Genomic DNA, 230,686 nt, shown 5'->3' with positions numbered 1-230,686 from the left:
TGAGTGATAGAGGCTATTGCCATACAGTGGCTTATTGGTAAGACGTTGTTACTCATCATCCTAATGGTGAAACTAAACATCGTAGAACTCCCCTAAAAAATCAGTTCCACCAGTAGGTTACAAATAAAAAAGCCACCTGACTGGTGGCTTTTGCAAAAAAATGAACGCGCTCGGCCACCTAACGAAGGAGTAGTAGGTTTAGGCCTAAAAGTCGGTTATTTGTGTTCATATTCATTTTTTTGCTCTTTATTGAAATGGATATCATCGCAATGCAATATGAAATATTGTTTTTCAAAATGCGTATTTATTATTTATATCATAAATTCAAACTAAAGAAATAAATTTTATTAGAATTCAGTGTTAATTTTTATTTCTAAATGTTTATCTGGTTCCAATAACTGAAAGCTGTAATAAGTTATAGAATTAACCTGATTTGTGTAAGGTGAGCATCGGCAAAAATGTCGAAACAGTTATTAAATATTATTTTATTTTTATATCTTATTGATTATATTTAAAAAATTAATTGGCATAATTCCTGCTTAGTTGAAAGTTCTTTATGACTCTTTTACTCCCTAGTTAGGGGAAAGGATATCAAATGAACAAAATCAACTCCGTCTGTCCTTATTGTGGCGCTGGCTGCAAAATCAATCTCTGTGTCGAAAATGGTCGCATAATCAAAGCCGAAGGTGCCAATGGTGTCACCAATCAAGGCGAACTTTGCTTAAAAGGGCTATATGGTTGGGATTTCCTTAATGACAACAAATTGCTGACAGCCAGAATTCATGAGCCGATGATCCGCCGACAAAAAGGGGCTGGTTTTGAAATTGTGAGTTGGAATGAAGCTATTCAATTTACGGCACAAAAATTACTGGAAATAAAAGAAAAATACGGTGCGAAATCCATCATGTGTACGGGTTCTTCTCGTGGTACAGGGAATGAAACCAACTTTGTGATGCAGAAATTTGTGCGTGCAGTATTAGGTAATAATAATGTCGATTGTTGTGCGCGTGTTTGCCATGGACCTTCTGTTGCTGGTTTGCAAGAAACATTAGGTAATGGTGCCATGAGCAACTCTATTGCTGATATTGAAGATTCAGATTGCTTATTAGTGTTTGGCTATAACTGTGCAGATTCTCATCCTATTGTGGCGCGTCGTGTGGTTAAAGCGAAACAAAAGGGTGCCAAAATTATCGTTTGTGATCCTCGTAAAATCGAAACCGCCAAAATTGCTAACCAATATTTACCATTAAAAAATGGTACTAATATGGCGTTAGTCAATGCCTTCGCATACACGCTAATTGATGAAGATCTTTATGATAAAGACTATGTGAGCCAATACACAGAAGGTTTTGAAGAATATAAAAAACAACTCGTAGACTATAGCCCTGAAGCTGTGCAAGATATTGTCGGCATTCCTGCTATTGAAATTCGTAAAGCAATGCGCACTTATGCGGGCGCTAAAACGGCCACTATTATGTGGGGAATGGGCGTCACACAGTTTGGTCAAGCGGTTGATGTGGTAAAAGGGTTATCAGGTCTTGCTTTATTAACAGGAAATTTAGGTAAACCGCATGTGGGTGTTGCACCCGTTCGTGGGCAAAATAATGTTCAAGGTGCCTGTGATATGGGCGTTTTACCGAATATGTTTCCGGGATACCAGTATGTGACTGACGAAGAAACCCGTAAAAAATTTGCACAAGCATGGAATATTCCTGTTGAACAACTCGATCCAGATGTGGGATATCGCATTACCGAAGTCCCTCATTTAGCCATTGAAGGTAAGGTGAAAGCCTATTACATCATGGGTGAAGATCCACTCCAAACAGAGGCAGATTTAGGCTTAGTGAGAAAGGGCTTTGAAGCGCTCGATTTTGTAGTAGTTCAAGATATCTTTATGACCAAAACAGCAGAGCAAGCGGATGTGATTTTACCGTCAACTAGCTGGGGTGAACATGCGGGTATCTTTACGTGTGCCGATAGAGGCTTCCAACGTTTTGAAAAAGCCATTGAACCTAAGGGCAATGTAAAACGAGATTGGGAGATCATCAGTTTACTCGCCACTGAAATGGGCTATCCGATGTCTTATGAAAATAACGAAGAGATCTGGAATGAAGTTAGAGCATTATGCCCACTATTTTTTGGTGTCACTTATGAAAAATTGGCAGGCTTAGCGCATATTCAATGGCCTTGTACCGATATTGAAGATAAGGGAACGCCTTATTTGTATTCTGGTAACCACTTCACCACACCATCAGGTAAAGGTAAATTGTTTGCGACACCGTGGCGCGCACCGGCTGAATTACCTGATGCGGATTATCCGATGATCCTATCAACCGTGCGTGAAGTTGGGCATTACTCATGTCGCTCCATGACGGGTAACTGTAAAGCATTGGCATCATTAGCCGATGAACCAGGTTATGTCCAAGTTCACCCTGATATTGCTCAAAAAGCGGGGATTCGTGATCAGGAAATTGTCTGGGTTGAATCTCGTCGCGGTAAAGTGATGTCACGCTGTAATATAAATGAAACCATTAATAAACAAGCCATTTATATGACCTATCAATGGTGGATTGGTGCGTGTAATGAACTGACTCAGGATAATCTTGATCCGGTATCAAAAACACCTGAAACCAAATATTGTGCGGCTAAAGTGATTAAAATTGATGATCAAAAATGGGCAGAAAGCCAAGTTTCTCAACATTATCACACCATGAGAAGCCGTTTAATTAACTTAGTAGAGCAAGCAAAAACAGTGACGCATTAAGTTGAACGTATATTAACAATAGAAATGGAGGCCATTAAGCCTCCATTTTTTTCTCACATTTATGTTATAGAAACAAAAGCGGTTTATTATTTTTGGTTTAATTTGCTTTCAGCTTCTTTTTTTTCTTCTTCTAAAATCTCACGATACCAACGCGGGTGATGTTTTTTCGCCCAACCACGCGTTACCCAGCCTTCAATCATGCTACGAATTGAACCTTTTACCCAAAACGCGGCGTAAGCATGAACAATCACCGTAATGATCAGTAAAATGGCAGACAGTGAGTGAGCCAGCAAAGCAATGCGAATAACAGGAATAGAGAAATAATCGGCAAAATAAGGTCGCCAAATAATTATCCCGCTAACGGTCAGAACAATAAGGCTGAGACTTAATGTCCAATAAATTCCTTTTTGACCTAAGTTGTAATGCCCAATATCGCCTGCTTCTTCATTTTGCAGCACTTTATGGATATTTTTTGCCCACACTAAATCATCTTTATCAACAGAGTTATACTTGAAGTATCTAAAAAACATAAAGATAAAGAAAAACACCATCGCAACACCCGTAAATGGATGCAGTAAACGCGAAAGTTGCGGTGTACCTAAAATATTCATAAACCAATTTAGAGATGGGAAGAAAAAGCCCAGCCCACTAAAGGCGGTAAAGACAAAGAAAATCGCCACAACCCAGTGATTGATTCGCTCTGAGGCCGTATGACGAAGGATTTTATCGCTCTTCTTCTTCATTATTTCTGCTCCTCTTTGTTCACTGAATTTTGTGATGCTTCCATCTCTTTTTGCGCCTCTTCTTCATCTTCTTCGGTGGTATGGTTAGGACCAATACCTAAATAATGGAACATTGCCCCCGCAAAGGTGGCTGCAAAACCTACAGCGGCTAATGGTTTCCAAATGCCTTTCCAGAATTTCACTGTTGAGCTAATTTCTGGGTTTTCTGGTAAACCATGATACAAGTTAGGTCTATCCGCATGATGAAGAACATACATCACATGAGTTCCGCCAACGCCTTGTGGATCGTATAAACCGGCTTTGTCATAACCTCGTGTATTGAGTTCAGCAACACGCTCATTTGCAAGATGCGTCATTGCCTCTTTAGAGCCAAAATGAATGGCACCAGTAGGACAGGTTTTTACACAGGCAGGCTCTTGGCCTACTTCAACACGATCAACACAAAGTGTGCATTTGTAAGCGCGATTATCTTCTTCATTAATACGAGGGACATCGAAAGGACAACCCGCAATGCAGTAGCCACAACCAATACAGTGCTCTGATTGGAAATCGACAATACCGTTAGCGTATTGCACAATAGCGCCTTCTGATGGGCATGCTTTTAAACAGCCCGGATCAGCACAGTGCATACAGCCATCTTTACGAATTAACCATTCCAGCTTGCCATTTTCTTCTACTTCAGAAAAACGCATCACTGTCCACGACTTAGCCGTTAAATCCATTGGGTTATCGTAAACACCAACGTTAAGACCAACTTTATCGCGAATGTCGTTCCATTCAGAACAGGCAACCTGACAGGCTTTACAGCCAATGCACGTTGTCACATCGATAAGTTTTGCCACCTCTTCCTTAAAGTCACGTACCTGAGGTGCTGGCGTCAGGGAATTGGTTGCAGAACGACGAATAATATCTTGAGATTGTAATGACATCAGTTTCCCCTTATGCCTTTTCGATATTAACTAAAAACGCTTTATATTCAGGTGTGAATGAGTTTGCATCACCCACTGATGGCGTTAATGTATTGGCAAGGAAACCTTTGCGAGTTGCGCCCTCAAAGCCCCAGTGACAAGGAATACCGATAGTATCGACAACTTTGCCATTAATCGTCAGTGGTCTAATACGCTTAGTAACAACGGCTTTGGCTTTGATATAGCCACGTTTAGCACTGACTTTAACTTCATCGCCTGCCACAATGCCTTTACGAGAAGCAAGATGCTCGCCAATTTCGATAAACTGATCAGGCTGTGCAATAGCATTGATTAATGAATGTTTTGTCCAATGACGGAATAATTCAGTAATCGAATAGGTTGTAGCAACATAAGGGAATTCATCAGCCTTACCTAAATGTTCTGCATCATAACTGTATAAACGCGCGACAGGGTTACGAGAGACGTTCGGGTGCAAAATATTCTCTTCTGTTGGTGATTCAAACGGTTCGTAGAATTCAGGGAATGGACCATCAGCCATTTTATCAACAGCAAATAAGCGTCCCATACCTTCGGGCTGCATAATGAATGGACCTACACCGCTATTTGGTGCTGCATTGTTATAGTCTGGTACATCAGGGCCAACCCATTGATTACCATTCCATTTGATAAGCTGGCGTTTTTCATCCCATGGTTGACCTTGTGGATCAACAGATGCACGGTTATATAACACGCGACGGTTTTGCGGCCATGCAAAAGCCCAACCTGGCGTACAACCTAAGCCTGATGGATCTGCATTATCACGGTTCGCCATTTGGTTGCCTTTTTCAGTCCAACAACCGGAATAAACCCAACAGAAACTGGCGGTTGAACCGTCTGATTTAAGCTGGTGGAAACCGTCAAGTTGTTGTCCTTTTTTAAACAACAATTTGCCTGCATCATCGTAAATATCACGCATGGCTTGACCATTCGCTTCTTTCGCCACTTCTTCAGGCTGTGGATCGTAAGGGTCAACGTAGTTCCAAGACAGATTCATTACAGGCTCAGGGAAAACACCGCCTTCTTCACGATAAAGCTCGCGCAGACGCATTAACAAATGCCCTAAAATTTTGCCATCATGCCATGCTTGTGCTGGTGGTTTAGCGCCAGCCCAGTGCCATTGTAACCAGCGGCCTGAGTTTGCAATCGAGCCATTTTCTTCCGCAAAACACGATGAAGGTAAACGGAAAATTTCAGTTTGAATATCTTTTGGTGAGACTTCATTCATCTCGCCGTGGTTTTGCCAAAAATTAGAGGATTCAGTCACTAACGGATCAATGACAACCATATATTTCAGCTTAGCTAATGCGGCACTGCATTTATTTTTATCCGCAAATGCAGCTAATGGGTTAAAACCTTGAACGATATAACCATTCATTTTGCCATCGATCATCAACTGGGTTTGCGCCATGATATCGTAGCTTTTATCCCATTTTGGTAACCAGTGATAACCCCACTCATTACTTTCTGTCGCGCTATCTCCCCAGAAGCTTTTTAGTAAACTAATAAAGAAATCAGGGGTTCTTTTCCAGTAGTTAACTTGGTCTGCAACAACCGTTTTTGGTGTTACTTGGGATAAGTAAGTCTCTAATGAAGTCTGCTTTTCATTAGGCAGAGGCATATAACCCGGTAGGTTTAATGATAATAAACCCAGATCACTATAACCTTGGATATTAGAGTGCCCACGTAACGCATTGACGCCACCACCCGGCATACCCACGTTACCGAGTAATAACTGGATCATACCCGCAGCACGAATGGTTTGCGCACCACCAGTATGGTGAGTCCAACCTAGGGCATAAAGAATGGTAGAGGTTCTGTCTTTTACGCTGGTAGACGCAAGTGCTTCACAGATATAAGCAAAGTCTTCTAATGGCGTACCACAAAGCGTGGTGACAATTTCAGGGGTATAACGTGAGACGTGCTGTTTTAAAAGATTCCACACACAACGAGGATGTTGCAGCGAATCATCTCTTAATGCCAAGCCATTTTCATCAAGTTCATAATGCCATGAGGTTTTATCATAGCTTTGGTTTTCTTTATCAAACCCACTGAAAAGACCTTCATCAAAGCTATAATCATCACGCACAATAAGAGGTGCATTCGTATAGGCTTTGACATATTCATGCTGAATTTTATTGTGTTTAATTAGGTAATTAATTACACCTAATAAAAAGGCGGTATCAGAGCCAGCACGAATAGGAGAATAGAGGTCGGCAACGGAAGCACTACGGTTAAAACGGGGATCGACAACGATAACCTTCGCATTGTTCTTAATTTTAGCTTCGATGACCCATTTAAAACCAACGGGGTGCGCTTCAGCAGGGTTACCACCCATGATCAGCACAACGTTAGCGTTTTTAATATCAACCCAGTTATTGGTCATTGCACCACGACCAAAGGTTGGTGCTAATGCAGCAACTGTTGGTGCATGGCAAAGTCTCGCCTGACAATCGATAGCAATCATGCCTAATGAGCGAGAAAATTTATTATCTAAAATACCTGTTTCATTGCTGGCGGCAGATGAACAAAGCATACCGGTTGTTAGCCAACGGTTAACTTCTTGCCCTTTCTCATTATGGGTGACAAAGTTTTCATCGCGGTCTTTTTTCATTAAACGGGCAATTTTATCAATCGCTTCATTCCATGAGATGCGTTCCCACTTATCAGAGCCAGGTCTACGATATTCAGGATATTTCAGGCGATTTTCACTATGGATATAATCAACAAGACCTGCTCCTTTCGGACATAAAGAGCCTCGGCTAACAGGATGATCAGGGTCACCTTCAATGTGATAAATACTTTTATCGACATTTTTTGCGCCATCCCCAAGGCTATACATCAAAATACCGCAACCCACAGAGCAATAAGTACAGTTATTACGGGTTTCTACCGAACGTAACAGTTTATATTGACGAGAGCTTGCCGCAGCTTCTGGCGAAAAACCAAGTAATGCAGCAGAAGTACCAGCCATACCGCCAGCACAGATCTTAAAGAACGATCTCCGACTGATTTGCATCAGAGTCTCCTTGTTAATTGATAAATAACACCCGTACCGGGCGTTTAAAAAACGTCCAGTAAAGATACGATTTCATTTTTCAATCATTCAAGACAGACCTGAGTATCGTTTTGTGAACTCAATGTGATGAACTACTACTTAAAATGACGTTGGTGATTATAACGAGGAAAAAAAATAAATCCATACTAACAATGCGGATACAAATTATATTAAAAAATAACAATTTAGTTTGATTTCCGTCATGTTAAATAACTAATTTTTCAATTAGCACACAAGATGAAAATGCGTCTTAAATCGATTAAACAGGTGCTTGAAATAAAACTCCATTTTTACCTTTTTTATGAAGATTTTTTACTGTAAAACTTGATTTTAAATGCCACTCAAACCAAAGTACGAGTGACTATTTTATTCTTAATTAAGGTGTGCGGATGGCATATGAATTCCTGACACAAGCAACACTCAAAAAATTAGCAACAGGTGAAACTTGGCAACGACAAGTCAATGATGAAAGCATTTTTGATGTCAGCTTAAATGCGGGACAATTAATGATTGGTCAGCCTGAAATTGAGGAAAGCTTTATTCTCTTTAGCCAGAAGCTAATGGCTTATTGTGAGCTGCTTGCACTTAAGTTTCCATTTATTGAATTTGCTCAGTCACAGGAATTTCATTCCACGTTATTAACGATTTCTAATCAACAAAATGAACAGTTTAAACAGCAACAACCCACATTATTGGCATGGTGCCATGAGATTGCCCAAATCTTTAATCAAACAAAACGAATTGAAATTTCATTTAATAACGTTGTGTTAACGTCTAATGGCAGTGTGATATTAACGGGTGTTTCAAAGGAATTAGAACAATTTAGACAAAAGGTTTATCAGCAGATCCCCATCGATAGCACTCTTCATAAAAATATTATTCATATCACGCTTGGGCGATTATGTGAAAATACGTCATCAGCAAAAATGAAGTCGCTTTATAATGAGTTAGAGCAGAGCCGATCATCATTAATGTTTTATGATATTAATACCTCTATCGTTATTCGACATCCAAAATTTGTGGTGAGTAAAGGATCACTTTCATCTGAAGTGCAATTAGGTTTAACGATGCAGTTTAATCAGTTATGGCCATTTAGGTGTTATTAATAGTAAATATTAAATAGTCTTTTTCTTTTTGTGACTAAAGCGATATGGCTAATTGGTATATAATCCGGCAATTCTTTTTATTTGGATAATGTACTTGAATTATGAATGTAAAATATCGCGCTGATATTGATGGTTTAAGGGCTATTGCTGTCATTCTGGTTATTCTTTTTCATTTGGATAACCGCTTAATCCCTTCAGGATTTATTGGTGTTGATATCTTCTTTGTGATCTCAGGTTTTTTGATCTCGCTGATAATTAAAACTTCATTGTCACAAGATAATTTTTCATTTCGTGATTTTTATAATCGTCGATTATGGCGATTACAGCCACTTTATCTTGTTGTATTAATTGCAACACTCGTGATCTCAGGGCTTTTTTATCTCCCTAACGATTTCTTAGATATTACAAATAGCGAAAAATACGCTTCGGCTTTTCTCTCTAATAAATATTTTGCGAGAGCGACAACCAGCTATGCGGCACAAGATGCACTCTTTTTGCCGTTATTACATACGTGGTCTTTAGCAATAGAGTGGCAATGGTATCTTTTCTTACCGTTTGCACTTTATTTTCTGCATAAAATCAATATAAAAGGCAGCATTAATCATTTTTATTGGGTGGCGTTATTCACTGTTATTTCATTTTTTTTGGTGTTTTTTTACCAAAAAGACCAACCGAAAAATTATTACTATTTTAGTACGCGGATCTTTGAATTTATGTTGGGTGTATGTGTTGCTTACTTCCCCACAAAGATAAAACCTCACCGAAGAATAAATGATGTTATTAGCTTAATTGCGCTAGGTTTGATTGCTTGGGTTGCATTTCAAAACGATATTATTGCAGGTTATCCGAATATTAATACGTTGTATGTTTGCCTTGGTGCGGCACTCATTATTTATACTGGACAGCATGAAAGTATTATTAAAAAAATACTTTCATTAAGACCAATCGTGATTGTCGGATTATTATCTTACTCTCTCTATTTATGGCATTGGCCATTATTTGCAGTTGCACGTTATATTGGTGTGTTCAATACAGAACTACAAAAAGGATCACTGTTAGCAGTAACCTTATTGCTCTCAATAACCTCTTATTTGTTTATTGAAAAACCGCTTAGAAGAAAGCGTTTAGCCTTTAAATATTCCATCACACTTTTGTTAATTATTCCTATCTTATGCACTTTAGGGCTAAATGCACTCAATGAAAAATATCACGGTATTGGAGCAAGGCTTGGGCAAAACTACGTTAATTTAGAAGCTAAGTTGAATCAGTTTGATTATCCTAATCGAACTAAATGTATGAATTTTGAAGCCTCTGATCCAGATAAAATGTGCCATATTGGTGAAGTGGGAAGCCAGAGAAAAGCGTTTTTATTTGGTGATTCTCATGCAAATCATTATTGGGGCTTTATGGATATTTTAGGTAAAGACGCCAAAATAGATGTATATGCACAAGCCACGTCATCGTGCATTACGCTCCCTAATATTTATCTTTATGACTGGTCTAATCATAAAAATACCGTTTATCAACGTTGCTATGATCAGACGGCGAAATATTATCAACTTATTAAGAATAGCCACTTTGATTATGTAATATTTGGGCAAGTCTGGAATAACTATGCATCAAATCATGTCATTAATAAGCTAGGTGATGTTAGAACCGTCGAAGAGTCTCGTAAACGTGTTGAAAAAGCGATGCGTGAAGCGCTTGATATTATTATTGCCACAGGCGCTAAACCCGTTTTTATTAAAACAGTCAATTTTATGCCAAGTGGTTTTATGACCTGTTTTTATGAAAATGCAAAATTAAGAAAAGACTTTGCAGATAATAACTGTAACCCCAAAAACTATAAAGGTGAGGGAAATACATGGATGGATCAGTTATTCGTTAAATTAAAACAGGATTATCCAACTTTAATTATCATCGATCCTAAAGATGTGCAGTGTGATAAAAATATCTGCTTAACCGATATAGAAGGTGTGCCGGTTTATCGTGATGTAGGGCATATTACAGATTATGCTTCAACAATCTTCGGCATGATGTATCTAGAACGTTTTGGTAATCCGCTAGTCATCAAAAATCCTTAATATGACTATCAATCGGTCATCAAAATAATAAAAAGGGCGCTTTATCTTAGATAACCGCCCTTTTTATTTTTGAATATACTAATGATCTAAAGAAACAGAATGAACATGTTCAAGCTGTTTTAATGAGCAATAAAATTCAGGTAAGGTAATTTTTTGCCTAACTAACAGTTTCAAATTTACTTCAACGCGCTCTTTTTTAATATCACGAATAGTCAGATTTTCAATTACGTCTTTATGACTTTTTAAATACTCAATTAAAAGAGGAACACCGCTTTCATGAGTAAATAACATACGTACTTTTATCTTACCTAAACGTTGGTTTTTCATTTGGAATAGCACCACTTGTGGGCTGAGTTGAATAGCCATAAAAAAGAGAAAAGTCACAATCATGGCATGCCAGTAAAAACCAGAGCCACAGGCAATCCCCACACCCGCTGAAGCCCATACGATGGCTGCTGTTGTCAGACCTGAAATAGCATCATCACGTCGATGCAATATAACACCTGCGCCAAGAAAGCCGACACCACTGATAATTTGTGCTGCTAATCTCATGGGATCGCTACGAATATTGTCGGAGATATTGGCGTAATATTCTGCGGATTGAATAGAAACAATAGTTAATAAACAACTGGCAACGGCAATAATGACACAGGTTTTAAAACCGACAGGTTTTCCCTTTGATTCACGCTCTAAGCCAATAAGGCCGCCTAAAATAAAGGCGGCCAGTAATTTAGCGATACTTGAAAGTGATAAAGGGCCAATGCTGTCAACAAACTGTATTAATGCGTCCATGGTTTGCTCCTAACGTTGGCTTATTCCTTTATTTTAAAACTAGGGTGTTGCAATACTTTCTTGTGCTTTTTTATCTTCGTTATTTTTCTTTTTACTCACATCATCTTTAAAGAAGAAGATAAAGAATATTGTCACAACAGCGGCAACGATTGCTGGGTATATCCAGAATGTTGACCATTGCGGTAATGCAGCATCGCCTGTTTCTGTTACGGTTGAATTAAAGATTTGACCACAAATAGTGGAAGCAAATAATAAGCCGAAACCATTAGAGACAATAAAACGTAAACCTTGTGCTTGAGCGCGGATTTCAGGTTTTGCTTTGCGGTCAACATAGATATCACCAGCGGTAAAGAAGAAGTCCCAACATAATCCCTGCAACATTAATCCGATGACGATAAAATAAAACTCTGTATTTACCGCTGCATAAGAGAAGAATATTGAGCGAATGATCCAGCTAATAGCCCCTAAAAGTAAGGTGATCTTGAAGCCAAACTTCATTAAGAAGAATGACAATACAAACATAAACAGAACTTCACAGGCTATACCTATTTGCATAATAGATGCCGCGTTATTAAAACCTAATGCTTTAATAAAAACGGGAATATAAGCGGAGTAAGCTGTTTTTGGGATCATTAAAATAAAGATACTAAACATTAAGATAGCGAAATAACGATCTTTAAATAATGAAAGTGCATCTAAACATAAAATATCACGGGCAGAGAATGGCTTACCTTTCGCTTTAGGTGGTGTATTCGGTAAAGTAAAGCAGTAGAAACCAAGTAAAACACCCACAGCAGAAGCGATATACCAAGTCATCGTACTACCAGAGAAGCCCATTTCTCCTAATATAAATCCGATAGCCATAAAACCAAACGTACCGAATACACGAATAATAGGGAAATATTTCACGCCATTAATATGGGAGAAACTAATACTATTTGAGAGCGCAGTTGTTGGATAAAACAATAATCCAATAATGAAAATTAAGAATAAAGTCATGCCACTGTTTTGTGCTTCAATAAATTGAGGAACACAAATAATGACTGCGGCATTAATTAAATGGAGGATGCCCATGACTTTCTGCGAAGCAAAGAAACGGTCAGCGACCATACCAATAAATAAAGGGGAGATAATTGTCGCGACGCCTAATAAAGCGTAGGCATTACCAATAATGCTTGCCATACCATAGCTACTTAATACCAGCCCCATGGTCATATTCCACGCGCCTTGCATGAAATATTGCACAAACATCATAATCAGTAAGCGAGAGGTTATTTTCATATCCATCATCGTTCTCCTCTTAATTTGTTTCTAACGTTAATCCGTCGTAGGCAACGCGGATATTGTGAGGAGCACAAACAGCTTCTAATTCATGGTGAAGCAATTTACCGCTATGTGAAATATGCGAAACGGCAATTTGTGTATCTTGATGTAAACAACCTTGCTGTTGCAGTTTTTCTTTTGCTGCAAATACGGTTTCGAGGCTCATATGATTATCAGTACAATCTTTACCATTTAGCCCATAAGTACATTCAAACACAACGATATCAAGTGGTTTATTTTCTAACCATTTCCACGTTAATTCAGGGAACCAACCAGAATCGTGACCATAGAAAATAACCTTGCCATCTTTCTCAATATGATAAACATAGCAAAGTTCCCATTTCGCATGATTCGCGAGTAATGGCGTAATTTTATAACCGTTTCTTTCTACCGTAACAAAAGGAATTAAGCAGTGGAAAGCAAAACGCGCTTTGCTGTAACCGGGTAAAACTTCGATACAACCATTAATTGCGCGATCATTACCAAAAATATGAAGAGGATGGTTAATTTCAAAACCATAACCTTCCATTCGGCTAAACAGATCGCCAACATTGAAATGATCAGGATGCGTATGAGTGAATAGAAGGCTTTCAAAACGGGTAGCATCCATCCCATCGCGCATTAGTTGGTAGCTAAATGTAGGTGATACGTCGATTAACATAATGTCATCAACAATGGCAGAAGAGTGGGTTCTGATATCTTTCCCACCAAGCTCTCTTGCTTTCAGGCAGTGTTCACAACGGCAGAAGGGATTGGGTATGCCTTCTGAGGCAGCCGTCCCTAAAAAATGAAGTTTCATAAGAAATCCCCTTATCCTATTGTTTTATTATGATTTTATTAATTATCTGGTGTTGGCTATCTATAAGACATAGATAAATTTGAACGTTCCAATAATAAAGTGATGAGAATTGTTTGCCAATAAATGAAGATCAGATCAGTGATCTTATTCAAATTAAATTTATTATCTTATTGATTATTATTGAAATAAATTTTAATTGATATTGATAATCATTTATTTGAGACAAGAAACAAACGCTTATTTTATAAACAAATTAGAAATGGAACGTTCAAATTAATTAGCGGTAGTCGGGATAAATAATTCAGGTATGCTAGTAAAAGCAGAAATTGAGATGGAAAAAGGTCAATGGCAACGATTAAAGATATTGCAAAACTAGCAGGTGTCTCTCATGGAACGGTTTCTAACGTATTGAATAAACGTGGAAATGTAAGTGTTGAGAAAATTGAAGCTGTGTATCAAGCCGCCAAACAAATGGGCTATCAATTAAATACGCAGGCCCAACTGTTAAGAGCTAATAAAAGCCATAAAATTGCGATACTTTTACCCCAATTAGTTTCTGAAAAATATGCTGTTTTCTTTAATTCGTTAAGGCAGTCTATTGCTCACTTTCCTGAGATTACTTACGATCTGTTTTTAACAGACGATCTTGAAACCACAGAATTAGAGGTATTACAGAAAATTGCTGCGGGTGGCTATAAACAAGTGGTCACCGTTAGTTGCCTCAAAGATGCAAATATCTATTTTGACACGTTAAAATTATCACCTTCTCAAGTTGCATTTGTTTATCGCCAACCTCTTAATGCTCAACGTTCCTTCACACTCGACTTTGCTCAAGCAGCAGAAGCTATTTGCCAACAGGTTGCAAAAACGACAGGTCAATTAGTGGGTATTTTTATGGGGAGTCGCGATTATTTAAATAATCAAAACTTTGCCAATGAATTACAAAATCGACTTTTAGAGAATGCGCCCAATAAAAAACATGTGGTGCTTTGTGCATCCGATGAAGAGAGTTATAAAATTGCGTTTGATTTCTTTTCTCTAGAGCAAATCCCAGACATATTTATCGCTCAAGATATAGAAAAAGCACGTTATTTAACGCAAGCGAGCTATTTCGGTAGTCATAATGATTGTCCACCTATTTTTGCATTGAGCGACAATATTCCACCTGTATTAAAAGGGTTGTATTGCTTTCCAATGAATTACGCTCAACTTGGATTAGAAGTGATGGATGCATTAATGCAAGCTGAGGATGAGAGTGAAATAACGGAAATTAATGTGACTTGTGTGCGTAATCAAAGTGACCATCTTTATACTTTAACGCCAGCCGTTATCAGTGAGGATAAAGCAGATATCAGTCTTAATTTACTGATTTTACCTAGCCCTTCAACGAGTGCATTAAAAAAACTGCTGCCTCATTTTTATCGTCAAACAGGAATTAAAGTTAATTTAGCGATACATCCTTACGATGAAGTCTATCAAATTTTAAGTCAGTTACATTTACATCCCTATTATGATTTATTGCGTATTGATATGGCCTGTTTTCCTTGGTTTGCGGAAAGAATATTACAGCCATTAGATAAGATTGGTCATGGGCTAACGGACTTATTAAATAATTTTTCACTGCCTACTCAGCAGAAATTTAGCTTAGTGAATAATGTTGCTTATGCCATGCCTTTTGATGCTAGTGCGCAACTTCTGTTTTATCGAAAAGACTTGTTTGAAGATCCTATTTTAAAAAGAATGTATTACGAAAAAACAGGTAATGAATTAACCGTACCGACAACATTTGAAGAATACGATAATGTAACGCAGTTCTTTACTGAACAATATGAAGAAGGGCAATTAAGCCGCCCAATGGGCGCTTCAACAACATTGGGCAGTGCAGGGCTGATTGCAACAGAGTATCTATTACGTTATTACGCCAAAGGTGGGTGTTTAATCGGAAGTCATAATATTCCTAGATTAGAAATGCCTTTAGCAGGTGAAATATTAGAAGAATATTTAAAACAGTTGTCGATCACTGAGAATATTCATAATAAATGGTGGAGTGAGTCGGTTAGGCTATTTGAGCAAGGGCATCTTGCTATGCTGATCGCTTATATGAATTTATTTAATGATGTCGCTCATAGCAATATTTTACCTAAAACGGGTTTTGCACCGGTTCCCGGAAGTATTCCACAATTAGGCGGTGGTGTATTAGGCGTTTCGCGGTATAGCCAAAAATCACAATATGCAGAGCAATTTTATCGCTGGCTTTATTCCCCAATGGTAATGGATCACCTTATTTTATTAGGTGGGAACAGTAATCACCAAAATTTCAGCCATAACCAAGAAATTAGCCATCGTTACCCATGGATGACATTGGCTTATCAAGAAATTAATAAGGGAATACGCGAATCTTCGGTACCTAATGGTAAGTTATTTAATTTACGCCAAGCCGAAATTATTATCGGACAAGGGATCACTAATGTTGTTAATAATATTATGACGATAGATGAGACTATCGAATATATAAATCAGCGTTTGTTGATAGATACTCAAGGTGAGCGGTAGATTTTATTGGTCACTATAAAAATAGCAGGGGATGATGAAATCCCCTGTGTGTGAACTATTACTCGCCCGCTAATGCTCTTGGAAATAATAAGTTGTTTTCTAAGCTAATATGATTCATTAAGTCATCAATAAACTCATTAATACCATTATAAAGCACTCGCCATGTGGTACAGGCTTCAGGTGGTGGTGTAACGTTTTTGGTAATAAACTTAATTACTTCAACAATTTCTCCTGCATCATCATGTTCGTGTTCCATAACACTAATGGGAGCACTGGCTTGGCTTCCTAATCCATTTTTTATCATAGGAAAGAGAATGCGTTCTTCTTTCATCATATGGCTTGTCAGTTCATCTAATAATAGTGTTAATTGACGAGCTAGTCCTTTCGGAACAGTCGGTTTTGCTTCATGAACCCGCTCTACTTTTTCTGCTTGTAGAATAAGCTCTGGTAATTGCGCTCTGTGCTTGTCATGATAACGAACAATAATAAAATCAATAATTTCACTTAATGGTGCTTGTCGCCAATCTTTTTCTAAAGGTTGTTCTGAAAGGGCGATAAGTTTATTTTCAATTTCATCAATATTAAGTCCTGCTTTTTCTGCAGATTTACTTAATGTTCTTTTCCCTCCACAGCAAAAGTCGAGGTTATATTGACGAAATATGGCACTGGCACCTGAAATAGATAAAGCCAGTTGGCCGAGAGGTTTATCACGTAAATTCATATCAGTATCTCGTATGTTATTTAAATTAAGCGGACAGCGCTCGCAATAATGTAAAAGCTTCTTTTACCTGCTCTTCTGTTACCACAAAGGCACGTAATACGTCATTTTGATCAAAGCCTTTAGCGATAACACCCGATTGTGTTGTGTTAATATTCCACGTTAAGTCATTACGCGCGGTTTCACCGGCAAGATGTAGAGGCATTAACGGTGTTTTCACCCGAATAATCATTGGCGGTAAATTAAGAGGCGCATTATTTTCACCTACAAGTGATTTTGCTAAATGCATCGCACTTAATTGGATGGGCTGTAAAAAAGGTAATAAATTTCCCTTGATTTGTGCACAATCACCTAAGGCATAAATATCTTTGTCACTACTTTGTAGATATTCATTCACAATAATCCCACGGTCAGTATGTAAACCTGCCAAATGAGCAAGCGCTATATTCGGCGCAAGCCCTGTTGCGGCAATAACACAATCAACGGTTAATTGATGATGCTGATTAAATGTCGCTAAAATTCCGTTATCTGTTTGTGTTAATGACTGTAACGGTGATTTAAGCATTAATTGAACACCAATTTCAGTGAGGCTCGATTGTAAGCGACCACTGAGATCGGAGGGGATCAGAGAAGATAATAATTGCCCTGAAATATCGGCAAGGATCACCTCTTTGCCTGCCCGACTAAAATCCATGGCTAATTCAGTGCCAATTAATCCTGCACCTAAAATTAATATACGTTTAGCTTGATGAATTTGTACCTGATAAGTTCGATACTCTTGTTGGCTATTAAGCGTAAACATTAACTCATGACCTGAAATAGCAGGGCAATAAGTTTTAGCTCCTGTCGCTAATATCAATTTATCGTAATACCATTGCTCACCTTGGGCGCTCTGAATACGTTTTTCATCCGTATTAATATCAATAATTTGTGTATAAGGATAAATCGCTAATTGATACTGTTGTGCAAAGTCTTCCGCTGTTTGTTTTGTTAAATCATCTGCAGTTTGAGCCTGACTAATCACATGGCTTAAATCTGGCTTGTTATATTCATCAATGCTATCTGAAGCAATGAGAGTAATGGGAATATCGGTATTAAATTTGCGAATATTTTTGACTAATTGGCGTGCGGCAAAGCCTGCACCAATAATTACAATCCCATTATTGAGAAGGTCTGCACTCATTTTGCCTCCTTTGCCAGCGCATCAAAGACATCTTTTCCTAATGAGCACTCAGGGCATAAGAAGCTATCAGGAACTTCGCTCCATGGCGTATTAGGTTGAACGTTTTGCATGGGTTCGCCTATTGCCGGATCGTAAATCCATTGGCACACGCTGCATTGCATACATGGACCTAAATCTACCGCTTCAACATTTGTGGCAATTTCAGGTTGTGATGAGGTTGTGCAACAAGATTGAGTTGAAGGAAGTGGTGCTAAAGCCCATTGACGTGCAATTTCACGACCATATTCACGACAAATCTCTTGAGCTTGCATATCTGGACGCCATTTGGTTTTTAGCGCCAGTGCGGTTTCAAATCCGGCATCCATCAAGCGAGTTTGAATGCGATCAACAGCGCCACCATTCCAACCATAACTCCCGAAAGCTGCCGCTTTTTTATTACGAAAACGTAAGCCTGTCATCTCTTCAAGCATCGCTGCAATTTTTGGCATCATCACATTATTCATTGTCGATGAACCGACTAACACACCCTTAGAACGAAAAGCACTAGTGATAATGTCATTTTTATCACTTTTGGCGACATTGTAGCTTTTTACAAACACATTCGGATCAATTTCGTTGATACCTTGTGCAATCGCATCTGCCATCATTCGTGTATTGTTTGACATGGTGTCATAGAAAATAGTGATGCGATCTTCTTGATAGTCTGCTGCCCATTTTAAATATAATTCAACGATTTGCGTTGGATTATCACGCCATACCACACCGTGAGAAGTAGCAATCATATCAACAGGTAAGTTAAAGCCTAAAATTTCATTAATTTTGGGTGTTACAAGGCGACTAAATGGCGTCAAAATATTGGCGTAATAGCGTTGGCATTGCTCAAATAATTCTGTTTGGTCAACTTCATCGTTAAATAAACGTTCATCACAATAGTGCTGACCAAAGGCATCGTTACTAAATAAAATCGCATCACCCGTTAAATAAGTCATCATGCTGTCAGGCCAATGTAACATTGGCGTTTCAACAAAAATGAGTTGTTTGCCATTACCAATATCTAGGCTATCGCCTGTTTTAACGATATTAAAATTCCATTCAGGATGATGGTGATGACCATTGATTGAATCAATGGCATTTGCTGTGCAGTAAATGGGGGTATTAGGAATAAAAGACATTAGCTCAGTGAGTGCGCCAGCGTGATCTTCTTCTGCATGATTAATAATAATGTAGTCAATCTCTTCCAGAGCAATTTGTATGCGCAAATTTTGCACAAATTCACGGCTAAATTTATGATCAACCGTATCAATAAGCACATTTTTTTCTTCACGTATTAGGTAACTGTTGTAGCTACTGCCTAATAATGTTTTGTATTCAGTGCCATGAAAATCACGAACTTCCCAGTCACGTTGTCCAACCCAATTAACATTGTTTTTAACATGAATAGCCATTTTGTATTGTTCCTTCTCATTAATCTTTTCATAGGGATATGTATTGATATAATCAAGAAGCGTGCCAGTTTTTATCTTGTTGTTTTCAAATGGTTTTTATTTTTTGGTGATTTTAATGTTGTCAATATGACTATCTTTATCATGTCAAAATGACCATAATAACAGTCATAATGACTATGAGGTGTTTTTATGGGTTTTTCTGTTGATGTGCTGGCTAAAATTGCCATTGAATTACAAAAAGATGTAGGTCATCAAGATAGGTTTCAACGGCTGGTGACGACACTACGGCAAGTGCTAAATTGCGATGCAGCAGCGTTGCTTCGTTATGAGCCTCATCAGTTTATTCCATTAGCTATAGATGGCCTTGTCCCTGATGTTTTAGGTCGGCGATTTTTACTTGAAGGGCATCCTCGTCTTGAAACTATCGCGCGAGCAGGCGATGTGGTTCGCTTCCCAGCAGACAGTGATTTACCCGATCCTTATGATGGGCTTATTCCAGATAGAGAACATTTAAAAGTTCATGCTTGTGTCGGATTACCATTATTTGCGGGACAAGATTTAATTGGTACGTTAACGCTTGATGGAATGGACCCTCATCAGTTTGATACCTTTAGTGATGAAGAATTACGTTTAATTGCCGCATTAACCTCTGGGGCATTAAATAATGCGTTATTGATTGAGCAACTCGAAAATCAAAATATGTTATTTACGCCAACCAATACGTTTAAGCCCACAGTCAAAACAGAAATTATTGGTTTATCGTCTTCGATGATGCAACTGAAAAAAGAGATAGAAATTGTTGCTCCCGCTGATATGAATATTTTAGTGAGTGGTGAAACAGGAACCGGTAAAGAGCTGGTGGTAAAAGCCATTCATGAAATGTCTAATCGTGCAGATAATCCGTTAGTCTATTTAAATTGTGCAGCACTTCCTGAAAGCGTGGCGGAAAGTGAATTATTTGGGCATGTAAAAGGGGCTTTTACCGGTGCAATTAGCCATCGTAGTGGTAAATTTGAAATGGCAGATAACGGAACGTTATTTCTTGATGAAATAGGGGAGTTATCATTATCACTCCAAGCTAAACTACTGCGTGTCTTACAATATGGCGATATTCAACGGATTGGTGATGATCGTAATTTACGCGTTAATGTACGTGTATTAGCCGCAACAAATCGTGACTTATGGGAAGAAGTCTTGGCGGGAAATTTCCGTGCTGATCTTTTCCATCGATTAAGCATTTTTCCTTTGCATGTTCCGCCATTACGAGAAAGAGACGAAGATATTTTGCTCTTAGTGGGTTATTTTTGTGAGCAATATCGTCAACGTTTTAATCTTACTCAAGTGATTATTAGCCCTGAGTTACGCCTTTATTTATTGCACTATTCTTGGCCGGGTAATGTGCGTGAATTAGAACATACCATTCACCGAGCAATTGTTTTAGCAAGAGCCGGAAATAAAACCGATAGTCTTATTTTACAAGTCAGCCATTTTGCTTTGGGGGCTGAAAATCCAGTTCACTCAGGCGCTCAAACGTTACCTTCAGAAGAAAAAAATCTAAAAGAAGCAACGGATGAATTTCAGCGAGATTTAATTAAACAAGCATTGTTACGTAATAACCAAAATTGGGCTGCAACCGCGCGAGAATTATCACTTGATCCGGCGAATTTACGTCGTTTAACAAAACGCTTGGGATTAAAATCATCATAATTTTAAAAGGGATGTTCTTAATGAAAAAAGGTAATTTGGGTGCGTGGTCCAAATTACCTTAAATAATTATGTTAGGATGATAAGTTGTTAATAGATTTCTATTTTCTGAATGCGTTCACCGTGATGGTTACCAGTTCTGTTAATGTGCTATAAAATTGGCTATACCCACTCATTTTTAATTTATTTAAATAGTGAGGTAGCCATGTGGTTAAATGAAGGGAAAATAATTCATTAACCGCGTCTTCTCTTTTTTCTGATGCCAATACTGCCGCTTGAAATAACATCAAACCGATATGATCAACAGGCTCTGGAAAAGGCGTGTTTACTTTTAAACGTTCCCGTTTTAAAAATTCACTCAATGCAAGGGTAGAATCCCCTTGTAATAAACCCTCAGGATCTAAATAAACCGAACCCCAAGGAGGGGCAGGCAATGCATTAGGGCCAACAAAAAGATTTTGCCATTGGTTTTTTAATTGCGCTGTATCGATAGAAGCGGAATCAATTAAACGTTCACACAAACGACTTTCAATTTTACAAGGCCACTGTGTTGCAAAATCCCCAGTTTTAAAAAAGTTGAGTGCAGTTTTATTGGTGTCATCATCAGGTGGGAATAAATAACAAATTCCCAATAAATTAAATGCAGCCGCATAATAAGAGAGTCTGCTCATAATTTTTGATACTTCCTTAAACAAACCCCAGTTAATGAGGTTTGTTTTTTTATTATTGAAACAACATGCTCAATGACGATTAGTGAATTGAGTAGAAAACATAGCGCAACATAAAGTCAGAGATAATGGCGATCACACAGCCAAGTGCAAAAATAGACTCAGTTGATTTATCTTGATTTTTAGGGGCTAGGAATTTCACTAAACTATAACCACAAGCCAATACGGCAAAGGTTGCTAAGATCCAACAGGTCGTGCGTAATGAACCAATAGAGTAATAGACTTGAATAGGTGATAACGGGAATGTCACCGATTTTTGGCTATATAGCGTACTCGTTAAATATTGCTCATAAAAAGGTTGATACAGTAATCGGCCAATTAAGCTAAATGCCATTATTCCCCATAATTGCCATTTCCAGCGCATTGGGAAAGAGGCTGGTGGTATTTCAATACCTAACTTATTTCCTATGCGTTGTAATACTTTGATCAGCAAAAAGAAAATAGCAGCACCCAGTGTTAACATTGCCCCGAAGAACATCACATAAGTGTTTGGGTCCATCCATGTCAAAATGGAGGTATGGCGATAAATCGATGCCATGCAATAAATATCAAATAGCCCAATCAGAATACTGGTGCTTAATAACAGCATTGAGAGTTTGCGAGTGCGCCAGAGCCATAAAAAAGTTACGCCTAGGCCGCCAACAAAAATAGCGGTGACGGCAACTTCACGACTTAGCCAAGCAGAAAAAACATTTCTAATCGCATTAGGGGCATTTAATGGCACACCTAAGTGAGTGATTGAGGCAATAGAGCCTAAACCCGCCAATCCGCAAATAACAAATAAGGCCAATAGCATAAAGCGATAGTAGCTTTCTGCATTGAGATAATGAGAAAGGCGACGAGCAAAAAGCCCTGTTGTTAGCGCAAGACCAATGGTCGCATTCATCATAAATGTGAAGATTAATAATGACCATTCATTCATTTTCTTTCTCCCTTATTATTAATTCCGTCATTATTGGCACCCTGATGTGGGTTAATAACAAGGTTAGGATGCGTTATTTCAGGGGAAGGTAAACCCGTGACATAATCTAAATCGCCATAGCGTTCACGTAGTTCATCAATAGGGCCAAATTGAATTGCACCTAGCGGACAAGTAGCGACACAAACTGGTTGTTCACCTTTTTGCTGTAAATCGATACAAAAGTCGCATTTTGACATCTGTTTGGTTTCTGGGTTCATCTGTGGCGCGCCATAAGGGCAAGACCAAGCACAAGCACCACAACCGACGCATTTGTCTGTATCTACCATCACAATGCCGTCACCTTCACGCTTATGCATTGCTGTAGTTGGGCAGTTTTTAACGCAAATCGGATCGTCACAATGGTTACAAGAAATAGATAACGTGTAAGCAAAGACATTATTGACCAGTGCGCCTTTAGGATTTCGGGTATAACCACCGCCCGTAATTTCATAGACACGACGAAATTTGCGTCCGACATCAAGGTTGTTTTTATCTTTACAGGCAACCTGACACGCCTTACAACCTGAACAGCGAGCGCTGTCGATATAAAATCCTAACTGTTTGTTGCTCACAGCGGGATAAACGATAAATTTACTCATGCTTTTGCTACCTCGACCAATAATGTTTGGTGAGCATTGCCGTGTGCCATTGCGGTGCTACGGGATGATGTTAATACGTTGGCACATCCACCTTGATCTATGCCTTTTGCATCAGGTTGCCACCAAGCACCTGCTTGCAAGGCGACGACACCAGGCATAATTCGTTGTGTTAATTTGACGGGAACCATCGTTATTCCGCGATCGTTATACACTTTGACTTTCTCGCCCTCTTTGATGTTTCTATCTTGGGCATCTAACGGGTTTAACCAGAGTTCTTGGCGTTGTACTTCTTGCAACCAAGGGTTGGCAAATTGCGTTGAGTTTGCGCGGTTACGCCCTTTCCATGTGATAAGTTGTAACGGGAATTTATCTGTTAACGTATCTTCAGGACCCTCAATAGCGGGTACATAATGAGAGAGTGCAGGAATATCGACATTATTCATGTCATATAAACGCTTAGAGAAAATCTCAATTTTGCCTGATGGCGTTGGGAATGGATTATTCTCGATATCTTGGATATTTTTCTCAAACGCCACATTTTGAGTATGAGGACGATGTTTTAATAGATGACGACGTTTAACCAATAGCTCTTTAAAGGTTGGGATACCGTCTTCAGGACGTTTAGCACTTGCATCATTGACTAAATATTCAATCCAATCGCGATCGGTCTCTTTACCTTCGCTAAATTGTTCGCCCACGCCTAATTTATCAGCAACTTCACGTAACCAATCGTAGTCAGTACGACGTTCAAATTCAGGCTCAATCACTTTTTCAGAAAGAATAATGTAGTCGCCATAACTCCATGTACCACCGATGTTCCAACGTTCTAAGAAGCTGGTTTCTGGCAGTAAAATATCGGCATATTTCGCACTTGGTGTCAGGTAGAGATCACTACAAACAATAAATTCTACTTTCGATTCATCCTCAAGTACTTTGGCGGCATGAAGAATATCGGTATTTTGGTTCGTCATGTAGTTACCCGCCATAGAGAAAATCATCTTGATTTCAGTATCAAGTTTCTCAGCATTCAGTAACCCATTTTTTGGTGTGACTAAGTTTTTATCTTCACACGCTTGCACCCAGTTGGTGATATTAATTTTCGCTTTTACTGGGTTGGTTAATAAGCTTGGCCCTGCGATGGTTTTACGCAGTTCAGAGTTTAATGCCATGCCATAACCCGCCGCCCAACCACCACGCACACCCACATTACCGGTGATAGTGGCAAGTAATGTTGCACCGCGCGCCGTCCGTTCACCACAAATATGGCGCTGAGGACCCCAGCCTTGCATTAATGCAGCCGGTTTTGTTGATGCGTATTCACGGGCTAATTGTTTAATCGTATCTGCGGGTACTTTAGTGATGGTTTCAGCCCATTCAGGGGTTTTCTTAATGCCATCTTTTTTACCCATTAAATAGGCAACTAAAGACTCATTTTCACCCACACCTTCAGGCATTTGGTGTTCATCAAAGCCAACAGTGTATTTATCGATAAAGGCTTGATCATGCAGGTTTTCACTGACGATGACATACATCATCGCATCCATCATGGCGTTATCTGTTGTTGGTAGTAACGGGATCCACTGATCAGCTAAAGAAGAGGCGGTATCAGAATAACGAGGGTCAACGACAATAAATTTAGTGCCGTTTTTCTTCATTTTTTGGAAGAAATGGTTTGAATGACCAAAAATAGTTTCGTTAGGATTATGACCCCATAAAATAACCAGAGGGGTATTTTCTAACGTATCTAATGTACTGCCACTGGCTGCGGTACCGTAAGTATAAGGCGTGACCGCAAGGGTATTACCGTTACTAACCGAGTGATAGTTTTCCAGAAAACCGCCAGTGATATTAAACAGGCGACGTAACATATTCGCACCGGAGAAAATACCGCCAGTGACGCCTGTACTTAAACTCACAAAGCGAGAAGCGGGACCATATTGCTGGTTAATGCGTTGCATATTTTGCGCAATAAGGGTGGTTGCTTCTTCCCAAGTGATGCGTTCAAATTTTCCTTCGCCACGTTTTCCAACGCGTTTCATTGGGTATTTTAAACGGTCTGGATGATAGACAAATTTTCGATAACCACGGCCTCGAACGCAGGCGCGCATAATAGGCATCTCTTCATCTAAATCTGCATCTGGGCGTGTGCTAATACGGGTAACTTTGCCATCTTTTACATGGGCACGAATATCACATTTACCGCCACAGTCGAAGCTGCTGCAAGTTGAAACAACGCGTTCACCATCTTCAGTTGTTATTGGTTTTACTGGAATCGCGTTATCTGTTGTCGCAGCAAAAGAGTTTGATGCGAGAAAAGGAAGCGTGACTAATGCTGAGCTAGCTTGAATAAAGTGACGGCGGCTAACATCGCTGAGAATGCTCTTTGTATCACTATCGTGATCGGACTGATTGCTCATAATGAACTCTACCTTAAACATAATAGGCGGATCCCGATATACCCGATACTTGATATAAAGAATGTGCGTGATTTTTCTAGGCTATGAATAAAGGGAATGTCTGGTATCCGCTGCATTATTATTGAATGCATAGATAATTGCAGAATGCTCGAAATAACCTCTGCGAAAGGGATAGTAGTTGATTAATCTTTTGCCAACATTCTAAAACCAGACAATGACATTTGAATTTCAGCCTATTTATTGACAGTGTTAAAAACACGTTTTTTGGATGTTAATAGGGTATGTTAAATAGATATCAAGAAGGTTGAAATTTCACATAGGGCATTTTCGTTATTTATTTAAATATATAACGATTTTAATTATATAGCCCATTATTTGCTAGTGTGTAGGGCGCGCGATAACTGCTATATTAAAAGGACGAAAATAAAAAGAGAGTGACCTAAATTGTGAGAAATGTACCTTTAAAAAGCGTTGATTCACTTGACCGAGATGTTATTGCGCTGGGTACAGACTATTTACCCAATACGTTGTTAGAAACGCATCAACATCGTCGAGCGCAATTTTTATACCCTGCAACGGGGTTAATTGAAGTCAGCACAGATGATGGTGAGTGGGTTATTCCACCGTCTTGTGGTGTATGGATCCCGCCAGAAACAGGGCATGAAACTCGTATGTTAGATGTGAGTACTCGAAGCTTGTATATCGAGCCTTCCGCAGCACCTCGTCATAGCAAACAATGTGAAGTTGTCAGTGTTTCACCTCTTTTTCGTCAATTATTGCTTGAAGCTGTAGATGTACCCGCAGAGTACGATAAAAAAGGGCGAGATGGTCTTTTAATGCAGTTAATCTTATGCGAATTAGCGAAAGCAAAACCGTTACCGTTTTTTGCACCTATTCCACAAGACAGTAAATTAGCTAAATTATGTCGCGATTTTATTCGTAACCCTAAAATAGACTCTTTACCGCAACAGTGGGCAGATAGATTACATAAAAGTGAGCGCTCTTTTAGTCGTTTTTTCCGCCAACAAACAGGAATGTCATTTTCACAATGGCGACAACAAGTCTGCTTATTGAATTCATTAACACAAATCTTATCTGGCCGCGGAATTACTGAAATTGCCTTTGATTTGGGCTATAACAGTGCCGGTTCATTCTCAACTATGTTTAAAAAGCAGATGGGACAATCACCTTCGCATTTTAGTATGGATGCACTGGATATCGATAGATTTTAGTTGATATTAAAAACGCGCCATTTAGACGCGTTTATTTTGTAGAAATCACTTCACAATTTAAGCCACTTTTGTCCTTACAATATTACGTAAACAATAAGGGAGAACCACTAAGCTAAGTGCAGTAATAATTGCAGTCGCAGTTAGCACGACAAAAAAGGCATTTTCAAAGGCGATGTTTGCCTGAGAGATAACCAGAGAAGCCACATCATTTGGTAATTTTTCTGCCACAATAAGTGCCTCATCTAAACTGTCATATACCGCATCATTAATTGTTAATGAGTCAGGTAGCATCAGTTTTAAGGTGTATACCGTACTCATTAAACTGCCCATAAAAGTCACACCAATCACACTGCCTAGCTCATAAGCCACATCTTCAATTGATGCCGCCATTCCTGCTTGTCTATCTGCAACACTCAACATAATTGATGTCGATGCGGTAGTAAAAATAATACCTAAACCAAAGCCGATTAAGAATAAGCTACCGATTAACACCATTGGCGATGTTGTTTGATAAATGGCAATTAACCACAGATTTCCCACTAAAGTAAGCATAAATCCGGCAATAATTAAGCGAACTTCACCTAAACGACCCAAGAAATAACCTGCCAATGGAGAAGCAAGTACAGAGCCAATTGGGATAGGTAAGATCACTAATGCTGCATTTAAAGGCGTAAAACCCGCAACAAGCTGTAAACGTTGGCTAAGCAATAATTCAATGCCTACAATGATCACCATAGAAAGCACCGCCATTAAAATACCGATACTAAAAAAGCGATTTTTAAATAGCTTAAAGTCAATCATTGGGTGAGTCTGTTTACGTTGGCGTAAAGTAAATAGGGTGAGGAAAACGACGGCAATAATGGTAGCAATCGTAGCTTCATTCCACTGTGTATAAGGTTTTCCTATTTCTTTTAAGGCATAAATGGCACTGATCAAACCCACTAAAATAAGTACTGAGCTTAAATAATCGATTTTATGGCGACCATGCCCTGCAAATGTAGGAATCAGCCAAATAGAAAACGGTAATACTAAAAGCACAATGGGAACGTTAATTAAAAAGACAGAACCCCACCAAAAGTTATTTAATAAAATACCGCCAATTAAAGGTCCTAAAGCAGCACCGCCAGATGCAACCGCAGACCAAATACCAATTGCAATAGCCCGCTCTTGTGGATCGCAAAAAACTTGGCGCACTATTGATAATGTTGCTGGCATACTCATTGCTGCTCCTACCGCTAAAAAACCACGAGAAGCAATTAAGGTTGTTGCGGTGGGAGAAAAAGCCGCACACAAAGAAGCGAGAGCAAATAGCGGTAAGCCACAAATAAAGAGTGTTTTATGACAGATCCTGTCTGTGAGCATACCCGCTGCGGGCAATAATCCAGCAACAATCAATGGATAAGCATTCATTATCCATAATTTTTCTGATGCACTTGCGTTTAAATCATAAGTTAAACGTGGCAATGCGGTATAAAGCACTGTTACATCAACAACAATCAGAAACAGCATGCTAGATACCAAAAGTAATACTATCCAACGTTTATAATCTTTTATCATAGAAATCTCAGTTATTTTTATGTGTATTATTTTTACTAGCGGCTACAATATAAATCCATACGACCGTATTGAAAAGGGGTTTTTTTATGGGACGTCAAAGAACCATTGATAGAGAAAAACTGTTAGAAGCTATCTTCGACATTGTGATGGAGCAAGGAGCGGCAGCATTAACGATTGATACTGTTGCAAAAAGAATGGGGATCTCAAAAGGAGGCGTTCAATACTGTTTTAGCAGTAAAGAGGCGATGATAGATGCCATGTTTGAACACTGGGAAGGCAGTTATGAAACGCAATTTAAAAAAATCGTTGAAAAGGATCATTCTCCTGATAATCGTGTTGCTGCCCATATTCATGCCACTCACAATCACGATAAAGTCTCTTTTGCCAAAGGGGCGAGTTTGATGGCGGCATTGCTACAAACGCCTGAATATCTGCAAAGTACAAAAGAGTGGTATCAGCAACGGTTAGCAGGTGTTGATACGACAACAGAAGCCGGAAAACGCGCTCGATTGGCATTTTTAGCGACAGAAGGCACCTTTTTACTGCGTTATTTTGGATTAATGGATATTGATGATAATGAATGGCAATCTATCTTTGAGGATATTGATTCAGAGTTACTTCAGCAAGGGAAAAGGCAATAAAAAAGCATGTTGTTAATGAGAAGAACAACATGCTTTTTATTGAAGATAATCGGGCTAAATGGCATTAGTAATACATGGAAATTAGTAATACATAGCAATTAGCTTATTATCTAGCTCTTTAACGTCAACGGGTGTATCGAAAATATCTTCGATAATATCTGCTTTCATGATCTCTTTTGGTGAACCGTGATAATACAGTTGTCCGTTACGCATGGCTAAAATATAGTCAGAATAAACAGAGGCAAAATTGATATCATGAATAACGATAATAATGGTTTTTCCTAATTCATCTGCGGCTTTTCGCAGAAGTTTCATCATGATCACCGCATGCTTCATATCAAGGTTATTCAGTGGTTCATCAAGCATGACATATTCTGTGTCTTGGCATAGCACCATTGCAACATAGGTACGTTGACGTTGCCCACCCGATAATTCATCTAGATAGCGATAACGAAATTCAGTTAAATTTAAAAAGTCTAATGACTCATCAATGACTTTTTTATCATCGAGCGTTAAACGACCTTTGCTGTAAGGATAACGCCCAAAACTGACTAATTCTTCTACGGTTAAACGACTAACAAACTGGTTTTCTTGACGCAGTATTGAAAGATTTTTAGCAAGAATATCGCTATCAGTTGCAGCAACATCCATACCATTAACGGTCACCATGCCACTTTCAGGAAGTAATAAACGTCCAATAACAGAAAGTAGTGTTGATTTACCCGCGCCATTAGGGCCGATGATCGAAGTAATACCGCCACGTTGAATTGTTGTTGTAATATTATCGAGAACGGTTGTGTCTTGATAACGTTTTGATATTTTGCTGATTTCAATCATATTAAAGTCTTCTTAACACCAAATAGATAAAGAACATCCCACCAACAAACTCAATCACAACAGAAAGTGTTCCTGTCATTTTTAAACCGTACTCTAAAACCAGTTGTCCACCGACTAAGGCAATCGTACCCAGTAGGAAGGCGACGGGCATCAAGAAACGGTGCTGGCTGCTGCCACTGATATGGTAAGCAAGGTTAGCGACAATTAAACCCAAGAAGGTTAACGGGCCAACTAAAGCGGTAGAAACTGCAACTAAAACAGAAATCAGTAACAGAATATAAGTGGTCTGCTTGCGGTAATTAATCCCGAGGTTAATGGCATTTGCTTGTCCTAATGCCATGACATCAAAGCTATAACGCATACGCCAAAGTAAAACACCGACAACCACAATTATGGCTAAGGCACAAAAGATAAGATCAGGAGTGGCACGAGTGAAAGTGGCAAACATGCGACCTTGTAAGATGGAAAACTCATTAGGGTCCATCAAACGTTGTAATAGCGTAGCCGAACTACGAAATAGCGTGCCTAAAATAATCCCAATCATGAGGACTAAATTAATGTTAAAGCGTACAGAGCTAAACAGCCAGCGGTAGAGTACAACGGAAAATAGCACTAGTAATGTCGATTCTAAGAAAAACTTAGATAGGTTCAACATCCACGAGGCAGGCATATCGCCTTCAAAGAAAACAAACACGGTTTGTAGCAATACAAACAGGGCTTCTAATCCCATTAGTGAAGGCGTCAAAATACGGTTATTGGCGATGGTTTGAAACAATATCGTGGAAACACCCGCAGCAAAAGCCACCACAATCATAGTAAGAATGATGTAAGCGCGGTGAGTCAAAATATAAGAGATATTGCCGTTTAGGTTTATCGTCATAAATAACACAATAGATAATAACGATGCCCCTAATAATAACCAGATGCGAGACATAGGTGAGAGGCGCATTTTCTTATGTTCGACAGCGCCAGTACATTTGCTAATTATGGATGAATTAACTTTTTGCATAACGTTGCTGCTTTAATATTAAGAAAAGGAAAATAACGGCACCCACTGCGCCCAAAATAACGCTGGCAGGAATTTCAAATGGGTAGCGAATAAGGCGGCCAATCACATCACACAGTAAAACAATCGCACCACCACTTAAGCAAACCCAAGGAATGGTTTTGCGGATGTTATCGCCCATCACTAAGCTCACCAGATTAGGCACAATTAAGCCGAGGAAAGGTAATGCACCGACAACAGAAACCACAACACCACTGATAAGCGCGATAATCGATAATCCAATGATCATCACTTTGCGGTAATTGAGTCCTACGTTAATGGAAAATTCACGTCCCATTCCGGCAACAGTAAAGCTATCTGCAACCCAACACGCCATGATTGCTAACGCACCGACAAGCCATAACAGCTCATAACGGCCTTGTAGCACACTTGAGAAATCGCCACTTGTCCATGCATCTAATGATTGCAGTAAATCGAAATATACCGCTAAGAAGATGGTGAGTGCGCCAATAACTGCACTGAGCATAATGCCGACTAAAGGAACTATCAGTGTTGTTTTTAAGGTGATCCTTTGCAAAAGCAACATAAACAACAACGTACCCAAAAGGGCAAAAACCGTTGCGACCATCATTTTGGTAAAGATGCCAGCCGCGGGAAAGAGCAGCATGACGACTAATAATCCCAGACTTGCAGATTGTGTGGTTCCTGCAAGAGAGGGTTCGACGAAGCGGTTTTGAGTGAGTAGTTGCATGATTAAACCTGCAACACTAATGGCACCACCGGCGAGTAATAATGATAGGGTTCTTGGAACTCGGCTGATAAAGAAGATATCACGCATATCAGGATCAGAAAAAAGAGAAGCAGGAGTAATATCTCCTGCGCCGACAAATAGACTGATCATTGAGAGGATAGCGATAACCCCTATCCCCAATGATAAATGGAACGTTTTCATTCAGTTACTTTATTTTTTTTGATCCAATGCCTGATTAATTGTATCCATTAAGCGAGAGTAAGTTTGGATCCCGCCAGAGATATAAATGGAACTTGCATCAAGATAGATAACTTGATCTTTATTCCAAGCATTTACTTTTCTTACCAGTGCATTATCTAGAACTTGTTGAGCAGGTTGTGAATCTTCACGACCAATTGCGGCATCACGGTCAATAACAAACATCCAATCTGGGTTAAGTTTTAACAGTAATTCAGAGTTAACGATGTTGCCGTGTGAACCTGGGCTATCAAAAACATAAGCGGGTTCAAAACCTAATACATCATAGATAAAGCCAAAGCGAGAGCCTGGACCATAAGCAGAAATTTTACCGCCACTGACTAAAACGACCATTGCTTTACCTGCGTCTGGCGTTTTGGCTTTTACGGTAGCAATTTTGCTATTGAAATCAGCCAGTAATTTTTTGGCTTGTTCTTCTTTGCCAAAAATTTGACCTAATGTTGTTGTACGTTCAGCAAGGCTTTCGACAAAATGTTTAGGGTCGATATCCATTGAAATCGCAGGTGCAATTTCACTTAATTTTGGGTACGCATCACGAGCACGGCTACCACTTAAAATTAAATCAGGTGCTGTTGTGCTGAGCTTTTCATAGTTAGGCTCAAATAATGCACCTTCATTGATATAGTCGTTCGGATTGGTGTACTTCTCTAAGAATTTTGGTAAATGAACATTCGTTTGTGGAAGACCAACAATAGGAGCACCTAATGCATCAATAATATCGAGGGTTTCCATATTCATCACAACCACTTTTTGTGGATGTGCAGGGATTTCAGTTGTCCCTTGGAAATGTTCAATCGTGAGAGTTTGTTTCTCTGCTGATTGTGCTGTTGATGTGTCTTGAGCGTTATCACAACCAGCGATAACAAGTGAAGAAAGCAGTAAAAACAGTGGGCTTAATGACTTTTTAAACATTCTCTTTCCCATATTGTTGCAACACGAAATAACACGGATCTTTACAGCAGTGGCCTAAATGTCGATCCACAAAGAAGACGATAATACCATCAAAAATATAAAGAGTAATGATACTAATTCACATTCTCATAATAATAAAGAATTAACTTGACTTAAATGGCGAAATTTTGCGAATGGTCATAGATGTTGATCAGAAAGACAAATTTCGTGACGTGAAAGAACTCTTCAGATTATTTGCTCAATTTGTGAAGAGTGTCAAAAGAGTAGGTCAAGGAGAGACAATTCTGAACTGATAAGAAATATCGTTAACTAGTATCATTGCGTATACTTCATTCAAGCAGAAACAATCCTTATTTTAATCTTACTTCGGTTTCTGTACTGACACAGTAATGAATGCACAAGAGAAAGCCTTGTTATCTCTAGGGTAAATCGTTGCCAACTCAAGAGGGTTTTATGCAAAAGAAATATATTTACTTATTTTGTTCTGCTGGCATGTCAACATCTCTTCTCGTGACCAAAATGCGAGCGCAAGCAGAAAAATATGAAGTGCCTGTGGTCATTGAAGCATTTCCTGAAACCTTAGCGGCACAAAAAGGACAGGATGCGGATCTGATTTTACTGGGTCCACAAATTAGCTGGATGTTGCCTGATATCCAAAAATTACTCCCTAATAAGCCGGTCGAAGTGATCGATTCTTTGTTATACGGAAAAGTAGATGGCTTAGGCGTGTTAAAAGCCGCTGTCGCCTCTATTAAAAAAGCATCTGCAACAACAAATTAATTCTATTTTTTATTTTTTTATTATTTCTATTCCAGTCAAAGAGCGAATTTTTCAGCAAGCCGAGCAATTAGCGGCATTTTAAGGGTATTTTTCTATGAGTAAGTTTATTGGTTCACTTGAAAAGGTACTCCTTCCTTTTGCGGTTAAAATTGGAAAGCAACCTCACGTTAATGCAATTAAAAATGGCTTTATTCGTTTAATGCCATTAACCCTTGCAGGGGCAATGTTTGTACTTATCAATAACGTTTTTCTTAGTTTTGGTGATGGCTCCTTCTTTTATTCTTTAGGTATCCGCCTTGATGCATCCACAATAGAAACACTCAATGGTTTTAAAGCCATAGGGGGGAATGTCTATAACGGTACATTGGGCATAATGTCGTTGATGGCACCGTTCTTTATCGGGATGGCATTAGCCGAAGAGCGTAAAGTTGACCCGATTGCGGCAGGCTTACTCTCTATTGCGGCTTTTATGACAGTAACACCTTATAACGCAGCGGGTGCATATGCAGTCGGCGCGAATTGGCTAGGCGGGGCAAATATTATTTCAGGTATCATTATTGGTCTTGTTGTGGCTGAAATGTTTACTTTTATTGTGCGTCGCAACTGGGTTATCCGTTTACCAGATAGCGTGCCAGCATCTGTTTCACGTTCATTCTCTGCATTAATTCCAGGCTTTATTATCTTATCAGTGATGGGGATTGTTTCGTGGGGATTAGCGACGTATGAAACGAACTTCCATCAAATTATTTTAGATTCTATCTCAACACCATTAGCATCAATGGGATCTGTGGTTGGTTGGGCTTACGTTATCTTCACTTCTCTACTGTGGTTCTTTGGTATTCATGGATCGCTCGCCCTTGCTGCACTTGATAGCGGTATTATGACGCCTTGGGCGTTAGAGAACGTCTCAATTTATACAGAATATGGTTCAGTGGAAGCGGCACTCGCAGCGGGTAAAACATTCCATCTCTGGGCGAAACCAATGTTAGATTCCTTTATCTTCTTAGGGGGTACAGGGGCAACACTGGGACTTATTCTGGCTATCTTTATCGCATCTCGTCGCGCTGATCATCGCCAAGTGGCAAAACTGGCATTACCAGCAGGTTTATTCCAAATTAACGAACCGATTATTTTTGGTCTGCCTGTCATTATGAACCCAGTGATGTTTATTCCATTTATTCTTATTCAGCCTATCCTTGCTGCAATTACGGTGACGGCTTATTACTTAGGGATAATCCCACCAGTAACAAATATTGCACCGTGGACAATGCCAACCGGGCTAGGTGCCTTCTTTAATACTAACGGTAGTATTGCGGCACTGTTATTAGCACTGTTTAACTTGGGTGTTGCCACACTGATTTATCTTCCTTTCGTGATTATTTCAAATAAAGCGCAAACTGAAATTGAAAAAGAAGAAAGTGAAGAAGATATTGCCAATGCGTTGAAATTTTAAGTGATAGAAAATACAAGTGCAGAGGCTTCTCTGCACTTGCCAGTGTCAAAGAGGGAATATGATGTTAGATATTGAAAATGCTGTTGATAGCAGTGCAACCGATGATGAATTTGAAGAGATCATTATGGGGCTTATCATTAATTCAGGCCAAGCGCGTAGTGTGGCTTATGGTGCATTAAAAAAAGCCAAAGAAGGTGATTTTGATGGCGCGAGAAAATTAATGGAACAATCTCGCGAAGCATTAAATGAAGCACATAAAATACAGACTCGTTTAATTGGTGATGACCAAGGTGTAGGAAAAACGAAAGTTAGTTTGGTATTAGTTCACGCACAAGATCATTTAATGACCTCGATGTTAGCCAGAGAGTTAGTGACAGAATTAATCGAGTTACATGAGAAGATAAAATAAGATGAATACCGTGGTGGAGTCATTGAGAGCGCAAAGCGAAATACGCATGGTCTATGAAGATCAGCTATTTAATGGCAAAAACTTTCATGTCTTTATTTATAATAAAACAGAAAGTGTTAGTGGATTGCATCAGCATGATTATTATGAATTCACCATCGTATTAACAGGGCGTTATTATCAAGAGATTAATGGTAAAAAGATTTTATTAGAACGGGGCGACTTTGTTTTTATCCCCATAGGTTCTCATCATCAAAGTTTTTATGATTTTGGTGCAACTCGCATTTTAAATGTGGGAATTAGTAAAGCCTTTTTTGATAAACATTATCTCTCGTTATTGCCTTCTTATTTTATTGCCTCACAAGTTTATGAATTGAAAAATGAGTTTCTGTCCTATATTGAATCGGTTATTGGCTCCCTGAACTTCCGCCATACTGAATTTAATGAATTTATTGAAATTGTCACCTTTAATGTGGTGAATAGATTACGACACCATCGAGAAAATAGAACACAAGACGATATTCCCTTATGGCTGAAAGACACTGTAAGCGAGATGCATGACAAACAAAAATTTGGTGAAAATGCATTGGTTAATATGGTGATGTTATCCGGGAAATCACAAGAATATTTAACCCGAGCAACTCGGCGTTATTACGATAAAACACCGATGCAAATTATTCATGATATTCGAATTAATTTTGCGAAAAAACAATTGGAAATTACAAACTATTCGATAACAGATATTGCTTTTGATGCGGGTTACAGCAGTCCAAGTTTATTTATTAAGACATTTAAGAAAATAACTTCGCTGACACCAAATAGTTATCGGAAAAATTTATACAGTATTAAAGAAACAAACTAATTCATTATTAAGCGTAAGAAATTAATCAACAATAAAGATTAATTTTATTGAAAATAGAGAGAAAGAAGAAAATAAGCTTATTTTCTTCGTGGCTCTTTACGCCTTAATTTCGCCATTAATACACAAATAACAGCACTATTACGCTGTATGGGAGTATTTTATGAGTCATAAATTAAAAGTAGTTACCATTGGTGGTGGAAGCAGTTATACGCCTGAATTATTAGAAGGTTTTATTAAGCGTTATCATGAACTACCGATCACTGAATTATGGTTAGTGGATGTTGAAGAAGGGAAAGAGAAGCTCGATATTATTTTTGAGCTTTGCCAACGCATGGTAAAAAAGGCGGGTATTCCTTTAACCCTTTATAAAACTCTGGATCGCCGTGAAGCATTAAAAGAGGCTGATTTTGTCACAACACAATTGCGTGTTGGTCAATTAAAAGCAAGGGAGCTTGATGAATCTATTCCTTTAAGTCATGGTTATTTAGGACAAGAAACCAATGGTGCTGGTGGGCTATTTAAAGGCTTACGTACTATCCCTGTTATTTTCGATATTATTAAGGATGTTGAAGAAATTTGCCCTGATGCGTGGATCATCAATTTTACCAATCCAGCAGGCATGGTAACAGAAGCCGTTTATCGCCATACCAATTTTAAGAAGTTTATTGGGGTTTGTAATATTCCAATCGGCATGAAGATGTTTATTACCGATGTTTTGAAATTAACGGATAAAGATGAACTCTCTATTGATTTATTTGGCTTAAATCATATGGTGTTTATTAAAGACGTTATTGTAAATGGTCAATCCCGTTTTCCTGAATTATTAGACGGTGTGGCTTCAGGAACATTAACCGCTGGCTCTGTGAAAAATATTTTTGACCTGCCCTTTAGTGAAGGGTTGATCCGCTCTCTTAATATGTTGCCGTGCTCTTATTTACTGTATTACTTTAAGCAAAAAGAGATGTTAGCTATTGAAATGGGCGAATATTATAAAGGTGGCGCTCGCGCTAAAGTAGTACAAAAAGTCGAAAAGCAATTGTTTGAATTGTATAAAGATCCTGATTTAAATATCAAACCAAAAGAGTTGGAATTACGTGGTGGGGCTTATTATTCTGATGCCGCCTGTGAAGTGATTAATGCTATTTATAATGATAAACAAGCTGAACATTATGTGAATATTCCTCACCATGGTCATATCGATAATATTCCAGCAGATTGGTCAATTGAAGTGACCGCTATTTTAGGGCGTGATGGTGCTAAACCCCATCCTCGTTTAACGCATTTTGATGAAAAAGTAATGGGATTAATTCATACCATCAAAGGCTTTGAAATCGCTGCCAGCAAAGCGGCTATTAGTGGAGAATTAAATGATGCTTTATTAGCGATGAACTTAACACCGTTAGTACTTTCAGATAAAGATGCAGAAGTACTTACGCGTGAAATGTTATTAGCACATAAAGCACATCTACCTAATTTTGCTAAAGCAATTGCTGAATTAGAAAAAGCCTCTCATTAATTGTCGGTAGATAAAAATAAGTCATAAGGAGACAGAATGGCTGGTTTATTAATTGTGAATGCGGATGACTTTGGGCTGAGTAAAGGTCAAAACTACGGTATTGCAGAGTGTTTTCGTTATGGTGTAGTTAGCTCAACAACCGCACTCGTCAATGCTGAAGGAATTAAACACGCAGCACAATTGCGTCATGAATTGCCTGGATTAGGTGTAGGGCTTCATTTTACGTTGACGATGGGTAAACCGCTGTCTCCTTTACCTTCTTTAACTCGTGAAGGTGTACTAGGAAAATGGGTATGGCAAATGGCAGAAGAGGGCAATTTACCGCTTGATGAAATACGTGTAGAGCTTCACGCACAATATCAACGTTTTATTGAGATCTTTGGTTGTGCGCCAGACCATATTGATAGCCACCATCATGTGCATATGTTTAAACAAATTTTTCCTATTGTGGCGGAGTTTGCCAAAGAAAAATCGCTACCAATGCGCGTTGATAGACCGTTAGCGCAAAAAGAGGGCATTGATACTCAAGGCGTGATAAGTAGTGATGGTTTTGATAGTCAATTTTATGGAGATGAAATCACTCAAGCATTGTTTTTAAAGGTGCTTGATGAATCGAAAGCGCGTCATGAGCATTCTATTGAAGTGATGACACATCCTGCTTTTGTGGATAATCCACTGCGCGCAAGTGGTTATTGCTTTCAGCGCTTAACGGAGCTTGAGGTATTAACAGATACCACGTTAAAACAAGCGATTGTGGAACGAGGTTATCAGCTAGGCACTTACCAAGATTTAATAAAATGATTTAGAAAGTCGTTTAGACAATCGGTGTCTGTGTTATTCCCTAGTGTGGGTCTTTTGCATTATTTTGCCTCTGTTTTTATAAAGCAGAGGCATTTTTGTTTTTAAGTGTTTTTATTAAGTAATAATAATTTAATTAAAAACGATAACCAATATTAGCTACGAAGCCATCTAAAACAATGCGATTATCGGTATCTTTAAATTTAAAACGGCTATTTTCATAACCGAGAGAAATAGAAATCATTTCTGCTGGATTAATGATTAAACCTGCGCCCCAACTAAATGCATTTTTCTTTAATTTTTTTAATTCTGAATTTTCAGATTTAAATTGAATTTGGCTCATACCTGCGGTGCCATAAACACTAATAAAATCATTTAAACGGATTGTCGGGCCAGCCATAACAGAGTAATAACGTGCATGAACATCTTTAAAGAAAGTATTAATAGATTTGTTTAAATCATATTCATTTTGCGCGTAAGTCGTTGTTGCTAAAATACCAAATTGTGAATTAATTTCTTGACGAATAGATAAAACACCACCATGAATTGGGTTTTGACCTGCCATTTTGACTTGTGCATAACCTGCTGAAAGTGTGGTTTTATCTAATTTAAAATTGTTTTGTGCATAGACAGAAGATGTCGCCAATAAACCAGTAATAAATAAAGTTGATAGTAATTTTGTTTTCATTAGTTATATCCCATAATTTAAATAATAAGAATGTATTATTAAGCAATGGAATTATAATAATGAGTCTATTTTTAATGGAATAAAAAATAGCACGTAAATTTAAATGTGGTTGTTTTATTAAAGAGTGGTATTAATTATTATCAATATTATATAAATAATATTTGGGTAATATAATTTACTATAACGATAAATAAAAAATAATAATGGAAATAAAAGAAAAAGCTCTCTAAATAATAATAGAGAGCTTTTTTAGGTTTATTTAAGACCTAAATCGCTTTGTAGGCTAATGACCTGATTTTGTAAGTTCTCTAACTCAAGTTGTTTTTCCATCACTGATTTTGATGGATTGTTTTGTACCGCTTTCATTTGTTTATCAATTTCATTGATCTGCTTTTGAATATCATTTTGCCCTTTGGTTTTTTGGCGAATTTGATTTAACAGATTGCTCATGGATTGATTTAATGCGCGTTGGTTTGCTTGTTGAGTTTTGAGGCTCGCATTGGTTTGTTGCTTTTCTTTTTCAATGGCAGCTAAAACCGCTTTAAATTCTTTATTTAATGCTTGTTCGTTGCCTAGAATCGCTTTTTTCTGCTCAATACGGTTATCGTAAGTCCCTGAGTAATTACAATTAAATTTTGTGATAATGCTGACATCACCCGTTGTTGGATCACAATCCGCCGGATTAGTCACACATCCACTTAAAAGTAAGGTCATCCCTACAAGGGAGAGTGGTAAAAATTTCATTATCATCCTTTTTAACGTTAACTAAGTTTTATTGCTGTACGTTGGGTATAAAGGCTATCAAGTTCTTCTTGTAAAGACGTCACTTGTTGCTTCATCCCATTAATTTGTTTATCAAGCTGTGCTGTCTTTAAGCCATCTTGACGACTTTGAGCCGCGATATCACGCCATTCACTTTCACGTTTTTTCATATCCGCTAAACGAGAACGAAGTGCTGCGATATTGGCATCAATACCTTTTAATTGTTTTTCAGCTGCAGCTTTATTGAGGCGTTGTTGTTTCATATCTTGCTCAATTTTTGCCAACGCTTTTTTATCGTCGTTGATGACGGCTCTTGCGGTATTTGAGGCACTTTGTAGGCGCTGATTCTCTTTTTTCACATCCTCTATCATGGAGTTGAGCATTTCTTCTTTCGAGGCGTAATTTTGGCGCTTGTTGTCTAAATAGGCATTTGCACCAATACCGATACCACAACCCGCAACAGCAGCAATAAGCATACATGCGCCTTTATTGCTGGAATTTGAGACTAAACAGCCTAATGCACCAATAGCGGCCCCCCCCGCACAAGCCCCAATCCCCGATTTACTGAAAAACTCCATATCACTGTTATTTTTCAATCGAGGATCAGTACCGCTATTACTTTGACACCCTGATAAAGCAAGTACGGCACTAATACCAAGTACTGCCATAAGTTGTTTGTTCATACCACACCTATTATCCCAAGTCTCTGTTATTGTTTTTTGCACGCTTCAAGCCATTCATTCCGTGAAACTTTACCGTTAGCCCAATATCCTTGGAGTCCCTGCATATATGTTGAAAGGTACGTATTTAAATTTGATTTTCCTCTGGCTTCCATCAATTGGCGTACCACGTCAATTTGTGGTTTCACCAAAGAAGCATCATACGTTGTTGCCATATCCACTAATGTGTCTGCGTAATAACTCACGACAAAATCAAGGGTTTTCTTATGTTCGTTAACTTGCTCTTGACGTCGTTCGCAAGTGGCATCTTTTGCGCCCGCAGGACAATTTTTCTCATGTAATGCGATTAATCGATCATAGAATTCGCCATCATCTTTTAATTTGGTACATAGAAAAGCACCTAATTGCAATGAAGTACGGATAGCTTGATCGCGTTGCTCATCACGCAGCTGTGCATTTGCTCGTAATGTATTTTTCAATTCAGCTAACTGTTTTTTCAGCGCTTCATCTTGTACTTGAGTGGAGAGTGTATTCAGGCTATTAATGGAATTATCGCTATTGTTTTTTGAGTTATTATTTGCAGGTTTCTCATTACCTAATTGTTGCCACTCTTTTTCTATCTCTTTGATTTTGTCGCGTGAGGTTAATGCTGGTGCGACAATTGCTAAACGAAAGCCCGTGTATTTATTTTTATTTGCACCGGTATTGGTGTAATAAGGCTCTTCTTGACGCCATGAACTGCGCATATCACTTTCTGGGGTGAGATAACTGCCCCCGCGCACAATAAAGCCACCCGCTTGTCCATGTAAGCGGTCGAGTTTATTTAATCTAAAAGGCTCAAACATCATTTCAGCGACATTCCCTAACATGTCATGTAAGCCTAATGGATTAGGTGATAACAAACCGGTTAACTGTAATGAACCATTAGCAGATTGACTGCCCGCAGACCAAATATAGTTTTTGGTGCCTTCAGGCATTGGGAAGCGCACATCACGAAATTCTGAGGCTGAGACTTTTAAACCACCGCGCGCTGCAAATTCCCACTCAGTTTCTGTCGGTAATCGTGCAAAACCTTTTGCACCATCTTCAACAGGCAGTGCTTCTGGATGTTTACTTCTTAACCATTGGTTATATTGATCTGCAAATTGCATTGCTTCATACCAACTGATATTCACTTTTGGTAAACGTAATTTATTTGAAGCAGCAGGGCACTCTTTGCCGTTAATCACGCTTTGCATGGCGTTATATTGCAAATCAGTAACGGGGTATTTTGCCATAAGATAATAACGGCCTTTCTCTTTACCTTTTAATGGAAAACTACCCGCAATATGTTCTGCTCGTGATTGTTCTAAATAGCCCCATTCATCGCCTTCTTGCCCTAATGTCACGCTGTAGTCTTGTAATGGCTGGCTTAAGGGGATGGTGACTTGGCGAAAGACCATTGAACCTTCACAAGGGAAAGGCAAGATCACATCATCAGGCAACGCTTTTGGGTTAACGAATTTATCGTCCCATTTGGCAGATGCGGTAAAACTGCTAGATAACAGCGCGAATGATAAAGTTAGAAGCGATAAATTAAATTTCACGTAAGCTCTCCGCAGGTTCAATCGAAACGGCACGTAATGCGCCAATACTTGCCACTACTAAAGCCACAAGTAAGGCGCTGCACATGGCAATCAATAAATCCCAAAATGTTAACTGACAGACAAAGGATTGTTCAGGTAAATGTGTGCCTAATAATGTGGTAAATAAGGTGCTACCGATACCATAAAGCCCCAGAGCTAAAATAAAGGCAACACTGGTTAATAGCAGCGCTTGCAACACAATATATAAAGAGACTGCAAATTGACGAAAACCCAACAGGCGTAGTACTGCCATGTCTTTACGTTTTCGGTCAATATTGGCAAGGAATGCACCAATTAATGAGGCAATACAGCCTAATAGTGATACCCAAGCAATGACGGAAAAAATAACGTTAAGGACGTAGCTGATTGCTTTTACCGAATCTATTTGGCTTTTTTGTGTCATCACATCAATGTGTTGTTGTCTAAACCAATCATCGAGTGGTGCGATGGCATCTAAATTTGTTGCATACAGGCGAGCTTTGGCAAATTGGGTTCTTGGTTTCGCTTCTGTGCCTTGTGTTACGCCAAAAAGAGGCGCTTGATAACCATCTCGGTAATCTTCCATTGCCACTAAAACATCAAGAGAAACAAAAGCGGCTGCCCGTGAAAATTTGCTATCACTGATAATGGCACCGACAGTAAAGGTGCGTTTGGCGCGTTCATTGACGCCATTAAGCTTGCGGCTGATAAATAAGCGGACACTATCGCCTACATTAGCCTGTAGTTTTTGTGCCGCATTGGCAGAGAGCACCAAGGTGTCTGCATTTTGAGGAATAGCGACACCCTCTAATAAAGGATCGTTTTCTGCTGTTGGGATCACTTCAGCATTATCAATAAAATGTTGCCCATCAATCACAATATCGGCTTGTGTGTTTAAGCTACGTGTTAATGGGATAACAAAACGTACCTCTTCTTTGTGTGCAATATCATTAAACCAACTTTGTGGATAATTGCCATTGCCTAACATACGTATTTCAAGGTTACGGGGATCATTAAGTAGTTGGTTGTGAAGCTGCGTCACAATGCCGTTTTTTAATCCAAATAGCAGTAATAGTGGCGCAATCACTGAGACTAAAGAGAACACAATACAGAGTGCGACTTTGCGATCATAAATTAAGTCACGCCAAGCAAGTGAACTGAGTAAACCAAGGCGATTAGGATTGGCGCTATTGTTTGATAAAGACACTACCGCCCCCCTGTAGTTGTGCATGATAGTGACTAAATTCAAAACGCTCGACTAAAGACCAATCGTGACTAACAACCAGCGCAGAGATATCGAGTTGTTTTACCATCTCTACAATCAATGCATACAGCGCTTGTGCATTATGAGGATCGAGAGCGGCTGTTGGCTCATCGGCAAGTAATAAAGCAGGCTCATGAGCGATTGCGCGAATAAACGCAGCGCGTTGACGTTCACCAATGGAGAGCTGACGAGGAAGGCGATTAAGTAAAGGGCGTAATTGCAGATGATCAATTGCGTGATCAAGCCAAGCAGAGTGCGGTGTTAACCCTAGCATCCTACGTGGTAATTGAATATTTTGCATAACAGTTAAAAAGGGAAGTAATCCGCCACTTTGGAGCATAAAACCTAATTTTTCAGCACGCAATGAGGCGAGTGGCGTTTGTTCATTACTTAACACCGCTTGCGTGATAATTAAATTATCACCGAGTTGAAAATGGGTTAATTCATCAGGACGTAAAATCAGCCCGATCATTTCCAACAAGGTGCTTTTACCGCAACCACTTAAGCCCGTTAGCGCGCCGATTTCCCCTTTTTCAAGGGTCAATGAAGGAAGCGCAACACGAAAACCGTGTTGCGCATCACCACGCGTAATTGCCATGCCTTCAATCTGGATCATTAAGGCAAGTTTTCCAGTGGTACAGGATAAACGTGATCGCGAGGATCGCTTTGTGGTGCAAGGGATATCCAACGATCAACATCTTCGTTATAGCGTTGATAATATTGCAACTTCGTATTGAGTCGGCGGATAAATTTCTCTTGCTCTAGACCATCCCAGCTTTTCCATGTCTCTTCATCTAACCCTAAAACTTCACTTAAGTAAGGGAGGTTTTCGACATATTCACCGAGCAGGCCCATTTCGCCTAATTTGGTCGCTGAACCTTGCTTGATTTGATTTGGATCGTTACCCATTGTGGCGGCAATTGAGCGCAAATCCGCAAACATATTATCTGGAGAGATCAAACCTTCATTAGCGGCATTAACGATTTTTTTCATCACATCGCTTAAATCACTCAACTCACTTTTAGTCAGTAAAACCTGTACTTCTGTGGTTGGAATATTTTGCTGCAATAAATCGCGGTCGCTTATCCATGCTTTAAACACAGGAGGCGCTTTTGTACCTTGTTTTTCACCTAAATAGGCTAAACGCATGGCATAGCCTAAGTCGTGTGCGTCGTTAAGTAAGGTATCTGTCTCTTTGTTTTTGCTATAAGCAGGATCAGCATTTACTGCGCTACCCACAGCCGCTTCGCCACGATAAGCCGTTTGAATTTGAGTAGTTACAGCAGTTGCTAGGCTATCGACCATCCGACCAAAGCTATTGATATCCCCTGAATTAATTGGGTAATAAAGCGATTTGTGTAAGAAAGGATTGAGCGTTAGCGCTTCATATTGTGCTTGTGCAGAAGCGTGATTTTTTGCACCTGATGGCGTTTTTAAATGCAGTGTATAAAGTGCAACACCGCGATAGGCGGCTTCTTGGCGAATTTGCTCAGCGTCGAGCTTAGTGGATGAAAGAGGATCATCGCCCGTTAATGCGCCTGCATCGGTGATTAAAATAACGTAACGCGCACCAAAGCGTGTCCAATCAACATCATCAAGAGCTTGCATTACACCTGCGTAAGCATCTTCATCAAAACGACTACTTGAGACTTTAGCTTGGCGTAATTCTTTAACTTTGTTCAGAAAATCAGGGCCATCTTTTACATCATTGGGATTTACAAACATTTTGCTGTCGTATTCCAATGCAGGTACGGCTTTGATATTAGAGCGAAACGCCACCAAACCAAATTTAACCTTATCCAACATATTGTCTTTTTCGACTTGGGCGTAAACCTTTTGAATCGCTTCTTTGGTTCTATCAATGTAAGGGTCCATTGATATTGTTGAGTCGATAACAAACACTACTGCGGCAGAAAAACCTTGCATCATATTGTCAGCATCTTTGCTGTTAGGTGTTGCTGGTTTTGTACTGTTTGCAGTGGCATTCGCATTCTGTGCGTCTTTGCTGTCTTTGGTTTGTGAAGAGACAGAAGCCACATTGAGCACTCGTACTTTATAACCCGCATCAGTAAAGACTTCATCAGAGCCTAATACAGGCAGTAGATAAAAATTACTTTTCTGATCAATCATATAATCAGGCTCTTTTGCTAAAACAGCCGGATTCACTTTTTGGTTTTTGATATCTGCTAAAAAGGGCTGGTACTGTTTTTCAGGAGTAGGGCTTTCAAGTAAGCTTTCAACCGTTTGCTTATCTTTGAAAAACAGCATTGGGTTACGACCCGCAGGGTTAGTAAATGCGAGTGTTAGCTGCATTTTCCACTCTGATGTACAACTTGCATTCATCCAACCGCTAATATGACCTAAGCTATCAGGGCCAACTTGTAGCCACTCATTAGCGCCTTGTTTTTGGCGTTGATAAACATAAAAACGGCTAAATGCGGGTTGCTCTTTACCTTTTGCGCCAACAGTGTCAGCAACTTGGCAACCTGGATAAGTTAATACGCGTTGATAGAGGGTCTTTTTACCCTCTTGTAATAGCGGCTTTTTCTCTTCAGCATTTGCTGTCGCTGTTAGCATTAAACCACTGAGAATAAGAGTAAGCCAATGAGACTTTTTCATGCGACTTTCCTATTTTTTCAAAGCTTCAAGACGCGCTTTGGCGTCACTGTTTTGTGAGTCATGATTTAGAACCGCTTCGTACCAATAAATGGCGGTTTCTTTGTCTGCACTAAAGCAGCCTTGTGCTGATGCGGTTTCTGGATCGTATTCACGAGCGTAATTCAGTGCGATATCAACATCACCTGATTGGGCTTTATAAGCATATAAACGCTGAGCAACATCACATTGATTGTTCTGTTTTGCTTGTTCAATCGTTGCAAGGATAGTTTTGCTATCTGGTTGGCTCTGTATGCAATTTTGCACAAAGGCTAATGCAGTATCCGATTTCATGTTTTCAACACTGCATACACTTGGAGTGGCGGGTTCAGGTGTTGGTTGTGGTGCCGGCTCGCCTGCAGGATTGCCTCTTAGTAAGAAGAACCATGTTAAGATACCCGCTAAAATTAAGATCAAAATAATGGCTAAAATTAAGCCAATTTTTGATTTTTTCGGCGCGGGTGGAGTTGGTCGCTGTGGCGGTTCATCTACTTTGATTGCAGGGATAATCGACTCAGGCTCTTCAGCATCAGTTTTGATAGGTTCGGGTTCTGGCTCTGGTGGTGTTTCTTCAACAATAGGTGCAGGCGGAACAGGCTGATTATCTAATGTCGCCGTTGATTTTAATGCTTCACTTTGACCTTGTGCTTGTGAGGCTAATACGCCATCACGAATACGTAATCGCCCGATATCTTGTGTTTCATTATCGTCTTTTAACGTAAATTGATACGCCATTTGTAAGTTGCTAACAAGGGGATCAACCAACGTTTTATCAAGAACGATTTGATAACCGTCATCAGCATCTTCTAGTGAAAGCTGGTGGAAAAAGGCATTACCTACCCATTCCCCTTTATCATTTAAGAAATAGCGATCTTGGTTACGCTGAATGCTTAAATAAACAGGGGAAGCGTCACCTTCCCAATTACGAATACTTAATACCGCAAAGCCAGGACGAGCAGGTTGTACGGGTTTTAATTCTGGATTAAACACGAATTATGACTCCACGACGGATGATTTCATGGTTTGAATTATTTGGCCTAATAGTGCGTTTTGTTCAGCACTGATCTCTCTTCCCGCAGAATGCCCCGCATTCTCAGTAATAATCGCTGATAAGGCGATAAGCCAATCAATCACAAATAAAAGAGTGTAGTTAACAGGGTTGGTAGGTAAGCGGACTAAACGCTCATCATCACCCCATTGCACGCTCGTGTTATCGGGTTTTTCAAAGATTTTATGACCGACATTGATTTTGCTATCTGGCTTCTCAACACCGTTATCCTTGAAATTAAACCAAGTAATAAAATCACCCAGTACATTATAAATACGAGATGATTGCTGTTCGGCTAAGTCATCACGACGAGCAATGGCTTCGGTGCCAGCAAGGGTTTTCAACATGCGTTGTTCAACACCAAGGCGATTAATTGCCGTGATAAGTTCATCGACTAACAGCACCATAATTTCTTGGTCAATGCCTAAATAGGTTAACAAGGTACTGTTATCAGGCAGGCTACGCAGATGATTTATCCATAATGCCATCACTTTTTTAGGATAGGTCACCTCATTGCCGTGACCTTTAGGAGCTTCATCTTCTTCAGGCACTAGAGAAATTGGTGCATCGCTAAAGAGATCAAAAGTCGGTTGCTCTATAGCCGCAAAAGCAGAAACAGGGGCTTGAGTCGCTTTTTTGTTATCTGAAAGCGTATCGATAACCTCTTTTTCTTGCATATACAGGTCGTAGAGTGATTTGCGCGAAGGCAATAGGTGCTCCAGTAAAGCACCTTGTAAATAAGGGCGACTTTGCATAAAGCGTAAAATAGTGGCTGCGTTACGACGTTTGACTTGAAGCTCTTCTTCACCGCCTGATTGATACCACTTTTCAAGATGATGACCGATTAAATCGCGTTGAATTTCTTGCAGTTGTTCGCTGATACGTTCAAGTTTCAGTGATTTTAAGGCGACAGTTTCAAGATAATCCGCAAGGCGCTGCATACCGCCATCGTTAAGCGACAACATAGCATCCCATGCTTGGTCTGGCTCTCGAATATAGCGTTGGACAGTTTCGTCTTCAGTAAACGTTTTTTTCATCAGATGTAGCTGTGAAACACTGTCCTCGTTTAAGACAGTCTCTTTGCCATTACTGATTTGAATAAACGGGGTAGGTACACCCGGTTTACGCACTAAGAAGGTGTTATTAAAGGCTTCGCCATTGATCCAATCTGAGGACATCCATTCATATTGGCCAAAGCGCTCTAACATGGCCATTTTGATCATGCCACCCTTACCCCATGATTGGCGTAATAACGCTTCATTCATGGTTAAAGAGTTGGTAATACGCATATCAAACATGGTCATTGCCCAAATTAAGCCAGAAGGGCGTTTAGCGCGCGTTAATGCATCTTTACCTTGCGTGTTATTGATCCATTCTGTGAGGACTGCACCGACTTCTTTCACATCTGATTGTTTGTTTGATGCGGTACATACCACCAGCACATTCATCTCTTGGTTATCAGTATAACGCTCAAACAGATAGGCAACTTTACCCCGAAGAATAAGCTGTGCCAGCGGATTAGCACTGTCATCGTTGACTTGACGACGTACGTCCGCCATGGTTTCGACCCCTAAACGCCCGCGATAGCCCGGAAAATCGAGCAGTTCAACGTGTTCAAACAGGGCTTTACTTGGTGCATCTAATAACGGGACGACTAATTCGACTGTCAGCGCAGTTAATTCTGCTAACGAAAGGGTAACAGGGGCGTCAATACGATCACCATGAACAGGGCAAATGCTGATCTGGCTATCATTGGCAGTATTAAGACGCTCTAACATATCCACGTTCATAATACTGTCTTCTTGTACTAACACGCCGTCTTGCTCTTTGACTAAAGAAGAGAGCGGAGCCAAAACAAGAGATGCATTACCTAAAGAAGCGAGTGTGCTACTAAAACGCTGATAAGCGGATGTCAGCTCTGCAATATCACCCCATAAAACAGAAAAAAGTTTAGCGCGTTGCGCAATGCTGAGATAAGGCGCTAATTCAATCGCTTTAGGCCAATAGGTTGTCGCCAGTTTTTTCTGGCTTTTTTCCGCATGGCGTTGCAGATAATCCCATAATGAAACAACATCATCATGAGTAATCCCCGCAACAGGTGTTGCACTGCGTTGTGTGCTTAATGAATTGATTAAACGAGAAATTTTTTCGTCATCTAACTCAAATTCAATTTTTTCCTGATTAAAGTCATACAGGTAAGCATTGGCGAGAATTTTAACAATCTCAATTTCGCTAAAAAGATGCAGCTCGACAGGAAACTCTTGCGTACCTTTTGTGGCATTGCGACTAAAGCGAGTCACTAATCCCGTGGCTTCTTTACCGCCGCCCGGTGGGTTGATATGGTCGATAAAATCAAGGGTTTTGCCTGACATGTTTGTTCTTAATCGACCTTCTTGCCCTGCGGCAAGTGCTGAAATCAGGTATGATTTTCCTGCCTGTGATAGCCCAAAAAAGCCGACAGACATTGGTCGCTGTGTCGCTAAACTGAGATTTTTTGCCATATTACGGCTACGGCGCAGACGATAGATAAGGCTATCGGCTTCGGTATTTAAACGCGGTGCATTACCTCTTACGGCAGTTATCCAATCAATGGCTTTATCTGCACCTTGATAAATGGCATCCCATTTGGCTGTTAACTGTTTTTCATCCATCATATTCATTTACCTAATACACTCCCGCTATCCAGCCAATAGGATGTTTCACCAATACCACTATCTGCTAACGTATTGAGTTTGAAGCTTAAACCGTTCTTATTAACGCCACCTTTGCCATTAATAAGTTCCATTTCTTCAATACGTAGTTTTTCAGATTTATTGTCATCATTATGGCCAGAAGCCCCTCTTTCTTCTCCAAGTTTGATATGCAATACGCTGTCTTCTTGGCTAAGTTGCTGTGCCAATTTCGGATTTTTAATGCGTAAAGTATAAAGTGGAGATGCAGGCCAACGGGCATTATCCAATTGACGGAAACCTAAGCGTATTCCGCCTCTGACTTCAAAATAGGTATCAGGATCAGGTTCAAATTTATCCTGAATATCACGGTAGTAAACGTCATTATCGGAAATCGTGTTGTTGTTATCCAACATCCCTAAATAACGTACTGTTGAGTAAGTTTTAAAGTTACCTGTCGAGAAATAGAAGTTAAGCAAACGTGCATTTTCAGCCATTAAACACAACATCGCACCAACTGCCGCAGTTGATTTTGGATCGTCAATACGACCTTTTTTGTTGAATGGATACCAACCCCCTGTTTTGTAACCGTGTAATGGCAGAATACGAGAAGGCGGTACAGGCTGTAATACTTTTAATAGCGCTTGAATACCCGGTAAACGAGAAGGGCGCCCCGTCAGTAGTAAAACATCACAGGAGTAGTAATAAAGCACTTCACACAGCGCTTTTAAACTACGCGTAATATTAATACGTTCACCCGAAATAAATTCAGCATGTAATTGCGCAAAGTTAATTTGCACCGGCACATTTAAAATGGAGAAGCTGTCGCCACCACCTAGCTCTTTATTGGTTGCGTCATCAATATAACGACGTACATGTTCTGTCGGTAGAACGTTAAGTAATTCACCAAAAGTACTGTTAATGCCTTCATGAGGAACTAAGGGATCGTAGTTTTCGTATTGGCTTAAAATCTTCAATCCAATTGGATTAAAAATTTGTAAGGTAAGCTGTTGGCGCAACACTTGTTGCCCTGCATCTAAACCTTCACTCCCAAAAAGAGAAGACATCAGCGCATCGGCATCAGAAATACCCGCATCCGTTAATGCGGTGCGTAATGCTGGCAATACGCAAATCTGGATGATATCTAATAAAATATCATCACCCGCAATTTTGAATCCTTCACGGAATAACTGTGTTGGAATAATTTTGACGTTGCTGCCTGTACCCGTATCCAATTTATAGCGTGTGATAACGAGATCGGTTGTTCCACCACCAATATCAATGGAGGCAATCTTTAACGTGCTATCACCCGTTAATGCGCGGTTATCTTCACGCACTTGGCTGGCAAAAAAGGCTTCAGTACGCTCACCAAATTTAATTTGTGTTTCGTTATAGAGATAAACTAACTGACCGCAAGTGGCTTCATCCCATTTCACATGGATGTTTGGCATCGGTATACGACATTGTTCATCTTTACCATCAAAACGCAGTTTTTCGTCTGTGGGATCCCAATTCATTGCTTTCCAAATTAGCCCTAATGCGTTTTCCATGCACGTTTCAAAAATAGCGCGCTCGGGTTTTGGCATCGCGGGTGGGATCGTTAAAATGATATTACGCAATTGACGAGGCGCACTTGCGTGACTCATTTTAAGGCGTTGAGCTGGGCTGTTCATTTGTGTTAATGCCTGTGCTAACACTTCGGTTAACATCATGGTCATTAATGAACTGCGAGTATAGTTTGGCGTAAATACTGGCATGCGATCGTCAGGCTCTAAACGGAATAACGGTTCACCGTGATCGTTTAGAAGGTATGTCATCGGAACCGCGGTCGCCAGTGGCTCTCTGTCTGTTTGACCAAAAGAGCGACTAAAGCGCCAACCCGGAGAATACGGCGAGTCATCCCATAAATAGCGTTTAGGGCTGGAAATACCCGTAGAGCCTTCAGTACCTAAGCGTTGTGCTGCCATGCGATTGGCTTCAGGACCAACGCGACCAATCGTGGGCCACATAAAGGCATTGTTACGACCGCTATTAACTGAAAAATCTTGTTTACCAAATTCAGCTTGTGCAAATTCAACACGGCTTTCAAATGGCTCATTATAGATTTGATAAGGGTGGCTGAGATCACGCAGAGTCATTTCATAGAGTTGCGTTAACCCTTTGTTATCATTGATGTGATCTTCAATTAAGATCCCACAAGTGCGTGAGTTACCCACATCAAGAATAAGATCAACTTCAATCGCTGGCTCTTGTGGTTTAGTTTCGTTAATTTTGATTTCAGGTAAGTGTAGTTTCTCACCTAAAATATTAAGTAAATTGAGATAATGTGCCTGATGTTGAAACTCTTTGAGCGCATCTTCAAGTTCATCATGGTACATTTTGGTGACAGCCAGCGCTCTTTCGCTAAAGACTTCCTTTAACCAACCATCAATCCACGGTGTTTCAAGGAAGTTCTCAACTTCATAACCTAAATAGGCCAGCGCAAAAGCAACACCAGAGCGAACATCTTCTTCGTTTGGTGCCAGATACGCGGTATTGGTGCGATTTGGCTCAATACGAGTATCAAATGCCACAACAACGCGGTGTGTATGCCCATCTTCATCTGGCTCTGGCAGTTGATGGAACATCATTCTTACCCAGTTATCAGGGCCTTGAGAGAATGCGCGTGGTGGATTAAAACGGAAAAATGGCACTGGCAGCCATGTGTCATTTAATAGTGTTAATGACTCTTCAAGGGAGAAACTAAATTCAGCTTCTCTTGGTGTTTGAGGCTGATTTTTAGGTGCAGGATAAAGATAGTTATCGTCTCTTTCATTATAGATGAGTCGCATTAACGGGCCGTTTTCGCCTTTTTTAACAAACTCACCGTACTCTTTGCGCTGTGGTAGCTTAAAACCGAAATCCAGAAACTGAATATTACTGTCTCGGATAAGGGTAATTTTGTCTTTATAATCGGTCAGTGGCGCTAACATGAATTAGTTATTCTCCCGCTTCATTGATAATGGGAATGGCTGACTGTTTTCATATTTCCCTTGGCAATCAGCAATATTTTGGCTTCCTGGCTGGCAAATAATATTTGGCATCAAATAGTTTGAACCATCACTACACAGAGCCTGACCTTGGTTATTAATATTTAATCCACCTTGATTAACGGCTGCGTTGACAGGCGCTTTGCAGGTCACGCCATCACTGCGTGTCATTACGACTTGTCCTTTACCATTATCTAGTTGGTAATTCAGGCTCAGTGGTTTACCTGTTTTTTGGTCTTGAATTCCCGCCCCAGCTTTCCATTGACCATTTAGGAATTGAGTGGAGCCATTCGCTAATGCATTCGCAGGAATAGTCAGTGGTGTTGTGTTATCCGCTGTTGTAGGCGGTGTGACATCGGGTGGGGCATTGGGATCAACAGGAGGGTTAGGCGTGTTGTTCTCATTCCCTGTATTTGGGTTGTTATCTGTTTTCGGTTGCTCATTTTGTGCAGCAGGATCAACCGGTGGTACATCCGGCTGTTGTGCATTTTCAGGTAATGTTCCTTTAGGTAAGGCACCTTGGTTATTGTCTGTTTGAGGATCAACTACAGGTAAGCCCGTATTAGGATCAACCACCGCACCGTTACCGTCAGTGCCATTAATCACATTTCCATTCGCATCCACAGTGCCTAATGTTCCTGTGTGAATGGTGCCTGTTGGCACACCGACGGTGTGACCGTTGGTTACTACTGTGGGAACTTTCGGCTTTTCAAGTGTCGGATCGGGTAATTTAGGCGCTTCAATATCTGGCGTTTTAATATCGACCGTAGGTAACGCTGGCGTTGAGAAACAGCCTCTTAAGAAGAAAATAGCGAGTAGCAGTAATAATAAAGGTAACAGCCACCATAAGAAACGCCACCAAGGACGTTTAGTCTCAGTAATGATGACTTTTTCTTGTGCTGGTGGAACCACTGTTGATGTTGGTGCGATTGGCGCGACAGCTGGTTTTAAGCAAGCAACAGGGTCAACTCTCAGTTGTTGATTAGCGCTGACAAAGCCCCAAAAGGTAATAATTGGCTGCCCATCAACAATAAAAATATGGTTTTCGTCAGGAAATTGGATAGTTTTACTGAGCAGTGCGCCAAAAAGCTGACTCTCTTTATTTCCAGCCCTTTGCTGTTCTTTTTCGCTAAAGGCGATTAAGTCATCTTGATTTTGTTTCAGTAGAGTATAAGCGGCGGTGCGCTCTTCTTCTGAAGCCGCAGACCAAGGAATAACAGAGCCGTCAATTGGTGAATACCAGTCAATGCGCTCACCCGTTTCATTGGGTTGAGGGATCGCAAGACATTGAGAAATATGTGCCTTTCCTCTTAAACGCAGAGTTTCACGCAGTTGCAGGGCAGAGATATAAACAGCCTGTCCATTTTCTCCCATAGGGAGGTAATTTTCTAATTTACCACTTCGTAAGAATGCTTTATTCACGACGATCATTCCGCTAGGCAAGATTATCTATGGGTAAGTTGGCTTATCCGTAAATAGGCTTTAAGGCTAAAAATAAAGATATAAAATTAATATACATTTTATATTATCAGAAATTGGGTGTCTATCTAGCGGATTATTTCGGGTTAATTAACTGATTATTATTAAAGGTTTTTTTATTTTTCTTGAGTGAAAGAGGGAATATTAAGGTGATGATTAGGATAATTAAATAATGATGTTACAGGTTGCGCTATATTTTCTTAAATATATGGATTAAATCACCGAGATATTGAGTTTTACATTAAAAAATAATGAAATAGAAGAAAAAAAAGACAAAATATAAAAGGGCAGACTATTAATGATCGTCTGGTTGTTGTGATAATAATCACAAAATAGGTTTATTCTGAATAATGCAGAGAATAAGAAAAGAAAAAAATCACCTAATTAAAGAATGGTCTTAAATAGATAAGATATAGCGCTTGTCAACTTCAATATAATAATAAAATGCGCGTGATACGTGAAAAAAATTCACCCTCAATGTTAAACCAAAGAGGGTGAGTTAAATATTAGAAACAGTAATCAATCATTATTTACAGTTCTTTGGAATATAATCTTCAATCGCTTTTCGAGTCATTAAACTGACTTCATTCGCATTACGCGCGGTGAAGACTTGACCGCCAGTTGCATTCGCCACACAGTTACCTGCGCCTGTACCTAAAATATCCACCACATTAATGACGGCACGAGGATGAGCGCGTTTTAAGGTTCTGGCTGCCGCACAAGGATCTTGATCGCAAGACTCTAAACCGTCTGATAACAACACAATAATAGTGTCACGATTATTGCCTTTAATTAAATTACCTGCACGTTTAATAGATTCGGCTAATGGTGTGCCACTATCTGGCTCAATACGCTTAATGTAACTGAGTAATTTTGATCTTTCATTACCGCCATAAGCAGGGCTGGATTTCACCACACCACAGTCAGATGCCACAACGGTGGTAATTTTCATATCTGACGGAATGTTATTAATGATTTTTATTGCTGCGTTTCTTGCTGTTGTGATCCGTCGAGGTTCGGCATCATAACCTGGGAAAAGTTGTCCAGTTGAAGCGATATAGTCTAAATCACTTTCTGTTAAACTCATGCTCAGCGCCATAGAGCCGGAAGCATCAAAGATGAGGATCACTTGAGGCGCAAGTTCCGCAGGGCGATCGGCAGGGCACATTTGCTTAATTTTGTTTGCTAAGCGGTTTTCACAAGTCGCATTTGCCGTTTTCTCTGTCACACCCGTTTTTTTCACTTCATCTTGTACACAAGCTTCTAATGGAGTGAGTTTTTTCACTGGCACAGGCTTAGGTGCTGGCTCTGGCTCAGGTACTGGAGTGGGTTCTGGTACAGGTTCAGGCTCTGGTTCAGGTTCTGGCGCGGGTTCAGGGATTGGCTCTGGCTCCGGAACAGGCTCTGGTTGTGGCGGTATGACAACGGCTGGTTTCTCTTCAACCACAGGAGGAAATGCTTTCGGATCAAAACAGCCTTTCAGCCAAGATGCCAATAAGATCAAAAACAGTAAGAATAACAGTAGTAATAACCAACGTAGCCAGCGGTTACGTGTTTTGGCGGGTATATTGGCAAGTGCGGCACCCGCAGCCGCGGCACTTGCACCTGCGGTAACTTGTGCAATAGGGGGTGGTAATGGTGTTGTGCGTGGCCACCAAGTAATAACGGGTTGCCCATTAATAATATAGACACTTTCACTATCAGGTAGCGTGGATGCCGTATCTAAAATATGGCGCTCTTCATCCGTAATTCTATTTTGCGATGCTAATAGCGCCGTTTGCGTTTTAATATCGTTAAGGCGTTCATCTAAAATACGTCTTATTTCTTGCTGCTCTTGCCCTTGTAACGATGTTAAAGCGACAGGATTACCAGAAACAGGCGAATACCATTCAACCACGTCATCCGACTTTTTCTCTGGCGTCGCAAATAGAGAGCGATACTTAGTCGGAAAGTGTTGAGTCAGCAATTGGAGTAATTGCTGTTGATGGGTTAAAGCAAAATCGGCGCGGGTAATATCAGCCGTTAATCGTGAGATTCGATTCATATTTTAGAGAGCCTTATGTGACGGCTATATTCGTTTAAAGAAAGCAATTTAAGATAGCAATATTATTGACTATAACGGTTTTATAAAAAAGGTGAAATTAAAGCGCTCGTTTTTTTAATATAAGACAAATTTAAATTTTATTTCTAAATTCGCTCAATTTATTTCTCTATTTTAACAGGGAAAATAATCCATTTGCTTATTTATCTTCACTCCCATTAGGATGCGCATTTATGTTAAAGATAAAGATCGCAAATTGGCAGTTCATCCTTATTGAGTACTGGTGAATATTGATATAGCACATAGAGCAGCAAGGCGTTACAAGGTATGTTACCCACACTAAAAAATAGCCAAATCATTCGCTTTTAGAGGAATTTATTCCTCTCTTTACGTTGATATAACAGCAGGTTTCTGATGACAAATAAAATAAATAATAACCAATTACTTAATGATGTAACGCGCTACTGGAATATCAGAGCTGAAAGTTATAGTGAGTCTAATCAACAGGAATTGCTGAGCGAAAAACAACAGAAATGGCGTCATCTGTTATTAGGGCATATCAAAGAAGGTGAAACCTTAAAAGTGCTTGATATTGGTACGGGGCCAGGTTTTTTTGCCATTTTATTAGCGTTATCGGGTCATGATGTCACCGCGATTGATGCAACGCAGGGTATGTTGCTGGAAGCTAAACACAATGCGCAAACACATCAGGCAAATATTCAATTTATTCGTGGTGATGTACACCAATTACCTTTTGCCAGTGAACAATTCGATTTAGTGGTTAGTCGCAACGTGACATGGAATTTAAAGGCACCTGAACAAGCGTATTCGGAGTGGTTTCGTGTATTAAAACCGGGCGGTAGTTTGATTAATTTTGATGCTAATTGGTATTTACATCTTTTTGATGAAAACTACTGGCAAGGTTTTGTGGCCGATAGAGAGCGTTCGGCTGAAAAACAAGTTGAAGATCACTACGTCAATACAGATACCAAAGAGATGGAACGAATTGCTCGCCAATTACCGTTAAGTCAAATTAAACGCCCACAATGGGATATTAATACCTTGTTAGAAGTCGGTTTTAGTCGATATATGATAGATACTCAGATTGGTGATTTTGTGTGGAACGAAGAAGAAAAAATCAATTATGGTTCAACACCCATGTTTATGATCCACGCACAAAAACAAAGAATAGATGATTAAAGGAGAATAACGTGAAGCCCTTATTTTCAGTGTTTCCAACCTTATTATTAACACTTGCATGTGCTTTCCCCGCATTAGCAGATAAAAGTAATAATATGTTGGATTATGCCAGTACAAAAGACATTCGTGATATTAACCCGCATCTCTACTCTGGTGAGATGGCGGCTCAAAACATGGTATTTGAATCCCTTGTATTAAATACCGAAAAAGGTGTTGCACCTTATTTAGCGGAGCGTTGGGATATTTCTCCTGATGGAAAGAACTACACTTTCTTTTTACGTCATGATGTGACTTTTAGCGATGGCGAACCCTTTAATGCTAAAGCAGTAAAATTAAATATTGAAGCGGTGCTAGACAACTATGAACGCCATGCGTGGTTAGAGTTAGTTCGTCAGATTGATAACGTTGAAATTGTTGATGAATTCACGGTTAAATTAAATCTAAAAAATCCTTATTACCCAACATTAACCGAATTAGGTTTAACTCGCCCATTCCGCTTTATTTCGCCAAATTCTTTTATTAATGGCAAAACCAAAACGGGTGTTGCCAACTATATTGGTACGGGGCCTTGGGTATTAACTGAGCATAAAAAAGACCAATATGCTCAGTTTAAAGTTAATCCAAATTATTGGGGAGAGAAGCCCGTATTAAATGGTGTGATGTGGCGAGTGATCCCCGATAGACAAACCATGTTACTTTCTCTACAAAAAGGGGATATTCAGCTTATTTTTGGTGCAGATGGCGACATGTTAGATATGGATTCATTTGAAGCTCTTATGGCGTCAGATAAATTCAAAACTGAAATGAGCGCACCGATCGCTTCTCGTGCGATTGTGCTTAATAGTAGCCGTGCAATGACATCCAGCCAAAAAGTTCGCCAAGCATTACAATATGCGGTTGATAAAGAAGGGATTGCACAAGGTATTTTAGCGGGTAGTGAAAAAGTTGCTGATACTTTAATGGCGCGCAGTGTGCCTTACTGTGATTTTGCTTCCCCAACTTATGCTTATCAACCAACAAAAGCAATTGAGTTATTAGAAGCCGAGGGCTGGGTATTACCAAAAGGTCAGGCTATCCGCGAGAAACAAGGTGAGAAATTACAGTTATTGCTCTCTTATAATGTGAATAATGCCGTCGAGAAAGAGATAGCCGAGCTTATTCAAGATGACTTTAAAAAGATTGGTGTCGGTTTAACAATTTTAGGCGAAGAAAAACAAGCCTATTTAGATAGACAAAAAAATGGTGATTTTGATTTACAATATTCACTCTCATGGGGAACACCTTACGATCCAGCTTCTTTTGTTTCATCCTTTAGAATACCGGCTCACGCAGATTACCAAGGGCAAAAAGGGTTGGCAAATAAAGCCCAATTGGATGCCATGATTGGCGAGTTATTAATTACCCCTAATGAAGCACGTCGTCAGGAACTCTATAAAACCTTGTTTACCTCATTAGCGGCGCAAGCTGTGTATATTCCGTTAACTTATTCACGCACTAAGGCAATTCATCGTAGTGAATTAGAAAACGTAGGCTTTAATCCATCACAATATGAAATACCGTTTGAAAAGATGCGCTTTAAGCCTTAATTAATGCATCAATAAGAGTAACCAAAATAAGTGAGGCACGTATTATCAACGTGCTTCACTGACCAAATCTTATGCTACGTTATATATTTTGGAGAGTGCTGGCGATATTTCCACTGGCGCTGATCATTTCATTTATTGCCTTTATTCTGTTGGAATTAGCGCCGTCTGATCCTGCGGAAGTCGCACTACGCGTCAATGAAATAGTACCAACACCCGAAGCTATTGAAGGTATGCGCCATGAATTAGGGTTAGATAAGCCTTTTTTTACGCGTTACTTTTTGTGGTTAATGGCAGGTTTACAACTCGATTTTGGTACTTCTTTTCTTACAAGAACCCCTGTTATTCAAGAGATGTTACGGGCATTACCGCCAACACTTTGGCTGGCCTCTACCGCGCTATTCTTTATTATTATTCTGACACTTCCTTTAGCATTATGGTGCGTGGCTAAACCTCAAAGTGTTGCAGATAAATGTATCCGTTTCATCGTGTTTATTTTAACGGCTATTCCTAATTATTGGTTAGGATTGCTATTAATTTGGGGCGTCGCTATTTATTTAGATTGGTTGCCTGTCAGCGGAATGTTGTCGCCTCAGTCTGTTATTTTGCCTGCTCTGGCGCTCTCTTTAGGGTATATCGGTACTTATTTACGGCTATTACGCGGTGCGATGTTAAATCAATGGCATCAGCCTTATGTCTTTTATGCCAAAACGCGTGGATTACCCGATAATCTTATTTTACGTCGTCATATTTTACGTAATTCGCTGTATTCCAGTTTAACGGCATTGGGGATGAGTATTCCGAAGCTTATTGCGGGTACGGTAGTGATTGAGAATATTTTTGCTTGGCCGGGAATAGGGCGACTATGTATCAGTGCTATATTTGGTCGTGATTATCCGATGATACAAGCTTATATTTTATTGATGTCACTGTTATTTCTCTTTTTTAATTTTCTGATGGACGTCATTCAAATGATGGCTGATCCACGGTTAAGGAGATAATGATGTGGCGGCTTTTTTGGCAACGACTCGGAAAAGATAAAAGCGCCCAACTGTGTTTATTGGTGATGATGATTGTAGTTATTGCCGGAATATTCGCCCCTTGGTTGGCACCGCATGATCCCACATTAACTTCGATACGTTTGAAATTTAAACCCATAAGCTTTGATTACCCGTTAGGTACGGATAATTTAGGGCGCTGTATCTTTTCAAGGTTATTGTTTGGTATAAGAACGACGGTATTTTATGCCTTATTAGCCATGAGTGTGACATTAATGGTTGGTTGGTTAATGGGAATGTTAGCCGGATTTTTCCATGGCAAGACAGATACATTAATTATGCGTTTATGTGATGTGGTTTTGTCATTTCCCGCAGAAATTATGATCTTAGCGCTAGTGGGAATAATGGGACCGGGTATTGGTAATATCTTAATTGCCGTTATTTTAGTGAAATGGGCATGGTACGCCAGAATGATCAGAGGGGTTGTTCGCCAATATTCCCATCGTAATTACATTGCATACGCGCAGGTCATTGGCGCTCCTTCTCGTCATATTTTACGGCGTCATTTATTACCCGTCACCTTTGCTGAAACTATTGTTTTAGCATCAACGGATATTGGTAGTGTTATTTTAATGATCTCGGCACTCTCTTTTTTAGGGTTAGGTGTACAACCACCAACGCCAGAATGGGGAAATATGCTTAGTGAAGCAAAAAATGTCATGGTATTACATCCAGAACAAATGTTACCCGCTGGGATTGCTATCACGATTGTTGTTACTGCATTTAATTTTTGGGGCGATTTCTTACGTGATGTGTTTGATCCAGATAATCGTCAGTCAGTAGGAGAAAAGCATGAACAACTTACTGACGCTTGAGCGTGTTTCTATTACTCATCAAGAAAGCGGAAAAAAACTGGTTGATGATATCTCTTTCTCGATAAAGCAAGGGCGTACATTAGCGATTGTAGGCGAAAGCGGCAGTGGCAAAAGTTTGATTAGTAAAGCCATTATGGGATTGTTACCTGAACAATTAGCCATGTCAGGGGAGATTTTTTTGAATGGGAAGAAAATCGGTCATGAGACGCTTTCTCAACGTAGAGCTTTATTGGGGACATCTTTAGGTGTGATTGTGCAAAATGGCATGAGTGCTTTTGATCCTCTGATGAGAATAGGAAAGCAATTTTGCCAAACGTTAATCTACCATTTTTCCTATTCTAAAAAGCGCGCCATAGAAGAAACTGAGCTGGCATTATCTCATGTGTTTCCTGATCAATTTCAATCTGTTATGCAAAAATTTCCTCACCAATTAAGTGGTGGGCAATTACAACGTGTGATGATTGCGATTGCACTTGCCTTATCACCGAAATTATTAATTGCAGATGAACCGACAACGGCACTTGATGCACCTCTTCGCCAAGATATTTTAAAACTGCTACAGCATATCGTCACGACTCATCATTCAACACTGATTTTTATTTCTCATGACTTAGGGATAGTCAATAAAATTGCTGACGATATATTAGTGATGCAAAAAGGAAAAATGGTTGAATGTGGCGAGAAAATAACCGTTTTATCGCATCCAACACAAGAATATACACGTTATTTAATTAAGGCACGCCAACAGCTTTCATTACGTTTCGAGCAATTGATTAATCAAAAAATGGATTAATATCAGCATAATAAAAGAGGGTTTATGTTATTAAACGTTGAGAATATCAGTAAGTATTATACTCAAAAAAATAACACACTATTTGGTGAAAAAGTGAAGGTTATCGACTCACTCTCTTTTAATATTCATTCGAGTGAAGCTTTTGGTTTAGTGGGTGAAAGTGGCAGTGGTAAAAGTACCTTAGCGCGTTTAATTTGTGGATTAGAGTTACCTGATAGCGGGGCTATTTTTTTAAATAAGAAGCCTGTTACCAAACGGCTTCATCGCCAAGGTATAATCAGTATTGTTTTTCAAGATTATATGACCTCGGTTAATCCGACATTAACGGTCAGCGAAATTATTGCGGAGCCGATTAAAATCGTTAATCCAAGTATTAGCACTCAAGCATTGAAAACACTTATTTTTGCTTTTTTAGATAAAGTAGAATTACCTAGAAGCTGTTATACACGTTATATATTTGAGCTTTCTGGAGGGCAGGCTCAAAGAGTATGTTTATGCCGCGCATTAGCCTCTTATCCAAAGCTTATTGTATTAGACGAAGCGCTTAGCTCTTTAGATATTCCCACTCAAGTTCAAATATTAGATTTATTAAAACAGTTAAAAGAAGAATTTACACTCTCTTATCTTTTTATTAGTCATGATATTCAAACGGTGGCTTATTTCTGCGATAAAGTGATGTTCTTTTTACAAGGTAAAAATATTGAATTGTGTGAGATAAATAACCTAGGTAAAGTCACGCAGGATTATTCAAAAAAATTAATTCAATCCGTTATTTAATCAATAAGTGGTAATAAAAAACAGCAATAAAATATTGCTGCTTTTTATTGGCAAAAATTAAAGATTATTCATTAAATGTTCTTGAACTGCTTTTGCATCGTTTGCAGCATTGAAATCAATACCAAAGTTTAGCGTGCCATCTTTGAGTTCAACACGACGAGGTGTTGCTTTAGAGCAGGTAATATTCTGTATTTTTTCTTTTACCGTTTCTTGTGCTATTTTCGAGCTTTCACAAGTATTAATTACGCCTTTTAATCCTTCGCTACAATAACTATCAACACCTGTTGTTTTTAAATCATCAGCAGTAAATGCCGACCAATCAAAAGCCACCTTTATATTGGTATCACAGCTTTTATTTAAATCGACAACACGAGATTGAATATTATCTTCAAATTTTTGTTGTAATTCTTTTTCAGCTAATGTTGCTGAGAAGGCACAAGAGGAAATAAGAAGTAGGGAAAGACTAATAGTAATATTTTTCAACATAATTAAATGCTCCAAAAAAGAATATATAAATTTAAATTAACTTATTAAAAATAAAGTAATAGAGCGTTATAGCAATAGGAATATTATTGTTTTTCTTTATTTAATTATTTTTTGAATAATATCTCTCATTATTAGCGAGATATCTTTTTATCAAAGGGTATTTATTGTCGAAATAATCCTATTTTTATAAGTGCTTTTACTTATTTTATTAATTAAATGTTCGTTAGTTTTATAACGAACATAATCGATTCAGTACATCATATCAATAACGCATAAAGCCAAATAAATAAATTATCAATAAAATCATAACATTAAGTTATCTATGTAGATCTGCATCACAAACCAATCTTATTGTGATTGTTTTTTCGTCATGCTCGAATTAACTTGCTAACTCGACGTAGCAAAAATTAGCATAGCGTTAGCAAATGATGAGGGTTCGCATGGAACAACAATATTTTATTGGCGTTGATGTTGGCTCAGCCAGTGTCCGTGCAGCGGTATTTGATAGCAATGGAAAGCGTTTGGGCTTTTCTGTCCGCCCTATTGCTCAATTTCGTCCAAAAACGGATTTCGTTGAGCAATCATCTACCGATATTTGGCAGCAAGTTTGCACTACTGTAAAAGAGTCGGTGGCGTTATCTGCTATTGATCCTATCCATGTGAAATCTATTGGTTTTGATGCCACTTGTTCTTTAGTTGCAGTGGGTAAAGACGGTAAAGGGCTTTCTGTTTCACCAAGTGGTAAAGCGGAGCAAGATATCATCATGTGGATGGATCACCGTGCTGTACAAGAAACAGTCACCATCAATCTGACCAATGATCCTTCACTGCGATATGTCGGTGGTGAAGTGAGTATTGAAATGGAGTTGCCAAAAATTCTATGGCTAAAAAATCATTATCCAGAGCGTTATCAAAACGTATGGCGATTCTTTGATTTAGCTGATTTTTTAGTTTGGAAAGCAACATCAGGAGATGTAGCAAGTACCTGTACATTAACCTGTAAATGGAACTATTTAGCACATCAGGGACAATTTAGTGAGAGTTTGTTAGCCGATGTCGGTTTGGATGAATTATTAGAAAAAGTACCACAAACCATCCTTGCGTTAGGTGAACAAGCCGGTTGCTTAGATGAGTCGGTTGCCAACGCGTTTGGCTTGCACACAGGTGTCATTGTTGCTTCTGGCATTATTGACGCACATGCGGGTGGCTTGGCATTAACGGCATCACAACCTGAAGGCAGTTTGGCAATTATCAGTGGTACGTCTAATTGCCATATGATCGTAAGTCAATATCCCATTATGGTGCCGGGTGTTTGGGGACCTTACTTTGGCGCGATGTTACCTGAATTATGGCTAAATGAAGGCGGTCAAAGTGCTGCGGGTGCGTTAGTCGAGTGGTCTATTCGTCGTCATGAATCATGGGCTGAATTAGAACAAGAAGCGAATGAAAAAGGGGTGAATTACTACGCCTTATTAAATGAAGCTGTCGCTGAATTGGAAGAAACAGAACAATATCCAACCGCACAGTTTCATGTGTTAGCTGATCACCATGGTAATCGCTCTCCGCGCGCCAATCCCGCAGCCAAAGGCATGGTAAGCGGATTAACGCTGGAAAGTGGCCGTGTTGCCTTAGCGCGTTATTACCTTGCGACACTGCAATCTATTGCTTATGGCACACGCCATATTATCGACACACTTGAAGATGCGGGACATCAAATCAATCGTATTGTGATGTGTGGTGGTGCAACGAAAAATCCATTGTGGCTACGCGAATACGCCAATGCGACAGGTCGTGAAATCCATTTAGCACAAGAAGAAGATGCGGTGAATTTAGGGGCTGCATTATTAGGTGCCGTAGCATGTAAAGCCTTTGATGATTTCTCTAGCGCTGCCAGCGCAATGGTGCGAGAAGGTGGCATTATCACGCCAGATAGCAGCACGTTTGCCTTCCATCAGGCTAAATATCAAGTTTATTTGCAGATGTATCAAGATCAGCAACGTTATAACGAAATGATGTCAGATTGCTGACTACTAATTTTTCCGATTATGAACCGAGTTTACCTTACCAGGGATATCTTATGTTGAACTTAAATCTACCAAAATTACCGACAACCATCACCGCAGGTCAAAAAGAGATCCTGATGGTTACCAACGCAGATTTACGAGAGCCTGCAAACGTAACATGCTGGCCTGTACAGAAAAAATTTGAGGATAAACTGGCTGTAGCATTAGAAGCTCTAGGTTACAAAATGAAGCGCGCTCATGAGATTAATGAAGCTCGCGGTCATGGTTTTATCAGCAGTCAGCGCGAAGGTTGCGATATGTTTGCTGCAATCGATCCTGATGCACCAGTGATTGTGTTATTAACTGCATGGCAATATTCACACCATATTGCCTCTTCTTTAGCACACCATCGTGGCCCTATTTTACTGCTGGCTAACTTTGATGGTACATGGCCGGGTCTGGTGGGCATGTTGTGTTTAGCGGGTACGATGACCAGTTTAGGTAAAAATTATTCACGTTTATGGTCAGAAGCGTTTGATGATGAATTCTTTGTAGATGGTTTAGCTACTTGGTTAAAATATGGTTATGTAAATCATAAGCTTAACTATCTTACAGATATTGCGCCAACACACTGGGTAATGGCGACAGAAGCCGGCGAAGTGGGTCGTAAAGTCGGCGAATACATAATTAAAAATAAAGAAATAATAGGTTTGTTCGATACATTCTGTATGGGAATGATTAACGGGGTCTTCCCACAACAGGCCATGATCAATATTGGTATGCCAATTGAATCCCTTTCTCAATCTGCGTTACTGGTCGAAATGGCTAAAGTACCGACAGAATTAAGAGAGGCATGTTTACAGTGGTACGAAGATAACGGGATGACGTTTATGTTTGGTCAAGATGACAAAACTGAACTCACTCGTGAACAAGTGATGGAGCAGTGCGCCATGATGATTGCAATGGCGCGTTTCGTAAAACGTTTTGGTTTAACTGCGGTGGGTGTGCAATATCAGCAGGGCTTAAAAGATTGTTGCCCTGCGTCTGATTTTGCTGAAGGGGCGATTGGTTCAACCGCGCGCTTCCCTCTGCCAGATGAAAACGGCGAGATAATCTGCCCTAACACGCCAATTCCTTGTATCAACGAAGTGGATATGGGTACGGCTATTCCTCAAACGATGTTATGGCGTTTATTAACATCATTAGGATTACCTGCTGAAACCACACTGCATGATATTCGTTGGGGTAGTGAGTATGAAGGAACATTCTACTGGGATATGGAAATTTCAGGCTCTGTTCCTTTTGAACACCTCAAAGGTGGGCTAAAAGGTGCAACAGGTTATCGCCAGCCTCCGATGTTCTTCCCTAAAGGAGGTTCAACTATCGCAGGTCAAGGTAAGGCAGGGCGCTTGTTATGGGGTCGTGCACACTATGAAGGCACTGATGTGATTATGCATATCGGTACGGGTGTGGCGGTAGAATTACCTGAAGCAGAATTTGAACGTCGCCGTAGAGCAACTAACTACGAATGGCCATTATTAAACTGTACGTTAGATGGCGTAACTCGTGATGACCTTATGGCGGGACATCAAAGTAACCACATTACTGTGGCTTATGTTGATGAAGATAAATTGGCGTTTGTGCTAAAAGCATTCGTTGCCCAAGCATTGACTCAAGGTATCCAAGTGAAAGTGGCAGGTGATGCCATTAACTTACTGTAAGGAATTGATGATGAGTCAGCAAAAATACGTCGGTATTTGGCCTGTTATGCTAACCCCTTTTGATGCCAAAGGGGAGATTGATTGGGCGTCATTAGAGCGTCTTGTAGATTGGTATATCGATTCTGGTGTACATGGGCTATTTGCCGCCTGTCAATCAAGCGAAATGTTTTATTTAAGTGATGAAGAAACGCAAGCACTTACCCGTTTTATCGTTGAAAAAGCAGATGGAAGAGTACCTGTAGTTGCTTCTGGTCATACTGCAACCGCATTAAGTCAGCAACAAGAACAATTGCAGGCAATGGCGGGTACAGGCGTCGATGGCGTCATTATGATCAGTAATCGCTTGGCTCTAGTCGGGGAGCCGGATGATAAAGCGCTGGAAACACTGCAAGTCTTAACCAATGTGGTACCAAAAGAGATTGATTTGGGTATCTATGAATGCCCTTATCCTTACAAACGCTTGTTATCTGAAGAGATTGTAGAGTGGTGCGCACAAAGTAATCGCTTTACCTTTATCAAAGATACGTGCTGTTCTCTTCCGATGATAGAACGTCGTTTGGCATTATCAAAAGGAACTCGTTTGCACTTAGCTAATGCGAACAGCCAAACGCTATTAGCGTCATTCCAAGCAGGATGTCAGGCATATAGCGGTGTTATGGCAAACTTCCATCCAGAGCTTTATGTTTGGCTTTATGAGAATTGGAAAGATAAACCAGAGCAGGCTGCGGTGTTAGCAGATTATTTATCAACAGCAGCGATGACCGAAACACTGGATTATCCAGCATGCGCTAAATATCATCAGCGCCTGATTGGTAATTTCAGCACACTGGTCTGCCGTTCCCGTAACAGCAGTCAGTTTGAAAACTCATTTTTCCCTTCTGCCGTCAATAGCATGACTGCATTGGGTGAGAATATGAAAAAGTGGCTTTCGTTAGATTAATTTAGGACACAGGAGTAGGAATATGCCTTTCGTGATGAAGGAAACTCAGTTTGTGCTTGATAATGCGCATTCACTTTTTAATCACTGCCATGCTTCAACGATTGTGCGTGTGCCTAATTCTGAGCGTTTGTTAACCGCTTTTTTCGCTGGTGATAAAGAAGGTAGCGGTAATACCGCTATCTGGCTAGTGATGAAAGAGGGTGATCATTGGCAACACGCTCAACCTGTTGTTAAAAATCCGGGTGTTGCGCACTGGAATCCAGTTTTACATGTTGACCCATCAACAGGTAATATCTGGCTGTTTTATAAAACGGGTCCCGACGTACATAGTTGGACGACCCAATACGTTATCTCGAAGGATGGCGGAAATAGCTGGAGTTTACCGAGTGAATTGGTTTCTGGTGATGTAGCACCTAGAGGTCCTGTGAAAAATAAAGTGTTAGTGATGTCGAATGGCGAGTGGTTGGCACCAGGATCGGTTGAGGATGACCAATTCTGGGATGCGTTTGTCGATATATCGAGTGACAACGGTCAACACTGGTTGCGAGTGGATATTCCAATTGAACACCATAAAGGTGAACAGGCGGAACATGAAATCTGGCAGGGTTTAAAGGACGATGCCTTATGGGAGACTGATCTACAACGCGTTTTTCAATGGGATGGCGTGATACAGCCAACACTATGGGAATCCCGGCCTGGGCATGTGCATGCCATGATGCGGAGTACGCGCGGTACAATTTATCGTAGCGATTCAACGGATTATGGGCGCAGTTGGTGTCCAGCTTATGCAACAATATTACCAAATAATAATAGCGGCATTGATGTCGTCTCCTTCGCAGATGGTCAACTGGCATTGGTGTATAACCCGAATTCAGGTAACTGGAGCCGTCGTTATCCCATCTCTGTCAGTCTTTCATCCGATAATGGCAGTACTTGGTCTGAACCATTCGATTTACTCGATGGGGAAGGCGAATTTTCATATCCGGCGATTATTGCTGAAAACAATACCCTACACGTTACCTTTACTTGGAATCGAAAAAACATTGTTTATCAGCAATTAATGGCTACTCAATAAAAATGTGGAGAAAGGGTTTTATGAAAAAGAGTCTACTCGCAGCGTTGGCGATTACGATGACACTGGGCATGGGGAATGCAGTCGCCCAACAGTTAACGTATCCTACAAAAAATATTGACGTAATTATCCCGAAAAATCCGGGCGGAGGTACTGATACTTCTGCGCGTACTATTGCCGAGTTTGCTAAAGATATCATGCCGGCGGGTCGTATTTTTGTTCCAATCAATAAACCAACCGGTAATGGTTTAACCGGTCTGATTGAAGTCGCTAATGCGCGTCCAGATGGCACAAAATTAGTCATGACAACGGTTGAATTGGCAATGTTCCCTCACCAAGGGAAATCGCCAGTGACTTATAAAGACTTTACTCCGATTGCCACGACGATTGCAGATCCTGTTGTATTAGTCGTCAATGCTAATTCACCTTATAAAACACTACAAGATTTTGTGGATGGTGCAAAAGCGAATCCAGGAAAATTGAAAATTGGTAACTCCGGTATGGGCGCTATTTTCCATCTTGCAGGTGTGAATATTGAACGTACTACAGGAACTAAATTTAACCATATTCCTTATAACGAAGGTACAGGTCCCTCAATCGCAGCTTTATTAGGTGATCATATTGATGGCGTATTAACTACACCCGGCGCAGTAAAATCACACGTTGATGGTGGCTTATTACGTGTTCTGGGTGTGATGGACGAACGTCGTTTCCCTCTTATTCCAGAAGTACCAACATTCAAAGAAGCACTGAAGTTAGATACCAATGTGAAAATGCGTGCTTGGGCTGTATTAGCAACAACAGCGGGTGTACCTGATAACGTGAAAAATGAGTTAGTTGGTGCATTCTCTGAAGTAGTGCAAAAACCGGCTTACCAAGAAGCGTTGAAAAAACAAGGTATTATGCCTGTGTTTATCACAGGTGATGATGCTTACCAAATGATGAAAGAAGACCACGAAATGTACGCTGAGCTCATCGCGGCGACACTGAAGAAATAATAGTGATACCACCCTGTCCGTTTAGGCGGATAGGGTTGGTCAGGGAGATCCCGACATGACAAAAAGTAATACCATCATCGGTGCGATTTCAGTAGTTTTTGGGCTACTTATTATCTACCTCTCCCGTGATATGAGCATATTTGACGAGTATGGTGTACCTGGGGAGCGTTTTTGGCCCTATGGTTTAGCTATCTTGTTTATTTTACTGGGGATTTTTCAGTGGATCAGTGTAATTATAGATAAAGCAAAACACGTCCACCGCTCTGTTGATTTAAGTTCGACGGCTGTTAAACGGGCTTATGGTTTAGGATTTTTATTAATATTCTACGCAGTAGGCTTATATTTCTTAGGATTCATTATTTCATCATTGCTCCTTATCCCAATCATTATGTGGTTGATGAATGAACGCAAAAAGATCTCACTTATCGTGGTTCCTATTGCGATTGTGGTGATGTCGTATCTTTTCTTTGAACTCCTGTTCAATTCACCTCTACCAATCCCTGTTTTTCTTGAGTAACGCAGGAAAGGAGCTTTGATATGGAAATATTAGATGCATTTATGATTGTTTTCAGTTTGGAAACATTCACAGTACTACTGTTAGGGGTATTCGCAGGTATTGTTATCGGCGCATTACCTGGCTTAACAGTCAATATGGGAATTGCATTGCTACTCCCATTAACATACTCCTTTCAAGGAATGACAGGGATATTATTGTTATTAGGAATGTATTGTGGTGCCGTTTATGGTGGCTCCATTACTGCGATACTGATTAGTACGCCGGGTACTCCCGCTTCTGCTGCAACGGTGTTGGATGGTTATCCAATGGCGAAAAGAGGCGAAGCAGGGCGAGCACTGGGTTTATCCACCATGGGTTCCATGTTCGGGGGGATATTTAGTACGATTGCTCTGATTGTAATTGCACCTCAGTTGGCTAAAGTTGCAATAGGTTTCTCTGCCGCTGAGTATTTTGCACTCGCTGTATTTGGTATAAGTATTATTACCAGTGTATCATCGCAATCGATTATCAAAGGATTAATGGGCGGTGCAATTGGGTTAGCTATCGCAACAGTTGGTCTTGATCCGATGACATCGGGTATGCGATTTACTTTTGATACTGTGTACTTAATGGGCGGGATCTCCTTTATTCCGATCCTCGTTGGTTTGTTTGCTTTCTCTCAAGGTTTAATTAGCTTTGAAGAAGATTACCGTGAACGCCGTCAAAAGAACCCAGAAGGAAAAGTGAGTGCGCGTATTCACCGTGTATTACCAACATGGTTAGATTTTAAACGCGTATTACCGACGTACTTACGTTCATCAGCGATTGGTACTGGCGTGGGCGTCATTCCCGGTGTAGGTGGCGATATCTCTTCATTTATTTCTTATAATGAAGCGAAGCGTTGGTCAAAACACCCTGAAGAGTTCGGTCATGGTTCACCAGAAGGCGTTTCTGCACCAGAAGCGGGTGCTAACGCAGTAACGGGTGGGTGTATGGTGCCATTAATGACCTTAGGTATTCCGGGTGATGGTGCGACTGCCATTATTATGGGTGCGTTTATGGTGCAAGGGTTGGCATTAGGACCTCAGCTCTTTACGGATAACCCCGTTGAAGTCAACAGCATTTTTATTGGCTTAATGGTTGCGAATATTTTAATGGGCATTTTAGGTTTCTTATGTATGAAACTTTTTGTCCGAGTGATGGATGTTCCGCGTCGCGTATTAGTGCCTATCATCTTTGTATTGTGTAGCATTGGGGCTTATTCTGTTAACCACGATATTCGCGATGTGTTTATCATGATGGGAACGGGGCTTCTTGCTTATATATTGATTAAGCTAGATTTCTCCATGTCACCAATAGTCATTGGTATCATTTTAGGGCCAATGGCGGAATCTAACTTACGTCGAGCATTAACAATGTCTCAAGGTGATTTATCGGTTCTGTATACACGCCCAATTACCGCGACATTCTTAGGCATTGCAATACTGACGTTGATCCTACCGATTATTGGACCTTCGTTAAAATCAATGTGGAAGAAATACCGAGCTAAACCTGCTCAGTAAAGGTTAACTGGCCCTCATCATTAAGATGAGGGCAATATCAATGATGGAATATTAATGGCAAAAACAGTTGAACAGATTGCAAATGACCTGAATTTGTCTATTACCACAGTCAGATTGGTATTAAATGGCAAAGGTGATCAATACCGGATCAGCGCAAAAACACAAAAGAAGATAGCAGACTATGTTGAGGTGTTTGGTTATACCGTCAATCATGCAGCTAGAAGCCTAAAGCTTAATAAAACAGATACCTACGGATTGGTTATTCCTCGCCTTTCTAACCCATTCTTTGCCGCTTTGGCTGAAAAATTAGAGATGCATTGTCACCAAATTGGTTGCCAGCTAACGATTAGCTGTACCTATGGTGATATCAAAAATGAAAATAAGCTCGTTAAATCAATGGACGAGCGCAATGTTGATGGCATTTTTATTGTTTCATCAAGTCGAAAAAATCAGCTACATCATGTTAAGCATCGTCAAAAACCATTGGTTTTTTTAGATAGAGATTTCTCTGTCAGTGACGCTATTTGTGTCGCTTCAGATAACTGTGACAGTGGCGCTCAGTTAACAAGAGCGATGATAAAGCAAGATGTGCCAATCCACTTTTTTGCGGGTGATGCATTATTACCAACGATTGCCGCTCGTTTACGCGGTTATGTGCAAGCCATCAAAGGGCATTATGGTGATGATAACCGTGTCACGGTCTCTTATGCTGAACATAATACGACCAAAGATGGTGAGCAGATGATGAAACAGTATCTGGAGCAACATCAGCAAATTCCCTCTCATTTTATTGCTTCATCATTGCCTATCCTTGAAGGTTTATTGAGTGTTATCCGTCAACGTGAAGGAAGTATTCCTGCTCATCTTCATATTGGCACATTCGATGATCATGTAATGCTGAGTTTTTTACCGAATAATGTGTGGTCAATGAAGCAGGATGAAGCATTATTAGTAGAAAAAGCCTTTGAAATCATGACAGCAAAGATAGCTGGCACTATAGTAAAATCCCCTGCATTAATAAAAACACAGCTTATCGAGCGCCTAATTTCTACCCAGTGAGTCAATTAAATCGCTTATTCGCCTCATTGCGGTATAAATAAACCACAATCGCGACATGAGTCTGTTTATTTTATTGTTATTCTTTTTTTCAGTTTCGCGAGAGCGCGCTACGCTAGTCAGTGTCTTAACAAAAAGAACGGCTCTTGATTATCAGTAGGTAGAGGCTCATAATTTAAGCGGATAGTTCCATTTTATTAATATAAAAGGATATTAAAGAAAGATGAACGATGATGTTGACCGATGTCCTGAGTGCGAAGTAAGGGCATATTATACGGATGATTTTGTTCGTGTTTACCAAGCCTATTCTAATACTATTGCTCAGAGCGCAGTCGCAAACGGAACTTTTGTTTCGCCCCCTTTTAGTATGACCCGCATGACGTGGGTAAAACCTTCCTTTCTTTGGATGATGTACCGTTCTGGCTGGGGACGCAAAGATGCTAATCAAGCGTCTATTCTTGCGGTTGATATTACACATGAAGGTTTTCAAGAAATGCTGACACAAGGTGTTGTGAGTCATTTTGACCCAGACCGTTACACCAGTGCAGACGCGTGGAAAGAAGCGACGGAAACCAGTAATATCCGCATTCAGTGGGATCCTGAACGTGATATTTATCTTAATCGACTCAACTATCGCACTATTCAAATTGGCTTGCGTAATCAAGCTGTTGAAAAATATTGTAAAGAGTGGATTGTGAATATTACGGATATTACCGATAAGGTACATAAAATAGATGCTTGTATTGCTAATGGTGATCTCGACACCGCATACAGCCTATTGCCGGTAGAAAAACCTTATCACTTTGGTGAGTAATTCATCAAAATGTCACCCCGCTTAATTGGCGGGGTAATCGTAAGATAGGATCAAGCTTGCACCAGTTCAGGGCGAACACCTAACGTATGGCAAATAGCATAGGTTAACTCTGAACGATTAAGTGTATAAAAGTGAAAATCTTTTACCCCTTCACGGCTTAAAATCTTCACCATATCAATGGCAATAGAAGCACCGACTAGACTACGGGTTTCAGGATCGTTATCTAACCCATCAAACATTTTATGCATCCAACCCGGAATTTTTACATTGGTTAAACCAGCAAAGCGTTTTAGCTGTTTAAAATTAGTGACAGGTAAAATTCCTGGCACAATTTCAACATCAATACCGGTTGAAACGCAGCGGTCACGAAAACGTAAATAACTTTCGACATCAAAGAAAAATTGGGTGATCGCGCGATTTGCTCCGGCATCAACTTTTCTTTTTAAGTTAATTAAATCTGCTTGCGCACTTTTTGCTTCGGGATGCACTTCAGGATAAGCCGCAACAGAGATATCAAAATCACCCACATCTTTGAGTAAATGCACTAAATCGGTGGCATACATATCAGGTTTTTGGGTGTTATTGGGTAAATCGCCTCGTAATGCCACAATATGGCGAATACCACTTTGCCAATAATCTTGTGCGATATGCTGCAACTCTTCACGGCTAGCATCAATACAGGTTAAATGAGGAGCTGCTTCTAGCCCTGTGCGCTCTTTAATGCCTTTAATAATGGAGTGTGTTCTATCACGCTCACCTGAATTTGCACCATAAGTGACAGAGACAAAGCTCGGTTTTAAGGTATTTAAACGCGCAAGAGATTGCCAAAGAGTGTTTTCCATCTCCTCAGTTTGAGGTGGAAAAAATTCAAAGGAAACGTCGATCTGACCATCAAGTTCAGCAAGATTTTGGTTTAGCGCTTCATGTTGGCTTGCGTGATAAAAGCTCATACCTGTACCTCATCAATCGTGTCACTGTGTTGTTATTTTTATTAAGTATCACTACTTATTTGTCCATCTAACCATTTAGACGTCTAGATGTAGATTCTATTAATTAGGTTATTTAGTCAACAACTATTCACCCATTTTTGATGAGGATAATTCAGTCACAATAAGAGAAAAATTCATGTTGTAAGACGCAATAATGAGAATAGTGAGCGTATTACCTGATAAGTTGGGTGATTTTTCTTCTACAATAAAATGAACTCACTGATTGATGGGAGGCGAAATGATCACTTGTAAACGTGTTTATGGTGATAAAGACGGAATGCATGAAGGTTATCGCGTATTAGTCGATAGATTGTGGCCGAGAGGCGTAAAAAAGACAGAATTTCATTATGATGAGTGGAATAAAGACGTCGCGCCTTCGACTGAATTACGAAAATGGTTTCATGGGGGAGGTGGTGATTTTGCTGAGTTTACTCAACGTTACCTTCAAGAATTAATGTCTGCACCAGAACATTGGCAATCGCTTGTTGCGATAGCAAAAGAGAAACCTTTGGTATTACTTTATTCAGGAAAAGATGAGCAACAAAATAATGCTACCGTATTAAAGGCTTTTCTAGAAAAACAGCTTAACTAGCTGTTAATTAAAATGTTTTATGGTTTTGATATAAAAAAGCAAAAAAAAGTGGCGCGGTATTAGGCGCCACAAAAATTGCTAATAAAAACATCGAACAGAGTCAGAGAATAGTATGACTACTCTTATGAATTTTGAGTATTAGCTGCTAACCATTGGGCAATACGTTGTTTTTGTTCGTCATTTAGCCACATGCCGAGTTTAGTACGACGCCAAATAGCATCATCAACTTCGATAACCCATTCTTGTTTCACTAAATAACGTAATTCTGCTTCATACAGGTTATGACCGAAGTTTTCGCCCATGCCTGCTAAATCAGTAATGCCTTCAAGCAGTAATTCCGTGTTGCTACCATAAGTACGTGCAAAACGTAATGCCAGCGCTTCTGGTAACCAAGGGTGACGTTGGCGAATTAAACGTGAATAACCATCACGATCACAACCTTCTAAATTACCGCCTGGTAATTGACCATTTTTAGTCCATGCTTTACCCATGTTAGGGAAGTAAGCAGTGAGCTTATCAACAGCGTGTTCGCCTAATTTACGATAAGTCGTTAATTTACCACCAAATACGGATAACAGAGGTGTTTGGCCATTATCATCGTGAACATCTAAGGTGTAATCACGGGTAATTGCTTGTGGTGAATCTGATTCGTCGTCACATAATGGACGCACACCAGAGTAATTCCAAACCACATCTTCTTTGGTTAACTGCTTTTTAAAGTGATCGTTATAGACTTTCAGTAAATACTGAACTTCGTTGTCATCAATCGCGACATCTTTAGGATCGCCTTTATATTCAACATCCGTCGTACCGATGATGGAAAACTCATCCATCCAAGGAATAACGAAGACAATACGGTTATCTTCGTTTTGCAAAATATAAGCTTGTGGTTCGTTATGAGCGCGAGGAATAACAATATGGCTACCTTTAATTAAACGGATACCATAAGGTGATTTCAGTTTTAAGCCTTCATCAAACAGTGTTTTAACCCAAGGGCCAGCCGCATTGACAAGTGCTTTTGATTGATAGAGCGATGTTTCACCAGTACGTAAATCCTGTGCTTCTACCATCCATAAATTATTTTCACGCCAAGCACGAGTAACTTTAGTTCGTGTGCGTACTTCACCGCCACGACGAACGATTTCTTGTGCGTTGAGTACCACTAAACGTGCATCATCAACCCAACAGTCTGAATATTCAAAACCGCGTGTTAATTCTGGTTTTAAAACAGAGTTTGCACCAAATTTAATGCCTTTACTGCTTGGTAGGCTGACACGTTTTCCTAAATGATCATAAAGGAATAGGCCAATACGGATCATCCACGCTGGGCGTAAGTGTGGTTGGTGTGGCAGGCGGAAACGCATTGGAAATGCAATATGTGGTGCTAAGCGTAATAACACTTCACGCTCTGCCAGAGCTTCGCTGACTAAGCGAAACTCGTAGTGTTCTAGATAACGTAAACCACCATGAATAAGTTTAGAGCTTGCGGAAGATGTCGCACTTGCTAAGTCTTGAGCTTCCAGCATAAGTACTGAAAGGCCTCGGCCAGCTGCATCCGCCGCAATTCCAGCGCCGTTTATTCCGCCGCCGATGACAATCAAGTCTTGAGTTTTCATAACATCCTCCTACGAATGCGCGAAACAATTCTTTAATGTTCGTTTTCGCTCATAATTGTAATGAAGTTTGATGAAAATGCCAACTATATAACTGATAAAAAACATAACCGCGTGATATGGGTAACAATTTATTATCATATCCATATGTTTTGTGGGCTTATTAAAAATAAGCAACATTGTTAATGTATTAATAAAAAAAGAGCAGGAATGGATTAAAAAGAGAGTAAATAGAATGAGTTAGTCAGTATTTAGGAGAAAAAAGGCGAAAAAAAAGTACCTGATAAGGTACTTTTTGAGGATTTTATTTAATTAACATAATTCGAGTTGAACGTTGTGCTGCTCAACAATTTTTTGGATCCCTGCTGGCGGTTCTTGATCGGTAAATAAGTAATCGATCAGATTCATATTACCTAAATTCACCATCGCATTACGACCAAACTTAGAATGGTCAGTCACCAACATTACACAGCGTGAATTTTCGATAATTGCGCGTTTAGTGCGAACTTCATGGTAATCAAACTCAAGTAGAGAACCATCCATATCAATACCGCTTATCCCTAAAATACCGTAATCAAGACGGAATTGAGAGATAAAATCCAGCGTGGCTTCACCGACAATGCCGCCATCTCGTGTACGCACTTCACCACCCGCCAGAATTAAGCGAAAGTCTTCTTTGCCCATCAGTAACGTTGCCACATTGAGGTTGTTGGTCACGATACGTAGGTTTTTGTGGTTAATTAATGCATGTGCGACAGCTTCAGGTGTTGTGCCGATATCAATAAACAGTGTTGCACCATCAGGAATTAAGCTTGCGACTCGTTGTGCGATACGTGATTTTTCATCAGACCACATAATTTTACGATCATGGTAAGCGGTATTCACGGAGCTTGAAGGTAATGCCGCGCCACCGTGGTGACGTTGGATTTTGTTCTTTTCCGCTAATTCATTTAAATCACGTCGGATTGTCTGTGGGCTGACTTCAAAATGCTCCACCAATTCTTCAGTGCTGACATAGCCTTGTAGGCGTACCAGTTCAATGATGGCATCATGTCGTTGCGTTTGCTTCACAGGTATCCCCTAATGTTAAAAATATCATGTTAATTTTATTATGATCTACGAGATAATTGATGTCGATTATCCCACAAAGCCATCAATAAGCCGATAAGCAAGCCTGCAAAATGTGCAGTATTTCCGATAGAGTCACCTAAAACGCCCATATAACCCGCAACAATCCACAAAATCGAAAAGACGAGTAAGCCTGTTGGAGCGCCTATTCCCTTTTTGGGGTTATATATTCCGGTTAAGCCTACATAGCCAATTAATGCGTAAACAACACCAGAAAGCCCCCCAAAGTTGGAGTTTGTAAACAGTGATTGCGCCCAATTACTAAAGAGCGCAGAAACGAGCATGATGACAAATAACTTACCCGTGCCTAATCGCTGCTCTGTTTGACTTGCGAGATACCACCACATGGCAAGGTTAAAGGCGATATGCATTAGTGAGAAGTGAACAAACGCAGGGGTGATATAGCGCCAAACTTCAAAGTTCAGGCTCTCGTTATAAGGCCATGCTAGATGGAGCATAACGTCATAATCGCCGACCGCTTGTTGCCAAATAAAAATCAGGACACATAAAATGACTACCAGTACCGTTAATGGTCCTGATCGTTGCACCATATTTTTTATTGAAAAAGCGGGGCGATATTTGATACCAGTATTTTTCGGATCACCAGTTTGCCAACTTGCGGCTTGGTAACGTGGGTGAAAAGGCTCACGTAAAAAAGTATTTAGTTCTTTTTCAACCACATCCAACTGATGTTGGTCTTCTAACCAAAGTGAGATCTGCTGATTTTCATTTTTTGCGTGAATTCTCACGCCTTTTGTTGCCATGTAATTGACAAACAAATCAGCTGCTTGAGGGTTAGAAAGCGTAATAATGTGGATCATTAATAAAACTCATCTGTAGTTATTGCAGAGAAGTTGTCGCTTGTGGAAACTCTCTTAGCCATGCTTCAAAACCACCGTTAACACTATAAACGGTTTCAAAGCCCATATTGACCAGATATTGAGCTGCGCCTTGGCTGCTATGGCCGTGATAACACATCACCATAACAGGCACATCAAAATCAGCATTTTGTAAAAATGTGTTTAGCGTATCATTGGTGAGATGAAATGCGCCGGTAGCATGACCCATGCGATAACTCTGAGGATCTCTAACATCAACTAATATCGCCGATTGAGATGTCCAGAATTGATAGGCTTGTTCAATGCTGAGAAATTGAAACTTATCCATAATTGTCTTATTTATTATATTGTTAATTGATTTATTTGTTCTGAGCGAGAGAACGATACATTTATCATAACGTCAAATCGGTAAAGATGACGTTACACTTTGTAAATGATTATTTTAATAAACAAATCCCCCATGATATCAGTGCAGGTGAGTACCATAGGGGATGTGATACTGAGAGATATCAGTAGTAGGAGTGTTCACCGCGTTGGTGTTCAGTTAAATCTTTCACACCTTTTAACTCTTCTGGGAACAGGTTTAACAGTTCTTTTTCGATACCATCTTTTAATGTGACATCAATCATTGAACAACCGTTACAACCACCACCGAATTGTAAGATAGCATAACCATCTTCAGTGATTTCCATGAGGCTAACGCGACCACCATGGCCCGCTAATTGTGGGTTAATTTGTGATTGTAGTACGTATTCTACGCGTTCAATTAACGGTGCATCAGCATCGACTTTACGCATTTTTGCGTTAGGTGCTTTCAGGGTTAATTGTGAGCCAAGTTGGTCAGTGACAAAGTCAATTTCCGCATCTTCTAAGAAAGGCGCGCTGATGTCATCAACATACGCAGAAAGTTTTTCGAACTTAATTTCAGTATCGTTTGGCTCTACGGCATCAGGTGGGCAATACGAAACGCCACATTCAGCATTAGGTGTACCCGGATTGATAACAAATACACGGATTTGGGTGTTGGGTTCTTGGTTAGCCAGTAGTTTGGCAAAATGCGCCTGTGCGGCATCAGTAATAATAATCATATCGTCTTGCTCAATAGTTGACTGTTCTGGTTGGTTATCATACGCCCAATTGGCGGTTAACTACAAGGTTCGACAAATCGCCCATACCTCAACAGAGCGTGCTCCCGCACGAAATAACAAGGGTATAATGCTCTTTAATGTCGCACCTGTAGTGATAACATCATCAATTAGTGCCAGATTTTTCCCTGATACCGACACTGTGTTATTTAATACAAATGCATTCTTTAAATTTTGTTGCCTTTGCTTGGCATTAAGATGCGTTTGCACCAGTGTAGCACGAGTTCTTATCAGGGTATCAGGTTGATAAGCACAATTTAGCCACCTTGCCAAAGGCTTAGCGATAGCTTCTACTTGCTCAAAGCCTCTAGACCAACGGCGATGACGATGTGAAGGAACGCTAATAATTCTGTCAGGTTTCTGCACCAAATTTTCTCGTCGATGTGCAAGCCATCGCAAGAGAAAAAGTCGTGCAAGACATAACGCTATTTGAGGGCGAGGTTGGTATTTATAAAGGTGTAATAATTTATTTAATGGTGGTTGATAGTCAGTGACTGTCAACATCTGTTTCCATGGTGGAGGCGATTGTAAGCAGCGTCCACATAGCATCATAGAGTGGGATGAGGGATATAAACAGCATGGGCAACGATGATGCTGTTTAGGTAAATAGCGAATACAACTCGAGCAAATACCTTTAGTATCATAATGTAAGGGTTGACGACATAACCAACAATATCCTGCTATTGTTATCCACATAATGAACATCCTTGTAAAAGAAAAGAGAGCATAACAATGAATAAATTGTATTGGCAGACAATCGGTGAAGGAAAAACAGATCTTGTGCTATTACATGGGTGGGGGTTGAATGCACAGGTTTGGCAATCATTAATACCTCGATTAAGCTCGCATTTTACATTGCATCTTGTTGATTTACCGGGCTATGGTCGTAGCCAAGGTTTTCCTGCTCTGACATTAAAAGAGATGGCAGAAATTGTTTTTGCCAACGCCCCTGAAAATGCAATTTGGTTAGGTTGGTCTTTAGGTGGATTAGTGGCGAGCCGTGTGGTGTTAGATAATCCCAATCATGTACAAGCCTTGATTTCGGTGGCATCTTCGCCTTGCTTTGGCGCTCATAATGATTGGCCGGGTATCAAACCTGAGGTTTTAAAAGGCTTTGAGCAGCAATTAAATGAGAATTTTCATCGCACCGTTGAACGCTTTTTAGCGCTACAAACATTAGGTACAAAAAGCGCCCGTGAAGATATGAAAGCATTAAAATCAATGGTATTAGAACAACCACTACCTACTGTTGAAGTGCTTAATGGTGGATTAGAAATTTTGAGAACGGAAGATTTACGAGAAGAATTGAAAGCGTTGCGTTGTCCTTTTATTCGTTTTTATGGTTATTTAGATGGCGTAGTGCCACGAAAAGTAGCTGGATTATTAGATGCTATTTATCCTCAATCACCTTCTGTTATTTTCCGTAATGCCGCGCATGCTCCGTTTATTTCGCATCCCGATGAATTTACGCAAGCGTTAATTAATGCTTGTTCTCTTAAGTAATCCATTTATCAATAACTGCCCCAAATAGGGGGCAGTCGTATTTTTCTTACGCCATTACATTTTCAATACTGTATGAAGTTTCACAAATCGGTGGATTTTTGATTGTGTCAAAGACAGGACAAGTTCGCTCAATAAAGGCGATAAATTCAGCAATTTCTTCTTCGCTATTGTCTGCCTGAATAAAGAAATGAGTGGTAATTTTACTAAAACCTATTTTGGCTTGTTTATTTTTCCCCATAAAACCATCGGTATCTAATTCTCCTCTGACTTCAATACGAATATTTTCAAGCTTGATATCGTGCATACGCGAAAAGCTTTTTGCAACAATGCCCTTACACGCCCCTAGTGTACCTAATAGTGCTTCAACGGGGTTCATTGCACTGTCTTGTCCACCTAATGATGGAGGTTCATCAAGGAGAAATTGAAATTGACGTGAGGCACATTGCATCTGTAACCCACCTTGATCACCACTGGTAACAATCGATGAAAATTCAGTTATCGGCATAATCTATTATCCTTATAAGAATGATCGATGTGTATAATTTCATTTTGGACGTAAAGACGTCTCGACGTCTTGTTTAAGTATCGAATTATGATGGGATAATTAGAAAAGTAAACCAATAAATAAGAAGATAAAAAATGGCATCATTAACGATAAGACAAAAAAAATCCCTTACCAAGGTAAGGGATTTTGCATTTAAGCGATATTTAACAAACAGTTAACGTAATTGATAAAGCTTTGTTTGGCATGCGGTGGCTTCAGGGCAACTTTTACAACTGCCTGTGAGACAATCTTCTACATCCACCTCTTCAAGCTTACCCATCAATGTGAGCCGCTCTAACATTGCTTGCACCAAAGGTTCAGGCATATTGAGTTGATGGCTGATAAGACGGGCATCGGCTCGACCATTAAGGGCGATACAATCACGTACTTCTATCAGACTTGCCATCTTACTTTTCCTTTGTCACTTAGTGACAACTACCTTTTGAACAACATTGTTTTGATAATGAAGGTTTATTGCTTAAGTTAATTGTTAGGCGACTACGCGCATTACGCAACAAGATAAATAAAATTAAGTTGAAGATAACCACCGCTGCAATCGTTATACCGCTGCTTTGTGGATGTTCACTAAAGGTTGCCACTTGATAGAACAGGGCTGCCAATGAGTAAGCAATATTTAATCCCCAAAGGATAGAGAAAGTCATCCAACCACGGCTTGTTTCACGGGCGATAGCACCCATTACTGAAACGCAAGGTACATACAGTAAAACAAAGATTAAGTAGCTGTATGCCGCAACGCCTGAGCCAAATTTAGCGCCCATGGTGCCCATGGTGCCGGTATCCATTTCACCATCACCTTTGCTTGCTTCAATTGGATTAGAAAGCGCAGCGAGAGTGAAGGTTTCTTTTAAGCTATCCCATGTTTCACCAAAGGCATCACCAATTTCGCCCCACAGGTCGAATTCTTCAGGATCAAATGGCTCATTAACAATGCTTTCTGCGGTATAGAGGGTATTTAATGTTCCCACTACCACTTCTTTCGCCATTGCACCAGTGACTAAACCAACTGTTGCTTGCCAGTTATCACTATGAACACCAATAGGTTGCAGTAATGGTGTGATCACTTTACTGACAGACGCTAATGCAGAATCATTGATGTTATCCGCAGGTTTACCTGAGAAGGTAAAGCTGTTTAGCGCACCAATAAACATACTGGCAATAATAATGACTTTACCTGCACGTACCACGAAGCCTTTTAGACGTTGCCATGTTTGCATGAGCAACGTTTTTAGGTGAGGAACGTGATAAACTGGCAGCTCCATCACGAAAGGTGAGGCTTCGCCACGCATAATGGTGTGTTTTAGCAGTAAGCCTGTGAGGATAGCAACTACAATACCCAGAAGATAAAGTGAGAAAACAACACTTGCGCCATTTTTACCAAAGAAAGCAGCAGCAAATACAGCAAAGATAGCTAAACGTGCACCACAAGACATAAACGGTGCCATCAATACGGTGATCAGGCGTTCTCTTGGTGCATCCAGTGTACGCGCACCCATAATGGAAGGTACGTTACAACCAAAACCGACAATCAGTGGTACGAATGATTTACCCGGTAAACCCAGAGCCTGCATCAATCTGTCCATTACAAATGCAGCTCGTGCCATATAACCTGAGTCTTCAAGAATAGATAAGAACAGGTACATCATTCCGATTTGTGGCACTAATGGAAGTACCGTATTAATACCGCCACCGATACCTTGAGCAAGGAAAATGGTCAGCCATTCAGGGAAGTTAAAGGTTGCACCAATCCATTGAATACCATGGATAAAGATAGCTTCAGAGCCACCTTCAAAAGCAGGCTGTAAAGCACCACCAATGTTAATTGCGAGCACAAACATTAAGTACATAACAAACAGGAAGATAGGAACACCTAACCAACGGTTTAATATCACTTTATCGATATTTTGCGTCAGGATATTAGGCTTAATGGCTTCCATATTAATCACGGCATGGCAGATGCGCTCAATATTTTGATAACGGGCATCAGCAATGACTAATTCGGGTTCATTGTTATGTTCGTCTTGAATTCGTTGGCGAATGGTTTTGATATCGTCACTAGTGATTTGAGCACGTTGGTGAGTATAGATATCACCCTCTAAGCACTGTAATGCCATCCAACGACGTTGCTGTAAATTAAACTCATCGTGATTAATTTTTTCAGCAAGTGCCTCGACTTCATTAAGTAACCATATCGGATAAGATGTCAGTAATTCTTGTGGTTTTTTCTTTTCAGCAGGGAAGGTATCAATGGCTTCTTTGAGCTTATCAATTCCCGATGCTTTGGTTGAAACCATTGGAATAACAGGGCAACCCAGTTGCTTTGAAAGTGCCTTGATATCAATTTGCATATCTTGGTGTTCTGCAATGTCGAGCATGTTTAATGCCACGATACACGGAATACCAAGCTCTAGTAGTTGCAATGTCAAATAGAGGTTACGCTCAAGATTTGATGCATCAACCACGTTAATCAGCATGTCTGCTTCATTACTTAAAATAAAATGGCAGGCAATTTGTTCATCAAGCGATGTTTGTTCTGAGATTGTCGTTAAAGAGTAAGTGCCGGGCAAATCGACCAGCTCAATTTTATGATTTGCAGTTGTGAAACGACCAACTTTGCGTTCGACCGTTACACCCGCCCAGTTACCCACACGTTGGCGAGAGCCTGTTAACTGATTAAAGAGTGTTGTTTTACCAGCATTAGGATTGCCGATAAGACCTATAGTGAGAGGAGTCATAATAGTGATGCCAATAGTTGTCTTGCCTGGTTGAATGAGAAATAACGATTATTTTTCGTTATGAACCACTTCGCTAAGATTAATGAGTGCGAGATCTTTTTTTCTCAAAATTAGGGATACTCGGTGCGTTTCTATTTGAATAGGATCACCCAGTGGTGCGATACGAATAACGTTAAACACAGCGCCAGGTAACATACCTAAAGATAATAATTTCTGTCTGTATGCAGGGCTAATCTGAGGTGAGTAGCTCAAGATTTTATAACTGTGATTTGGGATCAGAGACATAATCGTCCTTCCACGAATATTGATACAAAAAATAATGATACTGATAATTATTAACGGATATGAGAATTCACATAATAATATTAAGGTTAATTATAATAAATATTTTTAATGCTAATGAGAATTATAATTATCCTTATTGGGTATAATTTAGCCTAGTCTATGCATGTCTACACTTGATTTAAATCAACCAGAGAAAAGATATTGAGATGAAAATAGACTGTTTATCTTATCTGTTACTAGACAAAAACAGAATGTGAAGAGTTGAAATGTCAACGTAGCAACAAAATAACAATTAATTAATGATATTAACGGATCACAATATAAAAACAGATTTCAAGAATATAAAGAGCGCGAGCTTAAGTGAAAAGCTCGCGTTGTTATGGTGAATATCCGCTAATTAGTGGGTTTGCTGGTGGCTAAAAAGTTGGTAAATATTGTTAGGGGTATAACTATTATCTTCGTATGAAACGACCCAATCAGTTATTAATGCGGTGTTGATAGGATAGATTTCACCTTCTTGCATATCCTCAACATAAAATGGCACGTTGAGTAATTTTGCATAAATGGTATCTCCATCACGAGACTGCGGCACAAACCACATATGCTCTAGCTCTTTTTCTTCCTCTTCCTCTTCACCATAAGGAATGCCGAACTTGATCATAAATTGCCACGGGTTTTCAGTCTCTTCGGGTTTGTCTTTTCCTAATAATTTGGATAGAAAACCACTTTTTTTCTCAACAGGCGGTTGATTGTAGTTATCAAACATAGAAACGAAGTATTCCCAGCGTCGCTTGGCTTTTTCAGACATCTCATAGGTTTCTTCATTGCTACGCAGTAGCATCATCGCTTGTTGCTCTTCATAACCTTTAAAGAAGGTTTCTAAAACAGGGTTTTCTTCATTGGTTCTAAATAGCATAGAAGAAGGATGTTGATGATATTCATCACGATCAGCCAAATCACCCAAGAAAACGCCATTTGGTGCGCCTTCAGTGTCATAACGCATCTCTTCTAAAGGTCTAAGGCTATCAAGAGGCGTTGATTGATTAATATGACGAATACCTTCTTCAAAAGGTAATGCGACAAGATACTCCAAACCTGATGATGTTTGACCACACAGCATCGGTTCACCAAATTCAATTTGGCGATGATTAATACTGTTGTTAACAAAGCAGCGGAAGAGATCAGGAATACCATAGTAAGATTCAAGCATACTTGGAATAACTAAATCGACTTCTGTTAAGCCGCAACGCGCTAATCCATGCGTATGGAACCAAAACATCGTGGGTGGATCATTTTCTGTGTCATAGACAGCATGAATAACATATAAGCTTTCTACTTCAGGATAGAGGTCGGGCGTTTCTAATTGAAAGCGTATCCACTCAGGTGTTAATGCTTTACCTGCCGCTGATTCATCTAATGCTAAGACCATTTCAGGTGCGATGATATTAAGAAAATTCAGTTGATGGCGATAGCTTGCTAAAGGATGTAAGGTTTCAGTAAAAAGTGTTTCTAATAATAAATCTTGCGTTGTCGCATTCGCATGTGCGAGTTGTTGTGGTGTGAGTTCATCAGTCGAATACATTGGACGTATTTCGTAATCTTCATCACAAGGATAAAGGCAGACAAAAAAATGTAACTCGTCATCACCATGCTGGCAACGATAGAAAAAACCGTCGTCAATATTTTCACTTAGATAATTGATTTCACCATCAGTGTAATCGGTCTGTTCTTCTAGGCGTTGTTCAATAAGCGCATAGTTTAGTGGCTGTGCAGGGAAGGCCACTATACGAGAGGGCACTTTTTCTCCTTGCCCGGCTGCGATATCTAAGTACTGCTGTTTGTTATCCATATTTTTTATCACTCGTATATTAAAGATAGAAAAATAGGATATCAGGGATAACAAGAGAGGAATAGATGGAGTTATCTGAGCTTGAGAGGGTTATTTGATCTATTGTTAATAATCAGTATTAATAAAAAGTAAAACAGAGAATAAGCCATAAAAACAAAAGGATATCAATAAATTATTGATATCCTTTAGATGCAAGGTAATCAAGGCAAATGATTAGCCTTTTGATTATTTACCTTTTAGTAATTGCATGATGTCTTCAGTTTTTTCTTCATCGTCATCATCTTCAAACTCAATACCTAGCTCAACCATTAATTCGTCAATGCGATCAAGGGTTTTCTCAGTATAAGCTTGTTCTTCTGCATTGAGTTTTTCACCGTTTTCAAGACGAGACAGTAGTTCATCTAGACGTGCATCGTTTTCTAATAGGTCTAACTCTTGCTCAGGCGTTAAACGAACAGGCTCTGCTTTAACTGGCGCAGGTTTTTTCTTCACAACTTTTGGTGCATCGCCCACAATCAGAGGGATCGGTTTTTTGCTACCAATACGTGGATCTTTCGGCGCTGTATTGTTCGCTTGCTGTTTATTTTCCGCTTCCTGCTGACGGTTACCAGCAGGATTGCCACGGTGTTTCTTTTGACGTTTACGTTCACGTCCTTCCGCGTTCAGCTCTTCACGCGATTTCTTACGTGCTTTAGCTGCGGGCTTTCTTTTAATCATATTCATAATGGTAACTCGATAGTGATCTTCTTGGTTGCGCAATCTATCAGAAACAAATTTTCAATAAAAGCGCAAATTTAAGACAATTTAATTTTTGCTCACGTACAATGTGCGGTTCATTTCACTATACTTTACTGTGTTGTGACGTCAATTAACGACTAAATTAAATTAATTAACTTAAATTTCTATTTATTATGACATTAGCATCTGCACAATTACGTAAACCAGTATATTGGTGGGTTATTGGTTATGCGACTCTTTGGATCTTAGTGAGTTATTTTTTTGACCCTACAGTGCCTTATGATGCCGTTGAGGCTGTCAATTGGGGCATTAACGGAGGGTGGGGTTCCCCCAAAAATCCTTGGTTTGTGGGTTTTATAATGACACCCGCTATTTATGGCGGTATCGATTTTAGCTTTTATTGGTATTTTATCCACTTTATTGTCATTGCTATTGGGCTATTAGGTGTTTGGAACTTAGCCTACAAGTTGACACAAAATACTCACCTAGCTTGGTTTGCTATGTTGGGGCTTAATTTATCGGGTGTGATCAACTTTGATATTATCCCTTATAACGATAACTATATTCTAGTGGGTTGTTGGGCATGGGCGTTCTATTTTTTCCTTTGTGCCATTAATGACAATCAAAAATATTGGATTGCCTTCGCGATCACGATGGGTATTGCCACAATGGGGAAATATTCATCATTAGCTTTTATTGGTTCTGTGTTTGTATCAAGCCTTTTTGTTCCTAAAGTTCGAGCAAGTTATCGCTCTCCTTATTTCTATTTAGCATTGGCTATTTGGTTTGCTTTTGTTATTCCCAATTTTATTTGGTTATGGCAAACCGATTTTGCGGCGTTTAAATGGGTCGATTCTCAAATTGAAAACCGTTTTAATTTACGTACAACTCGCGCTGCACTGACTGTTTTTTACCCAGTGATTTTAATGTGGGGAATTTTACGTTTTTATGGTGGGCGTGTTAGTTGGTCTGCTTCTAAAGATAGCCAATTACTCAATTTTATTTTTTTGTTTCCATTAACGATTATTTTTATTTGGTTTAGTTTTCATGAAGGGGGGCGTATCAGCGAGTGGTTACAACCCTTTATGTCGATTGCGACTGCGCTTTTTGTGGGTTCAATTAGTGTAATGCCTAAACGTTCATTACGTGGAGCACTGTATGGTTTAGGTGTTTTCGGTATGTTGGTTGTTTCTGGTTATACTGTCGTTCAAGCCGCTAATGTGCGTAATGCAGGGCAAAAATTTATTGGCGTAAAAACCTTTGTGCAAGATGTTGAACAAGCTTGGCATCAGCATTATCACACGCCACTTGCGTATGTGGGCGGTGAATATATGCATGAGTGGGTGACTTTTTATGGCAAAGATAGACCATTATCTTCACAGCCTTGGGTGTTAGCAGAGAATGTGCAACCACCTAATATTTATAATCGACATATTACACTTCAACAATTAGAAGAAAAAGGTGTCGTATTGGTAAGTGAAGTGGGCTATTACTGTGAAAAAGCACATTTTGATGAAGGATTAAAGCACTGGCCGAGTTTAAAAATCGCTGGTACTCAAGAGATAATGTTTCGTGCTGAACCAGATGCCATTACCGAGCCTGTTTGTATTGCTTTTGTGGCACCAAAAACACATAAGGAAAAGTAGAGATGCGTTACGCTGATATTCAGGTTGAAACAGAAAGATTGATATTGCGCCCTTTTGAAATGAGGGATGCTGAAGATTGGTTTAAGATCATGAGTTCACCTGAAGTGACGCGCTACTGGAGCCATCTCCCTTGGCAATCACTGCAAGAAGCGCAGGAAGATATCATTCAAGATATCACGCATATGGAAAGAAAAGAGTATCTGCGCTTAGCGGTGATCGATAAAACAACACATGCACTTATGGGCATGTGTGTTTTCTTTAATCATTACCCTAATTCAGGACGTGGCGAAATAGGGTATTGCCTTGATATGGCTTATCAAGGCAAAGGTATTATGAAAGAAGCTATGGTCGCGTTTATTGAGTATCTTCAAACACATCTATCTGTTCGCCGTTTAGAAGCAGATATCCACCCAGATAATAAAGCATCAGCGGCATTGTTAGCGAAATTAGGTTTTGAACAAGAAGGGTATCTTAAACAGCGCTGGGTTGTGGGTGATGAAGTTTCTGACTCTGCTATTTTTGGTTTGTTATTGCCTGCTATAGATAAAGCCTAATTAGGTGCTTTCTATTAGTTTTGATATTGCAAGTAAAACGACTCTTTCGCCAAAATCGCCTTCTGGGATATTTAGATTTTCTAAGAAGGCGAGATCAACATTGAAATCTATTGAAGAAGGTCTGCTCCAAATATGAGCGCTGTTTATTATGAGCGATTTTTTATCGCATTCATAAAGCATCAATTCACCATTAGAAAAGTATTTATGTGATAACGTATTATTATGACAATGCATAACGTAAAGCATAATATTTTCTGAATTTGATAAACCAATTGCCCATAAGTTCATTCCACCCAGAGTTTGCTGAGTATCACTAATTACGCCACCATAAATTTCAATTATTTTTAAATAGATTGCAACTGAAATACCTAATGAACGATATTCATTATCTACATAGGCAGATTCTATTTGGGGTAAATTAGGTGAAAATAATATGGGCGCAGATAAATTAAAAGTCATTACATAATTAGCAACAACAATATTATTTTTTATATCTTTAACATATAACCGACTTAATTCAATACTAACTTTTTCTCTTAATAATATGTATTCTTTTTGGTCATTATCTAAAATTACACCTAATTCATCTATTTCGCCAAAATCCCCGCTATTATCTGGATAAATAAGTCGTTTATTATGGCGATCAATTAAAATGGGTGGCATTCATTTGAGCCTTTTTATGCTGTAAGTTAAAAGTTTTAATCATTCTTTTAAGTTTTCTATGATTAAAAAGTTTTTCATATTGTACTTTATATTTATTATTTATTTTATTTGAAAAAGACTCAGATACAACACTAAATCCTTTTTTATTTTTAGAGGGTTCTAATTGAAGCTCAAGAATAGGATAAACATTATCCCAAATAGCGGTTTCTTCCCAACCATCATTAAGAATTAAGACTCTAGGTCTTGTTTCACGTTCTTTCATTATTCTAACTTCGAAATTAACACCTTCACTATCTTTAATTTCACCAATTAGAATAGTTCTACTTGCTATTGTATGAGGTGAACGTTTATTCATTTCTCCTCCTGATAGTTAGTAAACTTAAAGTGATCATGATGAATACAATGTTGGTAAATAATATAATTATTAATAAAATTATTTATTACATACCATTATAAACAACCATAACGTTCCCTTTATAGTATTTTAGAGATGTTTAAAAATAAAGCAAAAATATCACCTGATAAAAAATAGGAAAAGCAATAGTCCGAGAACTATTGCTTTAGAATGTCGTTTAGAAAAGATTATTCAAATCAATAACATGAGTATCAATCAGTAATATTTTCAAAATAAACAGCAGTGAAACAATCACAACACACAGATTAATTTCTTTCCAGCGGAATGTACCCACTTTCATTACACAATAAGCAATAAAACCAAGTGCGATACCTTCGGTGATTGAGAAGCTAAACGGCATCATTACTGCGGTGATAAAGGCAGGAACGGATTCTGTTAAATCATCCCATTTCACGCGCGTTAAACTGGATGTCATTAATACACCCACATAAATCAATGCGCCAGCCGTTGCGTAGCTTGGTACCATACCTGCTAGCGGTGATAAGAAAATCGCGAGTAGGAACAGAATACCAACAACAACCGCGGTTAAGCCTGTGCGACCACCAACAGAAACACCTGAAGTACTTTCGATAAAAGCAGTAACGGACGATGTTCCCATTGCAGAGCCTGCAACAGAGCTTAAGCTATCGACGTATAACGCTTGTTTCATGCGTGGAAATTTACCTTTGTCATCGGTTAAACCTGCTTTATCAGTCACACCAATTAAAGTGCCGGATGAGTCAAATAAGTTAACCAACATAAAGGCAAAAATCACACCAGAAAGACCGATATCTAAGGCACCCATAATATCCACTTTACCAACAACAGTGGTGATAGATGGAGGTAGAGAGAAAACGCCTTGGTAGGTGACATCGCCTAATAACAGACCAATCACAGTAGTGATAACGATAGAAATAAGAATAGCTGCGTGAATATTACGTGCGGCAAGAATGGCGATAATAAAAAAGCCTAATGCACCCAATAACACGTTATGAGAGGCAAAATTACCAATAGTGACGATCGTGTCATTATTAGGAATAATAATACCCGAGTTTTTTAGCCCCATCATGGCGATAAACAACCCGATACCGCTTGTTATACCGACACGTAGACTCAGTGGAATGTGGGCAATTATCCAATAACGAATACGAAAAAGAGTCAGTAAAAATAATCCCACAGCACCCCAGAAAATCGCACCCATCGCGACTTCCCACGAATAGCCCATTGCACCAACTACCACAAAGGCAAAGAAGGCGTTTAGGCCCATTGCAGGGGCAACCGCAATAGGTAGATTTGCCACGAGTCCCATTAAAATACTACCAAAAGCCGCAATTAAGCAGGTTGTCACGAAGACGGCTTTGATATCCATATTGGCAGCGGCAAGAATTTGAGGGTTAACGAAGATAATGTAAACCATCGTTAAGAAAGTCGTGACACCCGCAATTAGTTCAGTGCGAGCGTTTGTACCGTGTTCTTGTAGCTTAAACACACGTTGGAGCAAACCCTGTGATCCAGAATTTGGTGATGACATGCTCATAGACAAAAGATCCCAAAAAAAATGTTTTTCGCTTTATCCTACACAAATAAAACCAGAACTGCACCTAAAAAGTAATCGATTGCTTTTTTTAGGGGAGTATATAATGAAAAAGCAGTTCAAAGAGGAAATCAGTATTTTTTTAATTAAAAAACAATGTTAAAAAGCAATAAATTTATATTTAAAACAAAATTTATTTATTATTGTTTTTATTTTTTATTAGAGTTTTAACTTATATTAAATAAATTATATTTTGTTTTTGTTTTAATTAAATATGTATATTTCATCTTCTTGCCAAATAAAAAAATCTCGCTAAAGTTAATCAACCTGTAAGTTTTAAATTAGCTTTATTGCTCTACATGTAATTTTTATATATTGATATTTAACAAATCTTTGTTTTTATAAAAATAGATTTTATTATCCAATTAATAATCTTCTTAATATAAGGTAACTATAATGAATATGAAAAAAAAAGCTTCTTTTAAAATTAATTTATTAGTTTTCTCTGTGTTATCAATGTTAAATATGACGACTGTGGTACAAGCTGATCCTATGGCTAATATCGTGGCGCAACAAGAGCAAGAAAATAGTAATGTTAATGTTCTTAATATTGCAGCCGTAGTTAATGGTTATTCGCGTAACTTACTGACCAGTTTTGATGTTCCTGAAGTGGGATTAATATTAAATAATAGTACAGATGGTGCAGAGACCCAATTATCTGGGCATATTGCAGGTAATAGTAATTTATCAAGCGGTGCTGCAAAAGATATTATTCTTGAGGTTAACGCTAAAAAAGCCATTATGCTAAATGGTCCTGTTGAGGTAGCAGGAACGAATGCGCGCGTGATTTTATCTAATCCTGCGGGGATTATTTGTAGTAGCTGTAATTTCCTTAGTACCGATCGCGTGGTTCTGACAACAGGTACTGTAAATGTACAAAATGACATGGTTGATAGTTATAAAGTTGAAAAAGGAAATATTACCGTTAAAGGTAATACTGTCTTTGATAAAGTTTCAACACAGGTTGATTTCATTGCTCGTAATGTCTCTATTGAAGAGCCAGTGAATGCATCAGGTATTAACGTCAATGTTATAACCGGGACTAATGAAGTTAAAGCACAAGACAATACAGTTATTGCGCAAAAGCCAACAGGGCCAATTAGTAAATATAGCTTACAAGTGATCAAAAATGCTGGGGTTAGAAGCTTGTTACTAAAATTTGTTGGCACAGAAAATAATTCACCACTTATCAATAATGGTAGCGTTGAAACTGCAGAGGGGGGAATTGATCTTACTCATAATGGTTTACTTGAAAATAATAAAGGTAAATTTTTATCAAAAGGTGATATTAATATTGTTTTCGATAAAGGCGTTAAAAATAGTACAGGTGAAATAGAAAGTTTGAAAACCATTGTAATAGATACTAAAGGGGAGAAACTCGATAATATCCTTGGTAGTAATATTTCTGCTATTGGAAATGTCACAATCAAAAGTGGTGAATTAAAAAATAATGCGTCCTATATTGCGAGTAAAGATAAATTAGATATTCGAACTAATGGAAAAACAATCACAAATACAGCAACGGTGGGTAGCAATCTTGGTCTTGCAGCAACAAATGGCATTGCAATTAACAGTGGTTTATTTAATAACAAAAATGGAGAAATTAATTCTCAGAATGTGATTGATATTAATACAAACCTAAAAGACTTCAATAATATTGATGCTTATATTGATGCATCCGGTGGCATTAAAATTAATAGTGGTGTAATGAATAATACTAATAGTCGTCTACGTTCAGTCACCTATATTGAAATTGATACTAATGGTAAAGCACTTAAAAATGCCGGTATAACCGCAGATACTGCAAGTGATGATTCATTAGGTATTCTTAGCGGTAAAGATGGTATGACAGTTAATATTGCTGGGCTAGTTAATGACAAAGGCATTATTGCTACAGATGGTAATATGAGTTTTACTAACAAAGGCGATATTACTAATCAATGGGGACAGATTAAATCCGGTGGTTTCTTAACGTTTTATAGCACTAAGATCAAAAACCTCTATGGTGGTTTAGCATCGAAAAACGGGGCTAATGTGACTTTATCGACAACATTAGATAATAACTTTGGCGTTTTCTATTTAGAGGGCGACAAGGTTACTATTAACGCACCTTATATAAATAATAATAAAGGCGTTATTAAAGGTGATTCCCTTTATTTTAAAACGGATAAATTTAACAATATATCAGGGTTTGTGATTACTCAGCAGAAATTAGAAATTGATACACCAGAACTCACTAATAATAATAGTTCAGATTTTAAAACAGAAATGGGATTCTATTTGGGTCAATCCAATCAGAAAGGGGGATTAATTAGTAAAGGAGAAATGAAATTACAAGGTCATAAATTATTGGAAAATAAAGGAGGGCGTATTGTGACAGAAAATGGTGATATTGATATTGAATTTACCTCTGTTAATAATGAAAATGGTATTATCGCATCATATAAAAATGCCTCTGTAGTGACAAGCTCTTTTTCCAATTTACAAGGAACGTTATTTGGCCGAGATAAATTAAAATTACAAACTGACACATTGAAAAATAATAACACCGGTACGGTTGAAAGTAATAATTTAAAAGGTGTTATTGCATCAAGTGGTGATAATGAGGTGGCGGTTAATCGAGATTTTGAAAATCATGGTGTAATTTCCGGTGTGGAACATTTACGTGTAACGGTTAACGGCAAATATACCAACGCTGCTAATAGTATTATGTCTGGTAAAAATAGTTTCGAATTAAATGTGAAAGGAAATATTATTAACTACGGTATTCTCAATTCAATAAAAGATTCTACTATTTCTGGCGAAAACATTACTAATGAGAAATCAGGCACTATTGTTGGTAGAAACAGTATTACCATTAACAATCGGGGTACTTTTATCAACAAGGGTAAAATTATTGGACCTATAAATGAATAATATTTTCTAATCTGTATATGAGCGATGTTTTATCGCTCATATATTAAATAATACATTATCTTGAGTATTAGAAAATATGAGAATTGGAACTGATATTATAGAAATAAAAAAAGTTACTATTGCAATCACCAGAAATAAAGAACATTTAATTCAACGATTATTAACAGACTATGAAAGGAAAAGTATTGGTGTAGTTAACGAAAACTATCATCGTATTGCAGGCTTTTGGGCTGCGAAGGAAGCTGCTGTAAAAGCAATAGGTACAGGATTTAGATTGGGTATCTTATTTCATGACATTGAAATAAGACATGATAAATATGGAGCGCCTTTTTATTTTTTCACTGGAAATTTTTATAATTTATTTAAGAAAAGAAAGCTAATTAAATCATCATTAAGTATTTCTCATTGTGAACATTACGCAGTAGCTATTGCTATTTTTAATTGATGTATTTTATAGGTGTTCTATTATGTTTATATATTCTGATTTAAAAAATAAGAATGTTATTGTTACGGGAGCCAATGGCGATGTAGGCATAGCAATTTGCCATAAATATCTTGAACAACAATGTCATGTTTATGCTATATATCACAAAAATAGAAGTAACTTAGATAAATTAAAAAAAGAAAATAAAGATTGTGACTATTTGCATATATTACAATGTGATATCAATAATAATAAATCGATTGGTGATTTTTTAGCAATACTCAAAGCGAATGTTCACGCTATTCATGTATTAGTAAATAATGCAGGTGTTATTAAAGATGAATTATTTTCTACTATAAATATGGATGAATTTGAATATGTTATTAAAACGAATTTATTAGGAACTTGCCAATTTACTAAACAGTTATTATTTTTCTTAAGGTCGGCAGAAAAGGCGACCATTATTAATGTTGCCTCCATTGCGGGAATTGTACCGAGTATTGGCCAAAGTAACTATAGCGCAGCTAAGGCAGGTATTATTGGTTTCACACATACCTTGGCTGCGGAGTTAGCGAATAAAGGCATTCGAGTTAATGCAGTGGCTCCGGGCATGATTGAGTCTGATATGGTTAAAAAAGTATCACGACAAGTGGTACGTCATATTAAATCCATTATTCCATTACAGCGATTAGGATTAAGCTCTGAAGTTGCCAATACCATTGTATTTTTAAGCTCTGAGGCATCTAGCTATATCGTTGGGCAAACGTTAATCGTTGATGGTGGCATGGTGATGCGATGAGAGATAAACGTTATGAGCCTCTATAATCAATCGTTACTGCCACCGGCTCTATTTTTAAAAATAGGGGCATGGCGACAACCAACAATAATGGTAGATAGAATAATCGATTTTGTACCAAGTGAAAAATCCATAATTAGAGCTATCAAACATGTCACTTTTAATGATCCGTATTTATTAGGGCATTTCCCTGGCGATCCTGTGGTACCAGGAATTGTGGTCGCTGAAATCTTTGGTCAAGCTAGCGAGTATTTATCTTTTATCGATGATTTCTGTTTGATTTATAAAGCAGAGCGAAATATTGAATTAAAAACATTCAAGGAAATATCAAAAGCAATAAATGAACCGGCATCAGAAATAATTTTAACTCAGCATCGAAGTAAAGTTTCCGGTGTACTGGCTTCACAAAACTTAAGATATAAAAATTCTGCATATCCCGGAGATACAATAGAAATAAAAAGTATTTTATTATTTTCTGATGAGAATAATTTTAAACATTATTCAGTTGAGGCTAGAGTTGGAAAGAAAATAATTGCAAATGGCACAATAGTAAATTTTAGAGCATATTACCATTCAGATAAAAATGAAACTTAGGATATTAATATTATGGAAAATTATACTAGTTTAAATGAGAAAATTGAACAAAGAAAAAAAATGTTAAAGCGAGTAAAAGAGGGGCTTATTGAACGGCTTAATTTACATAAAACTATTGATCAAATTGATGATGATACTCCCTTATTTGGTAGTGGATTAAAATTAGATTCCGTTGATGCAACAGAAATTATTGTTTTTCTTAATGATGAGTTTGATATTCAAGTAACAGAGGGAGACGATCCCTATTATATGAGGACGATAAATAGCTTAACAACATTTATTTTAAATAAGTTACAAGAAAAAGAAGATGTATAATTGAAATTAAGAAATATCTTTTTTATTAATTGGAGATGTTATGAAATATTTTGAAATGGACAATAAAGATAAAATATTATTTGCGGAATATAATGGCGTCATGCTTCCAAAAAGTTATTCTAATGAACATAAAGCGTATTTTTCTGTAAGAAATAGTATATTAATGACAGATTTTTCTCATTATGGCATGGTGAAAATTTCTGGCAGTGATGCTTGGCGATTATTAAATTATCTTATTTCTGCGGATATTTCATCTATTCGTGATGAACAATTACTCTATACACTTCTTCTTGATAAAGAAGGAAAGATAATGAGTGATGCTTATGTGTTATGCGATAACGAACATTATTTCTTAATTTCTGAGTGGATGAATAGCGAATTATTATGTCAGCATGTACAAAAAGTATTTGATGAAGAAGAACAGTCAGAAAGTTATCAGATTGATACTATTACGCCTCTCTCATCAAATTGGAGAATGATCTGTCTAGAAGGACCTTATGCTTGGGAAATTCTATCTGAAATATTTGGTATGGATATTATCGGATTACCCTTTCATGAGTTTATGTATGTGAACGAAGATGTGATTGCTATGCGTGTAGGTAAACACGGTGAATATTGTTACCATATTATGGGTAAGGAAGGTGAATTAATTCAACTTTGGCAAAATTTGAGTGCATTGGCTGAGAAATATGATTTAGAAATAGGGGGAATCGATGATTTAAAAAATATTCGACTCGAAAATCCTTGCTGGGAGCCACAAGTGATTAACCCATTTAGCCGATGTCCCATTGAGTTACAAATGCAGTGGGCAATTAGTTACGATAAGGATGAATTTATTGGACTAGAGGCGATAAAGCAACGCTCTGAGAGTGGTGTTACTCAGAAAATAGTTGGAGCAAGAATAATCAACGTGCATGAAGACCCCCATATCTCAGAAGGCGATCAAGTCTATTATAAAAATGAAAAGATAGGTGTCGTGATCCAAGCAGGGTACTCTTTTATATTAAATAATTATGTCGGAAGAATATTATTAAAGCGGGATTTTGCCTACGTTGATATTGATGATTATAAAATAAAAACAGCTAATGGTGATATTAACTTTATTACTACAAGTATTCCTTTTGTTAATAATCTAAGTTTAATTATTAATCCAACTGAAAATAGTTATCTTGAAAGAGAATATATTAATAATTAAATCTTAAAATTTTAAAAAGATATTTATTAATTCTAATAGATATTATATAGGAATTACCATGAATAGTAGACGCCGTCGGGTTGTAATAACCGGAATGGGGATTTTATCATCTTTAGCTAAAGATGTACCTCAATTTAAACAAGTTCTTTTTAATAGGCAGTGTAATATTAAGCCAAGTAAACGTTATTTAAAATGGTTTGAAAATGCCAATGCATCTGAAATTGAGATGCCACTAGATTATTCAGATATACCTGAACATATTGCTAGATCATTAGATAATGCGGCATTGTGGGCATATCGAGTCTGCTATGAAGCGCTACTACAAGCAGGTTTAGCAGAAAATAAAACGATATTAGATAACACGGCAATGATCGTTGGTGTCTCTTCTGCGGGTACTGAAGCTTTTTTACCTCTGTTTGAACAGCATATTGATGATTTTTCTATTAAAAAGGCCATTTTATCAGGAGGGTTCTCATCTTGTTGCTCCAGTGTCTCAAGTTTACTGGGCTTGCGAGGCGGCGTTGAGTTAGTTGCGACAGCATGTACAGCAAGCTCTAATGCAATTGGCATGGGTTATGATTATATCCAAAATGGAAAAAATCCAGTTGTTTTAGCTGTAGGTACAGAACCTATTTATCTCCCTACCTTTGCTGGTTTTTATGCATTAAACGTGATGAAAACTACGCCAACTTCTCCCTTTTCTGGTACGCCAGGTATGTCAATTGGCGAAGGTGCTGGCGCATTAGTTTTGGAAGACTATGAACATGCAGTCGCTCGTGGAGCAACAATGTATGGTGAAATTATTTCTTATGCTACTTCTTGTGATGCTTATCATGAAACTGGCCCCGATCCACGAGGAAATGGTGCCGTACAAGTCATGCGCAAAGCTTTAGATAATGCGGGTATTACTCCTAATGATATCGATTATATTAATGTACATGGCACAGGAACAGAAGCAAATGATCGCATTGAAACAATGTCGATGAAAAAAGTATTTCCTAATATTGATAGTATTCCATTAAGCTCCACAAAATCTTATGTGGGGCATAATATTGGTGCTGCAGGTATCGTTGAAATCATAGCCTGCTTTATTAGTTTAGCCGAAGATAAAATCCCACCAACGTTAAATTTCACTCAGCCAAGACATACCTGTGATTTAAATTATGTGCCGAATTTATTTCAAGATAAAAAAGTAAAATTATTTATGAAAAATAATTATGCCTTTGGAGGAAATAATTGCTCTATTATTGCTAGCCCTTATATTACAGATAAAAAAACGAAAGAATATAAAGCAAAACGTGTTGTTATTAGCGGAATAGGGGCTATTACATCCATTGGAAATAATGTAATGGAAATGATATCGGCTATTTTATCCGGAAAACAAGGGACATTAAAAAAAATTGTATTTGATAATGATGTGCAAAAAGATATCGATAAATTAATGTCCGTAGTGATAAAAGATAACGATTTTGAGCAATCATTAGGACATCCTTATTTTGATCCTAATATCGATGATCGTTTGAATAATAGCGCTTTTTATCATGCTATTACTGGGGCTAATCCGAAAAAATTATTACGTTGTTATGATCCTAGAAAAGCTATTCCTAGTGGCACTTATGCACTATTAGCGTTAAATGAAGCACTCGCTGATGCTAGACGAAAAATTAAACGTAATGGTGATGATTTAGGCTTTATTTTAGGCATGTCAAAAGGGCCACAAAGTACCGTTAATCGCTATTTACAAAGTTTAATCCCAGATCCTAAAAAAGTAAGAACTTCAGAGTTTCCAGGCACGTTAATGAGTGCAGTATCAACATTTTGTGCTATTACTGAGGGGATCAAAGGGTATACAACCACCTTGGCAACGGGAGTGAATGCTGCATTAGGTGCATTAACCTATGGCTATGAAATTATTAGACAAGATTTACAGCCTCAAGTGATTGTTGGTGGGGCTGATGAGCATTTCAGCTCAATTTCGCTCTATTTTCAAGCGATGAGTAAGAAAGTGAATCTGACCACGAACACAACAGATTATCAGGTTTACTCTAACACGAAAACAGGCTATATCCCCGGTGAGGGTGCTTGTATGTTATTTCTTGAAGATAAGGAATATGCCCGCAATCGTGGTGCTAAAATTTATGCTGAAATTATAGGCTATGGTAAAGCGAATGATAATGCTTTTTTAGAAGATGAAAATATTCCCGATAGAGTGGCAGCGCTATGTAAAGCAATTAAACAAGCATTATCCGAGGCGCAACTTAGTTTTGAAGAGATTGATCTTATCTGTGGTACTAGTGATGGAAATAAAGAGAATGATTGCGTTGAAATAAAAGCGATTCGGCAAATATTCTATCAAGGGGCTAATGTTGTGCCTGTGGTGAATTATAATGCTTTTTTTGGCTTAGTCGAATCGTGCTCTGGAATATTAGCACTCTCTTTAGTTATTCATATGATGGAAAGTAGCAACATTATTCCTATTCCTTATACAGAAAATTTTATTGCTGATGATATTAATTTTGTTACTCAACCCATAAATAAGCGAATAAAAAATGCTTTAATTATTGGCTCATCAGAAGGGGGAAATCACTATGCAATTATCATAAGGAAATTTTTATGAAAAATGTTGCAATAAGTGGATGGGAAATAGATTTACCTTCAATGGCCAATTTTAATCTACTTTCTGAACAGTTATTATCAAAATCACCCATTAAAACAGAAAAGTATTTTACCGACGATTATTTTACAGAATATTTTAAACTTAATCACAATCCTGCGGTTATCCAATATAAGAATAAAGAAAATAATATTTTTGAAAAGCTAACGCGATTAATTAACAACAGCCTTAGACGCGCCAATATAACTCTTGAAAAGTTTCGTTGCTCACGCGTAAAAATGTATCTTGCAGGGCACGGTCCAAGAGCAGATTTTATTGATTATCAAGGATTTTATGATAAAAATGATGTGGAAGATGTTCAATATTCTCCACAAATAAAATCACTACATGCGACATCTTATGCGCAGGATGAATTAGCAAATAAATTGTTTACTGAATATCAGTTAGATTTTCCACCTATCCCTATTTATTGTGCCAGTAACTCTGCATTAATGGCTGTCCACATAGGGCATAATGAAATAAGCCAAGATATGGCTGATTTTGTGGTTGTTTTATCGTGGAATAGCCTACTTTTGCAAGATATTGCTTTTATGGATAGCCAAGGTATGTTGGTCGAAGAATATGCTCAACCGCTGAGTAAATATAGTGATGGAGTCACTTTATCAGACGGTTATGCAGTCATAATTTTAGAAAATCAACAACATACTCACGCCAGAAAATACCTAGCTCCCGCTTATATCAGCCATACCCGTTTTATGCAAAGTAATGCTGAACGCGCAATGGGAGGAACATTATTTAATTTTTATACAATATCAAAAGCTATTTCACAGCTTCTTGATATTAGCCATTATCTTCCGAGTGATATAGGCGCCATTTTTATTCATGGCAATGGTTCGATTATTAGTGATAAAGCTGAAACAATAGCGATTGCTAATATTTTTAAACAGCCTATTCCCATTATTAGTTATAAAGGGCAGATAGGCTATGTTTCTAATTGCTCTGGTATTATTGATTTAATGATTATCGCTGATTCATTAAAAAATAATAGGCTGATCTCATCTAATACACACTATCCAATAGATGATGCTATGGGGCTTCATTTTTTAGTAAATCAAGGGTGTGTAAAATATAATGCCAAACCAGTATTAAAAATAGGTTTAGGTATGGATGGTTCTATTATTGCCATGATATTAATGGCAAATAAGGATCAAAGATGAGCCTATTAATATCCTCTGAAGCCATTAATGTGGCGGCTTATGCTTTTTACGAGCCACAAGAGCCACTTATGCCTTTTATTCCTTCATGGTACAACGTATGGGAATCACATATGTTACGTTTGGCCGTTAAAAAGAGCGGAGAAACGAGTTGGAGTTTTCAACGCTATGGGGTCAATTATGATATGTACTTACGTGAGGGAATAAGAAAAACAAATTGTCGCCCCTATTTATATGCGATAGAGAACGTAGTTGATCAAGCATTTTCTTGTTTAGATACTCAGTCACAATTTCAATTAAAAAAAGAGAGAAATGGCATTATTTATATTGATGCATGGGGAGAATTAACCGCTTTTGAGCAGATTGATAGCTTAAGAGATGCTTTTACTCTTAATATTATTCCTAGAAATATCATAAAAAAATATAGCATCAAAAATTTCTCTTGTAAGATAAGAGGTGAACGTAATGGCATGATGTCAGCATTACTATTAGCACAAAAATTAATTAATAGTGCTCTTTTGGATAATATTTTTATTTGTGGCGGTTTTCGAGCCATACCTATTTTATCTTTTAGTGAAATAGACAGACAACCATTAGCCTCTTTTTTTAAACCCAAAACACTTAATCATATCAACAGTATTGAAAGAGTGGCTTGTATTATTGTAAGTAAAAAAGTGCGATCAGATATTTCTATTTATATTAATCGATATTTTTCTATTGATAAAAATAAAAGAAAGGCAATAAAAAAACTAAGGAATGAGTGGGATGAATTAATTAATGAAAATACTAAGTCAATTTATACTGCTGCTTTACTAACTTATAGATATATTTCTATTCTAGAAGCAACATTGTCAATGTTACCCTCTCATATTAATCGTTATTTTTTAAACCGCCTTTATGGTGATAGTGGATTTATCACGCCTGTTCTTATGTTTGATCATTTACAAAAAATAGGAGGTTCTTCCTCACATCATATTTTGAGTGCATTTGATGGAGAAAATGGCACTTGGCTACTTGATTGTTGGAAGCAATAGTAGGGTAATTTATGAGTGTAATAAAAAAAGCGTCTCAAATAGCATTGATTTCTCTCTCTAATATTAATAAGCGCGTTGGTGATAAGAGTAATCAAAAAAGCATATTAAAAAACATCACGTTTAATATAAATAATGATGATTTTACATTAATTAAATATCAGTATGATAATGAAGAAGACGCGTTGATTAGTATTATTTCAGGTATCGATATTAAATATACTGGCGATGCTTATTTATCAGGATTTTATTTACATTCATTGAATGAAAAACAGCGTGCATTATTAAGAAATGAGATGATCGGTTTTATTTCTAGAAATAACTATTTTTTTAATGATTATAGCGTGTTTGATAATATTTATTATTCAATATTAAACTATAAATATAAAAAAAACAGAGAGTGTCAAATTATAAATTCACTTAAATTTATGGGGATAGAAAAACTTTATCATCAGAGACTAAAAAGACTATCATCAGAACAATTATTAAAAGTGGCTTTCGCTAGAGTTTTGGCGAAAAAACCGAAGTGTATTATTGCTAATTATAATAATGGTAATTTCAATCAAGATAATTTTTATGATTTTATTCAAATATTATTAAAAATACACACTGAGCTATCAATGCCAATATTATTAACAACGAGTTGTCATTGCTCCGTTTTGGATGTGAATAATATTATGAGACTTAAAAATGGAGAATTATATGATGAGGAGAAGCGTTAACAATATTACTGTAGTTTTGATTCTGATGTTACTATTTCTTCTTCAAGTAGAGAGTAAAGCAAATAATAGAAATATTAATAATCATTTTTTTATCTTTATATCGTTAAATAATTTTACTGAAAGTTCTAAATTGACAAAATTAATTTCAGATTTAGATAATGATATTAAAAAAAATAATAATCAATTTGATAAAATAATTTATGGGTATGCAAGTGTCTTTTTATCTGAATTTTATCATAACAGTAAGTATTATTCTCAGGCTGCAAGGGCAATAAAACAGGCGTTTTTTTATCTTGATGAAGCAGTGGAAGAAAATCCAGATAATTGGCGATTAGCTTATTTACGATTAAGAATGGATGCCTTTACACCTCACGATTTAGGACGCTGTGTTATTGCTAAAAAGGATAGTCAGCAATTATTTGAAAATAACAATATAAGTGCTGATCTTATTCCAATGATCAAATATATGTATATACGGTCATTATGGGGTTGTCATCAGTTTTCACAAGCAGAGAGTGCAATAGCCCAATTACTTAAAGAAAGTGAAGCGCATAAAATAATGGCTAAATATGGTTTAACAGGCGTTCCTCCGTGGTTACCTATTGAAAAAACCGCGGTTATTCAGCCTCTGACATTAGAGAGTAATTAATGGAAAATATTATTATATTTATCACAGTAATTATATTTATAATGTTACTTTCTATTTCATTATCTTGGTTTTATATAAAGTATACTTTAGGCTTGTTCTATCGTTCAATTGGTTATTTTTATCGAAGTTTATGTTTTCTTACATTACTTTCTGTGGTGACATTTCTTTATCATGGCTTTTATAATCACATCTATTTTTTATTAAAAGAACAAGTTGCATATTCTAATTTTGGTCATATCGAAATATATAAGAAAGAGAATAAAAATAATATTGATGATAAAAATAGCTATTTAGAAATAACAAATGCTGAAGAGATTATCGATTTATTAACAAAGAATGTTGAACTATCAGGAAAAATACAGATAATCTCACCTCAAATTATTTTTTTAGGGGCGGTGGAAAATTTAATTAATAAAAAAATTATGTTTTTTTGGGGGCTAGCGATTGAACCTCAGTTATTATTATCTATAGGGGCATACGATCTAACTACTTTAGGAAGTGAGTTATCTAATATCAAAAAAACAGAAATCACCGTAGATAAAATTATGGCTAGCTCTATAAATATAAATTATGGTGATTGGGTTAACGTTATATTTGTTAATCATGAAAATAAAAAAATAGTCCTACCAACTTATGTCCGTGGTATTTTTAAAACGCAAATAAAGGCTTACCCTTATGCAACTATTAAAATTCCATTGGAAACTATCCAAGATTTAAAAAAGAATAAAAATGTAAGTAGAATAAATATTTTATTAAAAAATAGTTATTATATTGATAGTGTTATATCAATAATAGAGAAAATAAATAAAGAAAAATCCTTAAATTTGAAGATTGTTTCAGCTATGGAAAGGAAAGATTATATTGTATCTATAATGACCTTCTTTAATTGGTCAATTATATTTCTATATAGTGTTATTACTGTTTTTTCTTATCTTATAATAAAGAAAATAGTTGTCATTAGCATCAAGAAATCTATAAACGATATTATTGAATTTAATAAAATAGGTATTTGGAGGGGCAGTTTTTCTCGTCTATTTATTTTGTTGGCTATTTTTATAGTAATAGCTATTTCAATATCAATATTATTAATTGGGAATTTATTATCTTGGTTGGTTAATATAAGGCAAATTAATATTAAAATATCAGATGATAACAGCTATCCAATAATGATTTCTTGGTTATGGCAATATGATGTTATGTTAAAAATACCTTTGTTACTGCTTTTCTCCGCGATAACAGCCTCTTGTGTATCTACTTTTAAAATAAGTCACTATTTAAATAAGTTTAAAAAATAATATTAATATTTAGGAGTATTATATGCCGTTAACAGACAGAGAATATCATCAAAAAGAAGAAATGATTTTATTTTTTCCCGGTCAAGGTATGCCTTATTTAGGTATGGGAAATAGAGCGTATAGCGATTCTCCATCGATAAAATGGGTTTGGAATTGTGCGAGTGAAATCGCTGGGTTTGATGTAAGGGCTATTTGTTTAAAAGGGCCGATGAATAAGTTGATACAAACTCACTATCAACAAGTGGCGATAACAACGATCAATATCGCCACTCTTTATTTATTGCGCGAACGTTGTTGCGTTAATGAGGCTGGATACGCAGGTCATAGTGCGGGTGAATATTCAGCGCTATTCGCCGCGAATGTGATTGGACTTGAATCTGTATTTAAGCTAATTAATTACCGCGCTTCAATAATGCAACAGTTGGCTACAAATAAAAAAGGGGCTATGTATGTGGTTAAAGGCTGCTCTTATCAGACTTTATCTGCCCTTATTGAACAACAAAATATGGCTACATTGGTAAATGTTTGTTGTGATAATAGCGAGCTTTACCAAGTGATTGGTGGAGAGTATGAAAGTGTGCGTAAGGTCGTTAATCAATTAGTTAAAATGAAAATAGAAGCCAGTAAATTAGCCGTTAATGGCGCTTGGCATACTGAATTAATGAGAGAGGGTAAAAAACTACTCGCTCATTTTTTGCAACAAATCCCATTTTCAATACCCCATAAACCCGTGGTGATGAATGTTTCGGCTGATGTAACGACAGATATTGAGACGATAAAGCAAAACTTAGTCAATCAACTGACAGAAACCGTTAAATGGACTGCAACAATGGCGTTGTGGGGGAGTTTAGGATATAAAAATTTTATAGAGCTTGGCGATAAACGATCACTCTATTATTTGGCTAAAAGTTCATGTTCTTTAAAAGATAAAAATATACTGCATTTTAATGATTATATTTAATCATCTTATATATAGGAGCGATAATGTTACCTAATTATCATTATTATGCACAATCGCATCATTACTCTATGTTAATTCCGATTTATGTTGCCTCGAGCGTATTAAGTTTATGCTTTATTAATAATTATACTGTTCTAAGTTACTGGGAATTATTTATTGGTAATTTTGCTATTTTTATAGTGATCTTTTTGAGTGCTATTACAAATGAGCGAATATATTGGTTATATTGTACGTTCTCTGAGAAGTTTTATTTTAAAAATAACATTAAAGAATATGAATATAGTAATAAAACACCTTATCGGTTTTTTATTTTCTCACTATTTTATATAATTGTTGTGATTACAAGTTTTCTTAGTATCTCTTATTTAATAGAAGTTAATTATGGTAATCAAATATATGTGATTATTTTTATTGGCTTTTTGTTATCGCCGATGATGATATGGCTATTTATGAGTGTTGTAATAAAATTTTATTTTACTAAATCAATTCATTATCTAAATAACTTTTCTTTGAATAATAGTAACAGAAAAAAATTTAAAATATCTTATATCATTGTTAATGAAGTTATTTTAAGTCTGTTAGTTAATTTTCCTATTGTGCATCCTCTCTATAAAAGTGCTGCCTTTTCGTTAGAGCAAGGTTATCTTAATATTGAATTTATTATTTCATTGATAATATTATTATATAGTGTTCTGTTTATTATGCTTTTATTATCGAAAGCAAGAAAAATTAATTATTTAATGGGATTGATTATTTGCTATTCTTTTGAAGAAGACTTTTCTGAGATAAAAAAGAGAAGCCTATTTCTTCGTATATTATTGTTTATGACGTTGATCCCAGTAGGTACGTTACTCATCTGTTTGTTATTTTATGTTATTAATATAACAGAAAATTTTATTCTTATTTATTCTATTAGTTTATCTTTAGTGGTTTATCTTTATTTTATTGAGAGACAATATAAACTCCATCAGGAATTTATTTTAGCATTTGATATGATCTTACGATTAAATACATTAAAAAAATTTAAGAGCTAGGCGATTTTTATCTTTATTATTTAACCTCCCCTAACAGATCCCATTAGGGGAGGCGTTTAGTTAAATGACTTTTTCACTCAATGGTATTTTTTTGCAAGAAAATAAGGATTGCCAAAAAGGATGTTTTTCTTTTTGTATTGAGAATGATCGGTTGATCCGATTAGCTATGATTTCCAATGAAAAACAGAGAATAAAATAGATAAAAGCCACAAATAAAAAGACTTCCATCGGATAAACCATACTGCGGTTATTGACTTGTGTGGCTAAGAATGAAAGCTCGCCTACACCTACCACATAAGCTAATGAAGTATCTTTAATTAAAGCTATCCACTGATTAATAAATGAAGGCACCATCATGCGTAATGCTTGTGGCAATACGATATGCCACAACACTTGCCAGCGATTAAAGCCTAAAGATAATCCCGCCTGCCATTGCCCTTTTCCTATTGCCAAAATACCTGCTTTGACACCATGCGCAATATAAGACGATGTAATTAAAGCGAGCGCACAAATGACGGTGGTGATTTCAGGTATTTCCATCCCCAATACCACAGGCAATAGAAAATAGACCCAAAATATCAACATAATGACGGGAATAGCACGGAAAAAGCCTAAAAAAGCCGCAAAAAGGTTAACCCATACACCTCTGAGCATTGCCAGTGCAATGCCACCTAATGTACCTAAAATAATAGATGCAATACCCGCAATAATACTGATAAAAACGGTTAGCGCTGCACCTTCTAAAGGTCCGTCAGGATAAGCACCAAAGAGTAAGTACTGCCAGTTATCAGCAATAACAGTAAAGTCCATATTAATACCCTTGTGCTAATTTACGTTGCTGATGCCATTGTCCCCAAGCTTCCATCAAGGCTATTGCCGCAATATAAAGAATAGTTGCGACACCAAAGGCTTCGAAAGTACGTAATGATTCTGTTTCGACTTGTCTTGATGCGTAAGAAAGCTCTGCAACACCAATAGCCATAGTCAGTGATGAGTTTTTTATCACATTCATGTATTGACCCAGCAAAGGAGGCAGAGCAATACGAAAGGCTTGAGGTAAAATCACATAACGCATCGATTGCCACTGTGTTAATCCTAGTGCTAAAGAGGCATATTTTTGCCCTTGTTTAACACCTTGAATACCTGCTCTTAGTTCTTCAGCAATAAACGGGGTTGAGTAAAATGTCAGACCTACAATGCCGGCTAAAAACTCAAAAGAAGGCCAAGCAAGCGTTACACCTAAGAATACAATCTCATGAGGTGTGTTTAACCACATCATGGCGCTTTGTGGCAGGATCTCTCCTGATGCGAAATACCAAAAGAACAACTGCACTAACAGTGGCGTATTACGAAACAGCGAAGTATAAACAGTGGCTAACCAGCGTAATGGCGCAAAAGTGCTATCTCTTGCAGCACTAAGGGCGAAGCTCATTAATGTTGCAATGACAATAGTCCAAAAAGAGATAAGCAAGGTGATGAGAAAACCGCTCCAGAGCCAGCTTAAATAGTGTGGCTCCAGAAGGTAATGTGAAAGAAATTGCTCAAACATATAATAGACCTATTGTAGACACCAAACCCCGCAGAAGCGGGGTAGGTGTTTTAATAAAGGAATAACTTTGTTTTTAATGAAAGAAGAAAGTTATTACGCTTTAAGGATCAAGATTGTGGTGTTTGCTCTGATAATGGGGCAAATTTGAAATCGCCACGAGGCTGAGCTGATTTTGTTTCAGGGCCAAACCAACGATTGTAGATCTCGTCTGCTTTGCCTTCTTTTTCCAATCTTAATAGTGTGTTATTGATTTCATTAATTAAACGATCTTCACCTTTAGCTGCTGCGACTGCTTGGTATTCGCGCGTAATGCTAAATGATGACACTTCAAAATCGGCTTTAATGGCATCAGGAAGGTTTGCTAATAAACCCACTAATTTTGCATCATCTTGTGTGATGGCTTGTACGTTACCGTTACGTAATGCAGCGAAAGCAAGAGGAGTATCGTCATAAGAGATAACTTTGGTGTCAGGATAACGTTCACGTAAAGTGATCTCTTGAACAGTACCTTTATCGGCACCAATACGCAGTGAATGAATTTGTTCTGGGTTAGTTAAAACGCCTTTACGTGCAATAAATTTTTGACCGGTTGCAAAGTAAGGAACAGAGAAGTCAACTTGTTTAGCGCGTTCATCGGTAATGGTGAAGTTAGCGGCGATTAAATCGACTTTCTTAGAACTTAACAGTGGAATACGGTTTGCTGGGTTTGTTGGACGTAGTTCCAGTTTTACGCCTAAATCTTTGGCGATCTCATTGGCGATATCCGCATCATAACCTGCGAGTTTTTTGGTTTGAGGATCAATAAAGCCAAAAGGAGGATTGCTATCAAAGATAGCGATACGTACGACACCTGCTTTTTTTATATCATCGAGTTTATCTGCTTTTGCAATACCAGAGAAAAGTACAGAGCCTGCAATTAATGCCGTTGCCAAAACACGTAGTTTCATTATTCACCCCAAAGAAAAGAATTATCATCGTTATGTTGCATATCACGCTATCAAGTTGATCTAAGTTCATAAAATAATAAAAATTGATATCGATATACTTTTAAGGAATAAGGCTATAAAAGAGGTGGAGCTAGAACGGTGTTTATCTATGAACAAATAAAAAAACAGCGACATCAGTGTCGCTGTTTTGAAGAGAAGAAAAAGAGAGAGAAATTTATTTAGTGGTGTTGTCGTCACTTTTTGTGAGCATTTTTTCTACTTGGTCGCCCCCTAAATGGCGGAAATCATGACCTTTTACGTAATAGAAAATAAACTCACAAATGTTCTGGCAACGGTCGCCAATACGTTCAATAGAGCGCGCACAAAATAGTGCGGTTAGTACACTTGGGATGGTTCGAGGATCTTCCATCATATAAGTCATTAATTGACGGACGATACCTTCATACTCATTATCAATTTTAGCGTCTTCACGGTAAATACGTACGGCTTCATCCAAGTCCATACGTGCAAAGGCATCAAGAACATCATGCAGCATTTGTATGGCGTGTTGACCTAAAGATTCTAAGCTCACAAGCAGAGGTTGATGCTGGTGTGAAAACTTTTCAAGCGCCGTTTTACAGATTTTTTCAGCAACATCGCCAATACGTTCTAGTTCAGCGATCGTTTTTGATATCGCCATAATTAAACGTAAGTCACTCGCTGTTGGCTGACGTTTAGCAATAATTCGCATACACGCATCATCAATGGCGACTTCCATCATGTTGACGTTATGGTCACCTTGAATAACGTCATTTGCTAATGCTTGGTCTTGATTATGCATTGCTGTAATGGCTTTTTTCAGTTGCTCTTCAACAAGCCCCCCCATAACCATCAGCTCAGTACGGATATGCTCTAACTCAGCATTAAATTGACCAGAAATATGCTTATTGTGATTTAAATTATCCATTAATTGCCTCGTTATCAGCCATAACGCCCAGTGATGTAATCTTCAGTTTGTTTTTTCGCAGGACGCGTAAATAACGTATCCGTATCGCTAAATTCAATTAACTCACCTAAATACATAAATGCCGTGTAATCAGAACAACGTGCCGCTTGTTGCATATTATGTGTCACGATAACCACGGTATATTCCGATTTGAGTTCACTAATCAGCTCCTCAATACGACCCGTAGAGATAGGGTCGAGAGCAGAACAAGGTTCATCCAGTAATAAAACTTCAGGACGGATTGCGATACCACGAGCGATACATAAACGCTGTTGCTGACCACCAGAGAGACTATATCCACTCTGATGTAATTTATCTTTGGTTTCGTTCCATAATGCGGCTTTGGTCAACGCCCACTGAACGCGCTCATCCATATCAGCGCGAGAGAGCTTTTCAAATAAGCGGACACCAAAGGCAATGTTGTCATAAATTGACATCGGGAAAGGTGTTGGCTTTTGGAATACCATGCCGACTTTGGCGCGTAATAGTGCGATATCTTGCTTATCTGTCAGGATATTATTGCCATCTAGCAAAATTTCGCCTTCTGCGCGTTGTTCGCCATAAAGCTCATACATTTTATTAAAAGTACGTAGTAAGGTCGATTTACCACAGCCAGAAGGGCCGATAAATGCCGTCACCTTATTTTTGGCAATATCTAAAGAGATATTTTTCAGCGCATGAAATTTACCGTAGTAGAAGTTCAAATCGCGAACTTGAATTTTATTTCCTGCGTTATCATTAGCCATAATCATTCAACGTCTCTCTTGCTTAACTTTCTGCGTTAACCGTGCTTGCGTTTAGCAAACAGCACGCGCGCGATAATATTGATAAATAGAACACAGAGGGTGATAAGTAATACGCCAGCCCAAGCAAGCTCTTGCCATTGTGCAAAAGGACTCATGGCGAACTTAAAGATAGTCACAGGTAAGTTAGCTATCGGTTCGTTTAAGTCTGTGCTCCAGAATTGATTTGATAGTGAAGTAAATAGCAGTGGTGCAGTTTCACCTGCAATACGTGCAATCGCTAATAAGACACCCGTGATAATGCCTGATACCGAGGCTTTTAAGGTGATTTTAGAGATCATCTTCCACTTTGGTGTTCCTAATGCGTAAGCAGCTTCGCGTAAGCTATCAGGGACTAACTTCAACATATTTTCAGTGGTACGAATAACGATAGGAATTTGCAGTAACGCTAATGCGATAATTCCCGCCCATCCTGAAAAGTGCTGCATCTGTGCAACAACAATGGTGTAGACAAACAGCCCGACAACGATTGATGGCGCTGACAGCAAAATATCATTAATAAAACGTGTAGTTTCAGCAAGCCATGAACGACGACCATATTCAGCAAGATAAATTCCAGCAAGAATACCTAACGGCGTTCCAATCACCGTTGCCCATAAAATCAGTAATCCACTACCGACAATGGCATTCGCTAATCCACCACCATCAGTATTTGGTGGCGGTGTCATTTCAGTAAACAGTGCCAGTGACATGCCATCAAAGCCTTTGGTGAACGTAGAGAATAAAATCCACGTTAGCCAGAAAAGACCAAATGCCATAGTCGAGACAGATAAAAACAGTGCGATACGGTTTTTTTGACGACGCCAAAGCTGGCGTTTATGGCGTATATGCAGTTCGCTTTCTGTTTGAACTTGTAATGAAGAAGAGGATGTTTTTGACATATCAGCGCGCTCCTTCATTTTTTGATAAACGTAATGTCATAAACTTAGAAATCGCAAGGACGATAAAGGTGATGACAAACAAGATAAGCCCTAATTCCATCAATGCCGCAGTATGTAACCCCGTTTCGGCTTCCGCAAATTCATTGGCTAATGCAGAGGTAATACTGTTTCCTGGCATAAACAGTGATGCGGAATCTAATTGGTAGGTATTACCGATGATAAAGGTTACCGCCATGGTTTCACCTAAGGCGCGACCTAATCCCAGCATAACACCGCCGATAACACCATTACGGGTATAAGGTAGAACGATATTCCAAATCACTTCCCATGTTGTACAGCCAATACCGTAGGCAGACTCTTTCATCATGACAGGCGTTTGTTCAAACACATCACGCATGACAGAAGCGATATAAGGAATGATCATGATAGCGAGGATAACCCCTGCCGCCAGAATACCAATACCAAAAGCAGGGCCAGAGAAAAGCTCGCCAACGATAGGAATGGAAGACATCACATTACCTACAGGCTCTTGGAAATAGGTTGCAAAGAGTGGTGCAAAGACAAATAGCCCCCACATACCATAAACAATGCTGGGAATCGCGGCGAGTAACTCAATAGCGATACCTAACGGGCGTTTTAACCAATTAGGGGCTAATTCAGTTAAGAACAGAGCGATACCAAAACTGACAGGAACAGCAATGATCAGTGCGATGACTGAGGTCACAATGGTGCCGTAAATCGGTACTAGTGCGCCAAATTCCTGAGCAGGAGGATCCCACTCTTTCGACCATAAGAATGAAAGGCCGAATTGTTGAATGCTTGGCCATGAGGCGAAAATCAGTGAAACAATGATACCTGTTAAAAGCAAAAGCGTAATCAACGCAGCTAGACGAACTAGTGCGCTGAAAATAACGTCCCCTCGTTTACTAGGGGCCTTTATTACCGTTGTGTGCTCGGCCATAAAGCCTCTTTTAATTTATTACCCCCTGTTTTAGCAGAGGGTGAACGTTAACTTATCTCTTAATGATTGCCGTTTTATTAGTAAATCGGTTTACCATTACTGTCTTTGATACTTGTTTTCCATGCAGCACGAATTTGTTCTACAACTTCGGTAGGTAATACCGCGTAATCTAGGTTTTTCGCTTCCTGATTACCTTTGTCGTAAGCCCAGTTGAAGAAATTCAGTACTTCTTTACCTTTTACGGCATCTTTTTGTGTTTGATGCACTAAGATGAAGGTAGTTGAAGTAATCGGCCATGCATTTTCACCTTTCTGGTTAGTCAGGTCTTGTGCAAAGCTTTTGCTCCAATCTATTTTTCTTGCTGCGGCACTAAAGCTGTCAGCGGTTGGTGCGATTGCTTCGCCGTCAGCGGTGACTAATTTAGTATAAGCAAGGTTGTTTTGTTTCGCGTAAGCATATTCAACATAACCAATTGAACCTGGTACACGTTGAACGAATGCCGCGATGCCATCATTCCCTTTTCCACCTAAGCCTGTCGGCCATTTTACGGTAGAGCCTGCGCCTACTTCATCTTTCCATGCACTATTTACTTTTGATAAGTAGCTAGTGAAAACGAATGATGTACCTGAGCCGTCAGCACGGCGAATAACCGCAATATTTTGGTCTGGTAATTTTACGCCCGGATTGAGCTTAGTGATGGCAGGATCGTTCCATTTTTGGATCTTGCCTAGATAGATATTACCGATAGTGTCGCCATCTAAGGTCAGTTCACCTGATTTGATACCAGGAATATTTACTGCCATAACAACGCCACCAATGACGGTAGGAAATTGGAATAAACCGTCAGCTTGTAATTTGTCGTCTGCTAATGGCGCATCTGAAGCACCAAAATCAACAGTATTTGCAATGATTTGTTTAACACCACCAGAGGAACCAATGCCTTGGTAGTTAATTTTGTTACCCGTTTCTTTCTGATAGGAATCTGCCCATTTAGCATAAACTGGGGCAGGGAACGTTGCGCCAGCACCAGTCAGCGAGGTCGTTGCCTGTGCAGAAAGAGCGGTCATTGAAAACGCAGCGGCAATGACACTAGTCAGGGTGGTACGCATCAGTTTCATAATCCCTCCTGTGGGATAGGTAGAATAATTTTCGACATCTATCAACTTCGGTTACGGTACGCACAGACAATAGGTCAGTTTGATGACAATTAAATGTCTTAATTGTGACAGTTTTATGACAAAGCGAAAAAATGATGAAATATTTATAGGAGGAGAGAAATGAGAAGAGAAATAGCGTAATAAAAGCACTTCAATATTTGCAATAGAGTGGGCTAATCATCCTCATCTTCGCGCTCTTTTAATGGGAAGTTAGCACGGATTAATAATCCACCTTTAACGCTATCATCAAGCTCTACATAGCCACCATGAGCATCCATAATACGACGAATAATAGATAGTCCTAACCCCGCACCCGTTGAGCTACGTGCTTGTTCACCTTGAACAAAAGGTTGGAAAAGGCGTTGTCTATCTTCTTGTGGAATACCCGGACCATCATCTTCAACTTGGAACCACGCATACTCTTCATCTTTTCCACTTGAAACGCTTATCCAGCCATGACCATAGCGAGTAGCATTCACCACCATATTGGTTAGTGCGCGTTTTACAGCAATAGGGTTAGCTGTGATATTAATGGGTTCAGGATGAAGATGCTCTTCGCTGATTTTTCCGGAATTAGATTCAGCTGAAATAACTTCTCGTAATAGATTATTCATATCACACAGTTCTAAAGACATCTCTTTACCTGTGCGCATATAGTCTAAGAATTGCCCAATAATAGCATCACAGTCTTCGATATCTTTATTGATAGAGTCTGCGAGGTAACTATCTTCGGGGCTCATCATTTCAGTGGCCAAACGAATTCGAGTCAGTGGTGTACGTAAATCATGGCTAACACCTGCCATAACAAGCGTTCTATCATTATCTAATGAGCGAATACCTGATGACATCTGGTTAAAGGCACGAATAATTGAGCGCATTTCAGAAGAGCCAGATTCAGGAATAGGCGGTGGGATAACCCCTTTCCCGATGCGACGTGCTGCATACTCCACTTCATTGAGTGGGCGATTTTGAAAACGGCTATAAAGCCAGAAAAAAGCAACAACGATAATAATAAAAATAATCGCTTGTCGGTAAACAGGCAGTAAGAAGTTTTGCCCTAATTCAGTGAGTGGAACGCGGATCCAAAGAGAGGGGGACATATACGTATTAACCCATAAGACTGGGTATTCTAGCGTATTTTCAATCCATAGCTCGGTTTTTCCTCCCAGATATTCAGACATCTGTTCACTTAATTCATCATCTATTTTGGCCCAATATAGCCCTTCCTCAAGTGCAGCATTTTTATCAAAGAAAGAAACACCGAGTTCGTTATAGATTTTATTACGTAAAGCAGGGGAGATTTTTAGCGGGGTGCCGTCTACTAGGATCAGTTCTTCAGGCATTAACGTACGTATTTCATACGCTAAAACTTTATTAAATTGCTGAAGGCTTGGTCCCACAATAAGGTGTTGCACAACGATATAACTGGCTATCAAGCTAAAAAAAAGTAGCGAGATAACCAGAAATAGCGAACGTGTCAGTTTATTGTGGGGTGAAAGCCTCAGCCTTCTCATTGAACGCTGGTTCCATCAGGAACGAAGACGTAGCCGAGTCCCCAAACTGTTTGAATATAGCGAGGATGCGTTGGATCTTCTTCAATCATGCGACGTAAACGCGAAATTTGGACATCGATTGAACGCTCCATTGCACTGTATTCACGACCACGAGCAAGGCTCATTAACTTATCACGAGAAAGTGGCTCGCGAGGGTGAGATACCAGTACTTTTAATACAGCGAATTCACCGCTTGTCAGAGGCATATGCTCTTCTTCGTGGAACATCTCACGCGTACCAAGGTTTAGCTTGAACTTACCAAAAGAGATAATGGCGTTATCTTGTGAAGGTGCGCCAGGTAATTCATTTGCTTGGCGACGAAGAACTGCGCGAATACGTGCCAGTAGTTCTCTTGGATTAAAGGGTTTTGAGATGTAATCGTCAGCACCGATTTCAAGCCCCACAATTCTATCAACCTCTTCCCCTTTAGCAGTAACCATAATAATAGGGATAGGGTTGTTTTGGCTTCTTAAGCGGCGGCAAATAGAGAGGCCATCCTCACCAGGAAGCATTAAATCGAGCACAATAAGATGGATAGATTCGCGAGTGAGCAGACGATCCATTTGATCGGCGTTTGCGGCAGTACGGATTTGAAAACCTTGCTCTGTCAAATAGCGCTCTAAGAGTGAACGCAGACGTAAATCATCGTCTACGATTAGCACTTTATAACTTTCTTGCATTTTTTAAGCTCCCGAAGTGCAAATGCATTTATTAGCGAATTCTATCATCGATAAGAATATTAAACCAAAACCAAAGAATAAATGTTAATAATTTATAGATAAAACTTGTTCATTGGTCTTAATAAAGGATATAAAGCTATTTATTTATCTTATTTCGAATGATATTCGATAGATAATACGCAGTAATTAACTTCACCACCTGGTGTTTGCACACTAATTTCATCATCAACTTGCTTACCAATAAGCGCTCTAGCAACAGGGGAATCAATAGAAATCCACTGTTTTGCTGGATCAAATTCATCGGGACCCACAAGCCTAAAGGTTTTGATATTTTCGTCATCATCTTCAAGCGTGACCCAAGCACCGAAATAGACTTTTCCTTCTTGGCGCGGATCTGGGTCAACGATTTTTAGTTCATCAAGACGTTTTGATAAAAAACGAACACGTCTATCAATTTCCCGTAATCGCTTCTTTCCATAAATATATTCAGCATTTTCTGAACGGTCACCTTGTGCCGCTGCTTCTGAAACCGATTGTGTGACACGCGGGCGTTCTTCTTTCCAAAGATATTTTAGCTCTTTGTCTAAGGCATACCAGCCATCACGAGTAATATAGTTACTTTTTGCCATTACGAATAAAAACTATCATCAACATTGAATTTCATAAAGGTACTATAGCGTGAATGTTAAAATAATCTGTTAATTTCCTCATAATTGTCGAGCTAGATAGGAATTTTGCCAAATTTTTTTAATGCTCTGCGTGTATAATAGCCATCTTTTTTAACTATTCCTCTCGGTAGGTAAATATTTTATGAATGAATCATTAAGCCGAATTATTGCAGATGAGCTATCTGTGAAGCCCCAGCAAGTCCTTTCGGCTATAACGTTACTGGATGAAGGGAATACGGTGCCATTTGTTGCCCGTTATCGTAAAGAGGTCACCGGCGGATTAGATGATACGCAATTACGTCAACTAGAAACTCGCCTTGGTTACTTACGCGAACTCAACGATCGTCGCCAAACAATTTTAAAATCAATTGAAGAACAAGGAAAACTGACACCAGAACTGCATTCTTCAATTAATGAAACTCAAAGTAAAACAGAGCTTGAAGATCTCTATCTTCCTTATAAGCCTAAGCGCCGTACTCGTGGCCAAATTGCGATTGAAAATGGATTAGAGCCATTAGCTGATTTATTGTGGAATGAACCACAAAATAATCCAGAAGAAGCAGCGGCTATTTATATCAATGCAGAAAAAGGTGTTGATGACACCAAAGCCGCTTTAGATGGCGCACGTTATATTTTAATGGAACGTTTTTCAGAAGATGCGGGATTATTAGCAAAAGTTCGCCAATATTTATGGAAAAATGCGCATCTTGTTGCCAAAGTGATTGATGGCAAAGAAGCTGAAGGCGCTAAATTTAGTGATTATTTTGATCATCACGAGCCTATTGCTAATGTTCCCTCTCACCGTGCTTTAGCCATGTTTCGTGGTCGTAACGAAGGTATTCTTCAATTATCACTTAATCCTGATCCGCAATTTGAAGAAGCCCCCAAAGAGAGCTACGGTGAACAACTGGTTACAGAGCATTTAGGGTTACGTTTAAATAATCAACCGGCAGATAGCTGGCGTAAAGCTGTTGTAAGTTGGACTTGGCGCATAAAAGTTTTAATGCATATTGAAACAGAACTAATGAGCCAATTACGAGAAAAAGCGGAAGAAGAAGCGATTAATGTTTTTGCTCGTAACCTTAATGATTTATTGATGGCAGCGCCTGCCGGCATGCGTGCCACAATGGGGCTTGATCCTGGTTTACGTACGGGTGTTAAAGTTGCGGTTGTTGATAGCACGGGCAAATTAATTGCCACAGATACAATTTATCCACATACAGGACAAGCGGATAAAGCCGCAGCAAGTGTAGCTGCGTTATGTATTAAGCATAATGTGGAGTTGGTGGCGATTGGTAATGGTACGGCTTCTCGTGAAACAGAGCGATTTTTTGCTGAAACAGTAAAACGCTATCCAGAAGTGAAAGCGCAAAAAGTGATTGTTAGTGAAGCGGGCGCATCGGTGTATTCAGCGTCAGAGCTTGCCGCTAATGAATTTCCTGATTTAGATGTTTCTATCCGTGGTGCGGTTTCTATCGCGCGTCGCTTACAAGATCCTCTGGCTGAACTTGTAAAAATTGATCCTAAATCAATTGGTGTGGGTCAATATCAGCATGATGTTAGCCAAACATTATTAGCGAGAAAACTTGATACTGTCGTTGAAGACTGTGTGAATGGCGTTGGTGTTGACTTAAATACCGCATCAGTACCGTTATTAACGCGTGTTGCAGGGCTTAGCCAATCTATTGCTCAAAATATTATTAGCTGGCGTGATGAAAATGGTCGTTTTATTGATAGAAAACAGTTACTCAAAGTGGCGCGTTTAGGGCCAAAAGCTTTTGAACAATGTGCTGGTTTCTTACGTATTCGAGATGGTAAAAATCCGCTTGATGCCTCAACGGTTCACCCTGAAGCGTATCCTGTTGTTGAAAATATCCTGCAAGCTACCCATCAAAAAATTGATGATTTAATGGGGAATAGCACTTTAATTTCACAAGTAGACGCAAGAGCATTTATTACGGAGCAGTTTGGTCTGCCAACGATTAATGACATCTTAAAAGAGTTAGCGAAACCGGGGCGCGACCCACGTCCAGAGTTTAAAACAGCGACTTTTGCTGAAGGTGTTGAAACGATGAATGACTTAGTTAGTGGCATGATCCTTGAAGGAACGGTGACTAACGTGACTAATTTCGGTGCATTCGTTGATATCGGTGTACACCAAGATGGCTTGGTGCATATTTCTTCTTTAGCTGATCGATTTATTGAAGATCCACATACTGTGGTGAAAACTGGAGATATTGTTAAAGTTAAAGTTCTTGAGGTTGATTTAGCTCGTAAGCGCATCGCATTGACTATGCGCTTAGATGAAGTTGCAGGTGATAGTGATAAAAAACCATCATCATCAAATACCTCGAATTCTGTTAGAAATAACAAAGGGCAAAAACCTGCCCGTGGTAACCGTCAGCCAATGAATAATGGTAATAATGCAGGAAATAGTGCAATGGGTGATGCTTTAGCCGCTGCATTTGGAAAAAAACGCTAATAGAGTATTTATTATTACCGTATTTGTCGGTAAAAAGAACGAAAATAATGGGCGTGATATAATCAATATTGGTTATATCGCGTTTTTTTATTACACATTATTTAGGTTTTTTCTTTAGATAAAGGTATTTATAAGAACGAATTAAATAGCCATATAATATAAATTTGCTTCTATTTTTTTATGGGTTTAATTTTAAACTGACTTAAGGGATATTGAAAAAATAATAGATAAAGTATTACCTATTTTATCTTTATATTTATTTGTTGTTATTTTTATCGCCTATCTTCTATTCTCCCCATCGCTGATTGCCTTTATATTATCAAATAAGAGTTGATGGTCTTTTAACCTTATTATTATTAAGGTTTTTAAGGGTGGCTCTCACGAGCTAAAATCGAAAGCATTATTTCTGTTTATATCAACCTTGCTTCAATTAATAGAATGAATATCTATGGGTTTATTTCACCTTTATTGGGTTATTAATATGAATTTAAATAAATTATCGTTTGGTTTGATCATGATTTCTGCTTCATTACTAGCAGGGTGTGCATCAGAATCTTCACGTTCTTTAGAAGTCGCTAAAGTTGCAACCTATAACACAACTTATACAGGCACTAAGAGCGCTATTTCTATTGGTAAGTTTGATAACCGTTCTAGTTATATGAATGGAATATTCTCTGATGGAGTTGATAGATTAGGCAACCAATCCAAAACGATTTTAATGACGCACTTACAACAAACAGGGCGTTTTAATGTATTAGACAGAGCCAATTTATCTGAATTAAAAGAAGAAGCCGGTATTAAAGGGCAAAGCCAACAATTGAAAGGCGCTAATTATGTGATAACGGGTGATGTAACAGAATTTGGCCGTAAAGAAGTGGGCGATCGTCAATTATTCGGTATTTTAGGTCGCGGTAAAACACAAGTTGCTTATGCAAAAGTGAATTTAAACGTTGTGAATGTGAATACATCAGAAGTGGTGTTCTCATCTCAAGGCGCGGGTGAATATGAGCTTTCTAACCGTGAAATCATTGGGTTTGGTGGAACAGCAAGCTATGACTCAACATTGAACGGTAAAGTGCTTGATTTAGCGATCCGCGAAGCGGTTAACAATTTAGTTGCAGGTATTGAGAGCAATGCTTGGCAGCCTTCAAAATAATGCGCCTTTATAAGGATATAACGATGTCTAAACCATTAATAAGCCTTGTTTTGGGGGCATTATTACTGACAGGCTGTGCAAGTGGCCCGAAACCACTTTATAACTGGGACAGTTATCAACAAGTGGTATATCAGCACTATCAACAAAGTGAAAGTGATCCTCAAGCACAAATTGATGCATTGAAGAAAAGTATAGAGCTTTCTCGCGCTAAATCATTAGGTATTCCACCAGGATTACATGCGCATTTAGGGATGTTATATGGTGCGACGGGTGCATTAGATTTAGCAATGGCAGAATTTAATGAAGAAAAAGTACTTTACCCTGAATCAGCGGAATTTATGGATCGCCTGATGAAAAATAAAGGAATGCAAAAATGAGTCGATTATTCGCTTTAATTTGCTTGGCTTTTGCGTTGGTATTAACGGGATGCGCCCAGCCTGTTAAAACAGATTACACTGCATTTAAACAGAGTAAACCAAAAAGTATTTTAGTCTTAGTGCCGCAAAACCACACAACGGAAGTTAGCGCGGGGCACAGCTTCTTATCTCAAGTAACATATCCTTTGGCAGAAGCGGGATATTATGTTTTCCCTGTTGCTGTTGTTGAAGAAACATTTAAGCAAAATGGTTTATCCATGGCAGGGGATATTCATGCAGTAAGCCCTAATAAACTTCGTGAAATCTTTGGTGCTGATGCTGTTTTATACTTAGATATCACAGAGTTTGGAACGTCATATCAAATTATTTCTAGTGATACGCGAGTGACTGTTACTGCTAAGCTTGTTGATCTTCGTAATGGTGGCGTGTTGTGGAGTAGTTCTGCAACGGCATCAAGTACAGAAACAGACGGCTCTTCAGGTAGTTTAATAGGGATGCTGGTTTCAGCCGTTGTGAATCAAATTGTGAATACTGTATCAGACAAAAGCTACCAAATTGCAGGCATAACCAGTATACGTTTACTTTCAGCAGGAAAGGCGAACGGTATTCTATATGGTCCACGCTCTCCTAGTTATGGTAAAGATGCAGAATAAGCAAATGCAATAAAATAAGCATAATAATGAAAAGGCTCTGTTTAATTAGTTTAAAATAAGCAGAGCCTTATTTTATTTACAGATAATAATTATTCTTATTTGATGATGGGTAATACTACCTATATTTGCCACAGAATAAGTATGAAATAGAGAGTAAATAAAAAGAGGAGTTGTTATTGAAAAGATAAACCATCCTTGGTTGCTAGTCCGTTTCCTTCCGTGGTTAATAATCCATAATTCGGGTATATAAAAGAGACTGATTAAATAAGAGAAACGTCAAAGAAAATAAGATAAGGTATGGGGGATGCTATCTTTCCTTGTAATATAGCGACCTTTATTCTTTAATAGCCCTCAAATTTAAATCAAAACACGACCTAGTTGGATATTAATCAATGTTTGCCTCTAGGATATGTAATATTATAATTTAGGTAAAGATATAATTGTTACTATTATTAGAATCATCGAATTAAGAGGGAATAAAAGAATAATAAAACTAATATAACGAGATATTTAATTAATTTAAATCGTATTTTGAGTAATATATCGTTTTAAACTCGGTGTAAAAGTTTTCTTCTGATATTCCACGATGAATTAACACTACTAACATATTGAATAAACTTAATTTATTCATGAATATCTTTAATGGGTAAGACTATTTTTACATAATGTGATTTACATCACGTCATATATTTGAGTGTTATCGCCTATCAATAAGAAGAGAGGGATCCACACGATACCTCTTTCGATCATATTCAGTTCCTGATTTATTGGTTACACTATTCTTTCAGATATTCATAATGTCTGTTTGCTGGTATGAGATATCAGCGGTTCACTTTTGGAAGGTAGAGGCATGTCAGAACAAACAATTATTTGGGATCTTGACCTGATCCATAAGTATAACTATTCAGGTCCTCGCTATACATCATACCCAACAGCATTAGAATTTAATCAGCAATATGGCGATGATGATTTTATCAAAGCGACTCAACGCTATCTTGAGCGCCCTTTATCGCTTTATATTCATATTCCTTTCTGCCATAAGCTGTGCTATTTCTGCGGCTGTAATAAAATTATTACTCGCCATAAACATAAAGCAGATGAATATCTTGATGTTTTAGAAAAAGAAATTATTAACAGAGCGCGCTATTTTAAAGACAGAAAAGTGACTCAAATGCATTGGGGCGGGGGGACACCGACTTTTCTGGATAAACAACAAATTAGCCGATTGGTTTCGCTATTACGCCACCATTTTCATTTTGTTGATAATGCAGAACTCTCTATTGAGATTGATCCTCGTGAAATTGAGTTAGATGTTATCGACCATCTACGTCATGAAGGATTTAATCGCCTGAGTATGGGGGTGCAAGATTTCAATAAAGAAGTGCAACAAAAAGTAAATCGTGAGCAAGATGAAGCATTTATTTTTGCATTGGTAGAGCGTGCGCGTGAAGTGGGTTTTCACTCCACCAGCATTGACTTAATTTATGGCTTACCTAAGCAGACCAAAGAGAGTTTTGCCTTTACATTAAAACGTGTTATTGAGCTATCACCAGATAGATTGAGTGTTTTCAATTATGCGCACTTACCTAATTTATTCGCGGCTCAGCGTAAAATTAAAGATGAAGATCTCCCTTTAGCAGAAGAAAAATTAGAAATATTACAAGAAACAATTTCTACGCTGACAACAAACGGCTATCAGTTTATTGGTATGGATCACTTTGCTAAACCGGATGATGAATTAGCGGTTGCTCAACGTAAAGGTATTTTGCACCGTAATTTCCAAGGCTATACCACTCATGAAGAGTGTGATTTATTAGGCATGGGAGTTTCTGCAATAAGTATGTTAGGTGATAACTATGCGCAGAATGAAAAAGTATTGAAAGAGTATTATGCGCGAGTTAATCGTGAAGGAAATGCGCTATGGCGCGGTTTATCTCTGACTAATGATGATTGTATTCGCCGTGATGTAATTAAAACCTTAATTTGTAATTTTAGTCTGCGTTTTTCTGATATTGAAAAAATGCACAATATTGTCTTCCATGACTATTTTAAAGAAGATTTAGAATTACTTGTGCCAATGAAGGATGACGGTTTAGTTGAAATAACAGTAGAGGGCATTCAAGTTACACCACGAGGACGTTTGCTTATTCGTAATATTTGTATGTGTTTCGATACCTATTTACGAAATCAAATGCGCCAACGTCAATTCTCGCGTGTTATTTAATTGATGAAGGGTTAGGGGATCAATATTCCTCTATCCCTAACTCTTTTAATTTGCGGGTTAATGTATTTCTTCCCCAACCTAATAATCTTGCTGCATCTTGTTTATGCCCTTGCGTATATGCCAAGGCACTGAGTAATAGTGTGCGTTCAAATTGAGGCAGTGCATCTGCTAAGATATTTTCTTTCCCTTCTCCTAATGTTTCATCTGCCCATGATGAAAGATGTTGTGACCAATGTTGAGAAGATGCAATTCGATTGATATTTTTGGCTTTCTCATCAGGCTGGCGAATTTCTTGTGGTAAATCTTGAGGCATAATCTCTTGGCTTGCCGTCATTACCGTTAACCAGCGACACACATTCTCTAATTGTCTGACGTTACCTGACCAGCTATATTCCATCATTATTTGTAAACTTTGCTGATGAAGAACTTTGGCTTCGACGCCCAATTCTTTTGCTGTTTTTTGTAGAAAATAGCGCGCTAAACTGGGAATATCTTCAGTTCTATCGCGCAATGGTGGCAACTGAATACGTATAACATTGAGACGATGATAGAGATCTTCACGAAAATCACCGGCTTGAACTCGCTTTTCTAAGTCTTGATGAGTTGCGGCGATAATACGCACATCGACTTTTACAGGGGCATAACCGCCTACACGATAAAATTGTCCTTCAGCCAGAACTCGCAGTAAACGTGTTTGAATATCAAGAGGCATATCACCAATTTCATCAAGAAACAGTGAACCGCCATTCGCTTGTTCAAATCGACCTTGGCGTACTTGAGAGGCGCCTGTAAATGCCCCCTTTTCATGACCAAAAAGCTCTGATTCAATCAAGTCTTTAGGAATTGCCGCCATATTTAGCGCGATAAAAGGAGAGGACGCTCTTGGGCTATGGCGATGTAATGCATGTGCCACTAACTCTTTTCCTGTACCCGATTCCCCATTAATAAGTACACTAATTGAGGAGCGAGAAAGCCGACCAATAATACGGTAAACCTCTTGCATTGCAGGTGCTTCGCCAATCATATCTGTCACTGATTGCAGCAAGGTTTCATCGGTATTGGGTTGTTTTTGTTCGCGATAATGCGTAATGGCGCGGTCAATTAATGCCAATGTTTCGTCGATATCGAACGGCTTTGGTAAGTAATCAAATGCCCCTTGTTGATAGGCATTAACGGCAGCATCGAGATCAGAATGCGCCGTCATAATAATAACGGGCAGAGTTGGGTATTGTTCTTTAATTATTTTTAAAAGAGATAAACCATCCATATCAGGCATACGAATGTCTGATAACAACACATCAGGTATTTCTGTATTGAGTGCATTAAGCACATCATTCGCATGCTCAAAGGCTTTACAAGACATGCCTTCACGAGAAATGGCACGTTCAAGTACCCAGCGAATAGAGCTGTCATCATCAACAACCCATACATTTCCTTTTTGCATTGGTTATCTCCTACTTAATTGGTAAATAAATAGAAAACTCAGTATTTCCAGGCCAACTGGTAAATTCAATTTTGCCTGCATGTTGATCCACTAAATTACGCGCAATAGAAAGCCCCAACCCATTACCGCCTTCTCTACCACTCACCATGGGGTAAAAAAGTGTATCTTGTAGATGAGGAGGAATACCATCACCGGTATCAATCACATCTATACGGGCAACAAGTTTGTGGCGCTCACCATGAAGCGTGACCTGAAAAGCCGTACGGGTACGCAAAATAATGGTTCCGCCGGTTTTTTCAACGGCTTGTAAGGCATTGCGTGTAATATTTAGCAGTACTTGTTCTATTTGATCTGGGTAATGTGATAACTCAGGTAAACTGGGATCGTAATCTTTTAGTAAGGTGACATTTTCAGGGCATTCAAGCGAAATAAGCTGAGCAACGCGTTCAACAACATGGTGAATACTCTGGTGGGTTTTTGTCCCTGGATGTTGGGGACCGAGTAATCTGTCCACCAATACACGTAGGCGATCAGCTTGTTCAATAATAACTTGCGTATATTCCGTTAAAGCTGGATCTGGTAAGGATTTGGCTAGCAATTGAGCCGCGCCTCGTAATCCCCCCAACGGATTTTTAATTTCATGTGCCAGCCCCCTAACCAATTCCCTTGCTGCCATTTGCTGTGCTTGTTGTATCTGCTCTTGGCTTAACCGGCGTTGACTATCCATAGGCGCCAGCTCCAGCAAAATGTGTTGCTCGGAAATAGGTTGGGCACTGAGCGACATTGTGTGTGATTGGTTATTTACAACCAATATCACTTCATTGTCGGTAAAGCTTTGTCCATTCGCTAATGTTTCACGCATTAAATCAGCATCAAAAGAGTAATAGCTGAAAAGGGCAGTGAAAGGCGTTTCAAATAATTTTCGACGGCTTTGTGCTAAAACCTGTAACGCAGAATGATTTGCGTAGCAAATAATAAACTCTTTGTTGATAACCAATACTGAATGTATCAATGAGTCTAAAATTAATGTGTTGTCAGGTAAGTCTGCCGTTTCCATATTGAATACCCCATTGCACCATTTTAGTGCATCTTACCTTTATTACATGAATGAACCAATGCGTAAGTGAAAAGACTGACTCCTTAAATGGGAGAAAAGTGCCCATCCGAAGATGGGCAAAATAGCTTCACGGCAAAAAAAACAGTTTTACATCAAGGCTTAAGTTTTTATCTGTAAAAATAGTCTTAAGCGCTGTAATACATTTCAAATTCAAGAGGATGCGGAGCCATACGTACACGTTGAACATCAGCACGTAATAATTCTAAATAAGCATCAATAGCATCATCAGTAAATACACCGCCGCGGGTTAAGAATTCACGATCTGCATTTAATGTATTTAATGCTTCTTCTAATGAACCTGCGACAGTTGGGATCTCTTTCGCTTCTTCAGGTGGCAAGTCATAGAGGTTTTTATCCATAGCATCACCAGGGTGAATTTTGTTGATAATGCCATCAAGACCCGCCATCAACTGAGCCGCAAACGCTAAATAAGGGTTTGCTAAAGGATCTGGGAAACGGACTTCAATACGACGTGCTTTCATGCTGGCAACCACAGGAATACGAATTGACGCAGAGCGGTTACGTGCTGAGTAAGCCAACATAACAGGGGCTTCAAAACCCGGAACTAAACGTTTGTAAGAGTTAGTGGTTGGGTTAGTAAACGCATTTAGTGCACGAGCGTGTTTGATAATACCGCCGATGTAATACAGCGCCATTTCAGATAATCCGCCGTATTTATCACCGGCAAATAGGTTTACGCCGTTTTTAGACAGTGACATATGGCAGTGCATACCTGAACCGTTATCACCAACTAATGGTTTTGGCATAAAGGTCGCTGTTTTACCAAATACGTGAGCCACGTTTTGTACCACGTATTTATAAATTTGGGTTTCATCTGCTTTTTTGGTCATGGTATTAAAGCGAGTAGCCACTTCATTTTGACCCGCAGTTGCGACTTCATGGTGATGAGCTTCAACAACTAAGCCCATTTCTTCCATGATATTACACATGGTAGAACGAATATCTTGTGATGAATCGACGGGTGGCAGTGGGAAGTAACCACCTTTAACCATCGGGCGGTGACCTTTGTTGCCGTCTTCATATTTGGTATTGGTGTTCCATGCCGCTTCAATATCGTTGATAGCGTAAGATGCACCAGAAATATCGTTTTTGAAACGAATATCATCAAATAGGAAGAACTCTGGCTCTGGTCCAAACAGTACTGTGTCTGCGATACCACTTGATTTTAAATAGTCTTCAGCACGTTTTGAGATAGAGCGTGGGTCGCGATCATAACCTTGCATTGTGCCTGGTTCTAAAACGTCACAACGAATGATCAGGGTTGGATCTTGGAAAAATGGGTCAAGCATTGCCGTTGTTGCATCTGGCATCAGCACCATGTCTGATTCGTTAATGCCTTTCCAGCCACCAATAGAAGAACCATCGAACATTTTTCCTTCTTCAAAGAAATCATCGTTAACCTGATGAGCCGGAATAGTAAGATGTTGTTCTTTACCGCGGGTATCAGTGAAACGTAAGTCAATATATCTAACTTTATGTTCTTCAATCATGGATAATACATGTTCAAGGGACATAGGAACTCTCCTGGCGAATGGTTTTATTGAGTGCAGTGGCCTTACACATTTTTTCGGTGAATTTTTTGCTCACCTAAATTCTATTGCGAAAAGCATGCCAACTTATCTAAAAAGGGATATATACTGTATTGATGAAGTTTAGTGTAGAATATCTCCTGTGATTTTTTAATTATTGCACAAAGTTGGTGCAAATTAAGCCTAATTAGTTGCACTGTTTTGGTGCAATCGAACGGATGCTACTAAATTCTGAGGCGTGAAAAGGATCACAATTCAATTAATTGCATATTGTTAAGCAATCATTATTGTGATCTTGTTTAGTCTCTCGTCTAAAGCGTGTACAATACTGCGCTTATTTCTACAATGCCTGAGGCAAATTTTGTGATCGAAAACTTGCGTAATATCGCCATCATCGCCCACGTTGACCATGGTAAAACAACTATCGTCGATAAATTACTACAGCAATCTGGTACGTTCGGCGAACGTGAAACCGTTGCTGAGCGCGTGATGGACTCAAATGATCTCGAAAGAGAGCGCGGAATTACTATTCTTGCGAAAAATACAGCGATTAAATGGAATGACTATCGTATCAATATCGTAGATACCCCAGGACACGCCGACTTCGGTGGTGAGGTAGAACGCGTTATGTCTATGGTAGACAGCGTTCTATTGCTGGTTGACGCGATGGATGGCCCAATGCCACAAACTCGTTTTGTGACACAAAAAGCGTTTGCTAACAACTTAAAACCAATTGTTGTTATCAATAAAGTTGACCGCCCTGGTGCGCGTCCAGACTGGGTTGTTGATCAGGTATTTGACCTGTTCGTAAACTTAGGTGCAACTGACGAACAACTTGATTTCCCAATTATCTATGCATCTGCATTAAACGGTATTGCGGGAACAGATTACAATGACATGGCTGAAGATATGACTCCGTTATATGAAGCTATTGTCAAATATGTAGAGCCACCGAAAGTTGATCTGGAAGGCACATTCCAGATGCAAATTTCTCAGTTGGACTACAACAACTACCTAGGTGTTATCGGTATCGGTCGTATCAAGCGCGGTAAGGTTAAACCTAACCAGCAAGTGACTATCATCGATAGCGAAGGTAAAACTCGTAACGGTAAAGTCGGTAAAGTGTTAGGTCACTTAGGCTTAGAACGTATCGAAGTTGAAGTTGCAGAAGCTGGCGATATCATCGCAATCACAGGCTTAGGTGAACTGAATATTTCTGACACGATCTGCGAAACAGGTGCTGTTGAAGCATTACCTGCATTAGCCGTTGATGAACCAACTGTTAGCATGTATTTCTGTGTTAATACTTCACCTTTCTGTGGTCGTGAAGGTAAGTTTGTGACTTCTCGTCAGATTTTAGATCGTCTGAAAAAAGAGTTAGTCCATAACGTAGCATTACGTGTAGAAGAAACTGAAGATCCAGATGCATTCCGTGTATCAGGTCGTGGTGAGCTTCACCTGTCAGTTCTGATTGAAAATATGCGTCGTGAAGGTTACGAATTAGGTGTATCTCGTCCTAAAGTTATCTTCCGTGACATTGACGGTCGTAAACAAGAGCCTTTCGAACAAGTCACTATCGATATTGAAGAACAGCACCAAGGTGATGTGATGCAAGCGATGGGTGAGCGTAAAGGTGAAATGCGTGATATGCAACCAGATGGTAAAGGACGTGTACGTTTAGACTACATTATTCCTAGCCGTGGTCTGATTGGTTTCCGTACTGAATTTATGACCATGACATCAGGTACTGGTTTACTGTATGCAACATTCAGTCACTATGATGATGTTCGTCCAGGTGAAATCGGTCGCCGTAATAACGGTGTTATGATCTCTAATGGCCAAGGTAAAGCCGTTGCTTACGCACTGTATAGCTTACAAGACCGCGGTAAATTATTTGTGACTCATGGTGCAGAAGTTTACGAAGGCCAAGTGATTGGTATTCATACTCGCTCTAATGACTTAACAGTAAACTGTTTAACGGGTAAAAAGCTGACTAACATGCGTGCTTCTGGTACAGATGAGGCGACAACGCTGACTCCACACCTGAAACAAACATTAGAACAAGCATTAGAATTTATTGATGACGATGAGTTAGTTGAAGTTACTCCGCAGTCTATTCGTCTGCGTAAGCGTTATCTGTCAGAAAACGATCGTCGTCGTGCTTACCGTAGCAAAGACTAATTCGTTATTCTGATAACATAATTCTTAGGGCGCGTTTAGCGCCCTGAGTTTATACTCGTCATACTTCAAGTGACAGAGGTGTTGGTTACGTTCAATTAGTCGAGTCACATAGTTTATCTATGTTTCCCGTCTATCTTTATTGTCGCCTACCTGTAACTTAAATTATTTAGAGTATCTGGTACTACTAATTAGTCATGCTATAAGACAGTAGTACTATATAAGACGAATGCGGTGGAAAATTTGCCACCGCATAAGTTTTTCGCTTCCTTCCTATCTTTCAGTGAACGACATCTAAAGTTAAACCCCTTTTTTCTCATTTTGCTTTTCCCTCTCTGCTGGTTTTCTGTTTTACAAAAAAATTAAGTGTGATTATTGTACTTTTTTGACGTTTAAGCCTGTTCAGTAAAGCGATTTATGATTAAAGTAAAATGAGTTTTCTATTATGGAGAGGATTTATGCTTTATATCTTTGATATGGGTAATGTGATTATTGATATCGATTTTAACCGAGTATTTGCAGTATGGAGTAAGCTGAGTGGTGTTCCATTAGCGAGCCTAAAAAAGGATTTCACAGCAGGCGAAGTGTTTAAATTACATGAGCGCGGTAATATTACAGATATCGAATTTGCTGAAGAAATTAACTCAGAACTTGGCATGAGCTTAAGCTTTGAGCAATTCGCTGAAGGATGGCAGGCTATTTTTATCGCAGTACGACCTGAAGTCATTGATATAATGAATAAACTAAGAGAACAAGGACATCGGGTTGTAGTGTTATCAAATACTAACCGTTTACACCAAGATTACTGGCCAGAACACTATCCTGAAATTGCAGCCTCTGCGGATTTTCTCTACCTGTCGCAAGATCTTGGCATGAGAAAACCTGATCCTGAACTCTTTAAGTATGTTTTAGAATCTGAAGATGTTGAAGCACAAGATGCTGTTTTTTTTGATGATGTAAAAGCCAATGTTGATGCAGCTATTGCTGTGGGTATGAAGGGTGTACATGTCATTGATAAACAGACTGTCATTGACTACTTCAAAGATTATGATTTTTCTCTCCCAGTAGAAGAATAATGCTATTGTAAGGATAACAATAGATTGAATTTGTTATCCTTTTTTATTGATTTATTTTGGAGAGAGTATGATCGCGTTAATTCAACGAGTGACACAGGCAAAAGTCGATATTGCTGGTGAAACTGTCGGCGCTATTAATCAAGGCTTATTGGTTTTATTAGGTGTAGAGAAAGACGACAACGAACAGAAAGCTAAAAGATTATGTGAAAAAGTTTGTGGTTATCGCATATTTAGTGATGAAAATGACAAAATGAACCTAAATGTGCAACAAGCGGGTGGTAGTCTATTAGTTGTCTCTCAATTCACACTTGCCGCGGAAACACAAAAAGGAATGCGCCCAGGGTTTTCGAATGGTGCGCCTCCAGAATTAGCGAAAAATCTCTATCACTACTTTATTGAACAGTGTCAGCAACAAGGTTTAGAAACACAAACAGGTCAATTTGCCGCGGATATGCAAATCACACTGACTAATGACGGCCCAGTCACCTTTTGGCTGCAGGTATAACGTCGAACGTACAGCCGTGTTAAAAGGAGCTTAGATATGTACCATTTACGAACCCCAAAAACAGAGGCAGAATTTGATGCCTATTATGCTTTTCGCTGGAAAATGCTTCGTAAACCTCTACATCAACCTGAAGGCTCTGAAAAAGACGGTTATGACACCTTTGCACATCACCAAATGGTTGTTGATGAAACAGGACAACCCGTGGCGATTGGGCGACTCTATATTAATGCCGACAATGAAGGCGCTATTCGCTTTATGGCGGTGCGTACAGATGCACAAGGTAAAGGTTTAGGCACATTAGTGGCTATGGCGCTAGAGTCGCTAGCTCGCCAAGAGAGTATAAAACGAATAGTGTGTAGTGCGCGAGAAGAGTCTGTAAGCTTCTTTGAAAAATTAGGTTATGAAAATTGTGGTTTAGTGACAGGTCCGCAAACGACACCCATTAAGCACTTTTTTATGAAAAAAAGTATTGAGTCTTTAGATGATATTCTTCATCGACCTGATTGGTGTGCGGAACTACAAAAACAATGGCATCAACATATTCCTTTAAGTGAAAAAATGGGGTTACGTATTACTCAATATACCGGAACCCGTTTTTATACCACTATCCCAGAAGCGGGAAACCAAAACCCTCACCATACTATTTTTGCCGGCAGCCAATTTTCACTCGCAACATTAACAGGTTGGGGATTGATTTGGTTATTAATGCAAGAGCACAAGTTACAAGGTGATATTGTGCTGGTGGATGCACATATTCGTTATCGCAAACCTGTATCTGGGCGTCCTGCTGCCGTTGCCGATATGGAAAATTTAAGTGGTGATTTAGGGCGATTAGCGAAGGGGAGCAAGGCTCGAATTAAGCTAGATGTTGATATTTGTGGTGATGAAGGTGTCGGTGCTGTTTTTAGTGGTACTTATATTGTTTTACCTTCACAAAATAGGCAGTGTTAATTCAACTAGCTATCTTTAGAGTAACTTAAAGGGAAATCACTATTTTCTTTTGGGTTGCTTTTTCTATTTTCTGCGTTTTTTATTAAAAAAACAGAGTCTAAAAAATCTATTCTTGAATGCTGGTGTTATAGAGTTTCTATCGCTATCCAATTGATGTATATTTCGCAGTTTACGGAGGGAAGCATGGACACCAATTTATCTACTCGTCTTAATAAATATATCAGTGAAAGCGGGATCTGCTCACGTCGTGAGGCTGACCGTTATATTGAGCAAGGACTTGTCCTTATTAATGGCAAACGCGCAGGTATTGGCGATCAAGTATTTGCTGGCGATGAAGTCAAAGTCAATGGTCGATTGATTGAAGCACAGGAGAACTCTGAGCTGGTTTTAATTGCGCTGAATAAACCTGTGGGTATTGTGAGCACCACAGATGATGGCGAAAAAGATAATATTGTTGACTATGTTAACCACAGTACCCGTATTTTCCCAATTGGGCGTTTAGATAAAGATTCCCAAGGATTGATTTTTCTGACCAACCACGGTGATTTAGTCAATAAAATCCTACGTGCAGGTAATGATCACGAAAAAGAATACCTTGTAACAGTGAATAAGCCGATCACTGATGAATTTATTCATGGAATGGGTGCGGGTGTTCCTATCATGGGACAAAAAACCAAGAAATGTAAGGTCAAGAAAGAAGCGCCGATGGTGTTTCGTATTACCTTAGTTCAAGGGTTAAATCGCCAAATTCGCCGTATGTGTGAATATTTTGGTTATGAAGTCACTAAGCTTGAACGTATTCGTATTATGAATGTGAGTTTGTCGGGATTACCTGTTGGCGAATGGCGTGATCTGACCGATGATGAGCTAATTACCTTATTTGAAGCGATTGAAAAATCGACTTCTGAAGCGCCACCAAAACCAAAGCAAAATAAGCCGAAAAAACAAATCAGTAGTAATGCAAAAGCATTGGGTATTCTTATTCCTAAAACAAAAACTAAAGAAACGGAAAATAACTCCCGTAAGCGTTTTGTTCAGCCAGGTCGTAAAAAGAAAAAACGTTAATTTCATCTGTGAAATGCGCTAAAAACAAAAAAACACCTGAAAGGGTGTTTTTTGTTTGTTCTATTTAAGACAAATTATTGCATCGATAAAATCAGTCTAAATCAAGCTCCTCTAATTTATTTTGGCGACGTTCAAGTACGATCGCTGCAAGTTCGGCATCCATAACTCGCTCAATCAATGCATCATAGTCTTCTTTAGAAAGGCAATAGAACAACGGAGTTTTGTTGTCATCACACACAAGCAGTGTGCTGTTATCTTCAAGTGCAGTTAAGGGAGATTGTTGAAATACATTTAAAGATATTTTTTCAGGGGAAAAATCTTCGTCAGACATGAAAACTCCACAATAAAGAAAAGGGCATTAGCGCATTGTAACGCTTTTTATAAAGGGAGCAATCCGTGCTCCTGCGAAAGATCAATATTATAGGTGATTAATTATCTCGCCATTTTGTATTACTGAATTGAGTATTTGTTGCTCACCTTTGCTTCCCGTTAATGTGCCATTAAGTGTTGATGCCACTGGGTTGGAGCGTAAATTACCTTTTAATTTTAGTGTGAATTGCCCTATTTCATCAGAGTAGGTTGTTTTTAAACCTAATGTATAAGGCGTTGATAAAGGTACATTTAGTCCATTAGCAATAAGTGAAAATTGGCGCTGTTGGTTAGATTGCACTAAACCGGCTGAACCTCGAATAATACCATCACCAATAAATGCTGAATATTGCTCAACAATAGCGTTATCTTGTTGAGTGACAATGTTTAAATCAGGGCGACGTAATTCAATACGATTTAACGTACCACTATCGGCATTTAATACGGCTGAACCTTGCCATAATCCCCATTCACCTTCTTTTGCAACCACTAAATTTTGCAGTTTTCCTGTTAAATTGGTGAATTGGAATGGAAACTCGGGTGTGATATCAATCAAGATAGATTGATTGATAGATAACTGTTCGATAGTGATATTTTGAATATTACTCTTATTATCTATTGGTTGAGCGAAAAAATGGAGCCAATTTTCAGGAAGCGTATATAAAAGCCCTGACAGTGTGGCATCTTGGATAGTGATGGTTTTATTGTCTTTATTCCAATGACCAGCAAGTTTAATTAAGCCTTTTTCATAGCGTAGACTGAGGCTATCTAGATTAAGTTGATTGTTTTGCTGATTGAGTTTTGCAATAAGATCAGTGAAGTGCTCGTCTTGAAAAACAATGTCATTGGTATTGAGTTCACCAGTTGTAAATGAAAGCGCGTTATCCCAACTAAATTGAGAAAATTGCCCATCAAAACCACTGATTGCCCACTGTTTTCCTTCAGCAGTAAAATCAACAATATTGAGCGCTCTTATGTTAATACGAGGATATTCAGAAAGAGATTGGATTAATTCGTTAAAGGTTTGCGAGGATTGCCAGCGCAAGCCATTCATATAAACTTCATCAAATTTCCATTGATTATCTTGATATTGTCCGCTCAAGGATAGTGAGCCGTTAAGTAGGCGAGTACCTAATTTTTCTATTTGAATATTATTTGGCTGATATTGCCCTGAAATAATAAAGTTACTGAATTCATTATTATTTATCATGCCGTTAGCAATAGAAAATTGGAAATGACCCGCGCCAATTAAGTCGGTTGGTGTCGGGTTCCATGGTGTGATCCCGCCCGTTACTTTCTTGGCATCAAAAGAAAAATCAGTTTTTTGACTGCTTAGCGCCATGTTTTTAAATTGTAAGATATCGGCACTTAACGGTATTGAAGATATTTTGTCTGCAAAATCAATATTGCCATTTTCTAATGTAATTTTTTGCAGATGAGAAGGGGTAGTAAAAAACTGCCAATTAAACCGGATTTGTGCTGATTTTGCCGATACTGTGGCTTTATTTTGTTTTGGATTAACAAGGAGATCATGAACAATGACTTGCTCAGGCTGCATAAGATCATGTTCAATACCGGAGAAACGAATATCATAGTCAGTGTATTGTGTCAGCCATTCACTGGTTTTTTGCGCGCCCCACTGAGTCTGAATAAAAGCGTAAATTATAATAATAAATAAAATAACGATAAGTATCAGAGATACCAAACTTTTCATCAGCCAGCGCATAACCCGTCTCCTGTTTTATACTCCATCAAAACAGTATACAGTTATGCCTGAAAACTAAGCGATGCTCAAGTATTCGTCACTATATAAAGCAAGATTATTTAACTGTTTATGCATTTATTATAGTGGATATCTTGTTTCTCAATTCGATAGTGGGTTGAGTATTTTGCTTTTTTAAATAGGTTTCAATATTACTCAATATATCGTTTATAGAATTCTTATCCCGTTGTTCTTTATCATTTAATTCTTCTTTTATTAACTTATTGGCATAGTTAATAAGTTGAGAAATGAGTTCATTAGGTTCAAGGCTGCCAGAATGATAAGTATCGTAAAAATTAGGGAGAATACCCGCTTGCGTTGGTAAATATTGAAACTGATACGTTAGAAATCCCTCTTTATCTTTATCTTGCTGATTATTAAGGCAAGGGTTTTGTAAAAACGTCACTAAGTCTTCTTTAATATGTTCTAAGTTAAACTCGGGAATAGACTTATTTCCTAAATATGTAAACTTATGATTTGTATTAAATAACGATAAAATAGAATCTTTTAAATAAGTTAAAAATTGTCCTATTGTTTTTATATGATAACTTTCAGTTGATGGATGATTTTTAAGATATTGAAGTGCTTTATTATTAACAATATTAAGTGGCGTTGGCATAGTCGCTCTCTTTTGTAGATAACATGAGTAAACATACTAATTATCGTAATTTGAAGAGGAATGCTTGTGTAAAAAGACCCTGTTTTAGCGTAAAAATAAAGCGCTATTTTTTATTATGAAGATAGCGCTTTATTATTCTGTTACGACTTAATGATTATTTTTCTGGTGGAAAAATCAGGTTTAAAATAATGGCGGTTAAACCCCCCGCAGCAATACCGGATGAGAGCAATGTTTTTAGCCAATCCGGTGCAAATTGCAAGATTTGAGGTTGTTGTGAAACGCCCAATCCAACTGCAAGTGAAATCGCAAGGATCATGATAGCTCGGCGGTTTAGAGCTTCTTTGGAAACAATGCGTACACCAGATGCCGCTATTGTACCAAACATAACTAATGTGGCTCCGCCTAGTACTGGCTCAGGAATTCTTTGCACAAATTCTGCAACGAACGGAAATAAGCCTAAAATAACGAGCATTGCGGCAACAACATAACCTACATAGCGACTAGCAACACCCGTTAATTGGATCACACCATTATTTTGACCAAAGCAAGAGTTTGGAAAGGTATTGAAAAATGCCGAAACCATGGAGTTAATCCCATTAGCCAATACACCTCCTTTAATACGTTTCATATATAAAGGGCCGCTGACGGGTTGCTCTGAAACATCTGAAGTTGCTGTAATATCCCCGATGGTTTCTAGTGAGGTGATCATAAATACCAGCATTAAAGGAATAAGCAAATGCCAATCAAATGACAGCCCATAATAAAATGGCTCAGGAATAGTCATAAACGGTGTTTCTTGATGTTCTGCTGGCGTGGGTAACATATCTAAAGCCCAAGCAAGAACATAACCCACCGCCATTGCAATGACCAAGGAAGCAACACGTAAATAAGGATTTTTTTGTCGATTAAGTAAGATAATAACGATAAGAACAGAGCCAGCTAATAACAAGTTTTGTGGTGAACCAAAGGTATTATTTTCGATGGCGGCATAACCGCCACCAATAGAGGTTAATCCAACTTGAATTAAAGAGAGGCCGATTATCATTACTACAACACCTGAAACCAACGGTGTAATAATTCGTCTTGCTAAGTGAAGTACACGAGAAAGAATGATTTCAGTTAATGAGGCAACCATTAATGTGCCAAAAAGGGCTGCCATCATTGTTGGAATATCGGCTCCACCATTTTTAAGTGCTAATCCCCCCATAATGAGCGGAGCAACAAAGTTAAAGCTGGTTCCTTGGATTGATAATAATCCTGAACCTATCGGTCCCCATGCCCGAATTTGAATAAGAGAAGCAATGCCTGATGCAAATAAAGACATGCTGATAATACGTTGAGTATCGTGTGCAGGTAATCCTAATGCTTGGCAAATGAGGATCGCAGGCGTGATAACTGCAACAAACATGGCTAAAAGATGTTGGCAAGCAGCAAACAGTGTTTGTGGTAATGGCGGCTTCTCTTCTAAAGCAAAAAGAAGTTCGCTATTTTTTTTAATTGAAACATCACTATTTTTAGGCAAATTTTGATTTTCTGAAGTAACCATGGTGTGAATTTCTTATTCGACAAAAACGGTATTTTAATGATCTACGCCACAAAAGCAATCGTTTGCGTAAAAATGATGTTATCAAAATGCATAAGAGGCGCTCACATTTTTATATGTTTTAACTTGTGTTTGCCGCCGTTTTTTTTTCTAATCGGGGATACCTGCTTTTGGCGTTGTTTATGGATGAACTTAGCGTCGTAGTATTTTTATATAAAATTAACAAATAAGACGGGGTACATAAATGTATCATCTTGATGTTTATGGCACGCTGGTTGCGGCCACTTTGGTTCTTTTGATCGGTCGTAAGCTAGTGAAATCTGTTCCTTTTTTAGAACGGTATACGATCCCAGAACCCGTTGCAGGTGGGCTACTTGTTGCAGTTCTTCTATTAGCATTCAAATCTTTTATGGACTGGGAAGTTAGTTTTGATCTCTCATTAAAAGATCCATTAATGCTGGCATTCTTTGCAACAATTGGTTTAAACGCAAACCTCGCAAGCTTAAAAGCGGGAGGAAAAGCGCTTTTTATTTTCATCTTTGTTGTTGTTGGGCTGTTGTTAGTACAAAACACAGTCGGTATTGCATTAGCAGAAATGTTAGGTCTTGATCCATTAATGGGATTACTTGCTGGCTCGATTACATTATCGGGTGGTCATGGTACAGGGGCTGCTTGGGGTAAAACCTTTGTCGAAAGTTACGGTTTTATGAGCGCGTCTGAAGTGGCGATGGCTTGTGCTACTTTTGGTTTAGTTTTAGGTGGATTGATTGGTGGCCCAGTTGCACGCTACTTAATCAAAAATATCCCAACGCCGGGGTTAGGCGCTGATGATCATGAAATGCCAACCGCATTTGAGAAGCCGACAACAGGCCGAATGATCACTTCAATGGTTTTATTAGAAACTATTGCGATGATCGCTATCTGCTTAATGGCGGGTACGTTCCTTTCTCAACTGTTAGAAGGCACAGCATTCGCACTACCGACCTTTGTGTGTGTTCTGTTTATTGGTGTTATTTTAAGTAATAGCCTTTCAATGCTTGGATTCTACCGTGTTTTTGATAGAGCGGTGTCCGTCTTAGGTAACGTGAGTTTATCGTTATTCTTAGCGATGGCATTAATGAGCTTGAAATTATGGGAGCTGGCGTCACTGGCGATACCAATGTTGGTTATCCTTGGTGTTCAAGCGGGTGTAATGGCACTGTATGCAATTTTTGTGACTTTCCGTGTCATGGGTAAAAACTACGATGCCGCAATTTTAGCTGCAGGTCACTGTGGTTTTGGTTTAGGTGCTACGCCAACGGCGATTGCGAATATGCAAGCGGTAACAGACCGTTTTGGACCGTCTCATCTTGCGTTCTTAGTCGTACCTATGGTCGGTGCATTCTTTATTGATATTGTGAATGCAATAGTGATTAAACTGTATCTGATGCTACCGTTTTTTACGCCTATCGTTGTAGGGTAGTTTGGTGGCTATAAATTAAAATAGCTTCAAAAAACGTTAAAGAGCACCTCAATGTTGAATATTGGCATTGAGGTGTTTTTCTATGTGGTATCTCATTTACGAATATTTCGAGATCAACCCAAAGCGAGTTTAAACGCATGCTAAGCCATGCAAAACAGTAACCTTAAGCTTGGCTATATTGTGTCTTAGCGGGTAGCCAGCGTTCGATTAAGGCTTGAGAATGCTTAGGGTAGTGTTGATGCAGGTAACGAGCGATACGCTGAACTTCAGGAATAAGTCCTTGGTCGCGTAACAAATCAGCGACTTTAAATTGTGCATTACCCGTTTGCTTAGTGCCTAAAAGCTCACCGGGGCCACGGATTTCGAGATCTTTTTGTGCAATCACAAAACCGTCATTGCTATCTCTTAATACTTGCAATCGCAAACGTGCTGTTTGTGTAAGTGGTGTTTTATATAACAAGACACAATGAGAGGCGATAGCACCTCGGCCTACACGTCCACGTAATTGGTGTAACTGTGCGAGTCCCAGTCGTTCTGGGTTATCGATGATCATTAAACTTGCATTAGGTACATCAACGCCGACTTCAATCACTGTTGTCGCAACTAAAAGTTGAAGCTCATTTTCTTTAAATGCTGCCATTACTGCCTGTTTTTCTGCGGGTTTCATTCGCCCGTGTACCAATCCCACTTTGATTTCAGGTAGTGCAATTGTAAGTTCATCATAGATAACTTCAGCCGCTTGCGCTTCCAGAACATCAGAATCTTCAATTAAGGTACATACCCAATAGGCTTGTCGCTTTTCTTCTGTGCAAGACAGCCTGATGCGTTCAATAATGTCATTACGGCGAGTATCAGGGATAGCGACAGTGGTAACAGGTGTACGCCCTGGCGGTAATTCGTCGATGATAGAGGTGTCCATATCAGCGTAGGCTGTCATCGCTAATGTTCGAGGGATCGGTGTTGCTGTCATCACCAATTGATGAGGATGAAAGCCTTGCTCTTCACCCTTTTTCCATAAGGCGAGGCGTTGATGCACACCAAATCGGTGTTGTTCATCAATAATCACTAAGGCTAGAGAGTGAAATTTAACTTGTTCTTGGAAAATAGCATGCGTTCCAATAATGATTGATACTTCACCATTTGCAATGGCATTTTGCTGTGTTTCGCGCGCTTTTCCTTTCTGTTTTCCTGCTAACCAACCCACTTGGATGCCAAAAGGCTCAAACCATTTTTTAAAGGTTAATGCATGTTGCTCTGCTAACAATTCTGTTGGTGCCATTAACGCCACTTGCTTGCCATTAGCAATGGCACGCAGCGCACTTAGCGCTGCCACTAAAGTTTTACCTGAACCAACATCCCCTTGGATCAATCGCATCATCGGATACTCTTTTTCTAAATCTGTTTCTATCTCATTGACGACACGTTGTTGTGCATTTGTGGGTGTAAAAGGGAGCGATGCGAGAAATTGCTGACGTAATGTTGACGTATTTGGCATAAACAATGGCTCTGCACGATAAGATTGTGCGCCAGCTCTTGCATTGAGCATACCTAAATTGTGGGCGAGTAACTCTTCAATAATGAGTCTTTTTTGTGCCGGGTGCTGCCCTTTTTCAAGCTCTGCAAAAGCGATATCAGGCGGAGGATTATGCAGCGTACGTAATGCGGTGGCTAGTGGGGGCAATCCGTGAATAAACTGATCGGGTAATAATTCGTTAATAGCACAGGTATCAAGTAATTCTAACGCTTGCTCTATTAATTTACGTAGTGATGTTTGGCGTAAGCCTTCTGTTGTTGAATAAATGGGAGTAAGCGTTTCTTGCAGTTTAACTTCCGAGCCTGCAACCTTGATTTTGTATTCAGGGTGAATAATTTCTGGACCACGGCTTCCCCGTTTAACTTCGCCATAAGCAGTGACTTGTTTACCTTGAGCAAGGTTGTTTTTCATTGCGGCTGTAAAGTTAAAAAAGCGAAGTGTCAAAATGCCAGAGCCGTCAGAAATTTGGCAGGTCATCATTTTACGCCGGCCAAAACTGACTTCAGTCCTTAATATTTCGCCAGAAACAGTGGCAGGGATGCCGGGAAGTAAATCGCTGATAGCATAGAGGTGCGTTTGATCTTCATAACGCAAAGGAAGGTGGAGCAACAAATCCTCAATAGTCACAAGCCCTATTTTTGCCAGCTTGTCTGCCTGACTTGCACCTACGCCGTGAAGAGTGGTTAAGGGGATTGCATCAAGCAGTTTTCCTTTCATGGGATCAATACTCCGTCTTTTTTAATTTCCTAAGTTGTTTTTGCGTCATTTGCATTTCTGCCCACCATGACTCAGGTGCTTCAATCTCACCACTGCCATTAATATAAGGGCGAGGTAGTCCTTTTCGACGAGAAACTTCTGCCAATACTGGGTATCCACCTTCAAAGAGAAGAATTTGTTGTTCTTCTTCCGTTAAGGTGCTTTCTGTTCGATTATACATACCCGCAGCCTGACGTTGGCGTTGTGCTTCATATAAAATTAGCGCACTGGCGACAGAAACATTTAGGGATTGTACCATTCCCATCATCGGCACAATAATATCTTGATCTGCAAGCGCGATAGCATCTTGTGAGATCCCCGTTTTTTCTTGTCCCATAATAATACAAGTCGGGCGTGTGTAATCAATCTCACGGAAATCCACTGCTTTATCTGAGAGATGAGTCGCAAGAACTTGCATACCTTGGGCGCGAAAGGCGCTAATGGCATTTGTAATAGTAGGATGAGTCTCTACATTGACCCAACTGTTACTTCCTGCTGCGGGGGAAACTAACATCCGCATTTTTTCTTCAGGCCAAATCGCATGAATTTTAGGGATACCCACAGCATCCGCTGTTCTTATAACCGCAGCAACATTATGGGATTTATGCACTTCTTCAAGGCAAACAGTAAGATCAGGCTGCCGCATCGCCATCATTTGGCAGATGCGGGCATATCGAATTGAATTCATGACTAGTTTTTATTACGGCTAACGCGCAGAACGTCTGGCATGATGCGAAGTTTACGCATGATATTGGCTAATTGAATTCTGTCTTTCGCGGTTAAGCGAATAAAAGCACAATATACGCGACCATCTTTCTCTTCTGTATTCATACTTTGAATACTTGAATTTGCATCATTAATAGCTGCGGTTAAGTTTGCTAAAGCGCCTTGGTGGTTAATCATATCAACTTTAATTTCAGTGATGAAATCGCTGTTGATCTCTTTATCCCACTCGACAGGCATGAATTTTTCAGGCTCTTTTTGGTAACCACGAATATTACGACAAGATTCATGGTGAATAACCAAACCTTTACCCGGGCTAATATGTGCAATGATAGGATCACCCGGAATAGGGCGACAACATTTGGCGAAGGAGATCAATACGCCATCAGCACCTTTAATTGGGAGTTTAGGTGTTTCATCATTAGCTGTGTCTGTTTGTGCGTTCTCATCTTGATTTTGACTATCAATCAATAAATTACGCGCAACAACAACGCTCATTGTATTACCTAAACCAATTTCAGCCATTAAGTCGTCGATTGAATGAAGCTTCATACGCTTCAATTCGCGCTCAATATTTTCAGCTGAAATATCAGCAAGCTTGTGCTCACCTAATGCGTGATTGAGTAAACGACGACCTAAATTAACAGAGTCTTCACGTTTTAGGTTTTTCAGCAGTTGTCGAATTTTAGAGCGCGCTCTTGAACTGACGACAAAGTTTAGCCAAGCTGCATTCGGTCTTGCACCCGGAGCAGTAATAATCTCAACGGTTTGCCCTGTGCGTAGCGATTGTGAAAGTGGGTAAGGTTGTCTATCAACCCTTGCACCGACACAGGCATGACCGATATCTGTGTGTACGGCATAAGCAAAATCGACAGGGGTAGCACCTGTTGGTAATTCAACAATGCGCCCTTCTGGCGTGAAAACGTAGATTTCATCAGGAAAGAGATCTGATTTTACGTTCTCAATAAATTCAAATGAGCTACCCGCGCTTTGTTGCAATTCAAGTAAACTTTGCATCCAGCGTTGCGCTCTAACTTGTGCCGTTGTGCCCGGTTGTTCACCTTGCTCTTTATAAGCCCAATGTGCAGCAACCCCCATTTCTGCCATTTGATCCATATCTTCAGTACGAATTTGTACTTCAACGGGCACTCCATGAGGGCCAATGAGTGAGGTATGAAGAGATTGATAGCCGTTGGCTTTGGGGATTGCAATATAGTCTTTAACTCGACCGGGGCGAGGCTTATAAAGACTGTGCATTTGACCTAAAACGCGATAACAGGTATCGACTTCTTTCACGATAACGCGAAAGGCGTAAATATCCATAATCGAGTGAAAACGTTGCTCTTTTAACAACATTTTCCGATAGATAGAGTAAAGGTGTTTTTCGCGACCGTTCACTTTGCATTCGATATGCGCTTCTGTCAGGCGACCTTCAATTTCAGAGAGGATTTTATTAATCATCTCTTTACGGTTACCCCGAGCTGCTTTAACGACTTCTTTGATTACACGGTAGCGATTAGGATGTAGCGCCTCGAAACCCAGCTCTTCAAGCTCTGTTTTGATATGGTGTATACCTAAACGGTGTGCAAGAGGGCTGTAAATTTCGAGTGTTTCGCGAGCAATACGGCGACGTTTATCTGGGCGTAATGATCCCAGTGTGCGCATATTGTGAGTTCGGTCTGCCAGCTTGATCAAAATGACGCGGATATCTTTTACCATCGCCATAATCATCTTACGGAAGTTTTCAGCCTGAGCCTCTTTTTTGTCTCTAAACTTCAATTTATCAAGTTTAGACACTCCTTCAACAAGATCGGCAACCGTACTACCAAAGAGGCTTTCGATATCTTGGAAGGTTGCAGGTGTATCTTCGATAACATCATGCAACAGCGCCGCCATCAGCGTTTGGTGGTCTAATCGCATATCTGCAAGAATACACGCAACCGCAACAGGGTGAGTAATATAAGGCTCACCACTTGAACGAGTTTGCCCCTCGTGGGCATTTCGGGCGACGATAAAGGCTTTTTTAAGTTGTTCGACTTGCTCCGATGGCAAGTATTTTTGAACGATTTGATTCAGGCTTTCAAACAGGTACAAGGCAGACCTACCCCTATTTTATAAAACGATTAACGACGACCTTCCGCAATCGCTGAAACAGCCTGTAACTCTGCTGCTTCTTGCTCTTGCTGCTCTTGACGTTCACGAGCATCAAGAATTTTACCGTTAATCAGGCCTTCTTCGATTTCACGTAGCGCGACAACAGTCATTTTATCATTTTCTTCTGGAACTAAAGGATCTTTAGCGCCAACTTGTAACTGACGCGCACGACGTGCTGCGACCAGAACGAGGTCAAAACGGTTACCAATTTTCTCTACAGCGTCTTGAACGGTTACGCGTGCCATATTTGTGTTACTCCACCATTAACGAAATGACTGGGCATAATACTGAAAGTTAACTCAGTCTGCCAATAATTTGCTGATTAAATCACCATGTCGTAGCGTTTGACGATCAAGGCGTAATTTTTCTGAGCGAATAATTGATTGTAAATCAGCAAGCGCAGTATTGAAATCATCATTAATCAGCAAATAATCATACTCATTAAAATGTTCCATTTCCGATACAGCTTGTGACATACGTTTTGTAATCACTTCTTCGCTATCTTGCCCACGTCCACGAAGTCGGCGGTAAAGCTCTTCTTTTGACGGTGGCAGAATAAAAATACTGCGAGCTTCAGGCATCGCTTTGCGCACTTGCTGTGCGCCTTGCCAGTCAATATCTAAAAAGACATCGACACCACTGGCTAAGATTTCTTTGATAACTTTACCGGATGTTCCGTAATAGTTACCAAAAACACAAGCATGTTCGAGGAAATCCCCACTGTCTATCATGCTTTTAAATTCTTCTTCAGTAACAAAGAAGTAATGTTCACCATGGTTCTCTCCCGGTCGCATTGGGCGGGTTGTATGAGAGACAGAAACCTGTGTGTCATATAAAGGCTGTGTTTTTAACAGCGCTTGAATAAGACTTGATTTACCCGCACCGCTTGGAGCGGAAACAATATAAAGTGTTCCTTGGATCATGATGACTTTCTGAATTTGACTGGAGAATTAAGTATAAATACATGTTTAGGGAGCAAATCCCCCATATAGTATACACATACAATGAATGACATACAGTGCCCATGTTTAATACAGGGCTATTTTTTTCTTATTACATTCTATTTTCTTAATATAGAAACAAGAGAAAAATTAAAGTATGTCAATATTAACATACAATTAAAGGCTCAGTGATAGGAATTACCTTTTATCACGATAGCGAAAAGAGATTATATTTTGAGATACCCCACAGAATCAAAAAGAACCGCTGTCGTTAAAACAGCGATTCGTTAATCTTGATTCTCGTAATTAAAGACAGGCAAGCCCAATTTATAACGAATAGCGAGAAGTCGAGCGGTTAACCCAGCAATTAGGGTAATGATGATAATGACGTCTCTTGGTAATGGTGTATAAAACAGTAATCCCATATAAAGCCACGCAGCACCAAAAGCGATACCGGCATAAATTTCTTTTTGGAAAACCAGAGGAATGGTATTACAAAGCATATCTCTTAATACACCACCAAAAGCACCTGTAATCACCGCGGCAATAGCAGCAATAATGGGACCATATTCCATATCGAGTGCGATTTGTGCGCCGATAATAGAGAAAACCATTAGGCCGATGGCATCTAGGATAAGAAAGAGCCGCTGTAGGTGCTTCATCATAGGAGCAACCCACATAGTAATAACAGCAGCACATGCAACAGTGACGATATATTCGGGGTGTTTGACCCAACCTAGCGGGTAATGGCCGAGTAGAATGTCTCTGACAGAGCCACCACCAATAGCTGTTGCAGAGGCGATAATAATTACGCCAAAAACATCCATTTTACGACGGCCAGCAGCAAGCGCACCCGTCATGGCTTCTGCAGTAATACCAATAATATAGAGAACACTAAGTAACATGATTTTCTAATTTTCTGACTATTTAGTGAGGATAGAGTAATTACCTTGCGAAAAAGTCTCGACTGAATTTTTTTAGTGCCAGGTAGAATTAATTAGTTTTTATAATGTGGAAATTTATTTCCCGATAAGGATAAATATGTCTTTTCAGGAACACCAGATTACGTTTGATAGCCGTCATCATCAGCTAACTAATATAAATGTTTGGACACCAGATAGCCAGTGGTTAGTCTATGATGTACGTCCCAATGGGGGATCTTTTACAGGTTTAACCATAGAAAAAATTCATGCGAAAACAAAACAGCAACAGATAATTTACACAGCAACACAAGGGGCACATGCAGGTGTTGTGACCGTAAGCCCAACAGAGCCTGTGCGTTATGCATTTATTCATGGGCCAGAAAATCCAGATAATGAATGGCATTATGACTTTCATCATCGTCGTGGTGTGATTGTTGATGAGTCAGAAAACAATCGTGCATTTAATATTGATGCGTGTTCATTGACTTCACCTTATCAAGCGGGTGCATTACGTGGCGGCACGCATGTTCATGTCTTTAGCCCTGACGGTACTCGTTTAAGCTTTACTTATAATGATCATATTATGCACGAATTAGGGAGCGAATATGATCAACGTAATGTGGCTGTTGCTGTACCTCTTAAAGCGGTTAATGTCACTAAGAAACATCCTCGTGAATATGATGGTGAATACTTCTGTACCGTGATAAGCCAAACCGTGGCGCATCCACAAAAGGGAAGCGACGAAATTAATAAAGCTTATGAAGAGTGTTGGATTGGTACCCAAGGTTATACAAAGGCTGATGGTTCACAACAACGCTGGGCTATTGCATTTATCGGCGATACTGTGAGTGAAAAGGGCGATAAAGTTTCTGATATTTTCTTAGTGGATTTACCTGATGATAATCACGCTTTTAGCATTGAAGGTGATAAACCATTAGCAGGAACTGATACAACAATGCCAGCAGTGGCTAAAGGGGTTCATCAAGTTCGCCTAACAAATACAGCAAATAGAAAATATGCAGGTGTTTTAAATCAGCCTCGTCACTGGTTAAGAAGCTCTCCACAAGGCGATGCGATTGCTTTTTTAATGAAAGATGATAACGGTATTGTGCAGTTATATACCGTATCGCCAAGTACGAAAGCAATAAAGCAAGTCACCTCGCAAGATTGGGATATTCAGTCAGCCTTTACATGGAATAGTAACGGACAATATCTCACCTTTATTTGTGATAATAGCGTGATGTTATGTAATGTGAAAACGGGTGAGTTAACTCGATTAACAGAAAAAACAGCACAAGCACCAAGTAGTGACGCTGTCGTATTCTCTCCAGATGACCACTATATTGCATTTATGCGTGATGTTGAGGGTTATCGCCAGATATTTACAGTAGAGACTGGGTTGTAGTTTTTAATAAAAAGGGTATCTAAATCATGGGATACCCTTACACTATAATAAAAGAATCTTTAATAAATTACTTCTGAATCAGAATATTTGTTCTTTGATTGAAGTTGCTATAATTTTAGCAAACTCTACAGGAACTGCATTGCCTACCATTTTATAACCATTATCTAGTGTAGTATAACTAAATATGAAATCATCAGGGAAAGTTTGAACCCTTGCACATTCACGAATAGACATTCGCCTATATAAATCTTTTTTTTCTGGAACAAATTCAAATTTATCTTTTGCTATTTTTATCATTTTAGGGGCATTTGGGTGTATGGGGGCATGCCTTCCACCTGCCTGTATAGTGAATGATTGTTCATCCCAACCTCTCACTCTATTCCTAGATAAAAAGATAGATGAAAAATCGCCAGTCATATATTCATGATTTGGGTACTGTATCTCTGGATTCTTCTTATTTTTATCTATAGCAGCTACTGCATTATCTTTTAGATCAAAAATGGCATCTTTTAATGTTAGTTTATTCTTTACTGCTTCTGGAAATATGAATTCTTTGTTGATTGAGTGATGTAATCCAACAATAATCAGTCTTTTTCTATCTTGAGGCACATTATAATCACTAGCATTTAGAAGCCTGTATGTGACGTTGTAGCCAGCTAATGAGAATTCGTTTAATATGTTAGACAATGCTATGCTATGCTTCGCATGTAAAATCCCTGATACATTTTCAGCAAGAAAAAACTTAGGTTGCTTGGCTTTTAAAAGGCGAATGTACTCATGAAATAATTGTCCTCTTTCATCATTGATCCCTCTACGAGCTCCTGCTTCAGACCAGCTTTGGCATGGTGGTCCTCCAATAAATCCATCAACATCTGGTATATCGTTAGGTTCAACTTTAGTTATGGAACGTTTATCGAGTAAACATTTTGGAAAGTTGATTTCATGTGTTTCCCAAATATTTTTATCGAATTCATTTGACCAAGCTAAATCAAAGCCAGCTAATTGGAAGCCGAGATCAAGACCTCCTGCACCTGAAAATAAAGTTGCTAATTTAATTTTACTCATACTCAATCCGCCTTGTGTTCATCTTTTTTATTATCACATGCTAAAAAGAAAAAGGCCAATTTATTTTTAATTCAAAAACAAGTGGATAGAATAATGTCGGAAAAAACAGATAAATTTGAAGATGATATTGTTAGTCAAATTAATACGGGGGATAAACTGCCATTAAAAATTCCTAAATGGTTAACTGATATTGGTGTTATCAGTGGATCTACTGTTAGGGAGGCTAAGAGGTTAGGTTCTCTTGGAGAAAAAACAGATATTCTAATTACTTTTGAAACAGGGGCACCAATTAAAATTTCAGCAAAACTTAGTAGTGCTGATTATTTTGGTAATTGGTATTCACATAAAAGAATTATTTCAGAATTTGGTATTGATGCGTTTTATAAGTTAACTCAACATTGTACTAAGTGGGCCAATAGTTGGGTTAAACAACCTAGTGCATCTTTTTTTATTGGTGTTAGTGTTTGTTTTGGTAAAAGGACTGGACAAACAGGGGAAGAATTCACATCTGTTTTTAGTTATGAAGACATAAAAAAAATTGTTGCTGGAGATGGTTCTGGAGATGGAGTAGCCAACTGTCTGTTAGTTAGCGATGATGTGCCAAACAGTTTAGTTGATTTGATCAGTAAAATTAGACCAATAGATCAACATACCTTAATGGATATTAGTAGTAACTTTAAGGTTATATATCGACCTATCAATACGCAAACCGAGAGAAGTAATCGAGGAAAGTGTATATATGCTCAGTATATTCCAAATCAAAAGTTGCCTGAGTTAACTAGTGTCTTGAATATACAACAAATAAGGGAGTTAGGGCAGTTTTGTGAAGTTGAACCAAATAGCTTAAATCATAATAATTTAGCTAAATTACTTAAATCACAGTTCAATATAGATATACCATTAAAAAAATAACTAATCTATTGTTCATATCCATCCATAAAGCTATAAAAAAACCGGCATTGCTTTCACAATGCCGGTTTACGTATTTTGAGCTTTACAACTTATTGTAAAATAGAAATATCCGCGATTTTTAAGAACAATTCACGCAATTGACTTAACATGGTTAAACGGTTGATACGAACTGCTTCGTCCTCATCCATTACCATGACTTTATCAAAGAAGTTATTGACTACATCACGTAATGAAGCCAGCTCAACTAATGCTTCTTGGTATTTACGTTCTGCAAATAATGGTGCTAATTTATCTTGTAATACAGAAAGATTAGCCGCTAATTGAACTTCTTCTGGTGCTTTTAAGACGGAAGCTAAAACAGTGTCATTCAGTTTTACGTTAGCCGATTTCGCTAAGATATTAGAAACACGTTTATTGGCTTCTGCTAATGCAGAGGCTTCTTCTAATGTACGGAAATAAGTTACCGCTTTAACGCGAGCATTGAAGTCAGCAGGTTGTGTTGGGCGACGTGCTAATACAGCTTGAATCGTATCAATGCTGTAACCTAATTCTTGATACCAAGAACGGAAACGACCTAACATAAATTCAACCACATCACTGACGACATTTTTATTAGTCAGTTTGTCACCGTAAAGGCGAACCGCTTCTTGTGTCAGCTCTTCAATATCTAACGGTAAATCTTGCTCAACGATAATACGTAAAACACCCAGTGATGCACGACGCAGAGCAAACGGATCTTTATCCCCTTTAGGATGTTGACCAATACCGAAAATACCCGCGAGCGTATCCATTTTCTCTGCAATAGCGAGGGCGCTAGCAACAGGATTAGAAGGTAATTCATCTCCTGCGAAACGAGGCTGATATTGTTCTTTCAATGCAACAGCGACTTCTTCGGCTTCACCATCATGACGCGCATAATGCATACCCATAACACCTTGGGTATCTGTGAATTCGAACACCATGTTGGTCATTAAGTCACATTTTGACAGTAAACCTGCACGGGTTGCTTTATTAACATCAGCACCCATTTTGCCAGCAATAAAGCCAGCTAATGCTTGAATACGGTCAGTTTTATCACGCAGTGTACCTAAATCTTTCTGGAATAATACGGTTTCAAGGCGTGGTAAGTTGTCTTCTAAACGTTGTTTACGGTCAGTTTTGAAGAAAAACTCAGCATCAGCTAAACGAGGACGTACCACTTTTTCGTTACCGCTAATGATCTGTTGTGGATCAGAAGATTCAATATTAGTGACGAAAATAAAGTTAGGTAACAATTTGCCTTGCTTGTCATAAACAGGGAAGTATTTTTGGTCACCTTTCATGGTATAAACCAGCGCTTCAGCAGGAACTTCAAGGAATTTTTCCTCAAATTTTGCTGTTAACACAACTGGCCATTCAACCAATGAAGTGACTTCTTCGACTAAGCTATCGCTTAAATCTGCGATACCACCAAGTTTTTCAGCCGCAAGACGAGCATCATGAAGAATAATTGATTTACGCGTTTCGTAATCAGCAATCACTTTTCCGCGCTCATAAAGAATTTCAGGATACTGATCTGCATTATCAATAGTGAATTCAGCTTCACCCATAAAGCGGTGACCACGAATGATGCGATCGCTTTGGATACCTAAAATTTCACCATCAATAACAGTATCACCTAATAATAAGGTGACAGTATGAACTGGGCGTACAAAGTGAGTTTCTTTATCACCCCAGCGCATTAATTTTGGAATTGGTAATTTTGATAATGCATTGCTTACCATGCCAATCAGTAATTGGTTAACGGCTTCACCTTTTACTTCTGCACGATAAAATAACCATTCGCCTTTATCTGTTGATAAACGCTCTGCTTGATCAACAGTAATGCCATTACCTCTTGCCCAACCTTCAGCCGCTTTGGTTGGTTTACCTTCAGCGTCAAATGCTTGAGCAATCGCAGGACCCCGTTTTTCAATGGTTCTATCTGCTTGTGATTTTGCCATATTAGCGACTTTAATCGCTAAACGGCGAGGTGCTGCAAACCAAGATACATCACCATGAGTGATGTTTGCGTTATCCAGTTCAGCAGTAAAATTAGCAGCAAAAGATTCGGCTAAAGAACGAAGCGCTTTCGGCGGTAATTCTTCTGTGCCGATTTCCACGAGGAAAGTCTCAGTTGTCATGATAGCCTCTTACTTTTTACACATAGGGAAACCAAGCGCTTCACGAGAAGCATAATATGCTTCAGCAACCGCTTTGGTTAAAGTACGGATACGTAAAATATAACGCTGACGCTCTGTCACAGAGATAGCTTTACGTGCATCCAATAAGTTAAAGGTGTGTCCTGCTTTTAAAATACGTTCATAGGCAGGTAAAGGCAGAGGTTTTTCTAACTCTAACAACTCACGAGCTTCTTTTTCATATTGCTCAAAGCAAGAGAACAGGAAGTCTACGTCTGCGTATTCAAAGTTATAGGTTGATTGCTCAACTTCGTTTTGATGATAGATATCGCCATAGGTGGTTTTACCTAATGGGCCATCACACCAAACTAAGTCATAAACGCTATCAACACCTTGAATATACATGGCAAGACGTTCTAAACCGTAAGTGATCTCACCAGTAACAGGTTTACACTCTAATCCACCTACTTGTTGGAAATAGGTAAACTGCGTCACTTCCATGCCGTTGAGCCAAACTTCCCAGCCTAAGCCCCAAGCACCTAAAGTTGGGTTTTCCCAGTTATCTTCCACAAAACGAATGTCATGGATTGTTGGATCTAAACCTAATTCTCTTAAGGAGCCAAGATACAGTTCCTGAATATTATCAGGTGATGGCTTAATGATAACTTGGAATTGGTAATAGTGCTGTAAGCGGTTAGGGTTTTCACCGTAACGCCCATCTGTTGGACGACGAGAAGGTTGTACATAAGCCGCAGCAATAGGCTCTGGCCCTAATGCTCGTAAACAAGTCATTGGGTGGGATGTGCCTGCACCCACTTCCATATCTAATGGTTGGACAATGGTACAGCCCTGGCTAGCCCAGTAATCCTGCAGTGTCAGGATAAGACCTTGAAAGGTTTTGGTATCAAACTTTTGCATGTTATATCCGCATGGCGATACATAGAATAAAAAGAAAGGTTTCAGTATACCTTCTAGACGAAAGATATACAGCAAGGAATGCGGGCAAATTTCCCTCGATCAAAAAAATAATTCCTCAATTGAGTTTATGACTATGCTCAAAGAATTAGATTGAATTTTTTTTCGCCTATTTACATGTATATTTATACAGTATATAAGTGGTGCTATTGAAAGTTATTGATAACAAGGAATTAGAGAATGAGTAAACAGCGTTGCGATTGGGTCACTAATGATCCTGAATATCTGGCATATCACGATAATGAATGGGGAAAACCGGAACGAGATAAATACAAGCTTTTCGAAATGATTTGCCTTGAAGGTCAGCAAGCCGGGCTATCTTGGTATACGGTTCTTAAAAAAAGAGAAGGCTATCGTCGCTGTTTTTTAGGCTTTTCACCCGAAAAAATTGCCAAAATGACAGAGAAAGATGTCGAAACTCTATTACAAGATCCCGCTATTATTCGTCATCAAGGAAAAATTAACGCCATTATTAATAACGCACGTATTTTTATGGCAATGGAAGAACAAGGTGAAGATTTTAGTCAGTTTATTTGGCAATTTGTTGGCAATAAACCCATTGTTAATCAGTGGAATGATATATCCCAAGTACCTGCATCCACTGAAATCTCAGATAAAATGGCAAAAATGTTAAAGAAAAAAGGCTTTAAATTTGTAGGCACAACAACTTGCTACGCTTTTATGCAAGCGGTTGGTATGGTAAATGACCATATTCTCTCTTGCTTTTGTCGCCAGGGAGAGAGTGAAAACACCAATAAAAAGTAAAATATGCGTTGAGTTATCTTTAAAATAAGAAACTATTAGTTTTATATTTCAATATTTAAATCTGTATTAATATTACTATTTTATCATTTCGATTATAACTATTGATGCAGATTAAAGCTCGCGGTATGGTATTTCTTAACGAGAAAGCAACATAGAAGATACCTGCAAAGATGACTCAATTATCACAATTCGGGCAAAAATTTGCTCAACATTCAGGCATTGCTCGCTTGATGCAAGATTTAAATGAAGGTTTACGCACTCATGGCGCTGTGATGCTTGGGGGCGGAAATCCTGCCCATATCCCTGAAATGGATAACTATTTTCGCCAATTACTTAAAGAGATGACAGAAAATGGCTCATTAAGTGATGCGGTTTGTAACTACGATGGCCCGCAAGGTAAAGATGCCATGTTACAAGCGTTAGCGGCATGTTTAAAAGAAAAGCTAGGCTGGAATATTTCGGCGAAAAATATTGCATTAACTAATGGCAGCCAAAGCGCCTTTTTCTATCTGTTTAATTTATTAGGTGGCACAACCAAGGATGGCAAAAAACGTAAAATTCTTTTCCCCATTGCCCCTGAATACATTGGTTATACAGATTCTGGATTAGAAGAAGATCTCTTTGTTGCGAATAAGCCAACTATAGAAATGTTGCCAAATGGGCAATTCAAATACCATGTTGATTTTGCTCATCTTGAAATTGGTGATGATATTGCAGCTATTTGTGTTTCAAGACCAACAAATCCAACGGGTAATGTGATTACCGATGATGAAGTTGAAAAACTAGAGGTTTTAGCTAAACGGCACAATATTCCTCTGATTATCGATAATGCTTATGGTGTTCCTTTTCCGGGGATTATTTTTACTCAAGCAACACCTCGTTGGAATGGCAACACAATCCTTTGTATGAGCCTATCTAAGTTAGGCTTACCGGGTGCACGTTGTGGCATTATTATCGCCAATGAAGAGCTGATTTCAGCCATTACAAATGTTAACAGCATTATTAGCCTCGCACCCGGTGGAATAGGGCCAGCAATGGCATTAGAAATGCTAAAACGCGATGATTTAATGCGATTATCTCAAGATGTGATAGGACCTTTCTATCATCAACGAGTACTTGAGACTATTCATATTATTCGCCGCTATTTACCTGAAGACCGTTGTCTTATTCATAAGCCTGAAGGTGCAATCTTTTTATGGCTTTGGTTTAAAGATTTACCTGTTTCTTGTGAAGAACTTTATCGTCGTTTGAAAAAACGGGGTGTATTAATGGTGCCGGGACATTACTTCTTTCCAGGATTAGAAGATTCATGGGATCACGCTCATCAATGTATGCGAATGAATTACGTACCGGAGCCTGAATTGATTGAGAAAGGAATAAAAATTCTGGCTGAAGAAATCGAGAATATCTATCAGCCAGTGAATATCTAATAAAAATGCCCCTTCAGCGAGAAGAAGGGGCAAAGACAATAACGAGGACTTTTGAGCATAAGTTTGACGGAAAGAAATTGATTACTAAAAATTTAGCAATCCGTCTCAATCTAAATTTCTTAGCACGAGAACTATTAAAACAGATATTTATAAAATCTATGGCTTAAATAGGAGCCATTCATTGCCTTAATTATCCCTCTGCTAAGCCAAATGTGGATTTTGATAACAAATTTGGTTCAACTATTTAATATATTTATTATTTTTACTACAAAGTCCATATAATAAGTGCCATTAATTGTGGTGTTATGATGCGTAAAAACATCGCTAAAGGGTAAACTGTGGCATAGGAAAGCGCGGCAGCCCCACTTGAGCTATGAATTGAGTTTGCGAAGGCTAATGCAGGGGGATCGGTCATAGAGCCAGCTAACATTCCGCAGAGGCTTAAATAATTAAGTTTAAAGAAGACTCTGGCGATCACACCGACAATGAATAACGGTAATAACGTAATTAAAATACCGTAGCCAATCCAACTCAAGCCTTGACCATTAATTAATGTTTCAACAAATTCACCGCCAGAGTTTAACCCTACCACCGCAAGAAACATGACAATACCCAGTTCTCGCAATGCTAAGTTCGCACTTGGAGGCATAAACCAATAGAGTTTACCCAAGGTACCAATACGCCCTAAAATTAAGGCAACAACAAGGGGACCTCCTGCCAACCCCAGTTTAAGTGCTACAGGAATACCGGGAATAAAAATAGGAATAGAGCCAAGTAAAACCCCTAAGCCGATACCAATAAACACAGGGAGCATTTGAACTTGTTCTAATTTCTGACGAGCATTACCTAACAGGACTGTAATGGCTTCAATAGATTCTGGGCGTCCAACGACATTAAGAATATCCCCGAATTGCAACATACTATTATTGCTTGGAATAAGTTCGATACCTGCGCGATTCAATCGAGTCACTACAACATCGTATTTTCTTTTCAGATCCAAATCTTTTAAACGTTTACTGAGTACAGAATCATTCGTGACAACGACCCGCACTGATTGCAGCAAATTTGTTGATGTTGAAAGTGAAGCATCGACCTCTTCACCAAGTACTAGCCGTACTTTATTGAGATCTTCTTTTGAACCGACAATATGCAGTAAATCTCCCAACTGAATAATCGTTGATGGCATCGGGACCATAATGTTATCTCCACGCTTTAAACGGGAGCAGACGATGGCATCTTCATTGAGCAGAGGAATATCTTGCATTAATAAGCCATCTAAATTGGGGTTTTTAATCGCAATATTAATGGTGTGTAGTGCATCTTTAGTGCTGTGTTGTTGATTGCTAAAAGCTTTTGCTTCTTCATCAATGTTGATTTTAAAGAACACCCGAATAAGCCACATTACTAGCAGAATGCCACAAATCCCCATAGGATAAGCCATGGCATAGCCCATTCCCATTTGCCCTACCGATGTTGGGTCAACATGCAGATCTGTCAGTATTTGTTGTCCTGCACCTAAAGAAGGGGTGTTGGTAACAGCACCTGAGAAAATACCCAAAATAATAGGCAAAGGAACATCAAATAGACGATAAATAGACGCGGTTATGATTGAGCCAAGAAGAATAATTAATATGGCAAAAGCGTTTAGTTTTAAGCCCGAAACACGTAATGAGGAAAAAAAACCAGGGCCGACTTGGATACCAATAGTATAAACGAAAAGAATAAGTCCAAATTCTTGAATAAAATGAAGGGTTTGTGCATTAAGAGAGAAGTTATAGTGCTGAGCAAAGTGGCCAATAATAATTCCACCAAAAAGAACACCGCCTATCCCTAGGCTGACTCGATAAATTTTGATATTGCCAATCCAAAGACCTAGAGCGCCTGCTAATGACAACATCACCATTGTTAATGCAATATCACTCATAAAAAAGATCCTGTACCCAAAAATAAAAATGAGAAAATTTGAGCTAAAACGATAAACCTATTTTGGCAAAGAATAATGAAAGTCGCTGTGTCTTATCGCACAGATTCAACATATATAGAGATCAAAAAAACAAGAAAGATAAATATAGCGTTAAAGCGTTTATTTAAAATAATGAAGGTTGAATTTTAATATCATGTAAACATAATAGTTAATAATATTATTATGTTTTTTTTAATTAGATAAAGTGAAACTTTCTCACTCTAGAATTATTTATTTACTGACTGAAAAATTAAGCTTTTTTATATCATCTTTCTCTTGTCCTGTAAGAGAAAACAGGTTTAACTATATGATAAAAAGCGTTGACTACGGATCTCGTTTTATAGGTGCCTTATGATATTCAGAACGACAAGTAAAAATTTAACATTAGTCACATTTTTGACGACATTATTGACCGGTTGCTCAAGTGTTATGACTCATGCAGGCCCGAATAAAGAACTTTATTCAGGCACAAAAAATAATATGACCATGCTAAAAGATGATGAAACTGGCTGGGCAATGAAGCCATTGGTTGTTCTTGATCTTCCTTTTAGTGCCGTATTAGATACGTTATTATTACCTTATGATTATTATACTCAGAGTGATGATAAAAGTGATAATTCACCTAAAGAGCGTATAAAAAGATTGGAAAGCACCACTGTGAATAATAATCATGAAAATAAGAATTAATATCAAGTTAATGACTAAATAATAAAAATAAATAAGTAATTATATTTAGTCATTATCTGTTTATTTATTTAGCGCTGTTTCTTCTTTAGGGCCAAACATTTTATTCAAGCTATTAAGCTCTTGCATTTCCTTGTCACATATTACTTTTTGTTCTGCCAAAGGCGCTGTCATTATCTGCTTTTTGCTTTGCTCGAAGTTAGCCTTAATCTCCGGCATATTATGTTTTAGATCTTCTCTTTGAGAAATGTAATGAATAAATCTATCCGCTTCTTTAAAGTACACTCGGCAAGCATGAGCTGTAGATGCTTGAGCTGGAAGTGTGATTGACAATAAAAGTAATGCGACACCCCACCAACATTGTTTCATTCTCTAAACTACCTACCTTATTCGACATAATGTAATTATATAAAAAGTACACTAATTAAACGATAATAATTAAGAATAAATTTGTTATTTTTTTTCATGTTTTATGGATAACGTAAAGAAAGCCATAGTAAAACGAAGAAAGAGAGGGGAGCTTGTTACAATAACGCTAAAATTCACCTCTTTTTTATGATAAAAAGTTAAAAATCAACCGTTTTGATTGAAAACCATACGAACAGTCAGGAGATACTAAAAAAGTATTGACGGAGTGGGTTTCTGGCAGTAAGATGCACCTCGTTTTCGGCGAGTAGCGCAGCCTGGTAGCGCAACTGGTTTGGGACCAGTGGGTCGGAGGTTCGAATCCTCTCTCGCCGACCATATTAAGAAACCCCGCTTTTAAAGCGGGGTTTTGTCGTTTTAGCGTTACCAAAACACCTTGTGCTTATTTTTTGATTTCGCCATAAAGGGTGTTTCCTCTCGATCATCTTACTTCTATCTCATCTCTATCTTGCATTCCAAATTTCCATTCTGGTCAGAAACAGAGGACCATGGAAATATTTTCCAAATTAAGAGAAATATTGGCTAGAAATGGCTTTGGATTTATCCAGCTCAATAAAGTTGTTTTATCCTTAAATGATTTTATAAAAGCCTTATTAATAATCTAAAGAAACCGCTCAGTTTTTTGTTCAACTCTCTTTTTATTGAGGATGGAACGTCTGAGAATGTTGAACGAACATAAATTTTTCACTATAAAAGCATGAAAATCATTAATAACAGACTGAATCTAATCGGCTTATCTAGTTAAGTGATTTGTTAAGAGCTAAAGATTGATACTTTTCACTCTATTTGTCTGATTAAAACTAAAATCAGGATCCTCTAGCAAGGTAATTATTTTTCTTCCATAACAGAATAAAGCACCAAGTTCTTTGTTTCATTTCAAAATATTCGTTCAATATTTAAGCGGTTAATCACAAATTATGGCTTTTTTTAAAACAGTCATTTCACTTAAGGATTTCTTAATGTGTGGTTTTATTGACTAGATTTTGGTCAGAGACTTATTTTTTTATTCTGTGTTTGTTCGATATTCGTTTCATTTGTGTTTATAACTTGTTCTTTTTACCTTCTAACACCTTATTGACGTAAGGGAATACAGTTGGTTAATTGAACAATGACAAAATAAAAAGGTATTCCGTTTTTAAATAGGAAACCAAAACACAACAGAACAATTTCGGAGAGTAATGATGAAAAGCTCCAAAAAACAGACAGGAATTTTGACCGCGACTATTGGATTGCTCGCACTCGCTGTTTCTGCGGGTGTACAGGCGAAAACATTGGTGTATTGCTCTGAAGGTTCACCTGAAGGATTTAACCCTCAGTTATTTACCTCTGGAACAACTTATGATGCAAGTTCAGTGCCTATCTATGACCGTTTAGTTGAATTTAAACTGGGTACAACAGAAATTATTCCGGGATTAGCTGAAAGCTGGGATGTAAGCGATGATGGCAAAGTGTATACCTTCCATTTACGTAAAGGCGTGAATTGGCATAGCAGTAAAACCTTTAAGCCAACGCGTGAATTTAATGCGGATGACGTGATGTATACGTTTATGCGTCAGATGGACCCCAAACATCCTTACCATAAAGTCTCTGGCGGAAGTTATGAATACTTCTCTGGTATGGATATGAACAACATGATCGAGAAAATCGAGAAAGTTGATGATCATACTGTTCGTTTTGTTTTAACTCGCTCAGAAGCACCTTTTATTGCTGATATGGCAATGGACTTTGCATCCATATTATCTGCTGAATATGCGGATAATATGATGAAAGCAGGTACACCTGAGAAAGTGGATCTCGATCCTATCGGCACAGGACCTTTTCAATTACAGCAATATCAAAAAGATTCTCGTATTCTTTATAAAGCCAACGACCAATATTGGGGTAAAAAACCAGATATTGACCGTTTAGTCTTCTCTATTACACCTGATGCCTCTGTACGATATGCAAAACTGCAAAAAGGTGAGTGTCAGGCAATGCCTTTCCCTAATCCTGCTGATATTGCGAAGATGAAACAAAATAGCGATATCAATCTGTTAGAACAACCAGGCTTAAATGTGGGTTATATCTCTTTTAACGTTGAGAAAAAACCACTGGATAACCAAAAAGTTCGCCAAGCATTAAGTATGGCGGTAAATAAAGACGCCATTATTGAAGCGGTTTATCAAGGTGCAGGTCAGAAGGCGAAAAACCTCATTCCTCCTACAATGTGGGGTTATAACGATGATGTCGTCGATTATGAATATAATCCTGAAAAAGCGAAAGCACTGCTAAAAGAAGCTGGTCTTGCAGATGGTTTTACTATCGATTTATGGGCAATGCCAGTACAGCGTCCTTATAATCCAAATGCCCGCCGTATGGCTGAAATGATACAAGCGGATTGGGAAAAAATTGGCGTTAAAACCAAAATTGTAAGTTACGAGTGGGGCGAATATCTCAAGCGTGCTAAATCTGGCGAACACCAAGCAGTCATGATGGGTTGGACTGGTGATAACGGGGACCCAGATAACTTCTTCGCTACGCTATTTAGTTGTGCAGCAAAAGAGCAAGGATCGAACTATTCAAAATGGTGCTATAAGCCATTTGAAGATCTGATCCAGCCTGCACGAGTTGCCGCCGATCATGAAAAGCGTGTTGAACTTTACAAACAAGCTCAAGTTGTTATGCATGATCAAGCACCTGCTCTGATTATTGCTCACTCGACTGTTTATGAGCCAGTGAGTAAAAAAGTAGAAAACTATGTGGTTGATCCATTAGGCAAACATCACTTCGAGAATGTCTCTCTTAAATAATAGCAATACCTAATCGTTGGGTTGCTTTAAGTACGGTGTCTTTTTTATAAAAGACACCGTTATTCAATAATAACGAATACATTCAGTACACTGTGAGCGCAGGGGACTTTCTCCCCTGATTTATCAGCGCTATCTTTTAGCTGATGTTTGAAAAGAGAATTAGGATATGCTGCAATTTATCCTTCAACGTTTGGGACTTGTGATCCCTACGTTTATCGGAATTACATTACTGACGTTTATTTTCGTTCATCTTATTCCCGGTGATCCGGTAATGATTATGGCGGGTGAGCGTGGACTCTCTCCAGAGCGACATGCCTATTTAATGGCTGAGTTGGGGCTGGATAAGCCTTTATGGCAACAATATATCAATTACCTAAATGGCATTTTACATGGTGATTTAGGTATCTCATTAAAAAGCCGCGTTCCTGTATGGGATGAATTTTTACCTCGCTTTAAAGCCACTTTAGAACTTGGCGTTTGCGCCATGATTTTTGCGGTTTCGGTTGGGATCCCTGTTGGCGTTTTGGCTGCGGTAAAACGTGGTTCTATCTTTGATCATACGGCAATTAGTGTGTCATTAGCGGGCTATTCCATGCCAATCTTCTGGTGGGGAATTATGCTTATCATGTTAGTGTCTGTGAAATTAGACTTAACTCCTGTATCAGGGCGTCTGGCTGATAGTGTCTTTTTAGATGACAGTAATCCACTCACTGGATTTATGCTTATTGATACGTTTGTTTGGGGTGAGGAAGGGGATTTCTTAGATGCAGTTCATCACATCATTTTACCTGCCATTGTATTAGGAACCATTCCTTTAGCTGTTATCGTGCGTATGACGCGTTCTTCGATGCTTGAAGTATTAGGCGAAGATTATATTCGTACTGCTAGAGCAAAAGGTTTAAGCCGTGCTCGCGTTATTCTTATCCACGCATTACGCAATGCAATGTTACCTGTTGTCACCGTTATTGGATTACAAGTTGGAACAATGCTGGCGGGTGCAATCTTAACTGAAACTATTTTCTCATGGCCGGGATTAGGACGCTGGTTGATTGATGCCTTACAACGACGCGATTATCCCGTTGTTCAGGGTGGTGTGCTCTTAATTGCAACGATGATTATCTTTGTCAATCTGTTGGTTGATGTTCTTTATGGCATTGTGAATCCTCGTATTCGCCATAAAAAATAAGGAATGCATAATGACTGAAAATAAAGTAACACCGGTCATCAGTGCACCGGCTCCCATGACGCCCTTCCAAGAATTTTGGCATTACTTTAAACAAAATAAAGGTGCCGTTGTTGGGTTAATCTATATTGTAATTATGTTGCTTATTGCATTACTGGCAGGTTTTCTTGCACCTCATGCCCCTAATGAGCAATTTCGTGATTTCTTATTAGCACCTCCTGTTTGGCAAGAAGGGGGAAGCTGGCAATTTATTCTAGGTACTGATGATGTTGGTCGCGATATTCTTTCTCGCTTAATGTTTGGCGCTCGCCTTTCATTATTGGTGGGATGTATTGTTGTCGTGTTATCACTTATCTTAGGAATTATTCTAGGGCTGGCAGCAGGCTATTTTGGTGGGCTGGTGGATATCGGCATTATGCGTGTCGTTGATATTATGCTGGCATTACCAAGTTTATTATTAGCGTTAGTCTTGGTGGCTATTTTTGGTCCTTCTATTGTTAATGCTTCTATTGCGTTAACTTTTGTTGCCTTACCACATTATGTTCGATTGACTCGTGCTGCTGTTTTAATTGAAGTTAATCGCGATTATGTGATTGCCTCTCGTGTCGCGGGCGCGGGTTCACTGCGTCAGATGTTTATCAATATCTTACCTAACTGTCTTGCACCTTTAATTGTTCAAGCCTCTTTAGGCTTTTCTAATGCAATCTTAGATATGGCTGCATTGGGCTTTTTGGGTATGGGCGCGCAACCACCAACACCTGAATGGGGAACCATGCTATCTGATGTGTTGCAGTTTACACAAAGTGCATGGTGGGTTGTAACGTTTCCTGGTTTGGCAATTTTGTTTACCGTATTAGCCTTTAACTTAATGGGTGATGGTTTACGAGATGCGCTTGATCCGAAATTAAAGCAGTAACGGAGTAAGAACATGGCATTACTAAATATAAATCAATTATCTGTTCACTTCGGTGATGAAGATACTCCGTTTAAAGCGGTAGACCGAATTAGCTATCAAGTTGAAGAAGGGCAAGTTGTCGGGATAGTAGGGGAATCAGGTTCAGGTAAATCAGTCAGCTCATTAGCGATTATGGGGCTTATTGATTTTCCCGGACGAGTAAGCGCACAAGAGCTTTATTTTGATGGTAGAGATCTGATGAAAATCTCTGAATCAGAGCGACGTAATTTAGTCGGTGCTGATGTTGCGATGATTTTCCAAGATCCAATGACAAGTTTGAATCCTTGTTTTACGGTTGGCTATCAAATTATGGAAGCGTTAAAAGTCCATCAAGGAGGAAGTCGTAAAACACGTAAACAACGTGCTATCGATCTCTTAACGCTGGTGGGTATTCCTGATCCAGCTTCTCGCTTAGATGTTTATCCACACCAGCTTTCAGGAGGAATGAGCCAGCGTGTGATGATCGCAATGGCGATCGCTTGTCGCCCTAAATTATTAATTGCAGATGAACCAACCACTGCACTGGATGTAACTATTCAGGCTCAGATCATAGAGCTTTTGCTCGATTTACAAAAACAAGAAAATATGGCGCTAGTGTTGATCACTCATGATCTAGCATTAGTGGCAGAAGCCGCAGACACCATTATTGTGATGTATGCGGGGCAAGTGGTGGAATCTGGAAAAGCATCAGAAATTTTTAAAGCGCCTCGCCATCCTTATACTCAAGCATTATTAAGAGCGCTTCCTGAGTTCGCGAGTAATAAAGCGCGATTAGCATCGTTACCGGGCGTTGTACCAGGACGCTATGATCGACCAACAGGTTGCTTACTCAATCCACGTTGCCCATATGCTCATGATGAATGTTATAAGATAGAGCCTGAATTAAGAGAACTAGGAACGCATCGTGTGAAATGTCATACACCGTTAGATAATGCAGGGAGACCTACCCATGGCTGAAGTTAATCCAAATGTATCAACTCCCTTATTAAAAGCAGTTAATTTAGCAAAGTACTACAGCGTAAAAGGCGGGCTTTTTTCAAAAGAGAGAACAGTTAAAGCCCTTGATGGTGTCTCTTTTGAGTTAGAACGTGGTAAAACTTTGGCTGTTGTTGGTGAATCAGGATGTGGTAAATCCACATTAGGTCGATTATTAACGATGATTGAGGTTCCTACTTCAGGCGAACTGTCTTATCGTGGGCAAAATCTGTTAATTAAAGATAAATCGGCTGAGAAGCTACGTCGCCAAAAGATACAAATTGTATTTCAAAATCCTTATGGATCATTGAACCCGCGTAAAAAAGTCGGACAAATTTTAGAAGAGCCTTTATTGATTAATACGACACTGAATGCCACTGAGCGTAAAGAAAAAGTATTATCAATGATGGCTAAAGTGGGGTTGAAAACAGAACATTATAGCCGATATCCACATATGTTTTCTGGTGGTCAACGTCAGCGTATTGCTATTGCGCGTGGTTTGATGCTTGATCCAGACATTGTGGTAGCCGATGAGCCTGTTTCTGCGCTGGATGTATCAGTTCGCGCTCAAGTACTGAATTTGATGATGGATCTACAACAAGATATGGGACTCTCTTATGTTTTTATTTCCCATGATCTCTCGGTTGTTGAGCATATTGCAGATGAAGTTATTGTAATGTATTTGGGGCGTTGTGTAGAAAAAGGAACAAAAGCTCAAATTTTTGAAAATCCACAACATCCTTATACACAGGCATTATTATCAGCAACACCAAGATTGACGCCTGAATTAAGACGAGAGCGTATTAAATTAACGGGAGAATTACCAAGCCCATTAAATCCGCCACCAGGTTGTGCTTTCGCTGCTCGTTGCCGTCGTGCATTTGGTCCATGTAGTCAATTACAGCCAACATTAAAAGCGTATAATGGTCAGCTTATTGCTTGTTTTGCGGTGGAGCAAGATAACGCGATAGTTTAAATAAAATAAATTTATCTAATAAAATAAGAACAATATATTGATTTATATTGTTCTTATTTTTTTCATTAATAATATTTAATTAATCTTAACTAAATAATCTAATAATGATTTTATAGATATCAAGTATTATATTTATATTGTTTTTTTTAAATATAAACTTCAATAATATAAAAGGGGGATAATATTTTTCACTAAGAAATATATTGCGCTTGGTATTGTGTTTTAACTTTAAATTAAGGGTTTAATAGCGTTTAATTTTATATGTTCTAGTGTTCTTTAGTGAATTGTATCTTTTCATTAAAATAAAGTAGATTTATTGTAAATAACCTAGAGAAAGTGAGATTTTATTTTTATTTTACTATGTTTATCTTATAACTATACTCAAATAACAATAATTATATATTTATCTACTTTCATTTTAATGGATAGGCGCTTTTTATAACGTTATTTTCTTTATTGAGAGTGATACATAATCACAAAAATACAGTATAATCACTCTGTTCAGACATGTATATTGGAAATAGCAACGATGAAACCTCATCTTAAACATTCATTAACAATAAAACAAATGGCCGCTGTTGCGGGCGTTACGTTGGTGACTATTGCTATTTTTATCAGTATTCAACTTGTTTATTTGATAGATCAACGTCGTGAAGATTATCAAAATCAGCTTTTTAATGCGGGTGTCAGTATCCAGCAACCACTTGCTGATGCATTGTTACGTTCAGATTTGAATGATGCTAAACAACAGATTGTTACACTAAAAGCGACGGGTATTTTGGGTAAAGCGATTGTCATGCAACCCGAAAATGTGCAAGTGATGAATTTAGATTTTGCACCTAAGAAAGAGGTCTCTGAATTCTCAAGTTGGCTTTTTGGTATTCCCGTTGAAGCTGTTATCCCTTTACAGCCATTAGGTATTACTTCAACAGATGATAAGTCCTATAGTGGTCATCTCATTTTACAGGCTGACACAAATCGTTTTTATCGTTTTGCTAGTAATACTGTTGCCTTGATGCTAACAACATATCTGTTGATGGGGCTTATTCTGACGGTTGCTATTAGTTGGTGTATTAATCGTATTGTTGTAAAACCTTTGCGCCAAATCGCCGTCACCCTCAATAAAGATAGCCAAGTTTCAGCGTTATCTTGTCCAAAATCACATTGTGATGATGAGATTGGTTTGCTGGTTAAAGGATATAATCATCAAAAATCTGATCAAAAATTGCCGAAGGTCTGAACCTTCTTACGCCATAATGAGTCTAATCACTATAGTGATTCCATTTCATGTTTCTGTGGTGATAAAGAATGATAATACAAAAAATAGACATCCAACATCTAACATGTCTTTTGGCGCTTATTGTTAAACCTCATAAGTGGTTTAATACCAAGGATTAATACAACAGAGGTTCACATGCAGGGTGTAATGACACGAATTTTATTGGGAAGCGTTATGTTCGGCGCTGTTATTTGCCAAGCTCAAGCGGAAGCTTTACAGCCTGATCCGGCTTGGCAAGAAGGGCGGCTAGCAAATGGTTTTCAGTGGCAAATCTTACAAACACCGCAACGCCCAAATGATAGAATACAAATCCGTTTATTAGTCAATACTGGCTCTTTATCAGAAAAAAGCAATGAAACGGGTTTTTCATCCTTGGTGTCCAAACTCAACGTTTTGGAAAATACAGGTTTAACGCCAGAGAAACGCGATAATCTATGGAAAAATGCGTTAGATCCTGACTATCCGTTGCCTCCAATGATCGTTTCATACGATTTTACTGTTTATAATCTAAGTCTACCGAATAACCAGCCTGAGCTGTTAAAGGATGCTTTTGCATTATTAGCAGATATTGCTAAACCAGCACAATATACTGAAGATGCGGTTCGTAACGCAGTTCAATCGCCACTTCCGATTGCAACGTTTCCTCTTAATATTGAAGATCCTATCTGGCGCTCACGTCTTGAAGGCTCTAATTTAAAAGGTCACAATCCGGGCAAGCCTGTTAATCAATCTGTAAATACTAAAGAGCTGTCAGATTACCAACAACGTTGGTATACCCCAGATATGATGACACTTTATGTTGCAGGTAATGTTGATAATAGAGTGTTGACTGAAAGTATTAATCAGGCTTTTTCACCGTTATCAGGAAAGCGTGTAACACCAGTTCCAGTGCCTGTTCTTGCCGATATGAAACCTGAAACGTTATATGTGCAAGAGCCTATGCGTGCAAAAGACCAAATTGCTTTAATTTGGGATTTAGACTGGTCGCCAGTAAAAGACTCCGACACGTTAAATAAATATTGGTTAAGTGATTTAGCTCGCGAAGTTATTTTTGTGCATTTAGGTCGTAGCCTTGAACAACGTAAGGAAAACGACAGTACTCAAGTTAACATTGATTGCCGAGTACAATACCAGCGTGCAAGTTGTTCTTTAAATATTGATACTGCCACAACGCATATTCCTGCATTGGCATCATGGGTGGGAGAAGAATTGGGGCGCTTGCGTAACCAAGGTATCAGCGATGAGTTATACCGAGAGCTACAACAAGAAAAACAACTTCAATTAACTCAGTTATTTGCGCGTTATGCAAAAACCAGTACGGCTATTTTAATTAATCAGCGTCTGTTATCACAACAAAGCAATATTATTGATATTCCACCTGAACAATATCAGCGTTTACGCCAAGCATTTTTAGCTGGTTTAACAAAAGAGACATTAAATCAGGAGCTTTCAAGAGTTTTATCTGAAGATATTACTTTTGTATTAACGCAAAGTGGTGAAACACCAACGGTAAATTTAGGCGAATTGCGTATTCAATTTGAAAAGCAAGTTCATCCAGAAACGGCAAATACACCTGTACCTGTTGCAACTAATGCGACACCAAATAAAGCCGTTGAAACTCCCGCGGTAACTAATCCAGTAACTACTCCAGCGGTAGCAACAACACCGGCGAAAAAGCCGTAATAAAACAGAGATAGGCTGATATTGAAAATATATCAGCTGTAAAATAAACAAAAAGCCAAAAGTGTTATTGATACATTTTTGGCTTTTTGATTTTAAAGGCGTTTAAACGCTTCTTTAACAATGGTTATCAAATCTTCACGGTTATTTTTTTGGGTTGTAAAGCCAGCAATAGCGATTTGTTTTTCAGGTAAATAATAAGCTACCGAACCCCAATAACCAAGATGATAGTAAAGTGTGCCTAGGTCAGTTTCTTCTGCCATTAAACCTAAACGATAATTTTCAGCACCTGTATGTGAACCTTGCCATTTCATCTCTTTTAAGGTTGATGGATGCAAGTAAACTCTATCTTCGAAGAGATCAGCTGTAAATTTAGCTAACTCAAGGGTTGTCATCACAAGCCCGCCACCGCCAAAAGCATCCATTGAAGCATCAATATGAGTACCTTCATGTTCACCTGTAAACTGTCTAGCACGGGCTTTAGGATGCTTAGGTTGTAGTTCTAAATCTTCCCACCACGTTTGTGGTAGATCTAAATCTTGAAAATGCAATAAATCACGAACGGCGGTTGCCATATTTTTTCTCATAAACTGAGAAAGAATATCACCTAATAAAATATATCCTGTGTCTGAATAAATGAAACGTTTTCCAGCAGGAATAATGGGAAAGCCTTGTTGAGCATAGCGCGCTATTTGCTCTTCTCTTGTCCATTTATGAGAGGGATCTTTAATCACCTCTTCAAGGTAAGCTTCATTTGCATGATCGAATAACCCACTGCTATGGCTTAATAAATGGCGTAGTGTAATAGTTTTAAGATCATACCCTAGCTCTAATAATGTCTGTTGATAATTAGCACTTAAATATTTAGTTATATCATCATCAAGGGATAGAGCATCTTGTTCCCATAAACGTAAAAAAGCGGCAGCGAGAAAGGTTTTTGTATTACTAGCGATTCGAAAAGGCGTATCTACAGTTAATTTTTTCTGGGTACTTTCATCGGCAAATCCGTGCGCCATACCAAAAGGGTATGGAATACCTGCACCTGTAATATAGATAGCACTTGCTGAAGGTAAGGCATTAAAAGCATCAGTCATTGATTGAACCATAGTTACTTCCTTATCTGTCAGGAAAATAAATCAGCAAAAAGGGTGTACTTGGCACCCTTTATTTATATTGCAGAAATTCTCTATTTACTTTTTGTTGCTGCTCGTAATTCTGTTACTGTTTTACCGCCTATTCCCCAGTTATCCGTTTCAACTTCATCAATCACTACAACGGTAGTTGCTGGGTTTTTGCCTAATACATCAACCAAAAGTTGTGTTGCTCCCGCAATGAGTTGTTCTTTTTGCTCTGCGGTTGCACCTTCGCGTGTAATTTTAATATTAACGTATGGCATTGTTTTTCCTTATTACGTTATTTATAGGCGGTTAATGCAGGGAATTAACCATATAGTTTTATCATAAAGTTAAGATGTTGATTGCGTTTCAGACAACTGTTCTTTGCGCATATTTGGGCCATCAGTGGCGATCCACGCGGCACAAAAGAGTGTTAATCGAGCAAAAAAGTAGAAGAAAGCCATTAAACCTATCACTGAACCAAATGCGGCACCTGAAGGCGAGCTTGCGATTTTCGGTAGCATCCATGTCATAACAGATTTCAATATTTCAAAACCAATGGCAGCGATAAGTGTGCCTTTAATAAGCGAAATTCGTTTTGGTTGATGGCGAGGTAAGATCCACAATATCCATAAAAAGAGTAAATAGTTTGCAGTAATGGAAATAGTTAAGCCGATTGTTGTCCATGCTGGTGTTAGCCATTCAATACCGTCTAATCCCAATGTATGAACAATCATTCTTTGGGCTGAACCCGCCACAGAAGTCAGCGTAATAGTGACAATTAACGCAAAAAGTAAACCAATTAATGCTAAAAAGTCACGAAAGTAGCGGAAATAGATTTTCTCTTGCTCTTCTTTATTTCTTTCCCAAACGGAGCGTGATTGCGCCAAAATAGCTTGACGTAAATTACCTACCCAATTAACACCAGAATAAAGTGCAATTGCTAAACCGGTTAAACCCACGGTGGTACGCTGGCGAACTGCGGTATCAATACTTTGTTGAACGGTGGAAGCAAGCGTTGGATCGTCAATGCTATTTGCGACACCTGTAATTAATTTAGCGAGTAAATCTGGATTTGAGGCTAAAACGAAACCCGCACAAGCAAAGGAAAGCATTAATACAGGAATTAATGATAAGAATGAAAAGTAGGTAATAGCGGCACCAAACTGATTTCCCATTCTGTCAGTAAAACGTTCAGCGGCACGAATAAGATGTGCAATAAAAGGGATGTTAGTAATAAAGTTACTGATTTTTATCCCAATACCGATGGCCTTTTTTCCACCATGTATCCCTTTTTCCAGCCCTTTTTTAAGCGGCTGAGTCAGTTGAGTTTTTTCATTCTCTGTTTTGGGTTGCTGCTCTTCTGACATATATCCTCTTTAATTAGATCTGTCCATTTTTAATAATTGAGTGTCACTACTATAGTTTTCACTCAAAAATATCATAGCTTAATTTCTATTACACACCTTATGCTTATTGTAATTAGCCACTGATTTAGGAGATGTATTTGTTTGTTCTGGCTTAAGTGTAGATGATGCTCTATCAAAAGGCGTAGATAATCTTGTACTTAATAAAGGATAGAAAACCAATACAGCAATTCTGAAATTAAGTTTAGTTTAATAAGAGAATGGCTACTCACTTATTGTTTTATGCTGTATTTCACAGCCAAATAAGGAGTAGACATTAATGACTAATGATAACTACTTTGTCAGTAGATTTAATTCTTCTTCAATTGCTTTTAAATCTGCCTTTTCTTCAGCGAGTTTTCTTTCTTGTTTAGCAATTTTATCTGCATCACCTTTAAGTTGTGCTTCTTTTAATTCTAGCTCCCGCTCTTTAACATCAAGTTGTTTTTCACGTAATTCAAGGCGCGTGTTTTCAACTACTTTTTCAGGTGTGCAATAGCGTTCAACATTTTGTAATGCTCGTTCCAAGCCTTGGATTCGATATTGATTACCATGTGCTTTTGCATATTCCATTTGTTTTTGGATATTCTGCTTTTTTATCTCACAGCCATTGGTTGATCTATCGGCATAAGCATTACTTGCGAGTAAGCTTAAGGTTATGGCAGTCAAAAGTAATTTTTTCATCTTTCTATCCTATTTAAACTTAAGTGAAATATAGGTTTATCATAACGGCTGGATATTAAGACACAACGTTTCTTTCGCTTTCAATGAAGAAGTTCGGCTTTTTCTGATACACTGAGTTTAATCACTATTTCTGAGTAAATTAATTACTAAGCTATACTTATTTCTAATGGAAGATAAAGAATGCTGAGCTATCGCCATAGTTTCCATGCTGGCAACCACGCCGATGTTTTAAAACATATTGTTCAAACACTCATCATTGAGTCTTTAAAAGAGAAAGAAAAACCTTTCCTTTATCTTGATACTCATGCTGGCGCTGGACGTTATCAATTAACCAATGCTCATGCGACCCGCACTGGCGAATATTTAGAAGGGATCGCACGCTTATGGCAGCAAGAAGAAGTGCCTGAGCTTATTTTGCCTTACCTTGAAGCGGTTGGAGAATTAAACGCAAGTGGGGAGCTGCGTTATTATCCGGGATCACCTCTATTAGCGGGCAAATTACTAAGAGAACAAGATTCTTTAGTGCTAACAGAATTGCATCCAACGGATTTTCCTTTATTACGTACCGAATTCTCTCGTGATGAGAGAGCCAGAGTTTCTCGTGAAGATGGTTTTGGCCAATTAAAATCTAAGTTACCTCCGCCAAGCCGTCGTGGGTTCGCATTAATTGATCCACCTTATGAACTCAAACAAGACTATTCTGCCGTTGTTAAAGGTGTTGTTGATGGTCATAAGCGCTTTGCGACAGGCACTTATGCGATTTGGTATCCCGTTGTTCACCGTCAGCAAATCAAACGTATGCTAAAAGAGCTTGAAGCAACAGGGATCCGTAAGATTTTACAAATTGAATTAGCAGTAAAACCCGATAGTGATCAATTAGGGATGACTGCATCAGGCATGATTGTGATTAATCCACCTTGGAAATTAGAATCACAAATGAAATCAATACTCCCTTGGTTACATAAAACCTTAGTTCCTGAGGGGATTGGACATACATTAGTTGAGTGGGTTGTACCAGAATAAGCATCTTTATTATTGTTTTTGCCTATTACTGTAAAAGCTAAAATCTGACGTGCTATGTTTTAAATTTTGTCATAATAGACATCATGATATGAAAGACTTAGCCTGTGAGTTACCTATTTTTCTACAGATAAATGGATCAGAGAAATGACGAGCAAACATTACGATTACATCGCCATCGGTGGCGGTAGTGGCGGTATCGCATCAATTAATAGAGCGGCAATGTATGGTCAAAAATGCGCATTAATTGAAGCGAAAGCATTAGGTGGCACTTGTGTTAACGTGGGTTGTGTACCTAAAAAAGTGATGTGGCATGCAGCGCAAATTGCTGAAGCTATTCATCAATACGGCCCTGATTATGGTTTTGATACCACAGTGAACCGTTTTGATTGGGATACGCTAATTAGTAGTCGTTCTGCTTATATTGACCGTATTCATCAATCTTATGACCGTGTCTTAGGTAATAACAAAGTTGATGTTATCCAAGGGTTTGCTCGTTTTGTTGATGCCAATACTATTGAAGTCAATGGTGAAAAGATCACCGCTGATAATATTCTGATTGCAACAGGCGGTCGTCCTGTTCAACCTAATATTCCAGGTGCTGAGTATGGTATTAATTCTGATGGCTTCTTTGAATTAAAAGCTTTACCAAAACGTGTTGCTGTTGTTGGCGCTGGTTATATCGCTGTTGAACTTGCTGGAGTGTTAAATGCTTTAGGTAGCGAAACACATCTATTTGTTCGTAAACATGCACCACTGCGTAATTTTGATCCATTAATCGTTGAAACACTGTTAGAAGTGATGGAAACCGAAGGACCTAAATTACATACACACGCTATTCCTAAAGCTGTGATTAAGAATGCAGACAGAAGTTTAACGCTACAACTGGAAAACGGCACAGAGCAAACAGTTGATACCTTAATCTGGGCAATTGGTCGTGAACCTGCAACAGATAACCTGAATCTGGCGGCAACGGGTGTTGAGTTAAATGAAAAAGGCTATATCAAAGTCGATAAATTCCAAAATACCAATGTAAAAGGAATTTATGCTGTTGGCGATAATACTGGGGCTGTTGAATTAACACCGGTTGCTGTTGCCGCAGGGCGTCGTTTGTCAGAGCGCTTATTTAACAACAAACCTAACGAACACTTAGACTATTCAAATATCCCAACGGTGGTATTTAGCCATCCTGCTATTGGTACTGTTGGTTTAACAGAGCCTCAAGCGGTTGAGCAATATGGTGCAGACCAAGTCAAAGTGTACAAATCGTCTTTCACTGCAATGTATAGTGCTGTGACGCGTCATCGTCAACCATGTCGTATGAAGTTGGTTTGTGTTGGTGCAGACGAAAAAATTGTGGGTATTCATGGTATTGGATTTGGTATGGATGAAATGCTACAAGGTTTTGCTGTGGCACTGAAAATGGGCGCAACGAAAAAAGACTTTGATGATACTGTGGCAATCCATCCAACTGCAGCAGAAGAATTTGTGACGATGAGATAAGCTATTTTCATTTATATAGCTTATTTTTATTATTACGTGAAAAGCTAGAGTTAACCCTCTGGCTTTTTTTATTGCAAATTTGTACTGACTCCAGCGTTATTTCTAACTCATACATCCTCTTTTCTATGTATTTTCCTAAAAGTACATTTGTCTACTTACTGACCCATAAACTAGTGATTAAGTGAAATTACTTATTTTGTGAAAATAAGGCTATTACCTAGTCAGGATCATCTTTTTATTTTATGCAATTGTGCGATAGATTTTGCTTGTTTTGTAAACAATATTTTACATCCCCTCCTTGTTATTTGTATCAAAATGTTAATTTTTTAAACAATTACTTTTTCAGTTAAAAATTTATCCCTTTCTTATTATTTTCTTGTTTATCAATGAATAATAAATAAAAAATTTTCATCTTCACTTTATTAATTGATGAATTTCTATGAAAAAAAATGGTTAAAGTAACCACGTTGTATCTATGGATATTGTTATTCTAAGAAATGGTTAACAAATAATTATAATTATTAACAATATAATGAACTATGGTATTATTCAGTTTTAAAGAAATAAATGAATAACATTATAAATATAAGTGATAAATCCATTACTGAGGTAGAAGATGAAAATTTCAAGGAGAAAGCTGCTTTTAGGTGTTGGTGCTGCGGGTGTTTTAGCCGGTGGTGCTGCGTTAGTTCCAATGGTTCGCCGTGATGGTAAATTCGTTGAAGCTAAATCTAGAGTATCATTTGTCGAAGGTACAGAGGGTGCGCTGCCTAAAGAATCTGATGCAGTGATTATTGGTGGTGGTATCCAAGGTATCATGACCGCTATCAACCTTGCAGAACGTGGCATGAGTGTCACTATTTTAGAAAAAGGCGAGATTGGCGGTGAACAATCAGGCCGAGCATACAGCCAAATTATTAGTTATCAAACATCACCAGAAATTTTCCCATTACACCATTACGGGAAAATCTTATGGCGTGGAATGAACGAGAAAATTGGTGCAGATACCAGTTATCGTACACAAGGTCGTGTAGAAGCCCTTGCTGATGAAAAAGCACTTGATAAAGCTCAAGCGTGGATCAAAACAGCAAAAGAAACGGCTGGATTTGATACACCATTAAATACGCGCATTATTAAAGGTGAAGAGTTATCAAACCGTCTTGTTGGTGCTCAAACACCATGGACTGTTGCCGCTTTTGAAGAAGACTCAGGCTCTGTTGACCCAGAAACAGGCACACCGGCATTAGCACGCTATGCTAAACAAATTGGCGTAAAAATCTATACCAACTGCGCGGTAAGAGGCATTGAAACTGCGGGTGGTAAAATTTCTGATGTTGTAACAGAAAAAGGCGCAATTAGAACATCTCACGTTGTTCTAGCTGGTGGTATTTGGTCACGTTTATTTATGGGTAACATGGGCATTGATATTCCAACGCTGAATGTTTACTTATCACAACAACGTGTATCAGGTGTTCCAGGCGCACCTCGTGGTAACGTACATTTACCAAACGGTATTCACTTCCGCGAGCAAGCCGATGGCACTTATGCTGTCGCACCACGTATTTTCACAAGTTCTATCGTAAAAGATAGCTTCTTGTTAGGACCTAAGTTCATGCACCTATTAGGTGGTGGTGAGCTACCATTAGAATTCTCTATCGGTGAAGATTTATTTAACTCATTCAAGATGGCAACATCTTGGAAATTAGATGAAAAAACACCGTTTGAACAATATCGTGTTGCAACAGCAACGCAAAATACTGAGCACTTGGATGCTGTATTCCAAAGAATGAAAGCTGAATTCCCAGTATTTGAAAAATCACAAGTTGTTGAACGTTGGGGGGCGGTCGTGAGTCCAACATTTGATGAATTACCTATTATTTCAGAGGTCAAAGAATACCCAGGTCTAGTTATTAATACAGCGACAGTATGGGGTATGACCGAAAGTCCAGCAGCGGGTGAAGTGACTGCCGATATCGTTACGGGTAAGAAACCTGTTATTGATCCAACGCCATTTAGTATGGATCGTTTTAAGAAGTAAATAACCCCTTGTTTTACTGTAAATTAAACATATTAAGGAGTTTCCATGCGCTATAAAAGTTTACTTGTTGCCCTACCTTTCATTTTTGGTGTAGCAAGTGCGAACGCGGAGGGTGTTGTGCATCATAAATTAAATGGTATGCCAATTTCAGAATCTGTAGAAGTTACAGGTGGTAATCTTGTTTTCTTAAGTGGCAAAGTTCCAACTAAGAAATCAGCAGATGCGCCAGAAGGTGTATTAGCTTCTTATGGTAATACTGAAGAACAAACCATCAACGTGTTAGAGCAAATTAAAACTAACCTAAACAAACTTGATTTAGGTATGGATGATATCGTGAAAATGCAAGTCTTCTTAGTTGGTGGCGAAGAGACTGATGGGACTATGGATTTCAAAGGCTTTATGCAAGGTTATTCTAAATTCTTTGATGCAGAAAAAACCAACAAACTTCCAGCACGTTCAGCTTTTCAGGTTGCTAAATTAGCTAACCCAGCATGGCGTGTAGAAATTGAAGTTATCGCTGTTCGCCCTACAAAATAAGGCAATAAGCTTTACTCAATATTGAAGTAAAACATAATGCGATAAAACGCCAAAGAAGGGCAACTTTCTTTGGCGTTTTTTTATGGTATCGACATGTTATGGCGATATGTCGATAAAATGCATTTTTATAAACATAATGGTGTGACATGTTTATGGTATCGACATGTTATGTCGATATCTCAACACAAAACTGTCATAAGAATTGAATCAATAATTAACTACTTTCACCTTGAATAAACTTCACTGGAATAACAGAGACGTTATCTGTGATTGCTTTATTCTCAATTAATGCACTAATCACTTCTACACTTTTTTCGGCTAGTTTTTCAAAAGGTTGTTCAATACAGGTTAATTGGCGCAGTGTTTGGTTTAACCAAGGGCTGCCATCGTAAGCAACAATTTTTAATTTTTCTGGAATGGCAATATTTCGCCTTGTTGCTTCATTAAATAATGCCATGGCAGGAATATCAGCAGCAAAAATCGCATCAATATCTGAATGCAAAGAGAGTATTTTTGTTGCAAAAGAATGAAAGTAGTCTTTCTCTTCTTCTTTCCAATTTACTTTACAAGAAATAGGTTTAATACCTGCCTGAATAAGCGTTTCTTTAAAAGCTAAACAGCTTTGATAGGAAGGGGTTGATGATAAATAACTTGAATTATCTTCAATATAGAGGATTTTTTGGCACCCTTTTTGAATAAGGTGTTCTGCCGCTAATTGGCCACCCGTATGATGATCGGAACAAACTAATGGAATATCACGAAGATGACGGTCTAGCGTTACCACGGGTCTTTGAATATGCTGATATTCACTATCATCCAATAACAGATATTCTGCAATAATACCGTCAATCTGACCGCGTTTAAGCATATCAAAAAATATACGTTCACGTACTTTGCTATTTTGTGTTGCACATAACATCATGCTATAGCCATTTTCAGCGAGCTTATTTTCAATAAAACGTGTCACTGTCGCAAAATAAGGGTATTCAAGGCTGTTAATAATGACACCAACAACCGCACTTTTTTGTTGATATAAATTTCTTAGCCAAGTATCTGGAATATAGTCTAATTCTTCTACCGCTTTTTTTATTTTTTCTCGTGCCGCTTGAGACACATAGCCACTGTTATTTAATGCTCTGGAAACAGTACTTGCTGCGACATTGGCTTTTTTTGCGACATCACGGATCCCTGCCATTGAATATGCTGTTGCTCCTTTTAATTAGTTGATGACCTAATATATCTTAATATGATTATGACAAACCCATCTTTATTGAGGTAATTGTGTTTTTTTAGTATGAGCTATTTCACATTTTAGTATGTTAATTACCTTACCCTCTCTTTTAGTACCTATAGTATCTTATATAAATTATGGAACAGTTCCATATATGTTAATTACCTTGGTGAGGTGAATATGTCTAGTACTTGGTGGAAAGAAGCAGTGGTCTATCAAATTTATCCCAAGAGCTATTATGATAGTAACGGGGATGGTGTTGGGGATTTAGCAGGGATCACGGAGAAATTAGATTATATTCAATCACTCGGTACAAACGTTATTTGGTTATGTCCAATTTTTAAATCACCAATGAAAGACAATGGTTATGATATTGCGGATTATTCTGTTGTCGATCCTCTCTTTGGCGATAATAACGCGTTAGATAAACTTATTTACGAAGCTAAAAAACGTGATATTAAAATTCTATTAGATTTAGTATTAAATCACTCTTCTGATGAGCATCCATGGTTTAAAGCGGCAATTGAAGATCCGAATAGCCCATATAGCGATTATTATATTTTTAAACAATGGGATAAATCGACGCCTCCTAATAATTTACGCACTTATTTTGATTGCTCTGTTTGGAGCCGTGTTGGAAAAACTAATCGTTGGTATTTCAATTCATTTGGCCCTGAACAGCCGGACTTAAATTGGGAAAACCCACAATTACGCAAAGATATTATCGACATGATAAATGTCTGGATAAAAAAAGGTGTTGCAGGATTTCGAATTGATGCGATTGGTAATTTAAAAAAATCTCCTGAAGCCTTATCTGAATATCAATTTGAATCTGATAAAGATGATGGTTCTGCATCTTTAGTGCCTTGGGTTTTAAATCAACCGGGTATTGATAAGTTTTTAACTGAATTAGCTGAGAATACTTTTAAGCCTGCAAATAGTATGACGGTTGCAGAAATTGATGTACCTGAAAAAGATTTACGTGCTTATGTGGGTGAGAATGGTTATTTCTCTATGGTATTTGATTTTAGCATCGCTGATTTAGATATTCGCAATGAAAAGCCCTTCACCATTAATCCAATCACTGGTGAAAGATTAAAACCTGTCTTTATTAAAAGCCAATTAGATACTCAACGAGTAGGTTGGGGAGCACCTTATTTAGAAAATCATGATCAACCGCGTTCATTAAATAAATTTCTCCCTAAAGGAGACATTAATCCTATTAGTGCCAAAATGTTAGCGACATTTTTATTAACTCAACGAGGAACGCCTTTTATTTATCAAGGGCAAGAAATTGGTATGACAAATTGCCCTATGACGTTAGAGGAACATGATGATTTACATGTTTTTAAATTACATGAATGGGGTAATAAATTAGGCTATAGCGACGAGCAAATGATTGAATATTTTAATGCCCGCAGCCGTGATAATTCAAGAACACCTTTCCAATGGAGTAGTGAAATAAATGGGGGGTTTAGTACAGGTAAACCATGGTTAAAAGTTAACCCTAATTATGTCGAGATTAATGCACAGAAAGAAATGCAAGATAAGCACTCTCTTTTTGCTTATTACCAACAATTAATTGCATTAAGACGACATTCAGAAATTAGTGATATTTTGATTTATGGTGAGTTTTTGCCATTAGATTCACCAGAAAATGTAATTGCTTTTCAGCGTACGTATGAAGGCAACTCAGTCAATATTTACTGCAATTTTAGTGGTGAAGAAAAAGTACTGACCATGAAAGCTAAAGATATTTATTTGCATAACAGCCCAATAGTGGAAAACGCACAAGGCAACCTTATTCTTAAGCCTTATCAAGCAATTATTTTGAAATAAAAATAATTACTTTAATAGATAGGTTCTGAGTTTTATTGGAACCTATTTTTATTAATCTCTCCATTAGCTATATTTTATTGGTGATATTGTTTAAATTAGAAATCAACATTAGACATAAACTAAATTACCTTATTTTTATTACTAGAAGAAACATGGATATTTCCCCAGCTATTGTTCATAAAGTAATCCAACGTATTACGACAGAACGAAAATCTTACGACAAAGCGAAAAAACGCTACTATAAAAAGTTAAGTCCAGATTTTTCACCTTTATCTCTATTCAAGATAAATGAAAATACAATTTCAAAATGCTTAGCATTTCTACTTGATCCAACAGAAACGCATGCTCAGGGTAAATTATTTACTCAAAAGTTTTATCAACATTTTATTAAAAATAATAAATATCAGTCTGTAAAATCCGTCTGTCTTGAACAGGCAGTTGAGCAAGACGATAGTTATCGTCGTTTAGATATTTTTATTGAAACCTCTGATTTATTGATAGGTATTGAGAATAAACCATGGGCTGAAGATGAAGAAAATCAGTTATATGATTATGGTTGCTGGTTGAAAAAAAGAGCAGGAAGAAGTCGAAAAAAATGGATTTTATTTTATTTAAGTAACACTGAATATAGCGAGTATTCTTTATCTAAAGATGCAGATAAAGAGATAAAAGATAATATTCACCATATTACTTATTATGAAATTATTAAATGGTTAGAAGAGTGCACCTATAAAATAGAGTCAATTCAAGTAAAAATGTTTATTGAATCTATTATAAAATTTATTAAGTCAGAGATTAATTACGAGCTAAATATGGAATTGCAAGACGAAATAGTAGAAAAAATATTAGAAGATAATGATGCAATTAGCTCTGCTCTTTTAATATCTAAAAGCATAGAAAATATTAAGTTATCAATAATGAATGAGTTTATAACTCATATCATAAATAAAACAGATGAGCTATCTATAGAGTTTTATTTTGATGAAGAAGACTTTAGAAAAGGGAAAAAAGAGTCTGGATTTTATGTCGATTTTAACGATGATAGCCTTTATTATTTGGTGTTTAAATTTGAGAGTTCAAATTTAAGAAATTTTTATTGGGGCTTTGAAAGAAAAAATGAAGCACCGAAAAGAAATAAATTAAAGAACTACACTGAAATTCAAAGTGAAATTGAACGAGTATTTCCTGACTATTATGTTGAGTGTCAACTAAATGCTGAATATTATCCTTGGTATGCATATTCAGAAGAAAGCCTCAATATTCCACAGAATTGGAATGTTGATGATAATATTTGGCTAATGCTGAGAGATTTTGGCGAAGACAGTTTTGCAGAAACTGTGGTAACGATTATTAAAACAATCAGTGACGAATTTGATTTAGAATTATTAGAATAATATTTGAGATACTGTCATTAAATGTGGGCTATAAAAATAGCCCACAACGATCATTTATTGTTTTTAAGCCAATCTGCAATAAATTCTGCAATAGCTTCGGGTGCGTTGATATCTAGTAGTGGAAAATCGATGCTTAAATCACAATCACTGGCGACGGCAATAACGTGCTCATCAAGTAAATCATTAAAATCACGCTCGTTGATATGGCGATAAAGTGCAATTTTAGGAATGGTTTCGCCTTTAAATCCTTCGACTAAGATTAAATCTAGTTTACTCGTATCAAAACGAGATGCGAGGTAATACAAATCTAATTCTGGTAGTTCTGGAGTTTCTGTCATTAATGCCCAGCGTTGTTGGCTTGCGACTAATGTCTGATCTGCTCCTGCTTTTCTAAGCTCGTAGCTGTCTTTTCCGGGTTTATCCACATCCATATCATGATGAGTATGTTTGATCATACCTACACGAATTTCTCTTTTGCGTAATTGTGGAATAAGCTGTTTTAGTAGTGTCGTTTTACCAGTTCCACTCCACGCCGTGATCCCTAAAAGGGGTAAATCTATTTGTGCCATATTTTTCAGTCCTGTTTTTTTAATTTGTTGGCTTTTTCAATATCATCAGGGGTATTTAAATTAATAAAAGCATTTGCTTGATCCGCGAATAAAACAGAATGTGCATTTATCTGCTTCATAAACAACATTAATTTTCGATCACCTTGTGCTAAATAAGCTTCTAGCATAGGAATAATACGACGATTTAGCAGTGCTAAGGTAGGATGTTCTCTTTCACCATCATCAACATAAACGGCTAATGCATCGCCTCTTTGCTCATAGAGTTTTTCAACTAAATTAAGAGGGAAATAGGGAACGTCGCAAGGCACAAAGGCAACCCAAGGTGTTGAAGCTTGTTTTAATAACGTAAGCATGCCAGCTAAAGGCCCTGAAAACCCTTCTATTTCATCTGTAATAACAGGATATTGGCTTTGGCGATATTGTTCTAAATTTCGGTTAGCACTAATCAGTATGCTATCAACTTGTGGTGCTAGTTTTTGGGCAATATGGCGGTATAAAGGCTGTCCATGTAGAATTTGAAGCCCTTTATCAGCCCCTCCCATTCGTGTTGCTTGGCCACCCGCAAGTATACCACCTGTAATATTCTTCATTTTCATATTCAATATTTGTGAATAAATTGGCTAAATTTTCCGAACGATTTTTATCAAGGAAAGACGATATACTAATAAAAAATATCGACTTAATGAGATTTCATGTAAAGCGACAGCAATTTTTATCAAAAAAGCGTAATCTTTACGCATATTGACAGAGGTTTCCTTTTTCTATCGGATAATAATTGGTACTTTGTTGTTGTCATTAATAATAAGGATTTTTTGTATGAAATGTCACCGTCTTAATGAAGTTATGGAATTATTGCACCCAGTTTGGGAAGAAAATTCTGATTTAAACTTAATTCAATTATTGCAGAAACTGGCTAATGAAGCGGGTTTTAAAGGTCAATTATCTGATCTGACTGATGATATTTTGATTTACCATCTGAAAATGCGTGGTTCAGCACCAACAGATGTGATACCAGGGCTGAAAAAAGATTACGAAGAAGATTTTAAAACCGCTATTTTACGCGCTCGTGGTGTGATTAAAGACTAAGTTCAGGATAGAAAATGGAAATGTCTGCCTCATTTAATTTTCAGGGACTTTCTCCTGATAACATTTGGGACGCGTTAGTTAAAATCGGTTTTTATCCTGAGTCAGGGCTAACGGAATTAAATAGCTATGAGAATCGTGTTTTTCAATTTATGGATGAGCATAGACAACGTTATGTGGTGAAATTTTATCGTCCTCAACGTTGGTCGTATGAACAGATAAAAGAAGAACATGAATTTGTTTTAGCATTAAAGGAGGCTGAGGTATCTGTTGCGGCGCCTTTAATGATTAATAGTGAGACAGTTCATTTTTCTGATAATGGCTTTTATTTTGCAATATTCCCCAGTATAGGGGGAAGAGCATATGAAACTGATAATTTATTTCAGCTAGAAGAAGTAGGACGCACATTAGGGCGCATTCATCAAATAGGCAGAAAAAAGAATTATGAGTATCGACCGACAGTTTCTATTGCAGAATATCTGATAGCGCCAAAATTAGAATTTGAAAGTAGTTCGTTAATTCCTAATAACCTCAAACCTCAATTTATAGAGGTTATAGATAAACTTATTCATGATGTGCGTCCTAGAATAGAGGACTCTACATGGCAAATATTACGGCTACATGGTGATTGCCATCCCGGTAATATATTGTGGCGTGATGAAGTTGTAATGGTTGATTTTGATGATTCCCGAATGGGACCTGCGGTACAAGACTTTTGGATGTTATTAAATGGCTCACGGCAAGAGCAGGTTATACAGTTAGATACTATCCTTGAGTCTTATTATGAATACCAAGATTTTGATTTACGTGAATTGTCATTAATTGAACCACTAAGAGCAATAAGAATGGTGCATTATCTCGCGTGGGTATTAAAACGCTGGAATGATCCTGCTTTCCCTCGCGCTTTTATTTGGTTTCAAGAGCAAGATTTTTGGTTTAAACAATTAGCCTTATTCAAGGGACAAGTGGAGCAGTTAAATGAGCCTCCTTTACAACTTAGTCCAATGTATTAATTCTTAGGAGACGATGAGAAATGAAAAAGATTTGGCTGGCGTTAGCAAGTATGGTGTTAGCATTCAGTGTTTCTGCTGCGGATATTTCTGAAGGAAAACAGTATACTAACCTTTCTAAACCTGTTGCATCAGCGCCTGATGTTGTTGAGTTTTTCTCTTTTTATTGCCCACATTGTTATCAATTTTCTGAAGTGTATAAAGTCAATAGTACTGTTGAAAAGAATGTACCAGAAAAGACTAATATTGTCCGCTACCACGTTGATTTCTTAGGACCTTTAGGTAAAGACTTAACACGTTCTTGGGCTGTGGCAATGGCTTTAGGTGTTGAAGATCAAGTTTCTCCAGTTTTATTTAAAGGTATTCAAGAAACGCAATCTATTCGTTCTGTTGACGATATCCGTAATGCCTTTATTAACGCTGGCGTTAAAGGTGAAGATTATGATGCAGCAATGAATAGTTTTGTGGTGAATTCTTTAGTTAGCCAACAACAAAATGCTGTCGCCGATTTCCAAATCAATGGTGTGCCTGCGATGATCATTGGTGGGAAATATAAAATGAAAAATGATGGTATCAGTGCAAAATCACCAGAAGAGTATGCAAAAACATATTCTGATATTGTGAATCAATTATTGCTGAAAAAATAATATAGGCTTAAATTTTACCTCTTAAATTTTACCTATATAGACTAAGTAAAAGTATATAGATCCTTATATGAAAATAGCACTCAAGAAATAGGAGTGCTATTTTTTTGACTTTCATATTTTTGTCATAATATAACTATCCACATTAATAAGAAATATTGAGATTAATTTATAATATCTTAATGATTTCGCTAAGTGATTGATTTTTTAATTATGTTAATAAAATTAAAAGGAGGCTAACTTATTAATATTGAGAGGGTTACAAAACTACTCACAGAGTTATCCACAGGTTGTTTTGATGTTGTCTAAAAAATAAATCCTTAATAAAAAAAGATGACACTAATATGAACGTTAATATTTATAATGAGTAATTAGCTCTATCTTAAATACTTTCTAAATTACACAGTAAGTTTACTTGTTAGTCGTTGTTTTTAATTGAAATCAGATTAAGGGATATGGCTTCTGATAAAAAAGTACTTTAATTAATATTAAGTTATCACTCATATTTATTCTTTCTGTTAAGTTCGGTTAATAATAAATAATTGAGTATTTAAGCCGAATTTCTGCATTTAAGAACAGGTAAAATTCGTCTATTGGGCTGTGATGTGGCATTCTAGTCATATCAACGAACCTCAGAACAATGATGAACAGATTATGGTCCAGATAGCAGAAAACCCCTTTATCCTTGTAGATGGCTCTTCATACCTTTACCGTGCCTATCATGCCTTTCCACCGCTAACCAATAGCCAAGGTGAGCCAACTGGTGCAATGTATGGTGTGTTGAACATGCTGCGCAGCCTAATAATACAGTATAAGCCAAGCCATGTTGCGGTTGTGTTTGACGCTAAAGGTAAAACATTCCGTGATGAGTTGTATGAGGAATATAAATCTAATCGTCCTCCAATGCCGGATGATCTGCGTGAACAAATAGCGCCTTTACATGAAATGGTGCAAGCAATGGGTTTACCATTGTTATCTATTTCAGGTGTGGAAGCGGATGACGTTATTGGAACATTGGCACTAAAAGCAGCGGCTGATGGACGTGATGTTCTAATCAGTACTGGTGATAAAGATATGGCGCAATTAGTGACGCCAAAGATCACACTGATTAATACCATGACCAACGTTATTTTAGGTCCTGATGAAGTTAAAGAAAAATACGGTGTTCCTCCCGAGCTGATTATTGATTTCCTCGCATTAATGGGAGACTCATCAGATAACATCCCTGGTGTTCCGGGCGTGGGTGAAAAAACCGCACTGGGTCTTTTACAAGGGCTTGGTAGTTTAGAGGATATCTATCAACAGCTTGATAATATCGCAACGTTGAGTTTCCGTGGTGCTAAAACACTGGGTGCTAAAATGGCAGAGCATGAGAAAGTGGCAAAACTTTCTTATAAGCTGGCAACGATTAAAACCGATGTTGAACTCGATAAAACGTTTGATGATTTAGTGGTTAAGGAGCCAAATTTAGATCAATTATTAGAGATGTTCACGCGTTATGAATTTAAACGCTGGATAAGTGATCTTCAAAATGGTGGCTGGTTAGCACAGCGTAGTACACAAAAAGTTGCTGTCCCTTATACCTCAGAAGCCGTTAACTCCAAAGATGCGCCTGTATCAGCTAATTTCCCTGTGATTACACAAGAGAATTATGAAGCTATCTTAACGCATGAAAGTTTAGCGCGATGGGTTGATCTTCTCAAAAAAGCGCCTGCATTTGCCTTTGATACAGAAACGGACAGCTTAAATAATATTGATGCTCGTTTAGTAGGATTATCATTTGCTATTGAACCGGGTAAAGCTGCTTATATTCCATTGCGTCATGAGTATTTAGATGCGCCAGACCAACTTCCTATTAATGATGTGCTAGCGGCATTAAAACCTATTTTAGAAGATAAAAACATTCTAAAAATTGGGCAAAATTTGAAGTTTGATCGTGGCATTATGGAAAATGAAGGTATCGAATTAAACGGCATCCATTTTGATACGATGTTGGAATCTTACGTATTAAATAGCGTGAGTAATCGACATGATATGGATACTTTGGCTGAAAAGCATTTAAACCATAAAACCACAACATTTGAAGAAATTGCCGGTAAAGGTAAAGGTCAGTTAACGTTTAACCAAATTGAGGTTGAACAAGCGACGTTATATGCGGCTGAAGATGCCGATATCACTTTATTACTCCATCAAGCGCTATACCCTCAAATAGAAGCCATAGCGCCTCTTAAGCATGTTTATCGCGATATCGAAATGCCATTAGTCCCTGTGCTTTCTAGAATGGAACGTAAAGGGGTATTAATTGATGCTCAAGTGTTAGCTGTTCAATCTCAAGAAATTACACAGCGTTTAGCTGAAATTGAAAAAGAGACGTTTGCGTTAGCAGGGCAAGAATTTAATCTCTCTTCACCTAAGCAGTTACAAGAAATTTTATTTGATAAGTTGCAGTTGCCAGTTATCAAGAAAACCCCGAAAGGTGCGCCATCTACCAATGAAGAAGTATTGGAAGAATTAGCGCATAGCCATGAATTGCCTCGTTTAATTTTAGAGCATCGTGGTCTTGCGAAACTAAAATCTACCTATACAGATAAATTACCATTAATGGTAAATAGTAAGACGAAGCGTGTACATACTTCATATCATCAAGCGGTGACGGCAACGGGGCGTTTATCTTCTCGTGATCCGAATCTTCAAAATATCCCAGTGAGAAATGAAGAAGGGCGTCGAATTCGCCAAGCATTTATTGCGCGTGAAGGTTTTAAAATTGTTGCTGCCGACTATTCACAAATTGAATTACGGATCATGGCGCATTTATCGCAAGATAAAGGCTTGTTAGATGCCTTTGCTCAAGGTAAAGATATTCACCGTGCAACTGCATCTGAAGTGTTTGGTATACCTTTAGAAGAAGTTACCTCTGAGCAACGTCGTAGTGCGAAAGCGATCAACTTTGGTCTTATTTATGGCATGAGTGCATTTGGCTTATCACAACAGATTGGTGTTGAGAGAAGAGAAGCTCAGCGTTATATGGATCTCTATTTTGAACGTTATCCGGGTGTCTTGGACTATATGGAGCGCACACGTAAACAAGCTTCTGAACAAGGCTATGTTGAAACGTTAGATGGTCGTCGCCTCTATTTACCAGAAATTAATTCAAAGAATGCAATTCGTCGTAAAGCTTCAGAGCGTGAGGCGATTAATGCTCCAATGCAGGGTACAGCTGCAGATATTATCAAAAAAGCCATGATTGCTGTGGATAATTGGATTTGCAATGAATGTCCTGCTGATGTGCATATGATTATGCAAGTACACGATGAATTAGTGTTTGAAGTGCGAGGATCTTACCTAGAGAACGCAAATCTCATGATCCATAAATTGATGGAAAGTAGCATGGAATTAGCTATTCCGTTGAAAGTTGAAGTGGGTGTTGGTAATAACTGGGATGAAGCACACTAGTTTTTAAATACGATCCTTAAAAAAAAAGCTCGGTTAATTACCGAGCTTTTTTATGTCAAAACTTATCAAAATATGAAAAAAAGATAAGTGAATAATTAAGCAACTTGTGAGTCGATCAGTTTGCTCAATTTCTTCTGTTTTTTCTCAATCCGTTGGCGTTTTAACGGAGATAAATGGTCAATAAAGAGTTTACCATCAAGATGGTCTAACTCATGCTGAATGCAGCCTGCAAACAAATCAGCGGCTTCAAATTCAATTTCATCACCATTTCTATCCAATGCCTTAACCTTTAAGAAGCGGTAACGCTCTGTTGGGGCAAAAGAATCTGGAATAGATAGACACCCATCCATCATATCCATCACTTCATCTTCAGTGCTGATAATTTCAGGATTGATAAGTGCAATTGGTTGATCTCGGTTTTCAGAAACATCAATTACAACAATGCGTTTAGATACATTAACCTGAGGTGCCGCTAAGCCAATACCCCGTTCTGCATACATGGTTTCAATCATGTCATCGATTAATGTGCGTATTTCGTCATCTACTTTTTCCACTGGTGCTGCGACTCTGCGCAGACGCTCATCTGGAAAACGCAGGAGCGTTAATACAGCCATGGATACCTCATTTTATCGCTAATTACATATTTACTACGGTCTCGCGATAAGCGTATCACAAAATCATTAAGGATAAACCGCACCTTTTGTGTGATTTGTTCTATTTTTAATCATATTCACGTAAGTGATTAAAGTCTCATAATTATGTAATTAAACTACATTTATTTATGGTTTGAATACATAAACACATAGCTGAATCGTGTTTGCATGTGAAAAAAAATTACAAAAGGGCTTTTATTAACCAATAAAATAGAGTACATTATCTCTCGTAGGGTACAGAGGTAAGATGTTCTATCTTTCAGACCTTTTACTTCACGTAATCGGATTTAGCTGAATATTAGCTGCCCCAGTTGACTTTATTTCAACTGGGGCATTTTTTTATCTAAAATTCACTGAAGTGGTTTGTGTGAGAAGTGAAAGGGAAAAGAGATTTCCCCTTTATCAATAGAAGATCAGCACGCTATCGTTGAGAAAAAAGAAGATAATTAAGCGTTGTCATTATTTGTAGGTTGTTCTTCTGAACCTGAAAACCATTCATTAAGTGTGTTACGTAGCTTATCAATGCCAATTTTTTTCAATGATGAAAAATATTCTACGCGGATATCACCCACTTTATTTGCCAATTCTTCACGTACGCTCATTAGCTGCTTTTTACGTGCGCCTGATGCAAGTTTATCGGCTTTAGTCAGTAAAACGAGAGTAGGAAGCTCTGAGCCTACAGCCCAGTCAATCATTTGCATATCAAGATCTTTTAATGGATGACGAATATCCATTAAAATAACCACACCTTTTAAGCACTCTCTTTTTTGTAGGTATTCACCTAAAGAGCGTTGCCATTTACGCTTCATTTCTTCAGGAACTTGGGCATAGCCGTAGCCTGGTAAATCGACTAAGCGTAAGCCTTCTTCAATTTGAAAAAGGTTGATTAATTGCGTACGACCTGGGGTTTTACTGGTTCTGGCTAATCCATTTTGTTGGGTTAACGCATTTAAAGCACTGGATTTACCGGCATTAGAGCGACCCGCAAAGGCAATTTCAATTCCTGTATCTGGTGGTAAATGACGGATATCAGGCGCACTGATGATGAAATGTGCTTTTTGGTAATTAAATTGGGTCATTATGGTATAAACCTCTCTGAAATAATGCGGCTTTTCATGCATACTCATTTCAATTTCGCATGAAAATGAATATCTAAAATATTTATTTACTCTATTTTGGCGCAATTTAATGACTTATAACAGTGCTTAAAAATTAAAATTTACCCTGTTATAACCTAATTAGACATATTGAGCGTAAATAAAGGTAAATGATTGGCACTATTTACCTCAGCGAATTAGAATCGCTGCATATTAAGTAAGTTGTAGACTATTAAAGTAAAGGATCCCTGCATGTTAAAACGTTTTCTTGTCACCTTCGTTACCGCTTGCACTTTAACAACAGCGACTTTTGCAATGGCAACGGGAGAAACCTTCGTTAAATTAGTCACCTCTGAAGGCAATATTGAAATATCACTGGATAATAAAAAAGCCCCAATTACAACGAAAAATTTTATTCAGTATGTCGAAGATGGGTACTATAACGGCACCACTTTTCATCGTGTTATTCCTGGCTTTATGGTTCAAGGCGGTGGTTTTACTGCTGATTTACAGCAAAAACAAACCAGAGCGCCAATTAAAAATGAAGCAGACAATGGATTACGCAATGTAAAAGGTTCTATTGCCATGGCGCGCACGTCAGATAAAGACAGCGCAACCAGCCAATTCTTTATTAATGTGGCTGACAATGCATTTTTAGATCACGGTCAACGTGATTTTGGCTATGCCGTATTTGGTAAAGTTGTGAAAGGAATGGATGTCGTTGATAAAATTTCACAAGCTCCAACTCGTAATATTGGACCTTACCAAAATGTGCCAGTAAAAACGGTCACTATTTTATCTGCGGAAGTTGTAAAACAATAAACGCATTATTAGGATAGGGTATTTACTTATTCTAATAAGATGAAACACATATAAACCGGAATGAATATTTTCATTCCGGGGTTTTTAGCACGAAAAAATATTTTTTATCCTTCCTTTTTTCGTGTGATCTCCTGCAATAAGTATTCGCCACGCTATTAATTACTCTATTCATCATCAATTACCGCCATTATTGTTATTGCGCAATAAATCAGCAGATTTTCTTGCTTACTATTCATATTTTATACCTGTGCTATGATAATCGGCTTTGTTGTACCCAAGTCGGTTAAACAACGAGCTATTTTGGCAAATCTACACTCGCTTTAAAATAGTAATAAAATAGATAATGATAAGAAAATCAGTCGGATAGGCTAATATGCTGTTACTTATTGATAATTACGACTCGTTTACCTACAACCTCTATCAGTATTTCTGTGAATTGGGTGCTGAGGTTGTTGTTAAGCGTAACGATGAGATCGGACTTAAAGAGATAGAAAAGATGATGCCAGCACATCTTGTTATCTCGCCAGGACCTTGCACTCCTGATGAAGCAGGGATCTCACTTGAGGCTATACAGCGGTTTGCCGGTGAAATTCCTATTCTTGGCGTTTGTCTTGGACATCAAGCGATAGGACAAGCTTTTGGTGCATCAGTTATCAGAGCGCGAGAAGTGATGCATGGTAAAAATTCATTAATACATCATAATCAACAAGGTGTTTTTAAGGGGCTTAATCGTCCTTTAAATGTAACGCGTTACCACTCTTTAGTGATTGATGCGACGACATTACCTGTACCTTTTGAAGTGACGGCATGGAGCCAACATGATGGAAATGTTGATGAAATTATGGGAATTCGCCATCGTACTCTGCCAATTGAAGGGGTTCAATTTCACCCAGAAAGTATTTTAAGTGAACAAGGGCATGAGCTATTAAATAATTTCCTTAAATATTAAATGGATAGCATTTAAATAGCGAAATAATGCCTTTTTATACAAAACCACATTTGATTTTTTATTCATATTTAGTGATTATATTTTCATATTAAATATGAATAACGATCAGGTGGGGTAATGAAAAAGCAAAGCATCAACCGGGCAACTTACGATCAAGTAATGTTGCCAATTTATTCACCCGCAGAATTTATTCCTGTCAAAGGGATGGGTAGCCGTGTTTGGGATCAGCAGGGAAAATCGTATATTGATTTTGCTGGTGGTATTGCTGTTTTAGCACTGGGACATGCCCATCCTGCTCTTAATCAAGCCTTGAAAGAACAAAGCGAACAACTTTGGCATGTAAGTAATATTTTTACTAATGAACCCGCATTGCGCTTAGCTCAAAAATTAATAGATAACACATTTGCAGAACGTGTCTTTTTTGCCAATTCAGGCGCAGAAGCGAATGAGGCAGCATTTAAATTAGCGCGCCATTATGCCATTACTCGCCATAGCCCTTATAAAACTAAAATTATTGCTTTTCACCATGCATTCCATGGCAGAACACTGTTTACAGTCTCTGTTGGTGGGCAACCTAAATATGCAGATGGTTTTGGCCCTAAGCCTGCAGATATCGTACACGTCCCCTTTAATGATTTAGATGCGGTTAAAGCGGTAATGGACGATCACACTTGTGCTGTTGTTTTAGAGCCAGTTCAAGGTGAAGGTGGCGTAACGGCGGCAACACCTGAGTTTATGAGAGGGCTACGTGAATTGTGCGATAAGCATCAAGCGCTGCTTGTTCTTGATGAAGTACAAACGGGTATGGGGCGTACAGGCAAGCTTTTCGCCTATATGAACTATGATGTGACACCCGACATTATTACAACCGCAAAAGCACTAGGAAGTGGTTTTCCACTTAGTGCAATGTTAACAACACATGAGATAGCTTCTGCAATGGGTGTCGGAACTCATGGTACAACTTATGGTGGCAATCCATTAGCTTGTGCCGTGGGTAATGTCGCATTTGATTTAATTAATACACCGGAGGTATTGGAGGGTGTAGAAAAGCGCTATCAATGGATTGTGGATGAACTGGCGGCAATCAATCAAGTTTATAATGTCTTTTCGCAAATTCGTGGGCAAGGTTTATTGATTGGTGCGCAATTGGCACCACAATATGAAGGTAAAGCTAAAGAGTTACTCGGTCTTGCTGCCAAACATGGCTTAATGATGTTAAACGCAGGAGCCGATGTGATGCGTTTTACACCATCGTTAATTATTACCCAAGAAGAGCTACAAGAAGGAATGGTGGCATTAAAAGCGGCTATTGCGGAATTTGTAGCAGGGTAGTATCGACTAAAAACCCCATCAACGAGGATGGGGTTTACATATAAAAGTCTATCAATAGCCCTTTTATGGGCTATTGTTTATTCGAGCGGGGAAACTTAGCGAGTCCCGTAAACGACGATAGTTTTACCGTGTGCGGAGATCAAGTTTTGATCTTCCAGCATTTTCAGAATACGGCCTACAGTTTCGCGTGAACAACCAACGATTTGACCAATTTCCTGACGTGTAATTTTAATTTGCATGCCATCAGGATGCGTCATTGCATCGGGTTGTTTTGCTAAGTTTAATAAGGTTTGTGCAATACGACCTGTTACATCAAGGAAAGCAAGGTTACCTACTTTTTCTGATGTGGTTTGTAATCTGTTCGCCATTTGAGCAGAAAGGCGCATCAGAATATCAGGGTTAACCTGAATTAATTGGCGGAATTTTTTATAGGAAATTTCTGCTACTTCACAGGCTGTTTTTGCTCTAACCCATGCACTACGTTCTTGATCTTCTTCAAATAATCCAAGTTCACCGATGAAATCCCCCTGATTTAGGTAGGAGAGGATCATTTCTTTTCCTTCTTCATCTTTAATAAGAACAGCCACGGAACCTTTAACAATATAATAAAGTGTTTCCGCTTTCTCACCTTGGTGGATCAGCGTGCTCTTGGATGGATATTTGTGAATATGGCAGTGTGACAAAAACCATTCAAGAGTCGGGTCTGTTTGCGGCTTGCCGAGAACCATTCGCGTTATCCTCTGTACGTTAAATGCAGCCTTTCAAAACGGATAGGTTCCCTTTTGAGACAGCGTGCTTAAAAATCCTATCTTTACCTATTAACTTCCTGAGAACACGGTAAGTTAATATGGAGTAGATTATAATAAATGAGAAAATAATGCATTGATCTTAACCACTATCATCAAGCAGATATTGTTTTTAACACAATTAGTGCATTAAGTCTCGTTTTACGCAGTCAGCATAATAAACCTATTTGCTAATTGCCAGTTGAATTATGAGTATGTACTCTTTTAGTTTCTGTCATCTTTAGGGGAAAATAAATGGAAGCGAGAGTTAAGTGGGTTGAAGATTTATCTTTTGTTGGCGAATCTTCATCTGGCCATCAAATTATGATGGATGGGAATTCGGGTGATAAAGCCCCAAGCCCAATGGAAATGGTATTAATTGCTGCGGGTGGATGTAGCGCGATTGATGTCGTGAGTATTTTACGTAAAGGTCGTCACCAAGTAACTGATTGTGAAGTAAAATTAACATCAGAACGACGCGAAGAAGCCCCTCGTTTATTTACGGATATCAATTTACATTTTATTGTTTCTGGTAAAGAGTTAACGGATAAAATCGTAGAACGCGCCGTTCAATTATCGGCAGAAAAATATTGTTCTGTTTCTTTAATGCTAGGAAAAGCAGCCAATATTACGCATTCATTTGAAATAAAAGATGCTGACTAATTTTGATATTTTAAAATAAAGTTTAATCTGAAAAATAATATCCCTTAATTAATGGGATATTATTTTTATAGAGATAAATTTTATTTTGGTTAACTTATCTTTTCGCCATTTAATAATTTTTTGACTAATGGCGCCATAATTAATTCCATCGCTAATCCTAATTTCCCGCCCGGTACAACAATAGTATTTATTGTTGACATAAAGGAGCCATGCAACATCGCAAGTAAATAGGGAAAATCAATATCGGTTAAGCCTCGAAAACGAATAACAATAAAGCTCTCATCGAGAGTGGGGATCGCTTTGGCAGAAAAGGGGTTTGAAGTATCAACCGTCGGAACGCGTTGGAAGTTAATGTGAGTGCGTGAGAATTGAGGAATAATATAGCTAATATAATCATCCATTGAGCGTACAACCGAATCTCTTACCGCCTCTTGTGAATGCCCTCGTTCTGTGGTGTCTCGAATGAGTTTTTGTATCCACTCAAGGTTTACGATAGGTACAACGCCCACTAATAAATCAACATGTTGTGCAACATCATGTTCGTTGGTAACTACACCCCCGTGTAACCCTTCATAAAAAAGAACATCGGTATTATTTGGCAACGGCTCCCAAGGGGTAAATGTACCCGGTAATTGGTTATAGGGAGTGGCTTCATCATAAGAGTGTAGATATTTGCGAGATTGACCTTGCCCTGTATCACTATACTGACTTAAGGTCTTACTCAGTAAGCTAAAATCATTTGCTTCAGGGCCAAAATAACTGATATGTCTACCTTGTTCTCTGGCTTTTCTTATCGCCATATCCATTTCAGGACGGGTATAGCGATGGAAGCTATCTCCATCAATCAATGCTGCATTTGCATTGAGTTGTTGGAATATCTTACGAAAAGCTTGGCTTGTTGTGGTCGTCCCTGCACCACTAGAGCCAGTTACTGCGATGATCGGATGCTTGATTGACATAGGTTATCCTTTTGCTAAATAAGGTTGACCCTTATTGATGGCGATACATCGCTTGCTTTGAATAACTAACCAGAGCGAAACTGCGATGCCGGCATAATATTGACGCTCTCATGAAGTTCTGACCAAACCAATACGGCTTCACCGGATTTAAGCTGTTTTTTTACGTCGGCGACTTTTTGTTCAAGCGTTTTCTCTTGGATACCATAATCAGTGCCTTCTCGTAAAACAAAACTTTCAATAAGATTATCAAGTGCCTCTGTGGAAAGATCCTTCCAAGGAATTATCATTTGGTTTTCTCCAAATAAGCGGATAACCAGTCAGGTATTCGACTTTCAAGCCACATCACGGGTTTAGACAGTTTTCCACTGACAAAACCGACATGTCCACCAAACTCGGTGAGTTGATATTCAATGTTATTTGGTAAGGTTGTGATATCAGGAATAACATCCGCAGACATAAAAGGATCATCTTTAGCGTGAATAATCAGTGTTGTTTTCTTTATTTTATTTAATAAAGGCAATGCGCTGCATTGGCGATAATAATCTAACGCATCTTTAAATCCATGGATTTTAGAGGTAATTAAATCGTCAAATTGACGTAGTTTTTTAATGGATTTTATCGTTAACAAACTAATGGGTAACGATTCAGGATAACGAACAAGCTTACGTGTTGCGTTATTTTTCAGCTCTTTTAACAGATACCATTGATAAAAACGAGAAAAGCCATGTTCAATTTTTGTTGAGCATGGTTCTAGCATTAATGGCGCAGAGACAATAACGGCAGCATCGACAACCGCATTTTCACCACTTTCTGCGAGATAATAGGCAAGCATATTTCCACCAAGAGAATAACCAACGGCGGCTGTTGGTTGCTCACCAAATTCTTTTTTCAGCCAATTTAAGAAGTAGCGAGCATCTTCCGTTTCACCAGAGTGATAAATACGGTTTTGTCTATTGGGTTCACCACTACATCCTCTAAAGTGCATCACAACGCTTAGCCAGCCCCTCTCTTTTGCTGCGGCTAACATGCCGTGAGCATAAGGGCTGCTAAATCCACCTTCTAAGCCATGAAAAATGACTAAGCGTGGTTTATTGAGTGCCATTGTCGGATCTTCACTCCACGCTAAATCGACAAAATCGTTGTCTGGAAGATTGAGTCGTTGCCAATATGGCGTAAGTTGTGGTGTCCTGCGTACAATTCTTGGTAAGAGCGTTTGTAAATGTGGATTTTTAGCCCAACGCATTGGATTAAAGTATTGAGACATATTTTCCGTCTATCAAAATGAATTAACACTTGTTTGCTAAATAACATACTGCTATTTTCGGTGAAAATAAAACATCTGTCACATCTTTGAGCACTTATAATGACAATTAGTCTGATTTCATCGTTAGCTATTTTCCTGTTTATTGCGGCTATCACGCCTGGACCCAACAACTTATTGCTGACTTCATCAGGCGCTAATGTAGGTTTTAAAAGCTCATTAAAGCTGATGGCTGGTATTATGCTGGGTATGCAATGCGTTTTATTGAGTTCCGCATTTGGTGTTGCCGCATTATTGATAATTTATCCTGCACTGCACATTGGATTGAAGATAGTCGGGAGTGCGTATCTACTTTGGCTTGCTTGGAAAACGGCAACATCATCTTATCAGCGTTTAGATATTCCAGCAAAAACACCCCAAGCAGTAAGCTGGTTTCAGGGTGGATTATTGCAATTTCTAAATCCAAAAGCGTGGATGATGGGCTTAGGTGCAGTAGGAAGCTTCAGTTTATCGGGCGATGCTTATTTTAGCTCCGTTATTGCGATTAGTATTGTTATGGTCATTGTTAATTTCGTTGCGGGTATTGTTTGGATTTTAGGCGGCACATTAATTAGCCTATTTTTACAAAGCAGACAGTCTTGGTTTATTTTTAATATCTCGATGGGATTATTAACAGCACTTTGTGTACCGTTGATTTGGATCGGGTGAATTAAAAAATAGTTATAAATCAATAGATAACTTAATTTTTTTAGTTTTAATGATGTTTTTTTAAGTTTGGTTGAAATGATCTTTCTGAATGTGTATTAAAAAAAGAGTATTAATCTATCAAAAGAGAGATCTGCGATCATCTGTCATCTTTATTATGTATGTTACAGTATGAATTATATGAAAGGCTTATTAATTTCGGGTTTTTACTTTTTTTAATATCAGCCTTTTTATTAAAATATGCCATTTAATCTATTTTTACATCATTAAAAATAAAAATAATTCCTCGATAAAGGAATTATTTATTCCTTGTTATTGTTTGTAATTAAAGGTTTTTTATTGTGTTAATGTTTTTAAAATGTGTTTTATATTGTTATTTAGTTAATGATTATGTTTAACAACGCAATTTTACTGAATATAAATATATTCAGTTTATATCGTATTATTGACCAAGAAGAATAAATTATTATTTAAAATTGGAAAAAATTAAATTAAGTATTATAAAATAGAGAGGTTAATGTGTGAGAGATTGAATAAAAAAGTCAATATAACGTTATTATAAGAACAAGTCTTTCGATAATAATATTACTTTTTTTATGATTTATTGTGTCTCATATTTTGTTTCTAATTGATTTTATTCTAAAAACCTAATTACTTTAGGTATTAAACGTTTTATCAAAATTATTCCATATATAACTATATTGTACTCGAAGTGGATATTGTCATTATGCCAACATTAACGAAGATTGCGTGGATCAAGCCTGGTATGGCGACAAATCAACGTAAAATAGCGGATTATATTTTAGAGAACCCAGAAAAAACGGTTACTCTTTCATCACAGCAACTCGCTGAAACAATGGGGGTGAGTCAATCCGCTATTGTTAAATTTAGCCAAAAAATTGGCTTCAAAGGCTTTCCTTCTTTGAAACTTGCCATTAGTGAAGATCTTGGGCGAAAAAATGCAAATACTGGGCAAGATCCTAGCATATTACATAATCAGATTGGCTCTGAAGATAGCTTAGTTGTAATCGCTCAAAAGCTTGCTCAAGAGAAGAATAATTCTATCAGTGATACCACTCGCAAAATTAATTACCTTCATTTTGAAAAGGTGATCCAGCTTATTGATGAAGCTCAGCGAGTTCAGATTATTGGTATTGGGGGGTCAGGATTAGTCGCAAGAGACTTAAGTTATAAATTACAGAAAATAGGAATAACTACTCTGATTGAAACAGATCATCATGTTCAGATATCTGTTGCTCAAATGTTAAGTTCAAAGGATTTACAGATAGTTGTTTCTTATAGTGGCAAAAGAAAAGATATGTTGGTTGCGGCCTCTGTGGCTAAAAAACAGGGAGCAAAAATCATTGCTATTACTGGAGAAAAACACTCTCCATTAGGAAGAATTTCTGATTATATATTAGAAACAATTGCGGATGAAGGTGAGTGGCGAAGTGCTTCAATTTCTTCACGTACAGCACAAAACACGATCACCGACCTTATTTTTATGGCGTTATTAAAGAAACGTGATGAGTGTGCGAAGACATTAGTGCTGAGTTCACAGGCATTAATTAATAGCTTGGATAATTAAAAATTTTGAACTGATTCAAAAAACTAATATTTAAATGTAGGTATTTACACTTATTGCTAAAGTTATTCTCTTAACAGCCGAAACGATAGTTATTTAGGCAGTCTTTTTTTGTTGAGATGTTTTAATTTCAATGTCGAGGAGAGTAACTAATGCGTAACAATCAACCGGTGACACAGCGAGAATACCCGGTATCTGAAAACGCAACACTGATGTCAACGACAGATCTTGATGGCAATATTATTTATGCCAATGAGGACTTTGTTGAAGCCAGTGGGTTTTCAGTGGAAGAACTTGTGGGGCATCCCCACAATATTGTCCGACACCCAGATATCCCTTCAGAAGTTTTTAAGGATATGTGGAGAACCTTAAAGCAAGGCGAGGTTTGGACTGGGATCGTGAAGAATCGGCGTAAAAATGGGGATCACTATTGGGTAAGAGCGAATGTCACTCCTATTATACGTCAGGGTAAAATTCAAAGTTTTATGTCGGTAAGGACGTCGGCAAAAAAAGAGGAAATAGCACAAGCCTCAGCACTTTATGCCGCTTTTAATCAAGGTAAATACCCTTCACACACGTTTTTAAAAGGCGCTTTTGTTTATAAAGGATGGCAACGTTGGCGCTCATGGAATCAAACAATTTCATTAAAAAAACGACTCCGTCTTTTTATCCTCTTACCTTTACCTTTTATGTTGTTAAGTGCATGGTTTGCTGGTTTATCGGGTTATGCTCTTTTTATGCATATCGCGATTTTGCTGGTATTACTGATGGCAAATGAACGTATTCTCTATTTTCAGCTTGTTAAGCCAATTAGACTACTTAATGAGCAAGCGAATCGAGTTGCAACTGGCGATGAACATAACGTTACGTATATCAATCGCATTGATGAAGTCGGCATGACACAGCGTTCCGTCAATCAATTAGGACGCATGTTCCGTTGGTTGGTAAGTGATGTGAGTCATCAAATTCATCAAGTCGATATTTCTTGTGATCAATTAGCCGCAGGTAATCGCGATCTGTATGTGAGAACAGAACAAACCGCCAGCAATGTTGAAGCAACTGCTTCAACGATGAATGAATTAACAACGGCGGTAAGCAGTAATAGTGAAACGGCAGGGCAGGCAAATAATCTCTCTAATATCACTTGTGAGGCAGCGATAAAAGGAGGTAGTGCAATGGATAATATCGTTACTACCATGAATGATATTGCGAAAAGCTCTGATCGTATTAGTAATATCATTGGTGTTATTGATAGCATTGCCTTCCAAACGAATATCCTTGCACTTAATGCATCCGTAGAAGCGGCTAGAGCGGGTGAACAGGGGCGAGGTTTCTCTGTAGTTGCAACAGAGGTCAGAGAATTGGCACAACGCAGTGCTGAAGCAGCGAAAGAGATCAAAGCATTGATCAATGCTTCAAGTAGCAATATCAAAGTGGGTTCAAAGCAGGTCAATGAAACAGTTGGAACAATGGAAGATATTGTGGTGCATGTTAAAAATGTGACCGATTTAATTGGTGAGATCAGTCTTGCATCATCAGAGCAGAGTGCGGGTTTAAAAGAGCTTGGCCGTGCTGTCGAAAAATTGGAATCGATTACGCATGAAAATGCGAATTATGTTTCGAAAGCCTCAGTGATTTCAGGTGAAATGAAAGTACAAACTAACTACTTAGTTAGTGCAATCAATGTATTTCATTAATTTGTCATTATTTAAGAAGTAAAAGAAAAAGACACCTACTAAAAATAGGTGTCTTTGTGTGTATTTAAATCACGTTGTTATTATGTTCAAATTAATGGGTTAAAAGCTTGTCCAATCATCATCTTCACCGTCATTTACAGTCGTTGTTCCTTTTGCTGATTTCCTCTCTTTCACTTCATCTTTGACTGTATTTTTTATCTTTTCATCTTTTGTATGTAGCGATTTTTCAGATGAGAACTGTTTTTCTATTACTTTGTGTTGTGCCTTTTTATTGAACTGTTCACTTTCAGCCGTTTTAAACTGTTCAACGATTTGTTCAAGATTACCGGCTTCTTCAGTCAATAAGCTGGCAACAGCGGAAGATTGTTCAACCATAGCCGCATTTTGCTGTGTTGCTTTATCCATTTCAGTCACCGCAAGAGAGACTTGAGTAATGCCTCGAGTTTGCTCTTCTGACGCAGATAAAATTTCAGTCATTGAATCTTCAACATGTTTTACGGATGTCAGTATCTCACCCATAGAAATGCTAACTTGTTCAACAAGATCATTACCATGGCGAACACGGCTAATAGAGGCATCAATTAACTCTTTAATTTCCTTTGCAGCTTCGGCACTGCGTTGTGCTAATTCTCTAACTTCTGTTGCAACAACGGAAAAACCACGACCTTGTTCACCGGCTCTGGCCGCTTCAACCGCAGCATTTAATGATAAAATATTGGTTTGAAAAGCGATGCTATTGATAACCGCAGTGATCTCGCCAATTTTTTGTGAGCTATCAGCAATGTCAGTCATTGTTTTCACCATTCTATTGGTGACATCGCCCCCTTTGCTGGCAATATTGGAGGTCTGACTGATAAGGTGTGAAACTTCACGAGCGCTTTCTGTATTATTTCTCACTGTTGCTGTGAGTTGTTCCATACTTGATGCCGTTTCCTCTAATGCACTCGCTTGTTCTTCGGTACGACAAGAAAGATCGGTATTTCCTGCGGATAACTCTTGAACACCTGTATAAATATGATGACTTGTTCCTCGGATCGCATTCACAATTAATGACAGTTCAGTACGCATATATTGAATACTGGTAATTAATTGGTCGATTTCATTATTTCCTTTTGCTGTGACATCTTTATTTTCTAATAAATTTCCTTGTGAAATTTCCGACATATAATCGACAATTTGATTGATACGTAAAACAATATTTCGACGTATCCAAAGCACAACAAGGACAGTGAAAAGAATAAAAATAAACATAAAGACAAAAGATAAAACTAAGGTACGTTCATAATTACCTTGAGCTGCTTTTATTGCGTGAGTAACAACGTTATCACTAAGATAATCTGTTGCTTCATAAAGGGATTGAGTGAAGCGTTCATTGGTATTATGTGCATAAAGAGATTGAAAACCGTAGTAATCGCGGATCTCTAAACATGATACAAGTTGGTCAAGATCGTAAAGCACTCGATTAAAAAGCTTCTTCATGCTCTCTATTTTTTCGGGATTAAAATCTGCGTCTTCGGTAGCCGTGAAGTATGCGGTAATAATACGTGTAACTTCTTGTTTTCGTTTTGGATAAGTAGAAAGGAAGTCAGAGATTTTATTTTCAGCAATATCGGGTGTGAGATGAGCTTCAAACATAATATTGAGCATATCTTCACGTAATTTATTCAACTCAGCATAACCATAATCCATCGTTTTTATCTGTTCAAAGCCATTTGCTAATTGTGAGATCCGTTTATTTGTTAAACTCGCGTCACGGATACTCATTGCACCAGAAAAAAGTTGAATAGCGCAAAACAGTATTAAGATAAACATTAAGCCATTAGATATTTTTATTCGTTTCAGCATAGCCTTACCTATTTAATTGGTTTGTAGGACACACAGCAAGGAGCGATAACTATTTATCAATTAAACTTATTCGGCTTAATATTTAAAAACTTTACCTTTTCTACTCTGTTTGATAGTAAAAACGACTTATATTTCTTTTTTTAGCTTTAATTATCAGCTAATGGCTAAAATTTTCTAATGATTAATAGAAAAGACTATAAGTGTATTAACTTACTTATATTTTGTGTTAATTATTAAAATATAAATATTAATAATGAGTTATTAAGTATTAAAATGATAATAAGCAGTATTTTATTTTTATTTATCTTTTTATCTTATAATAAGTAAAATAAAATTATCAATTTCATAAATACTCTTAATATTTCTGAAAAAACGCTTTTATTTCGTATGAAAAAAGGTCTGTTTTTTGTGTTTATGTGAAGTGAGATCAAAAATACTCCCAGAAAAATGACTGGGAGTAGGGTAGGGAGAGGTTTTGTTATAGTTCTGGGCTATTTTTTACACCGCCATCTCTCTTGATGTTACGTGAAAGAGATAATTAAAAGCTTTCCCAATTATCATCTACTTCGTGATTATTGGTTTTGATTGTGGGGGTTTTAAGTGTTTCAGTGTCTTGCGATTTAGCTGAAAATGCGGGCAATTTAGCTTTAGCGGGTGCGGCTTTTTCGTGCTCCACTTTAAATGTATTCACAATCGTATCCAACATACTTGCTTGTTCGCTTAATGTGGCAGAAGCAGCCGTTGATTGTTCAACCATCGCCGCATTTTGCTGGGTTGCTTTATCCATCTCATTAACAGCGAGGCTGATTTGTGCAATACCACGCGTTTGCTCTTCTGATGCAGATAAAATTTCCTTCATCGAACCTGAAACATGATTAACAGATGTAACAATCTCACCCATTGATAAACTTACCTGTTCGACGAGATCATTACCTTGTCTAACACGTAATATTGTCGATTCAATAAGTTCTTTGATCTCTTTCGCCGCTTCTGCACTGCGTTGTGCTAAGTTGCGAACTTCACTAGCAACAACAGAGAAACCACGGCCTTGTTCGCCTGCTCTTGCTGCTTCAACAGCAGCGTTAAGGGCTAAAATGTTGGTTTGGAAAGCAATATCATCAATAACTGCAGTAATTTCACCAATTTTTTGTGAGCGATCGGCAATGTCGGTCATTGTCATGACCATCTTATTACTATGCTCGCCACCTTGAACGGCAATATCGGCAGTGCTCATAACAAGCTCTGTTACTTCACGAGCGCTTTCTGTGTTATTACGAATAGTTGCGGTCATTTGCTCCATGCTGGACGCCGTTTCTTCTAATGCGCTGGCTTGCTCTTCAGTTCGGCTCGATAAGTCATTATTACCCGCAGCAATCTCTTGTACGCCTGTGTAAATGGTTGTACTCGTATTTCGAATAGAACTTACCATCTCTTTTAATTGAGCGCGCATTTGCTGTAAGCCAAGCATGAGCTGATCGATTTCAGTCTTACCTGAAATATCGTTATCAATGCGACTGATTAAATCACCTTTAGCAATTGTTTCTTGATAGGTGATCATTTGGTTAATGCGAGCAATAATGTATTTGCGGATCCAAATAAGCACTAAGGTGGTAAAGAGGAGGAAGATACCCATAAAGAGTGATGCTATCCACAACATGCTGTGGTAATTAGCTTCTGCTTCAATCACTGAAGGGTTAACAACTTCATCGGTAATAAAGTCTGTGGCTTCATACAATGAATTTGTGAAGTTAGTGTTTGCGGGGCTTTTTAAAATTAAACGAACCGCGTTAGTGTTACGTTCACTTAAATACTGCGCCAGTAAATCAAGATCAGTTCGGCTCTTTTGATATAGCTGTTTGATCTGTGCCATACGTTGCTGATCGAAACCTGTTTGCGCGGATAGTTCCACATACTCATTCATCAATGCATCAACTTGCGCTTTACGTGCAGGCATTGTTTGCATAAATGCGGTGATGTTTGCATCCTCAGCTTGAGGATTTGAAATATAACTAAATGCTTGTGCAATAATATCAGTACGTAATGTATTCAACTCCGCATAGGTATTATCCATGGTGCGTAGTTGATCGAAACTGTATGAAATTCTTTTAAGAGTATTTTGAGTCTGGTAGGCATCGTGAATGCTTTGTACTCCAGAAATGATCTGAATAATACAAAACAGAGTCAGGACACACATTAAACCTTGAGAGATTTTAATTCGTTTTAACATAACCCTACCTATTAGCTTTGCCTTTTCGTTGGTAAGTGGGAGGTCCACTTAGCAGAATGATTAATTCGGCTGGAATGTTGAAAACTTTAGCGTGAAAGAATTTATTTCCCTTACTTAATATAAATAGGTAGAAAATAAAAGTTAGATGATTATTTTTATTGGGTTATTGTTGGATAGGGTAAGATTATGTTTTGTGTAAATCGTGCTATTGTAAAATGATATAAATACCGTAAGTGAAATGAATTGTATAAATTTTCAGAATGAATGGACAGACAAAAAGAAAGGAACTATTTCACTTAAAATAGTTCCTTTTTTAATGAATTGGGTTGTATTACTGGGCTTCAAATGCGTTTGTCATTTCTTCCAGCGTTTCTTGTAACTCCATCCACTCCATTTCCACTTCTTCTAGTGCAGATTTCGTAACACCTTGTCGGCTTAAGCAATCAGAAAGCTCATTTTTACGACTGGTATCATAAATACCACTATCAGAAAGAGCCGTTTCGATATCACTAAGCTCTTGGCTTAATTTATCCATCTTGCTTTCTAATGTTGTGAGTTTCTTGCGTAAAGGCTGGGTTTGTTGTCTAAACTCTGCTTCTTTGCGTTTTTGCTCTTTTTTATCTTGAGCACTTAAATTGGCGGTTGCCGTGGTATTGTTGTTATCTTGTTGGCTTTTATTTGCCTGTGTCTCTTGGCGATTTTGATCAACTAACCATTGTTGGTAATCATCAAGATCGCCATCAAATGGCTCCACTTGACCATCGTGTACAAGATAGAGATCGTCAGTGGTAGAGCGTAATAAATGCCTATCATGCGATACAACAACAATTGCGCCTTCAAAGCTAATTAGCGCTTGGGTTAGGGCTTGGCGCATATCTAAATCAAGGTGGTTTGTTGGTTCATCCATTAATAGCAAGTTAGGACGTTGCCAAACTAAAAGTGATAAGACTAAACGTGCCTTTTCACCTCCAGAAAATTGACCACAAGCATCCGTGACTTTATCGCCATGGAAACCGAAACCACCTAAATAATCACGTAATTTTTGTTCAGTCTCTTTGGGTGCTAAACGAGTTAAATGCTGTAGTGCTGATTCATCAGAGCGTAAAAACTCTAATTGATGTTGGGCAAAATAACCCAGTTTAATACCTTTAGAAAGAGCCAACTTTCCCTGTAACGGCTGAATTTCGCCTGCAAGTAATTTAATCAGTGTCGATTTACCTGCACCATTGCGCCCTAATAATCCAATACGAGAGCCAGGAACTAAATTGAGTTTGATATCATTAAGAATAACTTTTTCACCATAACCCGCGCTGACTTTCTCCATTGATAAAAGAGGATTAGGTAAGCTTTCAGGTTGGCGGAAACTAAATTGGAATGGGTTATCTGAATGTGCAGGAGCAACACGTTCCATTCGCTCAAGCATTTTTACACGGCTTTGAGCTTGTTTTGCTTTTGTCGCTTTCGCTTTAAATCTATCTATAAAACTCTGTAAGTGTGCAATTTTGGCTTGTTGGTTCTCAAACAAAGCTTGCTGTTGTGCGAGTTTGGTTGCACGTTGCATTTCAAACGAAGAGTAGTTACCCGAATATTCAAAGATCTTTTCTTGCTCAATATGCAAGATTTTATCCACGATAGGATCAAGAAAATCACGGTCATGGGAAATTAAAATAAGTGTGCCTGTGTAGCTTTTTAGCCATTTCTCTAGCCAAATAACAGCATCTAAATCTAAGTGGTTGGTGGGTTCATCGAGTAACAGTAAATCAGATCGACAAATCAGCGCTTGTGCTAAGTTTAAACGCATTCTCCAGCCACCTGAAAATGATTTTACCGGTTCATTAAGTTGCTGTTGGCTAAAACCTAAGCCATTTAGTAAGGTCGCCGCACGAGATTGTATTGTCCATGCATTAATGGCATCTAATTGTCCGTGTATCAGTGCAATAGCGTGACCATCATTTATCTCGTTAGCTTTTTGTAATCGTTGTTCTAACTGACGGTATTCTCTATCACCATCAATAACATAATCAATAGCAGGCACATCAAGTGCGGGTGTTTCTTGGTTAACCCATGCCATTGACCATGTACTAGGATAAGTGGCATTACCGGCTTCAGCTTGAAGTTCACCTTTCAATAAAGAAAGTAATGTGGTTTTGCCACAGCCATTTTTACCGACTAGACCAATTTTTTGCCCTGGGTTAATGGTTGCACTGGCATTGTCCAGTAACACTCTGACACCACGGCGAATTTGCAAAGAAGAAAAAACAATCATAAATATCGTCTATTAAGAGTATGTAAATTAATATATAGAGTAAGTGGTTCGTAACTGTTGGTCACAATGCGTGCATGGTAACGGAAAAAATGGTTTCTGACACGTTTTGTAAGGAGGAATGATGTCAAACGCATCAAATGTATTACTGGTGTATGTTCATCCCGAACCGCGCCAATCAATCGCCAATAAAGCGTTATTAAATGCGGTGAGGGATTTAGAGAATATAACTATTCATGATTTATATGCTACTTACCCTGATTTTTTTATTGATATACACCATGAACAATCTTTGCTGTGTAAACATCAAGTGATCGTTTTTCAATTCCCATTGCAAACATATAGTTGCCCTGCGTTATTAAAAGAGTGGCAAGACAGAGTATTAACTCGCCCATTTGCTAACAAAGCAGGTAAGGCACAATTAAAGGGTAAGTCATTTCGTTGTGTTATTACAACGGGAGAGCCTGAGCAAGCTTATCAACATGATGGAAAGAATCGCTACACTCTGTCTGAATTATTGCGCCCACTCGAATTAATGGCAGAAATGTGTGGTATGCGCTGGCTATCACCAATGATTGTGTATTCAGCAAGACAACAATCTAAAACAACACTGACTCATCTCGGTGAAGCTTATCGCCATTGGTTAAGTGCGCCATTTGAAGGGGAGCGAGCTTAATGGAAGATAATTGGATGATTAAAGCTGTGCTCTTTTTCCTGTGTGCTGCCGTGGTTATGGTGCCTATTGCACAACGTCTTAAAATTGGTGCGGTACTCGGTTATTTAATTGCGGGTATTGCCATTGGTCCTTGGGGATTAGGGTTGTTTAAAGATGTCGATAACATCTTACATTTTGCTGAGCTAGGTGTGGTCTTTTTAATGTTCCTTATTGGCTTGGAATTGGAACCCGCCAAGTTATGGGAATTAAGACGTGCCATTTTTGGCGTTGGTTCAATGCAGGTGGTATTAACCGCCTCTATTTTTTCAGGGCTTATTCTCGTTTTTACGTCTTTCTCATGGCAGGCTGCTGTTATTGGTGGATTAGGCATTGCGATGTCTTCCACCGCGATGGCATTGCAACTTATGAACGAGAAAGGAATGAACCATAATGAAGGCGGGCAATTAGGGTTTGCTGTTTTACTTTTCCAAGATATGGCAGTTATCCCTATCCTTGCTGTTATTCCCTTGTTAGCCGGAGAAACGGCAAGTAGTGATTGGTATCGCATTGGCGTAAAAGTGGCAGCTTTTGCTGGGCTGCTGATTTGTGGTCGTTATTTATTACGTCCACTCTTACGTTTAGTCGTGAAATCTGGAGTGAGGGAGGTTTTTACTGCTGCGGCGCTACTTGTTGTATTAGGTGCTGCTATTTTTATGGAAACCCTCGGTTTTTCAATGGCAATGGGAACCTTTATTGCGGGTGTGCTATTGGCAGATTCAGAGTATCGACATGAATTAGAGATCTCCATTGAACCTTTTAAAGGTCTACTTTTGGGGCTATTTTTTATCTCTGTTGGTATGTCTTTAGATATTGGTATTTTATGGCGTTATCTTCCACAAGTATTATTAGGCGTCTTAGTTCTGGTTATTGTGAAAGCGTTGATACTTTATAGTATTGCTTGGCTAGCGAGATTGCGCTTTTCCACACGTTTACAATTCTCAGCTGTATTAAGCCAAGGCGGGGAATTTGCGTTTGTTGTTTTCTCAACATCGATGGCAATGGGCATATTAAATAGTCAGCAAATGGCGTTATTGTTGGTTGTTGTCACACTTTCTATGATGACAACGCCTCTTGTGATGCAAATGACAGACGCTGTGTTTGCTCGCCGTTATAATGAAGCTAAAACAGACGAACAGCCCTTCGTTGAAAATAACCACCCAGAGGTCATTCTCGTCGGATTTGGTCGAATGGGACAGGTTGTAGGGCGTTTGTTAATGGCGAATAAGATAAATGTCACGGTATTAGAGCATGATGTCGGAAGCATAAGCACCATGCGTAAATATGGCTATAAAGTTTATTATGGTGATGCTACCGATCTCAATCTATTGCGCGCTGCCGGTGCAGAGCATGCTAAAACTATTGTTATCACCTGTAATGAGCCTGAAGCTACGATGGAAATCGTTCATCTTTGCCAACATCATTTTCCTAATTTGCATATTATTGCGAGGGCAAGAGGGCGTGTTGAAGCTCATGAGTTGCTCAAAGCGGGGGTGACAGATTTTAGCCGCGAAACATTTTCTAGCGCCTTAGAATTAGGACGTAAAACGTTAATTGAATTAGGCATGCATCCTCACCAAGCTTATCGGGCGCAACAGCATTTTCGTCGTCTGGATATGAACTTATTGAGAAAGCTGGTGGATGAATCGCCTGAAGAAGTCTCTAACGTTTCTCGAGTAAAAGAAGCGAGACGAGAACTTGAGGAGCTTTTTAGTGAAGAAATTCGTCAAGAGCACCATCAGCCTGATATTTGGGATGAATCTTTAACAGAAGACATTCCTCAAATACATAAAGAAAAAAAATCTATTGATAAATAGGAGAACTGACCCCATGTCTGCAACCCGTAAACGCTTTATCGCAGGAGCCGTGTGTCCACACTGTCAAGCTCTAGATACACTCAAAATGTGGCGTGAAGATAAAGTGGATATTGTGGAATGTGCGAAATGTGGCCATCAGCAACGGCAAACAGAGGGTGAAGTTAACTCACTTGTTCGTGAAAATGAACAAGTCATTGGGATCTTTACACCACAATAATTGTAGGTTTTTTTGATATAACCCGATACAGAAGATTTATTTTTCGTTACAATCGGGAAAATTTTGCCCACGGGTATGTAGGAGATGTCATGAAAGTAGCAAACGACTTGGTAGTTAGTCTGGCTTATCAAGTAAGATCAGAAGACGGTGTTTTAGTTGATGAGTCCACGGTGAGCGCACCGTTAGACTATCTGCATGGCCGTGGTTCTTTAATCAGTGGTTTAGAAAATGCATTAACAGGTCGCGAAGTCGGTGAAAAATTCGACGTAGAAGTTGCTTCTGATGATGCATATGGTCAATACGACGAAAACTTAGTTCAACGCGTCCCAAAAGATGTTTTTGTGGGTGTTGATGAGTTAGAAGTTGGCATGCGTTTTCTTGCTGATACCGACCAAGGTCCAGTACCAGTAGAAATCACTGGTATTGAAGGTGACGAAGTTATCGTTGATGGTAACCACATGTTAGCAGGTCAAAACCTGAAGTTTCATGTTGAAATCGTTGCAATTCGTGAAGCGACTGAAGAAGAATTAGCTCACGGTCACGTACACGGTGAAGAAGAAGAGCACGAATGTTGTGGTGGCCACGGTCATGGTGAAGAAGGCGGATGCTGTGGCGGTGGTCACGGTCATGGTCATTCACACGATGAAGAAGGTGGATGCTGCGGTGGTGGCGGTCATGGTCACGGTGGCCACGGTCACGGCAATGGCGGTTGTGGTTGCCAGCACTAATCTTTTTTTGAAAAGATCAAAAGGAGCGTTTAAGCGCTCCTTTTTTGTTTCTCAGTTTTGATATTAACAGCGAACAATGACTTAATAGTGAGGCGGAGGCGTTTCATCCTCAGGTCTAGCGAGTATTGAGGTCTGAGAATTTTTTAGACGCTCAGAAACAATTTTTAAGGCTTCTTTAAAACGGCTAATTTCAATTTGCTGCTGTGTGACCACCTGATTTAATTCTTCAATAGTCGCATCTTGGAAAGCAACTTTGCTTTCTAATTGAATGAGCAATCGCTCTACTTCCTTAATATCCATTGTGTTTTTCCTCCTTCAAAATGTCCTATTACGACGAATATGATTAACAAATATTGAGAAATTTAATCTTATTTACTGATATATACACAGGAAGACATAAATCTGGTTTGAGATAAAAGACTATTTTGCTAATGTGATAGCACTCTGTGCTGACAAAAATCCTAACATTAACTGTTAAGGGTGTCGGCAAATTTTTTAAATTCATAAGAAATTGCTACCTGCGGATGAGATCTATACCGCGACGACAGCAAGACGTGATGCAAAACGTTTAAGCGAAGATCTACGATGATCGTTGATAAACGTAGCGACTCACTAACATATACTGGAGAATGGGATGAAATCTTTATTAAAAACGACGTTGCTGGCAACCAGTTTAGCTTTCGCATTCAGTGCGCCTCATGCATTCGCTGAAGAAGCAGCCGCTAAAGTGCCAACACTAAATAGTGCATTTAAAACTCAAAATGAGCAAAATGCCTATGCGTTAGGCGCGTCGATGGGTCGCTATATGGAAGCTGCATTACAAGAACAAAAAAATATTGGTATTACTTTAGATTCTAAACAACTGTTAGCAGGTGTTCAGGATGCATTTAATAGTAAATCAAAATTATCAGACTCTGAAATTGAATTAACATTAGCGGCTTTTGAAGATCAAGTTCGTAATGCTGCAACAGTAAAAATGGAAAAAGAAGCGACTGAGAACAAAGCTGCGGGTGATAAATTCCGTACAGAGTTTGCAGCGGAAAAAGGTGTGGTAAAAACTAAATCAGGCTTACTATATTTAGTTGAAAATCCTGGTAAAGGTAAAACACCAACAGATGCTGATCGCGTGACTGTAAACTACAAAGGCATGCTGATTGATGGTAAACAATTTGATAGCTCTTATGATCGCAACGAACCTCTGACAATTAGTCTAAAAAGCGTTATTCCTGGCTGGACTGAAGGTATGAAGTACATCAAAGAAGGCGGTAAAATCAAGTTAGTTATTCCACCAGAATTAGGCTACGGACAACGTGCAACAAGTGGTATTCCAGCTAACTCAACATTAGTCTTTGAAGTTGAATTACTGAGTGTTGAAAGCGATAAGTAATTCACTTATCTCTAATATCGCTAAAAAAAATGCTGACATTGATGTCAGCATTTTTATTTCTAATGTATAGCTCATCATTTATTAATGCATAGTGAACATAGAGTTAGTCTACGGTCTCTTCTACAATAATGGCTTTGGTTTTTTTAAAAACAAACAGCAAGCCTACAATGATTGCCCCCATTCCCGCTAAACTCAGCCAAGACATCTTATTACCTAAGAAAATATAATCCATTAATGCTGTTACGCCAGGCACTAAATAAAATAAGCTAGTGACGTTAACTAAATTACCTGTTGTGAGTAAGCGGTATAGTAGCAATTGAGCAACAACAGAAATGATCACGGCAAGCCAAAGAACAGGAATGACAAAGCCAATATCGAATGAAGCATGAAAAGGCTGGAATGGCACAAATAACAAGCACAACATAAGGCTAATCACATATTGTAGCGGTAGGGCATCCATTGGTGCTAATTGCAGTTTTTTCTGTGAGATTGCACCGAAGCTCATACAAAGTAGTGCGACTAACGCATAAATCATTCCCGTTAATGAAAGGGCTGTATTAAATAGGCTTTGGGCAACCACTAACACTAATCCAGCTAAGGCGATTAAAAGCCCTAATAGCCGTGTCGCGGTAAAATTCCGCTCGATTATCCATAATGTGATAATCGGTTGAACACCCATGATTGTGGCTAACATTCCCGGTGTAATACTATTCGCGAGTGCCAAAAGATAACAGATGGAATAACCACCAATAATCAGTAAACCGACCCATGCGGTTTTCAAACGGCTTCCTTTGGGAGGTAAAAAACGATGACGCTGAATACATAGGATAGAAAGAAAGGCTAAAGCGATAATAAAACGCCAAGTTAAAATAGCAAATGAACTACCGTTATCTAGGCCCCAGCGAGAAAAGATAGCGCCACTACTCCATAATAAAACGAATAATGTCGTTGGGCCGAATTTTGCCCAATATTGACGTAAGTACATGATGATATACCTGTAAAACAAGCAATAAGAGAGCTTGATTATTTTTAATGATTATTAGCGAATTAATTAAGCAACGTGAGTTGCAACAACAACCGTTGTATTGACTACAACCACTTTCACTGGCGGAGGTGGTGAAGCGAGGATCTCAATAGGTATAGAAGCAACAGAAATTAATCCTATTATTGATGAAGTTTGCTGAGATTGGCATATCATCAGTAAATTCATAGGATTAATCACTCGTTAAAATAACAATGACTTGGAATATAGGTAATCTATTCAATAGTGTCAATTCTTATTATAACCCTCCCTAAAAAGGGAAGTTTGCAACAATAAAAGCTGGAAATGAGTACAAAATATAAAGAAAAATGAAAAAAGCTGTGACCTATCACAAAGCTATTATTCTAAGTCACTTGACGTAGATCTTCTGGCGATCTAACGTCAGGATCGTTCTTAATTCTGTTTTTATATTTAAATTTTTTTAATATTGAATTGATCCGCAATGACGAATCGTTATAAAAAATAGAACCTCAAGTCATTATCATAATTAAAGCCTTTAAGGATTATATAATCAAATGTCTAGCCCGTTATTTAATGGTGACAGCAGCGAGTTTGAAAAACTAGATAGCCGACCTTTTACTCAAACTGATCACGAAATACTAAAGTCCTATGAAGCTGCCGTGGATGGTTTGGCAATGCTCATCGGCAATCATTGCGAAATCGTATTGCACTCTCTGGAAGATTTGAAATGTTCAGCGGTTAAAATCGCGAATGGAGAACATACTGGTCGTAAGATTGGTTCTCCAATTACCGATTTGGCATTACAAATGTTACATGACATCACAGATGAAGATTCAAGTTTTTCAAAGGCTTATTTTACTAGAGCAAAAAGTGGTGCATTGATGAAGTCAATCACGATTGCCATTCGTAATCGTGAACGTCGTGTCATTGGTTTATTGTGTATTAATATGAACCTTGATGTTCCATTCTCTGAAATAATCAAAACCTTTATTCCTGAAGAAACACATGAAGTTGCATCTGATGTTAACTTTGCCTCATCTGTTGATGATTTAGTGGCTCAAACATTAGAGTTCACGATTGAAGAAGTAAATAATGATCGTGAAGTCGCGAATAATGCCAAGAATAAACAAGTCGTGTTAAGCCTTTATGAGAAAGGTATTTTTGATATTAAAGATGCCATTAATCAGGTTGCAGACCGTTTAAATATCTCAAAACATACTGTGTATCTCTATATTCGCCAATTTAAAAATGGAGAATAAGGCAACATTATGAGTTCCTTGACATATTGTTTAGTGGTTACGGGGCCTCATTACGGAACTGAACAAGCTTCAAGTGCCTATTTATTTGCCAATGCCCTTCTTGAAAAAGGGCATCAAATTGCACAAATCTTCTTTTATCGGGAAGGTGTTGTGAACGCGAATAAACTGGTATCGCCTGCAAATGATGAATTTGATCTTCCTAAAGCGTGGATTACCTTGGCGAAAAAACATCAAATTCCTTTGCATGTTTGTGTTGCTGCCGCATTACGTAGAGGAATTATCGATGAGCAGCAGGCCAAAGAGCAAGAAGTAGGTAGCTATAATATGGCATCTGAATTTGAGTTAAGTGGTTTGGGTTCACTGGCTCAAGCGATGTTGACCTGTTCCCGTGTGGTGCAATTTTAATGAAGAAAATGAATTCGATCGCATTCCTTTTTACTCAAGCACCTCATGGTAATAGTGCAGGGCGAGAAGGTTTAGATGCTTTACTCGCAACCTCTGCATTAACAGAAGATATTGGTGTTTTTTTTATCTCTGATGGTGTATTTCAACTTGTTGAAAATCAACAACCTGAAGGAGTGCTGTCACGTCATCATGCTGCAACATTTAAAGTGCTACCCTTGTATGATGTGACAAACGTCTATATATCACAGAAGGACATGGCTCATCGTGGATTATCCTCTCAAACTTCTTTTGTGTTAGATGCACAGGTGATATCCCAACAAGATATTGCTCAAAAATTGAGTGAATATGATGTGGTATTGCGCTTTTAATACAGAAGTTAGTCAGGAAGGTTGAACGGTTATGTTGTATACTTATTCCGTCTCTATTTATCAAAGTGATTTAGAGGCTTTTTTATCTTTATTGACAAAAGAAGATGATGTTTTGTTAATACAAGATGGAGTACTGGCAGTCCTTGAAGACAATCCTTTATTAAAACATTGCCTTCAACAGCAAATTTCAGTTTACGCATTAATTGATGATGTTTTGGCAAGAGGCTTAAAAGATCAAGTATCTCATCATATTAAACTCATCAATTATGGTGATTTTGTCGATTTAACGGTAAAACACCCCCAACAAATTCATTGGGGAGCGTAGAATTGCTGTATAATTCTTGACACATGAGCCTGTCAGCAATAAAATTCTGCGTCCTCATGTTTTGTCTTGTTGACAAGACAGAGTTCAAATCCGTGTTTACGAAGCAAAAACCAGGAGCTTTTTTTAAATGGCAACTATTAATCAGCTGGTACGCAAATCTCGTAGCTCGAAAGTTGTTAAAAGCAACGTTCCAGCTCTGGAAGCTTGCCCGCAAAAACGTGGCGTATGTACTCGTGTATATACTACCACTCCAAAAAAACCAAACTCAGCACTGCGTAAAGTATGCCGTGTGCGTTTGACTAACGGTTTCGAAGTTTCTTCCTACATCGGTGGTGAAGGCCACAACTTGCAGGAGCACTCCGTAATCTTAATCCGTGGTGGTCGTGTTAAAGACTTACCAGGTGTGCGTTACCACACTGTTCGCGGCGCGCTGGACTGTTCTGGTGTTAAAGACCGTAAACAAGCTCGTTCTAAGTACGGTGTGAAGAAGCCAAAGGCTTAATGGTTCTCCGTTAAGTAAGGCCAAACATTTTTTCACAAATAATGTCAAAATAAACTCATTGAGTTTTGGACAACCCTGAATTTTAAACGGAGTATTTCCATGCCACGTCGTCGTGTAATTGGTCAACGTAAAATTCTGCCAGATCCTAAGTTCGGATCAGAACTGCTGGCTAAATTTGTAAACATTCTGATGGTAGACGGTAAAAAATCTACTGCGGAATCTATCGTATATAATGCGCTTGAGACCCTGGCTCAGCGTTCAGGCAAAACTGAACTGGAAGCGTTCGAAATCGCATTAGATAACGTACGTCCTACAGTGGAAGTTAAATCCCGCCGTGTTGGTGGTTCAACTTACCAAGTTCCAGTTGAAGTACGCCCAGTTCGTCGTAATGCATTAGCAATGCGTTGGATTGTTGAAGCTGCTCGTAAACGCGGTGATAAATCCATGGCTCTTCGCCTGGCAAATGAATTATCTGATGCGGCTGAAAACAAAGGCGCTGCTGTTAAGAAACGTGAAGACGTTCACCGTATGGCAGATGCAAACAAGGCGTTCGCACACTACCGTTGGTAATCCACGGAGTATTGCAACTCTTTTCAGGACAGCTCTGCTGTCCTTTACCTGAATTGAACGCCCACGAGAGAGGAAAAAATGGCTCGTCAAACCCCCATAGCACGCTACCGTAATATCGGTATCAGTGCGCACATCGATGCCGGTAAAACCACTACAAGTGAACGTATTCTGTTTTATACCGGTGTAAACCATAAAATTGGTGAAACTCACGAAGGTTCAGCAACAATGGACTGGATGGAGCAGGAGCAGGAACGTGGTATTACTATCACATCCGCAGCAACTACTGCATTCTGGTCTGGTATGGCTAAACAGTTTGAGCCTCACCGTGTAAACATCATCGACACCCCGGGACACGTTGACTTCACAATCGAAGTAGAACGTTCTATGCGTGTTCTTGATGGCGCGGTTATGGTTTACTGTGCAGTTGGTGGTGTTCAGCCTCAGTCAGAAACAGTATGGCGCCAGGCTAACAAATATCATGTACCACGTATCGCGTTCGTTAACAAAATGGACCGTATGGGTGCAAACTTCCTGCGTGTTGTTGAGCAAATCAAAACACGTCTGGCAGCAAACCCAGTTCCACTGCAAATCCCAGTAGGTGCTGAAGAAGATTTCACCGGTGTTGTTGACTTAATTAAAATGAAAGCAATCCGTTGGAATGAAGAAGACCAAGGTGTTACTTTCGAATACGAAGACATTCCTGCAGATCTACAAGATTTAGCTGAAGAATGGCACAACAACCTGGTTGAATCTGCTGCTGAAGCATCAGAAGAACTGATGGACAAATATCTGGGCGGTGAAGAACTGACAGAAGCAGAAATTAAAGCTGCTCTGCGTAAACGCGTTCTAGATAACGAAATTATCCTGGTTACCTGTGGTTCTGCATTTAAGAACAAAGGTGTTCAGGCAATGCTGGATGCGGTAATTGAATACCTGCCAGCACCAACAGATGTACCTGCAATCAATGGTATCTTACCAGACGGTAAAGATACTCCAGCAGAACGTCATTCAAGCGACGAAGAGCCATTCTCATCTCTGGCATTCAAAATCGCAACTGACCCATTTGTTGGTAACTTAACATTCTTCCGTGTGTACTCTGGTGTGATTAACTCAGGTGACACAGTTCTGAACCCGGTTAAAGACAAAAAAGAACGTTTTGGCCGTATTGTTCAGATGCATGCTAACAAGCGTGAAGAAATTAAAGAAGTTCGTGCGGGCGACATCGCTGCTGCTATCGGTCTGAAAGACGTAACTACAGGTGATACTCTGTGTGCGATTGATGCACCAATCATCTTAGAACGTATGGAATTCCCAGAGCCAGTAATCTCTGTTGCTATCGAACCTAAGACTAAAGTTGACCAAGAAAAAATGGGTATCGCTCTGAACCGTCTGGCTCAAGAAGATCCATCTTTCCGCGTATCAAGCGACGAAGAAACTGGTCAAACTATCATTGCTGGTATGGGTGAGCTGCACTTAGACGTGTTAGTTGACCGTATGCGTCGTGAATTTAAAGTTGAAGCGAACGTAGGTAAACCACAGGTTGCTTACCGTGAAACTATTCGTGATACAGTAACTGATATCGAAGGTAAGCACGCGAAACAATCTGGTGGTCGTGGTCAGTACGGTCATGTTGTTATCGACCTGTCTCCATTACCAGCAGGTGGTGAAGAGAACTACGTATTTATCAACGATATCGTTGGTGGTGTAATTCCTAAAGAATTCATCCCAGCTGTTGATAAAGGTATTCAAGAACAGCTGAAATCTGGTCCATTAGCAGGTTACCCTGTTGTGGATATTCAGGCTCGTTTACATTATGGTTCTTACCATGATGTTGACTCCTCAGAAATCGCGTTTAAAATTGCCGCATCAATGGCATTTAAAGACGGCTTCATGAAAGCTAAGCCAATTCTGCTTGAGCCAGTCATGAAAGTTGAGATTGAAACGCCAGAAGATTACATGGGCGACGTTATCGGTGACTTAAACCGTCGTCGTGGTATGGTTGAAGGTATGGACGATCTGCCTACCGGTAAGATCATCCGTGCTCAAGTACCACTGGCTGAAATGTTCGGTTATGCAACTGACCTGCGTTCACAAACTCAGGGTCGTGCTTCTTACTCTATGGAGTTCTTGAAGTACAACGAAGCGCCTAGCAACGTCGCTCAGGCTATTATCGAAGCTCGTAAAGCGAAATAAGATCCTTTCGAGTTCAATTTAGTTTACGCTCCCTCTACTCGAGGGAGCGATATTAAGGAATATAGTCGTGTCTAAAGAAAAATTTGAACGTTCCAAACCGCACGTTAACGTTGGTACTATCGGCCACGTTGACCACGGTAAAACAACTCTGACTGCTGCAATCACTACAGTTTTAGCTAAAACTTACGGTGGTTCTGCTCGTGCATTCGATCAAATCGATAACGCACCAGAAGAAAAAGCACGTGGTATCACCATCTCTACTTCACACGTAGAATATGACACACCAACTCGTCACTACGCACACGTAGACTGCCCAGGTCACGCCGACTATGTTAAAAACATGATCACTGGTGCTGCGCAAATGGACGGTGCTATTCTGGTTGTTGCTGCAACTGATGGTCCTATGCCACAAACTCGTGAGCACATCCTGTTAGGTCGTCAGGTTGGTGTTCCTTACATCATCGTATTCCTGAACAAATGTGACATGGTTGATGATGAAGAGCTGTTAGAATTAGTAGAAATGGAAGTTCGTGAACTTCTGTCTCAATACGATTTCCCAGGTGATGACACTCCAGTTATCCGTGGTTCAGCGCTGAAAGCACTGGAAGGCGAAGCAGAGTGGGAAGCAAAAATTGTTGAATTAGCAGAAGCACTGGATTCATACATCCCAGAACCAGAGCGTGCAATTGACAAACCATTCCTGTTACCAATCGAAGACGTATTCTCAATCTCAGGTCGTGGTACAGTAGTAACAGGCCGTGTTGAGCGTGGTGTTGTTAAAGTTGGTGAAGAAGTTGAAATCGTTGGTATCAAACCAACAGTTAAAACAACTTGTACTGGCGTTGAAATGTTCCGTAAATTACTTGACGAAGGTCGTGCAGGTGAGAACGTTGGTGTTCTTCTGCGTGGTACTAAACGTGAAGAAATCGAACGTGGACAAGTACTGGCAAAACCAGGTTCAATCAAGCCACACACTAAATTCGAATCAGAAGTCTATATTCTGAGCAAAGATGAAGGTGGTCGTCACACTCCATTCTTCAAAGGCTACCGTCCACAGTTCTACTTCCGTACAACTGACGTAACTGGTACTATCGAATTACCAGAAGGCGTAGAAATGGTAATGCCAGGTGACAACATCAACATGATCGTTGAACTGATTCACCCAATCGCGATGGACGACGGTTTACGTTTCGCTATCCGTGAAGGTGGCCGTACAGTAGGTGCGGGCGTTGTTGCTAAAGTATTAGGTTAATTACTCGCGTAATTTCCTAAAAAAGGGCATCAATTGATGCCCTTTTTATGCGTTGTTTGAAAAAGAACCTATCTCATCACTAGTTTGTTGTAAATTATTGGTGAGATAGGCTCTGATACAACGAATCGAGTCCAGTATCTTGCAGATACGAATGTCATAGAGATATGACACTGTGTCAGATGCAATCATAGTTGATTTTATGGTTAGTCTGATTTGTTTTGCTCTTGCGAGGCAAGCTGGCTATTTATTTACATCATAGTGACAGGTTAATTTATGAGTGCGAATAGCGGAGCTCAAGATAGCAAACGCGGTGGTGATATCGCTAAGTGGATCATTACCGTTTTATTGCTGGCAGTAGCAGTGGGTGGCAACTATCTTTACCGTGAATTTAACCTAGCGTTGCGAGCTTTAGCTGTTGTTGCTTTGTTCGTAGCAGCAGGTGGGATCGCGTTGTGGACAACACAAGGTAAAGCAACGTTAGCATTTGCTCGTGAAGCGCGTATTGAAATGCGTAAAGTAGTATGGCCAACACGTCAAGAAACATTGCAGACAACGCTGATTGTTGCTGCGGTGACGGCTATTGTGTCATTAGTTCTTTGGGGACTGGATGGCATTCTGGTTCGTTTTGTTTCATTTATTACTGGCCTGTGAGGTGTTCATGACTGATTCTCCAAAAAAACGCTGGTATGTCATTCAGGCATTTTCAGGCTTTGAAGGCCGTGTTGCACAGTCTCTGCGTGAACATATCAAATTAAACGAAATGGAAGACTCATTCGGCGAAGTTATGGTTCCAACCGAAGAAGTGGTTGAGATCCGTAGCGGTCAACGTCGCAAAAGTGAGCGTAAATTTTTCCCAGGTTATGTTCTTGTCCAAATGGTCATGAACGATGCAACTTGGCACTTAGTACGTAATGTACCTCGTGTTATGGGATTCATTGGCGGAACGTCAGACAGACCTGCACCAATTAGCGATAAAGAAGTTGATGCGATTATGAATCGCTTACAACAAGTTGGTGATAAACCGCGTCCTAAAACACTGTTTGAACCTGGTGAAATGGTTCGTGTTAGCGATGGTCCATTCGCTGACTTTAATGGTGTTGTTGAAGAAGTTGATTACGAAAAAAGCCGCTTAAAAGTCTCTGTATCAATCTTTGGTCGTGCAACACCAGTTGAATTAGACTTTAGTCAGGTTGAAAAAGGTTAAACCTTTTTACGCTGCTTTCTTGCAAAAGGTGGAAAAGTTATCTACAATTTTCCACCTTTCGTTTTGAGTTGTTTTGTCATAAGACAGAACAAAGTAAAATCGGGGAGCCCTAGCCGGGCGATATACCCAAATTGAGGAATTAATTAATGGCTAAGAAAGTCCAAGCCTATATCAAACTGCAAGTTTCTGCAGGTATGGCTAATCCAAGTCCACCAGTTGGTCCAGCTCTGGGTCAACAAGGTGTTAACATCATGGAATTCTGTAAAGCATTCAACGCTAAAACTGAAAGCGTAGAAAAAGGTTTACCAATTCCTGTTGTTATTACAGTTTACGCTGACCGTTCTTTCACTTTCGTTACCAAAACTCCTCCAGCAGCAGTTCTGCTGAAGAAAGCTGCGGGCGTGAAATCAGGTTCTGGCAAACCGAACAAAGAGAAAGTAGGTAAAATTACTTCTGCTCAAGTTCGTGAAATCGCAGAAACTAAAGCTGCGGACCTGACTGGTGCTGACGTTGAAGCTATGATGCGTTCAATTGCTGGTACTGCTCGTTCCATGGGCCTGGTAGTGGAGGATTAATCTGATGGCTAAACTAACCAAGCGCATGCGCAATATCCGTGAGAAAGTTGAAGTAACTAAACAGTACGAAATTGCTGAAGCTGTTGCTTTACTGAAAGAACTGGCTACTGCTAAATTCGTTGAGAGTGTTGACGTTGCTGTTAACCTTGGCATCGATGCACGTAAATCAGATCAAAACGTTCGTGGTGCAACTGTACTTCCACACGGTACTGGCCGTTCAGTTCGCGTTGCTGTATTCGCACAAGGTGCAAATGCAGAAGCTGCTAAAGAAGCAGGCGCTGAATTAGTCGGTATGGACGACTTAGCTGCTAAAGTTAAAGCTGGCGAAATGGACTTTGACGTTGTTATCGCATCTCCAGATGCAATGCGCGTTGTAGGTCAATTAGGTCAAATCCTTGGCCCACGCGGCTTAATGCCAAACCCGAAAGTGGGTACTGTAACACCTAACGTTGCTGAAGCAGTTAAAAATGCTAAAGCTGGTCAGGTTCGTTACCGTAACGACAAAAATGGTATTATCCATACCACTATCGGTAAAGTTGACTTCAACGAAGTTCAGTTGAAAGAAAACTTAGAAGCTCTGCTGGTTGCTCTGAAAAAAGCAAAACCATCAGCAGCGAAAGGCGTTTATATCAAGAAAGTAAGCCTGTCTACCACTATGGGTGCAGGTGTTGCGGTTGATCAAGCTAGCTTAAACGCGACAGTTTAATCGTAGATTAGACTAAAGTCATAAAAGACTTTACCTTGGCGTCAAATTTGTATAGAATTTGACGCCTTGAGTTTAGCTATGTTGTATTTTATTCAAGTCAACATAACTAAATTCTCTGAATTTCGGTTGGAGTCTGGCCTATCCAGACCCCGTCCAAGACCGCAGGTGTAAGTAATTACTTAATTTTCCTGCGTAGACGGTGAGAGAGCCAATAAAGAATTATATATTCTGGATTCTACTCACCGTGTTTTAGCGCTTATACCATTGTGGTAATAAGTGATGTGAGTCCCGAGTTTGTACTCGGTTAATCCAGGAGCAAGAAGCTAATGGCACTAAATCTTCAAGACAAACAAGCGATTGTTGCTGAAGTCAGCGAAGTTGCCAAAGGTGCGCTTTCTGCAGTTGTTGCGGATTCCCGTGGCGTTACTGTAGCTAAAATGACCGAACTGCGTAAAGCATGTCGTGAAGCTGGCGTTACTGTACGTGTAGTACGTAACACTCTTCTGCGTCGTGCTGTTGAAGGTACTTCTTATGAAGTACTGAAAGATGCATTTGTTGGTCCAACCTTGATTGCATTTTCTGCTGAACATCCGGGCGCTGCTGCTCGTCTGTTCAAAGATTTCGCGAAAGCGAACCCAGCATTCGAGATTAAAGCGGCTGCCTTTGAAGGTGAGTTTATCCCAGGTTCGAACATCGATCGTCTGGCTACACTCCCAACTTACGATGAAGCAATCGCACGCCTGATGGCAACCATGAAAGAAGCCTCTGCAGGCAAATTGGTTCGCACTCTGGCTGCTCTGCGCGATCAGAAAGAAGCTGCTTAATAGCCAATTTCTTCGTTGCTTTATTTACGTATAAACTTTTTCTGAATTTTAGGAACACTTGTTATGTCTATTTCTAAAGACGATATCTTAAACGCAGTTGCTGAAATGTCTGTAATGGACGTTGTTGAACTGATCTCTATGATGGAAGAAAAATTCGGTGTATCTGCTGCTGCAGCTGTTGCTGTTGCTGCGGGTCCAGCAGAAGCTGCTGAAGAGAAAACTGAATTTGACGTTATCCTGAAAGCTATCGGCGGTAACAAAGTAGCAGTAATCAAAGCAGTACGTGGCGCTACCGGTCTTGGCCTGAAAGAAGCTAAAGACTTAGTAGAATCTGCACCAGCAGCTCTTAAAGAAGGCGTAAGCAAAGATGATGCTGAAGCTCTGAAGAAAGCTCTGGAAGAAGCAGGCGCTGAGGTTGAAGTTAAATAATTTAACTTCCCAGAGTGCAGCCTAACGGCTGATGGCTGGTGATTTTTTGGTCACCAGCCTTTTTGCGCTGTAAGGTAAGAGTCACTTTTTCACACTTTTTTGGTGTCTCATTACTTCAATATTTTTTGCTATTGACGACTTAATATACTGTGTTAGCCACTACGATCCACGTTCTCGAAAGCTCGGTAGTGATCTTGGCACAATGAAATGATTTAAGAGTAATAGCAATGAATATTCGGAAAATAGTTGTTTTCCTACCTACAAAAAAACAGTGTTTGCAGAATGTCGAGCCATCCTTAAAGTTAAGGACAGGCAGAGTGGGTCACTTTTCAGCGAGCTGAGGAACCCTATGGTTTACTCCTATACCGAGAAAAAACGTATTCGTAAGGATTTTGGTAAACGTCCACAAGTTCTGGATGTTCCCTATCTCCTTTCTATCCAACTTGACTCGTTCCAGAAGTTTATCGAGCAAGATCCTGATGGTCAAAACGGTCTGGAAGCAGCTTTCCGCTCCGTATTTCCTATCCAAAGCTACAGTGGTAACGCTGAATTACAATATGTCAGCTACCGCTTAGGCGAGCCTGTTTTTGATGTTAAAGAATGTCAGATCCGCGGTGTAACTTACTCAGCACCTTTGCGTGTAAAACTGCGTCTGGTCATTTATGAACGTGAAGCCCCAGAAGGCACCGTTAAAGACATCAAAGAACAAGAAGTCTATATGGGTGAAATCCCATTAATGACCGATAATGGTACCTTTGTTATCAATGGTACAGAGCGTGTTATCGTTTCCCAGTTACACCGTAGCCCTGGTGTGTTCTTTGATAGTGACAAAGGTAAAACACACTCTTCAGGTAAGGTACTGTATAACGCACGTATTATCCCTTATCGTGGCTCATGGTTAGACTTTGAATTCGACCCTAAAGATAACCTTTTTGTCCGTATTGACCGTCGCCGTAAATTACCTGCGACTATCATTTTACGCGCAATGAACTACAGCACCGAAGAAATCTTAGGTTTATTCTTCGAAAAAACATTGTTTGAAATCAGCAACAACAAGCTGATGATGACATTAGTGCCTGAACGTCTGCGTGGTGAAACTGCTTCATTTGATATTGAAGCAAACGGCAAAGTGTATGTCGAAAAAGGCCGTCGTATTACCGCTCGTCATATTCGTCAATTAGAAAAAGAACAAGTTGACCGCATTGAAGTACCTGTTGAATACATTGCAGGTAAAGTGGTTGCTCGTGACTATATTGATGAAGCGACAGGTGAACTGATTTGTGCTGCTAACATGGAAATCTCTTTAGATGTGTTAGCCCGCTTAAGTCAAGCTGGTCATAAAACGATTGAAACCCTGTTTACCAATGACTTAGATCATGGTGCTTATATTTCAGAAACTGTTCGCGTCGATCCTACAAACGATCGTTTAAGCGCATTAGTTGAAATCTATCGCATGATGCGTCCTGGTGAACCACCTACACGCGAAGCAGCTGAAAACTTATTTGAGAACTTATTCTTCTCTGAAGATCGTTACGATCTTTCTGCTGTTGGTCGTATGAAGTTCAACCGTTCGTTAAGCCGTGACGAAGTTGAAGGTTCTGGCATCCTGAGCCAAGAAGATATCATTGAAGTAATGAAAAAACTGATTGATATCCGTAATGGTAAAGGTGAAGTGGATGATATCGACCACTTAGGTAACCGTCGTATTCGTTCTGTTGGCGAAATGGCTGAAAACCAATTCCGTGTTGGTCTGGTGCGTGTTGAACGTGCAGTTAAAGAACGTCTGTCTTTAGGCGATCTTGATGCATTAATGCCACAAGATATGATCAACGCAAAACCGATTTCTGCTGCTGTCAAAGAATTCTTTGGTTCTAGCCAGTTATCACAGTTTATGGATCAGAATAACCCGCTATCAGAAATTACGCACAAACGTCGTATTTCTGCATTAGGCCCAGGTGGTTTGACCCGTGAACGTGCAGGCTTCGAAGTTCGAGACGTACACCCAACTCACTACGGTCGTGTGTGCCCAATCGAAACACCTGAAGGTCCAAACATCGGTCTTATCAACTCATTATCTGTTTACGCACAGACTAACGAGTACGGTTTCCTAGAAACGCCTTACCGTGTTGTTGAAAACAATGCTGTAACAGATGAAATTCATTATCTGTCTGCAATCGAAGAAGGTAACTTCATCATTGCTCAGGCTAACTCCGTATTAGACGATGATAATCACTTCGTTGAAGAATTAGTTACTTGCCGTCATAAAGGTGAGTCAAGCTTATTTAGTCGTGACCAAGTTCAGTACATGGACGTTTCAACCCAACAGGTTGTTTCTGTCGGTGCTTCACTGATCCCATTCCTTGAACACGATGACGCCAACCGTGCATTGATGGGTGCGAACATGCAACGTCAGGCTGTTCCTACACTTCGTGGTGATAAACCACTGGTAGGTACAGGTATGGAACGTGCGGTAGCGGTTGACTCCGGTGTTACTGCGGTTGCTAAACGTGGTGGTGTTGTTCAGTATGTTGATGCTTCTCGTATCGTTATCAAAGTTAACGAAGAAGAGACTTACGCTGGCGAAGCGGGCATCGATATCTACAGCTTGACTAAATACACTCGTTCTAACCAGAACACATGTATTAACCAAACTCCTTGCGTATCTTTAGGTGAACCTGTTGATCGTGGTGACGTATTAGCCGATGGTCCTTCAACAGACCTTGGTGAGTTAGCATTAGGTCAAAACATGCGCGTGGCATTTATGCCATGGAATGGTTATAACTACGAGGACTCCATCCTTGTATCTGAACGTGTTGTTCAAGAAGATCGTTTCACTACTATCCACATTCAAGAACTCGCTTGTGTTTCTCGTGATACCAAGTTAGGGCCTGAAGAGATCACCGCTGATATCCCGAACGTTGGTGAAGCTGCGTTATCTAAACTGGATGAATCAGGTATCGTTTATATCGGTGCTGAAGTGAAAGGCGGTGACATTCTAGTTGGTAAAGTAACACCTAAAGGTGAAACTCAACTGACTCCAGAAGAGAAACTGCTGCGTGCTATCTTCGGTGAAAAAGCGTCTGATGTTAAAGATTCTTCTCTGCGTGTTCCTAATGGTGTGTCTGGTACTGTTATCGACGTACAAGTCTTCACCCGTGATGGCGTAGAAAAAGATAAACGTGCATTAGAAATCGAAGAATCACAGTTACGTGAAGTTAAGAAAGACTTAACTGAAGAACTGCGTATCTTTGAAGCTGGTCTATTCGCTCGTATCCGTGGTGTTCTGATTGCTGGCGGTATTGAAGCTGAGAAATTAGATAAATTACCTCGTGAACGTTGGTTAGAGCTGGGCATTGCGGATGAAGAGAAGCAAAACCAGTTAGAACAATTAGCAGAACAGTATGATGAACTGAAAGCTGAGTTCGCGAAGAAACTGGAAGCTAAACGCCGTAAAATCACTCAAGGCGATGATTTAGCACCAGGCGTGCTGAAAATCGTTAAGGTTTACCTGGCTGTTAAACGTCAGATCCAACCTGGTGATAAGATGGCGGGTCGTCATGGTAACAAGGGTGTTATCTCTAAGATTAACCCAATTGAAGACATGCCATACGATGAAAACGGTAATCCAGTAGACCTCGTACTGAACCCGCTGGGCGTACCATCACGTATGAACATCGGTCAGATCCTTGAAACTCACTTGGGTATGGCTGCTAAAGGTATCGGTGATAAGATCAACGCGATGCTGAAACAGCAACAAGAAGTTGCTAAATTACGTGAATTTATCCAGAAAGCTTACGATCTGGGTATGGCACCTCGTCAGAAAGTTGATCTGGACACCTTCAGCGATGAAGAAGTGTTACGTCTGGCTGAAAACCTGAAAAAAGGTATGCCAACCGCAACACCAGTGTTCGATGGTGCAGAAGAAATGGAAATTAAAGAGATGCTGAAATTAGCTGATCTTCCAACTTCTGGTCAGATTACACTTTTCGATGGTCGTACAGGTGAGCAATTTGAGCGCCCAGTAACCGTTGGTTACATGTACATGCTGAAACTGAACCACTTAGTTGATGACAAGATGCACGCCCGTTCTACTGGCTCGTACAGCTTGGTTACTCAGCAACCTCTTGGTGGTAAAGCACAGTTTGGTGGACAGCGTTTCGGGGAGATGGAAGTGTGGGCACTGGAAGCATACGGTGCAGCTTATACTCTTCAAGAAATGCTTACTGTTAAGTCAGATGACGTTAACGGTCGTACCAAAATGTACAAAAACATCGTTGATGGTAACCATCAGATGGAACCAGGTATGCCAGAGTCGTTCAACGTATTGTTGAAAGAGATCCGTTCACTGGGTATCAACATCGAATTGGAAGACGAATAACGGATTCCATATAGACAGACTGCTAGAAATGGCAGTCTGTCAAACAGTGACTACACTGGTTTAAAGGGGTGAATGACAGGGGTCATTTGCCTGGCAGGTCTAACTCCGACAGGAGCCATTTCGTGAAAGACTTATTAAAGTTTCTGAAAGCGCAAACCAAGACCGAAGAGTTTGATGCGATCAAAATTGCTCTGGCATCACCTGATATGATCCGTTCATGGTCATTTGGTGAAGTTAAAAAGCCAGAAACAATTAACTACCGTACGTTCAAACCAGAACGTGACGGTCTTTTCTGCGCCCGTATTTTCGGACCAGTAAAAGATTACGAATGTTTGTGTGGTAAATACAAACGTTTAAAACACCGTGGTGTTATCTGTGAGAAGTGTGGCGTTGAAGTTACACAAACTAAAGTTCGTCGTGAACGTATGGGTCACATCGAATTAGCTTCTCCAGTTGCTCACATTTGGTTCTTGAAATCACTGCCGTCCCGTATCGGTCTGCTGCTGGATATGCCTCTGCGCGATATTGAACGTGTACTGTATTTCGAATCTTACGTTGTTGTTGAAGGCGGTATGACCAGCCTTGAACGCGGCCAAATCTTAACAGAAGAGCAATACCTCGACGCATTAGAAGAATTCGGTGACGAATTTGACGCGAAGATGGGTGCAGAAGCTGTTCAGAACTTGTTACAGAGCATGGATCTGGAACAAGAGTGTGAAACGCTGCGTGAAGAGTTAAATGAAACTAACTCTGAAACTAAACGTAAGAAACTGACTAAACGTATCAAGTTACTTGAAGCATTCATGCAATCAGGCAATAAACCTGAGTGGATGATCTTAACTGTACTGCCTGTGTTACCACCAGACTTACGTCCACTGGTTCCACTTGATGGCGGTCGTTTTGCGACTTCAGACCTGAACGATTTATATCGTCGTGTGATCAACCGTAACAACCGTTTAAAACGCCTGCTTGATTTAGCAGCACCAGACATTATCGTACGTAACGAAAAACGTATGTTACAAGAGTCTGTGGATGCGTTATTAGATAACGGTCGTCGTGGTCGTGCGATCACAGGTTCTAACAAACGTCCTCTGAAATCTTTGGCTGATATGATCAAAGGTAAACAAGGTCGTTTCCGTCAAAACCTGTTAGGTAAACGTGTTGACTATTCTGGTCGTTCTGTAATCACCGTTGGTCCATACCTGCGTCTGCATCAGTGTGGTCTGCCGAAGAAAATGGCTCTTGAATTATTCAAACCATT

General features: G+C 38.8%; 203 protein-coding genes and 1 tRNA gene (1 of these 204 running past the window's edge). 109 read left to right on the top strand and 95 right to left on the bottom strand.

The annotated features are described in order from the left end of the window. Positions 1-595: 595 nt before the first annotated feature. On the top strand, positions 596-2,764 hold the full coding sequence (fdhF, locus tag QQS39_RS18095; RefSeq protein ID WP_285805107.1) for a formate dehydrogenase subunit alpha: 2,169 nt from the start codon (positions 596-598) through the stop codon (positions 2,762-2,764). 86 nt (positions 2,765-2,850) lie between these two features. Here the strand turns inward: fdhF and fdoI are convergent, their stop codons facing one another. Genes fdoI through fdnG form a run of 3 tightly spaced genes read right to left on the bottom strand, consistent with a single transcriptional unit; the run spans position 2,851 to position 7,491 of the window. Beyond that, positions 2,851-3,510: a formate dehydrogenase cytochrome b556 subunit gene (gene fdoI / locus QQS39_RS18090; RefSeq protein WP_151436442.1), complete on the bottom strand. Its 660-nt coding sequence runs from the start codon at positions 3,508-3,510 to the stop codon at positions 2,851-2,853. Beyond that, positions 3,507-4,436, bottom strand: a complete 930-nt coding sequence (gene fdxH, locus QQS39_RS18085; RefSeq protein WP_099076097.1) for a formate dehydrogenase subunit beta — start codon at positions 4,434-4,436, stop codon at positions 3,507-3,509. Before fdxH ends, fdoI begins: the two co-directional genes overlap by 4 nt. Before the next feature lie 10 nt (positions 4,437-4,446). Then, positions 4,447-7,491 carry a formate dehydrogenase-N subunit alpha gene (gene fdnG, locus QQS39_RS18080; protein WP_151436441.1) on the bottom strand — a complete coding sequence of 1,015 codons (3,045 nt, stop codon included), beginning with the start codon at positions 7,489-7,491 and terminating at the stop codon, positions 4,447-4,449. 428 nt (positions 7,492-7,919) lie between these two features. On the opposite strand from fdnG, the gene QQS39_RS18075 reads away from it, so the two are divergent. Beyond that, positions 7,920-8,636, top strand: a complete 717-nt coding sequence (locus QQS39_RS18075; RefSeq protein ID WP_151436440.1) for a hypothetical protein — start codon at positions 7,920-7,922, stop codon at positions 8,634-8,636. A 101-nt stretch (positions 8,637-8,737) separates the two neighbouring features. After that, on the top strand, positions 8,738-10,720 hold the full coding sequence (locus tag QQS39_RS18070) for an acyltransferase family protein (RefSeq protein ID WP_285805106.1): 1,983 nt from the start codon (positions 8,738-8,740) through the stop codon (positions 10,718-10,720). Positions 10,721-10,798: 78 nt separating this feature from the next. Here the strand turns inward: QQS39_RS18070 and QQS39_RS18065 are convergent, their stop codons facing one another. From QQS39_RS18065 to QQS39_RS18055, 3 genes are read right to left on the bottom strand one after another with little or no spacing between them, the layout of a single operon-like run. After that, positions 10,799-11,512 (bottom strand): MgtC/SapB family protein, encoded by a 714-nt coding sequence (locus tag QQS39_RS18065; RefSeq protein ID WP_151436438.1) that lies wholly within the window; start codon positions 11,510-11,512, stop codon positions 10,799-10,801. A 39-nt stretch (positions 11,513-11,551) separates the two neighbouring features. Next, positions 11,552-12,799, bottom strand: coding sequence for an MFS transporter (locus QQS39_RS18060; protein WP_196569809.1), 1,248 nt, complete (start codon positions 12,797-12,799; stop codon positions 11,552-11,554). Positions 12,800-12,812: 13 nt separating this feature from the next. Next, entirely contained in the window at positions 12,813-13,634 is an 822-nt protein-coding gene (locus QQS39_RS18055) for an MBL fold metallo-hydrolase (RefSeq protein WP_285805105.1), read from the bottom strand. A 345-nt stretch (positions 13,635-13,979) separates the two neighbouring features. Here QQS39_RS18055 and QQS39_RS18050 point away from each other — a divergent pair, with 345 nt between their 5' ends. Continuing rightward, complete coding sequence (locus QQS39_RS18050) at positions 13,980-16,187, top strand: extracellular solute-binding protein (protein ID WP_285805104.1); 2,208 nt, start codon at positions 13,980-13,982, stop codon at positions 16,185-16,187. A gap of 58 nt (positions 16,188-16,245) precedes the next feature. Here the strand turns inward: QQS39_RS18050 and ytfE are convergent, their stop codons facing one another. From ytfE to norV, 3 genes are read right to left on the bottom strand one after another with little or no spacing between them, the layout of a single operon-like run. Continuing rightward, a complete protein-coding gene (gene ytfE / locus QQS39_RS18045) occupies positions 16,246-16,908 on the bottom strand; it encodes an iron-sulfur cluster repair protein YtfE (RefSeq protein ID WP_151436434.1) in 663 nt (220 codons plus the stop codon). A gap of 25 nt (positions 16,909-16,933) precedes the next feature. Then, positions 16,934-18,088, bottom strand: a complete 1,155-nt coding sequence (gene norW / locus QQS39_RS18040; protein WP_285805103.1) for an NADH:flavorubredoxin reductase NorW — start codon at positions 18,086-18,088, stop codon at positions 16,934-16,936. Then, positions 18,085-19,533, bottom strand: coding sequence for an anaerobic nitric oxide reductase flavorubredoxin (gene norV / locus QQS39_RS18035; protein WP_285805102.1), 1,449 nt, complete (start codon positions 19,531-19,533; stop codon positions 18,085-18,087). The genes norW and norV overlap by 4 nt, the downstream gene beginning before the upstream one ends. A 189-nt stretch (positions 19,534-19,722) precedes the next feature. On the opposite strand from norV, the gene norR reads away from it, so the two are divergent. After that, positions 19,723-21,240 (top strand): nitric oxide reductase transcriptional regulator NorR, encoded by a 1,518-nt coding sequence (gene norR, locus QQS39_RS18030; RefSeq protein ID WP_285805101.1) that lies wholly within the window; start codon positions 19,723-19,725, stop codon positions 21,238-21,240. A 98-nt stretch (positions 21,241-21,338) separates the two neighbouring features. Here norR and QQS39_RS18025 read toward each other — a convergent pair whose 3' ends face one another. The 4 genes from QQS39_RS18025 to QQS39_RS18010 form a co-directional block, all read right to left on the bottom strand. Next, positions 21,339-21,908, bottom strand: a complete 570-nt coding sequence (locus tag QQS39_RS18025; protein WP_151436430.1) for a molecular chaperone TorD family protein — start codon at positions 21,906-21,908, stop codon at positions 21,339-21,341. A gap of 79 nt (positions 21,909-21,987) precedes the next feature. Continuing rightward, on the bottom strand, positions 21,988-22,887 hold the full coding sequence (locus QQS39_RS18020) for a dimethyl sulfoxide reductase anchor subunit family protein (protein ID WP_285805100.1): 900 nt from the start codon (positions 22,885-22,887) through the stop codon (positions 21,988-21,990). Beyond that, complete coding sequence (locus QQS39_RS18015) at positions 22,884-23,525, bottom strand: DMSO/selenate family reductase complex B subunit (RefSeq protein ID WP_075673997.1); 642 nt, start codon at positions 23,523-23,525, stop codon at positions 22,884-22,886. The genes QQS39_RS18020 and QQS39_RS18015 overlap by 4 nt, the downstream gene beginning before the upstream one ends. Then, positions 23,522-25,942 carry a DMSO/selenate family reductase complex A subunit gene (locus tag QQS39_RS18010; protein WP_151436428.1) on the bottom strand — a complete coding sequence of 807 codons (2,421 nt, stop codon included), beginning with the start codon at positions 25,940-25,942 and terminating at the stop codon, positions 23,522-23,524. Before QQS39_RS18010 ends, QQS39_RS18015 begins: the two co-directional genes overlap by 4 nt. Positions 25,943-26,388: 446 nt before the next feature. Here QQS39_RS18010 and QQS39_RS18005 point away from each other — a divergent pair, with 446 nt between their 5' ends. Further along, on the top strand, positions 26,389-27,174 hold the full coding sequence (locus QQS39_RS18005) for an AraC family transcriptional regulator (protein WP_072068907.1): 786 nt from the start codon (positions 26,389-26,391) through the stop codon (positions 27,172-27,174). Between the two features lie 57 nt (positions 27,175-27,231). Here the strand turns inward: QQS39_RS18005 and QQS39_RS18000 are convergent, their stop codons facing one another. Next, entirely contained in the window at positions 27,232-28,731 is a 1,500-nt protein-coding gene (locus QQS39_RS18000; RefSeq protein WP_285805099.1) for an MFS transporter, read from the bottom strand. Between the two features lie 86 nt (positions 28,732-28,817). Here QQS39_RS18000 and QQS39_RS17995 point away from each other — a divergent pair, with 86 nt between their 5' ends. Beyond that, positions 28,818-29,372 (top strand): TetR/AcrR family transcriptional regulator, encoded by a 555-nt coding sequence (locus tag QQS39_RS17995; protein ID WP_285805098.1) that lies wholly within the window; start codon positions 28,818-28,820, stop codon positions 29,370-29,372. 81 nt (positions 29,373-29,453) lie between these two features. On the opposite strand, the gene QQS39_RS17990 is transcribed toward QQS39_RS17995, so the two are convergent. The 4 genes from QQS39_RS17990 to QQS39_RS17975 are packed head-to-tail and all read right to left on the bottom strand — an operon-like array spanning position 29,454 to position 33,136. Then, complete coding sequence (locus QQS39_RS17990; protein WP_151436424.1) at positions 29,454-30,209, bottom strand: iron ABC transporter ATP-binding protein; 756 nt, start codon at positions 30,207-30,209, stop codon at positions 29,454-29,456. Between the two features lies 1 nt (position 30,210). Next, on the bottom strand, positions 30,211-31,218 hold the full coding sequence (locus QQS39_RS17985) for an iron chelate uptake ABC transporter family permease subunit (RefSeq protein WP_196569790.1): 1,008 nt from the start codon (positions 31,216-31,218) through the stop codon (positions 30,211-30,213). After that, positions 31,205-32,167 (bottom strand): ABC transporter permease, encoded by a 963-nt coding sequence (locus QQS39_RS17980; RefSeq protein WP_151436422.1) that lies wholly within the window; start codon positions 32,165-32,167, stop codon positions 31,205-31,207. Before QQS39_RS17980 ends, QQS39_RS17985 begins: the two co-directional genes overlap by 14 nt. A 9-nt stretch (positions 32,168-32,176) precedes the next feature. Beyond that, on the bottom strand, positions 32,177-33,136 hold the full coding sequence (locus QQS39_RS17975) for a siderophore ABC transporter substrate-binding protein (protein WP_151436421.1): 960 nt from the start codon (positions 33,134-33,136) through the stop codon (positions 32,177-32,179). Positions 33,137-33,589: 453 nt separating this feature from the next. On the opposite strand from QQS39_RS17975, the gene QQS39_RS17970 reads away from it, so the two are divergent. From QQS39_RS17970 to chbG, 6 genes are all read left to right on the top strand, one after another. After that, positions 33,590-33,916 (top strand): PTS sugar transporter subunit IIB, encoded by a 327-nt coding sequence (locus tag QQS39_RS17970; RefSeq protein WP_069369489.1) that lies wholly within the window; start codon positions 33,590-33,592, stop codon positions 33,914-33,916. 94 nt (positions 33,917-34,010) lie between these two features. Continuing rightward, the gene (chbC, locus tag QQS39_RS17965; RefSeq protein WP_151436420.1) at positions 34,011-35,369 is read left to right on the top strand and encodes a PTS N,N'-diacetylchitobiose transporter subunit IIC; all 1,359 of its coding nucleotides are present in this window, start codon (positions 34,011-34,013) and stop codon (positions 35,367-35,369) included. Between the two features lie 61 nt (positions 35,370-35,430). After that, entirely contained in the window at positions 35,431-35,778 is a 348-nt protein-coding gene (gene chbA / locus QQS39_RS17960; RefSeq protein WP_088494268.1) for a PTS N,N'-diacetylchitobiose transporter subunit IIA, read from the top strand. Position 35,779: 1 nt separating this feature from the next. After that, the gene (gene chbR, locus QQS39_RS17955; RefSeq protein ID WP_196569787.1) at positions 35,780-36,637 is read left to right on the top strand and encodes a transcriptional regulator ChbR; all 858 of its coding nucleotides are present in this window, start codon (positions 35,780-35,782) and stop codon (positions 36,635-36,637) included. Between the two features lie 160 nt (positions 36,638-36,797). Next, on the top strand, positions 36,798-38,153 hold the full coding sequence (locus tag QQS39_RS17950; RefSeq protein ID WP_151436418.1) for a 6-phospho-beta-glucosidase: 1,356 nt from the start codon (positions 36,798-36,800) through the stop codon (positions 38,151-38,153). A gap of 36 nt (positions 38,154-38,189) precedes the next feature. Then, the gene (chbG, locus tag QQS39_RS17945; protein ID WP_285805097.1) at positions 38,190-38,954 is read left to right on the top strand and encodes a chitin disaccharide deacetylase; all 765 of its coding nucleotides are present in this window, start codon (positions 38,190-38,192) and stop codon (positions 38,952-38,954) included. A gap of 133 nt (positions 38,955-39,087) precedes the next feature. Here chbG and QQS39_RS17940 read toward each other — a convergent pair whose 3' ends face one another. The 12 genes from QQS39_RS17940 to QQS39_RS17885 all read right to left on the bottom strand — a co-directional run bounded on the left by QQS39_RS17940 (position 39,088) and on the right by QQS39_RS17885 (position 56,873). Next, on the bottom strand, positions 39,088-39,639 hold the full coding sequence (locus tag QQS39_RS17940; protein ID WP_151436416.1) for an Ail/Lom family outer membrane beta-barrel protein: 552 nt from the start codon (positions 39,637-39,639) through the stop codon (positions 39,088-39,090). A gap of 255 nt (positions 39,640-39,894) precedes the next feature. Beyond that, positions 39,895-40,383 carry a hypothetical protein gene (locus QQS39_RS17935; protein ID WP_265576119.1) on the bottom strand — a complete coding sequence of 163 codons (489 nt, stop codon included), beginning with the start codon at positions 40,381-40,383 and terminating at the stop codon, positions 39,895-39,897. A 17-nt stretch (positions 40,384-40,400) separates the two neighbouring features. After that, positions 40,401-41,084 carry a coiled-coil domain-containing protein gene (locus tag QQS39_RS17930; protein WP_151436415.1) on the bottom strand — a complete coding sequence of 228 codons (684 nt, stop codon included), beginning with the start codon at positions 41,082-41,084 and terminating at the stop codon, positions 40,401-40,403. A 26-nt stretch (positions 41,085-41,110) separates the two neighbouring features. Continuing rightward, positions 41,111-42,667, bottom strand: a complete 1,557-nt coding sequence (locus tag QQS39_RS17925) for a formylglycine-generating enzyme family protein (protein WP_285805096.1) — start codon at positions 42,665-42,667, stop codon at positions 41,111-41,113. Further along, complete coding sequence (locus QQS39_RS17920) at positions 42,657-43,892, bottom strand: ABC transporter permease (protein ID WP_285805095.1); 1,236 nt, start codon at positions 43,890-43,892, stop codon at positions 42,657-42,659. The genes QQS39_RS17925 and QQS39_RS17920 overlap by 11 nt, the downstream gene beginning before the upstream one ends. Then, positions 43,873-44,565 (bottom strand): ABC transporter ATP-binding protein, encoded by a 693-nt coding sequence (locus tag QQS39_RS17915; RefSeq protein ID WP_151436413.1) that lies wholly within the window; start codon positions 44,563-44,565, stop codon positions 43,873-43,875. The genes QQS39_RS17920 and QQS39_RS17915 overlap by 20 nt, the downstream gene beginning before the upstream one ends. After that, positions 44,565-46,568, bottom strand: coding sequence for a vWA domain-containing protein (locus tag QQS39_RS17910; RefSeq protein WP_285805094.1), 2,004 nt, complete (start codon positions 46,566-46,568; stop codon positions 44,565-44,567). The genes QQS39_RS17915 and QQS39_RS17910 overlap by 1 nt, the downstream gene beginning before the upstream one ends. A gap of 9 nt (positions 46,569-46,577) precedes the next feature. Further along, on the bottom strand, positions 46,578-47,594 hold the full coding sequence (locus QQS39_RS17905; protein ID WP_285805093.1) for a hypothetical protein: 1,017 nt from the start codon (positions 47,592-47,594) through the stop codon (positions 46,578-46,580). Between the two features lie 3 nt (positions 47,595-47,597). Next, positions 47,598-50,306: a putative virulence factor gene (locus QQS39_RS17900; RefSeq protein ID WP_265576116.1), complete on the bottom strand. Its 2,709-nt coding sequence runs from the start codon at positions 50,304-50,306 to the stop codon at positions 47,598-47,600. A 2-nt stretch (positions 50,307-50,308) separates the two neighbouring features. Further along, positions 50,309-53,293, bottom strand: a complete 2,985-nt coding sequence (locus QQS39_RS17895) for a virulence factor SrfB (protein WP_151436409.1) — start codon at positions 53,291-53,293, stop codon at positions 50,309-50,311. A gap of 3 nt (positions 53,294-53,296) precedes the next feature. After that, positions 53,297-54,772: an SrfA family protein gene (locus QQS39_RS17890; RefSeq protein ID WP_432711546.1), complete on the bottom strand. Its 1,476-nt coding sequence runs from the start codon at positions 54,770-54,772 to the stop codon at positions 53,297-53,299. 583 nt (positions 54,773-55,355) lie between these two features. Continuing rightward, the gene (locus QQS39_RS17885) at positions 55,356-56,873 is read right to left on the bottom strand and encodes a vWA domain-containing protein (RefSeq protein WP_285805091.1); all 1,518 of its coding nucleotides are present in this window, start codon (positions 56,871-56,873) and stop codon (positions 55,356-55,358) included. A 411-nt stretch (positions 56,874-57,284) separates the two neighbouring features. Here QQS39_RS17885 and QQS39_RS17880 point away from each other — a divergent pair, with 411 nt between their 5' ends. The 6 genes from QQS39_RS17880 (at position 57,285) to QQS39_RS17855 (ending at position 63,096) form a co-directional block, all read left to right on the top strand. After that, positions 57,285-58,070, top strand: a complete 786-nt coding sequence (locus tag QQS39_RS17880; RefSeq protein WP_285805090.1) for a class I SAM-dependent methyltransferase — start codon at positions 57,285-57,287, stop codon at positions 58,068-58,070. A gap of 11 nt (positions 58,071-58,081) precedes the next feature. Continuing rightward, complete coding sequence (gene nikA, locus QQS39_RS17875) at positions 58,082-59,656, top strand: nickel ABC transporter substrate-binding protein (protein WP_285805089.1); 1,575 nt, start codon at positions 58,082-58,084, stop codon at positions 59,654-59,656. 71 nt (positions 59,657-59,727) lie between these two features. Then, complete coding sequence (gene opp1B, locus QQS39_RS17870) at positions 59,728-60,654, top strand: nickel/cobalt ABC transporter permease (protein WP_285805088.1); 927 nt, start codon at positions 59,728-59,730, stop codon at positions 60,652-60,654. A 2-nt stretch (positions 60,655-60,656) separates the two neighbouring features. Next, on the top strand, positions 60,657-61,526 hold the full coding sequence (opp1C, locus tag QQS39_RS17865; RefSeq protein WP_285805909.1) for a nickel/cobalt ABC transporter permease: 870 nt from the start codon (positions 60,657-60,659) through the stop codon (positions 61,524-61,526). Further along, a complete protein-coding gene (locus tag QQS39_RS17860; protein ID WP_285805087.1) occupies positions 61,504-62,319 on the top strand; it encodes an ABC transporter ATP-binding protein in 816 nt (271 codons plus the stop codon). Before opp1C ends, QQS39_RS17860 begins: the two co-directional genes overlap by 23 nt. Before the next feature lie 24 nt (positions 62,320-62,343). Then, complete coding sequence (locus tag QQS39_RS17855; protein WP_285805086.1) at positions 62,344-63,096, top strand: ABC transporter ATP-binding protein; 753 nt, start codon at positions 62,344-62,346, stop codon at positions 63,094-63,096. A gap of 57 nt (positions 63,097-63,153) precedes the next feature. Here the strand turns inward: QQS39_RS17855 and QQS39_RS17850 are convergent, their stop codons facing one another. Next, complete coding sequence (locus QQS39_RS17850; protein WP_196734993.1) at positions 63,154-63,582, bottom strand: hypothetical protein; 429 nt, start codon at positions 63,580-63,582, stop codon at positions 63,154-63,156. 440 nt (positions 63,583-64,022) lie between these two features. On the opposite strand from QQS39_RS17850, the gene QQS39_RS17845 reads away from it, so the two are divergent. The 9 genes from QQS39_RS17845 to QQS39_RS17805 all read left to right on the top strand — a co-directional run bounded on the left by QQS39_RS17845 (position 64,023) and on the right by QQS39_RS17805 (position 74,244). After that, positions 64,023-65,609 (top strand): FGGY-family carbohydrate kinase, encoded by a 1,587-nt coding sequence (locus QQS39_RS17845; protein ID WP_151436400.1) that lies wholly within the window; start codon positions 64,023-64,025, stop codon positions 65,607-65,609. A gap of 50 nt (positions 65,610-65,659) precedes the next feature. Beyond that, the gene (locus QQS39_RS17840) at positions 65,660-67,306 is read left to right on the top strand and encodes a signal transduction protein (RefSeq protein ID WP_285805085.1); all 1,647 of its coding nucleotides are present in this window, start codon (positions 65,660-65,662) and stop codon (positions 67,304-67,306) included. Positions 67,307-67,316: 10 nt separating this feature from the next. Continuing rightward, the gene (locus tag QQS39_RS17835; protein WP_285805084.1) at positions 67,317-68,246 is read left to right on the top strand and encodes a dihydrodipicolinate synthase family protein; all 930 of its coding nucleotides are present in this window, start codon (positions 67,317-67,319) and stop codon (positions 68,244-68,246) included. A gap of 22 nt (positions 68,247-68,268) precedes the next feature. Next, positions 68,269-69,321, top strand: coding sequence for a sialidase family protein (locus QQS39_RS17830; protein ID WP_088494293.1), 1,053 nt, complete (start codon positions 68,269-68,271; stop codon positions 69,319-69,321). 20 nt (positions 69,322-69,341) lie between these two features. Then, a complete protein-coding gene (locus QQS39_RS17825; RefSeq protein ID WP_265576115.1) occupies positions 69,342-70,316 on the top strand; it encodes a tripartite tricarboxylate transporter substrate binding protein in 975 nt (324 codons plus the stop codon). Between the two features lie 55 nt (positions 70,317-70,371). Further along, positions 70,372-70,833, top strand: a complete 462-nt coding sequence (locus QQS39_RS17820) for a tripartite tricarboxylate transporter TctB family protein (RefSeq protein ID WP_151436395.1) — start codon at positions 70,372-70,374, stop codon at positions 70,831-70,833. 20 nt (positions 70,834-70,853) lie between these two features. Further along, positions 70,854-72,374 carry a tripartite tricarboxylate transporter permease gene (locus QQS39_RS17815; protein ID WP_151436394.1) on the top strand — a complete coding sequence of 507 codons (1,521 nt, stop codon included), beginning with the start codon at positions 70,854-70,856 and terminating at the stop codon, positions 72,372-72,374. A 54-nt stretch (positions 72,375-72,428) separates the two neighbouring features. After that, entirely contained in the window at positions 72,429-73,433 is a 1,005-nt protein-coding gene (locus QQS39_RS17810; RefSeq protein WP_285805083.1) for a LacI family DNA-binding transcriptional regulator, read from the top strand. Positions 73,434-73,653: 220 nt separating this feature from the next. Next, positions 73,654-74,244 (top strand): DUF4291 domain-containing protein, encoded by a 591-nt coding sequence (locus tag QQS39_RS17805; RefSeq protein ID WP_151436392.1) that lies wholly within the window; start codon positions 73,654-73,656, stop codon positions 74,242-74,244. A gap of 50 nt (positions 74,245-74,294) precedes the next feature. Here QQS39_RS17805 and metF read toward each other — a convergent pair whose 3' ends face one another. Then, positions 74,295-75,194: a methylenetetrahydrofolate reductase gene (gene metF / locus QQS39_RS17800; protein WP_151436391.1), complete on the bottom strand. Its 900-nt coding sequence runs from the start codon at positions 75,192-75,194 to the stop codon at positions 74,295-74,297. Positions 75,195-75,471: 277 nt separating this feature from the next. Here metF and QQS39_RS17795 point away from each other — a divergent pair, with 277 nt between their 5' ends. Beyond that, on the top strand, positions 75,472-75,825 hold the full coding sequence (locus QQS39_RS17795) for a DUF488 domain-containing protein (RefSeq protein WP_196734987.1): 354 nt from the start codon (positions 75,472-75,474) through the stop codon (positions 75,823-75,825). Between the two features lie 122 nt (positions 75,826-75,947). Here QQS39_RS17795 and glpD read toward each other — a convergent pair whose 3' ends face one another. The 6 genes from glpD to gntX all read right to left on the bottom strand — a co-directional run bounded on the left by glpD (position 75,948) and on the right by gntX (position 81,246). Then, entirely contained in the window at positions 75,948-77,441 is a 1,494-nt protein-coding gene (glpD, locus tag QQS39_RS17790; RefSeq protein WP_151436389.1) for a glycerol-3-phosphate dehydrogenase, read from the bottom strand. 309 nt (positions 77,442-77,750) lie between these two features. Beyond that, positions 77,751-78,509, bottom strand: a complete 759-nt coding sequence (locus QQS39_RS17785) for a DeoR/GlpR family transcriptional regulator (RefSeq protein ID WP_006534541.1) — start codon at positions 78,507-78,509, stop codon at positions 77,751-77,753. Between the two features lie 38 nt (positions 78,510-78,547). After that, complete coding sequence (gene glpG, locus QQS39_RS17780) at positions 78,548-79,387, bottom strand: rhomboid family intramembrane serine protease GlpG (RefSeq protein ID WP_151436388.1); 840 nt, start codon at positions 79,385-79,387, stop codon at positions 78,548-78,550. 19 nt (positions 79,388-79,406) lie between these two features. Beyond that, entirely contained in the window at positions 79,407-79,733 is a 327-nt protein-coding gene (gene glpE, locus QQS39_RS17775) for a thiosulfate sulfurtransferase GlpE (RefSeq protein ID WP_285805082.1), read from the bottom strand. A gap of 181 nt (positions 79,734-79,914) precedes the next feature. Further along, positions 79,915-80,493: a Fe-S biogenesis protein NfuA gene (nfuA, locus tag QQS39_RS17770; RefSeq protein ID WP_151436386.1), complete on the bottom strand. Its 579-nt coding sequence runs from the start codon at positions 80,491-80,493 to the stop codon at positions 79,915-79,917. A gap of 60 nt (positions 80,494-80,553) precedes the next feature. Beyond that, positions 80,554-81,246 (bottom strand): DNA utilization protein GntX, encoded by a 693-nt coding sequence (gene gntX / locus QQS39_RS17765; RefSeq protein ID WP_151436385.1) that lies wholly within the window; start codon positions 81,244-81,246, stop codon positions 80,554-80,556. A 36-nt stretch (positions 81,247-81,282) separates the two neighbouring features. Here gntX and bioH point away from each other — a divergent pair, with 36 nt between their 5' ends. Continuing rightward, on the top strand, positions 81,283-82,053 hold the full coding sequence (gene bioH / locus QQS39_RS17760; RefSeq protein ID WP_285805081.1) for a pimeloyl-ACP methyl ester esterase BioH: 771 nt from the start codon (positions 81,283-81,285) through the stop codon (positions 82,051-82,053). A gap of 46 nt (positions 82,054-82,099) precedes the next feature. Here the strand turns inward: bioH and QQS39_RS17755 are convergent, their stop codons facing one another. The 6 genes from QQS39_RS17755 to yihI all read right to left on the bottom strand — a co-directional run bounded on the left by QQS39_RS17755 (position 82,100) and on the right by yihI (position 88,207). Beyond that, positions 82,100-82,558 (bottom strand): OsmC family protein, encoded by a 459-nt coding sequence (locus tag QQS39_RS17755; RefSeq protein WP_151436383.1) that lies wholly within the window; start codon positions 82,556-82,558, stop codon positions 82,100-82,102. Positions 82,559-82,772: 214 nt separating this feature from the next. Continuing rightward, a complete protein-coding gene (locus tag QQS39_RS17750) occupies positions 82,773-83,003 on the bottom strand; it encodes a FeoC-like transcriptional regulator (RefSeq protein ID WP_100159654.1) in 231 nt (76 codons plus the stop codon). Between the two features lie 19 nt (positions 83,004-83,022). After that, positions 83,023-85,350: a Fe(2+) transporter permease subunit FeoB gene (gene feoB / locus QQS39_RS17745; protein ID WP_151436382.1), complete on the bottom strand. Its 2,328-nt coding sequence runs from the start codon at positions 85,348-85,350 to the stop codon at positions 83,023-83,025. Between the two features lie 48 nt (positions 85,351-85,398). Further along, the gene (gene feoA, locus QQS39_RS17740) at positions 85,399-85,635 is read right to left on the bottom strand and encodes a ferrous iron transporter A (RefSeq protein WP_036914344.1); all 237 of its coding nucleotides are present in this window, start codon (positions 85,633-85,635) and stop codon (positions 85,399-85,401) included. A gap of 397 nt (positions 85,636-86,032) precedes the next feature. Next, on the bottom strand, positions 86,033-87,484 hold the full coding sequence (locus QQS39_RS17735) for a DUF4026 domain-containing protein (protein WP_285805080.1): 1,452 nt from the start codon (positions 87,482-87,484) through the stop codon (positions 86,033-86,035). Positions 87,485-87,709: 225 nt separating this feature from the next. Next, positions 87,710-88,207, bottom strand: coding sequence for a Der GTPase-activating protein YihI (gene yihI / locus QQS39_RS17730; RefSeq protein WP_151436380.1), 498 nt, complete (start codon positions 88,205-88,207; stop codon positions 87,710-87,712). Between the two features lie 188 nt (positions 88,208-88,395). Between yihI and QQS39_RS17725 the strand changes: the two genes are divergently transcribed. Both QQS39_RS17725 and QQS39_RS17720 read left to right on the top strand, forming a co-directional pair. Continuing rightward, positions 88,396-89,868, top strand: coding sequence for a glycosyltransferase family 39 protein (locus QQS39_RS17725; protein WP_151436379.1), 1,473 nt, complete (start codon positions 88,396-88,398; stop codon positions 89,866-89,868). Positions 89,869-89,870: 2 nt separating this feature from the next. Further along, positions 89,871-90,422 (top strand): GNAT family N-acetyltransferase, encoded by a 552-nt coding sequence (locus QQS39_RS17720; RefSeq protein ID WP_285805079.1) that lies wholly within the window; start codon positions 89,871-89,873, stop codon positions 90,420-90,422. Here the strand turns inward: QQS39_RS17720 and QQS39_RS17715 are convergent, their stop codons facing one another. The 3 genes from QQS39_RS17715 to QQS39_RS17705 all read right to left on the bottom strand — a co-directional run bounded on the left by QQS39_RS17715 (position 90,423) and on the right by QQS39_RS17705 (position 93,016). Continuing rightward, complete coding sequence (locus QQS39_RS17715; RefSeq protein ID WP_285805078.1) at positions 90,423-91,085, bottom strand: hypothetical protein; 663 nt, start codon at positions 91,083-91,085, stop codon at positions 90,423-90,425. Next, entirely contained in the window at positions 91,066-91,440 is a 375-nt protein-coding gene (locus QQS39_RS17710) for a hypothetical protein (RefSeq protein WP_285805077.1), read from the bottom strand. The genes QQS39_RS17715 and QQS39_RS17710 overlap by 20 nt, the downstream gene beginning before the upstream one ends. 217 nt (positions 91,441-91,657) lie before the next feature. After that, positions 91,658-93,016: an NCS2 family permease gene (locus QQS39_RS17705; protein WP_285805076.1), complete on the bottom strand. Its 1,359-nt coding sequence runs from the start codon at positions 93,014-93,016 to the stop codon at positions 91,658-91,660. A gap of 453 nt (positions 93,017-93,469) precedes the next feature. Here QQS39_RS17705 and QQS39_RS17700 point away from each other — a divergent pair, with 453 nt between their 5' ends. The 14 genes from QQS39_RS17700 to QQS39_RS17635 all read left to right on the top strand — a co-directional run bounded on the left by QQS39_RS17700 (position 93,470) and on the right by QQS39_RS17635 (position 108,833). After that, a complete protein-coding gene (locus tag QQS39_RS17700; protein ID WP_285805075.1) occupies positions 93,470-95,989 on the top strand; it encodes a two-partner secretion domain-containing protein in 2,520 nt (839 codons plus the stop codon). Positions 95,990-96,065: 76 nt separating this feature from the next. Next, on the top strand, positions 96,066-96,434 hold the full coding sequence (gene acpS / locus QQS39_RS17695) for a holo-ACP synthase (protein ID WP_285805074.1): 369 nt from the start codon (positions 96,066-96,068) through the stop codon (positions 96,432-96,434). Positions 96,435-96,456: 22 nt separating this feature from the next. Next, positions 96,457-97,212 (top strand): SDR family oxidoreductase, encoded by a 756-nt coding sequence (locus QQS39_RS17690; protein ID WP_285805073.1) that lies wholly within the window; start codon positions 96,457-96,459, stop codon positions 97,210-97,212. 12 nt (positions 97,213-97,224) lie between these two features. After that, positions 97,225-97,803 (top strand): hotdog family protein, encoded by a 579-nt coding sequence (locus QQS39_RS17685; RefSeq protein ID WP_285805072.1) that lies wholly within the window; start codon positions 97,225-97,227, stop codon positions 97,801-97,803. Positions 97,804-97,815: 12 nt separating this feature from the next. Then, the gene (locus tag QQS39_RS17680; protein ID WP_285805071.1) at positions 97,816-98,118 is read left to right on the top strand and encodes an acyl carrier protein; all 303 of its coding nucleotides are present in this window, start codon (positions 97,816-97,818) and stop codon (positions 98,116-98,118) included. Between the two features lie 40 nt (positions 98,119-98,158). Then, positions 98,159-99,313 carry an aminomethyl transferase family protein gene (locus QQS39_RS17675; protein WP_285805070.1) on the top strand — a complete coding sequence of 385 codons (1,155 nt, stop codon included), beginning with the start codon at positions 98,159-98,161 and terminating at the stop codon, positions 99,311-99,313. A gap of 58 nt (positions 99,314-99,371) precedes the next feature. Continuing rightward, complete coding sequence (locus QQS39_RS17670; protein WP_285805069.1) at positions 99,372-101,930, top strand: beta-ketoacyl-[acyl-carrier-protein] synthase family protein; 2,559 nt, start codon at positions 99,372-99,374, stop codon at positions 101,928-101,930. Further along, complete coding sequence (locus tag QQS39_RS17665) at positions 101,927-103,144, top strand: beta-ketoacyl synthase N-terminal-like domain-containing protein (RefSeq protein ID WP_285805068.1); 1,218 nt, start codon at positions 101,927-101,929, stop codon at positions 103,142-103,144. Before QQS39_RS17670 ends, QQS39_RS17665 begins: the two co-directional genes overlap by 4 nt. Then, the gene (locus QQS39_RS17660) at positions 103,141-104,175 is read left to right on the top strand and encodes an ATP-binding protein (protein ID WP_285805067.1); all 1,035 of its coding nucleotides are present in this window, start codon (positions 103,141-103,143) and stop codon (positions 104,173-104,175) included. Before QQS39_RS17665 ends, QQS39_RS17660 begins: the two co-directional genes overlap by 4 nt. Before the next feature lie 11 nt (positions 104,176-104,186). After that, positions 104,187-104,894, top strand: coding sequence for an ATP-binding cassette domain-containing protein (locus QQS39_RS17655; protein ID WP_285805066.1), 708 nt, complete (start codon positions 104,187-104,189; stop codon positions 104,892-104,894). Beyond that, the gene (locus QQS39_RS17650; RefSeq protein ID WP_285805065.1) at positions 104,875-105,543 is read left to right on the top strand and encodes a hypothetical protein; all 669 of its coding nucleotides are present in this window, start codon (positions 104,875-104,877) and stop codon (positions 105,541-105,543) included. The genes QQS39_RS17655 and QQS39_RS17650 overlap by 20 nt, the downstream gene beginning before the upstream one ends. Continuing rightward, on the top strand, positions 105,543-106,838 hold the full coding sequence (locus QQS39_RS17645; RefSeq protein ID WP_285805064.1) for an ABC transporter permease family protein: 1,296 nt from the start codon (positions 105,543-105,545) through the stop codon (positions 106,836-106,838). Before QQS39_RS17650 ends, QQS39_RS17645 begins: the two co-directional genes overlap by 1 nt. 22 nt (positions 106,839-106,860) lie before the next feature. Further along, positions 106,861-107,799, top strand: a complete 939-nt coding sequence (locus QQS39_RS17640; RefSeq protein WP_285805063.1) for an ACP S-malonyltransferase — start codon at positions 106,861-106,863, stop codon at positions 107,797-107,799. 23 nt (positions 107,800-107,822) lie between these two features. Continuing rightward, positions 107,823-108,833 carry a hypothetical protein gene (locus tag QQS39_RS17635; RefSeq protein WP_285805062.1) on the top strand — a complete coding sequence of 337 codons (1,011 nt, stop codon included), beginning with the start codon at positions 107,823-107,825 and terminating at the stop codon, positions 108,831-108,833. Positions 108,834-108,893: 60 nt separating this feature from the next. Here the strand turns inward: QQS39_RS17635 and QQS39_RS17630 are convergent, their stop codons facing one another. The 11 genes from QQS39_RS17630 to greB form a co-directional block, all read right to left on the bottom strand. Next, complete coding sequence (locus QQS39_RS17630) at positions 108,894-109,643, bottom strand: amino acid ABC transporter permease (protein WP_151436360.1); 750 nt, start codon at positions 109,641-109,643, stop codon at positions 108,894-108,896. A 1-nt stretch (position 109,644) separates the two neighbouring features. Further along, on the bottom strand, positions 109,645-110,382 hold the full coding sequence (locus QQS39_RS17625; protein WP_196569702.1) for an amino acid ABC transporter permease: 738 nt from the start codon (positions 110,380-110,382) through the stop codon (positions 109,645-109,647). A 107-nt stretch (positions 110,383-110,489) separates the two neighbouring features. After that, a complete protein-coding gene (locus tag QQS39_RS17620) occupies positions 110,490-111,329 on the bottom strand; it encodes an ABC transporter substrate-binding protein (protein ID WP_151436358.1) in 840 nt (279 codons plus the stop codon). 214 nt (positions 111,330-111,543) lie between these two features. Next, positions 111,544-112,275 carry a phosphate signaling complex protein PhoU gene (gene phoU, locus QQS39_RS17615; RefSeq protein WP_196734962.1) on the bottom strand — a complete coding sequence of 244 codons (732 nt, stop codon included), beginning with the start codon at positions 112,273-112,275 and terminating at the stop codon, positions 111,544-111,546. Between the two features lie 14 nt (positions 112,276-112,289). Continuing rightward, complete coding sequence (gene pstB / locus QQS39_RS17610) at positions 112,290-113,066, bottom strand: phosphate ABC transporter ATP-binding protein PstB (RefSeq protein WP_006534565.1); 777 nt, start codon at positions 113,064-113,066, stop codon at positions 112,290-112,292. Between the two features lie 29 nt (positions 113,067-113,095). Beyond that, positions 113,096-113,998, bottom strand: coding sequence for a phosphate ABC transporter permease PstA (gene pstA, locus QQS39_RS17605; protein WP_285805061.1), 903 nt, complete (start codon positions 113,996-113,998; stop codon positions 113,096-113,098). Position 113,999: 1 nt separating this feature from the next. After that, positions 114,000-114,959: a phosphate ABC transporter permease PstC gene (gene pstC / locus QQS39_RS17600; protein WP_151436355.1), complete on the bottom strand. Its 960-nt coding sequence runs from the start codon at positions 114,957-114,959 to the stop codon at positions 114,000-114,002. Between the two features lie 77 nt (positions 114,960-115,036). Then, positions 115,037-116,077 carry a phosphate ABC transporter substrate-binding protein PstS gene (gene pstS / locus QQS39_RS17595; protein WP_109373686.1) on the bottom strand — a complete coding sequence of 347 codons (1,041 nt, stop codon included), beginning with the start codon at positions 116,075-116,077 and terminating at the stop codon, positions 115,037-115,039. A gap of 212 nt (positions 116,078-116,289) precedes the next feature. After that, the gene (gene envZ / locus QQS39_RS17590; protein ID WP_151436354.1) at positions 116,290-117,630 is read right to left on the bottom strand and encodes a two-component system sensor histidine kinase EnvZ; all 1,341 of its coding nucleotides are present in this window, start codon (positions 117,628-117,630) and stop codon (positions 116,290-116,292) included. Further along, positions 117,627-118,349: an osmolarity response regulator transcription factor OmpR gene (ompR, locus tag QQS39_RS17585; protein WP_023583230.1), complete on the bottom strand. Its 723-nt coding sequence runs from the start codon at positions 118,347-118,349 to the stop codon at positions 117,627-117,629. Before ompR ends, envZ begins: the two co-directional genes overlap by 4 nt. 149 nt (positions 118,350-118,498) lie before the next feature. Then, positions 118,499-118,978 carry a transcription elongation factor GreB gene (gene greB / locus QQS39_RS17580; RefSeq protein ID WP_151436353.1) on the bottom strand — a complete coding sequence of 160 codons (480 nt, stop codon included), beginning with the start codon at positions 118,976-118,978 and terminating at the stop codon, positions 118,499-118,501. Positions 118,979-119,159: 181 nt separating this feature from the next. Between greB and QQS39_RS17575 the strand changes: the two genes are divergently transcribed. The 5 genes from QQS39_RS17575 (at position 119,160) to hemN (ending at position 125,909) form a co-directional block, all read left to right on the top strand. Next, positions 119,160-121,499, top strand: coding sequence for a Tex family protein (locus tag QQS39_RS17575; protein WP_285805060.1), 2,340 nt, complete (start codon positions 119,160-119,162; stop codon positions 121,497-121,499). A 481-nt stretch (positions 121,500-121,980) separates the two neighbouring features. Next, the gene (locus tag QQS39_RS17570; protein ID WP_196569682.1) at positions 121,981-122,655 is read left to right on the top strand and encodes a CsgG/HfaB family protein; all 675 of its coding nucleotides are present in this window, start codon (positions 121,981-121,983) and stop codon (positions 122,653-122,655) included. 23 nt (positions 122,656-122,678) lie between these two features. After that, complete coding sequence (locus tag QQS39_RS17565) at positions 122,679-123,032, top strand: DUF4810 domain-containing protein (RefSeq protein WP_196734957.1); 354 nt, start codon at positions 122,679-122,681, stop codon at positions 123,030-123,032. Continuing rightward, a complete protein-coding gene (locus tag QQS39_RS17560; protein ID WP_151436349.1) occupies positions 123,029-123,685 on the top strand; it encodes a DUF799 domain-containing protein in 657 nt (218 codons plus the stop codon). Before QQS39_RS17565 ends, QQS39_RS17560 begins: the two co-directional genes overlap by 4 nt. A gap of 850 nt (positions 123,686-124,535) precedes the next feature. Then, positions 124,536-125,909, top strand: a complete 1,374-nt coding sequence (hemN, locus tag QQS39_RS17555) for an oxygen-independent coproporphyrinogen III oxidase (protein ID WP_285805059.1) — start codon at positions 124,536-124,538, stop codon at positions 125,907-125,909. A 19-nt stretch (positions 125,910-125,928) separates the two neighbouring features. Here hemN and glnG read toward each other — a convergent pair whose 3' ends face one another. The 3 genes from glnG to glnA form a co-directional block, all read right to left on the bottom strand. Continuing rightward, positions 125,929-127,353: a nitrogen regulation protein NR(I) gene (glnG, locus tag QQS39_RS17550; protein ID WP_285805058.1), complete on the bottom strand. Its 1,425-nt coding sequence runs from the start codon at positions 127,351-127,353 to the stop codon at positions 125,929-125,931. A 10-nt stretch (positions 127,354-127,363) separates the two neighbouring features. After that, positions 127,364-128,410 (bottom strand): nitrogen regulation protein NR(II), encoded by a 1,047-nt coding sequence (glnL, locus tag QQS39_RS17545; RefSeq protein ID WP_196569672.1) that lies wholly within the window; start codon positions 128,408-128,410, stop codon positions 127,364-127,366. Between the two features lie 185 nt (positions 128,411-128,595). Further along, positions 128,596-130,005 (bottom strand): glutamate--ammonia ligase, encoded by a 1,410-nt coding sequence (gene glnA, locus QQS39_RS17540; protein ID WP_088494326.1) that lies wholly within the window; start codon positions 130,003-130,005, stop codon positions 128,596-128,598. Positions 130,006-130,365: 360 nt separating this feature from the next. On the opposite strand from glnA, the gene typA reads away from it, so the two are divergent. From typA to rluF, 5 genes are all read left to right on the top strand, one after another. Then, positions 130,366-132,201: a ribosome-dependent GTPase TypA gene (gene typA, locus QQS39_RS17535; RefSeq protein WP_099076001.1), complete on the top strand. Its 1,836-nt coding sequence runs from the start codon at positions 130,366-130,368 to the stop codon at positions 132,199-132,201. Between the two features lie 455 nt (positions 132,202-132,656). After that, on the top strand, positions 132,657-133,274 hold the full coding sequence (gene yihX, locus QQS39_RS17530; protein ID WP_151436345.1) for a glucose-1-phosphatase: 618 nt from the start codon (positions 132,657-132,659) through the stop codon (positions 133,272-133,274). A gap of 67 nt (positions 133,275-133,341) precedes the next feature. Beyond that, positions 133,342-133,779: a D-aminoacyl-tRNA deacylase gene (gene dtd / locus QQS39_RS17525; protein WP_072064855.1), complete on the top strand. Its 438-nt coding sequence runs from the start codon at positions 133,342-133,344 to the stop codon at positions 133,777-133,779. A 36-nt stretch (positions 133,780-133,815) separates the two neighbouring features. Next, positions 133,816-134,730 (top strand): fatty acid biosynthesis protein FabY, encoded by a 915-nt coding sequence (gene fabY, locus QQS39_RS17520; RefSeq protein WP_151436344.1) that lies wholly within the window; start codon positions 133,816-133,818, stop codon positions 134,728-134,730. A 183-nt stretch (positions 134,731-134,913) separates the two neighbouring features. Then, a complete protein-coding gene (gene rluF, locus QQS39_RS17515) occupies positions 134,914-135,795 on the top strand; it encodes a 23S rRNA pseudouridine(2604) synthase RluF (protein WP_285805057.1) in 882 nt (293 codons plus the stop codon). A 91-nt stretch (positions 135,796-135,886) separates the two neighbouring features. Here rluF and QQS39_RS17510 read toward each other — a convergent pair whose 3' ends face one another. The 4 genes from QQS39_RS17510 to QQS39_RS17495 form a co-directional block, all read right to left on the bottom strand. Next, positions 135,887-136,126 (bottom strand): hypothetical protein, encoded by a 240-nt coding sequence (locus QQS39_RS17510; RefSeq protein ID WP_151436342.1) that lies wholly within the window; start codon positions 136,124-136,126, stop codon positions 135,887-135,889. An 87-nt stretch (positions 136,127-136,213) separates the two neighbouring features. Next, on the bottom strand, positions 136,214-137,890 hold the full coding sequence (locus QQS39_RS17505; protein ID WP_285805056.1) for an AsmA family protein: 1,677 nt from the start codon (positions 137,888-137,890) through the stop codon (positions 136,214-136,216). A gap of 106 nt (positions 137,891-137,996) precedes the next feature. Then, on the bottom strand, positions 137,997-138,545 hold the full coding sequence (locus QQS39_RS17500; protein ID WP_285805055.1) for a hypothetical protein: 549 nt from the start codon (positions 138,543-138,545) through the stop codon (positions 137,997-137,999). A gap of 154 nt (positions 138,546-138,699) precedes the next feature. Further along, the gene (locus QQS39_RS17495; protein WP_099075995.1) at positions 138,700-140,091 is read right to left on the bottom strand and encodes a uracil-xanthine permease family protein; all 1,392 of its coding nucleotides are present in this window, start codon (positions 140,089-140,091) and stop codon (positions 138,700-138,702) included. A gap of 241 nt (positions 140,092-140,332) precedes the next feature. On the opposite strand from QQS39_RS17495, the gene gltS reads away from it, so the two are divergent. Then, positions 140,333-141,550 (top strand): sodium/glutamate symporter, encoded by a 1,218-nt coding sequence (gltS, locus tag QQS39_RS17490; RefSeq protein WP_285805054.1) that lies wholly within the window; start codon positions 140,333-140,335, stop codon positions 141,548-141,550. 163 nt (positions 141,551-141,713) lie between these two features. Here the strand turns inward: gltS and recG are convergent, their stop codons facing one another. The 6 genes from recG to QQS39_RS17460 all read right to left on the bottom strand — a co-directional run bounded on the left by recG (position 141,714) and on the right by QQS39_RS17460 (position 148,563). After that, positions 141,714-143,801 carry an ATP-dependent DNA helicase RecG gene (gene recG, locus QQS39_RS17485; protein ID WP_285805053.1) on the bottom strand — a complete coding sequence of 696 codons (2,088 nt, stop codon included), beginning with the start codon at positions 143,799-143,801 and terminating at the stop codon, positions 141,714-141,716. A 4-nt stretch (positions 143,802-143,805) separates the two neighbouring features. Continuing rightward, positions 143,806-144,528: a tRNA (guanosine(18)-2'-O)-methyltransferase TrmH gene (gene trmH, locus QQS39_RS17480; RefSeq protein WP_285805052.1), complete on the bottom strand. Its 723-nt coding sequence runs from the start codon at positions 144,526-144,528 to the stop codon at positions 143,806-143,808. A gap of 2 nt (positions 144,529-144,530) precedes the next feature. Beyond that, positions 144,531-146,657, bottom strand: coding sequence for a bifunctional GTP diphosphokinase/guanosine-3',5'-bis pyrophosphate 3'-pyrophosphohydrolase (gene spoT / locus QQS39_RS17475; protein ID WP_285805051.1), 2,127 nt, complete (start codon positions 146,655-146,657; stop codon positions 144,531-144,533). Between the two features lie 29 nt (positions 146,658-146,686). Further along, entirely contained in the window at positions 146,687-146,962 is a 276-nt protein-coding gene (gene rpoZ, locus QQS39_RS17470; RefSeq protein WP_006534607.1) for a DNA-directed RNA polymerase subunit omega, read from the bottom strand. A gap of 54 nt (positions 146,963-147,016) precedes the next feature. Further along, a complete protein-coding gene (gmk, locus tag QQS39_RS17465; protein WP_023583250.1) occupies positions 147,017-147,640 on the bottom strand; it encodes a guanylate kinase in 624 nt (207 codons plus the stop codon). A gap of 305 nt (positions 147,641-147,945) precedes the next feature. Then, on the bottom strand, positions 147,946-148,563 hold the full coding sequence (locus QQS39_RS17460; protein WP_006534609.1) for a trimeric intracellular cation channel family protein: 618 nt from the start codon (positions 148,561-148,563) through the stop codon (positions 147,946-147,948). A gap of 136 nt (positions 148,564-148,699) precedes the next feature. On the opposite strand from QQS39_RS17460, the gene QQS39_RS17455 reads away from it, so the two are divergent. Further along, positions 148,700-149,986, top strand: coding sequence for a YidR family protein (locus tag QQS39_RS17455; RefSeq protein WP_151436336.1), 1,287 nt, complete (start codon positions 148,700-148,702; stop codon positions 149,984-149,986). A gap of 78 nt (positions 149,987-150,064) precedes the next feature. Here QQS39_RS17455 and QQS39_RS17450 read toward each other — a convergent pair whose 3' ends face one another. Next, positions 150,065-151,051, bottom strand: a complete 987-nt coding sequence (locus QQS39_RS17450; protein WP_198626306.1) for a DNA cytosine methyltransferase — start codon at positions 151,049-151,051, stop codon at positions 150,065-150,067. A gap of 93 nt (positions 151,052-151,144) precedes the next feature. On the opposite strand from QQS39_RS17450, the gene QQS39_RS17445 reads away from it, so the two are divergent. Continuing rightward, on the top strand, positions 151,145-151,963 hold the full coding sequence (locus tag QQS39_RS17445; protein WP_285805050.1) for a hypothetical protein: 819 nt from the start codon (positions 151,145-151,147) through the stop codon (positions 151,961-151,963). Between the two features lie 89 nt (positions 151,964-152,052). Here the strand turns inward: QQS39_RS17445 and glyS are convergent, their stop codons facing one another. Continuing rightward, the gene (glyS, locus tag QQS39_RS17440) at positions 152,053-154,125 is read right to left on the bottom strand and encodes a glycine--tRNA ligase subunit beta (RefSeq protein ID WP_285805049.1); all 2,073 of its coding nucleotides are present in this window, start codon (positions 154,123-154,125) and stop codon (positions 152,053-152,055) included. Positions 154,126-154,134: 9 nt separating this feature from the next. Then, complete coding sequence (gene glyQ, locus QQS39_RS17435; RefSeq protein ID WP_151436331.1) at positions 154,135-155,040, bottom strand: glycine--tRNA ligase subunit alpha; 906 nt, start codon at positions 155,038-155,040, stop codon at positions 154,135-154,137. 237 nt (positions 155,041-155,277) lie between these two features. Between glyQ and QQS39_RS17430 the strand changes: the two genes are divergently transcribed. After that, positions 155,278-155,862: a DNA-3-methyladenine glycosylase I gene (locus QQS39_RS17430; RefSeq protein ID WP_151436330.1), complete on the top strand. Its 585-nt coding sequence runs from the start codon at positions 155,278-155,280 to the stop codon at positions 155,860-155,862. Between the two features lie 170 nt (positions 155,863-156,032). Then, positions 156,033-157,292 (top strand): valine--pyruvate transaminase, encoded by a 1,260-nt coding sequence (locus tag QQS39_RS17425; RefSeq protein WP_151436329.1) that lies wholly within the window; start codon positions 156,033-156,035, stop codon positions 157,290-157,292. Positions 157,293-157,557: 265 nt separating this feature from the next. On the opposite strand, the gene QQS39_RS17420 is transcribed toward QQS39_RS17425, so the two are convergent. Next, positions 157,558-159,216, bottom strand: a complete 1,659-nt coding sequence (locus QQS39_RS17420; protein ID WP_285805048.1) for a putative transporter — start codon at positions 159,214-159,216, stop codon at positions 157,558-157,560. Between the two features lie 390 nt (positions 159,217-159,606). Between QQS39_RS17420 and QQS39_RS17415 the strand changes: the two genes are divergently transcribed. Further along, positions 159,607-159,942, top strand: a complete 336-nt coding sequence (locus QQS39_RS17415; RefSeq protein WP_151436327.1) for a YceK/YidQ family lipoprotein — start codon at positions 159,607-159,609, stop codon at positions 159,940-159,942. Between the two features lie 60 nt (positions 159,943-160,002). On the opposite strand, the gene QQS39_RS17410 is transcribed toward QQS39_RS17415, so the two are convergent. Further along, the gene (locus tag QQS39_RS17410; protein WP_151436326.1) at positions 160,003-160,308 is read right to left on the bottom strand and encodes a DUF5339 family protein; all 306 of its coding nucleotides are present in this window, start codon (positions 160,306-160,308) and stop codon (positions 160,003-160,005) included. Between the two features lie 298 nt (positions 160,309-160,606). On the opposite strand from QQS39_RS17410, the gene QQS39_RS17405 reads away from it, so the two are divergent. The 8 genes from QQS39_RS17405 to QQS39_RS17370 all read left to right on the top strand — a co-directional run bounded on the left by QQS39_RS17405 (position 160,607) and on the right by QQS39_RS17370 (position 170,205). Then, positions 160,607-160,683 (top strand) — tRNA-Pro (locus QQS39_RS17405). A gap of 863 nt (positions 160,684-161,546) precedes the next feature. Next, on the top strand, positions 161,547-163,154 hold the full coding sequence (gene dppA / locus QQS39_RS17400; protein WP_151436325.1) for a dipeptide ABC transporter periplasmic-binding protein DppA: 1,608 nt from the start codon (positions 161,547-161,549) through the stop codon (positions 163,152-163,154). Positions 163,155-163,320: 166 nt separating this feature from the next. Next, positions 163,321-164,340, top strand: a complete 1,020-nt coding sequence (gene dppB / locus QQS39_RS17395; RefSeq protein ID WP_285805047.1) for a dipeptide ABC transporter permease DppB — start codon at positions 163,321-163,323, stop codon at positions 164,338-164,340. A 10-nt stretch (positions 164,341-164,350) separates the two neighbouring features. Continuing rightward, positions 164,351-165,253: a dipeptide ABC transporter permease DppC gene (gene dppC, locus QQS39_RS17390; protein WP_069369576.1), complete on the top strand. Its 903-nt coding sequence runs from the start codon at positions 164,351-164,353 to the stop codon at positions 165,251-165,253. A 12-nt stretch (positions 165,254-165,265) separates the two neighbouring features. Next, positions 165,266-166,249 carry a dipeptide ABC transporter ATP-binding protein gene (dppD, locus tag QQS39_RS17385; RefSeq protein ID WP_151436323.1) on the top strand — a complete coding sequence of 328 codons (984 nt, stop codon included), beginning with the start codon at positions 165,266-165,268 and terminating at the stop codon, positions 166,247-166,249. Further along, a complete protein-coding gene (dppF, locus tag QQS39_RS17380) occupies positions 166,242-167,243 on the top strand; it encodes a dipeptide ABC transporter ATP-binding subunit DppF (protein ID WP_151436322.1) in 1,002 nt (333 codons plus the stop codon). Before dppD ends, dppF begins: the two co-directional genes overlap by 8 nt. 529 nt (positions 167,244-167,772) lie before the next feature. Continuing rightward, on the top strand, positions 167,773-168,483 hold the full coding sequence (locus tag QQS39_RS17375; protein ID WP_151436321.1) for a HAMP domain-containing protein: 711 nt from the start codon (positions 167,773-167,775) through the stop codon (positions 168,481-168,483). Positions 168,484-168,669: 186 nt separating this feature from the next. Beyond that, positions 168,670-170,205, top strand: coding sequence for a M16 family metallopeptidase (locus tag QQS39_RS17370; protein WP_285805046.1), 1,536 nt, complete (start codon positions 168,670-168,672; stop codon positions 170,203-170,205). 92 nt (positions 170,206-170,297) lie between these two features. Here QQS39_RS17370 and QQS39_RS17365 read toward each other — a convergent pair whose 3' ends face one another. The 4 genes from QQS39_RS17365 to QQS39_RS17350 all read right to left on the bottom strand — a co-directional run bounded on the left by QQS39_RS17365 (position 170,298) and on the right by QQS39_RS17350 (position 173,407). Continuing rightward, positions 170,298-171,308: a serine hydrolase domain-containing protein gene (locus QQS39_RS17365; RefSeq protein WP_151436320.1), complete on the bottom strand. Its 1,011-nt coding sequence runs from the start codon at positions 171,306-171,308 to the stop codon at positions 170,298-170,300. An 80-nt stretch (positions 171,309-171,388) separates the two neighbouring features. Then, positions 171,389-171,598: a 2-hydroxymuconate tautomerase family protein gene (locus QQS39_RS17360; RefSeq protein WP_006534633.1), complete on the bottom strand. Its 210-nt coding sequence runs from the start codon at positions 171,596-171,598 to the stop codon at positions 171,389-171,391. A gap of 69 nt (positions 171,599-171,667) precedes the next feature. Further along, complete coding sequence (gene yhjD / locus QQS39_RS17355) at positions 171,668-172,687, bottom strand: inner membrane protein YhjD (RefSeq protein ID WP_285805045.1); 1,020 nt, start codon at positions 172,685-172,687, stop codon at positions 171,668-171,670. Between the two features lie 330 nt (positions 172,688-173,017). After that, the gene (locus QQS39_RS17350) at positions 173,018-173,407 is read right to left on the bottom strand and encodes a DUF1090 domain-containing protein (protein WP_151436318.1); all 390 of its coding nucleotides are present in this window, start codon (positions 173,405-173,407) and stop codon (positions 173,018-173,020) included. A 180-nt stretch (positions 173,408-173,587) separates the two neighbouring features. On the opposite strand from QQS39_RS17350, the gene QQS39_RS17345 reads away from it, so the two are divergent. The 4 genes from QQS39_RS17345 (at position 173,588) to QQS39_RS17330 (ending at position 178,505) form a co-directional block, all read left to right on the top strand. After that, on the top strand, positions 173,588-174,430 hold the full coding sequence (locus tag QQS39_RS17345) for a 23S rRNA (adenine(2030)-N(6))-methyltransferase RlmJ (RefSeq protein ID WP_151436317.1): 843 nt from the start codon (positions 173,588-173,590) through the stop codon (positions 174,428-174,430). 144 nt (positions 174,431-174,574) lie between these two features. After that, positions 174,575-175,930 (top strand): glutathione-disulfide reductase, encoded by a 1,356-nt coding sequence (gene gorA / locus QQS39_RS17340; RefSeq protein WP_285805044.1) that lies wholly within the window; start codon positions 174,575-174,577, stop codon positions 175,928-175,930. Between the two features lie 616 nt (positions 175,931-176,546). After that, entirely contained in the window at positions 176,547-177,968 is a 1,422-nt protein-coding gene (locus QQS39_RS17335) for an NAD(P)/FAD-dependent oxidoreductase (RefSeq protein ID WP_151436315.1), read from the top strand. Between the two features lie 45 nt (positions 177,969-178,013). Further along, positions 178,014-178,505, top strand: a complete 492-nt coding sequence (locus QQS39_RS17330; RefSeq protein ID WP_151436314.1) for a RidA family protein — start codon at positions 178,014-178,016, stop codon at positions 178,503-178,505. A 214-nt stretch (positions 178,506-178,719) separates the two neighbouring features. Here QQS39_RS17330 and QQS39_RS17325 read toward each other — a convergent pair whose 3' ends face one another. Then, positions 178,720-179,700, bottom strand: a complete 981-nt coding sequence (locus QQS39_RS17325) for a LacI family DNA-binding transcriptional regulator (RefSeq protein WP_285805043.1) — start codon at positions 179,698-179,700, stop codon at positions 178,720-178,722. Between the two features lie 216 nt (positions 179,701-179,916). Here QQS39_RS17325 and QQS39_RS17320 point away from each other — a divergent pair, with 216 nt between their 5' ends. Both QQS39_RS17320 and QQS39_RS17315 read left to right on the top strand, forming a co-directional pair. After that, positions 179,917-181,575, top strand: coding sequence for an alpha-glucosidase (locus QQS39_RS17320; protein ID WP_285805042.1), 1,659 nt, complete (start codon positions 179,917-179,919; stop codon positions 181,573-181,575). A 152-nt stretch (positions 181,576-181,727) separates the two neighbouring features. Then, the gene (locus QQS39_RS17315) at positions 181,728-182,969 is read left to right on the top strand and encodes a PDDEXK-like family protein (protein WP_285805041.1); all 1,242 of its coding nucleotides are present in this window, start codon (positions 181,728-181,730) and stop codon (positions 182,967-182,969) included. 50 nt (positions 182,970-183,019) lie between these two features. Here the strand turns inward: QQS39_RS17315 and mobB are convergent, their stop codons facing one another. Beyond that, the gene (gene mobB, locus QQS39_RS17310) at positions 183,020-183,538 is read right to left on the bottom strand and encodes a molybdopterin-guanine dinucleotide biosynthesis protein MobB (protein WP_285805040.1); all 519 of its coding nucleotides are present in this window, start codon (positions 183,536-183,538) and stop codon (positions 183,020-183,022) included. Between the two features lie 5 nt (positions 183,539-183,543). Continuing rightward, positions 183,544-184,134, bottom strand: a complete 591-nt coding sequence (gene mobA / locus QQS39_RS17305) for a molybdenum cofactor guanylyltransferase MobA (protein WP_285805039.1) — start codon at positions 184,132-184,134, stop codon at positions 183,544-183,546. A 220-nt stretch (positions 184,135-184,354) separates the two neighbouring features. Here mobA and QQS39_RS17300 point away from each other — a divergent pair, with 220 nt between their 5' ends. The 4 genes from QQS39_RS17300 to polA all read left to right on the top strand — a co-directional run bounded on the left by QQS39_RS17300 (position 184,355) and on the right by polA (position 189,728). Next, complete coding sequence (locus tag QQS39_RS17300) at positions 184,355-184,624, top strand: YihD family protein (RefSeq protein ID WP_109408934.1); 270 nt, start codon at positions 184,355-184,357, stop codon at positions 184,622-184,624. Positions 184,625-184,638: 14 nt separating this feature from the next. Then, positions 184,639-185,634, top strand: coding sequence for a serine/threonine protein kinase (locus QQS39_RS17295; protein WP_285805038.1), 996 nt, complete (start codon positions 184,639-184,641; stop codon positions 185,632-185,634). Positions 185,635-185,654: 20 nt separating this feature from the next. Further along, complete coding sequence (gene dsbA / locus QQS39_RS17290) at positions 185,655-186,278, top strand: thiol:disulfide interchange protein DsbA (RefSeq protein ID WP_151436307.1); 624 nt, start codon at positions 185,655-185,657, stop codon at positions 186,276-186,278. 651 nt (positions 186,279-186,929) lie between these two features. Further along, positions 186,930-189,728, top strand: a complete 2,799-nt coding sequence (gene polA / locus QQS39_RS17285; RefSeq protein WP_285805037.1) for a DNA polymerase I — start codon at positions 186,930-186,932, stop codon at positions 189,726-189,728. A gap of 95 nt (positions 189,729-189,823) precedes the next feature. Here the strand turns inward: polA and def are convergent, their stop codons facing one another. Next, a complete protein-coding gene (gene def, locus QQS39_RS17280; RefSeq protein WP_285805036.1) occupies positions 189,824-190,342 on the bottom strand; it encodes a peptide deformylase in 519 nt (172 codons plus the stop codon). A 286-nt stretch (positions 190,343-190,628) separates the two neighbouring features. On the opposite strand from def, the gene spfP reads away from it, so the two are divergent. Further along, positions 190,629-190,676: a small protein SpfP gene (gene spfP / locus QQS39_RS18770; protein ID WP_438361642.1), complete on the top strand. Its 48-nt coding sequence runs from the start codon at positions 190,629-190,631 to the stop codon at positions 190,674-190,676. A gap of 151 nt (positions 190,677-190,827) precedes the next feature. Here the strand turns inward: spfP and yihA are convergent, their stop codons facing one another. Beyond that, positions 190,828-191,460, bottom strand: a complete 633-nt coding sequence (yihA, locus tag QQS39_RS17275) for a ribosome biogenesis GTP-binding protein YihA/YsxC (RefSeq protein WP_285805035.1) — start codon at positions 191,458-191,460, stop codon at positions 190,828-190,830. A 270-nt stretch (positions 191,461-191,730) separates the two neighbouring features. Here yihA and ppiA point away from each other — a divergent pair, with 270 nt between their 5' ends. From ppiA to argD, 3 genes are all read left to right on the top strand, one after another. Continuing rightward, a complete protein-coding gene (gene ppiA, locus QQS39_RS17270) occupies positions 191,731-192,300 on the top strand; it encodes a peptidylprolyl isomerase A (protein ID WP_069369599.1) in 570 nt (189 codons plus the stop codon). Between the two features lie 373 nt (positions 192,301-192,673). Next, positions 192,674-193,249 carry an aminodeoxychorismate synthase component II gene (locus tag QQS39_RS17265; RefSeq protein WP_100159719.1) on the top strand — a complete coding sequence of 192 codons (576 nt, stop codon included), beginning with the start codon at positions 192,674-192,676 and terminating at the stop codon, positions 193,247-193,249. Between the two features lie 117 nt (positions 193,250-193,366). Then, entirely contained in the window at positions 193,367-194,581 is a 1,215-nt protein-coding gene (argD, locus tag QQS39_RS17260; RefSeq protein ID WP_285805034.1) for a bifunctional acetylornithine/succinyldiaminopimelate transaminase, read from the top strand. Between the two features lie 95 nt (positions 194,582-194,676). Here argD and crp read toward each other — a convergent pair whose 3' ends face one another. Next, a complete protein-coding gene (crp, locus tag QQS39_RS17255) occupies positions 194,677-195,309 on the bottom strand; it encodes a cAMP-activated global transcriptional regulator CRP (protein WP_004246872.1) in 633 nt (210 codons plus the stop codon). Positions 195,310-195,621: 312 nt separating this feature from the next. Here crp and QQS39_RS17250 point away from each other — a divergent pair, with 312 nt between their 5' ends. Continuing rightward, entirely contained in the window at positions 195,622-196,029 is a 408-nt protein-coding gene (locus QQS39_RS17250; protein WP_023583286.1) for an OsmC family protein, read from the top strand. Positions 196,030-196,118: 89 nt separating this feature from the next. Here the strand turns inward: QQS39_RS17250 and QQS39_RS17245 are convergent, their stop codons facing one another. From QQS39_RS17245 to QQS39_RS17235, 3 genes are all read right to left on the bottom strand, one after another. Then, positions 196,119-196,988 carry a phosphoribulokinase gene (locus QQS39_RS17245; RefSeq protein WP_109374239.1) on the bottom strand — a complete coding sequence of 290 codons (870 nt, stop codon included), beginning with the start codon at positions 196,986-196,988 and terminating at the stop codon, positions 196,119-196,121. A 65-nt stretch (positions 196,989-197,053) separates the two neighbouring features. Continuing rightward, positions 197,054-197,275, bottom strand: coding sequence for a YheU family protein (locus QQS39_RS17240; protein ID WP_151436302.1), 222 nt, complete (start codon positions 197,273-197,275; stop codon positions 197,054-197,056). After that, positions 197,272-198,252: a hydrolase gene (locus QQS39_RS17235; protein ID WP_151436301.1), complete on the bottom strand. Its 981-nt coding sequence runs from the start codon at positions 198,250-198,252 to the stop codon at positions 197,272-197,274. The genes QQS39_RS17240 and QQS39_RS17235 overlap by 4 nt, the downstream gene beginning before the upstream one ends. Positions 198,253-198,351: 99 nt before the next feature. Between QQS39_RS17235 and QQS39_RS17230 the strand changes: the two genes are divergently transcribed. The 3 genes from QQS39_RS17230 (at position 198,352) to QQS39_RS17220 (ending at position 202,236) form a co-directional block, all read left to right on the top strand. Next, on the top strand, positions 198,352-198,957 hold the full coding sequence (locus QQS39_RS17230) for a LysE family translocator (RefSeq protein WP_151436300.1): 606 nt from the start codon (positions 198,352-198,354) through the stop codon (positions 198,955-198,957). Between the two features lie 724 nt (positions 198,958-199,681). Beyond that, positions 199,682-200,542 carry an SIS domain-containing protein gene (locus QQS39_RS17225; RefSeq protein ID WP_151436299.1) on the top strand — a complete coding sequence of 287 codons (861 nt, stop codon included), beginning with the start codon at positions 199,682-199,684 and terminating at the stop codon, positions 200,540-200,542. 149 nt (positions 200,543-200,691) lie between these two features. After that, positions 200,692-202,236 (top strand): methyl-accepting chemotaxis protein, encoded by a 1,545-nt coding sequence (locus QQS39_RS17220; RefSeq protein ID WP_151436298.1) that lies wholly within the window; start codon positions 200,692-200,694, stop codon positions 202,234-202,236. Between the two features lie 99 nt (positions 202,237-202,335). Here QQS39_RS17220 and QQS39_RS17215 read toward each other — a convergent pair whose 3' ends face one another. The 3 genes from QQS39_RS17215 to QQS39_RS17205 all read right to left on the bottom strand — a co-directional run bounded on the left by QQS39_RS17215 (position 202,336) and on the right by QQS39_RS17205 (position 208,574). Then, positions 202,336-204,081: a methyl-accepting chemotaxis protein gene (locus QQS39_RS17215; RefSeq protein ID WP_151436297.1), complete on the bottom strand. Its 1,746-nt coding sequence runs from the start codon at positions 204,079-204,081 to the stop codon at positions 202,336-202,338. 538 nt (positions 204,082-204,619) lie between these two features. Next, a complete protein-coding gene (locus QQS39_RS17210; protein WP_285805033.1) occupies positions 204,620-206,308 on the bottom strand; it encodes a methyl-accepting chemotaxis protein in 1,689 nt (562 codons plus the stop codon). Between the two features lie 331 nt (positions 206,309-206,639). Continuing rightward, a complete protein-coding gene (locus QQS39_RS17205) occupies positions 206,640-208,574 on the bottom strand; it encodes an ABC transporter ATP-binding protein (RefSeq protein ID WP_285805032.1) in 1,935 nt (644 codons plus the stop codon). A 121-nt stretch (positions 208,575-208,695) separates the two neighbouring features. Between QQS39_RS17205 and kefG the strand changes: the two genes are divergently transcribed. From kefG to slyD, 4 genes are all read left to right on the top strand, one after another. Then, the gene (kefG, locus tag QQS39_RS17200; protein WP_151436294.1) at positions 208,696-209,247 is read left to right on the top strand and encodes a glutathione-regulated potassium-efflux system ancillary protein KefG; all 552 of its coding nucleotides are present in this window, start codon (positions 208,696-208,698) and stop codon (positions 209,245-209,247) included. Continuing rightward, positions 209,247-211,100 carry a glutathione-regulated potassium-efflux system protein KefB gene (gene kefB, locus QQS39_RS17195; protein ID WP_151436293.1) on the top strand — a complete coding sequence of 618 codons (1,854 nt, stop codon included), beginning with the start codon at positions 209,247-209,249 and terminating at the stop codon, positions 211,098-211,100. Before kefG ends, kefB begins: the two co-directional genes overlap by 1 nt. A gap of 13 nt (positions 211,101-211,113) precedes the next feature. Next, on the top strand, positions 211,114-211,317 hold the full coding sequence (locus QQS39_RS17190; protein WP_151436292.1) for a YheV family putative zinc ribbon protein: 204 nt from the start codon (positions 211,114-211,116) through the stop codon (positions 211,315-211,317). A gap of 89 nt (positions 211,318-211,406) precedes the next feature. Continuing rightward, entirely contained in the window at positions 211,407-212,045 is a 639-nt protein-coding gene (gene slyD, locus QQS39_RS17185; RefSeq protein WP_151436291.1) for a peptidylprolyl isomerase, read from the top strand. Positions 212,046-212,126: 81 nt separating this feature from the next. Here slyD and QQS39_RS17180 read toward each other — a convergent pair whose 3' ends face one another. Beyond that, positions 212,127-212,345, bottom strand: a complete 219-nt coding sequence (locus tag QQS39_RS17180; RefSeq protein WP_023583298.1) for a SlyX family protein — start codon at positions 212,343-212,345, stop codon at positions 212,127-212,129. Positions 212,346-212,679: 334 nt separating this feature from the next. On the opposite strand from QQS39_RS17180, the gene fkpA reads away from it, so the two are divergent. Next, a complete protein-coding gene (gene fkpA, locus QQS39_RS17175; RefSeq protein WP_151436290.1) occupies positions 212,680-213,432 on the top strand; it encodes an FKBP-type peptidyl-prolyl cis-trans isomerase in 753 nt (250 codons plus the stop codon). 103 nt (positions 213,433-213,535) lie between these two features. On the opposite strand, the gene QQS39_RS17170 is transcribed toward fkpA, so the two are convergent. After that, the gene (locus QQS39_RS17170) at positions 213,536-214,417 is read right to left on the bottom strand and encodes a DMT family transporter (protein WP_285805031.1); all 882 of its coding nucleotides are present in this window, start codon (positions 214,415-214,417) and stop codon (positions 213,536-213,538) included. A gap of 66 nt (positions 214,418-214,483) precedes the next feature. Next, the gene (locus QQS39_RS17165) at positions 214,484-214,642 is read right to left on the bottom strand and encodes a hypothetical protein (protein WP_160230766.1); all 159 of its coding nucleotides are present in this window, start codon (positions 214,640-214,642) and stop codon (positions 214,484-214,486) included. A 347-nt stretch (positions 214,643-214,989) separates the two neighbouring features. Between QQS39_RS17165 and QQS39_RS17160 the strand changes: the two genes are divergently transcribed. The 16 genes from QQS39_RS17160 to rpoC form a co-directional block, all read left to right on the top strand. Next, complete coding sequence (locus QQS39_RS17160) at positions 214,990-215,694, top strand: helix-turn-helix transcriptional regulator (protein WP_023583301.1); 705 nt, start codon at positions 214,990-214,992, stop codon at positions 215,692-215,694. A gap of 9 nt (positions 215,695-215,703) precedes the next feature. Further along, positions 215,704-216,099, top strand: a complete 396-nt coding sequence (tusD, locus tag QQS39_RS17155) for a sulfurtransferase complex subunit TusD (protein WP_285805030.1) — start codon at positions 215,704-215,706, stop codon at positions 216,097-216,099. Beyond that, the gene (tusC, locus tag QQS39_RS17150; protein WP_151436287.1) at positions 216,099-216,467 is read left to right on the top strand and encodes a sulfurtransferase complex subunit TusC; all 369 of its coding nucleotides are present in this window, start codon (positions 216,099-216,101) and stop codon (positions 216,465-216,467) included. The genes tusD and tusC overlap by 1 nt, the downstream gene beginning before the upstream one ends. A gap of 31 nt (positions 216,468-216,498) precedes the next feature. After that, positions 216,499-216,792, top strand: coding sequence for a sulfurtransferase complex subunit TusB (tusB, locus tag QQS39_RS17145; protein WP_151436286.1), 294 nt, complete (start codon positions 216,499-216,501; stop codon positions 216,790-216,792). A gap of 127 nt (positions 216,793-216,919) precedes the next feature. Further along, positions 216,920-217,294 carry a 30S ribosomal protein S12 gene (gene rpsL, locus QQS39_RS17140; protein ID WP_004236497.1) on the top strand — a complete coding sequence of 125 codons (375 nt, stop codon included), beginning with the start codon at positions 216,920-216,922 and terminating at the stop codon, positions 217,292-217,294. A 99-nt stretch (positions 217,295-217,393) separates the two neighbouring features. Continuing rightward, positions 217,394-217,864: a 30S ribosomal protein S7 gene (gene rpsG, locus QQS39_RS17135; RefSeq protein WP_004246897.1), complete on the top strand. Its 471-nt coding sequence runs from the start codon at positions 217,394-217,396 to the stop codon at positions 217,862-217,864. Positions 217,865-217,942: 78 nt separating this feature from the next. After that, the gene (gene fusA, locus QQS39_RS17130; RefSeq protein WP_151436285.1) at positions 217,943-220,057 is read left to right on the top strand and encodes an elongation factor G; all 2,115 of its coding nucleotides are present in this window, start codon (positions 217,943-217,945) and stop codon (positions 220,055-220,057) included. Positions 220,058-220,124: 67 nt separating this feature from the next. Next, positions 220,125-221,309 (top strand): elongation factor Tu, encoded by a 1,185-nt coding sequence (tuf, locus tag QQS39_RS17125; protein WP_151436284.1) that lies wholly within the window; start codon positions 220,125-220,127, stop codon positions 221,307-221,309. A 273-nt stretch (positions 221,310-221,582) separates the two neighbouring features. Beyond that, a complete protein-coding gene (secE, locus tag QQS39_RS17120) occupies positions 221,583-221,960 on the top strand; it encodes a preprotein translocase subunit SecE (protein ID WP_023583091.1) in 378 nt (125 codons plus the stop codon). Between the two features lie 7 nt (positions 221,961-221,967). Further along, a complete protein-coding gene (nusG, locus tag QQS39_RS17115) occupies positions 221,968-222,513 on the top strand; it encodes a transcription termination/antitermination protein NusG (protein WP_004246900.1) in 546 nt (181 codons plus the stop codon). A 146-nt stretch (positions 222,514-222,659) separates the two neighbouring features. After that, a complete protein-coding gene (rplK, locus tag QQS39_RS17110; protein ID WP_006534703.1) occupies positions 222,660-223,088 on the top strand; it encodes a 50S ribosomal protein L11 in 429 nt (142 codons plus the stop codon). Positions 223,089-223,092: 4 nt separating this feature from the next. Beyond that, on the top strand, positions 223,093-223,794 hold the full coding sequence (gene rplA / locus QQS39_RS17105) for a 50S ribosomal protein L1 (RefSeq protein ID WP_285805029.1): 702 nt from the start codon (positions 223,093-223,095) through the stop codon (positions 223,792-223,794). Positions 223,795-224,120: 326 nt separating this feature from the next. Then, on the top strand, positions 224,121-224,618 hold the full coding sequence (gene rplJ, locus QQS39_RS17100; RefSeq protein ID WP_006534706.1) for a 50S ribosomal protein L10: 498 nt from the start codon (positions 224,121-224,123) through the stop codon (positions 224,616-224,618). A 63-nt stretch (positions 224,619-224,681) separates the two neighbouring features. Further along, a complete protein-coding gene (rplL, locus tag QQS39_RS17095; protein WP_023583093.1) occupies positions 224,682-225,047 on the top strand; it encodes a 50S ribosomal protein L7/L12 in 366 nt (121 codons plus the stop codon). 349 nt (positions 225,048-225,396) lie between these two features. Beyond that, complete coding sequence (gene rpoB, locus QQS39_RS17090) at positions 225,397-229,425, top strand: DNA-directed RNA polymerase subunit beta (protein ID WP_072071066.1); 4,029 nt, start codon at positions 225,397-225,399, stop codon at positions 229,423-229,425. A gap of 122 nt (positions 229,426-229,547) precedes the next feature. Beyond that, positions 229,548-230,686, top strand: the beginning of a protein-coding gene (gene rpoC / locus QQS39_RS17085) for a DNA-directed RNA polymerase subunit beta' (RefSeq protein WP_151436282.1). 3,088 nt of this gene lie beyond the right edge of the window; the window shows 1,139 of its 4,227 coding nt (coding positions 1-1,139); its start codon is at positions 229,548-229,550; the stop codon falls past the right edge of the window.

The sequence above is a fragment of the Proteus appendicitidis genome (genome assembly GCF_030271835.1).
GTDB lineage: Bacteria > Pseudomonadota > Gammaproteobacteria > Enterobacterales > Enterobacteriaceae > Proteus > Proteus appendicitidis.
The sequence above is the reverse complement of the archived record's forward strand: the minus strand, read 5'-3'. Positions and strand labels throughout refer to the sequence as shown.

Excerpts from the sequence above, each read along its gene's own strand:
- QQS39_RS17655 (WP_285805066.1), top strand. The coding sequence starts at position 104,187 with ATGAGTGTAATAAAAAAAGCGTCTCAAATAGCATTGATTTCTCTCTCT.
- QQS39_RS17700 (WP_285805075.1), top strand. The coding sequence starts at position 93,470 with ATGAATATGAAAAAAAAAGCTTCTTTTAAAATTAATTTATTAGTTTTC.
- gltS (WP_285805054.1), top strand. The coding sequence starts at position 140,333 with ATGTATCATCTTGATGTTTATGGCACGCTGGTTGCGGCCACTTTGGTT.
- glnA (WP_088494326.1), bottom strand. The coding sequence starts at position 130,005 with ATGTCCCTTGAACATGTATTATCCATGATTGAAGAACATAAAGTTAGA.
- QQS39_RS17640 (WP_285805063.1), top strand. The coding sequence starts at position 106,861 with ATGCCGTTAACAGACAGAGAATATCATCAAAAAGAAGAAATGATTTTA.
- QQS39_RS18010 (WP_151436428.1), bottom strand. The coding sequence starts at position 25,942 with ATGAGCAATCAGTCCGATCACGATAGTGATACAAAGAGCATTCTCAGC.
- QQS39_RS17570 (WP_196569682.1), top strand. The coding sequence starts at position 121,981 with ATGAATTTAAATAAATTATCGTTTGGTTTGATCATGATTTCTGCTTCA.
- rplL (WP_023583093.1), top strand. The coding sequence starts at position 224,682 with ATGTCTATTTCTAAAGACGATATCTTAAACGCAGTTGCTGAAATGTCT.
- kefB (WP_151436293.1), top strand. The coding sequence starts at position 209,247 with ATGGAAGATAATTGGATGATTAAAGCTGTGCTCTTTTTCCTGTGTGCT.
- QQS39_RS17350 (WP_151436318.1), bottom strand. The coding sequence starts at position 173,407 with ATGAAAAAATTACTTTTGACTGCCATAACCTTAAGCTTACTCGCAAGT.
- QQS39_RS17660 (WP_285805067.1), top strand. The coding sequence starts at position 103,141 with ATGAGCCTATTAATATCCTCTGAAGCCATTAATGTGGCGGCTTATGCT.
- rpoB (WP_072071066.1), top strand. The coding sequence starts at position 225,397 with ATGGTTTACTCCTATACCGAGAAAAAACGTATTCGTAAGGATTTTGGT.
- QQS39_RS17320 (WP_285805042.1), top strand. The coding sequence starts at position 179,917 with ATGTCTAGTACTTGGTGGAAAGAAGCAGTGGTCTATCAAATTTATCCC.
- nusG (WP_004246900.1), top strand. The coding sequence starts at position 221,968 with ATGACTGATTCTCCAAAAAAACGCTGGTATGTCATTCAGGCATTTTCA.
- QQS39_RS17210 (WP_285805033.1), bottom strand. The coding sequence starts at position 206,308 with ATGTTAAAACGAATTAAAATCTCTCAAGGTTTAATGTGTGTCCTGACT.
- dppA (WP_151436325.1), top strand. The coding sequence starts at position 161,547 with ATGAAAAGCTCCAAAAAACAGACAGGAATTTTGACCGCGACTATTGGA.
- QQS39_RS17625 (WP_196569702.1), bottom strand. The coding sequence starts at position 110,382 with ATGTTTGAGCAATTTCTTTCACATTACCTTCTGGAGCCACACTATTTA.
- gntX (WP_151436385.1), bottom strand. The coding sequence starts at position 81,246 with ATGTGGATAACAATAGCAGGATATTGTTGGTTATGTCGTCAACCCTTA.
- QQS39_RS17205 (WP_285805032.1), bottom strand. The coding sequence starts at position 208,574 with ATGATTGTTTTTTCTTCTTTGCAAATTCGCCGTGGTGTCAGAGTGTTA.
- QQS39_RS17300 (WP_109408934.1), top strand. The coding sequence starts at position 184,355 with ATGAAATGTCACCGTCTTAATGAAGTTATGGAATTATTGCACCCAGTT.
- glnG (WP_285805058.1), bottom strand. The coding sequence starts at position 127,353 with ATGCAAAAAGGAAATGTATGGGTTGTTGATGATGACAGCTCTATTCGC.
- QQS39_RS17840 (WP_285805085.1), top strand. The coding sequence starts at position 65,660 with ATGTTGAACTTAAATCTACCAAAATTACCGACAACCATCACCGCAGGT.
- kefG (WP_151436294.1), top strand. The coding sequence starts at position 208,696 with ATGTCAAACGCATCAAATGTATTACTGGTGTATGTTCATCCCGAACCG.
- QQS39_RS18070 (WP_285805106.1), top strand. The coding sequence starts at position 8,738 with ATGAATGTAAAATATCGCGCTGATATTGATGGTTTAAGGGCTATTGCT.
- QQS39_RS17225 (WP_151436299.1), top strand. The coding sequence starts at position 199,682 with ATGCCAACATTAACGAAGATTGCGTGGATCAAGCCTGGTATGGCGACA.
- QQS39_RS17295 (WP_285805038.1), top strand. The coding sequence starts at position 184,639 with ATGGAAATGTCTGCCTCATTTAATTTTCAGGGACTTTCTCCTGATAAC.
- dppB (WP_285805047.1), top strand. The coding sequence starts at position 163,321 with ATGCTGCAATTTATCCTTCAACGTTTGGGACTTGTGATCCCTACGTTT.
- gmk (WP_023583250.1), bottom strand. The coding sequence starts at position 147,640 with ATGATCCAAGGAACACTTTATATTGTTTCCGCTCCAAGCGGTGCGGGT.
- pstB (WP_006534565.1), bottom strand. The coding sequence starts at position 113,066 with ATGATTATGGCTAATGATAACGCAGGAAATAAAATTCAAGTTCGCGAT.
- tusD (WP_285805030.1), top strand. The coding sequence starts at position 215,704 with ATGAGTTCCTTGACATATTGTTTAGTGGTTACGGGGCCTCATTACGGA.
- yihX (WP_151436345.1), top strand. The coding sequence starts at position 132,657 with ATGCTTTATATCTTTGATATGGGTAATGTGATTATTGATATCGATTTT.
- def (WP_285805036.1), bottom strand. The coding sequence starts at position 190,342 with ATGGCTGTATTAACGCTCCTGCGTTTTCCAGATGAGCGTCTGCGCAGA.
- QQS39_RS17815 (WP_151436394.1), top strand. The coding sequence starts at position 70,854 with ATGGAAATATTAGATGCATTTATGATTGTTTTCAGTTTGGAAACATTC.
- QQS39_RS17635 (WP_285805062.1), top strand. The coding sequence starts at position 107,823 with ATGTTACCTAATTATCATTATTATGCACAATCGCATCATTACTCTATG.
- pstA (WP_285805061.1), bottom strand. The coding sequence starts at position 113,998 with ATGTCAAAAACATCCTCTTCTTCATTACAAGTTCAAACAGAAAGCGAA.
- mobA (WP_285805039.1), bottom strand. The coding sequence starts at position 184,134 with ATGAAAATGAAGAATATTACAGGTGGTATACTTGCGGGTGGCCAAGCA.
- QQS39_RS17795 (WP_196734987.1), top strand. The coding sequence starts at position 75,472 with ATGATCACTTGTAAACGTGTTTATGGTGATAAAGACGGAATGCATGAA.
- QQS39_RS17180 (WP_023583298.1), bottom strand. The coding sequence starts at position 212,345 with ATGGATATTAAGGAAGTAGAGCGATTGCTCATTCAATTAGAAAGCAAA.
- QQS39_RS17705 (WP_285805076.1), bottom strand. The coding sequence starts at position 93,016 with ATGAGCATGTCATCACCAAATTCTGGATCACAGGGTTTGCTCCAACGT.
- QQS39_RS17720 (WP_285805079.1), top strand. The coding sequence starts at position 89,871 with ATGCGTTACGCTGATATTCAGGTTGAAACAGAAAGATTGATATTGCGC.
- fkpA (WP_151436290.1), top strand. The coding sequence starts at position 212,680 with ATGAAATCTTTATTAAAAACGACGTTGCTGGCAACCAGTTTAGCTTTC.
- pstC (WP_151436355.1), bottom strand. The coding sequence starts at position 114,959 with ATGGCCGAGCACACAACGGTAATAAAGGCCCCTAGTAAACGAGGGGAC.
- secE (WP_023583091.1), top strand. The coding sequence starts at position 221,583 with ATGAGTGCGAATAGCGGAGCTCAAGATAGCAAACGCGGTGGTGATATC.
- QQS39_RS18075 (WP_151436440.1), top strand. The coding sequence starts at position 7,920 with ATGGCATATGAATTCCTGACACAAGCAACACTCAAAAAATTAGCAACA.
- QQS39_RS17370 (WP_285805046.1), top strand. The coding sequence starts at position 168,670 with ATGACACGAATTTTATTGGGAAGCGTTATGTTCGGCGCTGTTATTTGC.
- QQS39_RS17860 (WP_285805087.1), top strand. The coding sequence starts at position 61,504 with ATGAACAACTTACTGACGCTTGAGCGTGTTTCTATTACTCATCAAGAA.
- QQS39_RS17810 (WP_285805083.1), top strand. The coding sequence starts at position 72,429 with ATGGCAAAAACAGTTGAACAGATTGCAAATGACCTGAATTTGTCTATT.
- QQS39_RS17190 (WP_151436292.1), top strand. The coding sequence starts at position 211,114 with ATGTCTGCAACCCGTAAACGCTTTATCGCAGGAGCCGTGTGTCCACAC.
- QQS39_RS17825 (WP_265576115.1), top strand. The coding sequence starts at position 69,342 with ATGAAAAAGAGTCTACTCGCAGCGTTGGCGATTACGATGACACTGGGC.
- QQS39_RS18050 (WP_285805104.1), top strand. The coding sequence starts at position 13,980 with ATGGCAACGATTAAAGATATTGCAAAACTAGCAGGTGTCTCTCATGGA.
- rpsL (WP_004236497.1), top strand. The coding sequence starts at position 216,920 with ATGGCAACTATTAATCAGCTGGTACGCAAATCTCGTAGCTCGAAAGTT.
- yhjD (WP_285805045.1), bottom strand. The coding sequence starts at position 172,687 with ATGTCAGAAGAGCAGCAACCCAAAACAGAGAATGAAAAAACTCAACTG.
- typA (WP_099076001.1), top strand. The coding sequence starts at position 130,366 with ATGCCTGAGGCAAATTTTGTGATCGAAAACTTGCGTAATATCGCCATC.
- rplJ (WP_006534706.1), top strand. The coding sequence starts at position 224,121 with ATGGCACTAAATCTTCAAGACAAACAAGCGATTGTTGCTGAAGTCAGC.
- QQS39_RS17850 (WP_196734993.1), bottom strand. The coding sequence starts at position 63,582 with ATGTTGAAAAATATTACTATTAGTCTTTCCCTACTTCTTATTTCCTCT.
- QQS39_RS17330 (WP_151436314.1), top strand. The coding sequence starts at position 178,014 with ATGCGCTATAAAAGTTTACTTGTTGCCCTACCTTTCATTTTTGGTGTA.
- gorA (WP_285805044.1), top strand. The coding sequence starts at position 174,575 with ATGACGAGCAAACATTACGATTACATCGCCATCGGTGGCGGTAGTGGC.
- chbA (WP_088494268.1), top strand. The coding sequence starts at position 35,431 with ATGTTAGATATTGAAAATGCTGTTGATAGCAGTGCAACCGATGATGAA.
- QQS39_RS17425 (WP_151436329.1), top strand. The coding sequence starts at position 156,033 with ATGACTCAATTATCACAATTCGGGCAAAAATTTGCTCAACATTCAGGC.
- QQS39_RS17250 (WP_023583286.1), top strand. The coding sequence starts at position 195,622 with ATGGAAGCGAGAGTTAAGTGGGTTGAAGATTTATCTTTTGTTGGCGAA.
- tusB (WP_151436286.1), top strand. The coding sequence starts at position 216,499 with ATGTTGTATACTTATTCCGTCTCTATTTATCAAAGTGATTTAGAGGCT.
- QQS39_RS17645 (WP_285805064.1), top strand. The coding sequence starts at position 105,543 with ATGGAAAATATTATTATATTTATCACAGTAATTATATTTATAATGTTA.
- QQS39_RS17690 (WP_285805073.1), top strand. The coding sequence starts at position 96,457 with ATGTTTATATATTCTGATTTAAAAAATAAGAATGTTATTGTTACGGGA.
- QQS39_RS17830 (WP_088494293.1), top strand. The coding sequence starts at position 68,269 with ATGCCTTTCGTGATGAAGGAAACTCAGTTTGTGCTTGATAATGCGCAT.
- chbG (WP_285805097.1), top strand. The coding sequence starts at position 38,190 with ATGGCTGGTTTATTAATTGTGAATGCGGATGACTTTGGGCTGAGTAAA.
- argD (WP_285805034.1), top strand. The coding sequence starts at position 193,367 with ATGAAAAAGCAAAGCATCAACCGGGCAACTTACGATCAAGTAATGTTG.
- QQS39_RS17620 (WP_151436358.1), bottom strand. The coding sequence starts at position 111,329 with ATGAAACTACGTGTTTTGGCAACGGCATTAATTGCAGGCTCTGTACTT.
- QQS39_RS17970 (WP_069369489.1), top strand. The coding sequence starts at position 33,590 with ATGCAAAAGAAATATATTTACTTATTTTGTTCTGCTGGCATGTCAACA.
- opp1C (WP_285805909.1), top strand. The coding sequence starts at position 60,657 with ATGTGGCGGCTTTTTTGGCAACGACTCGGAAAAGATAAAAGCGCCCAA.
- QQS39_RS17495 (WP_099075995.1), bottom strand. The coding sequence starts at position 140,091 with ATGGTTACTTCAGAAAATCAAAATTTGCCTAAAAATAGTGATGTTTCA.
- QQS39_RS17680 (WP_285805071.1), top strand. The coding sequence starts at position 97,816 with ATGGAAAATTATACTAGTTTAAATGAGAAAATTGAACAAAGAAAAAAA.
- QQS39_RS17375 (WP_151436321.1), top strand. The coding sequence starts at position 167,773 with ATGAAACCTCATCTTAAACATTCATTAACAATAAAACAAATGGCCGCT.
- QQS39_RS18055 (WP_285805105.1), bottom strand. The coding sequence starts at position 13,634 with ATGAAACTTCATTTTTTAGGGACGGCTGCCTCAGAAGGCATACCCAAT.
- QQS39_RS17265 (WP_100159719.1), top strand. The coding sequence starts at position 192,674 with ATGCTGTTACTTATTGATAATTACGACTCGTTTACCTACAACCTCTAT.
- QQS39_RS17215 (WP_151436297.1), bottom strand. The coding sequence starts at position 204,081 with ATGCTGAAACGAATAAAAATATCTAATGGCTTAATGTTTATCTTAATA.
- QQS39_RS17755 (WP_151436383.1), bottom strand. The coding sequence starts at position 82,558 with ATGCCGATAACTGAATTTTCATCGATTGTTACCAGTGGTGATCAAGGT.
- QQS39_RS17935 (WP_265576119.1), bottom strand. The coding sequence starts at position 40,383 with ATGAAATTTTTACCACTCTCCCTTGTAGGGATGACCTTACTTTTAAGT.
- mobB (WP_285805040.1), bottom strand. The coding sequence starts at position 183,538 with ATGGCACAAATAGATTTACCCCTTTTAGGGATCACGGCGTGGAGTGGA.
- feoA (WP_036914344.1), bottom strand. The coding sequence starts at position 85,635 with ATGTCTCTGATCCCAAATCACAGTTATAAAATCTTGAGCTACTCACCT.
- metF (WP_151436391.1), bottom strand. The coding sequence starts at position 75,194 with ATGAGCTTTTATCACGCAAGCCAACATGAAGCGCTAAACCAAAATCTT.
- QQS39_RS17630 (WP_151436360.1), bottom strand. The coding sequence starts at position 109,643 with ATGGACTTTACTGTTATTGCTGATAACTGGCAGTACTTACTCTTTGGT.
- QQS39_RS17430 (WP_151436330.1), top strand. The coding sequence starts at position 155,278 with ATGAGTAAACAGCGTTGCGATTGGGTCACTAATGATCCTGAATATCTG.
- QQS39_RS17325 (WP_285805043.1), bottom strand. The coding sequence starts at position 179,700 with ATGGCAGGGATCCGTGATGTCGCAAAAAAAGCCAATGTCGCAGCAAGT.
- opp1B (WP_285805088.1), top strand. The coding sequence starts at position 59,728 with ATGCTACGTTATATATTTTGGAGAGTGCTGGCGATATTTCCACTGGCG.
- QQS39_RS17560 (WP_151436349.1), top strand. The coding sequence starts at position 123,029 with ATGAGTCGATTATTCGCTTTAATTTGCTTGGCTTTTGCGTTGGTATTA.
- phoU (WP_196734962.1), bottom strand. The coding sequence starts at position 112,275 with ATGGATAATTTAAATCACAATAAGCATATTTCTGGTCAATTTAATGCT.
- QQS39_RS18060 (WP_196569809.1), bottom strand. The coding sequence starts at position 12,799 with ATGGATATGAAAATAACCTCTCGCTTACTGATTATGATGTTTGTGCAA.
- glpD (WP_151436389.1), bottom strand. The coding sequence starts at position 77,441 with ATGAAAACTCAAGACTTGATTGTCATCGGCGGCGGAATAAACGGCGCT.
- QQS39_RS17845 (WP_151436400.1), top strand. The coding sequence starts at position 64,023 with ATGGAACAACAATATTTTATTGGCGTTGATGTTGGCTCAGCCAGTGTC.
- QQS39_RS17315 (WP_285805041.1), top strand. The coding sequence starts at position 181,728 with ATGGATATTTCCCCAGCTATTGTTCATAAAGTAATCCAACGTATTACG.
- rpoZ (WP_006534607.1), bottom strand. The coding sequence starts at position 146,962 with ATGGCACGCGTAACCGTTCAAGACGCTGTAGAGAAAATTGGTAACCGT.
- hemN (WP_285805059.1), top strand. The coding sequence starts at position 124,536 with ATGTCAGAACAAACAATTATTTGGGATCTTGACCTGATCCATAAGTAT.
- QQS39_RS17715 (WP_285805078.1), bottom strand. The coding sequence starts at position 91,085 with ATGCCACCCATTTTAATTGATCGCCATAATAAACGACTTATTTATCCA.
- QQS39_RS17245 (WP_109374239.1), bottom strand. The coding sequence starts at position 196,988 with ATGTCAATCAAGCATCCGATCATCGCAGTAACTGGCTCTAGTGGTGCA.
- polA (WP_285805037.1), top strand. The coding sequence starts at position 186,930 with ATGGTCCAGATAGCAGAAAACCCCTTTATCCTTGTAGATGGCTCTTCA.
- ompR (WP_023583230.1), bottom strand. The coding sequence starts at position 118,349 with ATGCAAGAAAGTTATAAAGTGCTAATCGTAGACGATGATTTACGTCTG.
- rpsG (WP_004246897.1), top strand. The coding sequence starts at position 217,394 with ATGCCACGTCGTCGTGTAATTGGTCAACGTAAAATTCTGCCAGATCCT.
- norW (WP_285805103.1), bottom strand. The coding sequence starts at position 18,088 with ATGAGTGCAGACCTTCTCAATAATGGGATTGTAATTATTGGTGCAGGC.
- norV (WP_285805102.1), bottom strand. The coding sequence starts at position 19,533 with ATGGCTATTCATGTTAAAAACAATGTTAATTGGGTTGGACAACGTGAC.
- QQS39_RS17170 (WP_285805031.1), bottom strand. The coding sequence starts at position 214,417 with ATGTACTTACGTCAATATTGGGCAAAATTCGGCCCAACGACATTATTC.
- glpG (WP_151436388.1), bottom strand. The coding sequence starts at position 79,387 with ATGATCCACATTATTACGCTTTCTAACCCTCAAGCAGCTGATTTGTTT.
- QQS39_RS17895 (WP_151436409.1), bottom strand. The coding sequence starts at position 53,293 with ATGTTAGCGCCACTGACCGATTATAAAGACAAAATTACCCTTATCCGA.
- dppF (WP_151436322.1), top strand. The coding sequence starts at position 166,242 with ATGGCTGAAGTTAATCCAAATGTATCAACTCCCTTATTAAAAGCAGTT.
- QQS39_RS17235 (WP_151436301.1), bottom strand. The coding sequence starts at position 198,252 with ATGTCTCAATACTTTAATCCAATGCGTTGGGCTAAAAATCCACATTTA.
- QQS39_RS17410 (WP_151436326.1), bottom strand. The coding sequence starts at position 160,308 with ATGAAACAATGTTGGTGGGGTGTCGCATTACTTTTATTGTCAATCACA.
- QQS39_RS18025 (WP_151436430.1), bottom strand. The coding sequence starts at position 21,908 with ATGAGCAGACTCTCTTATTATGCGGCTGCATTTAATTTATTGGGAATT.
- rplK (WP_006534703.1), top strand. The coding sequence starts at position 222,660 with ATGGCTAAGAAAGTCCAAGCCTATATCAAACTGCAAGTTTCTGCAGGT.
- fusA (WP_151436285.1), top strand. The coding sequence starts at position 217,943 with ATGGCTCGTCAAACCCCCATAGCACGCTACCGTAATATCGGTATCAGT.
- QQS39_RS17160 (WP_023583301.1), top strand. The coding sequence starts at position 214,990 with ATGTCTAGCCCGTTATTTAATGGTGACAGCAGCGAGTTTGAAAAACTA.
- QQS39_RS17450 (WP_198626306.1), bottom strand. The coding sequence starts at position 151,051 with ATGAGTAAAATTAAATTAGCAACTTTATTTTCAGGTGCAGGAGGTCTT.
- slyD (WP_151436291.1), top strand. The coding sequence starts at position 211,407 with ATGAAAGTAGCAAACGACTTGGTAGTTAGTCTGGCTTATCAAGTAAGA.
- QQS39_RS17750 (WP_100159654.1), bottom strand. The coding sequence starts at position 83,003 with ATGGCAAGTCTGATAGAAGTACGTGATTGTATCGCCCTTAATGGTCGA.
- QQS39_RS17500 (WP_285805055.1), bottom strand. The coding sequence starts at position 138,545 with ATGCCAACGCCACTTAATATTGTTAATAATAAAGCACTTCAATATCTT.
- QQS39_RS17665 (WP_285805068.1), top strand. The coding sequence starts at position 101,927 with ATGAAAAATGTTGCAATAAGTGGATGGGAAATAGATTTACCTTCAATG.
- norR (WP_285805101.1), top strand. The coding sequence starts at position 19,723 with ATGGGTTTTTCTGTTGATGTGCTGGCTAAAATTGCCATTGAATTACAA.
- QQS39_RS17950 (WP_151436418.1), top strand. The coding sequence starts at position 36,798 with ATGAGTCATAAATTAAAAGTAGTTACCATTGGTGGTGGAAGCAGTTAT.
- QQS39_RS18000 (WP_285805099.1), bottom strand. The coding sequence starts at position 28,731 with ATGATAAAAGATTATAAACGTTGGATAGTATTACTTTTGGTATCTAGC.
- QQS39_RS17995 (WP_285805098.1), top strand. The coding sequence starts at position 28,818 with ATGGGACGTCAAAGAACCATTGATAGAGAAAAACTGTTAGAAGCTATC.
- dppD (WP_151436323.1), top strand. The coding sequence starts at position 165,266 with ATGGCATTACTAAATATAAATCAATTATCTGTTCACTTCGGTGATGAA.
- QQS39_RS17165 (WP_160230766.1), bottom strand. The coding sequence starts at position 214,642 with ATGAATTTACTGATGATATGCCAATCTCAGCAAACTTCATCAATAATA.
- feoB (WP_151436382.1), bottom strand. The coding sequence starts at position 85,350 with ATGACTCCTCTCACTATAGGTCTTATCGGCAATCCTAATGCTGGTAAA.
- QQS39_RS17455 (WP_151436336.1), top strand. The coding sequence starts at position 148,700 with ATGTCTTTTCAGGAACACCAGATTACGTTTGATAGCCGTCATCATCAG.
- nfuA (WP_151436386.1), bottom strand. The coding sequence starts at position 80,493 with ATGATTATTATTACTGATGCCGCACAGGCGCATTTTGCCAAACTACTG.
- QQS39_RS17240 (WP_151436302.1), bottom strand. The coding sequence starts at position 197,275 with ATGATAATTCCTTGGAAGGATCTTTCCACAGAGGCACTTGATAATCTT.
- fdhF (WP_285805107.1), top strand. The coding sequence starts at position 596 with ATGAACAAAATCAACTCCGTCTGTCCTTATTGTGGCGCTGGCTGCAAA.
- QQS39_RS17460 (WP_006534609.1), bottom strand. The coding sequence starts at position 148,563 with ATGTTACTTAGTGTTCTCTATATTATTGGTATTACTGCAGAAGCCATG.
- greB (WP_151436353.1), bottom strand. The coding sequence starts at position 118,978 with ATGGCAAAAAGTAACTATATTACTCGTGATGGCTGGTATGCCTTAGAC.
- QQS39_RS17415 (WP_151436327.1), top strand. The coding sequence starts at position 159,607 with ATGATATTCAGAACGACAAGTAAAAATTTAACATTAGTCACATTTTTG.
- QQS39_RS17710 (WP_285805077.1), bottom strand. The coding sequence starts at position 91,440 with ATGAATAAACGTTCACCTCATACAATAGCAAGTAGAACTATTCTAATT.
- tusC (WP_151436287.1), top strand. The coding sequence starts at position 216,099 with ATGAAGAAAATGAATTCGATCGCATTCCTTTTTACTCAAGCACCTCAT.
- QQS39_RS17725 (WP_151436379.1), top strand. The coding sequence starts at position 88,396 with ATGACATTAGCATCTGCACAATTACGTAAACCAGTATATTGGTGGGTT.
- QQS39_RS17345 (WP_151436317.1), top strand. The coding sequence starts at position 173,588 with ATGCTGAGCTATCGCCATAGTTTCCATGCTGGCAACCACGCCGATGTT.
- dppC (WP_069369576.1), top strand. The coding sequence starts at position 164,351 with ATGACTGAAAATAAAGTAACACCGGTCATCAGTGCACCGGCTCCCATG.
- dtd (WP_072064855.1), top strand. The coding sequence starts at position 133,342 with ATGATCGCGTTAATTCAACGAGTGACACAGGCAAAAGTCGATATTGCT.
- QQS39_RS17900 (WP_265576116.1), bottom strand. The coding sequence starts at position 50,306 with ATGATGGATGAAAAACAGTTAACAGCCAAATGGGATGCCATTTATCAA.
- QQS39_RS17940 (WP_151436416.1), bottom strand. The coding sequence starts at position 39,639 with ATGAAAACAAAATTACTATCAACTTTATTTATTACTGGTTTATTGGCG.
- QQS39_RS17835 (WP_285805084.1), top strand. The coding sequence starts at position 67,317 with ATGAGTCAGCAAAAATACGTCGGTATTTGGCCTGTTATGCTAACCCCT.
- chbR (WP_196569787.1), top strand. The coding sequence starts at position 35,780 with ATGAATACCGTGGTGGAGTCATTGAGAGCGCAAAGCGAAATACGCATG.
- glyQ (WP_151436331.1), bottom strand. The coding sequence starts at position 155,040 with ATGCAAAAGTTTGATACCAAAACCTTTCAAGGTCTTATCCTGACACTG.
- yihA (WP_285805035.1), bottom strand. The coding sequence starts at position 191,460 with ATGACCCAATTTAATTACCAAAAAGCACATTTCATCATCAGTGCGCCT.
- QQS39_RS17230 (WP_151436300.1), top strand. The coding sequence starts at position 198,352 with ATGACAATTAGTCTGATTTCATCGTTAGCTATTTTCCTGTTTATTGCG.
- yihI (WP_151436380.1), bottom strand. The coding sequence starts at position 88,207 with ATGAATATGATTAAAAGAAAGCCCGCAGCTAAAGCACGTAAGAAATCG.
- QQS39_RS17420 (WP_285805048.1), bottom strand. The coding sequence starts at position 159,216 with ATGAGTGATATTGCATTAACAATGGTGATGTTGTCATTAGCAGGCGCT.
- QQS39_RS17505 (WP_285805056.1), bottom strand. The coding sequence starts at position 137,890 with ATGCGCTGGCTGATGAAAAGTTTGGTATCTCTGATACTTATCGTTATT.
- QQS39_RS17885 (WP_285805091.1), bottom strand. The coding sequence starts at position 56,873 with ATGAATCGAATCTCACGATTAACGGCTGATATTACCCGCGCCGATTTT.
- glpE (WP_285805082.1), bottom strand. The coding sequence starts at position 79,733 with ATGGATAAGTTTCAATTTCTCAGCATTGAACAAGCCTATCAATTCTGG.
- QQS39_RS17820 (WP_151436395.1), top strand. The coding sequence starts at position 70,372 with ATGACAAAAAGTAATACCATCATCGGTGCGATTTCAGTAGTTTTTGGG.
- QQS39_RS17220 (WP_151436298.1), top strand. The coding sequence starts at position 200,692 with ATGCGTAACAATCAACCGGTGACACAGCGAGAATACCCGGTATCTGAA.
- QQS39_RS17805 (WP_151436392.1), top strand. The coding sequence starts at position 73,654 with ATGAACGATGATGTTGACCGATGTCCTGAGTGCGAAGTAAGGGCATAT.
- QQS39_RS17650 (WP_285805065.1), top strand. The coding sequence starts at position 104,875 with ATGATGAGGAGAAGCGTTAACAATATTACTGTAGTTTTGATTCTGATG.
- QQS39_RS17685 (WP_285805072.1), top strand. The coding sequence starts at position 97,225 with ATGAGCCTCTATAATCAATCGTTACTGCCACCGGCTCTATTTTTAAAA.
- QQS39_RS17880 (WP_285805090.1), top strand. The coding sequence starts at position 57,285 with ATGACAAATAAAATAAATAATAACCAATTACTTAATGATGTAACGCGC.
- QQS39_RS17565 (WP_196734957.1), top strand. The coding sequence starts at position 122,679 with ATGTCTAAACCATTAATAAGCCTTGTTTTGGGGGCATTATTACTGACA.
- QQS39_RS18015 (WP_075673997.1), bottom strand. The coding sequence starts at position 23,525 with ATGAGTAAATTTATCGTTTATCCCGCTGTGAGCAACAAACAGTTAGGA.
- QQS39_RS17365 (WP_151436320.1), bottom strand. The coding sequence starts at position 171,308 with ATGGTTCAATCAATGACTGATGCTTTTAATGCCTTACCTTCAGCAAGT.
- QQS39_RS17360 (WP_006534633.1), bottom strand. The coding sequence starts at position 171,598 with ATGCCATACGTTAATATTAAAATTACACGCGAAGGTGCAACCGCAGAG.
- glnL (WP_196569672.1), bottom strand. The coding sequence starts at position 128,410 with ATGGAAACGGCAGACTTACCTGACAACACATTAATTTTAGACTCATTG.
- fdnG (WP_151436441.1), bottom strand. The coding sequence starts at position 7,491 with ATGCAAATCAGTCGGAGATCGTTCTTTAAGATCTGTGCTGGCGGTATG.
- bioH (WP_285805081.1), top strand. The coding sequence starts at position 81,283 with ATGAATAAATTGTATTGGCAGACAATCGGTGAAGGAAAAACAGATCTT.
- fabY (WP_151436344.1), top strand. The coding sequence starts at position 133,816 with ATGTACCATTTACGAACCCCAAAAACAGAGGCAGAATTTGATGCCTAT.
- fdxH (WP_099076097.1), bottom strand. The coding sequence starts at position 4,436 with ATGTCATTACAATCTCAAGATATTATTCGTCGTTCTGCAACCAATTCC.
- QQS39_RS17675 (WP_285805070.1), top strand. The coding sequence starts at position 98,159 with ATGAAATATTTTGAAATGGACAATAAAGATAAAATATTATTTGCGGAA.
- pstS (WP_109373686.1), bottom strand. The coding sequence starts at position 116,077 with ATGAAACTGATGCGTACCACCCTGACTAGTGTCATTGCCGCTGCGTTT.
- recG (WP_285805053.1), bottom strand. The coding sequence starts at position 143,801 with ATGAAAGGAAAACTGCTTGATGCAATCCCCTTAACCACTCTTCACGGC.
- acpS (WP_285805074.1), top strand. The coding sequence starts at position 96,066 with ATGAGAATTGGAACTGATATTATAGAAATAAAAAAAGTTACTATTGCA.
- dsbA (WP_151436307.1), top strand. The coding sequence starts at position 185,655 with ATGAAAAAGATTTGGCTGGCGTTAGCAAGTATGGTGTTAGCATTCAGT.
- QQS39_RS18020 (WP_285805100.1), bottom strand. The coding sequence starts at position 22,887 with ATGAATGAATGGTCATTATTAATCTTCACATTTATGATGAATGCGACC.
- QQS39_RS17910 (WP_285805094.1), bottom strand. The coding sequence starts at position 46,568 with ATGAAAAAGTCTCATTGGCTTACTCTTATTCTCAGTGGTTTAATGCTA.
- glyS (WP_285805049.1), bottom strand. The coding sequence starts at position 154,125 with ATGACAACTGAGACTTTCCTCGTGGAAATCGGCACAGAAGAATTACCG.
- QQS39_RS17510 (WP_151436342.1), bottom strand. The coding sequence starts at position 136,126 with ATGTCTGACGAAGATTTTTCCCCTGAAAAAATATCTTTAAATGTATTT.
- QQS39_RS17445 (WP_285805050.1), top strand. The coding sequence starts at position 151,145 with ATGTCGGAAAAAACAGATAAATTTGAAGATGATATTGTTAGTCAAATT.
- QQS39_RS17985 (WP_196569790.1), bottom strand. The coding sequence starts at position 31,218 with ATGCAAAAAGTTAATTCATCCATAATTAGCAAATGTACTGGCGCTGTC.
- QQS39_RS17975 (WP_151436421.1), bottom strand. The coding sequence starts at position 33,136 with ATGTTTAAAAAGTCATTAAGCCCACTGTTTTTACTGCTTTCTTCACTT.
- rluF (WP_285805057.1), top strand. The coding sequence starts at position 134,914 with ATGGACACCAATTTATCTACTCGTCTTAATAAATATATCAGTGAAAGC.
- QQS39_RS17990 (WP_151436424.1), bottom strand. The coding sequence starts at position 30,209 with ATGATTGAAATCAGCAAAATATCAAAACGTTATCAAGACACAACCGTT.
- QQS39_RS17930 (WP_151436415.1), bottom strand. The coding sequence starts at position 41,084 with ATGAACAAACAACTTATGGCAGTACTTGGTATTAGTGCCGTACTTGCT.
- QQS39_RS17855 (WP_285805086.1), top strand. The coding sequence starts at position 62,344 with ATGTTATTAAACGTTGAGAATATCAGTAAGTATTATACTCAAAAAAAT.
- QQS39_RS17980 (WP_151436422.1), bottom strand. The coding sequence starts at position 32,167 with ATGAAAACGTTCCATTTATCATTGGGGATAGGGGTTATCGCTATCCTC.
- trmH (WP_285805052.1), bottom strand. The coding sequence starts at position 144,528 with ATGAATTCAATTCGATATGCCCGCATCTGCCAAATGATGGCGATGCGG.
- QQS39_RS17915 (WP_151436413.1), bottom strand. The coding sequence starts at position 44,565 with ATGATCCAGATTGAAGGCATGGCAATTACGCGTGGTGATGCGCAACAC.
- QQS39_RS17670 (WP_285805069.1), top strand. The coding sequence starts at position 99,372 with ATGAATAGTAGACGCCGTCGGGTTGTAATAACCGGAATGGGGATTTTA.
- QQS39_RS17575 (WP_285805060.1), top strand. The coding sequence starts at position 119,160 with ATGAATGAATCATTAAGCCGAATTATTGCAGATGAGCTATCTGTGAAG.
- chbC (WP_151436420.1), top strand. The coding sequence starts at position 34,011 with ATGAGTAAGTTTATTGGTTCACTTGAAAAGGTACTCCTTCCTTTTGCG.
- crp (WP_004246872.1), bottom strand. The coding sequence starts at position 195,309 with ATGGTTCTCGGCAAGCCGCAAACAGACCCGACTCTTGAATGGTTTTTG.
- QQS39_RS17335 (WP_151436315.1), top strand. The coding sequence starts at position 176,547 with ATGAAAATTTCAAGGAGAAAGCTGCTTTTAGGTGTTGGTGCTGCGGGT.
- rplA (WP_285805029.1), top strand. The coding sequence starts at position 223,093 with ATGGCTAAACTAACCAAGCGCATGCGCAATATCCGTGAGAAAGTTGAA.
- ppiA (WP_069369599.1), top strand. The coding sequence starts at position 191,731 with ATGTTAAAACGTTTTCTTGTCACCTTCGTTACCGCTTGCACTTTAACA.
- QQS39_RS17735 (WP_285805080.1), bottom strand. The coding sequence starts at position 87,484 with ATGGATAACAAACAGCAGTACTTAGATATCGCAGCCGGGCAAGGAGAA.
- QQS39_RS18065 (WP_151436438.1), bottom strand. The coding sequence starts at position 11,512 with ATGGACGCATTAATACAGTTTGTTGACAGCATTGGCCCTTTATCACTT.
- ytfE (WP_151436434.1), bottom strand. The coding sequence starts at position 16,908 with ATGAATTTACGTGATAAACCTCTCGGCCAACTGGCTTTATCTATTTCA.
- envZ (WP_151436354.1), bottom strand. The coding sequence starts at position 117,630 with ATGAGAAGGCTGAGGCTTTCACCCCACAATAAACTGACACGTTCGCTA.